Origin of the sequence: Pseudomonas sp. 2725 (assembly GCF_050434585.1) — a bacterium.
Lineage (GTDB): Bacteria > Pseudomonadota > Gammaproteobacteria > Pseudomonadales > Pseudomonadaceae > Aquipseudomonas > Aquipseudomonas jessenii.
The window spans coordinates 343,380-574,065 of the sequence record NZ_JBNDIV010000001.1 but is presented as its reverse complement, the minus strand read 5'-3'; the positions used below and the strand labels follow the sequence as shown (position 1 = coordinate 574,065).

The window sequence follows — 230,686 nt, the reverse complement described above, 5'->3', positions numbered from 1 at the left end:
ATAACTTCAATGAAAAAATGACCTACTTAAAACATCCACACCACTTGCAACGAGCCAAGATAGTTAGCCACCGCAAAAACCAAATATAGAAAAAACTCATGACAAATAAAATACAGCAGTGCAGACACTTCACATCTTATCTAGACGCTTAAATCTCGAAAAAGAGATAAAGCGTATGACAACTGAATTGGCTGCATCATAACAAGATTGTGTCTACATTTTAAGTGTAGCCTGACCAACGATCGCCTTCTGCTCCACTAGGGCGCCTCAGTGATTGCCGACACCACGGAGTACTGCGGTGACCAGGGTTGATTGGCCTCACAGACACTCATGGCGATAGATAATCATCTACCTTTTGGGACGGCTGCAGCCGGGATCATCAAGCAATGGGATGGACTCCTCCTCACCTCGGCATCTTGAGTGCCAGACTGACGGTGCGAACCACAGTCAACCGTGAGAAGGAGTCCACACATGAAGCTTATGCGCATTGGGGTCGACCTGGCCAAGAACGTGTTTCAGATTCACGGCGTGGATCATCATGAGCAGCCAGTCTGGCGGCAGCGTTTACCTCGCGATCGCTGGCTGCAAACGGTGCAGGAGAAGATCGAGCCCGGCTGTGAGATCGGCATGAAAAGTTGTGGCGGTGCGCACCATTGGGCGCGGCAGCTACAGGCACGCGGTTTTCAGGTGAGGCTGATCGCGCCGCAGTTCGTCAAACCGTACGTCAAGCGCAACAAGAACGACGCCAACGATGCCGAAGCAATCTGTGAGGCGATGAGCCGCCCCAGCATGCGCTTCGTCGCCGTCAAGACCATCGAGCAACAGGATATCCAGGCGACGCATTGCATCCGGGCCGGCTTAGTCGAACAGCGGACGGCCAACGCCAATCAGATTCGTGGGCTGATCGCCGAGTACGGCCTCGTTGCGCCGAAGGAATTACTGATACTGTGTCGTGCAATACCGTGCTGGCTAGAAGATGCCGATAACGGATTGACGGCACACTTTCGTCATCTGCTGAATGGCTTGTGGGATGACCTGCGCGCACTTGATGAGCGCGTGAGCAAACTCGATGGTGAGATATCTGCGATCGCGGCAAGTGAGCCAGCGGCCGTCCGCTTGCAACAGCTGCGTGGCGTCGGCCCGATGATTGCCACTGCGCTTGTTGCTGCCATCGGTGATGCCAGTCAGTTTGCTAACGGCCGACAACTGGCCGCCTCGCTAGGGCTGACGCCAAAGCAACACAGCTCTGGCGGCAAGGATCGACTGCTTGGCATCAGCAAACGTGGCGATGCTTATCTACGAACGCTGATGATCCACGGTGCGCGGTCGGCACTGCACACGGCCAAGTCCAAAGACGATCGACTCAGTCAGTGGGTTGTCCGTTTAGCCGAGCGCTCACATCCCAACGTGGCCGCTATCGCACTGGCCAACCAAACTGCACGCATGGCTTGGGCGATGCTGCGCAACGGCACTGATTACCAACCGGATCGGGCAGCGGCCTGACCCATTCATCCCGGGAGAAGCCCCACACACCACGATTGCGAAGCAACCCGAGCAATGGCAAACCGGTCGAACCGGTGCCGGCAAAACCCTTTAACGTCCAGGTGCGTAAAGTACGTATAGCGATTGGGAGCCGACGCGCGAATAGCCCATCATGGCCCTGCATCAAAACGATGCCGCAGTAAGAGGCCGAATATACGTGTGCAGTCGGCACGGGCGCCAAAGCGAAGGAGGCTTGCAACGAGGAGGAGTCCATATACGGTCATATGGAGGCTTCTAGGAAACTAGAGACGATTCAATGGGCAGTTTCAATAAGACTGAACTAGCCTTACCTAAAAACTTCGAATGCTTGGAGCTCTTCCTCCTATCGCATCGCAGTGAACGGCACCGTAAGCCAATTCACACGTGGCACTTTTGGGGAAGAGGCAGTGCTCAGCATGAGTTTCCTGGCTTTATTCCTGATAGCGATCCACTACCGCCGGCAAGGAGATGTGATGCGCGCCACAGCGTTTTCAGTCGGTGAACCTGCCCCTTGGTTCTATTGCCGAACTCAACAAAGAGAGCGCTTTTGTTTCGACACTATTGCCGGTCGGTATGTAGTGCTTTCTTTTTTTGGTTCTGCAGCTGATCCTGCATCAATTAAAGTTCTGGAAGGTGTTCGGGCCCATCGCCAGCGGTTCAATGGCGATCACGTCTGCTTCTTAGGTGTTTCCGTAGATCCAGAGGATGAAAAGCTGAAGCGGGTAGAAAGCTCGATGCCTGGCGTGCACTTCATCTGGGACTTCGATCGGTCAGTTAGTAAGCTCTACGGTACGTTGCAGCTAGACGGCAGCATCAGGCAAATGACCTATGTGCTGGATCCAGCGCTACGTGTCTTGGCCATCGTCCCGATAGAGACACCGGTCGATAACCATATACCCTCGTTAATGCGCTATCTGGATAGATTGCCCGCACTGGCTCCGCAACATATCGCCACTCCACACGCACCAGTCTTGGTGATTCCCCGTATATTTGAGCCCTCGCTGTGTAAAACACTGATAAGTTATTACGACGAACGTGGCGGAGAGGAGTCTGGATTTATGGTGGAGCAGTCGGGTAAAACTGTCCAAATCACCGACCATAGCCACAAAAGACGTCGTGACTGTTTTATTGAAGACAAGGCGCTATCCAAAGCATGTTCGTTGCGTATAGCTAACCGCCTGATTCCAGAGCTACACAAAGCGTTCCAGTTCTACGCCACTCGAATGGAACGATATCTGGTGGCCTGCTATAACAGCGAGGAAGGTGGGCATTTCCGGCCCCATAGGGATAACACCACAAAGGGCACAGCGCATCGCCGTTTCGCCGTTTCCTTGTTTCTTAATTCGGGAGAGTACGAAGGCGGTTTTCTACATTTTCCAGAGTTTGGAAAAGTGCTTTACAGCGCGCCAACAGGAGGGGCTGTGGTGTTTTCGTGTTCACTTTTACACGAAGCCACTCCTGTAACCCAAGGTCGTCGATATATGTTTCTCCCGTTTCTATACGATGATGCTGCTCGCGCCATTCGAGAAGAAAATCGCCCATTTCTTGACAGCTGACTCGTGCTTAACACAATTCAGCTGTCATTACGGACGGTCTTGAATACCAGTTCGTTGTCAGCGCAGTACTGCAACCCTATGATTGGTCAGGTCGAATGCAAATGGGTGGGCAAGTCTGTGCAATTACCCAACCCAGACGCGCATCCAGTTAAATTATGAATTCTCTCATAATTGCGCATAAAGCTAGAAATTTAGAATTTTTTTGCTGATTACGACACGTGAATGGTAAAAAAACCAAAATATCTTATTTATACACCATCCTGGCATCCGTCCTCCGAATGCATTGGGTTTGGTCCTCAAGCTCCGCAACCATGATCGGTAGAGAACTGCCCACAGTCAAAAGCAGACAGTTATTATATGAAACCAACCAGTGGTGAGGCTTCAAGTGTTCCAGTTTCTGCTAGCTACTAGCGGCGCGCTCGCGCTGCTTATGTACCTGGTGATCGCCGTTTCTTCTGCTGTTCATGCGCCGTAAGCCTGTGGCCATTGGGAAAGCGTCTTGAGGTGCGCATGTGGCTATTCCCTTGGCTGACGCTGCTGATCATCGTGTTCATCATCGGCATATTCGCAGTGATGGCGATCTTTCCGATCCAAGGGGTCGAGCTCCTTAGCATGTTTGACCTGACGGCCTTTCTGGTAACCGTCGGGGCTTTTCTGCAAAAGAGCGAAGGGGGCCAGTCCGCACTCTCGGCCCGACGCAGCGCCATGCAAGTGGGGCACACGCTCTACGGGCCAGAAAACGTGGAAGAAATGATTACCTAGTTCCACGTTCAGGGCGGCTGTACCTACGTTGCCCCACAGAACATGGGCGTCCTGCGATTCGCAGGGTGACATAGGAGATGGAGTAGCTTAGCTGCTGACGACTCACCTAGGCATTAGCGCAAACAATTTGCGCCGAGGCCCATACATTCATACCATCACATAGGGTGCCCTGCTGTATATAGCGCAGGGCAGGTTAATCTTACGCGTTGGTCGGGCCGCCATCGGAGAACTTCAGTGCCCGAAAATAATCCCTCTTCTCCGTCTATCCCCCGCCCTCAAGTGCTCACCGAAAAAGCACTTGCTGCTCTTGAACGTTTTTCGCACATTGAAGCCGTCAGCGGGATTGCTCTTCTAATAGCAGCTATTGCGGCCTTAGCTTGGGCAAACAGTTCTTTTACTGGGAGCTACGAACACCTTTGGCATACCAAAATCATCATTAGTTTTGGTGATGCCACCGTATCCCAGTCCCTTCATTTTTTTGTGAATGATGGGTTGATGACGATATTTTTTTTAGTCGTCGGTGCGGAGATACGTCATGAAATCCATGATGGGGCCTTGGCGAGCCTTAAAATGGCTTTGCTCCCAATGGGGGCAGCACTGGGCGGAGTGTTGGTTCCGGCGTTGATGTACATCGCGATCAACCATGGTACAGAAGCCAGTGACGGCTGGGCTGTGCCAACTGCAACAGATATCGCATTTGCTGTAGGTGTACTTGCATTGCTAGGTAAGTCAATACCCGGAGGCGTAAGGGTATTACTGCTAGCATTAGCGATCATTGATGACATCGTGGCTATTCTGATAATTGCGGTATTCTATACTTCTAACTTGGACTACATGGGGATAGCAATCGCCTCGGGCGGTATGCTGATGATTCTGATGTTCCAGCGGATGGGGGTTGGCAAGATGGCTCCCTATGTATTACCTGGCGCGATCATCTGGTACGGATTGCTTAAAACGGGTGTGCATCCGACATTGGCTGGCGTGCTGCTCGGGCTATTAAGTCCAGTGCGCTCAATGCCAATGACGGAACGACCGTTAGATATTATTCAGAGAAATTTTCATGAATTATTAGACAGATTTTCCTCAAATGGCACTCCAGATCAGTCAGTTACTAAGCCTTTGAAGGAAATACTTCAAGCTCAGAGGGAGATGCTTTCCCCGGTGCAGCGTATTCAAGCGACACTTCACCCATGGGTCGCATTCGGCATTATGCCGCTTTTCGCCTTAGCTAACGCTGGTGTGAGCTTCACAGGCGCCGACCTCGCAAACGCACTATCCCAGCAGGTATTTATAGCGGTGATGTTGGCGTTGGTTGTAGGCAAGCCATTAGGCGTGATTTTTGCCTCCTATCTACTCGTCAAATTCAAATGGTGCGAACTCCCTACCGGAGTAAGCTGGTTTGGGATAGTCCTCGTTGGCCTACTCGCGGGAATTGGCTTTACCATGTCAATCTTCATTGCGTCGCTTGCATTTGACGATGCGGCCCTGCTAGCCGCCTCAAAATTGAGCGTGTTATGCGCTTCCAGTGTTGCTGCAGTATTAGGCCTGAGTTGGGTTTGGATACGGCGATTACCCAAGCGCGAGCAGCCAGAGGAAAACAGCGAATGAACTCAGGTACAGAAAGCATTATAGGTGTAACTCTATTGATTCCTTGTTATACCCTTTGCCTTAGCCTTTTATTTTGCTGACAGCAGAGTAAAGGGCGAGGCATTGTTACACCTGCCACTCCCCTACAAACTCTATAATCGGCATTACAACATACCGTCTCTGACGCCGTCGCTTGAGGCGATGGTGTCCACCTCAAATTACGTGGACACCATTTTTTACAACTTTAAATCGGACGCCCATGCCACCAGAACGCCGTTCCTATCCGAGTCGTTCAAGACCCAGGTCATTGCCGAGTGCGCCCAGCCTGACACTGCCACCCCAAGGTCGCCATAACCTACAACCTCACGCTGATCTCGTTCATAAGTGACTCTGGGTACATGCGCAGAAAACTCTGACATTCAAACGCTTTCATCCAAGCAAGGGCAGCACCGACGACGACGGTGCAGCAAGCTCCACCTACCCCGAATTGAACCAAAGTACCGCATTCAAAAGGTGAAGTTGTTGTGAGTTGGTCGGCAGACAATGCAGCGGCGTAAGCTGCTTTCCTGAGAGACTTGCTGCAATGATTCACATCGACTTCATCTGGCTCGCCACCGAGCCTTGGACATGATTCTCGTTTTGCAAACCGCCGCGCCTCCGTATGGAGACATGGGCGCATGACGGCGTGGGAATCTGGCTTGTCGCCAGGCGCCTGCAGCAAAGGCTGGCCCGGTGTGGAGCATGACTCCGAAGTCGAGTTGGATGTCGAGCAACTTCCATTAAAAATCGGTCAACAAGAAACTGGTCTATGTATTCGCGTAACGGAGATAAAAAGCCCAGTTTTTTATCTCTTTGGGTTAACTCTTACCAATCCCAAAAAAGACACCCTGCCAATCAGGGCGTGATATTTTTTGAATCAAATTCGCTGTCGACAGAACGGTAATACGGGCTAATCTGAAACCGTTACTCAGGAGGCTCCTGAGTGAGTTATATTTGGGTCTATACGACCATGCAATCCTCGGTTCATACGTTATGGGCGGGGTCGCGTCGGGCACCCGTAAGGGTGGCTGGACTAGTGCTAGCACTCCAACCTTCGCGGCTTTGCCTACCCTCCATTCGTATACAAGCAATGGTGGCTCTCCAGTTATCCTTGGTTCTACGACTTCGCTGGATTCCGATTTTTTGTAGACCTGACCTCGAGAGGCTTGCGCGATCCCGATTTCGACTGGACTGCCGGCGCGACGGCCGGTGTACGGGTCAAGCGGGCCGATCAACTTTTAAGACTTCAGCCATACCTCGGTAGTAAAACGCGGGCCTAATTTCAAATTCAGTTTTAGTCGCATCACTTTTCAGCGCTTTGACGGCTTGAAGCTGTTTGGATAGGTGCGTTTCGAGTTGGTAGAATTCGGAGAGTTCGGACATGAGAAACCTCGGATAACCCTTCCCGGGGCCGTAACATGTGCGCGACCGGCTGGGTGAAGTCGGCATAGATCGGGTCCAGCTGCGGAATGGCAGAATGGCAGAATGGCAGAATGGCAGAATGGCAGAATGTAAGTTTGGGGTCGCACGCGGCCCTTCGCGACAGGCACTGATCGGCCAAAAGCTACCCGTGGTAAGTGGCTGGTGACCGGCCAAGTAAACAAACATTCCGTTAGCACCGCTATCGGTCATTTAGTAGGTATGCGTCCGGGCATCACGTCTTGCGTGATTAAACCAGCTGCCACTTATGTGGAAGCAACTGCTCGATTTCACTCGCCCGCTCCATCGCCGGCGAGTTACGCATAGTTGGACCTACGATCAGAAAGAGTCGTTGATACATGCCTCATGTGGCACCACCAAACGTTCTGGGTTATCCGCTAGCGCCCCCAGAACTCTCGCTTGTCCCACCATTGATGATCTCTTATCGCCTCAACTACCTTGATTGACACTATCAATATACGCCAGCATTACCGGCTTATCAGTTTCCAGACCTTTCGAAGGGTGTAGCAGACCTTTTCATCACGATCGAGTAGGAGGCGGGATTGTTGGCGCTGATGCGGTTTTGACCCAGGCTGCCGGAAATCGTTGAACTACCTGAATACTCGGTAATCGATGGTCTTATGCGTGTCTTCACAGACCGCCTTAGGGCGGCTAAAGTCGGCAGTTTGAGTCAAAACCGCATCAGCACCGACAGGTCTGCGGCGTAAGGTACGACTGTTCGGCGGCGCGTGCCATGCCCCCACCTTGGCCACGGAGCAGAACTAATGCCATTACCGGTAGTTGAGCATCTGAATCAATACTTCGTAAAAAACGAACAATTCGCAACGTATAAACGATCTTTATTGATGCAACATGCCCGTTAGCATGACCTCTTCCAGCCCATTGCTGCGCCATGCGGAGACAGTCATGCAGATGGCCATCCAATGCCGCGGTTTCGAGCTAACCGAGGGTTTGCACGATTACTTCAGCAAGCGCCTGGCCTACAGCTTAAGTCACGGCGCCGCCCGCATTGGGGCGGGTGATCGTGCGGCGCTACATGAGTATCGGCCAACCTTGGATAGTTAAATGACCGCCATTAGCGTCGGCCAATCTTGGATGTGGGCCGCCTTTATCGGGTTCGTCCTCGCCATGCTGGCGCTGGATCTTTTCGTCTTCGGCGGGCGCAAGGCGCATCGTGTTTCAGTACTCGAAGCGCTGGCCTGGGTCATCGCCTGGGCCAGTTTGGCGTTGGTCTTCTCCGTCCTGCTCTGGTGGTATCTGCGCAGCATGTTCGGCGCCGAAGTGGCCCAGCGTACAACGCTCGAATTCCTGACGGGCTACCTGATCGAGCAGTCGCTGTCGATCGACAACATGTTCGTTTTCGTGATGATCTTCGGCTATTTCGCCGTGCCGCCAGAGTTGCAGCGCCGCGTCCTGCTCTATGGCGTGCTCGGCGCCATCATCATCATCATCATCATCATCATCATCATCATCATGCGCGCCGGTATGATTTTCGCCGGTGTCTGGCTGGTGCAGGAGTTTGCCTGGCTGCTCTACGTCTTTGGCGCTTTCCTCGTCATCACCGGCTTCAAGATGCTGATCTTCGCCAACCAGCAGCCAGAGCTCGAAAAGAACCCTTTGCTGCGCTGGCTGCGTAGCCATCTTCGCATCACCGACGGTTTTCACGGCGAGCGCTTCTTCGTGCGCCAGAACGGCCTGCGCTGGGCGACACCGATGTCCCGGTGCTGGTACTGGTCGAGGCCAGCGACCTGGTGTTCGCGGTCGACAGCATCCCGGCTATCTTCGCCGTCACCACCGACCCCTTCATCGTGTTCACCTCCAACATCTTCGCCATCATGGGCATGCGCGCACTGTATTTTCTGCTTGCCGACATGGCCTACCGTTTCCACTTGCTCAAATATGGTCTGGCCATCGTACTGGTGTTCATCGGCGGCAAGATGCTGGTCGCGCCGTGGTGGCACATGCCGATCCAATGGTCGCTGACCACGGTCGGCGGCATCATCTTGATTTCGGTACTGTTGAGCCTGACTTTGACGAAGAGCAAAACACGGGTTACGGGAGAACAAGGATGAATTTGAGACAAGAACGGACAATGCCGGCACCGACGCTATTCTGACCCAACCCAGCAGTCTGAAGGCGAAACTCAACAACGAGTTCGGAGCTCGAAACTAGGTCAATGAAATTCCGGAATGTGGGTGAAAAATTCGTCGGTGGCAACAATCTGACCATCTCCCAGCAAGACTATTCATCTTCTTGGTTATTACCCTCCAAACGACAATTTACTGCCTAGACTTGCTCCTGTCCCGACTTAAAAATGTGCTCAATGCATCGAGCCATATGAATAACAAAAACAAGAGGCCCCACCAATGTTCAAGTCAATATGCAAAACACTCGCCTTTACCCTTGTCCTCGGATCCCTGAGCACCGCGATGGCCGCCGACCCAATAATTATCAAGTTCTCGCACGTGGTCGCTGAACAGACACCCAAAGGCCAAGGCGCCTTGCTGTTCAAGAAACTGGCAGAGGAACGCTTGCCTGGCAAGGTCAAGGTCGAGGTCTATCCCAACTCCTCACTATTTGGTGATGGCAAGGAAATGGAAGCGCTGTTGCTGGGAGATGTGCAGTTGATCGCGCCCTCGCTCGCTAAGTTTGAGCAGTACACGAAGACCGTCCAACTGTTCGACCTGCCGTTCCTGTTTGACGACATCGCCGCTGTCAACCGCTTCCAGTTGAGCCCGCAGGGTCAGGGACTGCTCAAGTCCATGGAAAGTAAAAACATCACCGGCCTGGCCTACTGGCACAACGGGATGAAGCAACTGTCGGCCAACAAGCCGCTGCGTGTCCCCGCCGATGCCCGTGGCCTGAAGTTCCGGGTGCAGGCGTCTGCCGTGCTTGAAGAACAGTTCAAGGCGGTGCGCGCCAATCCGCGCAAGATGAGTTTTGCCGAGGTTTATCAGGGGCTGCAGACTGGTGTGGTCAACGGTGCGGAGAACCCTTACTCGAATATCTACAGCCAGAAAATGCATGAAGTGCAGAAGTACATCACTGAATCCAACCACGGTGTACTGGATTACATGCTGATCACCAACACCAAGTTCTGGAACGGCTTGCCACCAGACGTTCGCAGCGAACTGGACAAGATTGTCGTGGAAGTCACCGCTCAGGTGAACAAGGAGGCGGAGCAACTCAATGAGAGTGACAAGCAACGCATAATCGCAGCCAAAACGACTGAAATCATCATCCTGACACCGCAAGAACGCGAGCAATGGCGAGAAGCGATGAAGCCGGTATGGAAGAAATTCGAAGGCGATATCGGCCCTGAACTGATCTCCGCCGCCGAAGCCGCCAACAAGGCTCAATGATCGCAAGGCAGGTGCTGCCGGCGCGGCGCCTGCCAGTCGTCACTCGACGTGAGATGCCATCCATGAACGCGCTTCGGCGAATCTGGGAACACTTCGAGGAGGGCTTTATCGTCTTCCTACTGACCGCCATGACCCTGATCACATTCGTTTACGTGATCCTCAACAATTTCTACAGCCTTTTCTACTGGCTTGCCGATCGCTGGCCAGGTGCAAGCGCCCCGCTGTTCACCATTGGCGATAAAATCATGGGGATGGCTCAAGCGATGACCTGGAGCACTGCCCTGACCAAGGCCCTGTTTGGCTGGCTGATCTTTTTCGGACTGGCCTATGGCGTGCGCACGGCCGGGCATATAGGTGTTGACGCACTCGTCAGGCTGACCAGCCGATCGGTGCAAAAGTACATTGGTATTGTGGCCTGCCTGTGCTGCCTGGCCTATGCAGGACTGCTCAGCGTCGCCAGCTTCGAATGGATTCGGACGTTGATGATTGCAGGCATCGGTGCCGAGGATCTAGGCCACTTTGGCATCATGCAATGGCATATCGGGATGATCGTTCCTTTGGGGTTTGCCCTGATTTTCATCCGCTTCGCTGAAATTTTCCTGCGCATCCTGCAGAACCGCCAGACCGGCCTGGGCCTGGCCGACGAAGCCGCTGACGCGTTGAAACTCGCCGAACACGAGGATGACAAGTCATGACCATTGCTTTCTTGTTCGTGGCCTTGTTCGTCCTGATGTTCATCGGCGTTCCCATCGCCATTTCCCTCGGTCTGGCCGGTTCCTTGACCATCATTTTCTTCAGTCCCGATTCGGTGCGCTCGCTGGCGATCAAGCTGTTCGAGACCTCGGAGCATTACACGCTGCTGGCAATTCCGTTTTTCCTGCTCGCCGGCGCGTTCATGACCACCGGGGGCGTTGCCCGCCGGTTGATCGACTTCGCCAATGCCTGTGTCGGGCATATTCGCGGCGGCCTGGCCATCGCTGCGGTGCTGGCCTGCATGCTGTTCGCCGCCCTCTCCGGTTCCAGTCCGGCGACGGTGGCTGCCGTGGGTTCAATCGCCATTGCCGGCATGGTCCGCTCCGGTTATCCGCAAGCCTTTGGCGCGGGGATCATCTGCAATGCGGGGACGCTGGGTATCCTGATCCCGCCTTCGATCGTGATGGTGGTCTATGCCGCCGCCACCGAAACCTCCGTCGGCAAGCTATTCATGGCCGGTGTGGTGCCAGGTCTGTTGTTGGGAACAGCGCTGATGGTGGCGATCTATATTGTCGCTGTTAAGAAAAACCTACCTGCCTTGCCACGCGCATCACTCCGGGAGTTGCTGGGTACGGCGCGCCAGGCGATATGGGGCCTGTTGCTGATGATCATCATTCTGGGTGGCATCTATTCCGGGATGTTCACCCCGACCGAGGCGGCGGCGGTGGCGGCCGCTTACTCGGCGTTCATCGCCTTGTTTGTCTACAAGGACCTGACGTTTCGTGAAACACCAAAAGTCCTGCTGGAATCCGCCAAGCTGAGCATCATGCTGATGTTCATCATCGCCAACGCCATGCTTTTTGCCCATGTGTTGACCACCGAACAGCTCCCGCAGCAGATTACCGCCTGGGTGATTGACGCGGGCCTGACACCCGTCAGCTTCCTGCTGGTGGTCAACATTGTGCTGCTGATTGCCGGCGCGTTCATGGAGCCGTCGGCCATCATCCTGATCCTGGCGCCGATCCTCTTCCCCATCGCCATGGAACTGGGTATCGACCCGATTCACCTCGGCATCATCATGGTAGTCAACCTCGAAATCGGTCTGATTACCCCTCCGGTGGGCCTGAACCTGTTCGTCACCTCGGCGGTGACCGGTATGACATTGCCCGCCACCATAAGGGCCGCCATGCCTTGGCTGATGATCCTGCTGCTGTTCCTAGTGCTGATTACCTATGTGCCCTGGATTTCGCTGGTGCTGCCTGAGTGGCTGGGCATGAGTTGACTTTCTGCCTCAGCCTCACATTTCACGAACGCATTTTTTGCCATGAACTGAACAATTTTCCAGAAAACAAAAAGCCCACACTTGGCGGGCTTTTTGTCGAAGGGGAACCAAATCCTTTGGTCTTTGTCCAGTTTGCCTAGCAATAACCACGGTATCAAGGCAAACCATCCGGACGACTGCAGAACCCGACAATCTGGACAAAACAATATCTTTGGTTAAGGCAAACGGTACATCGACACAGATGCTTTGCGAAGCCTGGTTGCTTCGGTCTAGTAGACGCCCTGCTAGCGACTGAAAAAAGTAGATCAATACCTCCAAAAGACTGGCGTTACGATCACCAGTACCGTCAGTATTTCTAGCCTGCCAAGGAGCATGCCAACCGTCAGCAACCACTTTGCAGCATCTGGTAACGAAGCAAAATTGCCTGCCGGTCCAATGATCGTTCCTAGTCCAGGGCCAACATTGCACACCGCTGTAGCTGCCCCACTCAGTGCAGTCGTCCAATCAAGGCCGATCAAAGCCAACCCCAAGGCTAGAACTGCGATAGTGATCGTGAAGAAAAATGAGAAGGTCAAAAGCGAGCGCAAAATCTCCTCATCAATGGGATGCCCGTTGTACTTTTTTTGAATCACTGCTCGGGGGTGGATCAGTTGCTTCAAGCTACTCACGAGCAAGGCGGCGGCCACCTGAAAGCGGAAAATTTTAAGACCACCCGCCGTTGAGCCAGAGCACCCTCCGACGAAGGTCAGGTAGAAAAAGAGCAAAACGGCAAAGCTGCCCCACAGAGTGTAATCACCAACCGCAACTCCCGTGGTCGTGACGACCGAGGTCACATTGACCGCCACGATACGAAACGCATCCCACCATCCGTAATCGCTGTGAAAACACAACCACGTACCCACTGCGAACCAAGTAAGAATCAAGAAGCCAACAAATCCTCGTACTTGGTGATCCTTGAGTAGCGCCCGGCGGTGGCCGCGTAATGTCGCGACATACAACGTAAAAGGTAGGCTACCCAGAATCATGATAATCACCGCCACCCAGTGAATCGTGGGTTGCGTCCAATGCCCAAGTGAGGCGTCCGAAGTCGAGAATCCCCCAGTAGAGATCAAGGACATTGCATGATTGACTGCTTCAAATGGTGTCATGCCGGCGATCCAGAGCGCCAGAGCTCCGGCTCCAGTAAGTCCCAGATAAAGCAAAAGGATGTACTTGGCTGCAATATGGGAGCGCGGTGTCACTTTCTCCGACCAGTCTGAGGACTCTGTTTGGAAAAGGCGCATACCACCTACTCGCAGCAATGGAAGGATCGCTACAGCCATACCGATGAAGCCGATACCACCTAGCCAGTGAAGCATTGATCGCCACATCAACAATCCTGGTGAAGCAGTATCCAAACCACTCAGGACAGTTGAGCCAGTGGTTGTTATACCGGACATTGTTTCAAAGAAGGCGTCGGTGTAACTGATGTGGCTGATAAGCACCATTGGTAACGCTGCGAAGGTGCACACAACGACCCAACTGCCAGTAGTCAGCAGGTACATATCCCTTGGGCGAAGCTGGCCAGTATCCGGGCGCCCCCGCACGACCAACAGGAGGCCGCAGATGAAGGTAATCAAACTCGACCAGAGAAAGGCCGACAGATCGTCGCTACGCTCATAGGCCACCAGTGTGATCATGGGAATAGCCATGCTGAAGGCCAGCGTGATCAGAAAAATGCCCAAGACGAAGCCGATAAGCCGAATTGCTGCGAGGGACATAACTGTAGCGTTCCAAATTTTCATCGCGCAGTATCGGATGCCCAACCTCAACAACCCGTAAACTTTGCGTAAAATTTCTATGGGCAGCTAGTCGGATTGAATTTGGCCTGTCATTTCGAAATTGATACCCATCGGCGCAGCTTGAGTCACGACTTTGAATCATCAAGTCGGAGCAAGCCTGTACAAGTGGCACTGGGCACTGTCTTGTTATAAGTGCGGATTCAATCGGTCGATGCAACAGATCGGCTAAATCTCGCGGCTAGCGTTCGCAAATGGTTCTTTGGGGTCCAGTACCACTACTGACTTCATCACGTGTTGACCCAACTATCAGGTCGGCGTGGCGAAGGCGATGGCCGCCACCAAAGAATCCGTTAGTCGCCAGTTGCTTTAAGATTTGCCAGTTGTCCTCCTAACGCACAAAGTCTATGACTTGGTGCCACACTGACCCATAGGGATAGCGGCTCCTAGTGCCGAGCCAGTCCTATCTTGGAGCTATCACTTCATGATCAATATCGATGATTTCCGCTTCAAGTCTCACCATCTTTTGCTGGAGCTGGACGCGGCTACAAATCACATGATGATGCTGGTATCAGCACGGAAAATCACTGGCGATCCGTGGAGCGAAGCTGCCGAACGACAGAAACAGGCATACGAGGCATGGGCTGCCTTTCTTTCTGAATCAGAAACGAACCCTATGCCTTGTCTGGATGGTCGAGCCGCAGATAGCTATGGGCCATTGGAGGACTGAAAATTTCAGCTAGTGTTGAACGTAGTGAATTATCCCCTGATCGTAAGGAGACCCTATGAATCGGCAAGAAGAGTTTTTAGCTAAAGCTTTGGAAATACATCATGAGTATGAACGGGCGACAGCGGTCATCAATGACTTGATGAAAAAAAATATGGCTGTAGGCCCTGATTGGGATGCCGCTGTTGCGAGACAGCTTTCAGCTCTGGATGAGTGGATGGAGCTGCCCGGTGGATACGGCGACCTTAAGGGTGATGACTAACCTCAATTAGGTTTTCGCGTATCCTGTTAACGATCGAGTTCTCTACAGCGCAATCGAGAAGCAACTGAGCGGCAACCAAGGCGCGTCCCTTACCAACGCCCTCTGCCAGCCGCTATTTTGAGTGACCCAAAGCAGGTCGCTTACAAAGCAGTAGGCATGAATCATGATTGTTCAGCGAGCTCATCTGCTTGATCCCAATATGCGTCCGGTATCACGCATCGCCTGAAGTGATGGTGTCGGTAGATATTGCTGACCGCCAGCGCGGGTGATGCCCACGATCTGCTACCAGCGCAGCCAGCGTCGACCGAGTAATGCGCCTAGTACCGTCGGCACCAGCATGCCCAACAAGTACCACACTCCCCAAAATGGTATCTGCATTTCGGGGCAGCCAAGGGAATAAGCAATCGTTGCCATTGAGCCTGCCAGCAGTCCGCCACAGGCTCCTGAGAGCGTCAGGTTGGTTGGCGCGAGACCGCGTAGCGCCCAAAACATAGCGATAAACCCCGGAATCGACAGCAAGGTTATGTTGAGTGCGCATACCTGCCAGGTTTCGCCGAAAATGATCGCAATGCGGTCGTCAGGTGGGGCTACCAAGAGCACATAGATAGATCCGCCCCAAACCGAAGCGACTGCGGCAAAAATCAGAATTTTGCCGGGGCCTGAGGCGATTCCAGGTCTTGCTAGCCTCATTACCATGCTCAGCGTACCGATCATCAGACAGAGCGGAAAGGCGATCTTAGCCCAAAAAATTGGTGTAGCAATGACCTGGCCCAGGTCTGGCCGAACACCCATTATTGCTATTACCAGCAAAGTGGCGCCTAGGAGGCCGGCCAGCACCGCGCTGCTGAATCGCTTAGCGAGCGTCCTGCGGTCAACCGGGGCCACACCCGATGCGAGCAGGGAAATAAAGTCATCAGTATTCATCGTGCACCTCTAACTCTTAACGCCAGAGCTTTAAGCCCTCGGTGTATCCCAATCTTCACCGCAGACTCAGATAACCCCGTCATTTGAGCGGTTTCAGTAACAGACAGCCCTTCTATTTTCACGTGCACGATAGGTAGACGCTGACGTTCAGGTAGCTGCTCAAGCAACCTGCCTAGGTCGCGACTGGCTTGGGCAGGTTCAAGATGTGGCTCGGCAAATAGCTTTGCTGCATCATCGAGGGCATCGTTGAACACGTCATGACGTGACCGCCCTCGGAAAAAATCGGTGAGTTTGTAACGCGCAATGGCAAAAACCCAAGCCGTCAGCGGTTGGTCTATCCGATAGGTCTGGCGCGCATTATGAACGGCCAGCAAAACCTCTTGCAGCAAATCCTCGACTTCACCAGGTCGCTGCTGAAGTCTCGAGCGTAAAAAACCGCGAAGATGACCACTTAACTCCGATAAAAACATTCGATAAGACCGCTCATCTCCGTCCAGACCTGAGATAAACAGAGCCTGAAGGTGGAGCTCTCGACTGTGCAACACGTCGTTATGTGTAGTTCGTTCCATCGTTCGCTCTGGTTACACGAAAAGTAAAAATATCTCGCTCCTGCATGATGTCGGCGCTAGTGACGGGCGGCGGATCTAACATGCGTTAATCGGCATAAGGTAACAAGCGAATCAATTTTGCAGGTTTGAGAAATATTTTGCGGTCACTGTAACCGGAAGTGAAAAACCATCGAACTACCTTTTGGATCGCAAGCACGGTACTCAAGCGCTGATGCGACGACCAGCCCCCATCATCTGGAGACACAACCATGAACAATCTCAAGCTTGCCGCCCTCGCTGTTGCCTTCTCTACATTCGCTGCAGGTGCTATGGCCGCAGAGACTCCTGCTGCCGCAGGCGCCATGGAGAAATGTTACGGCGTCGCCCTGGCGGGCAAGAACGATTGCAAGGCGGGTGCAGGTACCACCTGCGCAGGCACCGCCAAAGTGGACTACCAGCCTAATGCCTGGAAAAACGTCCCTGCGGGTACTTGTACCTCCATCAAGACTCCAAAAGGCATGGGCACTCTCGAACCCAAGTAATCGTAATGCCACGGGGGCACACCAACCATGAAAACAGAACGCCAGATGGGGGCCGGGCTCGGCCTGAAACCGAATCATTACTCAGATGCGCTTGACTGCACGACTGAGGGGCTCTGGTTCGAAGTTCATCCGGAAAACTACATGGTAGGTGGTGGCCCCCGTCTCGCATGGCTGGAGGCAATTGGGAATCAACACCCGCTGTCGCTGCACGGCGTTTCACTTTCACTGGCTGCCGATTGTCCGCCAGACGAAAACCATTTGAAGCGCCTGAAAGCGCTGGCAGATCACGTTCAGCCTGCGTTGATTTCCGAGCACCTGGCTTGGTCAGCATGGCGTGGTCAGTATCACCCTGACCTACTGCCATTCCCTCGCACGGTCGAGACATTACAGCGCATCGTAAGCAATATCCAACGGACACAAGACGCCCTGGGACGTCCTATTGCCATTGAAAACCCTACCCATTATCTACGCCTGGATGGTCATGAATTCAGCGAAATCGACTTCTTGATCGAACTTAGCGCGAGAACTGGCTGCGGGTTACTGCTGGATGTCAATAACGTCCACATCAGCGCGCATAACTTGGGTTTTGATGCAGGAACGTATCTGGATGCCTTCCCGGCCAAGGCAATCGTGGAGATCCATTTGGCAGGCCACGCAGTGGATCCGGGAGATACGCGGTTGCTAATAGATACTCACGATGCCCCCATCGCTGACGACGTCTGGTTGCTGTATCAACGCGTTATCGAACGGATCGGCATGCGCCCGACCTTGATCGAGCGCGACGACAATATCCCAGGGTTCGACGTCTTGCTGGCTGAACGAGACAGAGCACAGACACTTTTGAACATCGGTAAGAGGCGACCATCGGAAGTGACGATATGAACACCTCACTTGCAAGATTTCAGGATGCATTCGTCGATGCATTATATGAGCGAAATTCGACTGAAATGACTGCACTAATCGAACAGCCCGGTTTTTTGGTGTACCGCAATACCGTATTGAAAGGTTCCACGGATGCATTACTCGCGAACTTTCCCACCATCGAGCGTTTGGTCGGGACAGAGTGGCTTAAGGCCGCTGCAGCGATCTATGCCCGGCAGTCGCCACCGACGGATTCCCGACTGCTGCGCTACGGCGCTGATTTCCCGGATTTTCTCGACGCGTTTGAGCATGCGCGAGAAATGCCTTATCTGGGCGACGTTGGCCGCCTGGATCTGCTTTGGACACAAGTCCATTGCGCTAAAGATGAACCCGACATTAACCCGAACGCGTTAGCGAGCCTGTCCCAAAAAGAGTTGGCCCGTAGCCGGCTCATACTGAGAGCAGCTTCCCGTTGGGCCTGGTTCCCAGACCACCCGGTCTACACCATCTGGCGCTTCAATCGCGAACAGCGGGACATGCCTGACGAACTCGACTGGCGCGGCGAAGGAGCGCTTCTGACGCGCAAGCAAGGCCGGGTTTGTTGGGAGGCCACCAGTGCTGCGGATTGCACTTTTCTAGACGCCTGCGCGGCATACCTGCCTATTGAATTGGCCGCAGAAAAAGCCCTTGAAGTTCAGTCTGATTGGGATCTGGTAGACCTCATTGCCCGCTTGCTCAGTGCCGACGCGTTCGTCGCTGTAAACACACACAGCTCTCTCTGAAGATTAACCAACGGAGACATCATGGACGTGACACGAAATACGTCGCCCACCGCCGATAAGTCCGTGCGCGGCATGTGGAACCGCATTGCAGACCGACTTGGCTTGATGATCGGTGACTCGCTATTGGTGCTGGTTGCTCGCCTATCCATCGCGGCCATTTTCTTGATTTCAGGACGCACCAAAGTCAGTGGTTTTTTGACGATCACGCCCAGTACCTATGAGCTGTTTCGCACAGAATACTCACTGCCATTTATCTCTGCGGAACTGGCCGCGCATCTTGCTACCTACAGTGAACATTTGTTTTCACTGCTTCTTGTACTGGGCCTGTTCTCACGACTATCAGCATTCGCGTTGCTGGGCATGACGTTTGTGATCCAAGTGTTTGTCTACCCTGACGCCTGGCCAACACACCTTTCCTGGGCAGGCCTGCTATTGCTTATCGTCGCACGGGGTGGTGGGGCAATGTCGCTGGATCGCCCGTTCGGCATCAAATGATGCTTTGACGCGTGCCCTCGCACTGTCTGATGGGAGGTTTACGTGCTCAGGCCCAATCAGGTATTTCGGACAGATAACCGGCTACGAGAGCAGCCCGAATCGTCCTTCGATGGAGTGTTTTAGTCGTCAGAGGGCTCATTGCTGGGGAGAATTGCATCCCGCTCGTAAGCTACCTCCCATCGGGTTGGGAGCGTTGCTGCATACGGCACATCGCAGGTTAATGCTCAAACGTTGGTCGGACCGCCAACGGAGAGTCAATGTGCCTGATAAAAGCTCAGTGTCCCTCTCGATCCCACGTCCCCAGATGTTAACCGCACGCGCCCTCACCGCGATTGAGCGGTTTTCACATATCGAAGCCGTCAGCGGTGTCGTTCTATTACTTGCTGCAATGGTTGCGCTGATTTGGGCGAACAGCCCATTTCCCGGCTCCTACGAGCATTTCTGGAACACCCAACTCACCTTGGGTTTAGGCAACTTTACGATCTCGTGTTCGCTGCACTTTTTGGTCAATAATGGGCTGATGGCTGTTTTTTTTTCTTGTGGTTGGCGCGGAGATACGCCAGGAAATTCATAACGGAGCGCTTGCAAACCTCAAGTTGGCGACGTTGCCTCTTGGAGCGGCATTGGGCGGCGTGTTGGTACCGGCGATCATCTATATGCTTTTCAATCACGGAACGGAGGGTAGTGCAGGATGGGCTGTGCCGACCGCCACCGATATTGCGTTCGCAGTGGGTGTTCTTGCGCTCTTAGGAAAGTCGATTCCGGGCAGTATGCGTGTTCTGTTGTTGGCACTGGCCATTATCGACGACATTGTCGCCATCCTGATCATCGCGATGTTCTATACCTCGACCCTTGACTATCTCGGGTTGGTGGTGGCCGTGAGTGGACTGGTACTGGGGCTGGCCTTTCAGCGAATGGGTATCAGCAAGGTCTATGCGTACGTATTGCCTGGCGCCGTTGTTCGGCTTGGTCTCCTGAAAACCGGTGTGCACCCAACGCTCGCGGGCGTCATTCTCGGACTGACGACCCCCTACCAACTCCAAGCCCACAACTGAGCGCCCGCTAGACACCATCGGACGTACGTTACATGAACTGGTGGAACGACTTTCCCATTCAGGGAGCAACCCGCAAGCAGTGGTTAAACCGCTGAAGCAACTCCGGCACGCCGAGCAGGAAATACTGGCTCCCGTGCAACGAGTCCAAGCAGGATTGCACTCATGGGTAGCGTTTGGCGTTATGCCCCTTTTTGCACAGACAAACGCAGGGGTGAGTCTGGTGGGTAACCGACTTGACGATGCCGTTTCGCTGAGTGTGTTCATGGGGGTGATACTGGCACTGGTTCTGGGCAAGCCCCTTGGAATCATTCTGGCCAGCATAGCGCTCGTCAAACTCAAATCTGTGAGCTGCCCGAAGGCGTGACGTGGACAGGGGTCGGACTGGTGGGGCTGCTGGCCGGTATCGGATTCACCATGTCCATTTTCATTGCGTCGTTGGCATTTCCTGATCCGACGCTACTGTCTGCGGCAAAACTCAGTGTGCTCGCCGCGTCGGCTATAGCGGCAATCATCGGACTGATCTGGGGGAAGACGAAGTTCTAAGGGTCGTGCCTTATATCAATATCCAACTGTGAAAACCCATCGACGCAATGACTAGTTAGCCATTGCGTCCTGGTGATTTACAACGTGCTTATTTTCCCACGCACAACGCCCGCCCACTTCAACGACGGGTAATTGGCACCGTCACAGTCTTGCCGAAGGCTGATTTGATGGTCGCCGTCGGGCTAGACGACGGGCCACTGCCGACGGTCGTCACCGCTATTCGCCAACGAGCGCCTGTAGGCGTACGTGTCAGGGTGGCGGTGCCAAGGTTCACTGTACCAGTTGTGGTCGTGGCAGTCGCCGTGATGGTATTGCCCGTGCCACGGGAGGTGGTGCCGGACAGAACCCAGTAGTAGCGGCTGTTGCTGCGGGCGGTAACGGTAGCGCTGGTGACGATCAGGTTCTCGTTGACCGCTGCCGAGACCGCCACGGACACCGTCGCCGGTGCCGACTCCGCGCCCTTGGCATCGCTGGCCTGATAGGTAAAGGTCGCGGTGAACGGCGTGGGGATCGTGGCCGGTGGTGTGTAGATCACGCGCAGACCATCGGTGCTGACCGCGCCCTTGCCGGAGTCCGGTTGCTCCAGACCCACCACTTTAAGTGGCACGTTACCGTCAGGGTCGGTGTCGTTGGCCAGCACGTTGATGGTCACCGGTTGGCCGGTGTTACTGATGGCGCTGTCGGGGTTGGCGATCGGTTTTTGGTTATCGACGTCCTCGACACGTTTATCTCCAGTGCGGAAGGTCGGCAGCGCGGCGGAGTTGACGTAGTTGACGCCGTCCCAGCCGGGCAGGGGCGTTGGCATCAACTGGAACTGGCCGGGGTGCTCGACATCCCAGCGCAGCAGCATGGCCGTGTCCTCATGCTGGGTGTTGTGGCAGTGCTCCATGTAGGTCCCGGCGAATTCGCGGAAGCGGATCGCAATGTCCACGTCCTGCGAGCTGTCGATTCCTACGCCGATGTTATAGACGTCCTTGCGTGCCCATTTTTCCCATTCCGGCGGCGCTTTGCCGTCACGGTTGAGGATGATGCCTTCTTCGAAATGCACGTGCACCGGGTGACTCCAGCCGTCGCCGCCGTTCCTGATTTTCCACACTTCCAGGGTGCCGTCGCCGGAGAACCCGGCCGGGGTCGGACCGTTGGCCAGTTGCGGGGCGGCGCTGATCCGGCGTGGGTCCATGGGGAAGCCTGGACCGCCGTCGGTCTTGATGGTCCAGGGTTGTTCGTCGGTGCCATCGGAGCGGCCAAAGATGAACTCGCGATGCCGCGCCAGTTTCAATTTGGCCTGCACCGTCAGGTCGTCGCGGTTGAGGGTCAGCGGGATCATGCTCTTGCCGGCCGGTTTGCCCGGTTTGGCGGGTTCGTAGTCAGCGGGGTTCATGCTCACGTCCTGGCCAGAATAAGGCTGGACCACCATCTGCAAGAACTTGCCCACCGCCGGATCGCCGGCGTCCCATTCCAACCCTTTGCTGCCCAGCTTGAGCACTGCCTTGTACTTGCCAGACAAGACATCGGCCAGGCTCAGCGGTACAGCCTCTGGACCCTTGCCGTCGTGGTGCTCCATCAGGTTGACGAAATACAACTTGTCGCCGGTCTTGATCCCGTTTTTCGCGAAGTTGACGATGATGTCGTAACGCTCGGCGATGCTCTGGGTGGGCAGGATAGCGTTGTGGTCCTGCACATCGCCGTCAGCGTCCAGGTCCATGCTGCCGTCGAACGGCACGGCGTGTTCCATAAGGTTGCCGTCGTTGGCGATCATGTGGAACGGCACGCGGGTGTAAGACAGGCCGGAACCGGTCGGGCCGGGGAATTCACCGCCGGAGCCGGCGATTTCACGCACCAGCGCGATCCTGAAATCGCGCGACACCGAAGCATTGAGGATGCGGAAGCGATAGCTGCGTGCCCGCACGTTCAGGCGCGGCTGGTACAGCCAGTTGACCAGAATCTGATCGCCGAGAAATCCATCGGTGTTGAACGGGTTGAACCACAGCTGGCCATTGGTGTCCCAAGCCTTGTCGGCCACTATCAGGTTGACGTCATAGTCGCGGTTGCCCCAGGGCAATGCCGAACCGCTGGGCAGACGCAGGTTGACGCCGTCTTCGAAGGCTTCGTTACCGCGATCCAGAGCGCTGTAGTAATTCATCATCACCGCGTTGCCCTTGTAGACGTTCTGCGCGGTGAAATCGAGCATGTGGTCATGGAACCAGTGGGTACTCATGGTTTCACGCCAGTCGCCACGGATCTTGATGCTGCCGTTGTTGCAGGTCTTGAGGCCCGGCGTGGCATCGTTGACATACAGGGTTTCGCCGGGGGCGCAGGGGAACGCCGCGCGCGGATCCTGAGCGCTGGTGTTGATGGTGTCGTAACCGGCCAGTTGCAGCGGCCAGCGATAGTCGTAGTACTGTCCCGGAAAGAAAAACGCATTGGCAAAACCGTCGCTTTCGCCTGGAGTGTGGCCGTTGTGTTCGTGGGTGGTGAGGGTGTGCAGGCCAAACCCCATGTTGGCCGACGGATCAATCGGCAGGGCGTTGTAGTGGCGCAACAGCACGGTTTGGCCGTACCGCACCATCAACAGTTTTGGCGGAAAGGTGCCGTCGAAGGTCCAGAGCGCCTTGTGGTTCTGAATCGGCATGTTGGGGTGAAAACGGACATTTATGCCTTTGGTGGTGCCCGTAATGACCGGGGTGGCCGAGGTCTGGTTGTAGAGCCCACCGGGTCCGAACTCACCGACGGCGTAGTTGTGCAATTGTCGTCGGTCGCGCATGCCGCCGTTGAGCTTGGCGCCGGCTTGAGCGGTCTTGAAGGCGACCTGTGGGTAGAACTCGTTCCAGCGCTGGTGCGACCAGCCTTTTCCTGGCGGACGACCTTCGGCCGGCGAGCCCACCGGATGGCGGTTGAGGAAAGCTTCGATCTGCGCTTTCCACGGATTGCGATCGAGCACGTTGGAATACTGCGCCGGAAACGGGTACAGCCCCGGCTGGCGCAAGAAGGCTTCCAGCGCCGCGGCCGAAGGGCCGCTGCGGGCGATGTTGTTCGGGTCCTGGGTGGGCGCCGGGCCGACGATTGGAACCGGGAAGGTCAGGGGCGGTGCAGGCAGTGTCGGGTCGAGTTTTTCCGTGCCGAATTCTTCGAGCAGCAGCAGTTGCTGAGTGTACGGCTGGGCCCCGAACAACGGGCTGGGCTTGCCGTTGGTGGGAATTTTGAAGGATGTCTGCAGGGCTGGAGGCAGCACGTTGTCGGCCGTTGGCGTGGTGCGGTCGCCAAACACGCCATTGGGCAGGGCGATGGCGCCCTGGTTGGCGGGCGGCAAGGTCAGCAAGGCATCCAGCGCGGCCTTGGGGTCGGCCGGGGGATTGGTAAACGCCGAGGGATCCGTCGGCGGCGGCGGGCCGAAATCATCTAGCGGAGCCGCACTGACCGAGACAAGGCTGGTAGAGAGCAACATCACAGAGATCGCCCCCGGCCTCCGTAACAAGCTGAGTGAACTGAACCCTAGTGTAGCAAGTTTCATTTTTGTCCCCTTTCGTCATGCCCAAAAGGCGAACCCACCCGGCCTCAGTCGGGACGACAACTGCGGCGGTATAGGGGGGCGCTGCAACCGCTGGGCCAAGTGTAAAGGGATGGAAAAAGTTTAGATTTATCAATAAGTTACTTTTGATATATCAGCGACATGAATTACGCAGAGGGAGATATTTGGGGGGGATCGTTTAAGTGGGTGAAATGCCCCTTATTTGGGGGGCAGTGGTGGCCATCTGTATGACATCCGGCGGTCTACACACCTTCATAGCGTTCAAACGCATCTCTTCAGTGGTGGTTTTTTGAAACCTCACTGCTGGGGATCTACGCTGAGCTTTGCATAACCTTGTAGCGGCGCTACGCCCGGCGAAAAATTGTTCAAAGTGAACAAAATATTTGTCGAGCGAATAAAAAACCCGGCACTTAGCCGGGTTGATCTGCGCTTCTCAACTACGCAGTTCCCAGCTGAGAGGGATGGAGAACTGACAAAGGAGCGCAGGTGATCGATATTGCCAAAAGTCATTTTTTTAAGCAATCAGGCAGACAGGAATCGATCTGGTCGCAATCAACGAGTGGCTATGGCACCAACGTAGCTTTGAAGGAGCTTTTAACAAACTAGACGCCTGGCCCACGGGTGACATCTGCCGCACCGCTCGCCAACACTCAGCTCAATTTTCGCCTTTGGATGTTGACCCTCAAGCTGATGTTCTCCAGAAACAATTCAATTTTGTGCTGCTCGCACCACCAATACACAAGCTATCCAGTTACCGTATGGGGCTTTGCGCTAGGCTTCCCTAGCATATCCATGCTGAGTCCAGGCCGAATGCCAACAAAAAGAAAGCCAGATAAGGGGGGCACATATTCATCCTTTCAGTGCGTTTGAGCATCTGCTATTGGGAATATGTCCATCCGATACCAGGCGGCCACGTTAAGGTAGGTTAAGAAAAATTTAATTTTCCTCCATTGCGTTGGTCACTAGGGTACGGCTGCATCGGCTTTTGGCATTGAGCCGGAAGAAATGCAAACAGATTAAACGGAGGAAGTTATGAGCCGTGCGTTGGTTATAGAGGATGACAAAGTAACCGCGGAAATCATCATCACTGCACTCCAATGTCACGGTTTCAGTCCTGAATGGGCCGCCACCGGACGGGACGGACTGGCCTCAGCAATCGCAGGAGGATACGACGCCATTACTCTGGATCGGATGCTTCCCGATTTTGATGGGCTAACAATTGTCAGTACGTTGCGGGGCCTTGGTATCCAGACACCGGTCCTGATGATCAGTGCGCTTTCAGATGTAGATGAGCGCGTTAAGGGGCTTCGTGCGGGCGGCGACGACTATTTGACCAAACCATTTTCTCCTATCGAGATGGTTGCGCGTCTAGACGCACTGCTTCGGCGCAGCAGTGCCGACTCCAGCCACCCGCATCTCAGTTGTGGAAACCTGCGATTGGATCTGGTTGAGCACACATTGACTCGAAACGACGAACATATCCAGCTGCTTCCGACTGAGTTCAAACTGCTCAATTACCTGATGCGCAGTGCCGGCCAACTGGTCACCCGCACTATGCTATTCGAAGAAGTCTGGGGCTATCACTTTGATCCGGGTACGAACATCATAGATGTTCACATTGGCCGACTGCGCAAAAAACTTGAAGGCGATGAAGGCTCTCCCGTCATCCATACAATACGTGGAGCCGGCTATGTCCTTGCTACCAAAGACTGAGGAATGGCGCTCATCCGGTAGTCGATTGATCGGATTCTACGCCATATTTTTTGTCGCTTGGGGGGCACTTTTTACTGGTGTGTTGTACTGGGAAATCTCCAACTACCTGGGAACCGTTGCAGAGCGGACATTACTGCAGCGTGCGCACTACTATGAAAAAATTAATGATAAAAAACTGGTGAAGGAGCTGGCTGCCAGTGAAGCCTACTCGACGCCCGGAATCGATGCTTACGGATTGTTCACATCCGATGGACAACACGTCGCAGGAGACCTGCTCAAACTACGTTCCAGTCTGCCTGACGATGGCAAGGTCCACTACCTTGAGCGCGGATTGAGTATTGCGTTGCCCAATGAAGAAACAAGAAGTAGTTATGCCCTTTTAACACGGCGCCGCGACGGACATATTCTTATTTTGGCACGCGACGGTGGCTCGATTTCAGCCGTTGGTGGGATTATTGAGCAGGCATTGATGTGGGGATTTTCGTTAACGCTCATCCCCGGATTGATTGGCTGGCATTTATTGCGGCGCCTGCCATTGCGCCGTGTCAAACGCTTGCAGCTTTGTACGGAGAGAATCGTTTCAGGCAACTTGTCGGAGCGTTTACCCCTGTCCGCCCGCCGCGATGAATTGGATATGCTGGCAAGCGCTGTGAATACGATGCTCGATCATATCGAGCAACTGATGCATGAGGTCAAAAGCGTCTGCGATGGTGTCGCCCATGATTTGCGTACGCCACTGACACGGCTGCGAGCAAGGCTTTATCAGCTCCAGCAACTGCCTTTGGACAGTGATCATGAGCAAACATTAAATCAGGCCCTTGAGGAAAGTGAATCGATCATGGTGCGCTTTCAAGGATTGCTTCGGGTTGCCGAACTCGACGACATGCGCCGCCGCTCGGCATTTGCACCGTTCCAAATCATGGCGCTGTTACAACAAGCACATGAATTTTATGAGCCTCTGGCACTAGATCGCTCTCAGACGCTCTCCCTGGAAATTACCAATGAGCTACCCCAACTGTATGGCGACTCTTCGTTGCTGTTTGAAGCCCTGGTCAATTTGCTCGATAACGCCATCAAATTTACGCCAGAGGGGGGGCATATCAAACTGCAGGGAAGTATCAAGGGTTCAACGGTCATCATTGAAGTCGCTGACGATGGGGCCGGCATACCCGAGACGGACCGCACACACGTCATCCGCAGGCTCTATCGAGGAGATTCAAGCAGAATGCAACCCGGGTATGGCCTCGGATTATCGTTGGTCGCTGCCATCGTCAAATTGCACGGCTACACGCTAGATATTCAGCCTGCCGCTATGCACAGCGGTACCCGTGTCTTGATTCACTGCCCAATGATCTCCGACTGACCTTCGGATTCAACAGAGGCTGAACATTAAATTTAATTTAATTAGCTTAATGTGAGTGCCCCAGCGCTGTGCACTAGCCTTGCAGTACTTTCTGTTTAAGTTAAACAAAGGCTTCTGCTTGTGAAATGCCTATTGTTCTGGCTTGTGTTAGTCGTGCTCTGTGTAACAACGCATCTTGTTTGGGTTAACCAGCTCTGGCTGACACTAATACTCCAGGGTGATGATTCCTGCGGCGCCAAATTTCGGGGCCAAAGCTTGAATACTGATCGACGCGACAACGGGAAGCGTTATCAGCAGTCACAGCAGCGATATGCGTCTACTTACATAGTCTGTGCTCTGGAAAGATAAACAGCGATTGATTGCGCTGGGGTTGCTGGACGATCTGACTCTCACCAAAACACGAATCGAAAAGTAGAGACGCACCCTGAGATTGATGGACCGCTGGAGGCCCCCCATTGCCGCTGGCACCATCGTCGGAAGACTGGATCTGTACGATGACGGCCAGAAGCTGGGAGCCGGGTGGGTGGTGGCATCATTGGTGGGATGCGATGCATCTGTTTTTACCAAAATGGTCCGAGTCTGGTTCGATGACACTGAGATTGCCTAACCATCGGCATCCATGTCACGCTGAGGCAAAAATACCCAGACGGATCATAGTGTTGGAGAAGCTGATGAACTCGGATGATTTACGGAGAGAATTAGCACTCTCAAAATTTTTCAACGGTAATTCATCACTCAATGACGCTGTCGAAGGGCTGAGTCAAGTCGAAAGAAAACTTTGCATTGAGTCAGCCTTTGAGCAAGAGGCTATGCGTCTGGGAATCGAGGTGTGGGAGCTAACGCTCACAATGATTTCAGAGTCTCCAGAAGAACTGAAATACCTGACCCTAGAGTTCCATCGAGAAGTGGCAGAAATGGTAGAAATGGACTGGGAGGAATACTGCCAACTAAATGGGATTAGCGGGTAGTCTTCTAAATTGTTGAGGTGCGAACATGAATTATAAGGACATTACAGCAGGCAACGAAAACCCCGATGATTTTTTTACAGTTATCGAGATCCCTGCAAACCATTCTCCAGTTATTTACGCGATGGACAAAATAAGTGGCCAGGTTTTCGTTGACCGTTTTTTCAGCGCAACGATGCTCTATCCGGCTTACTACGGATTTATTCCAAATACACAGTGTGATGATGGTGATCCTCTGGACGTACTGATCATTTGCCCTTACCCAGTATCGCCTGGCGTTGTAGTTCGCAGTCGTCCAATTGGTGTGATGTACACAACAGACGAAACTGGCCCGGGAGCCAGAGTAATCGCGGTACCTCACGAGAGCCTTAGCGCTATGTACAGCAACGTGAAAGAGTGGGAAGACCTTCCTGTAATGTTGCTCGCCCAGATCCAGGAGTATTTTGAAAACCACAAGGCGTTGGAGCCGGGGAAGTGGGTGAAGATGGGCCGTTGGGGGAGCGCAGATGAGGCGAGGGAGGAAATTCGCAAGTCGGTCGCCACTTATATCAAAAGATAGTAGATTGACTCACGCTTGAGCCACAGTTGTGAAGCGCCCCCTATCTCCATAGACAATGGACTAACCGCCGCGCCTGTATCGTCCATGGCTGACTCAACTACGCTTTAAGTGAAGGTTGAAGACTGCCGAACCCGCAACTGGGAGGGTCCCGTGAACAGTCACTGGTGGCGCCGCCTGCTCTTGGTGATGATACTGGTCTGGCTACCGACGGTTTCGGCAACGGCTGCGGGCAGTGTCGTGGTCCTGACCGTCAACGATGCTATTGGTCCGGCCAGTGCCGACTACGTGGAACGCGGCTTGATGCGTGCGGTGACCGAGGGCGCGCAGTTGGTGGTCATCAACCTTGACACCCCCGGCGGGCTGGACACTTCGATGCGCTTGATCATTAAGGCGATTCTGGCCAGCCCTCTGCCAGTGGCCAGTTTCGTCGCCCCCAGTGGCGCACGTGCGGCCAGCGCCGGCACCTATATCCTATATGCCAGCCACATTGCCGCCATGACCCCGGGTACTAACCTGGGCGCCGCTACGCCGGTGCAGATCGGCAGCCTGCCCGGGACCGCGCCCGATCCACCGCGCCCACCAACGGCACCTGCCACCGACAAAAACTCACCGCCCGAGCCGCTGGATACCCTGACTCGCAAACAGATCAACGATGCAGCGGCTTACATCCGTGGTCTTGCGCAATTGCGCGGCCGCAATGCCGACTGGGCCGAACAAGCGGTACGTGAATCGCTGAGCCTGTCGGCCGACGAAGCGCACAAACTCAAGGTGGTCGATTATGTGGCCAATGACGTGGCAGACCTGCTCAAGCAACTGGACGGTAAGAGCCTGAATGTCGCCGGTCAAACGTTGAGGCTAAGCACCGCCGGGGCTGCGCTCATCGACCATGCGCCTGATTGGCGCACACAACTGCTGGTGGTGATCACCAACCCCAGCGTGGCATTGCTGCTGATCATGTTCGGGGTCTATGGCCTGATATTCGAATTCATGAACCCGGGATCGGGCGTCGGAGGGGTACTCGGTGGCATCTGCCTGTTGCTGGGGCTGTATGCCCTGCAACTGTTACCCGTGAATTACGCCGGGGTCGGACTGATTCTGCTAGGACTTGCCTTCATGATCGCCGAGGCATTTCTACCGAGTTTTGGTGTAATCGGCTTGGGTGGAGTAGTTGCCTTTGTAGTCGGTGCAGTGATTTTAATGGACACCGACGTACCAGGCTTCGGCATCCCGTTGATGCTGATCATCGGCATGGCACTGATCAGCGCCCTGTTGTTGATGACTCTGGTCGGCATGGCGCTCAAGGCCCGACGCCGTGCCCTGGTCAGCGGCGATGCAGGCTTGGTCGGCAGCCTGGTCACGGTGACGGGGCTGCTGCCGGGCCTGCCTATGAGCGGCTGGGTGCAACTGCAGGGCGAAAAATGGCAAGTGCAGAGCCGCTCGCCCCTGCATCTGGGCCAACAGGTCCGGGTGGTGGCGCGCACGGGCGTACTGCTGGACGTCACTGCGCTGGATGAAACGCCACCGCGAGGAGGTTGATCCATGTTCGTCGAATTGGGTTTTGGCGCGCTGCTAGCCCTGCTCCTTGTGTTGGTATTCTCGGCCGTCCGGATTCTGCGCGAATACGAGCGCGGAGTGGTGTTCCAACTCGGGCGCTTCTGGCGGGTCAAGGGGCCGGGATTGATTCTGTTGATTCCGATGGTGCAACAGATGGTTCGCGTGGATTTGCGCACCGTGGTGCTCGATGTGCCAACACAGGATGTAATCACCCGCGACAACGTCTCGGTCAAGGTTAATGCAGTGCTCTACTTCCGAGTCCTCGACCCGCAGAAGGCGATCATTCAGATCGAAGACTTCTTTATGGGCACCAGCCAGTTGGCGCAGACCACCCTGCGGGCCGTGCTCGGTAAACACGAACTTGACGAGCTACTCTCCGGACGAGAACGGCTGAATACTGATATCCAGCAAGTACTTGACGCCCAAACCGATGCGTGGGGGATCAAAGTAGCGAACGTCGAGATAAAGCACGTTGACCTCAATGAGTCGATGATCCGCGCCATCGCCAAACAAGCCGAGGCTGAGCGTGAGCGGCGGGCCAAGGTAATACACGCCGAAGGTGAATTGCAGGCTTCGGAGAAGCTCATGCAGGCCGCCGAGATGCTTGGGCGCCAACCTGGTGCCATGCAGCTGCGCTATATGCAGACACTGGGGACAATCGCTGGGGACAAAAGCTCGACCATTATATTTCCATTGCCGATTGAGTTCTTGAAAGGAATGGCTGTTGGCGCCGCTGCCGAATTGACTCAGTTGCCGAGATGTCATTGACACCGTCTGATCCCTTGCCAAGCATTGCCTGTGCTGGCCTTGTTCCGGTTAGAGGTGAGTCAGCTTTCCATTTGTATGTGGGTCAATTCGGCGGCGACGCCAACATCCAGACATCATGTCGTCGCTTTTAGACGAATCAGCTTTGGATGTACTGCAACCAATCTTGAACGGGGCATTTGGCTGGCCATTTTAAGGGGCCGTTTTTGGCTGTAGATTCAACCGGTCGCCGCAGCCAGCTTTGGATTGGCCTTACGTGGCCGTGTCGGTACACGGAGAACCTAATCCTTCAGCCGTGGTGGCCATCAACGCCAACGCCATTCGCAAGTGGCTGCCGCTGTATCGGGATCAGTCAGCAGTGGCGTTGCCGGCGTTTGTTCCTTTGAGGGCTTCGCCTAAACGACCGACTGAGGCGTTAGCGATTATTGAGCTGTCCGTTGGTGAGCAAACGATCACGGTGAAATGGCCAACCTCCTATCCTGAAGACTGCGCACGCTTTGTCCGTGGGCTTGCCCAGTGATCCGCATCGACGCTATCTGGCTCGCCACTGAACCGATGGAGATGCGCGCCGGTACCGAGACAGCGTTGGGCCGAACAGTCCATACAGCTGCTGTCCCAGGTCGACTCGATGGGCCAGAAAATCCACCGCCTCGAAACGGTCAACGAACAACTTTCACACGAAATCGCGCTGCTCAAACGGCACAACTTCGCCAAGCGCAGCGAACAATTGAGTCCTGGTCGAACAGGCACTGCATTCGATTGGCGGCTTGTACGAAGTTGAACGCCAAGCGCGGGAGATGAGCGTTGAGGATCGCTGGCGAATACGGCAGGAAAAGGCAGTACCGATCATTGAAACTCTGCATGACTGGATGCAGGCCCAGCGCGACCTTGTGCCCAACGGATCAGCAACAGCCAGAGCCCTGGATTACAGCCTTAAACGCTGGGTAGTGCTGATGTGCTACCTGGAAGATTGGGCGGTGCCCATCGATAACAACCAGATCGAGGTGCGACACGAGGTCGCTTAATGAAGTTGTTCCCCCCCAGCGGGAACCACCCGTGTCACCGGGTGAATCTAGAAGGCTGAATCAAGAGCGCCTTCGACAATGGAACGAGGCACCGCAAGGTGCGGGGTACCAATCGTGAGAGGCGTACCCTTCTGGCAGCCATAGCCGGACAAGGGCTAGATAGTCGGTATTGTGAACGCATGTGAATCTGCGCAACGATCGTTAAGTTGAGCGAGCGGAAATGGCTTACACGCTCGAACAAAAATGGTAATGGAGGTGGGAATTGCGTCTTTCGACTATCTGAAGGATGTGCTGACGCGGCTGCCGACGCAGCGAGCAAGTGAGATCGGGCAACTGCTGCCGCATCAGTGGATTCCGGTCTAGCGTACCTCCCTGGCTTACGAAAGGAGCCCCCGGCAGACGCTTATTGTCCACGGGCATTCGCACGAGTAATACCCTGAAAACAAACAAGGCCGCAAATGCGGCCTTGTTTTCTATTCTCACTCTTTACGCAACAGCACCTTCGTCACTCGCCGCTCTTCGACCTCGACAACGGTCATGCTCCACTCCTGCCAATTGAGCTTGTCTCCAATGATCGGCAAGCGATCCAACAGGCTCATAACCAACCCCGCGAGCGTCTGATAGTCATCGGTCGCTTTCGCTTGGAAACCGATGTGTTCGCGAATCTGGCTGAGATTCAGCGCGCCGCTGACGAGGAAACCGCCATCCTCAGCAACGATGTTCGGGCCTTCAATTTCACTGGCATCCGGCAACTCACCTGCGATGGATTCAAGAATGTCGGTCATGGTAAGAATACCGATGAAGTCACCGAACTCGTTCACCACGAAAGCGATGTGAGTCGACTCTTTACGCATCTGTTCCAGCGAGTTGAGAATCGTGAAGTTGTCCAGCAAGTTGATAGCCTTGCGCGCCATGGCTTCCAGATTCGGCTCATTACCTGCCAACAGCTCCTTGAGCAGCTCCTTCTTGTGTATGAACCCCAACGGCTCATCAACGCGCCCCTCCCGGATCAACGGCAACCTGGAGTACGCCGAGTGCATCAGCGTTGTGCGGATTTCTTCTGGAGAGTCGGCCAAGTCAATGTGGTCGATTTCAGCACGAGGGGTCATGACACCGCGTATCGGGCGTTCTGCCAACTGAAGTACACCACTGATCATGACGCGTTCCCGTCGGTGGAAAACCTGTTCGGCTTCATCACCTGACAGCATGTCAGCGATTTCTTCACCGACTTCATCGGCCCCCAACTTGTGACCACCCAGCAAACGCATCACTGCATGCGCGGTACGCTCACGCATCGGACGGAGACCATGCAGGCTCTTCTTGCGACGTGAGCGAGCCAACTGGTTGAACAGTTCGATCAGGATCGAGAAACCAATCGCCGCGTACAGATAGCCTTTCGGTATGTGGAAGCCCAAGCCCTCAGCGGTGAGGCTGAAGCCGATCATCATCAAGAAGCCCAGGCAGAGCATGATGACGGTTGGGTGCCCGTTGACAAAGTTAGTCAGCGGCTTACTTGCGATGATCATCAGGCCAATGGAAAAAATCACAGCGATCATCATGACCGACAGGTGTTCCACCATGCCCACAGCAGTGATCACAGCGTCCAGCGAGAAGACCGCATCCAACACCACAATCTGCGCAACGATAGGCCAGAACATCGCATACGCCGCATTACCTGAACGTTCTGTCACATGTCCTTCGAGTCGCTCATGCAACTCCATGGTTGCCTTGAACAACAGGAACACACCACCGAACAGCATGATTAAGTCTCGGCCCGAGAACATCTTATCGAAGATCTCGAACAACGGCTCGGTCAGGGTGACCATCCAGGAGATGCTGGCCAGCAAGCCAAGACGCATCAACAACGCAAGGGATAGGCCGATGACACGCGCACGATCTCGCTGCTCCGGCGGTAGCTTGTCAGCCAAGATGGCAATGAACACAAGGTTATCGATGCCGAGCACCAGCTCCAGCACGATCAGGGTCAGCAGGCCAAGCCATGCAGTGGGATCAGCAATCCATTCCATAGGGATTATTCAATCTCTCGTAGAGTTAGGGCTAATGAGTGAACTGCACGAAAACACGAACTCCTGCTCGACGGAGCGGATTTGATGTTCAGTGCGAAAGGCGCCAGAGAGAAAGACTTCCCCAAGCGTAAGCAAGGAGGTAAAGCTTTGGAGATGACACAGTTCGACTTGGGGAAAGTAATCGCTGAGAAACCTACAGACGAGATTTCGAGGTTAAGCGATCTTAAAAAACGAGATCTACGCCTAACAGCGGAGAGCGAACTGATACAAGGTGTGGATTGAAAAAAGCTACTGGGAGGCTCCAGGAGGGTGCTCATAAAGACCTGAAAAAAATTGGGGATGAAATCCTACAATGTTTCGGAGCACCTCATACGAGACTAATTATTACAGAATCTGACAAAGCGGCAGTAGATATTGGGAATGGCTGTGCACCGAATTTTGCCCCTAGTGACTCGTAACATCATCCGGCCAACACATCTTTCTGACCCCATCGCTTCAATAATCGACGTCAGGAAGATGTGTTGGCCGGACGGTTACGTTTGTGTCGTGAGCAAGCTCCGTTAAGAAATCATGCGCTTGGGCGACAGCCCTAGTCCGTTCAAACGGCATCGTCATTCAGTCTCCACACGCTGAGATTGTCGGTTCAATTAAGGAGACCAAATCCGGTCACCTATTTTCGAAAGCCAAGTTCAGCTAATGAAATTTCTATAGCTTTCGCTTTATTCAATAGGCCCTAGTGAGCCTTCGTTGCATCGTCGTGATTAACGCATTTATTTTCCCTGTGTCTCGCAGCCATCGGACTCTGAGTTATTTCCGACGATCGATATCCCATCCAGAAATCGACTCGCGCGAGCTGAACGCCTTTCAAGCAATTGACGTGCTTCTCGAGTAATTTTGATGGCCATCAACGCCTTGATGCACCGCGCCTTCTTACGTCTGTTTTTCTGTTTTCGCACAAGAGATTTCTCGCATTGGCACCAACGCAGTGCTGCCACTACCAAAATTAACTTTAGGGTACCGGCATTTTGTGTCCGCTGGGTCGGTGAACTGTGAAGCCGAAGCTGAGCCTTTCCAACCACAGCCACGCTAATGAGCTCATGCTCTCAATACACGCTCAGAAGCTGAGTTCGGTAGTGCTGAGAAAAATTGAGCTCATACAATGCGGGCTCAGATGAGCCGAGAATCGAAATTGAGTGATCGTTACCCATTCGGGAAAAGGCTCCGCCCATTGAGCCTCCCAAGATGGCGATCTCGATGCCGCTAGGATCTTCTGGATGGTCGTCAGTCTGATCGTCGCTTTCAAACTCTGAAGCTCGCACGACACTCAATACGGCATGATCATCGGGCAGATCATCGGCCAAACGCTCCGAGTACTGCTGGAGCGCTGGTTCCGCGAGAACATATAGCCAAGCTTTTTCATCCGCATCACTTGAGCGCCTAAGGATTCTGCCCAACACCTGGCGATAGTGCAGCTCGGTACGAATACGACTTAGATGACAACAAACCTGCAGCCTGGGTATGTCCGTCCCCTCGCTGATCATGCCAACCGCAATAATCCAGGTGCAGCCACCATGTCGAAAATCATTGATGACCTGCTGCGCGTTTGGCGTTTTGTTGGTCACGACCTGACAAATCTCCCCCTGAGCACGCATAAGATCAGCTATGCGGTGAGCGTGCTCAATGTTTGTCGCTACCACCAAGCCCCCGGCTTGCGGATGTCGCTCACGAATTTCGCGAAGCTTTGTACACCCTAACAACAGAATCTGCCGCAGGATATCGTCATGAAACAGCAGATCTTCATAAGACACGGGTGACTCAGAAAGCAGCCTGGCAATACTCGGATACGTCGTGACTGTGCCTTCTGTGGATAGAGTTTCAGTTAACCTCACCATGTTGTTATCCAATACGACGATGCGCGGCGACCGACATACGCCGTCAGCGATTGCCTCCTGCAAGCCATATCGGTAATCACAGATCAACACCCCATCTGGCTGAGAATATCGAGCAAGCGCGATGGCTTTCTGGTCAGACCTCCAGGGTGTCCCCGAGAGGGCAAGAGTGAAGGTGGCGCGATCTTGAATCCTTTGAACAATCTGCTGACCCCATGCATTGCTCAACAGCAAGTCATGACCAGCGCAGTGATGGATTTCATCGAAAACTGCGAACACCCTATAGTCGTCGAAAAGCTTCCAGAACGCTGCGTCTCGATATTCCATTCCTTGATATGTGCAAGCAGCACCGACGGCACCTATCAATCCATCCAGGCGCTTACCAATAACAGCGGTGAAGGTTTTCTGAAATCCATCCATTGTCTGCCGTGACGGAGCAAAACAGAGGATCAGGTCTATCTTGTCATGCTGCAGCAATTGCCTGGCCAACTCCGCTGCCATTTTTGTCTTGCCGGCACCGGGAGTTGCTTGGCAAAAAAAATGAGGTTGCTGGGTGTAGTGCTGCATAGCCAACGTAATGCAGTCGTGTTGCCATACCCTGAGAGTGGAGTTCATGCGGCAGAAATCGCCTTAAGCGTATTCTCGATTGCACGAACGTGACCAAGAAGCTTTGAGCTCCTGTCACGCACTTCCAGATATACCCCTTCAAAACGCCCTTTCAGATGAGGAATTTCCTCAAACAACTGCTTGTATCGCTCGGTCTCGCCCAAGGATGAAAGCAGATCGAGCCGGGTCTCCTTAAGCATCGCTTGAAGGCGGGCCTGGTCGTCTTGCCCTTCCTTTGAGCTAGGCACAGGGCATGGTGTTTCTCTTCCCTCATCTGCTGGAGCTTCCAGAGGATCGACGGCCAGGGAGAAGCTCCCATCTACCAGTACGAGCTGCAGCCGTTGGGGCATCTCCAGCATACGAAACACCTGTCCGCGCTTCTGCCGCTGCACTGCCATCTCCGCCCAGCCAACGCGAATTAACCTTCGGATCTGTTCATAAACATAAACGCGCACATCCGCGAGCCGAAAGCTTGAGGGGGGAAGGAGTGCCGCGTACGCGTCTCTCAACTGACGGGTCGTGAACTCCCTAGAAAAATGCTCGCAAAGCAGAGAATGGAGCTGCCTGTCGAATTCGAATAAATCTTGTTTCATGCAGGCGCCTCAACGATCTTTAAACAAAAATACGGATTATAGTCCGTGGCCGATTCGTCCGCAAACGCTCGATAGTCCTTCCTCATGTGTGTCGAGGCGGCTATGGGGAATCTGGCGAAAGAATTGGGGAAAAAGATCAGGCAAGCGAGAAAAGCAAAAGGTCTATCGCAGGACGTCTTCGCTCTGATTTGCCAAGTTGACCGAAGCTACATGGGCCGAATTGAGCGGGGCGAAGTCAATATTACGGTCGAAAAACTATATCAAATTGCCGAAAGCCTGGAATGTGGCCCGGCAGACCTGTTACCGTAGAAAACATTTAAAATATAATACGCTAGACAACACAAAACTTAACTGCCGCGTAAAACTTAATCATCACGCTCAATTTAGGACTTCTTAGAAACTTGTATTTCCTCAGACCTCCTCTTAACTAAAGCATAGAGATCTAAATTGGGAATATCATTAGCATTCAAAAGCATTCTTTCAATCATTCGCAATTGCTCAGCATTATTTTTTTTCAGTACCTCAACCTCAGCCTTTAAGTGCCCTATCTGCTCATTCAACTTCACATCAGAAGCCGTAATTTTTGTATAGAGCGAAGGTGATACACCTCTAAGTTGCGCTTTTTTGTTTTTGTACGATGTACTTATACCCACATAAGTGCATAGAGTTTGTCTAGTAGTTTTTATTGCGAGTTCAAGCTCCACCTTTGTAACTAGCGCTTCCCAAGTAAGCTTCCCTGTCCATTTGGTCAGCATAATCTCTATCTTACGTTGCGCTTGGGCAGATATTTTTGGTTCCACCACTTCATACCTCCTTATCGGACAGTCCGAAAGACGACAAAAGAGAGCGTAGCTGAGGATTGGTATCTGCCGTGGCATTCATACCTTCACCTACAAATAAATTTTTCAGGTGCGCCTCAAAATTTGGGAGGGCACACGCAACCCTTTTTATGACCATCGTATCTAAATCGATCAAATTGAATTCAGAGTCTTTGTTTGAATAACGAATTGTCGTACCTGCGGAACAACTTTTCATCAGATCAATCAACATTGAAAGAACATGCACATTTCGAGAATGAATAATATACCATTTTTTCATTGCCTGGGATGATGGTAGACGAAGATCCCCTGCTACGGACTCCAATCGCACGACCTGAAAAGATAAATCTTTCTCAAACATCCCTATAGCATTTATATCGCCGGCAATGTGACAAGTCTCTGGACATAGAAAGCACTGGGAGACGAAATCATTCAAATAATTACATGGAGTTACATTTAGATTTTGAGTACAAAGTCCCGTTGAAGCGAGCGACGCCGGCAGGTTTGTCGCTTTAGTAAGTTGCTCTTGAGAGACAACCCTAATATAACGCTTGTCGATATCTGGCGGATTAATTATTGCACTAACTCGACCTGCCTTCTCGTCGTCACCTGTATGGATATAAGTATGAGTTTGCTCAGAATTTTTTCTGCCCGACCAAGCAGTTATTATTTCTACTGGGATATGACTTAGATCCGCGAGGGTATTGGATAAGTGTCGCAAACTATGCGGCGACAGCGTTAGACCTGAGGAAAATCCGTAACTTTGAAAAATTGACTTTATGTTTCGATTAACGCCAATTCGAGTTAACACCGAGCTGCCTAGAGATGCGAGAGGCACTACTGAATACTTCGACTTTTGAAATTTTTTTCCACCGGTGCCTCCTTTCGATGTTTTCCCATAAAGCCAGCTTCCCAAGTAGCAAAACATCGCATTTTTTATACTGATACTTGATTCGCCGCTAGAAAACGAAAGTGGAAACTCTGGAAGAATATTTTCCTTGTAGAAGGCAATCCACCAAGCTTGAACCTCTCCGACCGTGACAGTAATTTTATCGGTAAATACCCTAGGCATATTAGAGTATCCGAATAATAGTGGCAGCGCTGATAAGGAGGCAGAATTAGTATGTGACACAGACAACCGGTCTTCAGGTTGCAAAGACCAAATTGGTTTCATCTCAAAGCATTGACTTCTTTTAGTCCGGGCAATGGAAGAAAGATCAACATTTTCCTTTAGTACCGGAACGCATTGATTAACTCCATAAAACCCTAGCGCATAACCCAAGGTAAAAAGATTGGGTCGCTGGGTTAAAGATAAATTGTGCTTTAGGTCCGGCGTAATTTCGAACTCTCCAAGCAGTCGGCTTAAGCTTTGGTTAGGCTTTTCGTAAAACCTACATAACACTCTTGCCGGTTCACATGCCTTAAAAAAGAAATTCGTAGCTTTCGTGATTGGTTCTGCTAGCGCCGAAAGCACATGATTTTTATTGTTCCTATATCCTTTGCTTCCAATCCAATCGAGATAGTAAACTGGCACCCCATCTCCCTCAGAGTGAGTGTTAAGCTTTTGTTTAGGAAGGAGCGGTATTTCCGCCGAAGTACGATTAGGTGACGCCAGAGACAATGTGGTAAACGTAACAACTAAGGCATCATGCATTATAATGCTCTCACCTGGGAGAATCGATCCACACTCATCCACATATTCAAACACACATGAGAATATATTGCCTAGAGCGAGAACTGTCGTGATATCCGGTAATTTCTCCAGCGCGTGATCTAAGGAAGCATGCCCAGTCCTGTCTCTATTATCATTTCCTTTTAAGTCAATCTTTCGCATCACTCCTTTCTTATTGCAAAAATCGAAAAACGGGCGTAGACGGTCGACAGATCTTGCTCCTAAATTAAGTCCTCGAATTGTAGATTCTGATTGGGTATAAAGATCCCCCTCCATAAATGACAATAGCTTTCTAGCTGCGGACATTTGAGCTTTTTTTCGCTGGCAGATAAATGCGTATTTACCACTTCAATTAACCACACTTTTATCAGATGACCATAGGGGTAAGGAAGTGCATCTGTGGGTAGGTTCCCGGCGTTACCCTTTCCCTTCCGCCCATGCACTCCACAAAGATACCTAGTTCGGCGTCCGGTATTAGGGTCAATGTGGTACCAAATCAGATCATCAAATTTCGCATTACCACCAGGCCCTTCAAATTGTTTTAATTCGGCGTCGCGATATGAGTCGATTAACGAATCTAGCCGATCAAAGTATTTATTAATCTTCAATTGCGCTCTGCCTTGGAAGGTTTTCATCGCAAACGGATATCGTCAGTTTTACCCAAGCAATCTGTCTCTCCAATTTTTCAATGCTTCGAGTGTGAAGAGGATTGATTAAGGAACTACGATTCACCGCAAGCTTATTCTCCGCGAGCTCCAACACCGACCTGTGATCAGCCTCAAGTATTGGGCGAAAATTTGGGCACCCATAGCACCCCAATGGCCTCCCCATTATTGTTGAACAACTGGTACATGAACGCTTGTTTTTAGGGCTGCCAACAGGATTAAATTTATTATCAAATATAGTTTCGTCGTCTGCCGAACCTACAGTTAAATCACCGTTAAATGCCTTCTTCAGAATTTCATTGCCGATATATTTTGAATCTATCTGCCGCCTGGATTTGTAGTCCAAATCTATATAGTGCCTTGCAGCTGGCACCGTCACACCGGTTATTTTTGCCAACTGAGCAGCGGACAAACCATCTTGAGCACCGCGAGTTAATACTGTATGACGAATTCTATTGGAAGTAACTATGCAGTCTGCAGTTCGATCAGAGGTTACCGAAACCCATCTGATTGCGTTTGTCACAGCTCCCTCAGAGATGTGGTAGGCCGTAGAACGTGATGTGAAAAGGCTTTTAAAAAAATCGATAGAGTTAAAACGGGTTTCAAAAAGACTAGCATGAGGAAACATAGGCATATCAGTCATCAAACTCAACAGTTCAGACTTCTCCACCTTGACTTCCAATGACTGCATTAACATCGCGACCCCTTCCCACATTACTCTCTTATATTCTATAAGCATTGTTGAAAGATCATCGGAAACATAGATAGGATAGCGCTCGGGGCACTCCCTCGAGAAGCTCATTCCTGTAGACTTTGCGATGAATACTCTTAACTGCAGTGCTTGTCCGCCCATAGCACCAATTTCATCCGCAGCACGGATTCCTGCATCATTAAAACTTGCACCTACGGGAATCAAGTCGGACCATTTCATAAGAGAAATTTGAATCGGCCGGCGGACAATTGAAAGCAACAACTTGTTCGTAACTAAATTTCTAAGTCGACCATAAAAACCTGATGACTGATAAAAGGAAAGCTCTCGACCCTCGACCCACTTAAACTCTTGAAGGCAAATATTGATTTGCTTCGCCAACGAATCAAACTCACTATCACTTAACGCACCACTGGAAGAATCAAGTACATTTACACGCACTTTATCTAAGTGCGTGGAAGTAAACGCATGAAACTCCTTAAACCTCTTATAGCCTTGTTTGGAGAGCGTTCCAAAAAACTGATTAAGCCCTTTCTTATGATTTGTTTTAAGCCCACTCCAAATTGCCCTTATTCTGTCTAACGAAGGAATTCCACCTGACATAAACGGCTTCACATTAGTATTTATGCCGGACGCTGTGCTAGCAGCTTTGGTTCGGATGTAGTATACAAAAACATCCAATATCAATTTTTTTTCATCATCTGGCATACCTGATGAGTGTACCCACCCTACGTTAAGGCTATGCCCTTTTCCATTATTTGGGAGTAGGACCCATACGTCATCTGCAGTATTTACCACTAGGCCAGATTTAGCCGTAACCAAAGAAGCTTTTTGTTTGCTAGTTTTTGCTCCCTCCTGTTTTTTGTATCTAGTCATTTTTTTGATCTACTTTATGCTGGTATACTAGTGACAACTCCCTCGCCTTCATTGCAAGTCGCTTGTCATTATAAACATCATTCATAGTTGTATTTTGCGACCAACCCATCGCATACTTTCTAATATCCTCAAGAAGAGTAGTATCGACACCACACCTCTCACCCTTTTCATCGAACATCTCATTCCATTTGTGACGCAACATATGAGGATGCACATGAACCCCCAGTGCTGTAGAAATTTTCTGGAAGATTGAATTGATTGATTTCAAGGACAGCGGTAGACCCGCTGTACCTTTTGAATCATTTTCGCTAACAAACAAGAAATCATGATATTGGGCACGAGTAAATTCTGTACGAATGTGATCAATATAGAACTTAACTTGATGCATTATATTTTTATCAATCGTAGCCAAGTGCGCCTTTGTTTTTTGATTGGGTTTTTCAGCGCGTGGATCTGTTGAATCGTTCCCTGACCTATAGATAGATATCTGATCGAAAGTACCATAAAAATTGAAATCTGAAATTTTCAACTTCCCCAAAGCGCCTCTTCTGATACCGCTTTCTATTAGTAAATTGACGATGAGATAATTTCTGACCCTTGATGCTTTGAATGGATTATTGGGAGAAGAAGGCATTATTAATTCGAGCAATTTCAGGAAAACTTCATCTGGCAGGACCGACTCCTCAGCGCCACTGACTTGTTGACTTCCATTTTTTCGAAGCCCATCTTCATCTAGTTTAATTTTAGCAATCAGCGTAGCAAATTTCGTGCTGATCACCTCGTCAACATCATACGCTTCGTGAAACTGTTCAAATAGCCAGACAAGAAAACTCCTAAGACGCCTGACGCGCCCCTGCAAAGTCTCGCTAGATACCTTTGCCATACCTTTCTGATTGGCGACTATGATATTTCTCAGGTGCTTATCATTTATTCTAAAGCGCTTCACATTTGAAGCTGCATCAAATGCGCCTTTGTGCAAACAACAACTATCATAAAACTGCATGTACTCTTTCAACGAAATAAACTTTCCCGATGCAACCCGAGCAGGCAAGTCAATGTTTTTTTCTGAAAAGTACTGCAGCACGAACAACAGTTCATTTGCGTATCTAAATCTCGTATTAGCCGACTTTGAAGACAACGGACCATTGAGATAGCACGAAACATAAGGATCGATAGGACAATCCGCGTCATCCACCAGGGTCACGAATGGCAACGAGTTGAACTGGTAACGCCTGAGCTTCATTTTTGACAAAATAGTTAGTCCAATAACTAGCTAAGAAGAGACTAGTATTGAAACGAGCTTTGTCAAATGTAAGGGGTATTGGAGTGTTATACGGCGGGGCTTGAAGAGAGATTTTACAGCTTTCTCTGCTTTACAAAATATTTGTTGCTTATAACTTGCCACCGGACAGGCAGACCATGACCTTGTCGCCGTCTTCAATCATGTTGAAATCGGCAACTGCCTCACCGGCCAGTCGGCGAAGGCGCTTTTGCAGTTTGTTCTGGTTGACCGTGAGAGTGCCCATGACGCGAAATCCGTGAGGTGTGACGAAAGGCCGGCATTTTACGCAAAAACGCCTCAGGGGCGAAGTGCCTCGCCAAAAGGGCTGTTCGCCACAGACCCTGCGGCGATTAACAACTGCGTTTACAGCGCGATTTGCTCTAAAGCCCTTACTCCCTCTGGGGAAACTCCTCCCTATACTGCGACATAAGGTCACATACAAATTCAGACCTATGACTTGCTTGGCCGCATTGGCCCGTAGGCGCTCCACTGGGGGGCGACGGTAAAAACAAGAGGAGTGACTGGCATGATCCATCACGTAGTGGGGCTCTTCACCCACCCTGACCAAGAATGGAAAGAAATCCGTGGCGACCAGGAGGAAAGCATCAGCCACATGTACCTGACCCATACGCTGATCCTGGCGGCGATCCCCGCCGTGTCTGCCTTTATTGGCACCACACAGGTCGGCTGGGTCATCGGCAATCGACCTCCCGTAATGCTGACCGTAGAAAGCGCAATATGGATGACGGTCATGTCGTATCTGGCGATGCTCGGTGGTGTGGCCGTAATGGGCGCCTTCATCCACTGGATGGCCCGCACCTATGACGCCAACCCAAGCCTGGCCCGTTGCATTGCGTTTGCCACCTACACCGCTACACCGCTGTTCATCGGCGGTCTCGCCGCCTTGTACCCGCACCTGTGGCTGGGGATGATCGTCGGTACCGCAGCGATCTGCTACACGGTGTACTTGCTGTATGTGGGCTTGCCGACATTCATGAACATTCCATCTGACGAGGGCTTCCTGTTTTCAAGTTCGGTGCTCGCCGTAGGCCTGGTGGTGCTGGTCGCCATCATGGCGTTCACAGTAATTGTCTGGGGACTCGGCGTGGGCCCGGTCTACACCAGTTAGCCGCTCATCACTGAAAATCAGAACTGCCGACAAAGGCCGCCGCAAGGCGGTCTTTTCATTCTTCAGCAACGAGAACGCACACGACCATTCGGCAACCTGGTGATTCGCAAGGTCCGAGGGTTGCGGCATACTCGACCGCTCTGGAGATCCATCAAGCATGCCCGAGCAACTCAATACCCGCGTCGAAGACTGTTTCCAACTAGCCGAATCCTTTTTCAAACGACCTTTCAAGCGCCCCGTGGTGAGCCTCAAGCTGCGCGGGCAAAAAGCCGGTGTCGCGCATTTGCACGAGAACCTGCTGCGCTTCAACCCGCAGCTGTACCGGGAAAACACCGAAGATTTCCTCAAGCAGACCGTGGCCCATGAAGTCGCGCACCTGATCGCCCACCAACTGTTCGGCGACCGCATCCAGCCCCATGGTGAAGAGTGGCAACTGATCATGCGCGGCGTGTACGAACTGCCGCCCAACCGCTGCCACACCTATGACGTCAAACGCCGCAGCGTGACCCGCTACATCTACAAGTGCCCGTGCGTCGACAGCGACTTCCCGTTTTCGGCACAGCGCCACAGCCTGGTTCGGCAGGGACGGCGGTATTTGTGTCGGCGGTGCCGCAATACGTTGGTGTTCAGTGGCGAGATGCGGGTCGAGTAGTTGGATTTTCGGTGTTTGTGCTCGCGATGGCGGCCTGACAGGCACTAAAGAATCACCTTGGCCCGCCGCAACTGCTCGATCCGCTCAGCACTGAACCCCAACTCTCCCAACACCTGATCCGTATGCTGCCCCAGCGCCGCGCCAATATGCCGGGGCTCCGGCATACCTTGCGAAAACTTCAGCGGACAAGCCATCTGCGCCTGGGTCGAGCCATCGCCACGAGGTACGTCGGCCACCAACTCCCGCGCCTGCAACTGCGGATGACCGAGCGCTTCTCCCAGGCTCAGCACTGGCTCGACACACGCATCCAGCTCTGCGAACAGCGCGCGCAACTCGGCAAAGTCATGCTTTTCGAATTCGAGCTTCAGCGCGTCTTTAAGCTGTTTCTGATGCGCCGGTTGCGGTGACAGGCCGAGGCCGGCCAATTCCTCCAGACCCAATGCCGTGCACAACTGTTTCATGAAGACCGGCTCCAGGCTGCCCACCGACAGCCAGCGCCCATCCCGGGAGCGGTAGTAATCGTAGAAACTGCCGCCATTGAGCACCTGGTTTTCCGGTCCCGGCTCGACGCCGCAGGCCAGATACCCGGCACCGGCCATCGCATTGAGGCTGAACGCGCAGTCGGTCATGCTGACATCCAGGTGCTGGCCCTGCCCGGTTTGCTGTCGGGCGATGACTGCCGCCAGCAAGCCAATCACCCCGTGCAGCGAACCACCGGCGACATCCGCCACCTGCATGCCCAACGGCAACGGCCCAGTGTCGGCACGGCCGGTGTAACTCGCCAGCCCGGACAGGGCCAGGTAGTTGATGTCATGACCGGCGCGGTCCTTGTAGGGGCCCGTCTGGCCATAGCCGGTGATCGACACATAAATCAGTCTCGGATTGATCGCCTTCAGGGCTTCGTAACCCAGGCCCAGACGCTCCATGACACCCGGACGGAACTGCTCGAGCACAATGTCGTAGTCCTGCAGCAACGACCTGATCACCTCCAGCGCCTCAGGCTGCTTGAGATCCAGGGCCAGGCTGCGCTTGTTGCGATTGAGATAGGCATGACTGGCTGACACACCTTGATCGTGGGGCGGCAACACCCGCAGCAGATCCATGCGGGTCGGCGATTCGATGCGCAGCACTTCGGCGCCCATGTCCGCCAGCAGCAACGAGGCGAACGGCCCCGGTAGCAGTGTCGAGAAATCCAGAACCTTGAGTGATGCCAGTGGACCGAGCATAAGTGTTCTCCAGTGCGATCCTCCAAGCCTAGGCAGCCGAGAACATCGCAGCAATCACCTGATGCGTCACTGGCGGTGACCGTTGCGCTCAAATCGCAGGCATGAAAAACCCGCCGAAGCGGGTTTTTCATTGCAGGCCGAGTTTCTGTTGAGCGTTTACTTGACGCTGGCCGGGGCTGGGCCTTCGGCCACGCCCAGGTCGTCTACTTCACGCTCGTCGGAGATACCGCGACCGCCGGAAGCCAGTTCGACTTGCAGCGTGTCTTCGTCCAGCTCTTTCACCCACTTGGCCACGACCAGGGTCGCAACAGCGTTACCCACCAGGTTGGTCAGGGCACGGGCTTCGGACATGAAGCGGTCGATACCGAGGATCAGCGCCAGGCCGGCAACCGGCAGATGGCCCACGGCGGACAGGGTGGCAGCCAACACGATGAAGCCACTACCGGTCACACCGGCGGCGCCCTTGGAGGACAACAGCAGCACCAGCAGCAAGGTGATCTGGGCAGTGAGGTCCATTGGGGTGTCAGTCGCCTGAGCGATGAACACAGCGGCCATGGTCAGGTAGATCGACGTACCGTCGAGGTTGAACGAGTAACCAGTCGGGATCACCAGACCCACAACGGATTTCTGTGCACCCAGGCGTTCCAATTTGATCAGCATGCGTGGCAGAGCGGATTCCGAAGAGGAAGTGCCCAGCACGATCAGCAGTTCTTCACGGATGTAGCGAATCAATTTGATGACGCTGAAACCGTGCGCGCGGCAGATGGCACCCAGTACCAGGAGCACGAACAGGATGCAGGTGATGTAGAAGCAGATCATCAACTGGCCCAGTTGCACCAGCGAACCGACGCCGTAGGCACCGATGGTGAAAGCCATCGCACCGAACGCACCGACTGGAGCGAGCTTCATGATCATGTTGATGATGTTGAACATCACGTGAGCAAAGCGATCGATGAAGTCCAGCACCGGCTTGCCGTAGGCACCCAGGCGATGCAGGGCGAAACCGAAGATCACCGAGAACATCAGCACTTGCAGGATGTCGCCGTTGGCGAACGCGCCGACGATGGTGTTCGGGATCACGTTGAGGACAAAGGCAATGATGCTTTGGTCTTTACCAGCCGAGATGAAGCCAGCGATTTTGCTGGTATCCAGGGTCGATACGTCGATGTGCATGCCGACACCCGGTTGCACGACGTTGACCACGACCAGGCCGATCAACAAGGCAAGGGTGGACACGATTTCGAAGTACAGCAGCGCATAGCCGCCGGTCTTGCCGACCGATTTCATGTTCTGCATGCCGGCGATACCACTGACGACGGTACAGAAGATGATCGGCGCGATGACCATTTTGATCAGTTTGATGAACCCGTCACCCAGCGGTTTGAGGGCTACACCGGTCTGCGGGTAGAAGTGACCGAGCAAAATGCCGATAGCGATGGCAACGATCACCTGGAAGTACAGGGATTTATACAGTGGCTGACGAGTCGTCATTGCAAAGTTCCTCAAAGGTGCCCGGTGACAACATCCAGCTGTTGCCCGCAACACCGCGATTGCGAACCCTCCTGCACTGGAGGGATTTGTTTTTTCGAGCTGCGCAACGGCAGGCATCTGCTCGTTGTATCGCAAGGCCCGTGCCACCTTCCGTAAAACCCCCTGCAAGCCTTTTTATATCTGGGGTTGCAGCGAATTCCCTGCCAGCAAACGGCTACAAGCATGTGGCGGATTTCCGCCCCTGCACTGAAAGTCGTCCTGCAATTTGGCGGATATCCGCCCTGTTCACGCCCGCGGCGCGCAGCTAACATCCGTCGATCAACGGTCAGATCTGCTGCCATGCGCGAACGTACCATTGCCAGTCACTTCGCCCGCGCCGCCCTGTGTGGTGCGCGTCGGCACGGCTACGACTATTCGGGCTTGCTACAGCAACTGGGAATCAGCCCCGAGTTGCTGGACGAACCCCGGGCACGCATCGCTCCGGAGCAATTCACCCAACTGATCCAGGCGTTATGGCTGGCACTGGACGACGAGTACCTCGGGTTCGGGCAAGCCCCAAGCAGGCCGGGTAGCTTCGCAATGATGTGCCATGCCGTGATTCACTGCCGCAGCCTGGATAAGGCACTCCATCGCGGCTTGTTGTTTTACAGCCTGTTCCCCGGGGCGCCCCGTTTGACCCTGAGCCGCGAAGATGAATGGGTGCGCCTGAGCCTGGACGACTCGCAGCTCTGGGACCCGGATCATTTCCTCAGTGAAAGCCTGCTGGTGATCTGGCACCGTTTCGGCAGCTGGCTGATCGGCCAGCGCATTCGCCTGGAACAGGCCACGTTCAGCTACCCCCGGCCGGAACACGGCGCCGAGTACGACCTGCTGTTTTCCTGTCCGCTTGAGTTTTCCAGGCCCCAGAGCAGCCTGTTGTTTCACAGCCGCTACCTGGCCATGCCGTTGTTGCAGGATGAACGCACCCTCAAGCATTTCCTCGAACGCTCCCCCGCCGACCTGCTCTCGCGCCCGGACGATGGCGACAGCTTGAGCAGCCGCCTGCGGCGCTTGCTCAGTCGCGACAGTTCACACTGGCCCGACCTGGAAGCCGTGGCCGCCCACCTGCACATCAGCCCGCAGACCTTGCGCCGGCATTTGCGGGAAGAGGGTTCCAGCTTTCAGGAATTGAAGGACCAGTTGCGCCGGGACATCGCGATTTATCACCTGAGCCGCGCCGACCTGTCGTTGCAACAGATCGCCGAGCAGTTGGGGTTTTCCGAGCCGTCGGCGTTTCACCGGGCGTTCAAGAAGTGGACGGGGCTGACGCCGGGGGCTTATCGGGCGCAGGAGAGCTGAATTTTCAGCACCCGCGTTACGCAGTGATCACTGGTGTCCTCCCGAACGTACCAGGGGAATACCCCGTCCAGATTTGGCGAACGTTTACCCTGGAGGTGGGATGATCAGTGACAGGCCAGGGTAAATTTTGTCTGGATGATCCAGCACCGACCTGTTCGCATTAAAGATCAGTAGGTATTTGGCAGCATCGCCATAAAACTCTCTGGCAATTGTGGACAATGTATCGCCCCTTACCACCACATACATATTCAACTGACTGACCGGCGCAATCGCCAGTGTGGCCGGTGACTCGAAGTCCACATCGCCCAGCAGGTTCACTTGTCCGATGAACCGGCCAAGATTATTGGCCGTGGTCGCATGTATGTCATGCATCAGCACAATGGAATTCTTTCTTTTCCTTACTTGCTCAACACCATGGGATACCCAGCCCCCCGGTTGGTAGTTGCTGTTCCAGTCCAGGGTATCCACGTTCCAGAGAACCTGCCGGTACCCCAACTCGGCGACAGTGCGATCGACCATCGCGTCGTGAGCGCCATAAGGCGGCCTCATGATCAGGTCCGGCTGCTGGTAGGGAGTCAGCGCCTGCTCCGTCATTTTGACTTGATCGATGATGGTGTCTTTGTCCTGGCCGACCAGTCTTAGATGATCGTAAGTGTGATTGCCGATCCGGTGCCCTTCGCCCAGGATGCGCTTGATACGCTCGCCATGCCTGGCAACCAGATTGCCAACAATAAAAAACGTTGCCTTGATATCAAACAGCTCCAGTGTTTCCAGCACGGTTTCGGTCTGGGCTTGCCGAGGACCGTCGTCAAACGTCAGCCAAACTTTCTTCCTTTCCATCCTTATCTCCTTTGGTGGCTTGTAACGCTTCAGCCCCTATCCACTCATGCAAGCAACACAGACTCTGCGTGTGCATGTCGTCAATAAGGCGAGGCTTATTACTTGCCACCAAACGGCTGAACGCCAACAAAACATTGTTGCCGGTCGTTTAACGCTTGATGCCTGTAGCCCGAAAAGACTGCTATCAAATACCCGTTCACACCGCCGGAAAATAAATCCGGAACGCCGCTCCGCCCATCGGTGAATCCCCCAGGGTCAGCTGGGCGTGGTAGCTCTCGATGATGTCCTTGACCACCGCCAGGCCGATACCCTGCCCCGGGTGCTGGCGGTCCAGGCGTTCTCCGCGCTCGAGAATCCGTGCGCGCTGATCATGTGGTACGCCAGGGCCGTCGTCCTCGACACACAACTGCGTGCCGCTGAGGGTTTCACGCACACTGATGCGTATTTCGCCCAGGCACAGGCGATAGGCGTTTTCCAGCAGATTGCCCATCATTTCCAGCAGAGCACCCTGCTCGATCGGTACGTAACATGGGTCGGGCAAATCGAACGCGACGTGTACGCGCTTGTCGCGGTAAACCTTGTCCAGCGTGTCGCACAAGCTTTTCAGTACCGGCCGCAAATGCACCTGATGACGTACCAGGCCGCTTTTGCGCAGGCTGGCGCGCTGCAACTGGTAGCTGATCTGCTGGCTCATGCGTTCGATCTGGGTTTGCAGCACCCAGGCCTGATCGCGATCCTCGGGACGCTGGGCCATGTCTTCACTGACGCCTTGCAGCACCGCCAAGGGCGTTTTCAGGCTATGAGCCAGGTCGTCGAGGGAATCACGATAGCGACTGCGCTGCTCACGCTCACTATGCAGCAAACGGTTGAGGGAACCGGTCAGGCGCAGCAACTCCCGGGGATGTTCCTCACTGAGGCTTTCGCGGGTGCCACCTTCGATTTGGTCCAGTTCCTGGCTCAAGCGCCGCAATGCCTGCAAGCCCCAGGTCAGGCCGATCCACAGCAACGCCAGCAGCACCAGCAGTGCCGCGCCAAAACCCAGATAGAGATTTTCCCGCAGGCCTTCGAGGGTCAGTTCGTACTCGCGAACCGGCTGCAACGCCACGATGCTGAAGGCTGCACTTTTGCCGCCGAGCAACTTGACCTCGACGTCGTAGACGAAGAACTCCTGGCCATTGGCTTCGCGGATCCGCGCAAACTCGCTGCCACGTCCGTCGTAGCGCGGTTTGTAGTTGATGCGTTCTTCCTGGGTCGCCTTCGAACGCCAGACCAGTTGCCCTTCACGGTCATAGATATAGCCGAGCAATCGGCTGTCGGTGAGGTTGAAGCGCTCGTCGGGCAATTGCGCTGGCATCTGCAGGCTGTTGTTCTCCACTCGGGCAGCCGAGATCAGCGTGGTCACGTCGGATGCCAGACGCTGCTCGATGGAGTCCTGCAGCGCCAGGCTGAAGGCACCCTGCATCGCAGGCAGCAACGCCAGCATGAACAACACCGCCAACAGCGTGGCGGCGAGCATCAAGCGTATGCGCAGCGAACGGATCAAGTGCAACGCTCGTTGAACAGGTAGCCCAGGCCGCGCACGGTGTCGATCGGTTTGAACCCGCCCGGCCCCTCCAGTTTGCGGCGCAGACGGCCGACCAGCACCTCGATCACATTCGGATCACGCTCGTCGTCATCCGGGTAGAGCTGTTCCATCAAGCGATCCTTGGGCACCACTTGCTGATGGTGACGCATCAGGTATTCGAGAATGCGGTACTCATACGCAGTCAGTGCCAACGGCTGATCGTCGAGGGACGCCTGCTTGCGGTTCAGATCCAGCAGTAACGGGCCAGCGACGATGGTCGACTGGGTGAAACCGCTGGAGCGTCGCAGCAAGGCATTCAGGCGGGCCTCCAGTTCTTCGAACTGAAACGGCTTGACCAGATAATCATCGGCGCCGGCGGCCAGGCCTTCGACCTTGTCCTGCCAGTTACCGCGCGCGGTGAGGATCAGGATCGGGAAGGTTTTGCCACTTGAGCGCAACTGCCGGATCAGGTCGAGCCCGCTAATGCCCGGCAGACCGAGGTCGATCACCGCCAGGTCAAAGTTGAACTGGGCTGTCTGGTACAGCGCCTCCTCGGCGTTGGCCACGGACTCGACCACGTGGCCGCTCTCCGTCAGGCGGGTTTGCAGGTGATGACGCAGCAGCGCTTCATCTTCGACGACCAGCAATTTCATATTGCTCTCCCGGGCAAATCAACATCTCCATAGGCGCAACGTCGTACCTCAAGAGCTAACATGGCAACGCCGGATCAGTCACTCGGGCTGATCCGGCGCAGGCCGTTCACGAAACGCTTGTCAGAAAGCGTAGTTGGCGGACAGGTAAGTCTGGGCGCTGCTGGTCAGGTCCAGCGAACCCTGCTTGCTGCCGCCGCGCTCACTCATCTCGGTGCTGGCGTTGCTGCGCAGGTAACGGTAACCCAGTTCAACCGAGGTGTTTTGCGAAACCTGTTGCAGCACACCCACTTGGCCACCGATGGCGTAGCCGATATCACTGTCGCGGCTGAAGCCTGGCGACTCCTGAGTCATTTTGGTCAGGCCGGCCGTGGCGCCACCGAACAGCCTGGTGCTAGCGCCCACCGGGTAGAACAGATCGTAGCTGCCCAGGAGATTTTCCTGACGCAGTTTAATGCCGTTGTGCGAGCCCGACACATTGTCGTAAGTGGCGTAGTAGCGGCCCTTGGTGTTTTGCTGGCCCAGACGAACACCCCAGGTGGTGTCCTTGCCGATTACGCCATCGGCGTTCGGGTGATTGAGGTTGTCGTTCAGGGCGTGGGATTTTTTAACCTTGTCGCTGGTCTGTCCAAGAGTAAGGCTGGCGAAGTTGTCGTCGGACGCGAAAGCTGCGGTGCTTGCGCTCAGAACCGTGAATGCCAGAAGCAGTTTTTTGAATCCAGTCATTGGGGAGTTTCCTCATGTGCCGATTGTTTTTTGGGTACGAGGCAAGGTTACGCACCGCGCCCTGAACTCCCCCTGAACGCACCCTGAACCTGGGCTGAACCGACCCGCCCCGAATATTTCGACACGTTTCAGCAGCAGATCCGACCATGCAATGGAAAAGGCGGGCACCGACTACCAACTCGTCAGAAGCTTTGCACTACCCAGCCTCAGGCCAACCCGGCAAAATGCCAGATATGAACTCAACCCCCGCCCTGCCCGTCTGCTGCACGCCCCTCGATGACCATTGGCCGCTGCCGTTTGCGCTGCCCGATACGGTCCTGCTGAGTACTCATTTCGATAGCGCCCGACTGGACAGCGATGACTTCCAGCGCAGCGCTGTCGAAGCGCCGGCGAGCATCCAGCGCTCGGTGGCCAAACGGCAGGCGGAATTTCTCGCCGGGCGAGTGTGTGCCCGGGCCGCGTTACAGCGACTGGAAGGCTTGAGTTTCATTCCGGCCATCGGTGAAGACCGGGCACCGGTCTGGCCTGCTCATATCACTGGCTCGATCACCCACAGCACTGGCCGGGCCGCAGCGATCGTGGCGAACAAAAGCCATTGGCGCGGCTTGGGCATGGACCTGGAAAACCTGCTCAATGCCGAACGGGCCGAACGCCTGGCCGGGGAAATCCTCAATCCGCCGGAGCTACAGCGCATGGCGGCCGGTGATCACGATCAACGGGCGCTGCTGGTCACCCTGACATTCTCGGTCAAGGAAAGCCTGTTCAAGGCGCTCTATCCGATCGTTCAGCAACGCTTTTATTTCGAACACGCCGAAGTGCTGGAGTGGCGTGAGTCGGGTGAGGTGCGGTTGCGACTGCTCACTGATCTGTCCAGCGAATGGCGCAATGGCACCGAGCTGGATGCGCAGTTCGGGGTCAAGGACGGGCAGTTGCTGAGTCTGGTCAGCATCAAGGCCTGAAGTCTTTGGTGCCTGTCAGGCCGCCATCGCGAGCAAGCTCGCTCCCACAGGGGATCCAGTGTGGGAGCGAGCTTGCTCGCGATGGGGCCGCAACAGACAACACAAGGCTCAACGCTTTTCCTGATTGCGCGGCCAGCTCAGACTGAAGCACGCCCCGCCCAGGCTCTTGCTCTTGCCGATCAACGCGCGCCCGCCATGCCAATGGATGATGCGTCGCACAATGGACAGGCCTAACCCATGGCCTCCAGACGCGCGGGTACGGCTGTCGTCGAGACGCAGGAACGGCGTAAAGATCTTTTCCCACGCCGACTCCGGCACACCCGGCCCGTCATCCTCGATATCCACTCGGCATCGCTGCTGCCCCACTTGATAGCTGATGGTTACCCGTGATTGCGCGTGGCGCATGGCATTAGTCACCAGGTTCTGGATCGCCCGATGCAGATAGCGCGGTTCAGCCTCGACCCAGGCGTCGTCGTTATCGGCAGCCGATAGACACAAGCCCCGTTGCACCGTGACGTCGGCGCGCAACGGCGCCAGTTCTTCGATCACCTGATCGACCAAGGCATCCAGATCGATCCGCTGAAAGTTCAGTGCCGGCGAGCCCTGCTCCAACCGCGCGTAAGTCAGCATCTCGTCCACCAGCCGGTCGAGGTCCTCGATGTCGTGGTCCATGCCCTGGCAGTATTTTTCCAGGGCTTGCGGTGTGGTGGCCGAGCCGATCATCTCCAGGCCAAAGCGCAGGCGTGCCACCGGCGTGCGCAATTCGTGGGACACCGCACGCACCAGTTCGCGCTGGATCGCCAGCAACTGCTGCAAGTGTTCGGCCATGCCGTTGAACGCCGAGGCCAGCCGTCCCACCGAGTCCGCGCCGCGCGCCGGCACACGGGTTTCCAGGCTGCCTTTGGCAATGCGCGTGGCGGCGGCTTCCAGGCCACGCAAGCGTCGCTCCAGCTGACGCACCAACAGATAGACGATCAAACCGATCAGCGTCAGGCCCAGCGCGGCGATCAACACCAACCACTCCGGCGGATAAGGATTCATCTGATACAAAGGGCCGATTTCCAGGACCCACGGTGTGCCCACCATGCCGGCAAATACCCGGATCGAATCCCCCCCCTTGCCCAGCGCCATCACCGTGTCGCCCTCGGATACCCGACGGCTCTGGTCTTCGTCCATGTCCGCCTCGTCAACCGTGACCAGGCGCAGATCGAAGCCGAAACCCTTGCTTTCCTTCAATTGCGCCAGGCGCAAGGGTTGGTCGGCGACCGGGGTGCGCACCAGTTCATCGGTCAACAGGTAGATGGTCGCCCGGGCCAGTTGCTCGCTGATCTGCTGCACTTCCCCGGTGAGCATCAACTGTTCCTTGTCGCTGACCAGCTTGTAGACCTTCGCTGCGTGCGGCCCGGTCTGTTCCACCAGTGCCTGACCGCGCAACACACGGGTGCGCTGGGTCAGGTCGAGGTCGGTCTCGGCAAAAGTTTTCAGCGCCAGTGGAATCCCCAGCAGCCGCTCCCACACCAACAAGGCCCGATGTCGTTCGGTCTGGTTCATCGGTTGCAGGTTGTCGGCCATCAGCGAGAACGTGCCGTGGGCCAGGCGCTCGCGGTATTGCTCGCTGCGCACCTCATTCAGCAGGTGCAACGCCAGCACACCGAGCACCGCCACCAGAATCAGCGCGGCGCACATGCCGCCATAGATACGCAGGAAGATCGAGTTCACAGGGACGGATCTACGCAAGCCTCGGGAACGAACAGATAGCCTTTGCTGCGCACGGTCTTGATCAGCCGTGGATGCTCCGGGTCATCGCCGATCTTCGGGCGGATGCGCGAGATGCGCACATCGATGGAGCGGTCCTGACCGTCATAGCCAATGCCCCGCAGCGCGGTGAAGATCTCTTCCCGGGAGAGGATACGCCCGGCATTGGCCACCAGTAGCCAGAGCAGGTCGAATTCGGCGCTGGTCAGCTCGATGCCGTTGCCCTGCAGCCAGGCTTCGCGCAAGGCGTTATCGACGATCAGCGGGCCGAACTGTAGACGCCGCTGTTTTTCCGGGGCGACTTCGGGCGTTTCGCTACGGCGCAGCAGTGCCTGGATGCGCGCCAGCAGCAGGCGCGGGCGTACCGGTTTGCAGACGTAGTCGTCAGCCCCCAGGTCCAGGCCGAGAATCTGGTCAGTGTCATCGGTGCGGGCAGTGAGCATCAGGATCGGGCCGTCATATCGGGCGCGGACCTTGCGGCAAATGCTCAGGCCATCTTCACCGGGGAGCATCAGGTCGAGGATCACCAGGTCCGGTTGTTCCTTGATGATGCGATTCGCAGCGAGCGCACCATTGCCTTCGATCGATACACGCAGGCCATTGGCTTCCAGGTAATCGCGGGTCAGTTCGGCCAGTCGCTGGTCGTCCTCCACAATCAATACCTGCCAGGCTTCTTGCTCCACGGGTGACCTCTGCTTGCCAAAAACACTAATAAGGAAGGATCCGCCCCTCTTTTTGTAATGATTCGGGGGGATAAATATGTATACACACTGGGCCGATTGTATAAACGCCGCCCGTCGAGAACACAAGCGGGTAAATGCGTTCGGACAACAGGGTTTTTTGTGATAGGGTTCGCGCCCTTAAAAATCCGCCCGAGCGTTTTCGATGGTTGAAAATCGCTGAAAAAAGGTCCGGTCCAGCAGCGTCGCGGCCTACACGCCGGTTACCTCTTTCACACACAATTTACGCACAGGTTTATCCACAGGCATTACGTTGCAATCGCCCCCCAAAACGCATTATCTTGTACCCCGGCGCTAAAAAACCCCTAGATGTAGGGTTTTGCGCGAAAAACCAAACACAAACCAGACACCAATTTCAAGCGCTTTTATTGCCTCTGTCCGGTTGAACCATACGTATTTTTGAAAGACCAAACCGCGCGTGCGGATGGCTACTGTATTTCGGCCCCGAGTGGTCAAAACGGTACGGGTGTTGCAGTCCCAACTGTCACCCTCAAAGGACTCCGGTCTCAGGCCCAAGGCGTGAGACCAAAGACTTCGGCATGGAAGCGGCGCCCTATAGCCCCCTTCCTACTGTCCCGAAGTTGTTATGCCCGGCGCTCGCCGGTTGTAGTGCTTCAGGACGGAACGGTGGGCACCGTGATGGTGCCCAAACAAACATAGAGAATGTGGAGACACCCCCCCATGCAAACCGACACAACTCGCGAGAACCCGCAGGGCACCTTGCCGCAGGCCGCTGATTCGAATTCGGATCTGTCCGCCACCGCGCCAGGCCAACTGCGTGTGATCAAGCGTAACGGCACTGTCGTTCCCTACACCGATGACAAAATCACCGTCGCCATCACCAAAGCGTTTCTCGCAGTTGAAGGCGGCACCGCCGCTGCCTCGTCGCGAATCCACGACACCGTTGCCCGCCTGACCGAACAGGTCACCGCGACCTTCAAGCGTCGCATGCCATCGGGCGGCACCATCCACATCGAAGAAATCCAGGACCAGGTCGAACTGGCCCTGATGCGTGCCGGCGAGCAGAAAGTCGCCCGCGACTACGTAATCTACCGTGACGGTCGTTCGAAAGAACGCGCTGCCCACGCCCCGGCCGAGGAAGCGGTCAACGCTCACCCGTCGATCCGCATCACCCGCGCCGACGGCAGCCTGGCGCCACTGGACATGGGTCGCCTGAACACCATCGTCACCGAAGCGTGCGAAGGCCTGGAAGAAGTCGACGGCGACCTGATCCAGCGCGAAACCCTGAAGAACCTGTACGACGGCGTGGCCCTGACCGACGTCAACACCGCCCTGGTAATGACTGCCCGCACCCTGGTTGAACGCGAGCCGAACTACTCGTTCGTGACCGCGCGCCTGCTGATGGACACCCTGCGTGCCGAAGGCCTGGGCTTCCTCGGTGTAGCCGAGAGCGCCACTCACCACGAGATGGTCGACCTGTACGCCAAGGCGCTGCCGGCCTACATCGCCAAAGGTATCGAATACGAGCTGCTGAACCCTGAGCTGGCCAATTTCGACCTGGAAAAACTCGGCAAGGCGATCAACCACGAGCGCGACCAGCAGTTCACCTACCTGGGCCTGCAAACCCTGTACGACCGTTACTTCATCCACAAGGACGGTATCCGTTTCGAACTGCCGCAGGTGTTCTTCATGCGCGTGGCCATGGGCCTGGCGATCGAAGAGAAAGACCGCGAAGCCCGTGCCATCGAGTTCTACAACCTGTTGTCGTCCTTCGACTACATGTCGTCGACCCCGACCCTGTTCAACGCCGGCACCCTGCGTCCACAGCTGTCGAGCTGCTACCTGACCACCGTACCGGATGACCTGTCGGGCATCTACCACGCGATCCACGACAACGCCATGCTGTCCAAATTCGCCGGCGGCCTGGGCAACGACTGGACGCCAGTCCGTGCACTGGGTTCGTACATCAAGGGCACCAACGGCAAGTCCCAGGGCGTTGTACCGTTCCTCAAAGTAGTGAACGACACCGCCGTCGCCGTTAACCAGGGTGGCAAGCGCAAAGGCGCTGTATGTGCCTACCTGGAAACCTGGCACATGGACATCGAAGAGTTCATCGAACTGCGCAAGAACACCGGTGATGATCGCCGTCGTACCCACGACATGAACACCGCCAACTGGATCCCTGACCTGTTCATGAAGCGTGTCTTCGATGACGGCAAGTGGACCCTGTTCTCGCCATCCGAAGTGCCGGATCTGCACGACCTGACCGGCAAGGCCTTCGAAGAGCGTTACGAGTACTACGAAGCCCTGACCGAGTACCCAGGCAAGGTCAAGCTGTTCAAGACCATCCAGGCCAAAGACCTGTGGCGCAAGATGCTGTCCATGCTGTTCGAAACCGGCCACCCATGGCTGACTTTCAAAGACCCGTGCAACCTGCGCAGCCCGCAGCAGCACGTGGGCGTGGTCCACAGCTCGAACCTGTGCACCGAGATCACCTTGAACACCAACAAGGACGAGATCGCCGTTTGCAACCTGGGCTCGATCAACCTGCCGAACCACATCGTCGACGGCAAGCTGGACACCGCCAAGCTGGAACGCACCGTGAACACTGCCGTGCGCATGCTCGATAACGTTATCGACATCAACTACTACTCGGTGCCGCAAGCGAAGAACTCCAACTTCAAGCACCGTCCGGTCGGCCTGGGCATCATGGGCTTCCAGGATGCGCTGTACCTGCAGCACATTCCTTACGGTTCCGACGCTGCCGTCGAGTTCGCCGACAAGTCGATGGAAGCGGTCAGCTACTACGCGATCCAGGCTTCCTGCGACCTGGCTGATGAGCGTGGCGCGTACGAGACCTTCAACGGTTCGCTGTGGTCCAAAGGCATCCTGCCGCTGGATTCGCAACAGATCCTGATCGAGGCTCGTGGCCAGAAGTACATCGATGTCGACCTGAACGAAACCCTGGACTGGGCACCGGTTCGCGCCCGTGTACAGAAAGGCATTCGTAACTCGAACATCATGGCCATCGCACCGACCGCGACCATCGCCAACATCACCGGCGTCTCGCAGTCGATCGAACCGACCTACCAGAACCTGTATGTGAAATCGAACCTGTCGGGCGAATTCACCGTGATCAACCCGTACCTGGTTCGCGACCTGAAGGCTCGCGATCTGTGGGACTCGGTCATGATCAACGACCTGAAGTACTACGACGGTTCGGTACAGCAGATCGAGCGCATCCCGCAAGAACTCAAAGAGCTCTACGCGACTGCCTTCGAAGTGGACACCAAGTGGATCGTTGACGCCGCCAGCCGTCGTCAGAAGTGGATCGACCAGGCTCAGTCGCTGAACCTGTACATCGCGGGCGCTTCGGGCAAGAAACTGGACGTGACCTACCGCATGGCCTGGTACCGTGGCCTGAAAACCACTTACTACCTCCGTGCCCTGGCTGCGACCAGCACCGAGAAGTCGACCATCAACACCGGCAAGCTGAACGCGGTTTCCAGCGGCGGCAACCATGGTGACGATTCGGTCCTGGCGGCGCCTGCAGGTCCCGCTCCAGTGCCAAAGGCTTGCGCCATCGACGAGCCGGATTGCGAAGCTTGCCAATAAGCTGAGCCAGCAAGCACCCAAAGGTGCTTGCTCGAAACCCCCGATCAGCCTCTGGCGGGTCGGGGGTTTTCTTTTGCCTGCCTGTAGGAGCCTCGACCGGCTGCTCCAACAGGCTTTCGGCGAGCACAAAAAAGCCCTTCTTGCGAAGGGCTCCTTGTGCAGCATGTTCAGCCAACCGGCATCAAGTCATCTGAATGATGGTCTGCATGATGGTGCTCTGGGTGGAGATGGTCTTGGCGTTCGCCTGGTAGTTGCTCTGCGCCTTGATCAGGTCGACCAGTTCATTGGTCAGATTGACGTTGGACTCTTCCAGAGAGTTGGAAACGATCGAACCCAGGGTGCCGGTCTCCGGCGCATCGTAGCCCGGGATACCCGACGCGTAGGTTTCTTTCCAGCTGGTGCCGCCTACCGGCTGCAGGCCTTGCTCGTTGGTGAAGCTGGCCAGGGAAATCTGGCCGATCGGCTTGGTCTGGTTGTTGCTGAAGTTGGCCAGCAGCACACCGCTGCCGTCGATGGTCAGGTTGGTGATCTGGCCGGTGGCGTAACCGTTCTGCGCCGGAATCGAACGCGCGGTGTCGGCATTGAACTGGGTAGTGTTGGCCATGGCGATGGTCAACCCTGCTGGATCGGCTGCGGCACCGTTGGCTGTCCAGACGCCATTGGTGACACTGCCCGGGGTCCAGTTGGTGATTTTCAGGTCACTGCTGATCACCGAAGTCGGTGGCGTGGTTGGTGGCGTCACTGGCGTGCTGACCGAAGTCAGTTTGCCGGTGGAATCGAACGACATGGTCGAAGCAACCGGCGCGGTAACAGTAGGATCACTGCCATCCGGATTGCGGCCATCGATCAGTGTGTAGGTGTCCCACGTGTTCGCTCCAGTCTTGACCATGTATTGATCCATGGTGTGCTGGTTACCCTGCGTATCGTAGATCGGGGTACTGAACGATTTGGTAAAAGTCTCGGTTTTGGACGGGTTGAACTTGTTCGCCGCAACCGTCTGGTCGATCACTGCCGACGTCGAGTTCAGGTTGATCGTCGACGACACGGTGCTGGTGGACTTCGGTGCCAGGTTTGACGTGTCGATCCGCAGGTCCGTCAGCACGCCATTGACGATCTTGCCGTTGGAGTCCACACCGTAACCTTGCAGGCGGGCAGTACCGTCGCTGTTGGTGACGTAGCCTTCCTTGTCGGTCTTGAACGTACCGGCACGGGTATAGGTCAGCGAGCCGTTGTTGCTCAGGACAAAGAAACCGTTGCCCTGGATACCCATATCGAGCACGTTGCCGGTGTTGCTTACGTCACCCTGGCCGAACTGCTGGGAAACGTTGGCCAGGCGCACGCCGTTGCCGACGGTCTTGCTGCCGGTACCCAGGCGGGTCGCCGAGTACACGTCTTCGAATTCTGCACGGGACGATTTGAAACCGGTGGTCGCGACGTTGGCGATGTTGTTGCCGGTCACGTCCAGTTGTTTGTTGGCTGCATAGAGACCGCTAAGGCCGATATTAAAAGACATCATCCACTCCTTTATGCCGTGTTAGTCGGCTCTACATACCAATGGTTTGTACTTTGGACAGAGCAACGCTGCCCAGCCCGGCCAGATTGAGCATCAACTCACCGCCGGTCTGGCTGATGGTCACGCTGTTGACGGTCGCGGGCAGGTTGGTGATCAACGCAACGGACTGACCATCGATCGTGGTCGTGGCGCCGAAGGTATAGGTGCCTGCAGGTACGGTCTCACCCGCATCGTTCTTGCCGTCCCAGATGAAGCTGGCGTTGCCGGCCTTCTGTGAACCGAGATCGATGGTGCGCACTGTCTTGCCGGCTGCGTCGGTGATCTTCAGGGTGGCAGACGCCACCGAAGACGGAACGACCACCGTGCCGCTGAGGCTCTTGGTGGTATCGACCACGGCCTTGTCGCCTGGAGCGATGACCGAACGCCCCACCAGCGACGACGCCTGCAAGGCCTGGGACGAGTTGTAGTTGCTGGCCAGGCCGGTCACCGTATCGTTGAGCGTGGTGATGCCTTCCAGGCTGCTGAATTGCGCCAGCTGGGCCACGAATTCGCCGTTGTCCTGGGGTTCCAGCGGGTTCTGGTTTTTCAACTGAGTAACCAGCAATTTCAGGAATGCATCCTTGCCCAGGGCCTTGTTGCCCGTGGCGCTGCCGGTTGCCGACGCGAGGCCGTCAGTCGTGGTGCTGGTCTTGATCGAGGAGTTGGCCAGGATATCGTTGAGGCTCAAACCACTGGTGGAATCGGTAACACTCATCTGAGTCGCCCCTTATCACTGACCGAGGGTCAGGACCTTCTGCATCATGGTTTTGGCGGTGTTCATCATTTCGGCGTTGGTCTGGAACGAACGACTCGCGGAAATCATGTCGGCCATTTCCTCCACCACGTTGACGTTCGGGTAGTAGACGTAACCCTTGGCATCGGCCGCCGGATGGTTCGGCTCGTAGCGCGCGTCAAGATTGCTCTGGTCTTCGACTACACCCAGCACCTGAACACCCTGACCGGCGGCGTCCTGGCTCTGGAACAGCGAATCGCTGCCGCCGCTCTGCCCGCCCTGGAACATGGTGGCGAATACCGGGTGACGCGCACGGTAGGTCTGGTCGATGCTCGACGAGACCGTTTCGGCGTTGGCGATGTTCGAAGCGACGGTGTTCAAACGCGTGGTCTGCGCACTCATGCCGCTACCGGCAATGTTGAAAACACTGGATAGAGACATGGCTTACTCTCCGCGCAGGGCTGATACCAGCCCTTTGAATTTGCTGTTGAGCAGGGTGAAGCTGGCCTGGAAGCCGATCGCGTTTTCCGCGTAGTTCGACTGCTCCAGCTGGGCGTCCACGGTGTTCTGGTCAATCGACGGTTGCATCGGCGTGCGATACAGCAACGACTCGTCGCCATTGCCCAGGCCTTCAGCCTCGATATGACGGCTGTTGGTCATGTTCAAGGCGAAAGTGCCGCTTTTGGTTTTCTCGTTCTGCTCGGCGAGCACTTTCGAGAAATCCAGGTCCCGAGCCTTGTAGTTCGGGGTATCGGCGTTGGCGATGTTGTTGGCCAGGACTTCGGCACGCTGGGCTCGGAAGCCCAGGGCTTGTTCGTGGATACCGAGCGCTTTATCGAAGCTGATGCTCATGTCGGGAAACCTTCGGGTGACCTGATTTTTCGTAGAATCAACTTAGCAAGCCCCATGCCAATTCAAAAACCCCCGGAAACCGGGGCCTTGCAGGCCATGGCAACATGGCAATGCCAGAAAAGCGGCAACGGTTTTCCGCCGGATGCCGCTTTTCTGCCGCCTCCTCACCCTTTTCAGAACACCGCCGCCCCTGTGGGAGCGAGCTTGCTCGCGATTGCGGTGTGTCAGGGAAAGTTGAACTCGACTGTCAGGACGCATCGCGAGCAAGCTCGCTCCCACAGGGGTCAGCAGCGTTTGCAAGAAATCAGCACACAAAAAACGGGAGCCTATAAGGACTCCCGTTTTCGATGACGCCGGCAAATTCACTTCGCCTGGTAAATGATCCCCGGGCTGCACTGGACCATCTGGTAATGATCCGGCAAACCGTTCAACGCTTCGGAAGCACCGAGAAACAGGTAACCGCCTGGCTTCAATGTGCTGTGGATGCGCAGCAGGATGTCCTTCTTCACCTCGGCGGAGAAGTAGATCAACACATTGCGGCAAAACACGATGTCGAACTTGCCGAGGCTCGCGTAGCTGTCCAGCAGGTTGAAGGAACGGAATTCCACCCGGCTCTTGATCGGCGCCTTGATCGCCCAGCGCCCCGGCCCTTTCGGGTCGAAATAACGCTGCAGGCGCTCAGGCGACAGGCCGCGCCCGATGGCCAGGCTGTCGTACTCGCCGGTCTTGCAGTTGTTCAGCATGGTACCGGACAGGTCGGTGGCAACAATCTGTACGCCCATCCTCAACTGGCCCATGTTGACCCGCTCGAACTCGTCGATGGACATCGACAGCGAATACGGTTCCTGGCCCGACGAGCATGCAGCCGACCAGATGCGCAGGCGCTGACCGGGGCTGGCCTTGATCGCTTCGGGCAGTACCTTGTTCTTCAAGACTTCAAACGGGTAGGTGTCACGAAACCACAGGGTTTCGTTAGTGGTCATGGCATCCACAACCTGCTCGCGCAAACCGCTGCGCGGCTGGGTCTGCATGCGCTGAACCAGTTCCCCCAAAGACTTGATGCCTTGCTGTTCCATCAGTTTGTTGAGACGGCTGGAGACCAGGTACTGCTTGTTTTCACCGAGCAAAATGCCACAGGCTTTTTCCAGAAATACCCGGAACTGTTCGAAATCCAAATTACCCGTAGACAATGATGCCGCCTCTTAAATCGTGTTGACTGCCAGGGGTGCGACCCCCTAGCTGATATCTGCTGCTTTGATCCGGTCGACTACCCGGGATGCCAGGTCATCAGGACGGAACTTGGCCAGGAAGTCATCGGCACCGACCTTCTTGACCATCGCCTGATTGAAAACCCCCGACAACGAAGTATGCAGGATGATATGAAGCTTTTGCATGCGCGGGTCGTTGCGGATCTCCGCCGTCAGGGTGTACCCGTCCATCTCCGGCATCTCGATGTCGGAGATCATCATCAGGAACTCTTCTTCCGGCTTCTTGCCCTCGTCGACCAGTTTGCGCAGGTAGTCCAGCGCTTGCCGACCGTCGTTCAACGCCACCACTTCCACGCCGACCGTTTGCAGGCAGCGCGTGACCTGCTTGCGCGCCACCGACGAGTCGTCGACCGTCAGCACGCGCAACGAAAGCGCCTTGTGCTGGGTTTCGACATCCACCACACCCACGGAAATCGCTTCCGGCGTCGGCGCCACTTCCGCCAGCACCTTCTCGACGTCGATGATTTCGACCAACTGATTGTCGACCCGCGTCACCGCCGTCAGGTAGTGATCGCGCCCGGTGCCCTTGGGCGGCGGATGGATCTCCTCCCAGTTCATGTTGACGATGCGCTCCACCGAGCGGACCAGGAAACCCTGGGTTTTGGTGTTGTACTCCGTGATGATCACGAAGGGGCTGTTCTTGTCTTTCAACGCGCCGGAACCAGTTGCCATCGCCAGATCAAGGATCGGAATGGTCGCCCCCCGGATGTTCGCCACGCCGCACACGACAGGACTGGATTTGGGCATCAGCGTCAGTTTGGGGCATTGCAGCACCTCCCGAACCTTGAACACGTTGATCCCGTACAGTTGCTGGCCGTCGAGACGGAACAACAACAACTCAAGGCGATTCTGCCCCACCAGTTGCGTGCGCTGGTTTACCGAATCCATTACACCAGCCATGCCAGACTCCTACGCCAACGCCAAGTGTTGTTGCGACGCGCCTTCATCACTAAACGGCACGGCGCTTGCTTTTTTAATCGTTATGAACACAAAACCGACATTTTTTCGACGCCTGACCACACCGTACCGCAAATTGCTCGGCGTGCTGGCGGCTGTTTGCCTGTTCAACGCTGGCAGCCCTGCCCTTGCTGACGCGGTTACCTTGCCTGACATGCTTATCGGCGTCACTCAGGGCTTTCTTGAATTCACCGTAGAAGACTATCTGGCGACCAGTCAAACGGAGGGTCGCTACGAGATCCAGGTCAACCAGCTCGATCCGCGCATGCACATGCCCATGTGTGACAGGGAATTGACAGCAACACTCGAGAGTCCCAAGCCGCTGGGACGGGTTACGGTCAAGGTTCGCTGCGAGGGCGCTTCCCCCTGGACGGTGTTCGTACCCGCTCAAGTCCGCCTGTTTCGCGATGTCGTGACCAGCGCCCGGCCACTGCGCCGTGCCGCCATTGTCGAGCCTGGGGATGTGGTCCTGCGCGAGCGCGATATCAGCCTCATCAGCCAGGGCTACCTGACCGCCCTCGATCAGGCGATCGGGCAGCGACTGACCCGACCAATGGTCGCCGACCAGGTGATTACCCTGGTGCATATCGAACAGGCCGAAGTCATCCGCAAGGGTGATCAGGTGGTGATAACCGCCCGCAGCGGTACCCTCAGCGTGCGCATGCCGGGCGAAGCCCTGTCAAACGGCAGCCTGAGCGAGCAGATCCGGGTGAAAAACCTCAATTCCCAACGAGTCATCAAGGCGCAGGTCATGGCGCCGGGGCAGGTGGAAGTGTCCATGTAATTCGCTCTGTTCATCAGAATGTGGCGCTTGCCGCGGCTGTTCCCTAGACTGTGCTCCATGCAGGGCATGCGCTGACGCGCGCAAGGTTCATTGATAAATGAGCCTAAAGTTTTCCAGGGAATGGCCGAAACCATGGCAAGCGTCCAAATTCCCAGAGGTTTTTTATCATGGTCATCGATTTCAGCCGTTTGAACAGCTCCTCGTCCCTGACGGGCAGTACACGTACCAGCGCCAGCAAGGAAAGTGCCGAGGCCGGCAAATCCGCGCCGCTGGAGTCCGCGGCCGAACAGGCCGGTACCGTCAAAAGCGGGGAATCGGTACATCTCAGCGATGAGGCTCAACAGTTGCAGAAGGTCACTGAACAGCTGCGCGATCAGCCTGCCGTCGACAAAGCCCGCGTGGCCGAATTGAAAGCAGCGATTGCCGATGGCAGCTATAAAGTCGACAGCAACCGTGTAGCCAGCAAACTGCTCAACTTCGAAGCCCAGCGCTAGGCCACCGCCGGCGCCAGGCTTTTGGACGCTTAAAACCCAAGGCCAGCCATGCACGACACTCATTTACTGCAACTGATCACCGACGACTTTGCCCCAGCGCAACACCTGCTGGAGTTACTGCAGACCGAATCCCTCGCATTGCATGGCCGCGACATGCCATTGCTCGAGAACATCCTGGCGCAGAAACAGGCATTGGTCGTTTTGCTCGAACAGCATGGCCGCAAGCGCAGTGAAATCCTTGCCAATCTCAACCTGCCGACCAACCGTGGCGGTCTGGAGCAATTGGCCAGCCAGTCGAGCATTGGCGAGCAGTTGCTGGCGCAAAGTGACGTGCTGACCGATCTCCTGGCCCAGTGCCAGGCCATCAACGCCAACAACGGCCAGTCGATCCTCACTCAACAGGCCGCTACAGCCACCCAGCTGAAAATCCTCAACGGCGGTGAAACCCCGGCGCTTTACGATGCCAGCGGAACATTCTCCAAGCTTGCCAAGCCGCGCCCGCTCAGTCAGGCATGAGCCGGTCAATGCCCCCGCTCTATCAAGACGCGCAACATACTGGCAAACTGCTAGCCAGTCGTAGTCAAATTTTGTCTGGAGATTGATTAAACGTGTCCAATGCCTTATCCGTGGATGATGCTCCGCAGCCACCCAAGGTGCTCTCCACGCCCTTGGAAATCTCCAGCAACCTGCGCCAGTTGCTCGAAAGCCATGACCCGCTGATCATCACGTTCCACGAGCGCAGCCAGCGCTTCCAGAGCTATCTGGTGGATCTGGACCGTGACAGCAACATGATTGCCCTGGACGAAATGATTCCCCGTGACGGCGAGCGTTACCTGCTGGCGGGCGAGTCGTTCAGGGTCGAAGGCTTCCACGAAGGCGTACGCATTGCCTGGGAAAGCAACGGCCAGTTGAACATCGACGAATCCGGTGGCAGCCGCTGCTATCGCGGCCCCCTGCCTGATGAAGTGGTGTACCACCAGCGCCGCAATGCCTTCCGCGCCGCGCTGAAGCTGGCACAATTGGTCAACGTCAACCTCGACGGCGAAAAACTCAAGGCGCCCATCAGCGGCAAGCTGCTGGATATTTCCGCCACCGGGTGCAAACTGCGCTTCGACGGCGACATCACCGGCAGCCTGCAACTGGGTCAGGTTTACGACCGTTTCAACGCCGACCTGCCCTTCGGCAAGATGACCGCGCCGGTCGAGTTGCGTTATCTGCACTTCGAAGAAAGGATTTCCACCACCTTCGCCGGCGTTCGCTTCCACAACATGAGCGGGCTGGTGCAACGTCAGGTCGAACGCTTCGTCTACCAGTTGCAACGCGAAGCGCGTCGCTTCGACAAAGACGACATCTGATAGCGCATCAACAAAAAACGGGCACTCCCTTGCGGTGACTGCCCGTTTTTTTGTGCCCCGGTTTTAAGGCCTGGCCTCGCTGAAGTTAGGATCCCGCCCTGTATCAGGGTCTTGCGGCGGCTGATCGGTTTCAGTTTCGGTGACAGCTTCAGGTTCTGATTCAGGCTCTGGCGCTGTACTCACCGGACTGTGCATCTGGTCCTGCACCACCTGCTCGTCAACACGCGGGTCGAGGCAGGCCACCAGTGGCGAACTCGTCATATTGTCCGGCATGGCCACGTGATGCAGCGGTGCGTCGTCGACCTGATGCAGGTTGGTCACTGCTTTCGGGCGAATCCGCCATACCAGCACCAACGCAAAGAAACTGAAGAACGCATAGAGCATCTGGCTGCCGAACAGTTTCATCAGCACACCTGCCACCAGCGGCCCGATACTCGCACCCACGCCATAGGTAACCAGCAACATCGCCGTCAGGGACACCCGGCGATCACCTTCGACGTGGTCATTGGAGAACGCCACCGCCAACGGATACAGGCAGAACTGCACCAGCGAACAGAGGAACCCGGCGATGAACAATACCTCCAGCGGCACCTGCGGCATGATCGCCAGCGGCAGTGCAGCCAGTGCCAGGCTGAACGCGAAACTGCGGATCAGCACGGCCCGATCGTAGCGGTCGGACAACCAGCCCAACGGCCACTGCACCAGCAGCCCGGCAAAAATGCAGCTACCCATGAACAGACCGACCTGCTCGGTGGACAACCCTTGCTGCGAGGCATACAGCGGCGCCAGACCGTAGAACGAACCGACGATCAGGCCCGCTCCGAGCACCGTGCTCAGTGACTGAGGCACGCGCTTGATAAAGAACCGTGGCTCCATCGGTGCCGGGTGCAAGGGTGCCGGGTGAATGCGCCGGGTCAGGGCCACCGGTACCAGGCATAGCGCGAAGCACAGAGCGACCAACATCAGCAATTCAAGCCCCAGCCCTGGGTGCATGACCAGAATCAACTGCCCCAGCACCAACCCCAGGTACGAAGCGATCATGTAGCCGCTGAAGACCATGCCACGCTGATTGGCATCGGCCTGTTCATTGAGCCAGCTCTCGATCACCATGTACTGGCACATCATGCCGAGGCCGACGATCACCCGCAAAAACAGCCAAGCCGGCAACCAGTCCACCAGGCCATGGCCGAGCACCGCCGCGCCAACGATCCCGGCACACGCCGAATAGGCCCGGATATGCCCGACCCGGGCAATCAACCGGTGGCCGATCTTGCCCCCCAGCACCAGGCCGAAATAGTTGGCAGCCATCAGCGCACCGACCCACAGACTGTCGACATGGTCGGCAGCCAGGCGCAACGCCAGGTAAGTACTCAACAGACCCGAGCCGATCAACATCATCAGCGAGGCGAAATACAATGCTCGAAAGGATTTCCAGATTTGGCGCATCGGCGTTCCGAGCGGCTCCTTGCAGTGAGAATCGGCTATCGCTAAACGATAGCCGGATGTCGACGGAACGTCAGGCCTGGGCTGCTAAAACACGCCTTTCCCAGGGAGTAATTTCATCATGGAAACTGGTCAGTTCCAGGGTCTTCGAAGCGATGTAGCCTTCGATGAATTCCGCGCCGAACAGTTCCTTGGCCAACTGGCTACGTTTCAGACGCTCGAGTGCCGCATGCAAGGTACACGGCAACGAAAGATTGTCCGGCACCTCGAACTCACCCTGGATCGGCGCGCTCGGCTCCAATGTCTTCTCGATGCCATGCAACCCCGCCGCCAGGCTTGCGGCAATCGCCAGATACGGGTTGGCATCGGCCCCCGGCAAGCGGTTCTCAACCCGACGGGCCACCGGCAAACTGGCCGGAATGCGCAGGCCGGCCGCCCGGTTGTCGTAGGACCAACAGGCATTATTCGGTGAGGCGTAAGGGTGGCACAAGCGCTGATAGGAGTTCACGTTCGGCGCAAACAACGCAGTGAAATCGGCCATGCACGTTTGCTGACCGGCAATGAAGTGGCGGAAGGTGGCCGTCTCCTGCCCCGCCTCGTCGCTGAACACGTTACGCCCGGAATCGATCTCGACCACGCTCTGATGGATATGCATCGAACTGCCCGGCGTATGCGCCAACGGCTTGGCCATGCACACCACGCTCAGGCCGTGCTTGAGGGCCACTTCCTTGAGCAGGTGCTTGAACAGGAATGTCTGGTCGGCCAGCAGCAGCGGATCACCGTGCAGCAGATTGATCTCGAACTGGCTGACGCCCATTTCGTGCATGAAGGTATCGCGAGGCAACCCCAACGCAGCCATGCACTCGTAGACTTCATTGAAGAACGGCCGCAAGCCGTTGTTGGAACTGACGCTGAACGCCGACTGACCATCTTCGCGGCGACCGTCCAGCCCCAGTGGCGGTTGAAAAGCCAGGGTCGGATCGGTGTTGGGGGCGAAGACAAAAAACTCGAGCTCGGTCGCCACCACAGGCGCCAGGCCGCGGGCCGCGTAACGGGCAATCACCGCCTTGAGCTGGCCACGGGTCGACAGGTTGGAGCTGGTGGTGGTGCCCAGTTCATCCGCATCGCAAATGGCCAAGGCCCGCGGTGGATGGCTCCAGGGCAAGCGATGGATTTGTGCAGGGTCCGGGATCAGCGCCAGGTCGCCATCATCGCTGCCGTAAAACCGTGCCGGCGGATATCCACCCATGATGCATTGCAGCAGCACGCCCCGCGCCATCTGCAAACGTCGACCGTCGAGAAACCCCTCGGAGGTCATCACTTTGCCCCGTGGTACGCCATTCAAATCCGGCGTGACACATTCAACTTGATCAATGCCCGTCAATCGCTGCGCGAGTGAACTCAGGCCAACGGTCGTCATGACGCTATCCTTGTTATTGTGCGGGCCGCGAACGGCGACCGTACAAAATAGGCTCCACGTGTTCGGAATTTCAAGCAGCGTCGAAAAAAATGCTGTCTGTCAGGGCAGGTAAAGGCGGAACACCCCTCCGCCCAACGGCCCGCCATTGCTGATTTCGGTACGTCCACCCACGCCGTTGCGCTGATGCAGCGCGGCAATTCGCCCGGCAAAGTACAGGCCCAGCCCGGTGCTACCGGTGCTTTGATTGATACCCTGCACGTAATCTACCTGACGTTCGATCATCTGCGCCGGATACCCCTCGCCATCGTCATTGATGGTCAACACCAGTTGCCCGGCTTCGTCGCTGACGCTGATCAAAACGGCATGCCGTGCAAAGCGAATGGCGTTGTTGATGCAGTTGGCCAATACCGACGCGATCAACTCACGGTCGAAGAAACCCAGCGGGCTCAGCGGGTCCACTTCATAGGTGGCCATGATCCCGCGGCTGGCGAACACCTCCTGATGACAGGCCAGCTGCGCTTCGATGAAGTCGTCCAGTTCATGGTAGGCCGGTTGCAGTGGCATCTGGTTGACGCCGAGCTTGTACAGCCCCAGCAACTGCACCAGCATGCCGTTGAGGTGGGCGAATTCGAAGTCGATCACGCCCTGCTCCGGCGCCTGCCGCGCCGACTCCGGCAATCGCCCCAGCCACTGGCTGTGGGCCTGCATCAGCATGGCCAGCGAGTTCTTCATGTCGTGCACGGTCGAGGCGATCACCGTGGAGAAATCCAGTGCCGGTTCGTTGTCGTTCATTGGCCAAACGCCTTGCTTTTCAGCTTCTGGTAACGCGGATAGCGCGCGTCGGTGTCGGGCATCAGGCCGACCATTTTCAGGCAAACCTGGCACTCCTCCAGCTCTGCCGAGGGAACGCTGGTATCGGTGCCATGCAACAACGACTGCGCCATGTTCAGGGCGATACTGATGTTCTTCGGTTGCAACGCCAGGGCCCTGCGGAATACCTGCCGGGCCTCCACCAGGTTGCCGGTCTTGTACACGCGCACGCCCTGACGGTTGAGTTCCGCGGCGGCGTTGCCGGAATTGAGGATGCTCGGGTCGTCGGTCTGCTTGGCGATGTCCTTCATGACCACCGGATCGTCGCCGTAGATTTCCACACAGTTTTTCAGCATCGCGGTACCGGCCTCTGTCTGCCCGAGCAGTTTCAGTTGCTTGGCCACCAGCAACGCCGCTTCGGCGCTCATGAATTGCTCCATGCCGTCCAGACGCAGCAAGGCTTGCTCGGTAAGCTTGTCGGCCGTCTCGGCGTCGTTGAGCAACAGGCTGGTGGCCTTCATCAGGCGCGCGCGGATTTGCAGGCCCGGATCGGAAGGGTTTTCCTTGGCCACGGCACTCAATGTGGTGTTGATTTCCAGACGGGTCCGCGTGTCCAGGCCCCGTTCGCTGCCCTTGCTGATCAATGCATGGGCCAGGCCGAGGTTGCTCTCGGCATCCTTGAACCGAGACTGGGCGCCCTGGCTCACGGCCTGGCGATAGGCCTTGGCCGCCGTGTCGAAGTCCTCGTTGGTCATCGCCAGCTTACCGAGCAACGCCTGGCGACGCACCGCCAGCGGCGACAGGCGAATCGCCTCTTCCAGGACGCGCTGCGCCCCCTTGGTGTCCCCTTCGGCGACCAATACATCCGCCATGCCGTCATACAGCGACGGCATCATCGGGAAGACTTTCAGGGCTCTCTCATAAATGCCCTTGGCCTGCCCGACCTGACCGCGCTTGAACAGCAACTTGCCCAACCCGGCAAACGCCCATGGCAACGGACGGTCGGCGATGATGCCGTCATAGAGGCGCTCCAGCGCTTCGTTCTGATTCAGGTCGCGCAGGGCATCGGCGCGATAGCGAAGACACAACGGCGAGTAACGAATATCTTGTTTGCACAGGGCGATACAGGCGTTGAGCACCTCCATCGGCTTGCCCCGGTCGAGGGCCTGCAGGATCGGCTTGAGCAGAGTCTTGCGCTGCTCCAGGCGCTCCAGGCGCTGAGCCAGGCTGGAACGGTTGAACGGCTTGGTCAGGTAGGCATCGGGCTCATGCTCCAACGCACTGAGCACCATGGCCTGGCTGGTTTCGGCGGTGACCATGACGAACACCGCCTCATGGCTGATCAGCTTTTCTTCCATCAGGTCTTCGAGCACCTGCTGGCCGTTCTTCTTGCCGTCACCCAGGTGAAAGTCCTGCAGGATGAAGTCGTAGGCCTTCTGCGAGCACATTTTCAGCGCCTGCTCACCGGTATCGGCAGTGTCCACTTCCTTGACGCCCAATTCGCGCAACATCGACCTGACCGAACTGCGGAAGTCCGAGAAATCATCGACGATCAGAAAACGCTTTTGGTGATACGACAGCATCGAAGATTTCCAGGCAATTTAAGAAGAAGAACCCAAAGGCAAATACACGGACGGACTCAGCTTCGCAGCCCCTGTTTTGGCGCGCAGATGATAACGGGTGGCACTAGGCTATCAAACACCTTCTCATAGACAGTGCGCCCCATGCCGACCGGAAGAGACGAACAAGTCCCTGACTGCCCGTGTTATCGGCCAGCCATGGCATTCCCTTGAGAACCTTCCCCCAACGCCCGTTCTGAATAGGTGTAGGCCTTACTGAAAACGAGACCTCGCGCACAAAAAAGTGCTGATACATGAACACCAGCGATACATGAACACCCGCAAATGCCGGTGGCTGACCAGCAGGCATCGCCGATAAATTGACTAAGCTGACATTAGCACTCCTAAGTGAACACCACTCGTCGATTAATTGACGAAGGCAATCAGGATCAGACCTTGGCAATTGGCCACCCATGGCGAGCCTAATACCTTGATTTTCGAGGCTTACTCCCTTCCTTGAGTACATCGCTCAGGCCTGTGCGCACCGGGCTTGTATCGAGGACTGACGGATGGACAGGTTGGCAGCGCTCCGGGCTGACCTAGAATCAGTTGAGAGGCGGGAGGGAGCACATCATCATGCGTAAACCACTGATAATTATTTGTATTGAACTTCTCTCCCGGGCTTTGCCTGCCTTCTGGAAAAGTTCGCCCCACGTGCCAGTGCTGTTGATGGAAACGGCCCCGGGGTCGGTGGTTGCCAATGCCTGGGCGGGCATCATCACGGCCTCCCTGCGTTCGAATCCATCCTTCAATCGCTGCGCCCCGGTGAGCAAGTTGCTGACCCGGGAAGGCCAGCGGGTGGAGGCCATCATTGGTTTTTCAAGGAGGTCAGGAAGATCATGACTGACCAAAAAGAGCCAATTGGCGTGATGTTGATCGATTGTCGCCCCCTCGTACTCAAGGGCCTTCACGACTTGATCAATGCCAGAATGCCCTGCATGGAAGTGACAGGACAGGCCACCACCTATACCCAGGCGCTGGATCTTGCCGATCAGCTGCGGCCCGATGTCATTTTTTTCAGTTTCTTTCCGGATGCGCTGAACCCTCTGGATGTCGTCGCGGGACTCACCCGTAGCGCCGAAATGAAAGTGCTGCTGCTCAAGGGCCTGTACGAAGTTGTCCCCGCTGCCCAGGCGATAGAGGCTGGCGCTCGCGGCATCGTGCTGGCGGAAGACCCGACGGAATCGATCATCCAGGCCATCCTCAAGGTCCACCATAGCGACATCGCAATGGATAGAGCCTGGGCTGGCGGCCTTTCCGGCTATGCCGCGTCCAGACATACACCCATGAAATGCAATCTGGAGCGGGCGAAACAGGCGCGGTTGACGCTGCGCGAGAGAGAACTGATTCGCGCCATCGTGGGCGAACCGTCCGCCAAATATGTGAGCATCGCCGGGCGCCTGGGGATCAGCGAGCACACCGTGCACAACCACCTCAGCAACATCTATCAAAAGCTGGATCTCATCAACCGCATCGACTTGTTGATGTATGCGCTCAAACACGGGCTCACCAACGAAGCACCAACCGAGTCCGCCTGGGTAGAACTGGATTGAATTTCAAGTCGATGCAAGACGGCCTCCCCCCACTTTTTTAAGGGTTAGGCCGTCACCGTTTCGCCGTCCTTTTCGGTGTCCAGGGACAGGGCTCTCGCAATACTGATGTCGTTTCCGGTAAATCCTGCCGCACTAACCTGTACCTACTCCCCCGCGCACTCCCAGACGGGATGGGAGATTCAGACTACGTGGGAGAGGAGACGGAAAGGCGCGAAGGTAGAGTTGAAGTCTTCGATGAATCCAAGGCGCCTGAACTTGCAGAACTTTATCTACAAGTCGTGAAAAGGAAGCGTTGAAACAGGCGGGGGGAGCTGAAAAATATGGTGTCCCAGGGCAGGTTCGAACTGCCAACCTTCCCCTTAGGAGGGGGATGCTCTATCCAATTGAGCTACTGAGACACAGGTTGACCGCGACGATACGCGGTGCGATGGACGGCGTGCATGTTAACGGCCGGGCTGGCTTTTGTCATGTCGTCCGTAGGCTTTTTAAGTGTAGGCAGACGCCTCGGCCGGGCGCGGACTTGTTTACCATGCAAATTGCATCACTGCAAAAAGCCATCATTGCAAATGCAATATGGCGCTTTACCAAAAATAACTTAATTCATTGTTTTTAAAGAATTTAATTGTCGATAGACTCTGGCATGCGAGCTGCTTCTGCTGTTCTCACAGAACAACCGAGGTACGCCCCATGAAGAGCGCCCTTTCACTCTTGTCTGCAATCGCACTGGTGGTTTTAGCAGGCGTTCATTTTGTTCCCCAGAGCAGCGCTACGCAGGTTGCCCAACGTATGCCGCATTACCTTCAGTTGCAGAAGGCACCGCAGCTGGCAGTGACGAGCGACCGGCACAGCCTTGTCAGTCAGGAGATCGACCAGGAAAACATCCTGATGCCGGCTCCGTCTGCCGAACGTTTGGTATTTTGAATGACCTTTACCAGGAGCACAGCATGTCCAGATCAGCCGCGAGTTTCTTCACCCTCGCCTTGTTGAGCGGCATTTTCCATCTGTCATTGACCCAGGACATGGTCGTCACTCTCCCCCTGATCGCCTGTGGCGTATTCAGCACGCTGTTCGTGCTCGCATTGATCGCCGGGCGCAAGATCAAGTTCGATCCGGTACTGCGTTGATCCTGACATGGCAGACCCGCTGCAAGGGCCTGCCACCCATCTTGAATTCACTCCCCCTATACGACTTCCCCTAGTAAATCGGCAATTTGCCACTATCCTATAAAAGACAAGGAACAGGGTCCGAGTTCACTTTTTCCTGCCCACCGGCAACCTTTCGTCGGGTGGAGAAAGCGATAAGCGATGCGGCCTGGTCGAACTTTTCAAACCAGTCCGCGTTTCTGATAATTGGTGCTGGCAGAACGCCTTTATTCGGTTCAATATTTGTCACATAATTGGCGCCAAGGATCTGGCTGCTTTGAGGCATGATGCGCGCCTCTATCAATTCAGGTTGAACATTTGGTCAGAGCACTTGTCCTACCAGACATCCTGCGGCCAATCCCGAAAACCGCTCCCCTGAACTAACCGGTTAAATATATGCGCCCATTGAAACAGGCAATTTATTCCAGCCGTACGGCTGACAAGTTCGTCGTACGTCTGCCAGACGGAATGCGTGAACGCATTGCCGAGGTGGCTCGCAATCATCATCGCAGCATGAACTCCGAAATCATTGCGCGCCTTGAGCAGAGTCTTATTCAGGAAGGCGCACTGGGAGAAGAGTTGAGCATGCGCCTGGACAGCCCGGAGCTTTCCTTGCACGAACGGGAGTTGCTGCAGCGCTTCCGCCAGCTCTCCCATCGACAGCAGAACGCCCTTGTTTCGCTGATCGCCCATGACGCTGAAATGACCGCCGACGCTTCCTGATTCTGCCAGTAAGCCCAAGCCAGCCTGATCGCTGGCTTTTTTTTGCCTGAAATCCGGGCACAAAAAAACCCGCCAAAGACGGGTTTTCGATGAACAAGGCTTCAGAGCAGGAAGATTGTCGCCAGCCCCAGGAAGATGAAGAAGCCGCCGCTGTCGGTCATGGCCGTGATCATCACGCTGGCCCCCATCGCCGGGTCGCGCCCCATCTTCGCCAGGGTCATCGGGATCAAAACCCCCATCAACGCCGCCAGTAGCAAGTTAAGCGTCATCGCGGCGGTCATCACCACGCCCAAAGACCAACTGCCATAGAGCAGGTAGGCAACCACACCGATCACCCCGCCCCAGATCACGCCGTTGATCAGCGCTACCGCCAATTCCTTGCGCATCAGGCGCGAGGTATTGCCGGTGCTCACCTGGTCCAGCGCCATGGCCCGAACAATCATGGTGATGGTCTGGTTACCCGAGTTACCACCGATCCCCGCCACGATCGGCATCAACGCCGCAAGCGCCACGAGCTTCTCGATCGAACCCTCAAACAAACCGATGACCCGAGAAGCCACGAACGCGGTAATCAGGTTGATCGCCAGCCAGGCCCAACGGTTACGCAGGGATTTCCAGACCGATGCAAAAATGTCTTCTTCTTCACGCAGACCCGCCATGTTGAGAACTTCGCTTTCGCTCTCTTCACGGATCAGGTCGACCATTTCATCGATGGTCAGACGGCCGATCAGCTTGCCGTTCTTGTCGACCACGGGTGCGGAGATCAAGTCATAACGCTCGAATGCCTGGGCGGCATCGTAGGCGTCTTCGTCCGGGTGGAAACTCACCGGATCGCTGGCCATCACCTCGGAAACCTGTTTGTCCGGATCGTTGACCAGCAAACGCTTGATCGGCAACACGCCCTTGAGCACGCCGTCGTAATCGACCACGAACAGCTTGTCGGTGTGGCCCGGCAACTCCTTGAGACGGCGCAGGTAACGCAAGACCACTTCAAGGCTGACATCCTCGCGGATGGTCACCATCTCGAAGTCCATCAACGCACCGACCTGCTCCTCGTCATAGGACAAAGCCGAACGCACGCGCTCGCGTTGTTGCTGGTCGAGGGTCTCCATGAGCTCATGGACGACGTCTCGCGGCAGCTCGGAGGCCAGGTCAGCGAGTTCGTCGGCATCCATGTCCTTGGCGGCTGCCAGGAGCTCGTGATCGTCCATGTCGGCGATCAGTGATTCACGGACCGAATCGGATACTTCAAGAAGGATGTCGCCGTCGCGATCGGCCTTGACCAGTTGCCAGAGCGTCAGACGATCGTCCAGCGGCAAGGCTTCAAGGATGTAGGCGACGTCGGCGGAGTGCAGGTCATCGAGCTTGCGTTGCAACTCGACGAGGTTCTGCCGGTGGACCAGGTTCTCGACCCGGTCATGATGCGGGCCTTCCTGGCGGTGAGTCAGGTCTTCTACAACTCGCTGGCGCTGCAGCAACTCAACCACCTGAGCCAGGCGATCCTGCAAGCTTTCCTGCGTTTTCTTTACTTCAACTTCGGACATAGGCGAACTCCACTCCCAGCAGCGGGGCACGCCGGAAGGATCAATCAGTCAATTCATGATTGGTGAAACGGGGTACTGAGTAACTACTGGGTAAGTCCATGGAGGTATTCCACAAGCCCCGGCGGGGCTGACGGGCGCAATGATACACCGCCTGACGGTTTTAAACGTTAAAAAATCTCGGCTGAAACAAGCGCTTGCACAACAAACCTGAGCATCGGCCTGATCCATGAAAATGCGACGACGTATTCCGAAAAGAAAACACACACACCTTCGAAAATTGTAGCCGCTACCCTTGAAAAGGAACGTCACGGAGGACGCCTGATGCCATCAGTTGCTCAATTCTTTTTGGTTTTCACCCTGCTCAGCCCCCTGCCCTTGGCGGTCGCCACCACCGTTCAGCGCTGTGAGGCTGCCAATGGGCGCATTACCTTCACCACACTGGGTTGTGCCGCGGGAGAGAATGTTTCACTTCAGGACGCCCGTGCCTTTACACCTGGCAGCACGATGGCGCTAATGCCGCCAGCCGAGCCCCGCGAAACATCAGGTATGAAAATTCCAAGCAGAGAGCCGACCGTGGTCGGTCAGGCGCAGGACAAGTGTGGAAACCTGATCAATGCCAGGGAGCGCCGGGAGGCGATCATCAATCAGCGAGTGATCGCCGGCATGAGCCAGCAAGACGTCGAAAGCGCCCTCGGCAAGCCAGACAGGATCAGTATTCGAAATTCAGCCACGAGCTACCGCTACGACACCCTGCGAGGTCGTAGTGCACAGGTGGAGTTCGACGAGAGGGGATGCACGAAAGGAAAAGCCAAATCCCGGACGGCAAAAAGCCCGCATTAAATGCGGGCTTTCTGTTGTATGGTGCACTCGACAGGATTCGAACCTGTGACCGCTCGGTTCGTAGCCGAGTACTCTATCCAGCTGAGCTACGAGTGCAATTTGTGTTTTTATACCAGATCACAACTGGTTGAAACCAAGTTACTTACATTGCTGTAACTAACTCTTAAATGGTGCACTCGACAGGATTCGAACCTGTGACCGCTCGGTTCGTAGCCGAGTACTCTATCCAGCTGAGCTACGAGTGCATTTGTTGCCGCGCATTATAGGCCGTCTAATCTCTATGTCAAGCACTTTTTCTAGTAATTTCAACAACTTACCGAAAAAGCCAGATTACAACGTACTACGCAAATAATGGCGGAGAACGGGGGATTCGAACCCCCGACACCCTTTTGAGGTGTACTCCCTTAGCAGGGGAGCGCCTTCGGCCACTCGGCCAGCTCTCCGCAACACGGGGCGTATATTAACCAGCTTCTTCCCCGTTTGCAAACATAAAAAACGATAAAAATTAATGGCTTGGTTCTTCGTCCTTCTCTTTCTTGATACGCAGGTAAATTTCTTCCCGGTGAACAGCTACCTCTTTGGGGGCATTAACACCGATGCGCACTTGATTTCCTTTGACGCCGAGCACGGTCACGGTGATTTCGCCATCACCGATAATCAGGCTTTCTGCACACCGACGAGTCAGAATCAGCATACCTTTCTCCTCACGCATTACATTTCAGGGACAACAGTCTGCAAAAAAAAGGCACTCGACCCACAACCGGAGCGGTCGCAGCCCTACATGCCTGAGTATTGACTAGCGCGAGCAAAAGAACAGTCTCGGGGGTCACGCCATTCAAAAAAACAAAAGGCGCGGTCAGACCGCGCCTTTTGGCAAACGCATCACTCGCCCTGGCGGGCCGGTGCGTCCAGTTCGAAAGCCGTGTGCAGAGCGCGCACAGCCAGTTCCAGATACTTCTCTTCGATCACTACGGAGACTTTGATTTCCGAAGTCGAGATCATCTGGATGTTGATGCTTTCCTTGGCCAGGGATTCGAACATGCGGCTGGCCACGCCTGCGTGAGAGCGCATGCCAACGCCGACGATCGACACCTTGGCGATCTTGGTGTCGCCCACGACTTCACGGGCACCCAGCTCGCCAGCGGTTTTTTCCAGCACGGCTTGCGCCGCCTGGTAGTCGTTGCGGTGCACGGTGAAGGTGAAGTCGGTGGTGTTATCGTGCGCGACGTTCTGCACGATCATGTCGACTTCGATGTTCGCGGCACTGATCGGGCCGAGAATCTTGAAGGCAACGCCCGGGATGTCTGGCACGCCACGGATGGTCAGCTTGGCTTCATCGCGGTTGAAAGCGATACCGGAAATGATCGGCTGTTCCATGGTTTCCTCTTCATCAATAGTAATGAGGGTGCCCGGACCCTCCTTGAAGCTGTGCAGTACGCGCAGCGGAACGTTGTACTTGCCGGCGAACTCGACCGCGCGGATCTGCAACACCTTGGAACCGAGGCTGGCCATTTCCAGCATCTCTTCGAAGGTGATCTTGTCCAGGCGCTGAGCCACGGACACCACACGCGGGTCGGTGGTGTAGACGCCGTCGACGTCGGTGTAGATCTGGCATTCGTCAGCCTTCAGGGCTGCCGCCAGCGCCACGCCGGTGGTGTCGGAACCGCCACGACCGAGGGTGGTGATGTTGCCGTGCTCGTCGACGCCCTGGAAACCGGCGACAACCACCACACGACCTGCCTTCAGGTCACCGCGAATCTTCTGGTCATCAATCTGCAAGATACGCGCTTTATTGTGCGCGCTATCCGTCAGAATCCGCACCTGATTGCCGGTGTACGACACCGCCGGCACGCCGCGCTTGATCAGCGCCATGGCCAACAGGGCAATCGTCACCTGCTCACCGGTGGAAACGATCACGTCCAGCTCGCGCGGAACCGGTTGGCCGTCGCCACTGATTTGCTTGGCCAGATCGATCAGACGGTTGGTTTCGCCGCTCATTGCAGACAGCACAACCACCAGGTCATCGCCGGCATCGCGGAATTTCTTAACCTTGTCGGCGACCTGCTCGATTCTCTCGACGGTGCCGACCGAGGTGCCTCCAAATTTCTGTACGATCAAAGCCATTTCAAAGCCGCCTCTGCCCATGAAGGGCGCCCAAATAATCACTCAAACAGCGTTGCGGCCCACCACTAGACTGCGGGCCGCAAGTACTGCCTTATAGACCCTGCTCTACAAACGGAACGGTCAGGGCCAGTGCCGCATCCAGTGCGCCAGCGTCGGTACCGCCGCCTTGCGCCATGTCTGGACGACCACCACCCTTCCCGCCCACTGCCGCAGCGGCTTGCTTCATCAAATCACCGGCTTTGAGTTGGCCAGTCAGGTCTTTGGTTACGCCTGCAACCAGAACGACCTTTTCCTCATGGACACTGCCGAGCAGGATCACTGCGCGGCCGAGTTTGTTTTTCAGTTGATCGACCAGCGCCAGCAGCGCCTTGCCATCCTGACCGTCCAGACGCACGGCCAGCACTTTCACATCCTTGACGTCCAGCGCCTGGGCCGACAGATCGTCGCCCGCGGCACTGGCAGCCTTGGCTTGCAACTGCTCGAGTTGCTTCTCCAGCAGACGGTTGCGCTCCAGCACAGCCGACAGCTTGTCGATCAGGTTATCGCGGCTGCCCTTGACCAGGCTGGCCGCTTCCTTGAGTTGTTCTTCCGCCGCGTTCAAGTAAGCCAGCGCTTGCGCACCGGTGACTGCCTCGATACGACGCACGCCCGATGCCACACCGCCTTCGCTGATGATTTTCAGCAGGCCGATGTCGCCGGTACGGTTCGCGTGGATACCGCCGCACAGTTCGACGGAGAAATCGCCCATGCTCAGTACGCGTACGTTGTCGCCGTATTTTTCGCCGAACAGCGCCATGGCGCCTTTCTGCTTGGCGGTTTCGATATCGGTTTCTTCGGTTTCAACTTCGGAGTTCTTGCGAATCTCGGCGTTGACGATGTCTTCCAGCGCTTTCAGTTGTTCAGGCTTGATGGCTTCGAAGTGGCTGAAGTCGAAGCGCAGGCGCTGACTGTCGACCAGCGAGCCTTTCTGCTGAACGTGATCGCCCAGCACCTGACGCAATGCTGCGTGCAGCAAGTGAGTCGCGGAATGGTTCAGCGAAGTGGCGTGACGCACGTCGGCATCCACCTGCGCCTGAACTGGCGAGCCAACAATCAGGCTGCCCGAATCCAGCACACCGTGGTGCAGGAACGCACCGCCGGTCTTGGTGGTGTCGCGCACGTCGAAACGCGCAGCGCCAGCCTGGAGGAAGCCGCAATCACCAATCTGACCACCGGATTCGGCATAGAACGGCGTCTGATCGAGAACGACCACGCCCTCTTCGCCTTCGCTCAACACGTCGACCGATTGCCCGTCCTTATAGAGAGCAACGATCTTGGCGGAACCGCTGTGAGCGGTGTAACCGGTGAATTCGGTGTCCACATCAACCTTGACCAGGCTGTTGTAGTCCATGCCGAAGGAACTGGCGGAACGGGCACGAACGCGCTGGGCTTCCATCTCACGCTCGAAACCTTCTTCGTCGATGGTCAGGCTGCGCTCGCGAGCGATGTCGCCGGTCAGGTCCATCGGGAAACCGTAGGTATCGTAGAGTTTGAACACCACGTCGCCCGGCACCACGTCGCCCTTGAGCTCGGCCAGATCCTGCTCGAGGATCTTCAGGCCCTGTTCCAGGGTCTTGGCGAATTGCTCTTCTTCGGCCTTCAACACGCGCTCGATGTGCGCCTGCTGGGATTTCAGTTCCGGGAAGGCTTCGCCCATCTCGGCGACCAAGGCCGCGACGATCTGATAGAAGAAGCTGCCCTTGGCGCCCAGCTTGTTACCGTGACGGCAGGCGCGACGGATGATCCGGCGCAGCACGTAGCCACGACCTTCGTTGGACGGCAGCACGCCGTCGGCGATCAGGAAGCCGCAGGAACGGATGTGGTCAGCCACGACTTTCAGGGAAGCCTGGGCGTCGTTGGTGCAGCCGATGGCCTTGGCCGAAGCGCTCAGCAGGCTCTGGAACAAGTCGATTTCATAGTTCGAGTGAACGTGCTGCAGCACGGCACTGATCCGCTCCAGGCCCATGCCGGTGTCGACCGACGGCGCTGGCAGCGGGTGCAACACGCCATCGGCGGTGCGGTTGAACTGCATGAACACGTTGTTCCAGATTTCGATGTAACGGTCGCCGTCTTCTTCCGGCGAGCCCGGTGGGCCACCCCAGATGTCGGCGCCGTGATCGTAGAAAATCTCGGTGCAAGGACCGCACGGGCCGGTATCGCCCATGGTCCAGAAGTTGTCGGAGGCGTACGGCGCGCCCTTGTTGTCGCCGATGCGCACCATGCGCTCGGCCGGAACCCCGATTTCCTTGGTCCAGATGTCGTACGCCTCGTCATCGCTGGCGTAGACGGTGACCCAGAGCTTTTCCTTCGGCAGGTTCAACCACTTGTCGGAAGTCAGGAAGTTCCAGGCGTAGCTGATGGCATCACGCTTGAAATAATCACCGAAGCTGAAGTTACCCAGCATTTCGAAGAAGGTGTGGTGACGAGCGGTATAACCGACGTTTTCCAGGTCGTTGTGCTTGCCGCCGGCGCGCACGCATTTCTGGCTGCTGACAGCGCGGGTGTACGCGCGCTTTTCCTGGCCCAGGAAGCAGTCCTTGAACTGGTTCATCCCCGCGTTGGTGAACAGCAGGGTTGGGTCGTTGCCCGGAATCAAAGAGCTGGAGGCTACACGGGTGTGGCCTTGCTCTTCGAAGAAGCGAAGGAAGGCTTCACGGATTTCTGCGCTTTTCATTAGGTTCTTCCACGGAGGCTGCGGCCAAAGGCCTGTTCGAAACGTCAACAGACGAAGCGACGGCAAAGGGCCGCATTATATCGGCCCTGCGCGCGGGGTACAGCGTGTTTATACGATAGAAACGGTCAATTGGAGTGCTAACGCTATCACTTGCGCGAAAAGTCGACGAATGTCGCGACGACCTGCTCGATTTGCGCACGGCTGACGTCCATGTGCGTAACCATGCGCAGACGCGCGGCGGCACTGAGTTTGATCCCGCGGTTGGCGGCAAAGGCCTTGATGGCCTCGGCCTGGTCGCCCATCTGCACGTAAACCATGTTGGTCTGCACCGGTTCGACCTCGAACCCCGCCCCGCGCAGGCCTTCGGCGAGTAACTGCGCGTTGGCATGGTCATCGGCCAGGCGCTCTACGTTGTTATCCAGCGCATACAGGCCTGCCGCCGCGAGAACCCCGGCCTGACGCATGCCGCCACCGACCATCTTGCGCAGGCGCCGGGCCTTGCCGATCAGCTCGGCCGAACCGCACAGCACCGAACCGACCGGTGCGCCCAGGCCTTTGGACAGGCACACCGAGACGGAATCGAAATACTGGGTGATTTCCCGGGCATCCACACCCAGTTTCACTGCTGCGTTGTACAAACGTGCGCCGTCCAGGTGCAACTGCAAGCCATGCTCGCGGGTAAAACTGCGCGCCCGTGCCAGGTATTCCAGTGGCAGGACCTTGCCTTGCATGGTGTTTTCCAGCGCCAGCAAACGGGTGCGGGCAAAATGGAAGTCGTCCGGCTTGATCGCAGCAGCGACCTGCGCCAGGTCCAGCGAACCATCGGCCTGCACTTCCAGCGGTTGCGGCTGGATCGAGCCAAGCACCGCCGCGCCACCCCCTTCGTACTTATAAGTGTGGGCCTGCTGGCCGACGATGTACTCGTCACCGCGCTCGCAATGGGCCATCAACCCCAGCAGGTTGCTCATGGTGCCGGTCGGCACGAACAGTGCTGCGGCGAAACCCAGGCGCCTGGCCAATTCGGCTTCCAGGTGATTGACCGTCGGATCTTCGCCATATACGTCATCGCCGGTGGCGGCCTTGGTCATTGCCTCAAGCATGCCGGCGCAAGGTTGGGTGACGGTGTCGCTGCGAAGATCGATAACACTCATGAATCTGGCCTCGGTAAGCAGGGGAAATCCCTTTCAGGAAAGAATTACTGCGGGCATGGCGACGATTAATCAACCCTTGCGTAGGAAAAGGCCGATTAAACCAACGGAAAAGTCGATGACAATCATCCAAAAGGGGTCATGCGCATACCGCAAATATGTGATAAAAACGCTGCGCCGCCAAACATTTGGGCGGCAAAAACGTTCTCAGGGCGGGGTGCAACTCCCCACCGGCGGTAATTGCGCGCAATGCGCATAGCCCGCGAGCGCTTGGTGACAGCACGGCTTCGGCGGTGCCTGACAGCAAGGTCAGCAGACCCGGTGTGATCCCGGGGCCGACGGTCATAGTCCGGATGAAGAGAGAACGGGATTGACAACAAAGGGCCGTCCGCCGGCATTCGTGCGAGCGTGCGTACCCTCAAATCCCCTTCGATTCATAACGCCCTGTTTTTCACACAAACAGGAGTCAGAACATGCAACCCACCGCAATCGACAGCAAAAGCAAACACCATCAGGGCGAGCGCGTAGCGTTCATCCAGGCCTGCTGGCACAAGGACATTGTCGATCAGAGCCGTAAAGGCTTCGTCGCCGAAATGATTACCCAGGGTTATCAGGAATCCGACATCGATTTCTTCGAAGTCGGCGGCGCCTTTGAAATGCCCCTGCACGCCAAGTTGCTGGCCAAGACGGGGCGTTATGCCGGCATCGTCGCCGCAGCCCTGGTGGTGGACGGCGGGATCTACCGTCACGAGTTCGTCGCCCAGTCGGTGGTCAGCGGCCTGATGCAGGTTCAACTGGAAACCGAAGTGCCAGTGTTCTCGGTGTCCCTGACCCCGCACCACTTCCATGCCGGCGAAGAACACCAGAAGTTCTTCTTCGAGCATTTCCTGCATAAAGGCCAGGAAGCGGCGAAGACGTGTGCGGATACGCTGTTGAAAATCCGTTCGCTGCGCCGCACTGAACCGCGCGCGGTAGCTGTCTAAAAGCCGAAAACCTTGTAGGAGCGAGCTTGCTCGCGATAGTCGTCAACGATAACGCGGGAAGCCTGGCACCCCGCGGCGTTTTCAGATTCATCGCGAGCAAGCTCGCTCCTACAGAGGTTAAATGCCGTAATCAGGCGAGGTTTTCGTCGGTGGTCGGCACGACCAGGATGCCGGCACGCAATCCATTCTTCACCCTGGGGTTCGGGAAGATGATCCGGGCGCCCTCTTCCTCGATGATCCAGCGGGTGTTGGCGATATCTTCCGCCAGCAGGTAACCCACTTCCAGCTCCGAAAAGTTCTCGATGTCCGCCGGCAGGTTCAGGCGGAAGCTGTCGCTGTGCTTGATGATTTCTCGCGCCACGCTGTACAGCTGCAAACCGTCCAGCGCGTCCTCAGTCAGTTCTGGTTCGGTGCCCTCGATGATCTGCTTGAGACGCCTCTCCAGCAGCGAGACATTGACACCGTCGTTCTGACCGAACGGCCGCGCCTTGCCCAACTCCAGGGTAAAGGCCTCGGCACCCAGCTTGTCGTAGGTATAGGAGCTGAACACGATGGACGGCTTGTTCTGCAGCAACACCGCTTCCATGCCGGCAGCACGCAGGCGCGCCAGTTCCTGACGCGAATGCTGGCGGTCTTCCTTCCACGGGTACAAGGCGAACCGCTCGATTTTCGAGCCACGAATCGCCGTGTGCAGGTCGTAGTGCAGGCGCTGGCGATCCGGCAGGCTGAAGAAGCTGGCAGCCAAACGCTCCAGCTCACAGGCGCGCAGGGCTTCGCAACCGCTGCTTTGTTCGTGACGGCCATTGAACAGCCGATTGACGTCCTGCTCGACGAAACGCTCGCCCTTGCGAATCGCTTCCGGGTTGCCGAACAGGAACAGAATACGTGCACGCGGCTTCAAGTCGCCACGGGCAATGTCGTGCAACAGGCGATCGAGCAATTCGATCGGCGCTGTTTCGTTGCCATGAATCCCCGCCGACAGCAGCAGGTCCAGGCCGTTGTCACGGGCTTCAGGTGGCCGGACTTCCAGCGCACCTTCGCTCAACCAGCGCATGCGCACGCCTTCGACAGTCAGTTGAGTCTTCTCCGCCGGTTCGCGGCCGGCGAGGGTCAGTTCAAGCAGTTTGCCGAGGGCGAGCATAGAGCGGTTTCCTTAGTGATCGTGGTTGCAGTCCGGGCCGTGGACGTGTTCCTCGTCGTCACCGAGGTCAGCCGGTTCCATTTCCAGTTGCAGACTTACCAGATTAGTCGCCAATGGGCGCAACAGCAGGTTGGCGTACTCGGCGTCGCCTTCTTCGACGTCCACGCCGATCAGCAACTGGCCACGGCCGTCCTGCTGGATCCACAGCTCTTTACCTTGCCACAGGACCGCGACGCGGGTGCAGGACGTTTCCAGTTGCGTGCCGTCGGTGTCTTCAAGGATCAGCTGCAGGGTATCGCTCATGTCTTTACGCTCTCGTTTGAGATGAATCAGCGCGCTGCCGTAGAAAGCGGCGCGCCGTCGATCAATTGATCTGGAATGGATAAACCGCGCCCAGTTTAAGGATTTGCGTCAGTTCATCCAGTGCCGTCCGGCACTCAAGCAGCAATTGCGGGTCCGCCAGATCGTTTTCGGTCATGCGGTCGCGGTAGTGCTTCTCGACCCATTCGGTCAGTGTGCCGTACAACGGTGCCGTCATGATAACCCCTGGGTTGACGGCCGCCAGTTCGGTTTCGTTGAGCGCGACACGCAGTCGAAGGCAAGCAGGGCCACCGCCGTTCTGCATGCTCTGCTTGAGATCGAAGACTTTCACTTCGCGGATCAGGCCGCCGGAGCTGGTCAAACCCTGCAAGTACTGCCAGACACGCTCGTTGCCACGGCATTCTTCCGGCACGATCAACAGCATGGAGCCGTCAGGACGCGACAGCAGTTGGCTGTTGAACAGGTAGGAACGAACCGCGTCTTCCACGCTGACGGCGGAACGTGGCACACACACAGACTGAAATTTCCCACCGACTTTGGCGAGTTTGCTCTGCAATTCAGCGAGCATCTTCTCGGTCTCGAGGAACGCGTCCTCGTGATAGAACAGCACTTCACCATTACCCACGGCGATCACGTCGTTGTGGAACACGCCCTGATCGATCACCGACGGGTTCTGCTGGGCGTAGACCACGCCGTCATCGCTCAAGCCGTGCAAACGGGCAACGGCCTGGGACGCTTCGAGGGTCTGGCGCGCCGGGTATTTCTGCGGTGCCGGGTAGCGGGTGTCGAACGCACTGCGGCCGAACACGAAGAACTCGACACCGGCCTCGCCGTATTCACGGCAGAAACGCGTGTGGTTGGCCGCGCCTTCGTCACCGAATTGCGCCACGGCTGGCAAGGCGGCGTGGTGGGCGAAGTGTTTCTGGTCAGCGAACATCGCTCCCAGCACGCGGCTGGTGGTCGGGTGTTCGATGCTGCGGTGGTATTTGCAGTTGAGGTTGGCGGCGGTGAAATGCACGCGGCCATCAGCGGTGTCGGCGCTCGGGCTGACGGTCGCCGCGTTGGCCACCCACATGCTCGACGCCGAGCAACTGGCCACCAGCAGCGGCATCGCCTCTTTGGCAGCGCGCTCGATCACTTGAGCGTCGGTGCCGCCAAAGCCCAGGCGACGCAGTGCAGCCACATCCGGGCGCTCTTGCGGTGCCAGTACGCCTTGCTGGAAACCCATTTCCATCAGCGCTTTCATCTTTGCCAGGCCTTGCAGCGCCGCTTCCTTGGGGTTGGAAGACTGCTGGCTGTTGCTCTGGGACGCGACGTTGCCGTAAGACAGGCCGCCGTAGTTATGGGTCGGCCCCACTAGACCGTCAAAATTGACTTCATAGGATTTCATCAGCGAGGCTCCACGAGAATCTGTTGTTATAGGCTTCAGTAACTGTTCTTTTAGACCGCGTCGCGGCCATCGCGAGCAAGCTCGCTCCCACAGTGATTGCGTCGTACACAAGATATGTGAACGCCACCGAACCTGTGGGAGCGGGCTTGCCCGCGATGGGCATCACGCCATCTTCACGCCAGGTGTCAGGGCAGCAGGCATGGTCAGGCTCGGCGTTTCCAGCGAGGCCACCGGGTACGCGCAGTAATCCGCCGCGTAGTAAGCGCTGGCGCGGTGGTTGCCCGAGGCCCCTACGCCGCCGAATGGCGCGCTGCTCGCGGCACCGGTCAGTTGCTTGTTCCAGTTGACGATACCGGCGCGGCTTTCCAGCCAGAACTGCTGGTAGCGTGCTTCGGAGTCCGACAGCAGGCCGGCGGCCAGACCGTAGGCGGTGTCGTTGGCTTCAGCGATCGCCGCTTCAAAATCAGCGTAGCGGATCACCTGCAGCAACGGGCCGAACAGCTCTTCGTCAGGACGATCGGCAACGGCGCTCACGTCCAGGATGCCCGGGGTCAGCAAGGCCGATTGAGCCTGAGGCTGAGTCATTTCCAGCAGCGCCACGGCGCCGTTGGCCAGCAGATGCTCTTGCGCATCCATCAACGCTTTCGCAGCGCCAAGGGAAACCACCGAGCCCATGAACGGCGCCGGTTGCTGATCGAAGGCTCCGACTGAGAGGGTCGAGCTGACCGCCACCAGGCGCGCCAGCAACGAGTCGCCCCAGGCACCTTGCGGCACCAGCAAGCGACGGGCACAGGTGCAACGCTGGCCGGCGGAAATGAACGCCGACTGAATGATGGTGTACACCGCGGCATCGAGGTCGGCGACCTGATCGACCACCAGCGGGTTGTTACCGCCCATTTCCAGCGCCAGGATCTTGTCCGGACGACCGGCGAATTGCTGGTGCAGGTGATTGCCGGTGCGGCTGGAACCGGTGAAGAACAGCCCGTCGATGCCCGGGTTCGCCGCCAGGGCGATGCCGGTTTCGCGAGCGCCTTGCAGCAGGTTCAATACGCCGGCCGGCAGGCCAGCCTCGATCCAGCACTTGACCGTCAGTTCAGCGACTTTCGGTGTCAGTTCGCTTGGCTTGAACAGCACGCTGTTACCGGCCAACAGTGCCGGCACGATATGGCCGTTCGGCAGGTGACCCGGGAAGTTGTACGGGCCAAATACCGCCACCACACCGTGGGGTTTGTGGCGCAGCACAGCGGTGGCATCGCCCAGCGGCCCGCTCTTCTCGCCGGTACGTTCGCGGTAGCTCTGCACCGAGATGGCAATCTTGTTGACCATGCTGGTGACTTCGGTCGCCGCTTCCCACAGGGGTTTGCCGGTTTCTTCGCCGATGGTATGAGCCAATTCGTCAGCGTGATTCTTCAGCGCGGCGGCAAAGGCCTCCAGCACCGAGATACGCTCTTCCAGGGTGCGCCGCGCCCAGTCCGGGAACGCCTGACGCGCCGCTTGCACAGCCGACTCGACCTGACCGGCGGTGGCTCCGACGCCGGACCACAGCACCTGCTGGGTCACCGGGTTCAGCGACTCGAAGGCTTCGCCCCCACCTGCCAGCCATTCACCTGCGATGTAAAGCGACTTCATTATTTCGACTCCCGAGCTGCGGACAACGCCACGGCGCGCACTTGATCGCCCGCGTTGAGTTGAAGACGTTTGGCGGTCAGCGGGTCGACCACCAGGGTGCCGGCGGCCAGACGTGCAGGCGCAGCAGTGATCCGGCAGTCCTCGCGCTTGCGGTTGTGAATGATGAATGGCGTGGCATCGTCACCCGGTGTGCCGACGGCCAGCACCAGCGCCTGGCTGTCGCGCACGGCGCGGATCTTGCCGGTTTCGCACTCGATTGCCGGGCCTGCGTCGAAGATATCGACGTAGCCCTGGTAGCTGAAACCTTCGCTCTTGAGCATGGCCAGCGCCGGCTCGGTGTCCGGATGAACCTGACCGATCACGTTGCGCGCATCCGGCGACAGGAAGCAGGTGTACAGCGGGAACTTCGGCATCAGCTCGGCGATGAACGCCTTGTTGCCCACGCCGGTCAGGTAGTCAGCCTGACTGAATTCCATCTTGAAGAAGTGCCGGCCCAGGCTTTCCCAGAACGGCGAACGCCCGGCCTCGTCGGAAACACCGCGCATTTCGGCAATGATCTTGTTGCCGAACAATTGCGGGAATTCGGCGATGAACAGCATCCGCGCCTTGGACAGCATGCGACCGTTGAGGCCACTGCGGAAATCGGCGTGCAGGAACAGCGAGCACAGCTCGGAGTTGCCGGTCAGGTCGTTGGCCAGGAACAGCGTCGGGATTTCACGATAGATATTCAGCTCTTGCGAGGCGCTGACCGTCAGACCGACCCGGAAGTTGTACCAGGGCTCACGCAGGCCAACGGCGCCGGCAATGGCGGAAATACCCACCACGCGCCCGTCGTCATCTTCGAGCACGAACAGGTAGTCCGCGTCGCCCCGCCCGGCGTCGCCGCGAAAGGTCTTCTCGGCCCAGCCGACCCGATGGGCCAGCCGCTCTTCGTTGGCCGGCAAGGTGGTCAGGCCGGTGCCGGTGCTGCGGGCCAGGTCGATCAGAGCGGGTAAATCGCTGCTGCGTACGGGACGAACGATCATGCTATCTCCTCAAACGGGCCGCTTGCGCCACCCGTGAAACTTCGCTGCTTTCTAAACGAGCAATCAGGCCAGGTCGCTGTTAAACCGCGACCAGGCGCACGCTGGCACCCTCGCCGACACCCAGGGCTTCGGCCGCCTCCAGGTCCAGGGTCACCGGTTTGCCCGGCGCGTAATCAAGCTCGAGCATGACCGCGCGGTAATCCTGCAACTGGGCATTGGCAACCAGGTACTGGCGACCGACGCCTTTGACCGGCTCACCGATCTTCACCGGCACCACACGGCTCTGGGCGATCGAACGGATCCCCGAGACACGGGCATGCAGGGTCGGGCCACCGTCGAAGATGTCGATGTAGTGATCGGTCTCGAAACCTTCGCGCATCAGAATGTCGAAGGTGATCTGCGCGCGCGGGTGCACCTGGCCCATGGCTTCTTGAGCGGAGTCCGGCAGCAGTGGCACGTAGATCGGGTAATGCGGCATCAGTTCGGCAAGGAACGTACGGCTTTTCAGCCCGCACAGACGCTCGGCTTCGGCGTAGTTGAGGTCGAAGAAGTTGCGGCCGATGGCATCCCAGAACGGCGAGTCGCCGTTTTCATCGCTGTAACCGACGATTTCGGTCACCACGGAATCGGCAAAACGCTCCGGATGGCTGGCCACGAACAGCAAACGGCCACGGGAGTTGAGCTCCGACCAAGGCGACCCCACCAACTCGCGCTGCACATAGAAGCTGGTCAGCAAGCTGTTGCCGGTCAGGTCGTGGCACTGGGAGAGCACGTGGATCTTGTTGTGAATCTTCAGCTCGCGGGAAGCGTGCACGAAGGTTTCGTTGCGAAAGCTGTAGAACGGCTCGGAGTAACCGGCCGACGCCACGATGGCCGAGCAACCGACCAGCTTGCCGGTAGCGGAGTCTTCGAGGACGAAGAAATAGCTTTCCTCACCGTTGAAACTCACTTCGGCGGCGAACGAGGCTTCGCTTGCCGCGATCTTGTCGCTCAGGCGCTCAACGTCATCCGGCAAGGAAGTGACACCAATCGGACTGTCCGCAGCCAGACGCTGTACCTCGCCCAGATCAGCCATTTGCGCGGGGCGCATCACCAGCATGGTGTCACTCCTTTCTAAAACTCTTTTGAGGGAAATAAGCCGGGGCCGCCTTGGAACTCCTGTGGGAGCGAGCTTGCTCGCGATGGAGTGTCAGTCGACACCAATGTGGCTGATCCACCATCGCGAGCAAGCTCGCTCCTACAGTAAAGCGGGCCCGGCATAAAAATTGGGTTCGACGCCTGAAAGATCAGGCGTCGAAGGGTCTATCAGGCTTGCGTCAGTTTTGCCGCGGCACGTTCGAAGCGGTCCAGACCGGCATCGATATCGGCGTCTTCCACCACCAGGCTCGGGGCGAAACGCACCACGTCCGGGCCGGCTTGCAGAATCATCAGGCCTTCTTGTTCAGCGGCGTTGAAGATGTCCTTGGCCTTGCCTTTCCAGGCATCGCTCAGCACACAGCCGATCAACAGACCCAAGCCACGGACCTGGGTGAACAGGCCGTATTTCTCGCCGATCTGCTCAAGGCGTGCCTTGAACTTGTCGTGCTTGGCATTGACGCCAGCCAGCACCTCTGGGGTGTTGATCACGTCGATCACCGCACCTGCGACAGCGCACGCCAGCGGGTTGCCGCCGTAAGTGGTGCCGTGGGTGCCGACGACCAGGTGCTTGGCCAGGTCTTCGGTGGTCAGCATGGCGGCGATCGGGAAACCACCGCCCAGGCTCTTGGCGCTGGTCAGGATGTCCGGGATCACGCCGTAATGCTGGTAGGCGAACAGGTGGCCGGTACGGCCCATGCCGGTTTGCACTTCGTCGAACACCAGCAGCGCGTTGTGCTCGTTGCACAGTTCGCGGGCGCCTTGCAGGTAGGCCAGTTCGGCCGGCAGTACGCCGCCCTCACCTTGAATAGGCTCCAGGACCACGGCGCAGGTCTTGTCGGAAACGGCAGCTTTCAACGCAGCCAGATCGTTGTACGGCACGTGGGTGATGCCGGTGATCTTCGGACCGAAGCCATCGGAATACTTCGACTGGCCACCGACGTTCACGGTGAACAGGGTACGGCCGTGGAAGCTGTTGAGCGCGGCGATGATCTCGTACTTCTCGCTGCCATAACGGTCGAACGCGACACGACGGGCCAGCTTGAAGGCGGCCTCGTTGGCTTCGGCGCCGGAGTTGCAGAAGAAGGCGCGCTCGGCAAAGGTGGCGTCGACCAGCTTGTGCGCCAGGCGCAGGGCCGGCTCATTGGTGAACACGTTGGACACGTGCCACAGCTTGTTCGCCTGCTCGGTCAAGGCACCGACCAGCGCCGGATGCGCGTGACCCAATACGTTGACGGCGATCCCGCCGGCGAAGTCGATCAGCTCGCGACCGGACTGGTCCCAAACGCGGGAACCGGCGCCACGCACAGGAATGAATGCGGCAGGCGCATAGTTGGGAACCATTACCTGATCGAAATCGGCGCGTTGTACCGCAGCGTGCTCAACGGACATCGGAGTCTCCTGAAGAGAAAACACTCGCCTGAAACTGGCGAGCTTGGTGAGGATTGTAAGGACAGTTTTCAGCCCGGCCTTGCCGCCAAGCGACAACTTCTTATAGCGCAAACCCCGGATTTTCCCGGGTTTACGGCAATGCGACATATAGGGTCGCAAAGGCGCAGTTTAACTGGCGGCGGACGTTTGCGGCAGGCTTGCTGCGTTGTAACTCATGGCAATGACCCGAGTGCGGTAAATATGTACCGCACAGCGTCCGGGTTCGCGCGGTTTCCTAAGGGCCTCATCCAACTTCGATGGTCACCTTAACCGCATGAATACCCAACATACCGACATTGCTAGCGACGCCTTCAGGCCAGACGCTCACTATCAGCACTTGAGCAACGTGATCCCCTCCTGGCTCCGCCAAGCAACGCCTCAACGGCGTGAGGCGTTGCGCAACAGCGTGCCAGGCATTCCGGCCGGGCTCAAGGACGCTCCACCCCATCAGCATGCAGAACTGGGCAAACTCATTGCCCGTCATGTGACCAGCCAGAACCAGGTTGATCAAATGATGGCAAAGCTGCAGAGCCCCGCCGACTTCGCCGAACCACTTCTCGAAACGGCGCTCAAGACCCGATTCGGCCTGGAACTGAACGCTCGTAAAACGTTCCTTCGCCTTTACATCCCGGCTCACATCCCATGGCTTCGGCTGAAATCCGGCGCTGCGCGCACCTGGACGGTGTCCCTGCTGGATGCCGCACTGCACAATTTTGAAAGCACCGAAACCAAAGCAGACGCCTTCGAGCCCGCCTCGACTTACATCACGCCCCCCTCTGCTACCGGGCAATTCAATACATTGCCGCAGATACTGGAAAAGATGCCCATCACGGCTTTTACCAGCCTCTGCCGGGAACTGGACATTGGCCAGCGCTATAAAGAGTATCTGGACGACAACCTTGGCATCAGCAATCCCGTGGCCGCGGCAATACTGAAATCGAAAATTCACGACAGCCAGAAAACCGCACTCACCGCTGCCCTGCACATCGCGCAGATGCAAAAATTGCTGGGCAGTGACGTCCACCGACTGACTCTTGGCTTGCTCGACAACCTGCCTTCTTTACGTTTGCATGGTCTGCCCTGGGGCTACCATGAACTGACAATCATGAACGCTCGCCTGACCGGCATCGTTTTGTTTGCACCGGATCTGGAGCGCGCAACAGAAGTGGTCAGAGTGGTGGCCTACATTCCTGACGACCCCGAACACCCGATCAAGGAATACAGTTCAACCGCCGCATTCGCCGAGGAACTTGGTCAGCGCTTGCGTGCCCCCGAATACCAACAGTTTTTCAGTCGATTCATCAATCATGAGGATCGTGGGCACTTTTTCGCGCAGTTGAACAACGAGCTATCACCTTTAACCTGGCAGCCTGTTCCACCGGGCGATCCGCACCCGACCTGGCGAGAGCGCCCTAACCAACGTCCCGACTTGCACATTGCGGCCACACCGGTGAAAGACGATCTCTTGACCCACCTCTATCAGAGCAAGCTCAACAAGATCCTCAACGATGCGCGAGTGATCGCCGTGTCCACCGCAACAGTCGACCAGAGAGCCCGCTGGGCGTTATGGGACTCCTTTACGGAAATAGCTTCGACCCTGCTGAACATCGCGGCCTTTATTGCCCTGCCGTTCGTACCCTTCCTTGGCGAGTTGATGCTGGCCTACATGGCCTACCAGTTGCTCGACGAAACCTTCGAAAGCATTGTTGACTGGGCCGAGGGCCACACCACCGAGGCCTTCGAGCATTTCATGGGCGTTGTTGAATCCGCCGTACAACTGGGCACCTTTGCGGTGGGTGGCGTGATCGCGGCGGGAGAATTTCGCGCGATCCTGCCCAAGGAAATTGTGCAGTTCATCGACCGTTTCAATTCGGTGAAGCGGCCCAATGGCGAAACCCGCTATTGGAAACCCGACCTGACCGCCTACGAACATCCCACCACACTCCCGGCAGACTCAAAACCGGATTCACTCGGACTACACAGGCATCAAGGTAAAACCCTGTTACCCCTGGAAGGCAAAAACTACGCCGTCAGCGAGGACTCCGTCATCGGCGAGTACCGCATCGACCACCCCTCCCGCCCTGACGCCTACAAACCACAACTGCGGCACAACGGCACCGGCGCCTGGCAAACCGAACTCGACCAGCCGTTGAGCTGGGACCAGGCCACCGTGCTGCACCGTATCGGCCCGGACATGCAGCGATTTTCGGCCAGCACCCGCGAGCGCATCCTCAGCATCAGCGGCAGCCACGAAGATACCCTGCGCAAGATACACGTGCATGCCGGGCAGGTGCCGCCGTTACTGGCCGACACACTCAAACGCTTCAGGATCGATCAGGACATACAAACCTTTATTGATCAGATCGGCAGCGACCAGCCGGAGCACTTCCTCAAGGCGGATCCCGTGACGCAGCTGGAACTGCTCAATGAAAACGGTTACTGGCCGGCAAACAAAGGCCTGCGACTGATCGACGAAAATGCGCAAACCCTTTGGCAAAGCCCGGCGCCCGATGTACCCGTGGTGGAAATCGACGCCACCCGCCTCACCGACGGCGACCTGCTGAAAACCTTTCTCCTGACCCTGTCGGACAGCGAAGCCAGAACGCTGATGGGCGAAGAATTCGGTCACCCCTCCCCAGGCCTGGAAAACCGGGCGCAGCGGTTGCGCAAGATACTCGCGCGGCTTGCCGAACAGAAACGGCAAGGCCTGTTCGATCAGCGTTATCGCAGACTCGAACGTGGCGCTCAAGGCCCCATACAAGCAGTCATGGATGCTGAGCCCGGACTACCAAGCAGCGTTGCAGAAGCGATTGTGAACACAGCAAACGAACAGGAACTGCAACAGCTGACAAAACCAACCATTTCCCCTCGCCTGGTCGAGCTGAGCCAGGAGGCCAGATTACAAGTACGGGTGACACGCGCCTACGAGGGGCTTGATTTGCCATCGACCGAGAACAACCTCGACACCGACCGGCTGGCCTTGCACACCCTGGAAAAACTGCCGGGCTGGACGGGACAGCTACGACTGGAAGTCCGCCAGTACGTCCATGAAGGCCTCCTGATCGACAGCGTTGGCAGTGCCGACGCGCCCCTGCGTAAAGTGCTGGTGCTCAGAGTAGAAGGCGAGTATCAGGCGTTCGATCAAGACGGCGAAGAACTCAGCGGCATGGACTCGCTTTACGCATGCCTATTACAGGCCATGCCGGACAGTGAACGCACCGCCCTGAACCTTCATATCGGTGAAGGTGAACGACTCAAACAGTTAATTCGCAATCACGCCTTGAGCCGTGACGCATTAAGCTCGCTGCTGGCTCGACACCCCAACCTCAAACCCACCTACGACCCAAAGGTAATGCGCTTGCTCGGTGGCGGTGACGGGTATCGTCAAATGCCACGCAACACACCTACCTTGCAAGCTCGGGCTCAGACACTGTTCCCCCATCTATCCGCCGAAGAGCTCGACGCCTTCGTCGAACGCCTGCAACAGCACCCAAACGGACCGCGGGCAGAACTGAATCGGCTTATGGTTCAACACACGCAGCTCCAGGAAACGCTTTCTTCCTGGCGCGACGAAATTCCGCTGTTTATTCCAGACACACAACTCAGGGTCACTCCCGAGCAATTCGCCGCACAAAAGCAGGTCCGTCGACAGTTCACCATCGACCTGATGGACTGCTGGCGACAGCAATGGACCCTTCCCGAGACCGCGCTTGAAAGAGTCGACTTCAACTTCTTCCAACCGATCATCGGCGAATTGCCAGCCCTGAGCACCGACTTCAGCGGCGTCACAATGCTTACACTGGAAGGCAGCAGCGCCACGCGGGGCATGCATGAGTTTCTGCGCAGCTTTACCGGTTTACGCATCCTGAAACTGCGCGATTTCAACCTTGGCCACTTACCGGACACCCTTCCATCGTTGCAACTCGAAGAACTCATTCTGAGCAATTGCGCGATCACCCTCAGCCCCGAAAGCCAGGTCGGGCTCGCGGGCCTGCATCGGTTGACCACAATGGACCTGTACAAGAACCCCTTGGGCATGACACCCGATGTCGGCAGCATGCCCGATTTGAATTACATCGACTTATCGCAGACGGGCATTACTGAACTCCCGCGCGAATTATTGACTCGCCCACGCCTGCGCACCGCCCTGCTCAATAACAACCAGATCAAAGAGTTGCCCAGCGCATTGTTCACACTGCAACAACGCACCCAGGAGGGTTTCGACCTGGGCAACAATCCGCTTTCAAACGCAGCCCGCGAACGCCTCAAACAGCACTTCCAGCAGACCCGTCAGGACTTCGGTATCTTTGCCGAAGAAACAGATATCCACCGCGCGCAGGCACTGTACCCCTGGATGGACCAGGAAGATGCCAGCAAATTCGTCTACAAACTGCCCGGGACCCTGGATGAGGGGCGAGTCGAACTGACCCGCCTGGAAGTCGAACTCACCACCCTGGAGAACGACCTGTCCGCCTGGACCGGCAATATTCCCGCCGTCCACCCCCACAGCAATCAACCGTTCACTGCCCAGCAACTGCTGATCGAACATTCGACGCGGGACGCATTCAGAGAGTCCGTACTGCGCTGCTGGCGCCGGGAAAGCGACCCGGAGGACTTCGACGTTTCACTGCAAGCAACTACTTATGACCTGAGTCTGGAGACACGGATTACCGGTAACTTGCCGACACTGAGCGCAGATTTCAGCCATGTTTCTCTGGTTTACCTGAGTAGCGAAAGTGGCCTGACCACAGGCGTCACCGGATTCCTGGAGTGCTTCCCCAAACTCAAGACCCTCGTTATCAACGACTTCAGGCTAGGCGATATCCCGGAGGCGATCTTCCGGATGAGCGATTTGAGATCGCTCAATCTCCCCGACTGCAACATCACCCTGATTCCGCAGTCTGCCCTGAACCTGGCCGAGATGGCCCGCCTGGAATTCATCGACTTGAGAAACAATCCGCTGGGGCTGGCTCCGGATATCAGCCAGATGGCGGACCTGGCGACCCTGCAACTGGACAACTGCGGGCTCACCGAATTACCCGCTGGACTGTTGCAGCTCAAGAGCCTGGAAACCGTAGACCTGAGCGACAACGCAATCAGCCGGATACCCGCCGACGTCCTCGAACTGCCGCTGGAAGTCGCCGAAAGCATCAACTTGCGGGGCAATCCGTTCTCCGAAGACAGCCTGCAGATCCTGATCGAGTATTTCAGGCTGACCAGTGTCGACTTCGGCATTCAGGAAGTGATCGATCGGGCAGAATTGGAGGTGTCGACGTCCGAGGCGTCCGAACCGGAAGACTGATCGGGATCAGGTACTGATCAGCCGCGTTCCGGCGGCACCGATGACAATTCGAACGGGCTGCTGCTGCGCCGCTGGTTGCGATCTTCCCGCGGCGTGGCACCGAAGAAATTGCGGTAGGCGCTGGAGAAATGCGGCCCCGAGGAGAAGCCACAGGACAGGCCGATCTGGATGATCGACTTGCTGGTTTGCATCAACATCTGCCGGGCCTTGTTCAGGCGCAGTTCCAGGTAATACTGGCTCGGCACGCGGTTGAGGTATTGCTTGAAGATCCGCTCCAGCTGCCGACGGGATACGCACACGTGCTGGGCGATTTCGTCGGTGGTCAGCGGTTCTTCGATGTTGGCTTCCATGAGCAACACTGCTTGTGTGAGCTTCGGATGGCTGGAACCCAGGCGGTTCTGTAACGGAATGCGCTGGCGCTCGCCGCCCTCACGGATGCGTTCGACCACCAGTTCTTCGGACACCGCACCGGCCAGTTCCGCACCGTGATCGCGGGCCAGCACGGCCAGCAACAAGTCGAGCACCGACATCCCGCCGCACGCGGTCAGGCGATCGCGATCCCAGTCGAACAAGTGACTGGTGGCGATGACCTTCGGAAAGCGCTCGGCGAAATCGTCCTGCCAGCGCCAATGCACAGCCGCGCGATAACCGTCGAGCAAACCCAACTGCGCCAGCGGGTAAACACCGGCCGACAGACCGCCGATCACGCAACCGGAACGCACCAGTTGCTTGAGCGCACTGCTGAGCGCCGGCGCCAGTGCGGTCGGTGGCTCGTCAGCGAGCAGGAACAGTTTCTGGAAGTTTTCGAGCTTGCCGGTCCACGCCTCACCCGGCAATTGCCAGGCGCTTTCGCTCGGCGCTTCGGCCTGCAGGAACGACAGCTCGTAAACCACGTCCGGATGCACACGCTGGGCAACACGCAAGGCCTCCTCAGCCAGCGCAAGCGTCAGTGCTTTAGTGCTGGGCCAAATCAGGAAACCAATTCGATGGGCAGTCATGGGCGAGCGATCCGAAGCGAAGAACAGTGATGAAGGCATGGGCCAATGCTAGCCCGTAAATGAACACAAATCGCAAAACCGGCAAAGATCAAATGTGGGAGCGGGCTTGCTCGCGAAAGCGGTGGCTCAGACAGCAATGATGTTGACTGACACACCGCCTTCGCGAGCAAGCCCGCTCCCACAGGGGATCCGGGCCAGCCTTTAGACTGCGAAGCATGCACTATCGCAGTGCACAACGTCAGTTCTGATTACTTCAGGCTACCCGACAGGAATTGCTGCAGACGCTCGGATTGCGGGTTCACCAGCACTTCGCGCGGGTTACCGCTTTCTTCAACCACACCTTTGTGCAGGAACACCAACTGGTTCGACACTTCACGGGCGAAGCCCATTTCGTGGGTCACCACCACCATGGTCCGGCCTTCCTGGGCCAGAGCCTGCATGACTTTCAACACGTCGCCAACCAGCTCCGGGTCGAGGGCCGAGGTCGGTTCGTCGAACAGCATCACCTCAGGTTCCATCGCCAGCGCACGGGCAATCGCCACGCGCTGCTGCTCGCCGCCGGACATGTGCCCAGGGTAAGCATCCTTGCGATGGGCCACGCCTACCTTGTTCAGGTAGTGTTCGGCCTTCTCGCGCGCTTCAGCCTTGGACACGCCAAGCACATGCACCGGCGCTTCCATGATGTTTTCCAGCGCGGTCATGTGCGACCACAGGTTGAAATGCTGGAACACCATCGACAGGCGCGAACGCATGCGTTGCAGCTGTTTCGGGTCGGCGGCCTTCAGCGCGCCGTCCTTGTTCGCCACCAGCTTCAGCTCTTCGTTGTTGAGCAGAATCCTGCCCGCGTGCGGCTGCTCCAGCAGGTTGATGCAGCGCAGGAAAGTACTTTTGCCGGAGCCACTGGAACCGATGATGCTGATCACATCGCCGGCTGCCGCTTTCAGGGACACGCCCTTGAGCACTTCGTGACTGCCATAGCGTTTATGCAGGTCTTGGACTTCAAGTTTGTACATGCTGTCGGTTCTCACAAAAACAGTCAGTCAGTGGTATCAGTGCTTGCGCGGGGCCAGGTAGCCCAGCCAGCGGCGCTCGGCCATCTTGAACAGCTTCACCAGGATGAAGGTCAGGCACAGGTAGAACACGCCAGCGGTGATGTACGCCTCGAACGGCAGGTAGAACTGGGCGTTGACCGTGCGCGCGGCACCGGTGATGTCGATCAGGGTCACGATGGACGCCAGACTGGTGGTCTGCAGCATCATGATCACTTCGTTGCTGTACTGCGGCAGCGCGCGACGCAAGGCCGACGGCAGCAGGATGCGCTTGTACATCTTGACCCGCGACATGCCCATGGCCTTGGCCGCTTCGATCTCGCCGTTCGGCGTGGCGCGCAGGCTGCCGGCGATGATTTCGGCGGTGTAGGCGCTGGTGTTGATCGCGAAGGCCAGGCACGCACAGAACGTTGCGCTGGACAGCCAGGGCCAGAGGAAACTTTCCCGCACGGCTTCGAACTGCGCCAGACCGTAGTAGATCAAGAACAGCTGCACCAGCATCGGCGTGCCGCGGATCACGTAGGTGTAGAGCCAGGCCGACATGTTGACGACCGAGTTCTTCGAGACGCGCATCAGGCCCAGCGGCAAGGCGCACAGCAAGCCGAAGAACAACGACAGCGCGAGCAGTTTGAGGGTGGTCACCAGGCCGCCAAGGTACAGCGGCATGGCCTCCCAAATGACGTTGTAGTCGAAGATCATAGATCAGCCGCCCTTACGCCTACCGAGTAGCGCTTCTCAAGGTGACGCAATGCCAGCAACGACACACTGGTGATCACCAGGTACATCGCGGCTACTGCGAGGAAGAAGGTGAAAGGCTCGCGGGTGGCATCGGCCGCCTGCTTGGCCTTGAACATCATGTCTTGCAGACCCACCACCGAAATCAGCGCGGTAGCCTTGGTCAATACCAGCCAGTTGTTGGTGAAACCCGGAATCGCCAGGCGAATCATCTGTGGTACCAACACCCGGAAGAACACCTGAAAACTGCTCATGCCGTAGGCCATGCCGGCTTCGGCCTGACCCTTGGGGATCGCCATGAAGGCGCCACGGAAGGTTTCCGACAGGTACGCGCCGAAGATGAAGCCCAGGGTGCCGATACCGGCCGCCAACGGGTTCAGGTCGATGTACTCGTCAAAGCCGAGCAGCGGTGCGACGCGGTTGAGCAGGTCCTGGCCGCCGTAGAAAATCAGCAGGATCAGCACCAGGTCGGGAATACCGCGGATCACCGTGGAATACAGGTCGCCCAGCCAGGCCAGCCAGCGCACCGGCGACAGACGCAGTGCCACGCCGATCAGGCCCAGAACGATGGCCATGGCCATGGACGACAAGGCGAGCTGAAGCGTCAGCCAAGCGCCATCGAGGATGACAGCCCCGTAGCCTTTCAACATGATTCAGGTCCTCGAAAGTTGGGATGAAAAAATGGCGCAAACCTCAGAGATCCTGTTGCTTGCGCCATTTCGGACTTGTCGCTGGGACGTATTACTTGCCGTAGATATCGAAGGCGAAGTACTTGTCCTGGATTTGCTTGTACTTGCCGTTCGCACGAATGGCTGCGATGGCGTTGTTGAGCTTGTCCAGATCTTCCTTGTCGCCTTTGCGCACCGCGATACCTACGCCGTCGCCGAAGTATTTGACGTCGGTGAACGCAGGGCCGACGAAGGCGAAGCCTTTACCGGCATCGGTTTTCAGGAAGCCGTCATCCAAAAGCGTAGCGTCTGCCACGGTGCCGTCGAGGCGGCCGGCGGCCACGTCGAGGTAAATTTCGTTCTGCGAACCGTAAGGCTTGATCTCGGCACCCAGCGGGGCCAGGACTTCGCGGGCGAAACGCTCGTGGATCGAACCACGCTGCACGCCGATGTTCTTGCCCTTGAGCTCGGTCAGGCCTTCGCTGACCTGAGTGCCAGCCTTCATGACCAGGCGAGCCGGGGTGTTGTAGTACTTGTTGGTGAAGTCCACGGACTTCTTGCGATCTTCAGTGATCGACATGGACGACAGGATCGCGTCGATCTTGCGCACTTTAAGCGCTGGGATCAGGCCGTCGAACTCTTGCTCGACCCACACGCACTTGATCTTCATTTCTTCGCACAGCGCGTTGCCGATGTCGTAGTCGAAACCAACGATGCTGCCATCCGGCGCCTTGGACGCGAACGGAGGGTAAGCCGCCTCGATACCGATTTTCAGAGGTTTTTCATCGGCGAAGGTTGGCAAGGACAGCACGGACAGTGCCAGGGCGCCAAGCAGCACGAGTTTCTTCATCTTGGGACTCCATCGGTAAAGGGCAAAAACGGCAGAGTGAGCGACAGCCCAATATGCGAATGAGTGGAACCAGAAAGCAGTGCTGCGTCCTGGGAAGCGGGTGTTGAAATTCAACACGAGCAACGACGAGCGAGTGATCGGCATTCTAACGACAGGCCCGAGGCCGATATTTCTTCAATGCGACAACTAATTACAGAAGCACCGAGAAAGCCGTTTTAGCACGTTGACAGCCCTGCAAAATCATGCAAGAGCAAAAGATAGTGAACCGATCTACGTTGCAAATTGCGGGCCTATTATTGGCAAACCCTTCTAATCCGGCAAGCGCAGTGTAGCGGCTTATTTTTTTGAGGCGCATTTCAGGCCCGAATTTAAGCACCGGCGTTTCCCAATGCCCCGTATTGGCGCGATGCGGTTACACATTCAGTAACCTGAAAGAACGCAGGTAACAGTAGGAAAATGCCGACAGATTATCCCGATAATTATTGGTAGATGTTGCTGTAGCGCCTGCTAAACCGCTATCGCGAGCAAGCCCGCTCCCACAATGGTTTTGTGTCGAACGCAAATATCGCATTCACCACAGATCCCCTGTGGGAGCGAGCTTGCTCGCGATGAGGCCAGCCCAACCAACACAAAAACCCAGGCACAAAAAAGCCCCGCCAGGCTCAACACCTGACAGGGCGTTTAAGTGACTCAGAACCGCCGCTTACGCGACATTCATGGTCTTGTGGGTATCAATCAAATGCTGCACCACACTCGGATCAGCCAGGGTGGAAATATCACCCAACCCATCATATTCAGCCGTGGCAATCTTGCGCAGAATCCGGCGCATGATCTTGCCCGAACGGGTCTTCGGCAGCCCCGGCGCCCACTGGATCACATCCGGTGAAGCAATCGGGCCGATCTCCTTGCGCACCCAGTTTTTCAGTTCCAGGCGCAACTGCTCGTTCGGCTCTTCACCGTTCTTAAGGGTGACGTAGACATAAATGCCCTGCCCCTTGATGTCATGCGGCACACCGACCACCGCCGCTTCGGCGACTTTCGGGTGCGCAACCATCGCGCTTTCGATCTCGGCGGTGCCCATGCGGTGGCCGGACACGTTGAGCACGTCGTCCACCCGACCGGTGATCCAGTAGTAACCATCGGCATCGCGACGGGCGCCGTCACCGGTGAAGTACATGCCACGGAAGGTCTTGAAGTAAGTGTCGACGAAGCGGTCATGGTCGCCAAACAGCGTACGCGCCTGGCCTGGCCACGAATCGAGAATCACCAGGTTGCCCTCGGCCTCGCCTTCGACGATGTTGCCCAGGTTGTCCACCAGGGCCGGCACCACGCCGAAGAACGGACGCGCCGCAGAGCCTGGCTTGAGCGCATGAGCGCCCGGCAGGGGGCTCATCATGTTGCCGCCGGTTTCGGTCTGCCACCAGGTGTCGACGATCGGGCAACGGGACTTGCCGACGTTCTTGTAGTACCAATCCCAGGCTTCCGGGTTGATCGGCTCGCCCACCGAACCCAACAGGCGCAGGCTGCTGCCATCGGCGCCTTCAACGGCGGCGGTGCCGGAGGCCATCATGGCGCGGATCGCGGTCGGTGCGGTGTAGAGGATATTGACCTTGTGCTTGTCGACGATCTTCGCCACCCGGGTGATGTCCGGGTAGTTCGGCACGCCTTCGAACAGCAGCGTGGTCGCGCCATTGGCCAGCGGGCCGTAGACGATGTAACTGTGGCCGGTGACCCAGCCGACGTCGGCGGTGCACCAGTAGATTTCACCCGGGCGGTAGTCGAACACGCGCTCGTGGGTCATGGCTGCGTACAACAGGTAGCCGCCGGTGGTGTGCTGCACGCCCTTCGGCTTGCCAGTGGAGCCGGAGGTGTAAAGGATGAACAGCGCTTCTTCGGCGCCCATTTCTTTCGGCGCACACACGGTGCCGGCCACTTTCATCAGGTCCTCGAACCAGATGTCGCGATGCTGGTTCCACTTGATGTCGCCACCGGTGCGCTTGCACACGATGACTTTCTGGATGCTGCTGGTTTCCGGGTTGGTCAGCGCGTCGTCGACGTTAGCCTTGAGCGGGATCTTCTTGCCGGCACGAATGCCTTCGTCGGCGGTGATCACCACTTTGGATTTGCAGTCGATGATGCGACCGGCCAGGGCCTCCGGGGAGAAGCCGCCGAACACCACCGAGTGAATCGCGCCGATCCGGGTACAAGCCAGCATGGCGACCACGGCTTCGGGGATCATCGGCATATAGATAGTCACCACGTCGCCGCGGTGCACGTCCTGACCACGCAGGGCGTTGGCGAACTTGCACACTTGCTCGTGCAGTTCGCGATAAGTGATGTTGCGGCTTTCGGCAGGGTCATCGCCCTCCCAGATGATCGCGACCTGATCGCCGCGCTCGGCCAGATGACGGTCCAGGCAGTTGTAGGAAACGTTCAGGGTGCCGTCGGCGAACCATTTGATGTCGACATGGTGATCGTCGAAGGAAGTCTGCTTCACCGTGGTGAAAGGCTTGATCCAGTCGAGGCGCTTGGCTTGCTCGCGCCAGAAGCCGTCCGGATTGACGACCGACTGCTGGTACATGGCCTTGTAGGTCGCCTCGTCGGTCAGCGTGTTAGCCAGAACCTCGGGACGAACGGGATACAGGGAAGCCGCACTCATCTTTCTTACCTCGGTGGAATAGTTGTTTTTGTATGACCCTGTTTTAGCCGGGCCGGGGCTATAGAACCATTCGACGATGGTAGTAACAAGTCCCTACAAAATGTCGTGAAAAACCGTCAACCCCACTACCACCGCGGTACCTGTGGGAGCGAGCTTGCTCGCGATGGTCGTCAACGATAACGCACCCAATCTGACACCCCGCAGTGCAAGTTCACACCTGCAAAAGAAGAGGTTATTCAGGGATTGTTACAGGATCTGTCAAAAGTGTTTATCAAAACCACGCCTATATGGACGAAGCGTCGACGCCTAAAATCAGCCACGCCAACAAGGCAACCTGATTAACCAAGTTGCAGCCCCCACGAAGGCAGTTAATCAAACCCCTGATACCGAAGCTCCACACGCAATCCCAAAAAGATTGCGTGCCCCCTTTCGACCTCTAAAAGGTAAATTTCAAATGAAAGCTTTATTGGTTCTGGCCCTCAGCAGTCTGTGCGCAACCGCCATGGCAAACGAGGTCCCGACTGATGTCGCACAGCAACAACCAGCAATAGAGGAATACACCTACTCCACCCACCTGGACATCGCCAAAGTGATCTCCATGAGCGAAGCCCCGAACGTGTGTGAAGTTGTGCCGATGAAAATGGAATACGAAGACTCCCACGGCCAACGACATATCCTGCGCTACAGCATGATGGGCAATGGCTGCTCCAACGGCTGATCCCCTGCTTCACCCCTCCCCCAAAAGGTTCGACCCACCCGCCGCGATCAGGCAGATGAAGCGCCGAACCTTAATGATCGATTAAATCGATTGTTATAAGCATTTATTTGCGCTTTTTAATCGAAATAGCAGGCGTAGAATCAACTGCAACCCAAGACAAACAACACCCACGAATCTGGAGCAACAACCATGAAAACCCAACTGATCCTCGCCCTGACCCTCTCCGTCCTGGCAGCCAACACCTTCGCCGCCGATGGTTACGACCGCACCGGCTCGGCTGCTTACACCACTGAAGCCGCTGTCGCTTCCGACGGTTCTGACCACACTGGCGCCGCCCGTCTCGCCGCCGATGGTGCCGATCACGTTGGTGCAGGCAAATTGGCTTCCGACGGCTCTGACCACACCGGCGCCGCCCGCCTCGCCGCCGATGGCGCCGATCACGTCGGTGCAGGCAAACTGGCTTCCGATGGCTCCGACCACACCGGCGCCGCCCGTCTAGCCGCCGATGGTGCCGATCACGTCGGTGCCGCTCGCCTGAGCTGATCCGCCAGCGAGACTTCACAGCCCGACTTCGGTCGGGCTTAGTTGTGTCTGGAGCCTGAGAAAACCCCACCGAAACACAAGATGTAGTGAAAAAAGCCTTTTTTGGTCATTTCTTGAACAAAAATAATCCGAGGCAAAAAATTAAGAAAAAAAATCTTCCCCCGCCAACATCGTTCAAAGCCCTGTAAACCCTCACTCCGACCGAAAAACGGCCCCCGTCGACCGTTCCGTGAGCCATTTCGCTGCACCACAGCACGCAAAACTTCCCTATAATGCGGCCTTAAACGGGCCTGCAATATTCCCTTACAGGGACGAAAAGCCAGTCTGAAGCCCCGCACAAGCGATCAACGCTTGCTGCGCCCATCAGTGGCTCTCGGAACCCCGTACAAAATTCTGTTTGATGCCTGCGTATAGCTGCCGCAAAAAACGATTCCTTTAGATCCAACGCGGCCAGTAAGGCCGTGTGAAAAACCGACCTATCCAATTTCACACGGGCACACTGGCCCTCACGCAGGAGACGACACGTCATGCTGAGCTGGGACGAATTCGACAAAGAAGACACGGAAGTAGCAGTCAAGAGCGCCAACGCTGGTCACGCCACCGAAGCCAACATGGACCGTCTCGACAGCGCCGGCGGTGCCGCCGCCCTGGAAGCCCGTGCCGTGACCGCCGCTGACTCCGCCGCCGTTGCCCGCGCCAAAGCTGCCCTGGATTCCCTCGACGTCGCCGAAGGCCTCGCCGAACTCGAAGGCGCCTCCGCCCGTGTCGCCGTTGACGAAAAGCGCATGATCAACTGCCGCGCCGACCTCAACCAACTCGTACCCTTCAAGTACGACTGGGCCTGGCAGAAATACCTGGACGGCTGCGCAAACCACTGGATGCCGCAAGAAGTCAACATGACCGCCGACATCGCCCTCTGGAAAAACCCGGAAGGCCTGACCGACGACGAGCGCCGCATCGTAATGCGCAACCTCGGCTTCTTCTCCACCGCCGACTCCCTGGTTGCCAACAACCTGGTCCTGGCCGTGTACCGCCTGATCACCAACCCGGAATGCCGCCAGTACATCCTGCGCCAGGCCTTCGAAGAGGCGATCCACACCCACGCCTACCAGTACTGCATCGAATCGCTGGCCATGGATGAAGGCGAAATCTTCAACATGTACCACGAGATCCCATCGGTCGCGAAAAAAGCCACCTGGGGCCTGAAATACACCCGCTCGATCTCCGATCCGAAGTTCGAAACCGGCACCGTCGAAACCGACAAAGAACTGCTGCGCAACCTGATCGCCTACTACTGCGTCCTGGAAGGCATCTTCTTCTACTGCGGCTTCACCCAGATCCTCTCCATGGGCCGCCGCAACAAAATGACCGGCGTCGCCGAGCAGTTCCAGTACATCCTGCGCGACGAATCCATGCACCTGAACTTCGGCATCGACGTGATCAACCAGATCAAAATCGAAAACCCACATTTGTGGGATGCTGAAATGAAGGAAGAAGCTTCGCAGATGATTCTGCAAGGTACTCAGCTGGAGATCGAATACGCTCGTGACACCATGCCTCGTGGGGTGTTGGGCATGAATGCGGCGATGATGGAGGACTACCTCAAGTTCATCGCTAACCGTCGTCTGTCGCAGATCGGTTTGAAGGAAGAGTATCCAGGGACCACTAACCCGTTCCCTTGGATGAGCGAGATCATGGACTTGAAGAAGGAGAAGAACTTCTTTGAGACTCGGGTTATCGAGTATCAGACTGGTGGGGCTTTGAGCTGGGATTGATACGAGTTAGATTTTTCGTCATGAGGCTGCCTTTAGGCAGCCTTTTTTTATCTGAAGCAATATCTTTAGTAGCCCCGAATCTAATCTCAGATGATATAAAAAGCTGGAATTTTGTGTAAAACCTGGTAAAACAGCATAGTGTAATTAGACTAAGTCATCGGTGATGGGGTAAGGCGCAATATTTTCAGGAAACCAAGCATCTGAAAACATCACAAAAAAACAGAATGCGCCGGCCTCATTGAGCAATCATTTTTAAGCACACAACGGTGCCATTCATGAGTCCTCAAGATTAATGAACTCTTCCTCCCCAATTCAAATTGTTGATCTTTTTGCTGGCCCAGGCGGACTTGGCGAAGGATTTGCGTCCTTCGAACGCGGAACTCGTTTTAATATAATCGTGTCAGCTGAAATGGATCCGGTAGCGAGAAAAACCCTACGCCTAAGAGCTTATTATCGGTTAGTAAAAAAAGAAAAACCCGAATTTCTAGAAGATTACTACAACTATTGCAATGGGATTTCGGCCGAGCCTTATAGCAATAGGACAAAATCATATTGGGAAAAATCAGGGAATGAAGCTCGTCGAATCACACTTGGCGACCCTGAAGACAATAAAATATTAGACGCTATAATCAACGAAAAACTGGATAGAAGTAAACCTTGGATTCTTATTGGTGGACCTCCCTGCCAAGCGTACTCCCTAGTAGGCAGATCTCGCAATATGGGGAAAGTTGATTATCGGGCGGAAGATGATCATAGGCATTTCCTATACCTCGAATACCTAAGAATTATACAAAAAAACAAACCTGCCGTTTTTCTTATGGAGAATGTTAAAGGAATTCTTTCATCAAAAGTAAATGGTGAAAGTATGTTCCCGAAAATATTGAAAGACTTGGCTGCTCCAGATACTGCACTAAATAAAAGCGATACAGGCCTGCGATACAAAATTTGCTCTTTGGTGGAACACGAAGATGGTACTCATGATCTAATCCCCAACGAAATAGACCCTCGAAATTACATAATTCGCTCAGAGCATTATGGCATCCCCCAAGCTCGTCATCGCGTAATTCTGCTGGGAATTTTAGTTCAGGATAACAACGAACCCTTTACCTTTGAAAAACTCAAGCTTGAGGAACAAGTAACTCTTGATGACATACTAAAAAACCTTCCTCCACTGAGAAGCAAATTAACAAAAGATACTGATACGTCGGATAAATGGTGCTTGGAGATACTGAACCAAATCGACGCCATTGAGGCTCCATCAGTCGCAAGAGGCCGCTCTGATTTTGTTGCTGAACTTCGTAACACGCGGAATGCAGTAGGGAAATACTTGTCGACTGGGTCGCTAAGATATGAAAAGGGAATTTACCAAGGAATCACCTCCAAGCCGGCACTCGATGACTGGTATATAGATAAAAATTTGGGTGTCTGGTTGAATCACGAAGCTCGCGGCCATATGGCATCGGATCTAAGAAGATATATCTACGCAAGTGTTTATGCAGTAGTCAACGGCCGAGCTCCAAAAGGTCATTTGGAATTTGACTTGCCCGGCCTAGCTCCGGATCATAAAAACTGGGAAAGTGGTAAATTTTGTGACCGATTCAAGGTCCAAGTTAAGAATTCACCATCAACAACTATAACAAGCCATATATCAAAAGATGGCCACTATTTCATCCATCCCGATCCAACGCAATGTAGAAGTCTCACCGTTAGAGAGGCAGCTAGGTTACAAACTTTCCCTGACAATTATTTTTTTGAGGGAAATAGAACACAGCAATTTCATCAAGTAGGAAATGCGGTGCCTCCAATGCTCGCCGCTAAAATGGCAAAAATCGTTTCAGAGATCATAGGATAATTTTATAAGCGAAATGGTCGACCGACCGCAGAATGCATGCCATCATTGAGCCACCAACTGTACAGAAAAGGAAACTCGCAGTGATGTCACCTCAATTAGCCGGCTGGGTCGATCAAATTCGAAGAGCTCTCCCAGAGGCTGAAAGCATAGATGGCGCAATAGCTATAGTTAAGCGCTCAGTGGAAAATATGTTTGGCGAGCTCACGAGCTTTCATGAAGAGCTACTGAAAGAAGCAGAAAAAATCATAAGAAAAGATTATGAGCAAGTAGAAATCCTGCGAAACATCTCAATCTTTAGTAAAAGACCAGATTGGTACTTTGGACCAAAACCTAAGGATAGCCATTGGCCCGCATTAGAAGGCTATGTAAAACAAGAAAAAGGCTGGAGCATCGAGACTGTAAACAGTATGAATACCTCGTCTACCGAGGTAATTTCACTCATAGAGAACCCACATAAAGAAAAATTTTCTTGTCGAGGCCTAGTTCTAGGTTATGTTCAATCCGGAAAAACGGCAAACATGACTGCTGTAATTGCTAAAGCTATTGATGCGGGGTACAACACCGTAATTGTTTTGGCAGGATTGACTGACAAACTTCGTCAGCAAACGCAGCGCAGATTAGAATCGGACGTCGTAAAACGCTTACCAGAACGGTGGAATTTACTTACTTCTGACCAAGGAGACTTTAGAGGCCTTACTAATGGAGGCTTTCCAAGATTAGCTCAAGACAATTCCCAAATTGCAGTTGTGAAAAAGAACGTTGCTCCCTTAAATCGACTTTTGGAAACCATAAGCTCGACTCATATATTAAATTTGCAACGACTAAAGGTATTATTAATTGACGACGAATGCGATCAAGCGTCCGTAAACTCGGCTTCGAAAGAGCTAGATATCACGTCGATTAATATGCTAATACGAAAAATATTAACGTTCATACCTTGTATTTCTTACATTGGTTACACTGCGACACCATTCGCGAATGTACTGATCAATCCCTACCCCGTGGATGGATCTGGGTTAGATGACTTGTACCCAAAGGACTTTATAACAAGCCTACCGTTACCGCTGGATTACTTTGGTGCTGAGCGCCTTTTCGGACGCGCTTCTGCAAACTCGGACGCGGACTCTCCTGATGAACAACCACTAAAAATGATACGTGAGGTAAGCGCACAAGATTCTGCGTTATTACAACCAGCCTCTATAAAAATAAAAGATTCCTTCTTTCCAAAGATCCCAGCTAGCTTGGAAGACGCGCTTCTATACTTCCTTATGTGTTGCTCTGCTCGCTGTACTAGGGGTCATGACCATCAGCATATGACGATGCTCGTCCATACTTCACCATTTGTAATCATGCATGAGAGGGTAGCGTCTCTTCTGGAAGCATGGTTACAGAAAAACCGCGAACTCATTTTATTGCCTAGTTCGCCTATCAGATTGCGGATGAAGAAACTCTGGGACTCCGAAAGCAAGCTGGTTCCAAGTAAGTTACTGACAACACTTGACCCTGTTGACTTTAACGACCTCGAAAATCATCTACCGCATATTATTAATGAATTAAGTTTCGTCATAGAAAACGGGTCTAGCTCTGACAGAATTGATTATAGGAAACCGGCAAGAAAATACGTAGTAGTTGGTGGATCAATTCTCGCCAGGGGCTTAACTCTAGAAGGATTGATGGTCAGTTACTTCCTCAGGAGCTCTACTCGACAGTATGACACCTTACTGCAAATGGGTAGATGGTTTGGCTATCGCCATAATTACGAAGACCTCCCGCGCCTTTGGATGCCGAAAGACTTATCCAAATCATTTAGAGATTTAGCGGCAATTGAAGCTGAAATTCGAGATGATATTTCTCAATATAAAAACCGCATGACACCTACTGACTTCGCAGTACGGATTAGAACCTTGCCAGGAATGACTATTACGGCAGCAACTAAAATGCGCGCGGCCAAATCTTGTGATTTGAGTTATTCAGGCAAACATGTCCAATCTATCCGTTTAAATTATTCAAACCCGAAAGAAATCCATGCAAACTGGCAAGCTGCCTCTGAATTACTAACACAAGCATCTCAGCTCGGAGAGCGGGCCGATATAGATCAACGAAAACTATACCTAGAAGTTCCGCAAGCCTTAGTAGTCAAGTTTCTAAGAAACTACACATTACATGATTCAAGACATGACTTAGGAACGAGGGCTTTACTCGCATACATAGAGAACTCTGTGCCTGCACTTTTGAAATGGAACGTAGGAGTTTTCGAAACAGCAAATGGAGAATCCTCGAAACTTCCTCTTGGAACACTTGGCCATATAAAAATGGCAAATAGATCTGTGCTAGATACCTCTGGCGAGATAGCAAATATCAAAGCCTTAATGTCCCGCAGGGATGTAATTTTTGACTGTTCTACCGATAAAAAACCGAGCGCTGATGACTGGTCGACCTTAAAGGCATTCAGGGAAACTATCGTAGGTGAGATTCCATTAATTATTATATATCCGATAAATCGAAACTCTAAGCCAACCACCCCAAACACCGATCGATCCGCGCTTAATGCAAAGGGCGACTTGATAGGTATAGGTATCGTTTTCCCCGGTGATGAACAGGCAGGTGGCGGATATGTTTCTGTTAGCTTAGATTCTATATCAGCGGATGAACTAGAAGCTATCGAACAGGAAGAGTTAGCACAATCAGAGGCTGCAGGTGTCTGATAAATTAGAAAACCCATTAGCCCAATGGCGAACTTTACGCTTGGGAAAAAAGGAGTCTTCAAACTTGGAGATTCCAACCTTGCCGAGCGAAATTAACACTAGTTTCGGCAGAGTGAGATATGCTCTCAGTGCGGCTAAAGAAGCAAGAGTTCTAATTCCAATAAGCGGCCGAAGTCACTCCTTGAATGACCTATCTTCCGAATCTTTGGTAGTGAAGTTATCGAAACTTTCTTTGAACGGTGCATTTGAATACTATGCAGACATAACATGCACATCTCAAAAACTTGAAGGAGTCTTCTCGGACGTTATTATCGAGCTTCTCAATAGAATAAATTTTGGTGAAGGTTCTATTGAAGCGCTGAAAGGCACACTTAATGACTTCCGCATGTTATTTGCGGAATCATCAAGCGAACGTCCATCTAGAGAAATAGTATGCGGACTTATCGGAGAGTTGATTCTCCTGGATAAGCTTTTATCAATCAATTCGGATGCGTGGCAAACTTGGCGAGGCCCACTTTCCGAACGTCATGATTTTCGCGCGGGCACTATAGCAATAGAGGTAAAATCTACACAGCGCAAAGGAAATAAAAGCATATCTATTTCATCAATAGAGCAGCTTCAGCCGCCAATCAATGGAAAGCTCTACATATGCCACATAACATTAGAAGAGGTTAACGGGGGAAGCTTATCCGTTTCTTATCTCACACAAAAGATATTAAACAAAGCATCCGACAGATTGGAGGTACTTCGAAGATTAAGCATAATCGGTTGTTCAAACACTGAAAGTTCTCTCTGGAACCACTTCAAATTTCAATTAGAAGAAAACAACTACTACATCGTTAACGAAACATTTCCAAAAATCTTAGAGAGCAGTTTTAAAGAGAATGCAATTCCAGCAGGCATATCAAAAATCAAATACGATATTGACTTAACCATGTCTGACGCATCAAAGCTTGACAAAAATATGGAATCGTTTCTTTTGAAGGAATTAATTCAATGCCTACAAAACGAGTAAGTATCTATCCTGAACCCTATGCTGCATCGGGAAATATTGGTGACGGAGGCTTGAGAAAACTCTTGGGTGCACCGAGCCTCAACATGTTGCAAATGGTAATCCGCGAGGCCGTACAAAATAGCTGCGATGCAGCAAAGTTAGGAACGGGTCCAGAAATACTTATTCGAGTTAGGACTTTAACCAAGGATCAAATAAAAACCCTTAAAGAAACTATATTTTGTGAGCTCCCTATAAATCGCGACTCAAGAGCAGGAATATTAAACTTTTTAAATTCTGCAGCGCCAAATGTTTTAGAAATATGTGACTTTCAAACAGTAGGCTTAGGTGGACCAACGAGAGCAGATTGGGTACCCCAAGGTACGAAAGTTACTGACTTTATAGACTTTATGCGAAACTTTGGCTCCAATCATGATACTCACAATAGAGGGGGTACATATGGATTCGGAAAAGTATCTCTTTATCAAGCAAGCAAATGCCAGACAGTACTAGTAGACACATGCACAACAAATCAAACAGAACATGTCCGAAGACTTATGGGCTGTCATCTTGGCCTTCAATATGAAGTAGCTAACAAACTTGGCCAAGTACAACGCTTTACGGGTCGACACTGGTGGGGCAACAAAAACACAGACGCATTTGTAGACCCCGTTGAAGGAACGCCCGCAACTGAACTTTCACTAGAAATCGGATTCCCAAAAAGAGATAAGCTGCAGACCGGCACATCTATAATGATACTTGATCCATTCATAGAAAGCTCCAATGAGATAATGGCAGGAGTAATTCAGGAAAGCTTACTGTGGAATTTTTGGCCAAGGTTAACTAGTGACACTCCAAAATCAAAAAAAATCAATTTTCAAATTGAAGTTGATGGCTGCCGATTTGAACTCCCTTCCCCTGAAGACTTCCCCCCATTAGACTTATTTTCCATCGCTATTAAAAATATAAGAAACAATAGCAAAGAACTAATCCCAATTAATGCCCAGAAGGCTTCTAAAAAGCTTGGTACTTTGTCACTTATCAAAGGCATGAAGGGTGCAAGAACATCAATGCGCTTAGGAGAAAACTCAATAATACCTTTTGCATCAGCACATATCGCGGTTATGCGACCAGTGGAATTAGTTGTTAAGTATATAGAAGGTGCTTTCTTACCTGATGAACGACTTGAATGGGCCGGCGTTTTCATTGCAGATGAACAAGTTGAATCTGCATTTGCCAAAGCTGAGCCACCTGCTCATGATGACTGGCAACCTAAAATTATAGACGATGCTACACAAAAAAGTTACGTCACTATAGCGCTAAGAAGAATTAAAGAAGAAGCGATGCAATTTTCCTCCCCCTTATCGAATATTGATAAGGCAGGAACTAACGGGAAGTCACTGGCAGCCGCGGCCGGCGCCATTGGCAACATTCTTTCTAAAATTGACGGTCAAGGGGGAGGCTCTCGACACACTGGGAGCACCGGTGGTAAAAAAAACTACGGAAATAGCGCGACCAACCCTGTATTCATAAAATTAGAATCAAGCAACTCAAAAATTTTCGCGATATTCGAAACTCAAGTTAAGCTCATTGACAACGCAAAACCAATGAAGTTACACGCCTTCGCTCATTTAGCTGCGGATGGATCGGCTTTTACTGAAGACTCCTTGATCACTACTAAGCCAAAAATATCAACTATTAAGCATAAGGAGTTTGTTTCGATCATATCTAAAGCAGATGAATTAGAAATAGGGACTATTGAAGGAACCTATGAGATCCGAGTTCAATTACCTAGAGGCTATGCGACTACACTTAAGGTAGAGCTCTCAGAGGTGACGTCATGAATAAGCGGTTAGCCTTTCCTTTTCTTACAATTACTGAGGGCAGTATTACCACATCACCTTGGTTATTATCTCTTAACAATGCTCCTTTTTTACCTGCATCTGACCATCTTGCGAACTGGGATTACTCCTCACAACTCACGCTAAACCGAACGTTATCTATAGACTGGGATTTAGTTTCACTGGATCTTTCACACCCCAAGAGCAAGCTACCACTAGAAATTTTAGTCCAAATAGGCACCGGCTCGGGAAATTTACCAAGAAAACTATGGAGCGAGTATCAAAAAGCAATAAGCTATAGGGCCGACGAAATAGAAATTACTATTCCGATAATAAGTGAAAACCTCTCTCAACGGCTATTCATCAAGACCCAAATAGTATTAAGAGATCAAATAATATCTACTAATATATTAACCCCTTCCGAAGTCGGAGCGAGGCTATGGCTGGATACATCTGATATCAGGCTTGAGGGCGGTGAGCCAAGATTTCCTGTTGAAGAGATCAGCTTAGGACAAGTTTTTAAGAACAAGGCTGAAGCTAACGCATTGTGGTATTTACACTGGCAAACAGATACGTTGGATCATTCTTTTTCAGGTGCCGTACGATTGTATCTAAATTCTGACTACCCTGACTTTGTTAGCCGTTTCCAACAAAAGGATAAATTTACTCTTCAAACTGTTCTTAATGATGTTATCAGTCAATTAATAGAGAAAGCTCTTCCGAACCCTGACTTCCAAGAGCGCGCCGATTTTTTTGAGGAGGGATCTATCGGAGCTAACATTAATAACTGGCTACGAACCGCATTTGGCAATCTTACAATAAAACAACTCTACGACTTTTCCAACCAGAAGCCAGGGGAATTTAGAGCAGCTCTTCTTTCCCTTGCTGATGTTTCGGAGTAATACAATGACTGTTTATCTATTTCCTAGACTGAACAATTTTGCGGTACAACGAACTCTACAAGAACTTCAGAGTGAAATCACTGCTACTGCGGCTCAGAGTTTCATTAATAGCTATCCAGGAAAAAGCTATGGTGCTAGCGGAGGGAGCCGAATAAGTAAGCAAATAATGGACGATATGTGTGCAAAAATTATAAAAATTGCGGAGCAAAACGGTTTTCCAGATAAAGGTACAAAAAAAACCAGAGCTCAATTTGACGCCGATGTGAGTATTGCACTTTCCGAATATAGAGCTCTTAGCTCCGGAGAGCTGCAACGAGATGATATTTGGTCATATATTTCCACCGCAATGCTTCCTACAGTAGTTATTTGGCGCTTCAGATTGACTTTAAATGCAGAACTTACCCCAGCTATTTTAGCTAGATTCCGCGGAGGAGTACGCAATACATTTCAGCGACTATGGGTTCGTAGCGATATATTTGATAGGGGGTATGGGCATGCGGCTCGCTGGGAGCTTCTGACAACGCTACCTGAAGACGCAATGGTGCAAATTACAGAGAGGGCGTCACTAGTAGCAGTTAAAAATGTTGCCTTAGCTATTGCAGAAGGGTGGCTTAATGCATCAAATAGCAAAAAAAATGCCACGATAGACACAGAAAAATTAATGCGTGAAGCTATAATATTAATAAGGCTACACGGCGAAATAATAGACCTTTCCATGAAGAATGATGCTGATTTGAAAAAGTTCATATCAAAAAAATTCACATTAGCCGCCTCAATGATAACATCTAACGAACATTAATATCTTACCTCATCTAATTTGAGGATCATCAAATGGATATTGTAGACACAACAACGCGCTCCAGAATGATGTCCTCAATACGCGGTAAAAACACTAAGCCTGAAATTTTTATTAGAAAGCTTTTGCATTCACACGGCTTCCGTTTCCGCATCCATCAAAAAACTCTCCCAGGACAACCTGATATAGTTTTAAAAAAATACAACACTTGCATCTTCATAAATGGCTGTTTTTGGCACCGACATCCAGGGTGCTCACTTGCTACATATCCAAAAACCCATACCGATTTTTGGAGTGAGAAATTTAGACGAACCATTGAGAGGGATATTCTCAATATCAGCAATCTAGAAACACTAGGTTGGCAGGTTATTATCATTTGGGAATGCGAGATAAATCGTTACCACTCGAACTTTGATGAACTCGCCAAACAGATACAATCGCGCACTCTGTCAACACGCACTCAATCTTAAAGTTAAATAGACTTAGCTATTACTTGCCGCTATTAATTTATTACCCTTTTCTCATATATTTGTCTTACTCACTTGACCAATTACGAACACCTGATAGGCTGTTCGCCGAGCCTAAGAAACTCTGAAAACCAGAGCGGTCCTCCGCACCCGACAGTCATGCGGCTTTTTTTCGTCTGCGGTTTCTCTACGCCTGCGAGAAAATCCCCGTTATGTCGGGAGTGGGCGAATACAAGACCCGAAAGGGGAATATGTCCGGCCCGTCTCTGGTGGGTTTCTTAGCTCCCGACACCCTTAACGAATGCCCTAAGAAAGCAGCCAGAGGTAAAGGAAATGCCTGACCATCCGACCTTCACGATGAAGGTGAATCGCCGTACCCACAGATCCAACCACGTGCTTCCGCTCCAGGAGGCTCGCCATGCCTGAATCACTCAAACCCACCCAGTTCACTCGTCACAACGTCCACCTGCATGCCCTTCTGTTGGAGAACCAGGCGTGGTTCTGCGCGCATGATCTCGGGCGACTGATGGGCAAACACCTTGATGAGCGCGTGACGCGCAAGCTCGATGCGGACCAGAGGCAAATGATGCTCGTTGACCTCTATGGCGCAGCTAAAGAGCGTTTGATGGTGAGCGAGTCAGGTGTGTATGCGTTGTTGATTTATCACTACTGCCCTGAGAATCGATTGCTGCGAGAGTGGCTGACTCATCAGGTGGTGCCTGCGCTACGTGATGCACGGCCGTCGTGTATGGTGGAGCGTCCGACGTTGAGTGTGCTTGATTGGCCGAAGATGTCGCTCTGTATGTTGCAATGGCAGGATGAGCCGTGGATTCGATTGCGGGATATGCCGTGTGTGTTGGCGGATGATCCTTTCAATCGACGTGAGTCCTGGTGGCAGAAGGCATCACGGGTTATGCGCGGATTCTGATCTCTTGGCTGTATCAAACAAACCGCTGCTTGAGTTTCAAGCAGCTGATTTTGTTTTAGTGGCGTATACACCGGTGCCATCGCGAGCAAGCTCGCTCCCACAGGGGTTCAGCGGCTGGCTTGGAAACGTCTGTGTATCAGGGCCGCAGGATTATCCTGCGGCCCTTTTCTTTGGCTGTGACCGCGGTTACGAGATCACCTCCCCAACCCACTAATCCGCCAAGGACACACCGCCGCCCTAACCCCACTCGGCCCAACAATCTCCGGCGTCTGTCCCAACGACCTCGCGCTCAACACACTCCCCACCCGCTCAATCAATTGATCAAACCCCAACGTCGCATCCTCCTGCTGCGACTTGCGCAGTTGTTCGACCATGGCGTAGGTGAAGGCGCCGTAGTGGTTGGAGCCCACCACATATTCGCTGGCCTTTTCGTTCTCCCGCGCTGCGTAGAGCATCAGCGGCATGTAGGGACCGTGGTGGCCGTAGAGTTTGGTTTGGCGCAGCAGTTGGGCTTTTTTCTCGGGGCGCAGGCCGGTGGCGGCGCCTTGGGTGGTGCGGGTGCGAGTGAGGCCGCGGGTTTTGTTGTCTTGTTCGCTGAAGTCGCGGCGGTCGGCGTCGGTGGCGTAGACGCGGCGGTCCCAGTCGCCGGCGTAGGGGTCCCAGCGCAGCATGCGGTGGCGGATGTCGCTGGGTGGGGTGATGCCGCGCACGCGGCCGTTACCGCGGGTCATGCCGCCGGCGTAGCAGCAGTCGAACAGGACGGTGAGTTTGGCGCCGTGGCCGTCCGGGTCGAATGGCAGGTGGCTGTAGAACTGGCGAAACAGTTTGTCGGTGAAGTGGGTGTTTTCGTCGTCCCAGTCGAAGTCGTGGAGCACCAGGGTTTCGTCCATGCAGTCGGCTTCGCCGCTGCTGCTGTAGACCGGCAGTTGGGTGCCGTGGCCGGAGTAGAACAATACGCGCTCGTCGCCAGCGCGGGCGCCTTCCACCAGCCATTCGAGGCGTTCGACGAAGTTGGCCCGGGTCGCTCGGGCGTCGTGCAGCAAGCGGATGTCGCCGGCGTCGTAGCCGCTTTCCTGAAGCATGCGGCTGATCAGGTAGGTGTCGTTGATGCAGCCCTCGAGGCGTGCGCTTGGGTCGAGGTAGTCGTTGATGCCGACCACCAGCGCGCGACGTTTACGTTGGCCACTGCGGGACAGGAACGCCGGCACTTCCAGCACTCGCGCCGCCACCACATCGCGGGCCAGTTGCGGCCACAGGCCGGTCTGGCTGGAGGGTGAGGACAAGTAGGCCTGGACGGCGTGATTGAGGTCGAGCAGGTCATCACGCAGCTGCACGCTGAATTCGGTTTGCAGGTCGACTCGCGCTGAATCCGGCGAGGTGATCGGTCGGGCCAGCAAGCCGTCGTTGGGGTTGTGGAGGTGGAACCAGCGGCGGATGCCTCGGCCGTTTTCGCTCAGGCGCAGCACCCGCCCGCCCCACACTTCGCGCATCACCAGCGGCAGTGCAATCGGTGAGCCGAAGCTGACGAACACTCGGCCATCGATGCGCTTGAGTGCCAGACCTTTTTTTGCCACCGAGCGGCGCAGGGCGTCATAGCCAATCAGGCTGCCCAGGCCTTGGGCGAAGATGATCTGCGGATTAAATGCCTCGACCTTCGCCAACAGATGTTGGGTCAACGCCGTGCGCAACTCGGCGTCTTCGATCCATTGCACGATGGCGCCAACGGTGGTGCGCAACATCTGATTGACCGGCAGGCCCCAGCTGCCGAAGTTCTCGTCGGCCTTGCCCCTGGCGTCGGCGCTCAGCATCGCCAGGCCTCGGGTGATCTGGGCGAAGTCCGGCCCCTCCTTGAGTTGCTCGTCGAAGGACAGGAAGTCGATGTCCTGGTCATCGATGAGGCGACCGTTCTGTGCCAGTTGAGTACGGATCAATGTGCGCCATTGGTCCTGCCAGTTCGCATCGATGCCGCCCTGCCCCTGGCCGGCTGGCATGAACCCGACACCCGGCAGGCACAGGACGCGCAGCCGTGTTGGTGCAACTTCCGCTCCCGGTTCGACCAAGGCTTTGCTGGCAGGCACTGCAACGGGGCGAACGGCTTGCCCTTGGGCGGTGACCATCAAATCCTGCAGGCGCCGCAGTTTCGCCTCCAGGCTGTCGGCACTGGGCGCGGCAGGCGTGAGCGCGGCCTGAGCCGGATCAGCCAGGGCTCGGCTGCGGTTGCCGAGAAAACCGCTGACCCATTGGGCGCTGCTCTTCCAGATCTGCTCTGGATCGAGGCCGTCGAGGTAACCGGTGGCGCTGTCCACCACTTGCCGACTCTGGGTCGCCAGTTCCGACTCGATCAATGGCAACCCGACGCGACTGGGCACCACGGTGGCCGCCAGTTTTGGCGCAGCCGTTACGCCCAGTGCAGCGCGCCAGATGGCTGCATTGCCGAAGTGCTGCGCGGCGACCACCCGTGGGCCGAGGGCACTGCGCGGCAATTTGAAGTGATCGCAAAGAAATGCCAGCAGGCTGGTGTGATCGTAATGCTGGGCCTGGACGCTACCCGTCCAGGGAATCAAGCCTGGCTTGAGCCACGGCGAAGCCAGAATCGCCGGCACCCGAACGCCGAGGCGGGTGAATGGATTTTTCCACGGGACATCGACCGTTGAACCGGTCGCCACGCAAGTCGGCGGCACCACGTGGTCATGGAAGCCGCCATGTTCGTCGTACAGCAGCACGAACAGGGTTTTGTTCCAGATAGCGGTGTTGGCCGACAAGGCGTTGAACACTTCACCGACAAACTGATCGCCGAAGCGCAAATCTTCGGGCGGATGATGCGACACATTGGGCCCGAGTTTGCCGTTGAGCAGGCCATAGCTCGGCTCGATCCAGGACAGTTCGGGGAGCCTGTTACCGGCGACGTCCGACTTGAAGTCGTCGATGCTCAGGTGCTGCAAACCACCCTTGACCAACGCCGCCAGCGGGATCGCGCCATCGGAATAAATCCGCGCGTCGTGGCCGTTGTTGCGCAGCAGCGAAAAAATACTCTCGCCGCCGAACTGTGCGATCAGGCTTTTGATGCCGGCCAGCACCGTGCCCGTGGAGGGCATCAGCAAGTGACCATTGCAACTGCCGAGCATGGCAAAAAAACGGTTCGGCCAGGTGGGGCCTGGCACCGAGGAAAACCAGCGGTCGCATACGGTGAAGTTACGCGCCAATCCGTGGATGGCCGGCAGCGTATCCTTCGCTGGCGTGGCGCCGAACGGGATGTAGTTCATCGCCCGCTGGGCCATGGACTGCGACCAGGTCTTGTACACCTTCAGGTCGCTGCGGGCCTTGTCGTAGGCGTCCTGGGCAAAGCCGGCGAGCGTAGGGTTGGCCGGGCTGGTCTTGAAGGAGACGCCCAGTTGTTTTTCTACGTTAACGAATTCGTGGCCAAGGTCGAAACCCTCGCTGTTGCCCGGAGGCAGAGGGGGCGGCGGTGCCCACAGGCTGTAGTTTTCCGGGAACTCCGACGCTTGAGTGATCACCGTCGAATTACCGTTGGCCAGCTTCAACGGGTTGGTGCTGGGCGCCTTGCGGTTGATACCGTCACACGCGGCATTGATGCTTGTGTAATCCCCCAGCAAATGGTCGAACGAACGGTTTTCCATCATCAGCACGACGACGTGCTCAATCCCTGCGGGCCAGTTGTTCGGCATGGTTCGCTCCTTGATGTGAAGTCTCTATTTCAATCTCGCGGGTTTCACGGCAATCCGTTCCCTTCATCTTCCCGCTCCCTGTAATCCACCCGATAATTCGCCACATAACTATCCACAGCCGTCCCAATCGTAGGAAAAAACGCCGTCTCCCCCAGCCGCGCAAACAACCCGAACCGCTTCAGCTTGTCCTTCACCGGATCCTTCATCTCGGCAATGCACAACTCAATACCGGCCGCATGCAAGGTGTCGTCCAGGTCAGCCAGCATGTCGGCAGACGTCACATCGACACTGGTGACCGGCTCTGCGGCGACCACCAGCCAGCGCACGGGCGTGGGCGATGCCGCTACGGCGTCCAGCACGCGGTCGCTGAACAGTTCGGCGTTGGCGAAAAACAAGGGGGCATCCCAGCGAAACAGGACCAGGCCGGGGATCAGGCGTGCGTCGGGGTAGCGTTTGATGTCGTGGTAGCCCTTGACCCCATCGGCGCGCCCCAATACCGCGGAGTACGGGCGCCAGCCGTCCCAGAGGAATTCAATGACGGCAATCACGATGGCCAGGCCTATGCCCTCGATCGCCCCGAACACGGCCACGCCGACGGTGCAGACGATCGATAGCCAGCACTCCCAGCGCTGGATGCGATAGATCCGTCGCAGGTCGGTGATCTCGATCAGGCCAATGGCCGAGGCGATCACAACTGCCGCCAGGGCGCTGGACGGTAAATGTTGCAGCAGGTCCGGTGCCACCACCAGCAGCAAGGCAACCGCCAGTGCGCCGACGACGCCGGTCAATTGGGTTTTGGCTCCGGCGGCTTCGGCCACGGGCGTGCGTGACGAGCTGCTGCTGATCGGGAAGCCCTGGAAAAAACCGGCCGCCAGGTTGGCGATGCCGAGGCCCACCATTTCCTGGTTCGGGTTGACGTAGGTTCGGGTCCGCGCCGCATAGACGCGGGAGAGCACGCTGGTGTCGGCGAACGAGACGAGTGCGACGGCGCAACCGCCGATCAACACCGGGACGATGTCGGCGCTGGTGATCCAGGGGATGGCGAAACCCGGCAAGCCTTGGGGGAGCGAACCGAGGACCGACACTCCGGCGCGTGTCGCAAGGTCGAGTACTCCCACGGCGACTGTCGCGCCAACCACGGCGATCAAGATACCCGGCAGTCGCGGCCATCGTTTGAGCAGCAGGATCACCGCCAGGGTGAGCCCGCCCACCATGAAGGTGGTCCAGTTGACCTTTCCCTCCATCACCGCGGAGGCGATGGCCCCTATGTTGCTCAATGGGCCGTCGGATTCAATCGAAAAACCGAACAGCTTGGGCAACTGGCTGATCAATACGGTCAGTGCGATGCCGTTCATGTAGCCGTAGCGGATCGGTTTGGACAGCAGTTCGGTGATGAAACCCAGGCGCGCGATACCGGCCAGGATACACACCGCTCCCGAGACGATCGCCATCATCCCCGCCAGGGCGATGGCACGCTGCGGGTCGCCGCCGGAGAGTGGAATGATGACGGCAAGGATGACGGCCACCAGGGAGGAATCCGGCCCCATCACCAGAATTCGGCTAGGGCCGAACAAGGCATAGAACAGCAGCGGAACGATGGTCGCGTAGAGGCCATATATGCCGGGCACGCCCGAAGCCACCGCATAGGCGATTCCGACGGGCACCAGCATCGTAGTCAGCACCAGGCCAGCCACGATGTCGTAACGCAACCATGCCGGTTGGTATTCGCGCAGCATGCTCAGCCCCGGTACCCAACGGCGCCAGCCGGTCTGTTCATCCCGGCGGGCTATCCGGCCCGGCTCCGGGAGAGGGGGCGAAGCATCTGAATGGCTCATGAACCGCCCTCGTGGATGGACTGTGCAGGCTCGGCGATATCGAAGTGATCTGAGTGTAGCTATTGCTTCGAATGCGCCATCACTGGAAGCTGTTCACCTAAAGGATTTGGAACCCGACATGAAATTCGACCTCGCCTATTGCCTCGGCCTCAACGACAAGTTGTCGATCTACGACGTTCGGGATCTGAATTTCGACGAGACGATGGATTTCGACTCCGCCAAGGAACACTTCCAGTGCCCCAACGATGCCTGTCGTTTGGCGTTCGATGCGACCAATGAGCTGGGCACGTTCAACGCCAAGAATGTGAATTACGTGCGCACGCCGCACTTCAAGAACCTGCCGAGTACGCGGCATGTCGAGGGCTGCCCTTATGTCAGCTTGAAGACGCCTGCGTCGGGTGGGGATGAGACGGAAACGGATGACAGCCGAGAGGAAAATTTCCCGTCGGAATTGTTACTGACTCGGCGTGAATATGTGCGTAAGCCGTCCAGCCCGAAGGTCACGGCGGACGGGGTGCGGGATGAGTCGCTGACGCCTTCGGTGGCAAACAATGTCGAGCAACCGGGCAGGGAGTCGGCCCCGGACAAGACCAGCGTCTTCGCCCATCCGGTGGAGTGTTTCGTGTCGAACTTCGACGACAAGGATTTGCTCAAGCGCGTGCCGCTGAAGATTGGCGAGCACACCGCGCCCTACGGGTCGTTTTTCAAGAAAATCGAATACCTGCAGGACAACAAGGGGCTGATTTACTGGGGCAAGGTCAAGGAGATCAAGGACTACACCCAGAGCTTTCGCATCGATTTCGAGAAGAAGGTCTGGTTCGAGAAAAAGCCTTACTCGGTCAATGTCTACCTGAGCAAGAAGCTGATCGACAGCTACCGCAAGCGCAAGGCATTCCTGGAGGAGATCAAGCACGCCATCGAGAGCGGGCGGGAGTTGTATTGCTTCTTTTATGGGGTGACGCCCGAGCTGAAGCAGGTGCCGAGCAAGAAAAACCCCGAGCAGACGTTCGGGGTGTTCAGCGCCAACATCGAGAATCTGGATCACTTTATCGTGCGGGAAGCGCCGGGGTTGGCGGGCAAGTAATACGAAAGGCCGCGTTGGTTCATTGCGAATTGAGCTCCCTTTGCAGCGCCCATATCTCCCGCTTCACTTCCATACGTCGATCCAGTGCAGTCTGGATGCCTGATTCGTCGAGGCCGCAGTATCGACGTAACCAGTGGGCCATCATTTCCGAGTCCGGGAAGTAATAGTCTTTATGGCCTTTGCTGTTTCTTGGGCAATCATTCATATCGCCATCAAAGCGGCATGCCGAGAACTCGTCCGGTGGTAAAGAGCCCCGTTCAGCGGCGACATCCTGAAAAATCCAGGCGACTTCATCGATGTGTTTTTGCGCGCTGCGATGGCTACGCCGGTACAGGATGAACTGGCCGCAGCTTTCTTGAAAGCGCTCCATCATCGGCTCGTCATCGACCCACTGAAGGATGTCGAACTGCCCTGCATGACGTATCAGGCCGTTAATCCAGCGATCTGCGAAACGTTGAACAAACCCCTCAGCGTCGGCCTTTTTGGCATCGGCGAAGATCATGCAGTAACGAGTCGGGATGTGAATGGCGAACAGCACATGTTTGCGTTGAACAGTGACGGCGTGGACCAGCCACTGTTCGGCGGACTCATCAGGCTCATCGTCCTCAATGACGGGCGATGGTGGACTTTCCACCCTGGTGATTTTTTTGCCCTTGTGCACACGACTGAAGAATTTGCTGGCCGCTTCGGTGCAGTTGAAAATCAGCATTCCAGGCTCTCTGGTTAAGGTTGGTCAGTCCTGCGGGACGACTCCCTATTCTTGCGAAAAAAAACCGCCGTTACCAACCCTCAAATCGAGTTGTGATTCCCTGGCGACTTCGACAGTGTTTCCCCTCGCACCAAGACAGCCACCGTTCGTCCGGCCAAAAAGACACATCAAAAATTGCATTTGATCTCGGCTCAAAACAACTGTACAAAAACACAGTATATTTTGACCAACACTCTCGAGCCCGGAGAACACCATGGCCTCTCAAGCGATGAAAATCACCCTGGAACGTATCGCCCTCTTCCAATTCACCCCGGCCCACTGCGCCCAGGCCCGAGCGATGCTGGGCTGGAGTGTGGAAGAGTTGTCGCGGGAGTCCCGAGTCTCGGTGGATGCCATTCAACGCTTCGAGGCACGCCAGGAGGTGCTGGATGTCACGCGCCTGGCGCTGGCCTATCGGTTCGAATCGGAGGGGTTGGTGTTCTTCCCGGGGTTTGCGCCGGGTCGAGGGATGAATGTGAAGGGGTCGACGCCGAATCCGGTTGGGCGGGCGGACTTTGCGATGGTGGAGTGAGCCAACTTATCGATTGACGATTATTCCCATTTAGGTATATTTTCACATGAGTACAAGGAAGCCACTCCTGTGGGTTAGCAGCAGTAAAAAAGACCTCAAGCAGATGCCTGCAGATGTACAGGACGTTTTTGGCCACGCTCTTGATCTGGCCCAAAGCAACAAGAAGCACCCAGATGCAAAACCACTGAAAGGCTTTGGTGGTGCCGGAGTCCTTGAGTTGATTGAGGACTTCGATACGAACACCTATCGCGCCGTTTATACCGTTCGTTTTAGTAATGCTGTTTATGTTCTGCACTGTTTTCAGAAAAAGTCGACCACGGGAATCAAAACCGCGCAGCACGACATCGATTTGATCAGGAAGAGACTTCAAGCGGCGCAGGAACACGCAAAAGGATCAGAACATGATTGAAATCGAAGAAGGCAGTGGCAACGTCTACGAAGACCTCGGGACACCGAACGCCAATGAAATGCGAGTCAAATCCCAATTGGCTGCAAAAATTGGCGAAATCATCAAGGCTCGTCATTTGACCCAGGTTCAGGCGTCTGAAATTTTAGGTCTGTCACAGCCCAAGCTATCTGAAATGTTGCGCGGTAAATTTCGTGGGATCAGTGAGGCCAAGATGATGGAGTGCTTGTTACTTCTCGGGCGTGATGTGCAAATCGTGGTCAAGTCGGCCCCGCGCTCACGCAAAGAGGGCCGAATTGAAGTGGTTTTTAGCTGAGGTCTACAACTCAACCAATCACTCTACGCGTTATGAGCCACCACCCGATCACTCTCCCCTTCCACCGCCAACCACCACGCCCTACCACGCTGCGGATGCATCAGGTTGAACGCCTCGCCCATCTGCGGCGTGGTGATCGATACGTTGCGTTCCCAGGCCAGGGCCAGGATACGGTCGAAGGGTTCGTACCAGGCGTGCATCGACAGGTCGAACGTACCGTTGTGGATTGGCAATAGCCAGCGGCCCTTGAGGTCGAGGTGGGCTTGCAGGGTTTGTTCGGGTTGCATGTGCACGTGTGGCCAGTCGACGTTGTAGGCACCGGTTTCCATCAGGGTCAGGTCGAATGGGCCGTACTGTTCGCCGATGCGTTTGAAGCCGTCGAAGTAGCCGCTGTCGCCGCTGAAGAAGAGGCGTGTGTCGCCGTCGATCATCACCCACGAGGCCCAGAGGGTGCTGTTGCTGTCGAACAGGCCACGGCCGGAAAAGTGCTGCGACGGGGTAGCGATGAACTGGATGCCATCGACTTCCGTGCCTTGCCACCAATCCAGCTGGCGGACTTTGCTCGCGTCGATGCCCCACTTGATCAGGGTGTCACCTACGCCCAGCGGGGTAAGGAAGTGTTTGGTCTTGTCCGCGAGCTTGAGCACGGCCTGATGATCCAGGTGATCGTAATGGTCGTGGGACAGGATCACCGCTTCGATCGGTGGCAATTCTTCCAGGCTGATCGGTGGCTGGTGGAAACGCTTGGGGCCGGCCCATTGCACCGGAGAGGCACGCTCGGCGAAGACCGGGTCGGTGATCCAGAATTTGTCGCGCAGCTTGAGCAACACCGTGGAGTGGCCCAGTCGATAGACGCTGTGGTTGGGCGCTGCGATCAGCGCGGCTTGAGTCAGGGCTTGCACCGGGACGGGCGTGCTCGGGCGGGTGTTTTGCGGTTTGTGGAACAGCACGTTCCAAAGGACGCCCAGGGTTTTGCCAAAGCTTAAACGTTGAACCGGCGTGAAGTTTTGGTACTGCCCTTGAGCCTGTCGGGACGCTTCAGGTGTGGAGGCGTTGTCCGCCGGGGAGTTTGAATTGGCCATGACTGAATGACTCCAGAAAAACCGCGCATCACGCGACTTTCCGTTTTGGGACGATAAATGGCCAAAGCACGCACGCATCAGCCGGACTTTCTATTTTTGCTGGGCAGGGTTAACAAAACATTACACTGCACAGTGTAGTTTCTAGGTTGCATCAAAGTCGATGACAAGTAAACTACCGAGTGTAATTCTCCCCTTTTTCCTGCCGAAGCGTACTTATGACAGCTCCACAGCGCCTGACCGACCGAAAACGCCAAGCGATCATTCATGCCGCGATCAATGAATTCCGTGACAACGGTTTCGAGATCACCAGCATGGACAAGATTGCTGCCACTGCCGGTGTGTCGAAGCGCACGGTGTACAACCACTTCCCCAGCAAGGAAGAGTTGTTCGCCGAGATCCTCAATCAATTATGGACCCGGGTGACGGCCGAGCAGGAAACGGCCTACCGTCCCGACCTGCCGTTGCGTGAGCAATTGCGCGGATTGCTGATGGCCAAGCTGCAAATGTTGGGCGATGACAATTTTCTCGACCTGGCGCGGGTGGCGATAGCGGCGACGATTCATTCCCCGGAGCGGGCGCAGGATATGGTGGCGCGAATGGGCGAACGCGAAGAAGGGCTGACGGTCTGGATTCGTGCCGCTCAGGCCGATGGTCGGTTGAAAGTTATTGCCCCTGATTTTGCCGCACAACAGGTGCAGGGGCTGCTCAAGTCGTTTGCCTTCTGGCCGCAGATTTCCATGGGCAAACCAGGCTTGTCACCCGAAGAACAACACCAGGTGGCAGACTCCGCGCTGGACATGTTTCTGGCCTGCTATCAGTTGCAATAAATGACAAGTTTGACGGCGGTGTCGAAGGATCGATGGCTCTGATTTGAACGGCACGATGTGTTTCAGAATGAAACTGGCGCTGAGGCTTTAGTGAGCCTCAGCCAGGAACCTGAACGGTTTCACGGCAGTTTCAGCGCCCGCCCCAACTCATCGAACAAGGTGACCACTGAGCGCAAGGCGCGGCAGTCGGGACGGGTCAGCAGCCACAGCGCGGTGTCGTATCCGTGCAGGGGTTCGCTCAGCGGCTGTAATCCGTCGCCGATCAAAAAGTCCGGCAACGCCGCTACACCCAGGCCGGCCCTGACCAGTTCGGTCACCGACAGCATGCTGTTGCAGCGATAGCCCGGCGTTACCCCCGGCAAGGCCTGGCGACGCCAGGTAACGGTCGGGTGATCAGGCAGGAAGTCATCCGGGGCTATCCAGGTCAATGAGGCCAGGTCAGGGGTATTGACCGATTGCAGGTATCGCTCGCTGGCACACACGCGATAGGAAATGTCCGCCAGCCGCCGTCCCACCAGATGCTCCGGTGGCGTGCGGGTCAGGCGCAGGGCGATATCGGCATCCCGACGGCTGAGGTTGGCAAAATCATTGGATGTGCTGAGCTCGAGCGTCAGCGCCGGATAGTTCGGCATGAACTGCGCCAGCGCCGGCAACAGCAAACCTTGCAGGACCGAATCGGTACAGGTCAGGCGCACGATGCCGCTGATCACTTCTCCGCCCTGCTCCACACCAATGCGCGCCGCCTCCAGAGCCTGTTCAGCGCGCTCGGCCTGTTCAGCCAGGGACTGCGCCAAGGTGGTGGGCAGGTAACCGGCGCGGCTTTTTTCGAACAGTTGCTGACCCAGTGCACCCTCCAGCCGGCGCACCGCTCGAAACACCGTCGAAACATCCACCTTCAACAGTTGCGCTGCCCGGGCCAGAGAGCCGCCGCGTACCAGCGCGAGGATCAGAGCCAGGTCCGGGTAGTCCAATCGATAGTGCGTCGCTGCATTGATCACTTGGGAAAACGCCAATATTGAGTGCGTGAGCGCCAATCTATAGTGGGCACCAGCAATCAACAAGTGCAGAGGCCCCACATGGAAACCCGCCCGATTCGCATCGCCCTGATCGGCGACTACGACCCGCAAGTCACCGCCCACCAGGCCATTCCCGTCGCCCTCGAAATGGCCGCTGAACACAGTGGCCCGAACGTGCAATGGCAATGGCTGGCCACCGATGAAATCCACGTCGAGACACCGCTGCACAGATTCGACGGGTTCTGGTGTGTGCCGGCCAGCCCTTACCGGAGCATGGACGGTGCATTGCTGGCGATTCGCTTTGCCCGCGAACAACGGCGACCTTTCCTCGGCACCTGCGGTGGTTTTCAACACGCGGTGCTGGAATATGCGCGCAACGTGCTGGGCTGGTCAGATGCCGAACACGGCGAGACAAATCCCGATGCTGCGCGGGCGCTGCTGACGCCACTGTCGTGTGCGCTGGTGGAAGCGGTCGATACGATTGATTTGCTTGAGGGTTCGTTGCTCGCCAAGGCGTACGAAAACACCGAGATTCGTGAAGGCTATCGCTGTCGTTTTGGTGTGAATCCGCAGTTCGAAGGGGAGTTGCTCAAGCGCGAACTACATGCCGTCGGCCACGATTCGGAACACGGACTGCGGGCGGTCGAACTCAGCGGTCATCCGTTCTTTGTCGCGACCTTGTTCCAACCCGAGCGGGCGGCGCTCAAGGGCGTATTGCCGCCGTTGGTTGGCGCCTTTGTCGAAGCCTGTGCGGGGCGCTCGTCATGATCGCCGATACACCAGCTGCGCCTTATTACGCGGTGATCTTCACTTCACTGCGCACCGAGGGTGACCAGGGTTACGCCGAAGCGGCCGCACGGATGCTGGAACTGGCCCGCGAACAGCCGGGGTTTCTTGGTGTGGAGTCGGCACGGGGCGAGGATGGGCTTGGGATTACGGTGTCGTACTGGGCCAGTGAGGCGGCGATTCTGGCGTGGAAGCATCATCCCGAGCACAGTGCGATTCGCGAGCGTGGGCGCTCGACCTGGTATGCGCGGTGCAATACGCGGGTGTGCCGGGTTGAGCGGGCTTATGGGTTTAACCAGTGAGTGATGTAGTGTTTTTCAGGTCGCCATCGCGAGCAAGCTCGCTCCCACAGTAGATCTTTGTCGCGCACAAATGTTGTGACCGACCGGGATCAAAATGTGGGAGCGAGCTTGCTCGCGATGGGGCCCGTCAATTCACCGCAAAAACTCACCCCTGAACCAGACTGCGAACCGCCGAAATCTCCGGCACTTCCCGCCGGTTCATGTACACCCGCAACGGCTCGGTGATGTTGATCCGGTCATCGATGTTCCGGTCCAGCAGCAACTGGATCAATTCACGCTTGAGCGTCATGACCTGCCCGGGCCCCGCGACCCAGACGAATTCGCTGACAGGGATGATGCCGTCGTCCGCCACGTCCATGCCGAACGAGTCTTCGCTGAAGCGCACGATGTAGTGCCCCGTCTTGCGGTTGAGGCCGACGAAGCCTTTGAGTTGGTCGGCAGCCTGGCAGATGAGCTGGGAAGTGATGCGCATGGTAAACCCCGCAATGGTGATCGTTGGTTTGCACGCAGGGCCTGCGTTTCCCTCTGCCGGGGAAATTGCAGGGCCCCAGCGTACTGCAAGCGGGCGCACAAAAGCGCTGACGAAAATCAGCTTTCGACAGGTTTGTGTCGGTCTGGTGATAGCGCCTGCAACGATGAGTTGTTAAAAGGGACCGCTCACTTATTGCGAAAGGATCTCGACCATGCCCGCAACCTTTACTAAAAGCGCCCTGTTACTGAGCCTGTTGCTCGCCCTCGGCCACGCACAGGCCGCCAGCGAACCCGGTCCCGCGGCACTGGCGACCCGCTTGGACATTCCGCGTCCAGCGGTGATCGCCCACCGTGGCGCATCGTTCGATGCCCCGGAATCCACCGCCGCCGCCTACAAGACTGCCCGCGACCTGGGCGCCGACTACCTGGAACTGGATCTGCAGCGCAGCAAGGATGGCGTGCTGTTTGCCCTGCACGACAACAATCTGCAACGCACCACCGACGTCGCCAGCAAATTCCCCGAGCGCAAGGACAGCCCCGCCAATGCGTTCACCATGGCCGAACTGAAAACCCTGGACGCGGGCAGCTGGTTCAATGCCGCGTACCCGGATCGGGCACGTCCCGCCTTCGCGGGCCTGAAGATTCTGACCCTTGATGAAATCATCGACATCGCCGAGGGCAACAGCCTGCACAAGCCCGGCCTGTACATCGAGACCAAGGAGCCCAAGCAGTTCCCCGGCATCGAACGCGACCTCAAGGAAAAACTTCAGGACCGGGGCTGGCTGAGCCCGACCGCTTCGAAACTGGCAAAAAACGAGCTGGCGGTCGGCCAAGGCAAAGGCAAGGTGGTCCTGCAGACTTTCGAGAAGAGCAGCCTCGAACTGCTGCAAAAAGAGATGCCGAAGGTGCCGAAGATCCTGCTGTTGTGGGTCGGTGAAGGCAGTATCGAGCCAAAGTCCAAGGTGACATTTGCCGAGTCCGGCGAAAAGGACAAAGCCGCTTACTACGCCAAACAGCAACCGAAGGACAAAGCCGAATTCCAGCAATGGGTCGACTACGCCAAGACCCAGGGCGCCATCGGCACCGGCCCGTCCGCTGCACTGACCCAGGGTGGCGACCAGAGCTACTCGGATCTGGTGCAACCCTGGATGAACCAGTACACCCACGACCAGGGCCTGCTGGTGCACGTCTACACCATCGACGATGCGGTGGACTACCAGAAAGTCATGGACGCCGGAGTCGACGGCATTTTCACCAATCGCGCCAGTGAGTTGTTGAAGTTCTATAAACGCCCGCCAGCGAGTGTGGCGCAGGTGCTACAGAACAACGGGTATTGATGCGCTATTGCACAAAAACTTGTGGGAGCGAGCTTGCTCGCGATAGGGCCATCAGCTTCAACATCAACGTTGACTGACACTCCACCTTCGCGGGCAAGCCACGCTCCCACTGGGATTGATGCAGGACATGTAGAGGGATTTAAGGGTGGATTAAGTTACACAGGCTAACCTGATCTCACTTAAACGGATCACCCAAGGAAAGAAGCCCATGAAGACCCTGACTGCTTTGTTTACCGCTGCAGCCCTGACCCTCACCGCCGGCCTGGCCCAGGCCGATGTGCGAGTCGATCAGATCCCGCAACTGGTCAAGGACGGCAAGATCAAGCCACTGGAAGACTTGAACAAGATCGCGCTGGATCTGCATCCGGGTGCAACGATTACCAAGACCGAGCTGGACAACCACTTCAACGGTTACGAGTACGAAGTTGAACTGCGTGACGCCAAGAACGTCGAGTGGGATGTGGACATCGATGCCTCCAACGGCAAGGTCCTGGAAAACAAACAGGACACGTAATCCCCAAACAAACAAAAGCCGCACGATGGGAACATCGTGCGGCTTTTGCGTTTTCGGGATTCAAGCGCTCAGGCGCGCCGTTACCTCGTTCAACTGTCCCGACAAGCCGTGCAGGTTGGTGCTGGCCGCTTCAGTGCGCTGCACGTTGTCCAGGTTGGTGCTCGCGATGCTGGTGATCTCGGTGAGGTTGCGCGAGATGTCTTCGGCCACCGAGGTCTGCTCTTCGGCGGCAGTGGCGATCTGGCGGTTCATGTCGCGGATGGCTTCCACGGCCAGGGTAATGCGTTCGAGCATGGCGCCGGCCTCGGTCACTTGCTGCACGCTCTGTTCGCTGCGCGACTGACCGCTTTCAATCGCCTGGGCCGCTTCGATTGCACCGGTCTGCACGGTCTGGATGATCTGGTTGATCTCGATGATCGACGCCGCCGTGCGCTGGGCCAGGCTTCGCACTTCGTCGGCCACCACAGCGAATCCGCGTCCGGCCTCACCGGCGCGGGCCGCTTCGATGGCCGCGTTGAGTGCCAGCAGGTTGGTCTGTTCGGCGATCCCGCGAATCACCTCCAGAACCTTGCCGATGCGTCCGCTGTCGGTTTCCAGTTGGCGGATGACCGTGGCGGTGTTGGCGATTTCGCCGCGCATCTGGGTGATCGTGTGGATGGTGCCCTGCATGACTTTTTCGCCCTGTTGGGCGGACTGGTCGGCATCGTCGGCGGCCCGCGCCGCTTCGGCGGCATGGCGGGCCACTTCTTGTGCGGTGGCGGACATTTCGTTCATCGCCGTGGCCACCTGATCGGTGCGGTTGAACTGCTCGTTGGTGCCGCCGGCCATCACGGTGGCGATCGAGTTCAACTCACCGCTGGCGCTGTCCAGGTCCGACGCGCTGCGCTGCAAACGGCTGAAGGTTTCGGCGAGGAAATCGCGCAGGGTGTTGGCGGCCATCGCCAGTTTGCCCAACTCGTCCTGACGGGTGCTGGCCACGCGCTCGGCAATACGCCCCTGGCTGAGTTGCGCCACGTATTCGATCAGTTTGCGGATCGGCTCGACCAGGTTGCGGTTGACCAGCCACAGGCTCAGCAGGCCGATCAGTACCCCCGAAACCAGCATCACGACCAGCCCCAGCAACACCGTGCGCTCGGCACTGGCGCTGATCAGTGTCGACTGCTCGGCGCCCTGCTTGCGCAACTCGCTGACCAGTTCACTCATCTGATCGCTGGTTGCGCGGTCCACACCCTTGACCGCCGCGTCGCCCGCCGCAGGGTCACCACCGGCGGCCACGAACGCGTCCCGGCCCTTCTGATAGGCCGCGCCCAACTGGCGATGTTCGTCACGCAAGCGCTCGATGCGGCTCTTGAGTTGCGGCTCTATGCCCTTCTGCGCGGCCAGTTCGCCAAGGATGTTTTGCACATCGCGCTGACGCCCCTCGAATTGCCCCCAGTACTTGCTCAGGTCCGCCGGTTGCTTGCCGCGCAGCAGGACGTTTTTCCACTCCTGCACCTGCACCTTGAATTGCAGGTTGGCTTCATCGATCAATTGCGAGGTGTGCAGCGGGCCTTCGATCAGATTGGCGTAGTTCTGCACGCCACTGGACAGGAAGTGAAAGCACGCCAGGGCGATCAACAGCATCGCCAGCAGGCTGCCGCTCAGCAGGGCGAGAATTTGTGCTCTCAGGGACTTTTGCAAAAGCATCGCAGGGTACTCATGACAGGAATGTGGCACGCCCGTTAAGGCGTGAAAAGTGTCCGGACATCCCTGTCTGCGGTCCCGGCCGAGGCCTGCGGCGCGCAACTTAACCCAAGCGTGATCGGCTAGCCAGAGCGGTTCTTGAGAAAATCCCGACCACCGGCAGAACAATTTTTTGCGTTGTTTTTCTGTCACAAAAACGTCATTCCCGTTTGCGATGATGCCGCTCAAGTGAACCTGTAAAACACGTGACAGGCGCCTCCCCTTGCGAGTCCTCATGAACCACAGCATCGATCAAAGCCATCGCGACACGGATCTGTTCGGTCTGCTTTACGGTTTCAGTTTTCGCCCCGGTGAGGCCGGTCGGGAAATCAATTCCGCCGAGGCCTTGCAGTACCTGCAACAGCCGCAAAGCGATGAGCAATTTCTCTGGCTGCACCTGAACCTGGCCCATGCCGCGTGCGAGCGCTGGATGAAAAGCCATCTGGAATTGCCCGAGGAATTTTTCGAAGCGCTGCACGAAGGCTCGCGTTCGACGCGCATCGAGCATGTCGACTCCGCACTGCTGGCAGTGGTCAACGATGTGGTGTTCAACCTCAGCAACATGGTCTCGTCCGATGTCTCGACCCTGTGGGTATGCGCCCGCAGTCAATTGATCATCAGCGCCCGCCTGCAACCGCTGCACTCGGTGGACAAATTGCGCTCGTCGGTGAAGGCCCGGGAGTGCTTTCGCTCCCCGCTGGAGTTGCTGGTGCATCTGCTGCGCGACCAGGGTGAGGTGCTGACCCAGATCGTGCGCAAGACCAGTCAGAGCGTGGATCAGATCGAAGACCAATTGCTGTCCTCGCGGCTGTCGACCAACCGCGCTGAACTGGGCGCCAATCGCCGAGTGCTGGTGCGATTGCAACGGCTGCTGGCGCTGGAGCCAGGCTCATTGCTGCGCCTGCTCAACCGGCCGCCGCAATGGCTGCAAAAGGAAGACGTGAAGGAGCTGCGCAAATCCACCGAGGAGTTCGCGCTGATCATCAACGACCTCACGGCGCTGGGTGAGCGGATCAAGCTGTTGCAGGAAGAGATCGCCGCCAACATCAACGAACAGACAAACCGCACGCTGTTCACCCTGACGGTAGTGACGGTGCTGGCGCTGCCGATCAACATCATCGCCGGTTTCTTCGGCATGAACGTCGGCGGCATTCCGCTCGCGGATGACCCGGAGGGTTTCTGGATCCTGGTGGCGCTGGTCGCGACCTTTACCGTGATCGCCGGGCGCTGGGCGTTTCGCAAGCAGCGGGATTATTGAGTCCCCGTCATCACCTGACACACTGATCAACTGTGGCGAGGGGGCTTGCCCCCGCTGGGTGGCGCAGCCGCCCCAGCACTCGGTCATTCAAACCGGACTAGCAGGATTGACGACTGCTCTGCAGCCGAACGGGGCGGTGCGGCGTTCCGACAAGCCCGCTCCCACAGGGTACAAGTTCGAAGCACATCATCCCGGCGGGTTTTCCCGTCGGGATTTTTTCGTCCAGCGGCACGGCATTTGCTCGCGAACTCAAGGGCTGCGCTTTATTGACGCACAACTCGTCCGGCAGCCCTTCAGTTTGCCAGCGTGGTGCCGACTCATAAGACACTCGATGTATTCAGGAGAGGAACCGTGAATCTGTACATCAATCAGCTGCAACAGAAAGCTGACTTTAAAGAAGCCATTTACGCGGGCGATATTTTCCTGAACACGCAGTTACGCGCCGCCAAAGAACTCTGTGCCTTTGCCCAGGAAAGCATCACGGCGGCCTTCGATGGCGAGACCAACCACCAGGCGCTGCACACACTGATGCCGGTGGAAGAGTTCGTGGTGCTGGTGACTCGGCTCAAGGGCCAGTTCACCAACAGCCTGCGTGCCAAGGAGCTGATCCGCAGCTTCACCGACGAAATCGGTGCCGCTCCCGAGGAGTTCATTTTCGACGTCCCGCGCATCCGTGTCGTACCCAACTACGACTACCTGCACGCTGGCGTCAGCTACGCCTACAAACCCCATCGCGATACCTGGTACGGCGGTGTCGACTGCCAGATCAATACCTGGATGCCGGTCTACACGATCCAGCCTGACCAGACCATGATGATCAACCCGGCCTACTTCGACGCCCCGGTGAAAAACACCTCGGCGCAGTGGAGCCTGTCCGACTGGATCGGCGTGCAACGCCAGCGCGCCAAGGACAACGTCAAGGAAGAGGCGCGCCAGCACCCGGTGCCCACCGAAGCGATCAACAGCGCCTCTGAGCTGCGCATCGCCGGCAACACCGCCGAGATGCTGGTGTTCTCGGGTTCGCACCTGCACGGCACCGTTCCCAATTACACACAACAAACCCGCTTCAGCGTGGACTTTCGCCTGATGCACCTCGACGACCTCAAGCACCAGCGCGGCGCGATTAACGTCGACAGCGCCTGCCCGGATGTCGGCGCCGGCTTCAAAGACTACTTCCACGTCCACGACTTTTCGAATTTCCGAGGAATCCCGCAATGACCAAGCGTCGCATCACGCCCGCCGAGGCCCAGTACAACGAAACCCGTACCAACGTCCTGAAACGGGTCGATGCCGAATACGTGGCCGACGCTCCGTTCGTCTTCGCCAACCGCATTGGCGTGACCGCCGCGTTGTCGCGCATGGAGCTGTTCAAGAAGGTCGCGGAAGTGCCGGGCGCCATCATTGAGTGCGGCGTGTACAAGGGCAACTCGTTGATGCTCTACATGCACTTGTCGATGATTCTCGAACCGTATGCGATCAACCGCTCGATCGTGGGTTTCGACACCTTCGAAGGCTTCCAGAGCATCGACAAGAAAGAAGACCCGGCCGACGTCAACGAAACCATGTTCGCCGACACCGACCAGTCGCTGATCCAGGACATGATCGACGCCAACGACCTGTTGCGCCCGGTCAACCGCATTCCGCGCTGCGAACTGGTCAAGGGCGACATCGTCAAGACCGTACCGGAGTGGGTCAAGACCCGTCCGGACCTGGTCGTGGCCATGCTGATCCTCGACACCGACCTGTACGAGTCGACCAAAGTCGCGCTGGAAACCTTCCTGCCGTACATGCCCAAAGGCGCGATCGTGGTGCTCGACGAAGTCGCCTACCGCAACTTCCCGGGCGAAACCAAAGCCCTGCGTGAAGTGCTCGACCTGAACAAGATCGAACTCAAGCGCCTGCCGTTCGATTCGTGCGTGGGTTACTTCCACGTCTGATCTGGTGCAAAACCTGTGGGAGCGAGCCTGCTCGCGAAAGCGGTCTGACATTCAGCAATGTTGTTGACTGACACGCCGCCATCGCGAGCAAGCTCGCTCCCACAAAAACCGGTTCAAACACGACTCAGCAAACCTCACGAGTCACCAGCATCCGCTCCCGAACCACGTCATACACCCAGTGGTAGACGTAGGTGTACGGCAGGAAGAACAGCAACACACCGATATCCAGCAAGAACGCCTGCCACAGGCTGACGTTCAGCCACCAGGCGATCAGCGGCACGCCGAGGGCGACCAGTCCGCCTTCGAACAACAGCGCATGCACCACGCGGACCCAGGCGTTGTGTGCGATGGCGAGGCGCTTGAGCAGCCGATCGAACATACCGTTGAAGACCACGTTCCAGGCCAGGGCCAGGCCGGCGATGAGGATGGTGACCATGCCCATTTCCAGCATCGGTTTCTTCATGATCCAGGCCAGCAATGGGGTACAGATCAGGATGGCCAGCAGTTCGAAGCCGATGGCTTGAAAAATACGTTCAGTAATGGATTTGTTGGCGCTCATGGCCGAACTCCCTTGGGTGACTGTGGTTGCCATGATCCATCAGCACACCGATACTTCATAACCAATAACCATCGATCAAGGCGATAGTTAATGCCCTCTCACGAAGTGTTGCTGGCGTTTGTCGAAGCCGCGACCCAAGGCTCGTTTTCCGCCGCGGCGCGCAAATTGGGCCGCAGTCAGTCGACCATCAGTGCGGCGGTGGCCAGCCTGGAAATCGACCTGAACCTGACGCTGTTCGACCGCAGCAGCCGCAAGCCCGGCCTGACCCCGGCCGGACACGTCATGCTGCAACGGGCCGAAGACATCCTGGCCGCCACCAGTCGCCTGGAAATAGCCGCCAGCCAACTGTCCCAAGGGGTGGAAGCGAAGCTGACGGTGGCGCTGTCCGATACCTATCAGTCGGACCGCTTCGAAGCCGCCCTCAGTGCCTTCGAGCAGCGTTACCCGGACCTGGAGCTCGAGTGTCTGATCGCCGAATGCGATGACCTGATGTCCCTGGTGCAAAGCGGCCGGGCGCAGATTGCCTTCGCCGAAATGCAGGACAGCTACCCGCCGGACCTGGTCAGTTCGACGGTGGACGAGCGCACGGAAATCGCCTTGTTCGTGTCCCCGACACATCCTTTGGCGACGTTGGACCACATCGACCGGGACGTACTGCAGCAACACCGCGAACTGCGTCTGGCCACCATCATCAATCCCTATGAAAGCCGGGCGAAGGGCCGCGTCTGGTCGGCGCCAAGTTACCTGATGCTGCTGGAAATGGCCCAGGGCGGATTCGGCTGGGCGCCGTTGCCCCGCTGGCTGGTCGAGCGATTCGGGCCTGGTACGTTGCAGGAACTGGTGGTGCGCGGCTGGCCGAAAACGGTGTCGGTGGATGCGTTGTGGTCGCGGCTGAATCCGCCGGGGCCGGCGGGGAGCTGGTTGCTGGGCAAGATGCTGGAGTGAAGGTCCTTCGGCCCTTATCGCGAGCAAGCTCGCTCCCACAGTATCGAGTACACCATCAATCCCTGTGGGAGCGAGCTTGCTCGCGATGAGGCCAGAACGGCCACATCAATCCAACGCCTTGAGCCGCCCTTCGATAAACCGCCGCTCCGGCTCTTGCCGGGTCAACGCCAGCGCCCGTTCCCACGCTGCCCGTGCCTCCTGCTTGCGACCCAGTTGCCAACAGAATTGCGCCCGCGCCGAATACGCGAGGTGGTAGTCGAGCAGTTCTCCCCGCTCCAGAATGGCGTCGACCAACGTCAGTCCCGCCAGCGGACCATCGCGTTGCGAAATCGCCGCCGCGCGATTCAACTCGATCACCGGCGACGGCACCGCCCGCAGCAGGACGTCATACAGACCGACAATCTGCGGCCAATCGGTTTCCCCCGCCGTCGGGGCTTCGGCGTGCACCGCTGCGATCGCCGCTTGCAGGCAATAAGGTCCGAAGCGTCCCATGGTCAGCGCCCGCTCGACCAGCGTGCAGCCTTCGCGGATCAACCCGGCGTCCCACAGCGAACGGTCCTGTTCGTCCAGCACAATCAGCTCGCCACTCACCGAGGTCCTGGCCCGGCGGCGCGACTCGTGCAGCAGCATCAACGCCAGCAAGCCCATCACCTCCGGCTCCGGCAACAACTCCACCAGCAACCGGCCGAGGCGGATCGCTTCGCGGGTCAAATCCTCGCGGATCAGTTCTGCCCCGATGGACGCCGAGTACCCCTCGTTGAACACCAGGTAAATCACCCGCAATACACTGTCCAGGCGCTCGGGTAGCTCAGCGAGTGTCGGCACTTGATAAGGGATTTTCGCATCGCGGATCTTCGCCTTGGCGCGCACGATGCGCTGGGCGATGGTGGCCGGGGCCGAGAGAAAGGCCCGGGCGATTTCTTCCGTGGTCAGGTCGCAGACTTCCCGCAGCGTCAGCGGCACTTGTGCGTCGGCCGCCAGGGCCGGGTGGCAGCAAGTGAAGATCAGCCGCAGGCGATCGTCTTCCACGTCTTCATCACTCCAGTCGGCCTGCTCCAGCTCCTCCAGTTGCGCGATCAGCAAGGGCTGCGACGCGGCAAAGCGTGCGCGCCGGCGCAGGGCATCGATGGCCTTGAAGCGCCCGGTGGACACCAGCCAGGCCCGCGGATTGTCCGGCACGCCGTCACGCTGCCAGCGTTCGACCGCGATGAAAAACGCCTCGTGCAAGGCCTCTTCGGCGAGGTCGAAATCCCCCAGCAAGCGAATCAGGGTCGCAAGAATCCGCCGCGACTCTTCGCGATAAACCCGCCCGACCTGCGCCTGAACCGGCAGCCCCGGCATCTTAAGGATTCAACTGCCGAACGGGGCGCACTTCGACACTGCCGACCCGGGCCGCCGGAATGTTCCCGGCGACCTGGATGGCTTCGTTGAGGTCCTTGGCATCAATCAGATAAAACCCGGCCAGTTGCTCCTTGGTTTCAGCGAATGGCCCGTCGGTGATCGACATCTTGCCGTTGCGCATGCGCACCGTGGTGGCGGTCTGCACCGACTCCAGCGCCTCGGCGGCGACCATCCGGCCACTGCCCTGGATCGACTCGGCATAGGCCATGCACTCTTCGTCCTTCGGGCTTTCCGGCAGCGAATGCAGCAACCGCTCATCGCTGTAGACCAGGCATAAATACTTCATCACGCTCTCCTTATCGAACGATCAACTATGGCCGCTGATTGGCATTCTGGCTCGGCTTCCCGACGATCAGGGCTTGAGGTCGAACAGCGTCGCGCCGCTGGTCATGTCGAATGGCGCCGACCAATGTTCGTGGACGATCTGCCACAGCCCGGCTTCTTGCCGATAGCAGGCGGTGACGCGCATCCAGCAGGACTGGGTTTCGCCCTTGTCGTTGGTGCCACCGCAATGTGCCAGCCAGTGAGCGAACGCAATTTCCTGGGACGGCTCGATGGTGATTTCGTGGAATTCGAAGATGTGCGGGCCGGGGCACATTTCCATGCAGGCCTGCCAATGCGCGCGATACGCCGGCTTGCCTTTGAATTGCAGGGCCTTGACCGCGTCGAAGGAGACGATGTCATCGGCATACAGAGCCATGACTTTTTCAATGTCCTTGGTCATGACCGCCTGACGATAGTTCTCGATGAGGTTCTGGATCTGGGTTTGCGAGTTCATGGTGGTTCTCCGTGGTTTTTATAGTGAAGACACCCTTAGTCGTCTGGCGATCCGGTGAATCGACAGGTGAAATAAAAATAATCCGGGAAAGCAAACTCGCTAGAATCCGAGGCTCATTTGTGATGGAAAAAGGACACTCCCGTGACAGCCCGACTTGTGCCTTATGAAAGCCTGAATGCGCTGCAGCGCCAGCAGGTCGAGGCCATTGAAGTGCATTCGGAACAGATCAGATTCTCGGGTGACATCCACGGCGCCTTGCACACGCTGTTGTCCAAGCCCGGCCCCGGCGTCAAGGGCTTCGCCCTGCTGGCCGAGGATGTGCCCGTCGCGTTCCTGCTGCTCAAGCGCCCGCCGGTGTTGCCGGCCTGGGCCGATGAGCACAGCGCCACGCTGCATGCGTTGCAAGTCGATCAACGCGCTCAAGGCAAAGGCTACGGCAAGGCCTGCCTGCAGGCGCTACCCGAGGCCGCACGCCGGGCCTGGCCGGAAATCAAGGGGCTGGAACTGTCGGTGGATGCCGACAACGAGGCGGCCATCGCCCTGTACGCCAGGTATGGCTTTGTCGACAGCGGCGAGGCATACAAGGGCCGGATCGGGTATGAGCGGCGGATGGGGTTGGTGTTTTGAACACAGCCCCCACCAACACCACAAAACTACTGTGGGAGCGAGCTTGCTCGCGATGGCGGCGTAACATTCAACATCGATGTCGACTGATAGTCCGCTATCGCGAGCAAGCTCGCTCCCACAGGGGATCTATGTCGGATCAGAGTTCGAGCACCATCTCATGCCACGCCATGCCGCCATGGTCCGAGGCCGAGGGTTTAACGTAGGCAAAGCCGAACCCGGCATACAACGGAATATGCCGTTCCTTGCACATCAGGTTGATGGTGACCTTGCCCATCGCACGCATGCGCTCGATGAACTCGCCCATCAGGCGCTTGGCCAGGCCTTGGCCCTGATAATCCGGGTGCACCACCACCGACATGATCACCACATGCGGCCCGGCCGGGTCGTGGCCGATCAGTTCCTTGAACGCCTCGTCCGACATTTCCACCTGGAACGCCGCACCGGAGTTGATGAATCCGGCGACAACCCCGTCCACTTCAGCGACGATAAAACCCTCGGGCCAGGTGGCGATGCGGGTGGCGATCTTCTCGCGGGTCGCGGCTTCGTCACCTTCGTAGGCAAGGGTTTCGATGGCAAAGCAGCGGTCCAGATCGGCGGGGGTGACGTTGCGGATGACGGTGTTCATGGCAGCTCGGGATCAGCGTGGGAAAGGCTGGGGATGATAAATCAGCTGCCGTGGGACATCGAGAGACGAATCGGCTGATCCGCCTCTCGCGCAGGTGTCATGCCTTGATCGGCAGCCAGATTTCCAGCTTGCCGGTGTTGAGTTTGGGGTTGAAGTCTTCGCTGTAGCGCTCGAACTCCGGAGCCGCCAATAGCTCGTGGCCGGACTGCGGCAGCCACGTGCCATGGATGTACTGAAAGGTTTGCGGCAGGGTGTCCAGCGGTCCTTTGTGTTCGAACACCACGTACTGCTGCGGCTGAACTTCTACCCAGCGGTAGGTTTCGGGCAAGTCGTCGAGCTTGCTGATCTCGACCCCGGCGATGTAATCGAAGCCGCCCTTGCCGTCGAAATTGCAGCAGACGCCGTAGGTGACTTCGCCTTTTTGGCCCGGAATATGGCCCAGATGCGGGATGAGTTTCTCCCAGAGTTCGGGAATGCCTTGAACGGATTGTTGGGTAAATGTTCCGCCAAGCCCTGCAATCAGCAGGAAGTGTCCGTGTTCGAAGCGTGGCTCCGCCAGTTCGACGCGTGTTTGCTCATCCATGGCTCAACTCCTGGAGCAAAAAGTGGGTTCGGCTGGGAGTATAGAAGCCAAACCCGATTCGCCCAATTACAGGGCGTGCAATTGCTCGACGGCGCCTGAACCGACAAACTCGTTATAGCCAGATAGGATCACGTAGACCGCGAAATAGCAGAAGATCGCTGCCGATGCCATGTAGGAATACCGCAGTAGCTTGTCGCCCAGCAACTTGCCGCCGTGGCTCGCAGCAAAGCACAGCCCGACACACCAGAGAATCCCTGCGCAGAGAAAACCGCCGAGAAACAACGCCGAACTGAGGGCGCCACCGCCGCCGGAACGGGCGATCAGCGTGCCACCCACCGCAGCGAACCAGAGAATCGCGCTGGGCGACGACATGGCCAGAAAGATCCCGCGAAAGAACTCCTTGCGATGGGAGTTGTGCCCCACCTCGGCCGATTGCGCCAGCACCGCTTCGTGGTGAATCGCCGAATAGATCATCTTCGCCGCGAAGTACACCAGCAGCGCCGAGCCTCCGATCCACAACACCCAGCGCACGGTTTCGTATTGCAGCAACACGGTCATGCCGGCCAGTGCCAGTACCGCGTAGATCAGATCGCCGACACAGGTCCCCAGCCCCAGCGCAAACCCCTGGAAATAGCCGCGCTGCATGGCCAGGGTGATCATCGCGATGTTGGCCACGCCGATATCCAGGCACAGCGAGAGGCTCAGCAAGAAGCCGCTGGTAAATTCCATCGAACCCTATCCTTCGGAAAATTTGTTTACATTGAGGCTGGACAGTCTGCCACAGCTGCCCTTACATTCCGCCACAGGTCACCGCAGTGACCAGCGTCGCTCGGACGGTTCCGGGCGCTTACGTTATCCGAGGCAACAATGGCCGAACAAGGTTCGCCGCGCCGCTTTGCGCGCATAGATCGACTCCCCCCTTACGTTTTCAACATCACTGCCGAGCTGAAGATGGCCGCCCGTCGTCGTGGCGAAGACATCATCGACTTGAGCATGGGCAACCCCGACGGCGCCACGCCGCCGCATATCGTCGAAAAACTCGTCACGGTGGCCCAGCGCGAAGACACCCACGGCTACTCGACGTCCAAGGGCATTCCGCGCCTGCGCCGGGCGATTTCCAACTGGTACAAGGACCGCTACGAGGTCGACATCGACCCGGAAAGCGAGGCCATTGTCACCATCGGTTCCAAGGAAGGCCTGGCGCATCTGATGCTGGCCACCCTGGATCAGGGCGACACCGTGCTCGTGCCCAACCCGAGCTACCCGATTCACATCTACGGTGCCGTGATTGCCGGCGCCCAGGTGCGGTCGGTGCCGCTGGTGCCGGGCGTGGATTTCTTCGCTGAACTGGAGCGGGCCATTCGCGGTTCGATCCCGAAGCCGAAGATGATGATCCTCGGTTTCCCGTCCAACCCGACCGCCCAGTGCGTGGAGCTGGATTTCTTCGAACGAGTGATCGCCCTCGCCAAGCAGTACGACGTGCTTGTGGTACACGACCTGGCCTACGCCGACATCGTCTACGACGGCTGGAAAGCCCCGTCGATCATGCAAGTGCCCGGGGCCAAGGACATTGCGGTGGAGTTTTTCACCCTGTCCAAGAGCTACAACATGGCCGGCTGGCGCATCGGTTTCATGGTCGGCAACCCGGAACTGGTCAACGCCCTGGCGCGGATCAAGAGTTACCACGACTACGGCACCTTCACTCCGCTGCAAGTGGCGGCCATCGCTGCGCTTGAAGGCGATCAGCAATGCGTGCGCGACATCGCCGAGCAGTATCGGCAGCGGCGCAATGTGCTGGTCAAGGGTCTGCATGAACTGGGCTGGATGGTGGAAAACCCGAAAGCGTCGATGTACGTCTGGGCGAAGATTCCCGAGGCTTATGCGCACCTGGGCTCGCTGGAGTTCGCCAAGAAACTGCTGGCCGAGGCCAAGGTATGCGTCTCGCCGGGCGTCGGGTTTGGTGAGTACGGTGATGATCACGTGCGCTTCGCCCTGATCGAAAACCAGGACCGGATTCGTCAGGCCGTACGCGGGATTCGCGGGATGTTCCGGGCGGATGGGTTGGCACCGAAAACCAACGCCTGACACATATCCCTGTGGGAGCGAGCTTGCTCGCGATAGCGGTGTTTCAGTCGCCATTAAAGTTGACTGATACGACGCCATCGCGAGCAAGCTCGCTCCCACAGTGGATTTATGTGCAACCTGTAAATCGATCACCCACAAAAAAACCGCATCGCTGCGGTTTTTTTGTGCCTGTCGAATCGCTTAAACGAACAGCGACAACAACAGGATAAAGCCCAGGCCAACCACGGAGAGGATGGTTTCCATCGCGGTCCAGGTCTTGAAGGTTTCGGCCACGGTCATGTTGAAGTACTGCTTCACCAACCAGAAACCGGCGTCGTTGACGTGGGACAGGATCAGGGAGCCTGCACCGGTGGCCAGCACCAGCAGCTCACGGTTCACACCCGGAATCATCCCCACCACCGGCACCACGATGCCGGCGCCAGTGATGGTCGCCACGGTCGCTGAACCGGTCGCGATACGAATCACCGCCGCCACCAGCCAGGCCAGCAGGATCGGCGAGATCTGTGCGTTCACCGCCATGTGGCCGATCACGTCACCCACACCGCTGGTCACCAGCATCTGCTTGAAGCCACCACCGGCACCGATGATCAGGATGATCGCGGCGGTCGGCGCGAGGCTGGCATCCAGCCATTTCATCATTTGGCTGGAACCGATGCCCTGCTTGTAGCCGAAGGTATACAGCGACAGCAGCAATGCCAGCAGCAACGCCGAAATCGGGTGACCGATCAGGTCCATGAAGGCGCGGAAGATGTTGCCATCGGGCAGTACCACGTCGGCAAACGTCTTGAGCAGCATCAGGAACACCGGCAGCAGCACGGTCACCAGCGTGATGCCGAAGCTCGGCAGTTCAGCCGAATCCGTTTCGCGCGACAGTTGATCCACCAGCTCCTGGTTCGGATGACCGGGAATGTGCTTGGCAATGAACGTACCGAAGATCGGGCCAGCGATGATGGCGGTTGGCAACGCAACGATCAGGCCGTACAGAATGGTTTTACCGATGTCGGCACCGAACACGCCGATGGCCAGCAGCGGACCCGGGTGCGGCGGCACCAGGCCGTGTACCGCGGACAGACCGGCCAGCAGCGGGATACCGATCTTGATGATCGACACGCCAGTGCGACGGGCCACGATGAACACCAGCGGAATCAGCAGCACGAAGCCGATTTCGAAGAACAGCGGAATGCCGACCAGGAACGCGGCGAACATCATCGCCCACTGCACCTTGTCCTTGCCGAAGGCGCGGATCAACGTCTGCGCAATCTGATCCGCACCGCCTGATTCGGCCATCATTTTGCCGAGCATGGTGCCCAGCGCCAGGATGATGCCGACGAAACCAAGCACGCCACCGAAGCCGTCCTGGAACGCCTTGATGATGGTGCCGATCGGCATGCCGGAGGTCAGCCCGAGGAAGGCTGCGGCGATGATCAGTGCGAGGAATGGGTGCAACTTGAACTTGGTGATCAGGACGATAAGCCCGATCACCGTGACCACTGCATCGAGCAGCAGGAACGTCTCGTGGGACATGCCAAACATTAGGGGTGTCTCCTGGTTGTTGTTATTAAAGCGGGTTGATCAGAAGTCGTGAGGACAGCGCTGTCTTTGCGAGCACAGTCATACCGCCTGTTTCAGGCCGTTCGCCTGCCACCAGGCATGAGCCTGCGCCGCCAGTTGCTCGACGCTATAGGTCGAAGCATCCAGCGCCAGGGTCAACGGCTCGCCGACGGGCGATTCGAGGGTGGCGAACTGGCTGTCGATCAGGGTCGACGGCATGAAGTGGCCTGGCCGATGGGAGACACGGTCGGCGGCGACTTCGGGGGTCAACTCAAGGAACACAAAGCCCAGGCCCGGCAAGGCACTGCGCAGACGTTCGCGATAGACGTGCTTGAGAGCCGAACAGGTCAGCACCGGGCGCTGGCCCTTGGCGTCGACACGGCGCAGTTCATCGCACAGGCTGTCGAGCCAGCCGGCACGGTCTTCATCGTTCAGGGGAATCCCCGCGCTCATCTTTTCGATATTGGCGGCAGGGTGAAAAGAGTCGCCTTCAATGGCAGTGGCGCCGCTCAAATGGCACAGGGCCTCGCTAACGCACGTCTTGCCGCAACCGGCAACGCCCATGATGACCAGGGCGGTGATGGGATGATTCATGTAACACCTCAGCGCGCAGACAGCGCTACCTTTGCCAGTTATGACACCAGATCAAAAGCAGAAGTTGCCGACGCCTTTCTTGTCATTTTATGGGTTGCAGCAGGTTAGGTCCCAACACCAAAAAGCAAGGATCAGGCGAACCCTCGCTCACGCATTTGCAGCTGCATCGAGACAGCGCTACCTTAGTGCCTTGAATTTTGTTTGGCAAGCCGTCGATGAACACAACCAAGAACGATAAAAATACTCGCACCACTGGCCGCCCTACCCTGAACGAAGTTGCCCAACTGGCCGGCGTCAGCCCGATCACCGCCTCCCGCGCCTTGCGTGGCGTCAGCACCGTGGCCACTGAACTTGTGGAAAAGGTGCAAAAAGCGGCGCTTGAGCTCAACTATGTGGTCAACCCTGCCGCCCGCGCCTTGGCCTCGGCCCAGAGCCAGTCAGTCGTGGTTTTGGTGCCGTCGCTGTCCAACCTGCTGTTCATTGACACCCTGGAAGCCATTCATCGGGTTTTGCGTCCCAAGGGCTTCGAAGTGCTGATCGGCAACTTCCATTATTCGCGCGATGAAGAAGAAAACCTGCTGCGAAACTACATGGCCTATCAACCGCGCGGCTTATTGCTGACGGGTTTCGACCGCACCGAAAGTTCGCGGCGGATGATCGAAGCCAGCAATATTCCTTGCGTGTACATGATGGAACTGGACAGCGCCGCCGGGCTCAATTGCGTTGGCTTTTCGCAACTGGCGGCCGGCGAAACGGCTGCCGAACACTTGCTGTCCCGCGGCCGCAAGCGCCTGGCCTACATCGGCGCGCAGCTGGACCAGCGCACTTTGTTGCGCGGCGAAGGCTTCCGCAAAGCCCTGCAAAAGGCCGGTCGGTATGACCCGGACCTGGAAGTGCTGACGCCCCGCTCCTCCTCCGTCGGCCTCGGCGGCGAGTTGTTCCTGCAACTGCTGGCCAGTCATCCGGATGTCGATGCGATCTTCTTCGGCAACGACGACCTGGCCCAGGGCGCCCTGCTCGAAGCCATGCGCAACGGGATCAAGATCCCCGAACAGGTGGCGATCCTCGGCTTCAACGACTTGCCCATGTCCGAACACATGGTCCCGCGCCTGAGCAGCATCAATACCCCCCGCGAAGCCATCGGCCGTCGCGCGGCGGAGCAGATGCTGACGCTGATGGCCGGCAACACCGTGGCCAGACCGGTGCAGGACATGGGGTTTGAGTTGAAGGTGCGCGAAAGCACGTAAGCACGACACACCCGCAGTGAAGTGAGATTTTGTGGCGAGGGGGCTTGCCCCCGTTGGGTTGCGAAGCAGCCCCAAAAACAGCGCCGCAGTCATACAGGTAAAACCCGTGAACTGGGTTACGACTGCTCCGCAGCCGAACGGGGGCAAGCCCCCTCGCCACAGGGAAAGCCTCTCGCCCCCGCTCAGTGTTCAATCCTGCGGATCGAGGTTATCCAGCACCCGGTTCACCGCCAGCTCGGCCAGCATGATGATCTGTGCGATCGCCAGCGCCGTGTTGCGATGGCTGCCTTCCAGAAAAGCAGCGAAGTCATTGGTCATGACACTCGCCGAGGCCAGTGATTCGCAGGCGTGCGCCAACAGCGTTTCGTTGTTGATGCCAGGCGAGATGGAGAACATGGGGCTGGGATTGCGTGGGGGGTTTGGCGTGGGTTTGAACATGGCAATGCTCCTAGAGTGATGGAGCTGTCACGATTCGCTGCTAGACGAATTAAGGTGGCAGCCGTGCGCGGGCTAGCAGACCAGGACTCTAGAACCCGGTAGACCCGAAGGTCTTCCCACACACAGCCGCCATAACGTGAATCGATCACGAACGGTGGACGCCATGCGTCTAAAGTATCCAGGCTGCTAGACCCGGTCGCTGAATTTGCAGCGACACGGAACAATACGAGTCTGGATACCAGGCGCACAAGTCGGCGGATTCTGGCGTAGTCGTAGGTAATTCCGCAAGAAATCACTGACTGCGGAAATCCTCTGATACCCCTTGCCTACGGACCATTCCTACAGGTTTACGTCTGGTCCTGCGGATCCTGCAGACTTGATGTCAGCCGTCGGCAGGCACACTATGAATTCCCGACGCCATGATTCGCTGACGGAGTAGCAAAATGGAACATGCACTGAAGATTCTCGGCAAAGCCTCGTCCATCAACGTCCGAAAAGTCCTGTGGACTTGCGAGGAGCTGGGTATTGCCTACGAACGCGAGGACTGGGGCAGTGGTTTCGCGTCCACCCACAGCCCCGAGTTCCTGCGCTTCAATCCCAACGCACAGGTTCCGGTGATCATCGATGAAGCCGGCGTGTTGTGGGAATCCAATACCATCTGCCGCTATCTGGCTGGCAAACACCACCACCATCACAGCGAGTTGCTGCCCACCGAACCGGCCGCCCGCGCTCGGGTGGAGCAGTGGATGGACTGGCAAGCCACCGAGCTCAATCCGTCCTGGAGATACCCGTTCATGGCACTGGTGCGCAAGGACCCTGAATTCCAGGACCCGCATAGCCTTGAAGTCGGCATCCGTAGCTGGAACCAGAAAATGGGCATCCTCGAACATCAACTCGCGACCACCAAGGCGTATGTCGCCGGACCACACTTTACCTTGGCCGACGTTGTCATCGGTTTGTCGGTCAATCGCTGGCTGATGACGCCGATCGAGCGTGCGGACTACCCTGCCGTCGACGAGTACTTCAAACGCCTGGCGCAACACCAGGGTTTCCTGAAGCACTGCTGCAACGGTTTGCCTTGAATGGCCGCAGGTTGCCGCCCGGCGGCAACCGCTGACCGAAACCGCATCAGCGATATAACTCTAACTATTTGATTTTACTTACATTAATCAACGAGACACACTATTTGCTGAGGCCACGCACCGCCATTACCACAAGGTCTCTTCATCATGTTGGTCAGTGCAAAACAATCGTTGGTGACCCTACTCCCCAAGCGTCCCGGTGACGAGCCGTCCGCCGATGCCGCCGCCGGTCTACAGGGCGGCATGCAGGCGGTAATCGCCCAGGCCCTGCAAAACAATGTGCAGGCGCAAACCACGCAAGCCACTACGCAGGTCCAGGAATCGGCAACCCAATCGGCCACGCAACAGGTCAGCGAGGCCGCCAAGGCCAGCGACAATGTCGAAGAGGCGTTCGCCAAAACCCGCGTGAACCTGCAAGCGGTCTATGCGCCGCTACCTGAAGGCGTCAAGGAATCGATCGGGACCAAAGGCTCGGCCACGGACCAGTTCAAGGACTACATGAGCAAAACCCCGGAAGAGCGCCTGCGCGATGCAATCCTGGATGAAATGGGGCTGACACAGGAAGAGATCGACCAAATGCCGCCAGAGAAGCAAATGGCGATCGGCGAAGAAATTGCCCAGCGTATACAGGACAAGGCAGAAATCGCCAAGGCTGAAAAAGAGCACGAAAATGGCGACCAGAACAAACTACAGGTGGTCGACAAGTTCCTCGCTGCGCTTTAACAGGCAGCTCCTGCAATTGGTGCTCACTTAGTATCCCCGCCAAATAATGTAGAGATCTTAATACTCACTATCTTGTCGCCCGAGGACTGAAGGTGATCGATGGCATATATTTCTGTCCACGCTCCGGAAGGGTCTGATTTTTCGGGAACACTGAATGGGCAACACTCATCACCAATACCAACTTCCTTTAGAGTGCTAGTTTCTATTACTCCCACCCCATCTCTCCTGTCCAACCCGTATACGATCGAGGCGTAGGCTTTATTGTTATATTTCCACGACGATACCTGTAGGCTCATATCGTAGTCTGCGAGATTGAATGGACTGAATTCTTGCTTACTGCGCAATGACACTTTCCTGCCGGTGTAATATGGGTGCTCCCAGACGCAAAAATAACCATAGTCGCAGGTACTGTCCGGTTGAGCGGAGTCCTTGGGAGGAAAAGTCATAACGACTGCTCCATCTCCATAAACCACTTGGGTAGTACTGACCTGCCGTGCTCCCGCTTTTCTAGCGAGCTGTTGATCAATCTGCTGTTGTACCTCGTCCTTCTGTAATTCAGTCATTGAGGGATTGAGCAATGTGTATTCGCTTTGCCCTACCGACTCTTGCTCAGCATTTGCACCGAGGTAGACAACTAGTGAAAAAACAGTAACAACCCATTTGATTTTCATATTAGATCTCGTCCATGCGAGTTATGAGCACCCCGGTTTTTATCCGACGTTCTATCGGTAAACCAGCGCCACGTATTCGAGAACACATAGTCCAACCAATTCGATAGTGAGTCTACTGTCAGAACTGACAGGCATCGGGCTCCGAGCTCCGAGCTCCGAGCTCGGAACAAGGGCAAGCCAACAAACAAAATTGGTCCTGTCTCCTTCCGGGCAACGGCGCAGGGAAATCTTGCAGATCGAATGCTTATTGGCTTGGATGTGATAACGGAGCCCGATTGCCGGGCTCCGTAAAAGCAGGCTCAATGACCGAACGCCCCAACCCTCTTGGCCCTCTTGTCAGCGCGCTTTTTGCCGATCTTTTTGGGTCGCTCTACCGGGACCCTTTTTCATTTGCTCCTACAGTTGCCCTGCTTAGTTCAATTGCAATGTCGAGTTGAACTGACTGATCGCATCCACCACATGCCGCGAACCCTGCTGGATTTCCAGAATCACCTCCCCTGCCTCGTTCGCCAGTTCCACGCCGAGGCCGGTTCGACTCAGGCTCGATTGCATGCTCGACACCGCGCTGAGCGACAAATCGTGGTTCTTGCGCACCACCTCGACAATCTCCAGCGTCGCCTGACTGGTGCGCGCCGCGAGGCTGCGCACTTCATCGGCTACCACCGCAAACCCGCGCCCGTGCTCTCCGGCACGGGCCGCTTCGATCGCCGCGTTGAGCGCCAGCAGGTTGGTCTGATCGGCAATGCCGCGAATGGTCTGCACGATGGTGCCGATGATGTCGGACTGTTTGCTCACGGCGTCGATGCTCAGTGCCGCCTCGTTCAAGTCCCGGGAAATGTCCTGGATGATCTGCACCGTCTGCTGCACCACCTCGGACCCCTTGCGCGCACAGACGTCGTTTTGTACCGAAGTGCTGTGGGCCGATTCTGCGGCGGTTTGCAGGGTGGTCATCTGGTGGGTGATATCGCTGGCGAACTTGACCACCTTGTACAACCGCCCCTTGGCGTCGAACAACGGGTTGTAGGAGGCTTCCAGGAATACCGTCTGACCTTGCTTGTTCCTGCGCTCGAAACGATGGGAGTGATATTCGCCGCGGTTGAGCGAAGCCCAGAAATTCCGGTAGCCCTGGGACTCGGCTTCGGCACGGTGGCAGAACAGGCTGTGATGCTGCCCCACCACTTCGTTGAGCGAGTACTGCATGGTTTTCAGGAAGTTCTCGTTGGCGCTGATGACCTTGCCTTCGGGCGTGAATTCGATCACGGCCATCGAGCGGCCGATCGCGGAGAGCCTGCTTTCGTTTTCGTGTTCCTTGTTGATCCGTGCGGTGATGTCGGTGGCCACCTTGATCACACTTTTCACCAGCCGGTCGGGGCCCAGCACCGGCATGTAACTGGCTTCGAGCCAGATCTCCCGGCCACTCTTGTGCAAGCGCAAAAAGGTCCCGCTCAGCGGCTCGCCCCGCGCCAGGTCACGCCATAACTTGGTGTACTCATCGCTGCGGTAATACTGCTCTTCACAAAAGACCCGGTGATGTTTGCCGCGCACTTCGTCAGCGCTGTAGCCCATGGCATTGCAAAAGTTTTCGTTGGCATCGATGACGATGCCGTCCGGAGTGAATTCAATCATCGCCATCGAATGACTGATCGCCGCCAACTTGGCATTAACCTCAGTCAGCGCGCAACTGAACCGTTCAATTTCCAGCAGGTCGGCCTTGTGATGTAGGTTGAACATTGTCGTATCACCTTCCGCGCGGTTTTTTGATTGATGAACGTTGCAGGTCTTTCAAATCCACCACTACGCTCCGTGGAACAGGCACACGCACCCCTCCAAAAAGAAGGACTAGTCAGGTGATAAATGATGTTCAATCGGAGGGTCCTTACAGCGACACGCTCATCAAGACATCCTTCTCTTGATAGCCCGCATTCGGGCCAGCCCTAACAGATTCACAACAAATTCCATTTAGCGGACAGCTCCTTGCCATCAAGTGTTGGTGCCTTCGATTGCGCACTCTGCGACCAGAGATCGACCACCTCATGAGGGTCGATACAGTTAGTTACACCTGATCATAGACAGCAACCTCGGGCTTGCAAGGCCACTAGTCTGCCACTACTGAGGACAAAATCGGTTCAGCAGCTTGTCGAGGGGGGAAATACTCGGAGAACTAGACAGATCAGCGGTCGGTAGTGAGAGCGGCGCTGGCTGCCGAACTGGCTTAAGGCTGTAGACCATTCGCGAGCAAGCCCGCTCCCACAGGGGATCGGCGGTGACCACAGGTTTTGTGGAAATCACAGATTCAATGTGGGAGCGGGCTTGCTCGCGAATGGTTGCAGCTCAAACACTGCAGAACTTTCAGAACAAACTACAAGCTGGCACTTACCTTGGTGGCCACCTCTCCCGGCACCCACCCCTTCCATACCTGCGGCTGCTCACGCAAAAACGCTTCGGCGACTTCCCGGGGTTTCTGCCGTTTTTCACTCATCTGACCCAAGGTCTGGTTCAACAGATCAATCGGCAAATCGACCTTTTCAAAGAACGTCACCAGGTCCGGGTATTGCGCCTTGAACGGTGCCGATACGCCGATGGCCAGGCTGGCCGGCATCGAGCGCGTGCCTTTGGGGTTCGGGTTGTTGGCATCGGCCAGGGTTTTCCAGGCTTCGGCATCGAACGGCGGCTCGTCGAGTTTCACCAGTTTGAACCGCCCCAACAGTGGTGTCGGCGACCAGTAGTAGAACAGCACCGGTTTGCCACGGCGAATCGACGAGGCCACCTCGGCATCCAGCGCGGCACCGGACCCCGTGCGGAAGTTGACGTAGCTGGCGGTCAGATCATAGGCCTTGAGTTTCTGGCTGTTGACGATTTCCGAGGTCCAGCCGGTCGGGCTGTTGAGGAAGCGTCCGCAGCTCGGGTCTTCGGGGTCACGGAACACGTCCTTGTACTTCGCCAGGTCGGCAACGGATTTCAACTCCGGGGCCAAGGGCTTGATGCCGCGCTCCGGATCGCCCTTGATCACGTACTCCGGCACCCACCAGCCTTCGGTGGCGCCTTTGACCGTATCGCCAAGGCCGAATACCTTGCCCTCCGCCGCCGCCTTGACCCAGGCGGGGCTGCGTCCGGCCCACTCTTCACCGATGACCTGGATGTCGTTTTTGGCCAGCGCCGCTTCAAGGCTGACGGTGCTGCCCGGCAGCGTGTCGGTCGGGTAGCCGTAACCTTTTTCAACGATCAGGCGCAGGATTTCGGTGATGAGGCTGCCGCTTTCCCAAGTGATGTCACCAAAGTGAATAGGTGCCGCTTTTTCCGTGGCCGATGCCGGGTGGGACAACAGGCTCAGGGCCAGCAACGAACTGCCGAGCAGGGTTTTGATCGATCTCATGCGGACCTCTTGTTCTGGAGGGGACGGTTCAGGGATTGGTTGGCGCTGTGCCGGTCGCACAGGGCCTGGGAACGGGTCATGTAATCGCTTACTGAACGCAGGGAGATGCCCAGCGCAGCGGCAATTTGCGGATAGGTCAGGCCGTCGATCCGTGACAGCAGGAAAGTCGAGCGGACTTTGCCTGGCAGCCGCTGAAGACTGCGACCCACACGGGTCAGGGTCTGGGACACCTGGGCCAGTTCTTCCGGCGATTGGGCGTGGATCGACTCGGTCTGTTGCAGTTGTTGAAGGTACTGGCGCTCCAGGTCACCTCGACGCCAACGCTGATAGAGCAGGCGCTGGGCGATGGTGGTGAGCAACGCACGGGGTTCACGGATTGCCGTCAGGCCAGGGGCCTGCAGCAGTTGCACGAAGGTTTCGCAGGCAATGTCTTCGACAGCAGCGGCATCGTTCAGGGACTGACGCAGGCGCGTGCAGAGCCAGAGGTAGTGGGCGCGGAACAATCCGTCCACCTGTTTGCGATGAAGAATATCGGCGCCGGACATAGGGGCTCCTGGGTTAGGGGTCGCTGAATGTCCGGTGGTCCGGTGAGGCGAATCCTAGCAAGGAGCCTTATTCATTAATAATACTTAAAACTTATTTTTATATTCGATAATGGAATTAAAAAGAACACCTGACAGGCCGCTATCGCAAATCCCCATACCCCAGCACCTCGGCCTCACGCTGGTAGTCGAGCACAATCTGATAGTCGCTTTCGTTGGTGGGCAGTACCTCTGGCAAACCGAGGGTTTCGGCAACCTCCGGCAGCTCGCGCAACGCCAGGTTCATCACCCGCAGGAGCTCTTCAGCCTGCTCATCCCGGAACGTCGCGGCAGTTATGAACGGTAAGGCAGGACTGAGCGCGCTGCGGGCAATAACGCGCAAACCGACCACTTCCTCTGCGGCGTGGCGTGCCAGATAGGCAAAGGTCACGCTGTCGATGGCCGCCAGATCGGCAAGGTTTTCGCGTAACCAGCGCAGGCTTTCACGATGGCTGCCGCTGATTCCGACCTGGGCAAAAAACCGCCCGTCACGTTGCAAGGATGCCAAACGGTGGCGCAGCAAATTCATGCCGCTGTTGGAGTCCTGGCTATTGATCACCCCTCGGCTGTGGCGAAAATCCGCCAAGGTCTGTCGCCGGTCATCGACGCGGCACAACAGCAGGCTGCAATGATTGCCGCCACTGCTGTCCGGCAGTTCATAACGAGGCCGCCCCAGCACCCGGACCTTGCCGCGCAATGCCGTCATCAATGGATAGCCGCAGGTTTGGGTGAGCAACAAGTGCGGCGACAACCACAAGTCCAGCAGTGACAGGCCTTCGGCATCCCGGCGGGTGTCGCCCAGGTGCTCGAGGATTCGCGCCAGCCAGCGTTCGTTGGCCTGATGGATGGGTTCGGGGGCGGTGTACATCAGCAGTTCGGCGAAGTGTTGGGTCATCGAAGTTTTCCATGTAACAAAGCCCTCCCTGTGGGAGCGAGCTTGCTCGCGATAGCGGTGTGACATATTGCCTGGATGTTGACTGACACGACGCCATCGCGAGCAAGCTCGCTCCCACAAGGGAACTCAGTTGGTAGCAACAAATCAGTAAAACGGATGCCTCGGGCTGTCGATGGCTTTGACTCCATGTTCACGCCACAACTGCCCATAACCCAGCACCAGAAACCCGCCGCTACGCGCCAGCCATTGCTCGCGGCGGGCCCTGTAGGCGCGGGGCAAGTCGTACCAGGGCAACCCCGGCAACTCGTGGTGCACCAGATGAAAATTGAGGTTCAGGAACAGCCAGCGCCACGGCCACGCCGCTTCATTGAGCACCGTGCGTTGCTCCGGAGCGGCATGAGGTCGATGTTCATAGTAGGAGCGAAACATGGCGATCGACAGCGCCGGCACACTGATCAAAAACAGGTAATGCCAAACCGGCAACAGGCTGAAGTTCGCGATGAACAGCAGCATCAACCCGGTCATCAAGCCGTGACTCAACCACATCAGCCAAGCCTGGCGCTCGCCTGTTCTGAGGCGTTGCAGCTCTTCACGGGCCAATGCCAGCAAGGCCAGCGGTGCCCCCAGGGAAAAACGACCGAGCACGGTTTTGTTCAGCCAATGCAGGCTGCGCACCAGCGGTGAACTGCCCTGCCACTGCCCGGCGCTCAAGTAACGGCTTTCCGGATCGCGACCGGGGATCGTCAGGTCCTCGTCGCGGTGATGCTGCAAATGGCTGTCGCGATACAGGGTGTACGGATACCAGACGGCAAACGGCGCGTAGCCAAGGATTTTGTTCAGGGTTGACCAGCGCGTGGGATGACCGTGCAGCAGTTCGTGTTGCACGGATAACCACAGCACCAGCAATGGAGTCAGCAACAGCGTGCTCCACCATAAACCCAATCGATGGCTGCTCAACACGATGCCAAACCAGCCGCCATACACACCGATCAACAGCAACCAGGTCGGCCATTCGGTGCGCGCGGTGAAGCGTCGGCGCAGTGTTTCGATTTCTTCTTGGTGGGCGCTATCAAAGTAATGGGGCATGGCGTTGCTCAGATCGGGGACCAGTCCCCTTCTGTGCAATGGCCTTGGGAAATCTTGCAGATTATTTTCAGGAGGATCGCTCCCATGTTGCATGGGAGCGATCAATCAACGCGGATCAGTGACCGAATACGCCAACTTTTTTGGCCTTCTTGTCCGCGCGCTTTTCAATGGCGGTTTTCACCGGTTTCTTTTTCGTCGATTTCTTTGAATCCATACCTTTGGACATGATGCGTACTCCACTCATGGGGATGTGAGATCAGGTATACACCTATCCCGGCGCGCGCGTTCTTTTATAATCGCCCGCTTTGCATACCGACAGTCCAAAACCATGCCCCAGACCCGATACACCCTGCTCGACGAGCCTTTATGGCCATTGATGAACAAGTTCTACCGCGCTCACCAATCGTCGATGAAAGCCGTGCGCGACGCGCAGTTGTGGGTGGCCCGACGTGACCAGATAGTTGCCGCGCTGTGTTTGCGTCCGGTGTCCGGCGGGCATTGGCTGACCGGGTTGTTTGTCGATCCGGCCTGTCGCGAACAAGGGCTTGCCGCCGGGTTGATTGCGGCAGCGGTGAAGGATTGCGAACAGCCGGTGTGGTTGTTCTGTCATCCGGATTTGCGGGGGTTTTATGAGCGGCGCGGGTTTACTTTCGATCCGCCGATGCCTTACGCGATGGTTGAACGGTTGAGCCGATACGCGCGCAGCAAGCCGATGATTGCGATGGGGTTGGCGCCAGGCGTTTAACTGACTCAAGACAGTTGGAGATCCAATGTGGGAGCGAGCTTGCTCGCGATGAGGTCCGGTCAGTCAACATTGTTGGCGACTGATACACCGCCATCGCGAGCAAGCTCGCTCCCACAGGGTTTTTCAGTGAGTCTATTCGTCCGCGTTGGGATCCAGGTCCGGGAACATCACCTCGGTGAAGCCAAACTTGCTGAAGTCGGTAATGCGCGACGGGTACAGGCGGCCGATCAGGTGGTCACACTCATGTTGCACCACCCGCGCATGAAACCCCGAGGCAAAACGCACGATGGGCTCACCCTTTGGGTCTACGCCTTCGTAGCGAATCTGTTGATAACGCTGCACCGCGCCACGCAGGCCAGGCACGGACAAACAGCCTTCAAAGCCCTCTTCCAGGATCGGGCTCAGCGGTGTGATCAACGGGTTGATCAGGATCGTCTGCGGCACGGCTTCGGCATCCGGATAACGCTCGCTGTGCTCGAAACCGAAGATCACCAGTTGCAGGTCGACGCCGATCTGCGGAGCGGCCAAGCCAACGCCCCCCACGCTTTCCATGGTCTGGAACATGTCATCGATCAACTGCCACAGCTCGGGGCTGTCGAACATTTCGACCGGCACTGGTGGGGCAATGCGCAGCAGGCGCTCATCGCCCATTTTCAGAATTTCACGAATCATGATCAGGTTTCGTCAATGGTCGGTTTCGGTTGTGAATGATCGCGGCCAAGCCCAGACACGTGGTGCTTTTCCTCATGGACGGGACCATGCTCGCCAGCCACTTTTTCGCCAGGGTCCTTGCCCTCTCGTGACATGTGCTCGATCACGGCGTTCATCTCCGCGCCCAGCAGCAGCACCGCGGCGGAAATGTAGAAGTACAGCAACAGCACGATAATCGCACCGATACTGCCATACATGGCGTTGTAGTTGGCGAACTCCTTGACGTACAAACCGAAGCCCAGGGACGCGATGATCCATACCACTACCGCCAGCACCGAGCCTGGGGTGATGAAGCGGAATTCCTGTTTGACGTCGGGCATGACGTAGTAGATCAACGCCACCGCGACCATCAGCAGAATCACGATCACCGGCCAGCGCGCGATGGTCCAGAGGGTGACGATGAAGTACTCAAGGCCGACTTGCGCAGCGATCCAGCCCATCACCTGCGGCCCGAGCACCATCAGCGCTGCGGCGATCAGCAGCATGCCGGCAATGCCGACGGTGTAGATGATCGACAACGGAAAGCGTTTCCACAGCGGGCGCCCTTCAACCACGTCGTAGGCTGCGTTCATCGCGCTCATCATCAGCCGCACACCGGCGGAGGCGGTATACAGCGCAATCACGATACCCACTGACAGCAGCCCCCCCTTGGACTGCTGAAGCTGGTCTATCACCGGGTTGACCTGCTCCAGCGCCTGGGGCGGCAATACAAGTTCCGATTGCAGGCGCAGCCAGGAGAAGAAGTCGGGCAGATGCAGGAAGCCGATCAGGGCGATCAGAAACAGAATGAACGGAAACAGCGAAAAGAGCATTTGATAGGCCAGCGCCGAGGCATAGGTCGACATCTCGTCGGCGACGAACTCGGTGACCGTGCGCATCATCACACGGTGCAGGGGCAAGCCTCTCATGTCCGGAAAAATCATTAGCGTCTCCATTCGCCGCATACGGATTTGGGGTGAAGTCGTGGCGACTCAGGGGCTGTTTTCTTTCATCAAGGTAGCCCAGTTGGCGACTTTGAAACAAATTCAGCGTGCAAGTTCAGGCTGACACAAAAACGGCCATCTGAAGATGGCCGCGTCTTCTTTTCATTAAAGACATTTCAATGCAGGAAAGTCGTTACACAAGGTTGACCGGGGGCTTTTGCAGGGAGTTTCATTTATTTCACCACGACATTTCATCGTTCAGTGCAGGTTGCGCTTTATGTTTGCGGGCCAACCCTTGAGAATGCGCAACACATTCAGGCCTTGGCGCTGAAGATCCAATCCCGTAGGAACGTTATGAAACTCGATAAAAAGCAGGCCATTGCCCGCAGAAACCAGGAACTCGGCGGTGCTGTGCTTGGCGTCAACAACTGCCACTTCACCGAATTGAACCGCAACCGCAATATCTGGTGGTTCGACATCCCGGTATCGCGCCTGGCCGTGGGTCAGTACGAGTGGATTCACCTGCTGATGCACACGCCGGACACCGACGAACTGCTGCACCTGAAAGTGCCGACCGTGTTCCTGCGTGAGAAGCTCGAAGGCCTGGTGGTGCGCAATGAAGGCAAGCGCAAGGCGGCATTGAGCCTGGAACTGAGCGCCGACAAGGACTCCTTCCTGCAGGACATGCGCCCGGCAGGCACCAACGTCAACTTCTCACCGTTTCGCTTGTAACATCGATCCCTGTGGCGAGGGGGCTTGCCCCCGTTGGGCTGCGAAGCGGCCCTGAAATCTGCAACTGCAGTCCATCAGACTCACCGAGCCCACAGGATCTGCGACTGCTGCGCAGTCGAACGGGGGCAAGCCCCCTCGCCACAAAGGCACTTCTGATTTCGCTAAAAACAAAAAGCCCCGCATTTGCGGGGCTTTTTGTTGATTACGCGGTGGCTTTCTTCGCGTTGATCTTCTTCAGCTCTTCATCGCGCAATTCACGACGCAGGATCTTGCCAACGTTGGTGGTCGGCAGTGCATCGCGAAACTCCACGGAGCGCGGGACCTTGTAGCCGGTGACGTTGGCGCGCATGTGCTCCATCACCTGTTCCTTGGTCAGGGTCACGCCCGGCTTGGCAACGATGAAAATCTTGATCGCCTCGCCCGACTTTTCGTCCGGCACACCGATGGCCGCGCATTGCAGCACGCCCGGCAGAGTGGCCAGCACGTCTTCGAGCTCGTTCGGGTACACGTTGAAACCGGACACCAGGATCATGTCTTTCTTGCGATCGACAATGCGCATGAAGCCATCGGGCTGGATCAGTGCGATGTCACCGGTCTTCAACCAGCCTTCGCTGTCGAGGATTTCATCCGTGGCTTCCTGGCGCTGCCAGTAGCCCTTCATGACCTGCGGCCCCTTCACGCACAGCTCGCCGATTTCGCCCAGCGGCTGCTCGACACCGGCATCATTGATGATTTTGCACAGGGTCGACGGTACCGGAATGCCAATGGTGCCGACCTGGATGTGCTGGATCGGGTTCACCGTCGCCACCGGACTGGTTTCGGTCATGCCGTAGCCTTCGCAGATGGCGCAACCGGTCACTGCTTTCCAGCGTTCGGCCGCGGCCAGTTGCAGGGCCATGCCCCCCGACAAGGTGACTTTCAGCGCGGAGAAATCCAGCTTGCGGAAGCCTTCGTTGTTGCACAGGGCCACGAACAACGTGTTCAGGCCAACGAAGCCGCTGAACTTCCACTTCGACAGTTCCTTGACCATCGCCGGCAGATCGCGCGGGTTGCTGATCAGGATGTTGTGGTTGCCCGCCAACATCATCGCCATGCAGTGAAAGGTGAACGCATAGATGTGGTACAGCGGCAGCGGCGTGATCAGGATCTCGCAACCTTCATTGAGGTTGGAGCCCATCAGCGCCTTGCACTGCAGCATGTTCGCCACCAGGTTGCGGTGGGTCAGCATCGCGCCCTTGGCCACGCCAGTGGTGCCACCGGTGTATTGCAGTACCGCGACGTCACCACTGGCCGGGTTGGCTTCCGCCACTGGCTGGCCCAGGCCTTTGCTCAGCACGTCGTTGAACTTGACGGCCTTGGGCAAGTGATAGGCCGGCACCATCTTCTTCACGTACTTGATGACGCTGTTGATCAGCAGACGCTTGAGTGGCGGCAGCAGGTCGGCGACTTCGGTGACGATCACGTGCTTGACGCCGGTTTTCGGCACCACGGTTTCCGCCAGGTGCGCCATGTTGGCCAGGCAGACCAGGGCCTTGGCACCGGAGTCGTTGAATTGGTGTTCCATTTCCCGCGCAGTGTAGAGCGGGTTGGTGTTGACCACGATCAGCCCGGCGCGGATTGCACCGAAGACGGCTACCGGGTACTGCAACACGTTGGGCAGTTGCACGGCGATTCGATCGCCGGGTTGCAAATCGGTATGCTGTTGCAGGTAAGCGGCAAACGCACCGGACAATTCGTACAGTTCACCGTAGGTGAGTGTCTTGCCCAGGTTGCTGAATGCCGGCTTGTTGGCGAAGCGTTGGCAGGATTGCTTCAACACTGCCTGAATATTCGGATACTCGTCGGGATTGATGTCGGCAGCAATCCCAGCTGGGTACTTATCCTTCCAAAAGTCTTCGATCATGGAAGCCCACTCCTCAGCAACGCGAATTCAGCACCGCATTTGATGCGATTATTATTGGTGTTTGGTCATTGGTGAATCTGGCTGATAGAAGGCCGAGAAGTCACAAAGCGCGCCGAGAGTAGCAGCTTTGCCAAGGGTCGACTAGAGCCAAAAGCGGCCTCTACGGTCACATTTGTGACTCAAGACTAGCGATTGGTCATTTTAGAGCAAAAATTCTATACACCTCTGAAAGCCCCGAAATCCGGGGCTTTCGCTTAAACCTGCAGGAGCGAGCTTGCTCGCGAAAAACGTCCGGGCAACGCGATCATTCAGACAGGGCGCGTTATCTTGACGTCCATCGCGAGCTCGCTCCTACAGGGATCGGCCATTCACCGATCAGGCGATATCACGCAACTCCCGCCGCAGGATCTTGCCCACCGGCGTCATCGGCAGGGACTCCCGCAGCACGATGTGCTTGGGTACCTTGTACGCCGTGAAGTTCTCCTTGCAGTAAGCCTTCAGCTCTTCAAGGCTGACCCCTGCTTCACGGGCCACCACGAACAGCTTCACCGCCTCCCCCGACCGCTCGTCGGGCACACCGATGACCGCACAGTTGGCGACGTTAGGGTGAGCCATCACGACGTCTTCGATTTCGTTCGGGTACACGTTGAAGCCCGAGACAATGATCATGTCCTTCTTGCGGTCAACGATACGCACGAAACCATCCGGGTCGATCACCGCAATGTCACCGGACTTGAACCAGCCCTCGGCATCCAGCACCTCGGCCGTGGCATCAGGTTTCTGCCAGTAGCCCTTCATGATCTGCGGGCCCTTGATGCACAGCTCGCCGCGTTCGCCCAAAGGTTGTTCGACACCGTCATCATTGATGACTTTCAGCGTGGTGCCTGGCACCGGCAGGCCGACCGTGCCGATCCGCGACTGGTCGCCATAGGGGTTGGTGCAGGCCACCGGCGAAGTTTCGGTCAGGCCGTAACCTTCGGTGATGCGGCAACCGGTCAGTTGTTCCCAACGCTCGGCGGTGGCCTTGACCAGCGCAGTGCCGCCGGAGTTGGTGAGCTTGAGGCTGGAAAAGTCCAGGGTCTTGAAGTCCGGATGATCCATCAGCGCAACGAACAATGTGTTCAGCCCCAGCAACGCCGAGAACCGCCAGTTCTTCAGTTCCTTGATGAAGCCGGCGATGTCCCGCGGATTGGTGATCAGCACGTTGTGGTTGCCCGTCACCATCATGCACATGCAGTTCGCTGTGAAGGCATAGATGTGGTACAGCGGCAGCGGCGCGATCATCACCTCCTGCCCTTCGCGCAACAACGGTTGCCCGTCGCTACCGAACTGTCCCAGGCAGGCCCGTGCCTGTTGCATGTTCGCCACCAGGTTGCCATGGGTCAGCATCGCGCCCTTGGCCAGGCCCGTGGTACCGCCGGTGTATTGCAGCACGGCGATGTCGTCGAGGCCGACCTTCAGTGGCTTGATACCCAGGCCACGGCCCATGCGCAATGCGCTCTTGAAAGAAACGGCCTGGGGCAAGGAATAGTCCGGGACCATCTTCTTGACCTTGCTCACCACCGTGTTGACCAGCCACCCCTTGGCGGCGGGCATCAGGTCGCCCATCTTCGCTTCGATCAGGTACTGGATATCGGTGTCGGGGAGTACTTCCTGGACTTTCTGGCCGAACATGTTCAGGTACACCAGCGCCCGGGCACCGGAGTCCTTGAACTGATGACGCATTTCCCGCGCGGTATACAGCGGATTGGTGTTGACCACGATCAACCCGGCGCGCAAGGCCCCGAACACGGCAATCGGGTAATGCAGGACGTTGGGCATCTGCACCGCGATGCGGTCCCCCGCCACTAGGTCGGTGTGGGCTTGCAGATAACCGGCGAAGGCCGCGCTTTGGCGCTCCAGTTCGGCGTAGGTCAGGGTCACGCCCATGTTGCTGAACGCCGGGCGGTCAGCAAACTTCTTGCAGGAACGCTCGAACACCTCGATCACTGACTTGTAGGCTCCCAGATCAATATGCAGGGGGACACCGGCCGGGCGTTTGTCATTCCAGAAATCAGGTTGCATTGTTCTTGTCCTCTTTGACCTGAATCTATCCGGGGCCACTTTTCTGTCATTTTTCAAAAAAATGCAAAAAGCGGAGCTTCACGGACACTAGCAGTTATGACGTAGCAGGCAAATATGCCCACGGCCGTCATTGACCGTATGAATCTTCTTGCCGTGGCGTAGGCTGATCAGACGCCCGGCCAAGGATGCGCTATAAACTGCAACGAGCTGTTTGCGACCAGGCAGCCTCATGCAAAGGAACCGCCATGATCCATGACACTTTCTGGCTGACCACGAGCGACCACAGCCGCCTCTTCGTCAACCAGTGGCTTCCCGACGGCAGCCTCAAGGCAATGATTCTGCTGGCCCACGGCATGGCCGAACACAGCGGTCGTTACGGCCCCCTTGCGCAAAAGCTCTGTGACCAGGGCTATGGCGTGTGCGCGCCGGACCTGCGTGGACATGGCAAAACTGCCGAAAACGGGACACTCGGGCATTTCGCCGATGACGATGGCTGGTGCAAGGTCGTGAGCGACCTGGCCAGCCTCAACCAGCACATCGGCCAGCAGCACCCTGGCGTCCCGATCGTGCTGCTCGGTCACAGCATGGGCAGTTACATCGCCCAGGCCTATCTGCTGCACCACAGTGCCAGCCTGCACGGGGCAATCCTCAGCGGCTCGAACTTCCAGCCTGTGGCGCTTTATCGCGCGGCACGGCAAATCGCCCGTCTCGAACGCCTGCGCCAGGGCCGCACAGGACGCAGCGCATTGATCGAATGGCTGTCGTTCGGCTCGTTCAACAACAAATTCAAACCGGCACGCACACCGTTCGACTGGCTCAGCCGCGATCCGGCGCAAGTCGATCTGTACGTCAACGACCCGCTCTGCGGTTTCCGTTGCACCAATCAACTGTGGATCGACTTGCTCGGCGGCTTGCAGCAAATCAGCAAAGCGTCCAATCTCGCGCAGATCGACCCGGGCCTGCCGCTGCTGGTGATTGGCGGCGAATGTGATCCGGTGAGCGAAGGCAAACGTCTCAAGGATCTGGCCGACGCGCTGCGGGCGGCCGGCAGCCAGCACCTGCAACTGACCGTTTACCCACAGGCGCGGCACGAACTGTTCAACGAGAGCAACCGCGATGAAATCATCGCCGATGTGCTGAACTGGATCGCACAGGCCTTGAGCGCTCCTCGGCCGCACCGGTCCGAATAGATTTTTTTTGTGAATTTTTTAATTCGTCACAGGAATTGAGACAGATGACCCAGGTTACCAACACCCCTTACGAAGCCCTCGAAGTCGGCCAGACCGCCAGTTTCAGCAAGACGGTCGAAGAGCGCGACATCCAGCTGTTCGCTGCGATGTCCGGCGACCACAACCCGGTACACCTGGATGCCGAATACGCCGCCAGCACCATGTTCAAGGAGCGCATCGCCCACGGCATGTTCAGCGGCGCGTTGATCAGCGCGGCGGTCGCCTGCGAGTTGCCTGGCCCGGGAACCATCTACATCGGCCAGCAAATGAGCTTTCAGAAGCCGGTGAAGATCGGCGACACCCTGACCGTGCGCCTGGAAATCCTGGAAAAACTGCCGAAGTTTCGCGTGCGCATCGCCACTCGCGTGTTCAACCAGCGCGATGAACTGGTGGTGGATGGCGAGGCGGAAATCCTCGCGCCACGCAAGCAACAGAGTGTGACGTTGACCACACTGCCGGCAATCAGCATCGGCTAATTGACGGGGCAAAAACTGTGGGAGCGAGCTTGCTCGCGATGAGGGCCTGACATTCAACATTGATGTTGACTGATCTGGCGCTATCGCGAGCAAGCTCGCTCCCACAGTTGTTTCAACCAGTCGTTACGAACGTGCACGCGCCTGGTTACGCAGGGCCTTGACCTGATCGTGGTTACGCTGCACGCCGTGGTACTGACGCTCAACCAGGTCGCGAATGCCCACCAGGTTGTGCTTGTTGATTTTCTCCATGGCGTCGCGGTAAGCCTTCAACGCATGGTCTTCTCCGCGCTCGGCTTCATTGAGCACGGCCTCCTCGCCCTTGCCGGTGAACATCGACTTCACGTCGACCCAGCGACGGTGCAAGTCGCCGCTGACACTGGTGGAAGTTTCCGGATCGCCACCCAGTGAACGCACGGCAGACTGCAACTCCGCAGCGGCCGTACCACATTCGGTCGAACAATTGATGAACAGGGTTTTGAGTTCAGGGTGCTTGATGTCTTCAGCGCATGTCTTGAACCCGGCCTGACCGTCCTTGCTGGTTTCAATCAGGTCGTTGAGTACAGAAATCGCTTCTTTATTGATGTCGGTCATTTTTCAATTCCTTGCGGCGGATGAAAGGTGTAATGACCGCTGCACTCTGCATGCCAGTTCGGAATCGTTCAGCTATTCTTTATTTTTCAAATAGTTATCCATTATCAATAAATCTGTGTCCGTTTTATTTGCATGATCTGTCATTTGGCCTGCATGCAGAATGCCTGTATTTTCCAGACTGACTGAATCAAGACGACTGATCGATGAACCCTGAAAAGCTCGAACTGCTGATCACCCGTGAAATGCCCTTCGGCAAATACAAGGGTCGAATCATTGCCGACCTGCCCGGCCCTTACCTGAACTGGTTCGCCCGGGAGGGTTTCCCCCATGGCGAGTTGGGCGGCCTGCTGGCCCTGATGCAGGAGATCGATCACAACGGTTTGTCGGACTTGCTCGAACCGCTGCGCGCCAAACACGGCAAGCCGGCCCCGCGCCACTGAATCACCTACCGAGTACCCCATGCCCGACAACACCCGCCGCGCCCGTGATGAAGCTTTCTGGCGAACCTTTGCCGACCGCTACGATGTCGAACCCGGCCCGCTCAACCTGGAGAACGGTTACTTCGCACGCATGTCGCGCACGGTGGTCGAGGAATATCAGCGCAACATCGAACTGATCAACCGCAGCAATTCGGTGTACGTGCGCCAGCGTTTCGAACAGGGCGACAGCCTGAAGATCCGCGCGCAACTGGCCAGGTTGATTGGCGTACCCGCCGACAGCATCGCCTTGACCCGTAACGCCTCGGAAGGTTTGCAGTCGCTGATCCGCAACTACAACCGGCTGCAGCCCGGCGACCAGGTACTGGTTTGCGATCTGGAATACGACACGGTCAAAGGCGCCATGCGTTGGCTGGCGCGTAATCGCGGTGTCGAAGTGATCGAGATCGAACACGCACACCCGGCAACCTTCGACAGCTTGCTCAATACCTATCGGGAAGCCTTCGCGCGCTATCCGCGGCTGAAGCTGATGGCCCTGACCCACGTCACCCATCGCACGGGCCTGGTGATGCCGGTGCAGGCGATTGCAGCCGCTGCAAAGGAACAGGGCATCGACGTCATCCTCGACGGCGCCCATGCCCTCGGCCAGTTTGAATTCGACCTGACCGAGCTCGGTATCGCCTTCGCCGGCTTCAATCTGCACAAGTGGATCGGCGCACCGCTGACGCTCGGCTTTATCTACATCGCACCCGAACGCCTGGCCGACATCGACCCGGACATGGGCGAGATGCATTTTCCGCCCACTGACATTCGCGCCCGTACCTCGTACAGCACCCCCAACATCCCGGCGCTGATGACCCTGCCGCTGGTGCTCGAAGAACATTGGGCGATGGGCGGTGCCGCGGCCAAGGGCGCGCGGCTCAATTATCTGCGCAACCGCTGGGTCGCTGCGGCGCGGCAGTTGCCGGGCGTCGAAGTCCTGACCCCGGATGACCCACGCCTGTATTGCGGCATCACCTCGATGCGCTTTACCCGGCATGCCGACCAGCAAACCATGGTCGAGCGCCTGCTCAATGAATTCAACCTGTTCACCGTGACCCGCAGTGGCGCGGCATGCGGTCCGTGCATCCGCATTACACCGGGGCTTACCACTACCGCGGCCGACATGGATGTGCTGGTCAGGGCGCTGACCGAGCTGGGCTGACCTCAGACGGTGTACTTGTCAAAGTCCTCGGGCTTGATCTGTGTCGACACGGCGAACGTGTCGATGCCGATGGTCATCTGCCCGAAGTAGCCGTCTTCAGCCGAATCCCGCCCCAGGGTGTGCACACTCAAGGTCGATTTTTCACCGCCCATGGTTGAATAAAAATAGTCCTGAGCGTTGGTCAGTGCCGGCACGGTTCGGCCGCTGTACGGCCGGCTACCGAGCACCGAACGAGAGGCCACCTCAGGCAGATAAAGCTGCCCGACCCAGGCGACATGCCGTTCTTGCAGATAGTTGTTGCCGGCCGTGATGCGCACGGCGACGTGAATGTGCAATGCGCGACCGGCGTAAAAACCGGGATAGATCGTGGTGAAGCGCACGATGCCCGACTTGTCGGTGAACTGCCCGCCGCGCAGATAGGTATCGTCATCGGTGCGCGGGACGGCGCCGATATCACCGGTATCGACCTCGACGTCCGGGTTGATCTTGCTCCAGCCCGAATAGGCACCGCGGGCATTGCAGTGCCAGATATCCACCAGCGCATCGGGGACCGGCTCGCCGGTCATGGCATCGACAATGGTCAGCCGCAGCACCAACGGAACGCCTTCGGCGCCTTCGCTGATGTTTCTGCGGATCAGTTTGGGGTTGCGGAAATACGGGCCGGCAATCTGTTCGGGAGACAGCAGGTAGACCGGTGCCGGGGGTGCAGCTGAGGTGGTAGCGTCCATGACGTTCTCTCTTCCATAAGATGAACGCAGGCTAGCACCGGTCGATTTTCGTTATGCGGTAACTATGTATCGCATGATGTCCTTGTCCCAGTGGGAGTGAGCTTGCTCGAGCTGGCGTCGTGTCAGTCAACATCCATACAATCTGTCACACCGCTATCGCGAGCAAGCTCGCTCCCACAGGGGTACGACAACTTTTTTCAGGCAAAAAAAAACGGTGCACCGACCAAGCGCACCGTAAAGCCGTAGAACACACAACGAGGTGTAGGGTGAAGCGATCAGTCCAGCAGCGCCAAAGCCTCGGCGGTGCATTCCTGAATGCGGGCCCAGTCGCCGTTCTTGATCCACTCCGGATCAAGCATCCAGCTACCGCCCACGCACATGACGTTTTTCAATGCCATGTAGCTCTTGATATTGGCAGGTCCCACGCCGCCGGTCGGGCAGAATTTCACTTCGCCGAACGGGCCGCCCAGAGCCTTGATGGCCGCGACGCCGCCGCTGACTTCGGCCGGGAATAGCTTGAAGCGGCGATAACCCAAGCCGTAGCCTTCCATGATGCCCGAGGCATTGCTGATGCCTGGCAACAGTGGAATCGGGCTGGCGACGCTGGCTTCCAGCAGGTCGCGGGTGATACCCGGCGTGACGATGAATTGCGAGCCGGCCGCTTCCGCCGCCGCCAGCATGTGGCGATCCAGCACGGTGCCGGCACCGGTCACCAGCTCCGGACGCTGCTCACGCAGAATCTGGATGGCCTTGAGGCCGAATTGCGAACGCAGGGTGACTTCCAGGGCCGTCAGGCCACCGGCCGCGAGGGCGTCGGCCAACGGCAGAACGTCCTGCTCGCGGGCAATGGTGATCACCGGCAAAATCCGCGCTTTCGCGCAAATACTGTCGATCAGGGCAACTTTGTCCGCCATGGAAACGGTCGGGGATGGGTTTGTCATAGCGGCTGTTCCTTGGCTCATGGGCACCAGTAAATCTCTAACGTGGGTTGCAGAAACGCGCGCACCGGCATTTCGGCGACATCGTCACCGGCCAGCGCGAAACTCAGGGTGGTCAGCTTGGACTGACCGGAGATCGACAGAATTTTATGTTTGGCCGAAGCCAGCAGCGCGCGGCTCATGGTCAGGCGCTGATGCGGCACGGTCGGCGCCAGCATCGGCCAGCAGCGACGAACGCCATCGACCTGTAATGCCTCGGCAAGGTTCGGGCTGTTGGGAAACAGCGATGCGGTGTGGCCGTCATCGCCCATGCCGAGGATCAGCACGTCGATCACCGGCAACTCCGACAGCAAGCGGTCGGCCTGCTCGGCCGCCTGTTCCAGGTTGGCACTGGCGCTGTACAGGCTCAGGAACTGCGCCTTGGCCGCCTGGCCTTGCAGCAGGTAACGCTTGATCAGGCCGGCGTTGCTGTCGGCGTGTTCGACCGGCACCCAGCGCTCGTCGGCCAGGCTGATCACCACGTTCGACCAGTCCAGCGTCTGCTTGGCCAGGTGCTGGAAAAACGCCACCGGGCTGCGGCCACCGGAAACCACCAGGGTCGCAGTGCCCTGGGCGTCGATCGCGTCGCTCAGTTGTTTCGCCACGTTCAGTGCCAGGCTTTCAGCCAACAGCACCGGGCTCTTGTATGCATGGGCGCTGACGCCCTGCGGCAGTTTCAAATCAGATATCGCCATACCACGACCTCCCGTCCCGCGTGATCAGAGCAATGGAGCTCATCGGCCCCCAGGACCCGGCCGCGTACGGCTTGGGCGCATCACCGGATTTTTTCCACCCGGCGATCAACTGGTCACACCACTTCCACGCGGCTTCGATTTCATCTTTACGGACAAACAGGTTCTGATTGCCGCGCATCACTTCCAGCAACAACCGCTCGTAGGCATCGGGAATCCGTGCGCTGCTCCAGGTGTCGGAAAAATTCAGCTGCAACGGACCGCTGCGCAGCTGCATGCCCTTGTCCAGGCCTTGATCTTTGGTCATGACACGCAAGGAAATGCCTTCGTCCGGTTGCAGGCGGATAATCAGCTTGTTGCTGATTTGCAGGCGCTGCTCGGGAGCGAAGATGTAGTGCGACGGTTCCTTGAAGTGGATGACGATCTGCGACAGCTTCTGCGGCATGCGCTTGCCGGTACGCAGGTAGAACGGCACGCCGGCCCAGCGCCAGTTGCGGATGTCGGCACGCAGGGCGACAAAGGTTTCGGTGTCGCTCTGGGTGTTGGAATTGGGTTCTTCCAGGTACCCCGGTACTGCCTTGCCTTCGCTGTAGCCGGCGATGTACTGGCCGCGCACCACTTGAGTGGTCAGGCCTTCCGGGCTGATCGGCGCCAGGGCCTTGAGCACTTTGACCTTCTCGTCGCGGATGCTGTCGGCGGACAGGTCGGCCGGCGGGTCCATGGCGATCAGGCAGAGCAGTTGCAGCAGGTGGTTCTGGATCATGTCCCGCAGCTGGCCGGCCTTGTCGAAGTAACCCCAGCGGCCTTCGATACCGACCTTCTCGGCCACGGTGATTTCCACGTGGGAAATGTAATTCTGGTTCCACTGGGTTTCGAACAGGCTGTTGGCGAAACGCAGGGCGATCAGGTTCTGGACGGTCTCTTTACCCAGATAGTGGTCGATGCGGTAGGTGCGGTTCTCCGGGAAGAACTGCGCCACGGCGTCGTTGACCTTGCGCGAGGACTCCAGATCCGAACCGATGGGTTTTTCCAGCACCACACGGGTGTTTTGCGCCAGGCCGACCTTGGCCAGGTTCTCGCAAATCGCGCCATACACGGCGGCAGGAGTCGCAAAATAGGCGATGACCCGCTGCGAACTGCCGGCGGATTCGGCCAGGGCCACATAATCATCAGGGTTGAGGAAGTCAACGTGCAGGTAGTTCAGGCGCGCCAGAAAACGCTCGACCACGGCTTCGTCCAGCTCTTTGGCACCGACATAGCGGCGCAGCTCGGAGGTGATGAACGCCAGGTGCTCCTGCTCGCTGCCCGGCTCACGGGCCAGCGCGATAATACGCGTGTCCTCGTGCAGCAGGCCGGCGCCGTCGAGTTGATAGAGGGCAGGAAACAGCTTGCGCAAGGCCAGGTCGCCAAGGGCGCCGAACAAGGCAAAGGTGCACGGTTCAACCGTAATCGAGAGCATGATGTTTGTTCTTTTATCAAGTTAAGCTACAAATACCTTTTTTCAAGGCATCACTCAAGGGAAAATGTAGTAATAACCACAACATTTTCGCAAAATACAGATTCCGAGTGGTGGTCGGTCGGAGCCATCAGTAGGATAGGCCACCGTTACGGGCCTCACCAAAGGCCCTTTTTGCATTAGCCGCGCGCTTGTTGGCGCAGGTGTAAAGGATACTTATATGGACCGCGTGCGAAATTTACTGGAGCAAATCCAGAATCGCCTTGAAGAGCTGAACAAGGCCGAACGCAAAGTCGCCGAGGTGATCCTGCTCAACCCGCAGCAGGCCACCCGCTTCAGCATCGCCGCCCTCGCCCAGGCCGCCTCGGTCAGCGAGCCGACGGTCAACCGTTTCTGCCGTTCGTTCGGCGTCAGCGGCTACCCCGAGCTCAAACTGCAACTGGCCCAGAGCCTGGCCAGTGGTGCCGCCTATGTCAGCCGTGCGGTGGAGGCCGATGACAATCCGGAGGCCTACACCCAGAAGATCTTCGGCAGCGCCATCGCCTCGCTGGACAGCGCCTGCCAGGCACTGGACCCGAACCTGATCAGCCGCGCCGTCGACCTGCTGATCCAGGCCCGGCAGATCCACTTCTTCGGCCTCGGCGCCTCGGCCCCGGTGGCACTGGATGCGCAACACAAGTTCTTCCGCTTCAACCTCGCCGTCACGGCCCATGCGGATGTGCTGATGCAGCGCATGATTGCCTCGGTGGCCCATACCGGCGAGCTGTTCGTGATCATTTCCTACACCGGTCGCACCCGCGAACTGGTGGAAGTGGCGCGCATCGCCCGGGAAAACGGCGCCTCGGTGCTTGGCCTGACCGCCGAGAACTCGCCACTGGCCAAGGCCAGCACCCTGAGCCTGAACATCCCGCTGCCGGAAGACACCGACATCTACATGCCGATGACGTCGCGGATCATCCAGCTGACCGTGCTGGACGTACTCGCCACCGGCATGACCTTGCGCCGTGGCGTGGACTTCCAGCCGCATTTGCGCAAGATCAAGGAAAGCTTGAATGCCAGCCGGTATCCGGTTGGAGATGAGTTCAACTGATCCAACATTTGCGCTGATCGTCCTGACCTCATCGCGAGCAAGCTCGCTCCCACAGGGGATTGGTGTTGAACACAAAAACTGTGTTCACCGAAGATCCAGTGTGGGAGCGAGCTTGCTCGCGATGGCGGCAGACGCAGCACCGCAAATCCAGAGCTAAGCCCCCACCCGCGCCTGCAAACTCAAATGCGCCCGCTCCCCAGGTTTCAGGCACAGGCTGTCGGTGCCGCCGCTTGCTGCCTCTACACAAACGAATTCGGATATCTCGTTCCAGGTCACGCCGAGCAACGGGCGTGAACCGGGATGCCACACCACTGTGTCTGCCGTATCCCCGGTATCAATGCACAACGCCCGCTGCCAGGCATGGTCGTTCAACTGCAATTCGCCGTCGTGCTGGAACACCCGCTGACACCCGCCATCAACGCGTAACTCGCCTTCCTGCTGACAAACCTGTCGGCTCAACTGATCGTAACCCTGCGCGCCTTCGAGCCCAGACAGCGCTATCTCACTTACATCGCCAATACGCCAGTAAGCGTGCAAAGCCTGGCTCAACTGGCACGGCATGTCGTCCTGATGCTCGGTGCTCAGACGCAGTTCCATGCGCTCACCCAGGTGCGCGTGCAGGTCCACCTGCCAGTCGCACAACTTCAGTTGCCAGTGCAATCGCACGCCATCGTCGTCACTGTTGCTGTCGAGCAGCTTCCAGTCGAGCAACCGCGCCCAGCCATGGGACGGCCAGGCGTTTTCGCTCGGATGCCGGCCATACCACGGCCAACACACCGGCACGCCGCCGCGAATGGCGCCGACCTGCGGCCACTTTGCCGCACACCACAGCCAGGGTTTCTGGCCCTTGGGCTGGAAGTGCAACAACTGCGCGCCCTGACGACTGAACACCGCCTGACACAGCGGATGATCGATCACCAGCACATCGCGCGTCTGATAGCGCTCCCACGCGAACACCGGACGTTCGCGCAAGGATTTGAAGAAGCGTTGTAGCGGATGCTCAAGCATGTGCCACGGTCCTGAAAAACATGGGTGTACTCAACATTCTCACAATCCTGTAGAGCGCTTTTTGTGGCGAGGGGGCTTGCCCCCGTTGGGTCGCGAAGCGGCCCCAAAAAGGGACTGCTGCGCAGTCCAACGGGGGCGAGCCCCCTCGCCACACAAAAAAAAGCGGACAGCCATGGCTGTCCGCAAATATGCGCACATGGAGAGAAGCTTATCGCAGACGCGTTAGAACACCGACTGAATTTTCAGGCCGGCCACCAGCGCGTTGTCGACTTCATCCACACCACCCGGGTGAGTGACGTATTGCAGGTTGGGACGCACGGTCAGCCAGTTGGTCACGTGGAAGCCGTAGTTGATCTCGTAGTTGTATTCGGTTTCACGAATGGGCGAGAACAGCGGATTGTCGTATTCCGAAACACCGTTGGCCGCGTTGGTCAGCTCAGCGTTTTTCTTCACGTCATCGTTGACATGGATACGGGCGAAACCGATGCCCACGTCATCCTTCGGACGCGCGTCGAACGGGCCCTTGTACACGAACATCAGCGACTGGTAGTTGTCGATGAAGTTGGTGTCTTTGTCGTGGAACGTTGCGTTGGCCGCGATGTTCAGACCACGGGAAGCATCGCCATTGTGGCTGGTCAGTTGCTGCTGCGCGACGAACCAGTAGCCATGCTTGCTATCGTGGACGCGATAAGAGTTGCCGGTGGTCGCTGCGTTCTGGCCGTTGTCGTCCTTGAGAACGTCGTCGGCATCAGAAGTACTTTTGTAGTAACCGACACGGTATTCACCCGGCAGGTTGTTGACCTTCGGCGACCAGACCAGCTCGACCGGCAGGACGGTGCCATTGGTGCCACTGCCGCTGAGCTTGAAGCCGTTACCGTGCTCCAGTTGCGACGTGTTCTGGTTGTACGCGCCAATCTGGGCGTAGAGCTCGTCATTGATGTTGTACTTCACACGGATCGCCGCCTGGCTGACCGGCCAGTTGTACCAGATGTTGGTGGCCCAGTTACCCACCTGGGATCCGCAGAACGCCAGGTTCTGGAACTCACACGGGAAGGTGTTGAAGTCTTCACCTTCACCGAAGTAACCGGCCTTGACGTCCAGCTTGTTGTCGAAGAACTGGTGCTGAATCCACAACTGGGTCAGACGGACCATGTGGCCGCGACCATAGACTTCCTGGGAGGAACTCAAGGTGCCGGCACGCGGATCGCCGATACGGTCGTTGGAGATGTTCTCACCGTTACGGTTGGTGAGCTGGATCTTGGCCTGGGTGTTATCCCAGCCGAACAGCTTCTCCAGGTCCAGCGCCGCGCCCAGGCCAAACTGGTCGGCGTAGCGCGCGGTCTTGTCATCGTTGAAGCCGCCATGGAGGTTAGCGCCGACTTCACCGACGTAGTCCATCTTGATGTCGATGCCTTGCTCGATCAGCTTGGTACGCTCGCCACCCCAATCGCCCGTCATCCACCTGGAGTCGGAGCTGAACGCTTCATCGGCCATCGCATTGCCGGCCAGAACCAGTGCTGCCGCTGCTGAAACCTGGCAGATCAACCGGGCCTTGTTCTTCATCTTCATCCCTACTTCCTCGTTTTATTGTTATTAACTTTTCTTTTTTTAACGCGGTTACATCCGGTGCAACGCGCGACAGGCCGCGCATTGCCAATCCCCCTCTGTAGGAGCGAGCTTGCTCGCGAGAAACTTGAGAACACCGCGGGGTGTCAGGTTTCCAGTGTCATCGTTGACGTCCATCGCGAGCAGGCTCGCTCCTACAGTCTTGTTCTTCAGCGACCTTTGAATTGCGCCACGTTGTCAGCATGCGCCTCGGCTTTCGGCACGCCGGCAACCCCCAAACGCTCCCCGGTCTTGGCATCGAACAACAGCACTTTCGCCGGATCGAATTGCAGGGTCAGGGTCTCGCCCACCGCCGGCGCCACGTCCGGCGCCAGGCGGCAGCAGACCTTGGTGTCGTTGAGATTGACGAAGACCAGGGTGTCGGGCCCGGTCGGTTCGGTGACCTGGACTTCGGCACGAATGGTCGGCAACCCGTTTGCTTCGCCGTTGGCCAGGATGATCTGCTCAGGGCGGATGCCGAGGATCACTTCGCGGTCTTCAAGACCGGCGTCCTGCATGCCCAGCGGCAATTCGCAACGGGCCTGACCGCTGTCGAGCAGCGCCAGCAGACGACCGTCCTTGCGTTGCAAGCGCAGCGGGATGAAGTTCATCGGCGGCGAACCGATGAAGCTCGCCACGAACAGGTTGGCCGGGTTGTTGTAGATGTCCTTCGGCGTACCGAACTGCTGGATGATCCCGTCCTTCATCACCGCCACTTTGTCGCCCAGGGTCATGGCTTCGATCTGGTCGTGGGTCACGTAGACCGTGGTGGTTTTCAGGCGCTGGTGCATCAGTTTCATTTCGGTGCGCATCTCGACCCGCAGCTTGGCGTCGAGGTTGGACAGCGGTTCGTCGAACAGATAAATCTTCGGCCGCCGCGCCAGGGCACGGCCCATCGCCACGCGCTGTTGCTGGCCGCCGGAGAGCTGGCCGGGCTTGCGGCTGAGCAGGTGTTCGATCTGCAACAGCTTGGAAACCCGAGCGACCTCTTCGTCGATTTCGGCGGTCGGCATTTTGCGGATCTTCAGGCCGAAGGCGATGTTGTCGCGCACGCTCATGGTCGGGTACAGCGCGTAGGACTGGAACACCATGGCGATGTCGCGATCCTTGGGGCTCATGCCGCTGATGTCGGCGTCGTCCACCAGGATCGCGCCACCGCTGATGGTTTCAAGGCCCGCGATGCAGTTCATCAAGGTCGACTTGCCGCAGCCCGACGGGCCGACCAGGATCAGGAACTCACCGTCATCGATCTTCAGTTCGATGTTCTTCAGGGTGTCCGGCAAACCGGGGCCGTAGGTCTTGTTGACGTTGCGTAATTCGAGAGTTGCCATGTTCTACCCCTTGACCGCGCCGGACGTCAGCCCGCGCAGGAAATACTTGCCAGCGAATATGTAGACCAGCAGTGTCGGCAGCCCGGCGATCATCGCGGCGGCCATATCAACGTTGTATTCCTTGGCCCCGGTGCTGGTGTTGACCAGGTTGTTCAGGGCCACGGTAATTGGCTGGGCGTCGCCACTGGCGAACACCACGCCGAACAGGAAGTCATTCCAGATCTGGGTGAACTGCCAGATCAGGCAGACCATCACGATCGGGATCGACATCGGCAGCAGGATCTTCAGGAAGATCGTGAAGAAGCCCGCGCCATCGAGCCGTGCGGCCTTGACCAGCGCATCCGGAATGCTCACGTAGTAGTTGCGGAAGAACAGCGTGGTGAACGCCAGGCCGTAGACCACGTGCACCAGCACCAGGCCGGTGGTGGTGTTGGCCAGGCCGAACTTGCCGAGGGTGAACGAGGCTGGCAGCAGCACGGTCTGGAACGGCAGGAAGCAGCCGAACAGCAACAGGCCGAAGAACAGTTGCGAACCACGGAAGCGCCACATCGACAGCACGTAGCCGTTCATGGCCCCGATGAACGTGGAGATCAGCACCGCCGGCACGGTGATCTTCACCGAGTTCCAGAAGTAGCCGCCGACCACGTCCCAGGCCTTGATCCAGCCAATGCCGTCGATCACGGTCGGCCAACTCAGCAGGTTGCCGGTACGGATGTCTTCCGGGGATTTGAAGCTGGTCAGCAGCATTACCACCAACGGGATCAAGTACACCGCTGCCGCCAGCAACAGAGTTGCGTAGATCGCGATGCGGCTGAAACTGATACCCGATTTTCCGAGTTGATTAGTCATGGCGTTTGCCTCGCAGCTCGGAGTACAGGTACGGCACGAGGATGGTCAGCACGGCGCCGAGCATCAGCATGGCGCTGGCCGAACCGATGCCCATCTGGCCACGGCTGAAGGTGAAGGAATACATGAACATCGCCGGCAGGTCGGAGGAGTAGCCCGGACCGCCCGCGGTCATCGCCGCGACCAGGTCGAAGCTCTTGATCGCGATGTGCGCCAGGATCATGAAGGCACTGAAGAACACCGGGCGCAGGCTCGGCAGGACGATCTTCAGGTAGATGGTCGGCAAGCTCGCGCCATCGACTTGCGCAGCACGGATGATCGATTGATCGACACCGCGCAGGCCGGCGAGGAACATCGCCATGACAAACCCGGAGGCTTGCCACACGGCGGCGATCACCAGGCAGTACACCACGCGATCCTGATCCACCAGCCAGTCGAGACGGAAGCCTTCCCAGCCCCAGTCGCGCAGCATCTTGTCCAGGCCCAGGCCTGGGTTGAGCAGCCATTTCCACGCGGTACCGGTGACGATCATCGACAGCGCCATCGGGTACAGGTAGACGGTGCGGATGAAGCCTTCCTTGCGAATGCGCTGGTCCAGCAGCACTGCGAGGAACACGCCCAGCACCAGGCTGATGCCGATGAACATGCCGCCGAACACCGCGAGGTTCTTGCTCGCGACCCACCAGCGGTCGTTGTCCATCAGACGCATGTATTGCTGCAGGCCGACCCACTTGTAGCTCGGCATGAAGCTGGAGTTGGTGAAGGACAGTATGAATGTCCAGATGATGTAACCGTAGAAGCCAACCAACACGATCAGCATGCTCGGCGCGAGTACCAACTTGGGTAACCAGCGTTGCAGCGCATCGAACGGTGAGGCTTTGCTGAAAACCGCCACAGAGCTCATCGGGATAATCCAGGTGGAGAAGTGAAATCCGGACAGAGTTCCCCCCTGTAGGAGCGAGCCTGCTCGCGATGGAATCAAGAACACCGGGGCCTGTCTGGATTGGCGCAGTGCCTGGTAGTCCATCGCGAGCAAGCTCGCTCCCACAATGGGATGGAGCTCTCTCTGGGGTTTGCCGCAGGATCACCTGCGGCGATTACGAGTTACTGGGCAGCTTTGACAGCAGAAGCCAGTTGGGCGCTGGCCTTGGCCGGGTCAGCGTCCTTGTCGTTCATGAAGTTGGTGACCACGTCGAAGATCGCGCCCTGCACGGCCAGGGAGGTGGCCATGTTGTGCGCCATGCTCGGTTGCAGGCCGCCGGTCTTGTCGTCCGCGATGAAGTCCTTCGCCGACTTCTGGGCACACTCGTCGAAGCCGAGCTTGTCCATTTCGTTCAGCATGTCGTTACGCACCGGGATCGAACCCTTGTTCATGCTGAAGACTTTCTGGAAGTCGGTACCCAACGCGACCTTGGCCAGGTCTTGCTGGGCAGCGATGTCGCCCTTGCGATCGGCCTTGAGCTTGAACACCGCCATCGAATCGATGTTGTAGGTGAAGGCTTTTTCGGTGCCCGGGAACGCTACGCACTGGTAGTCCTTGCCGGCGATTTTCTTCGCGGCGGTCCACTCGCTTTTCGCCCAGTCGCCCATCATCTGCATGCCGGCCTTGCCATTGATGACGTCGGCGGCGGCGATGTTCCAGTCACGACCGGCGCGGTTTGGGTCCATGTAGCCGGTGATTTTTTTCAGCTCGGCGAACGACTTGGTCATCTCCGGGCCGGACAGGGTTTTCTGGTCCAGGTCGACCAGGGCTTTCTTGTAACCGTCAGCGCCCATGACCGAGAGCACCACGTCTTCGAACACGGTGCTGTCCTGCCAAGGCTGACCGCCGTGGGCGAGCGCGATGAAGCCGGCGGCCTTGAGCTTGTCGCCGGCGGCATAGAATTCTTCGAGGGTCGTCGGGGCTTTTTCGATCCCGGCTTTCTTGAACACTTCAGGGTTGATCCACAGCCAGTTGACGCGGTGGATGTTCACCGGCACGGCGACGTAGTCACCTTCGTACTTCACGGTGTCGGAGACTTTCTTCGACAGCAGGCCATCCCAGTTTTCCGCCTTGGAAACGTCTTTCAACGCGTCGGTGCTGAGCAGGCCAGTGCTGCCCCACTCCTGGATGTCCGGGCCTTTGATCTGGGCAACGCCCGGCGGGTTGCCGGCTACGGCGCGACTCTTGAGTACGGTCATGGCCGTGGAACCGCCACCACCGGCGACTGCGCCGTCCTTCCAGGTGAAGCCGTCTTTTTCGACTTGAGCCTTCAGGACATCGACCGCTGCTTTTTCACCACCGGAAGTCCACCAGTGAACGACTTCAACGGAACCTTTGGATTCGGCGGCCAGGACACTGAGGGGGAGCGCAGACAGGGAAGCGAGAGAAATGACAGTAGCGAGGCGAGAAATCGCATTCATCTAGGAGCACCTTTCTTGTTGTTATGCATGCAAGTCTGTTGCTTGCGCTGCATAAGATTCTAAACAGGAGATATCCCCTCGCAGGTAACGAAGGGATGCGCGAATGTCACCGCATGGTTACATAGAACCGCTCTGGGACGGCTGCGCCAGCGCCGTGGCCATGCTCGGCGCCAGCGCCAGGCGCGGAATCAGCACGGCTTGCCAGGCGTGGTAAAGATCAGGCTTGCCGGGCCAGATATCGGCACTCGGGCGGTTTTGCGGGTCGAGTTCGTGATGCCAGCTGCCGTCTTCGCGGTCGATGAAATGACTGTCACAGAACTCCCAGAAAAGTCGGTACCAGTGTTCGTATTGCTCTTCACCGGTGCGTTTGAGCAGCGCACTGGCGGCTGCACTGGCTTCACAATGGGTCCAGTGCAGGCGATGGCGGACCACCGCTTTGTTGTCCCAGTCCAGGGTGTAGACAATGCCCGGCGCGCCATCGACATCCCAGCCATGGAGGCAATTGTGCTCGAACAGTTTTTGCGCGTCGGTGACCAGCCAGCCCGGCGTGAGCATCCCGGCCTTCACCCGCGAAGCTTCGAGATGCAGCAACAGCCGCGCCCACTCGAAACCATGGCCCGGGGTGGTGCCGTAGGGGCGGAAGCCGTCGGCCGGATTGTCGCGGTTGTAGTCCCGCAGTGGTTGCCAGGCGCGGTCGAAATGCTCGATCACCAGGTAATCGTTGGCGGCGGCGTGGCCATGAATTACGCGCTCGACAATCCGATGGGCACGGCTGAGCCAACGGTTGTCATCGGTGACATCGGCCAGGGCGAGGAAGGCTTCGGTGGCGTGCATGTTGCTGTTGGCGCCTCGGTACGCCTCCTCTTCGCTCCAGTCGCGATTGAAAGACTCGCGCATCGCGCCTTCTTCTTCGCTCCAGAAATAAGTGTCGATGATATCGATGGCATCATCGAGCAACGCTTGCGCACCGGGGCGCTGCGCGACTACCGCTGAACTGGCGGCCAGCGCGACGAAGGCATGCAGATAGGCGTTCTTGCCGGTATTGCCGTCGCGATGTTCGGCAGTCGCGAACCAGCCGCCGTGCAGCGCGTCGCGCAACGGCCCGCGCAGGGCGCCAATCCCGTGATCCACCAGTTCGGCAAAGCCCGGTAAACCCTGAATGTGGGCCATGGCGAAGCTGTGGGTCATGCGCGCGGTGTTCATGGTCTGGGCTTGCGCATCAGGCGGGAGGCGGCCTTTTTCATCGAGGTTGCCGAAGCCTTCAGGCAGTTTCGAAGCCTTGGCGAAGGTCAGCAGGCGCAAGCCTTCGGTGGCGAGCCATTGCTGATGGGCAGGTGCGTTCAGCCAACTGCTGAAGACCGGTTGGAAGGTGTCCATGGCGTACCTTTTTTGTTGTTATGACTGTGGGGCAGCATAAACAACGGACGAAGGTCGGCTTGTAACGAAGGGGGTGGGTTATGTCACCAGCCTGTGACAATGGACACAGACATTGAGTGAAATACTTGTGGCGAGGGGGCTTGCCCCCGTCCGGCTGCGCAGCAGTCGTAAAATCAGCGACCTGATTTTTACAGGCAGTCTGTGGGTGATGGTTTTGGGACCGCTTCGCGGTCCAACGGGGGCAAGCCCCCTCGCCACAGGGTGGTGTCAATCCACTGAGCGGGGCAACTGCAACGTTACCCGCAACCCGCCTTCACGCAAATTCTGCAAGCTGACCTCACCACCATGGCTATGGGCAATGTTGCGGGCAATCCCCAGCCCCAAGCCGTAACCCTGCTGCTGCCCGGCCAGGCGGAAGTGCGGTTCGAACACCTGCTCCAGGCGCTGCTCCGGCACGCCCGGCCCCTCGTCATCGACATGCAGGATGAACGCGCTTTCGTCGTCATCGATGTGCAGGTGCGCGTTCTGCCCGTACTTCAGCGCATTGTCGATCAGGTTGCCGATGCAGCGCTTGAGCGCCAGCGGTTTGCCCGGGTACGCCGCCAGCGCCCGCCCCTGCTGGGTCACGCGGCCGTTGCCGTTCGGCGCGAGATAAGGCTCCACCAGACAATCGAGCACATGGTTGAGATCCACCGGCTCGATGTTCTCGTGGATGTCAGTGTCTTTCACGCATTGCAACGCGCCCTTGACCAGCAACTCCAGCTCGTCCAGATCGCGCCCGAACTTGGCTTGCAGTGTTTCGTCTTCGAGCAATTCAACCCGCAGGCGCAAGCGGGTGATCGGCGTGCGCAGGTCGTGGGAAATGGCGCTGAACAACTGGCTGCGTTCGGTCAGGTAACGGCTGATGCGCTCGCGCATGGTGTTGAAGGCGCGCCCGACCTCGACCACTTCGCTGCCACCGCCCTCGGCCACCGGTTCCACGTCGGCCCCCAACGACAGGTCCCGCGCCGCCCGCGCCAGGCGCTTGAGCGGACGACTCTGCCAGTGCACCAGCAGGCCGATGAACAACAGCAAAAAGCTACTGGTCAGGACGATGAACCACACCTGCTGCGCCGGCAGGCCCTGCTCTTCAAGACTGGTGTAGGGCTCGGGCAACAGCGAAGCGATGTACAGCCATTCCCCCGGTGCCATCTGGATCTGCGTGACCAGCACTGGCGGGTTCACCGGTTCCAGGGTCAGCGCGTAATGCGCCCAGGAACGTGGCAATTCATCGAGCTTCAGGCCGCCATTGAAGATGCGCAGGTCTTCCGGGCTGACGAAAGTCACCGAGATGTCCGTGTCCTGGCCGAGGGACTGGCGCAGCACTTCGTCAACCGCCTTGAGCACCGCCTCTTTACGCGGGGTGATGGGCAGCACTTCCATGCCCAGGGGTTTGTCGTTGAGCGTCACCACGAACCGGGTGCCGCCCATGCTGCGCAATTGATCGAGCACCAGGGGCCGAAACGCCACCGGCAACGAACGGAAATAACTGACGCTGGCGGTCATTGAATGGGCCAGGCTGCGGGCACTGGTGACCAGGCCCTCGAGCTGCGTGGCGCGCAGTTGCGACACCCAGATCACACTCGACAATGCCTGGGCGAACAACACCGCCAGCAGGGTCAGCAGCAACATCCGCCCGAGCAGCGAACGCGGCATCGGCACCTTGGCGGCGAGCTTGCGCAAAGCCTCAGTGACCATTGCTGGCAACCACGTTGGCCGCCAGTTGGTAGCCGCTGCCACGCACGGTGCGGATCAGCCGTGGCGGTTTTTCCGTGTCGCGCAGGCGCTGGCGCAAACGGCTGACCGCCATGTCGACGATGCGATCCAGGGGCATCAGTTCGCGGCCGCGGGTGGCGTTGCCGATGGTGTCGCGGTCAAGGATTTCCTGTGGATGATCGAGGAACAGTTTCAGCAGCGCGAAATCGGCGCCCGAAAGAATCACCTCTTCGCCGTCGATGTGAAACAGCCGATGGCTGACCATGTCCAGCCGCCAGTCATCGAAGGCCAGCACCTCGCCGCCACTGCGCTCCTGACCGAACTGCGCGCGGCGCAGCAACGCCTTGATCCGTGCCTGCAACTCCCGTGGGCTGAAGGGCTTGCCCAGGTAATCGTCGGCGCCCAGTTCCAGGCCGATGACGCGATCGGCTTCGTCGGAACTGGCGGTGAGCATGATGATCGGCACCTGCGCCTGGCGCGGATGCTGGCGAATCCAGCGGCACAGGCTGAAGCCGTCTTCGTCGGGCAACATCACATCAAGGATCACCAGATCACTCGGCGCCTCGTTCAGCGCCTGGCGAAAGCCGGCACCGTCGGGCGTGGTACGTACCTGGAAACCGGCGCGGGTCAGGTAGGTATCCAGCAACTCGCGTATCTCTTGATCGTCATCGACCAACAAAATCGACTTGTTGACTGAGCTCACGGGCGGCGTCCTTGTTGTTTGAATTGGGCGGATTATGCCTTAAGCACCGAAACTGCAAACACCACAGAAACAACTGTGGGAGCGGGCTTGCTCGCGAAAGCGGTGTGTCAGTCAACGAATGTGTTGAATATAAAACCGCATTCACGAGCAAGCCCGCTCCCACATTTTGATCGTATTTCAAGCTGGGAGAGATTGCTCCAAGGCTACTCCGGCGCCAACCAACCCGGAATACGGCGCTGTCACCAGCCACACCGGAATCCCCTTGAAGTAGTCGCTCATGCAACCCTTGTCGGCGAAGCAGCGGGCGAAACCGCTTTCGAGGAAGAAATCGGCAAAGCGCGGAATCACCCCGCCCACGATGTACACGCCACCGCGTCCACCGGTGGTCAGTACGTTATTGCCGGCCACGCGACCGAGCCAGCAGCAGAACTGCTCAAGCACTTCCACGGCAATCGGGTCGCCCGCCAGCCCGGCAGCGGTGATGGCTTCCGGTGTGTCGAGCACAGGCGTGTGCCCATCCACCGCACAGATCGCCCGATAGACACGGGGCAAGCCGCCACCGCTCAAGGCTGTTTCCGCACTGACATGGCCAATTTCGTTGAAGATGTGCTGCCAGAGTTGGGTTTCACGCGGGCTGCTCAATGGCAGATCGACGTGACCGCCCTCCCCCGGCAACGCGGCAAAACGGCCCGCGCCCAGATCGAGCAAGGTGCCGACGCCCAGGCCTGTGCCCGGGCCAATCACCACCGCCGGGCGCAACGGCTCCGGCGTGCCTTCGCAGACCACGCGGAATTCGCCGGGCTGCAGACGGGTCATGCCCAGGGCCATGGCCGAGAAGTCGTTGACCAACAACAGCTGATCCACCTGCAAGGTCTGGCAAAAGCCCTTGCGGCTCAGGCGCCAGTGATTATTGGTGAACTTGAATTCGTCGCCACTCACCGGGCCCGCCACCGACAGGCACACCGAACCGATCGAACCCGGCGCCAGCCCCAGACCATTAAGGTACAGGCTGATCGCATCGATAGGGCTGGGGAAATCTGCCGTTGCCAGCACCTGGACCGATTCCAGCTGCTGGTTTTTCCACAACGCGAAACGTGCGTTGGTCCCACCGATGTCACCGACCAAAGCCAGTTTCAATTAAGCGTCTCCAGGGCAGAAGTAAAGGCGCTGGCGCCCTGCTCCGCCGAGCTGAAGGCCATGCGCATGAAACCGAACAGCTCGCGACCGGTGCCGATGTTGTTGCCCAACAGGCCCTTGGCCGGCGTGCGCGCTGCGAATTCTTCGGCGTCCACCTTAAGCTCCAGGGTGCCTTTGACGCCATCGACGCGGATGATATCGCCCTCTTGTACCCGCGCCAAAGCGCCGCCGACATAAGCTTCGGGGCTGACATGAATGGCCGCCGGGATTTTCCCCGACGCGCCGGACATGCGCCCGTCGGTCACCAGCGCGACTTTGAAGCCGCGATCCTGCAACACACCGAGGAACGGCGTCATCTTGTGCAGCTCTGGCATGCCGTTGGAGCGCGGGCCCTGGAAGCGCATCACCGCGACAAAATCCTTCTCCAGCAAACCGGCCTTGAACGCATCGGCCAGGTCCTGTTGATCCTGGAACACCATGGCCGGCGCTTCGACGATCTGGTTTTCCACGGCCACGGCGGAGACTTTCATCACACCGCGACCCAGGTTGCCTTCCATCACCCGCAGGCCACCTTCGGCCGAGAATGCACGGGCGACCGGACGCAGGATGCTTTCGTCGAGGCTGTCGGTCACGCCTTCACGCCAGACCAGTTGGCCATTGTCGAGGAACGGCTCCTGGGTGTAGCGGCTCAGGCCGTGGCCCATCACGGTGTTGACGTTTTCGTGGAGCAGCCCGGCTTCCAGCAGTTCACGGATCAGGAACGACATGCCGCCCGCAGCCTGGAAGTGGTTGATGTCGGCTTTGCCGTTCGGGTAGACGTGGCTCAGGGTCGGCACGACTTCGGAGAGGTCGGCCATGTCCTGCCAGGTCAATTGAATGCCCGCCGCCATGGCGATGGCCGGCATGTGCAGGGTGTGGTTGGTCGAACCGCCCGTGGCATGCAACGCGACAATCGAGTTGACCAGCGAACGCTCGTCGACGATTTCGCCGATCGGCATGAAGTCGCCGTTCTGCTTGGTCAGGCGCGTGACCTGGTGCGCGGCTTCGCGGGTCAAGGCATCGCGCAACGGCGTGTTCGGGTTGACGAAGGACGCGCCCGGCAGATGCAGGCCCATGACTTCCATCAGCAACTGGTTGGTGTTGGCGGTGCCGTAGAAGGTGCAGGTGCCAGGGCTGTGGTAGGACTTCATTTCCGATTCCAGCAGCTCTTCGCGAGTCGCCTTGCCTTCGGCGTACTTCTGGCGCACATCGGCTTTCTGCTTGTTGGAAATGCCCGACACCATCGGCCCGCCCGGCACGAAGATCATCGGCAGATGGCCGAAGCGCAGCGCACCCATCATCAGGCCCGGCACGATCTTGTCGCAGATGCCGAGCAGCAGCGCGCCGTCGAACATGTTGTGGGACAGCGCCACGGCAGTGGACAACGCGATCACTTCGCGGCTCGGCAGGCTCAGCTCCATGCCCGGCTCGCCCTGGGTCACGCCATCGCACATGGCCGGCGTGCCACCGGCGAACTGACCGACGGAGCCGATTTCGCGCAGGGCTTTCTTGATCAGTTCGGGGAAGACTTCGTACGGCTGGTGTGCCGAGAGCATGTCGTTATATGACGAAACTATCGCGATGTTCGCGGAGTTCATCATCCGCAGGCTGTGCTTGTCGTCGCTGCCGCAACCGGCCACGCCATGGGCGAAGTTGGCGCACTGCAGCTTGCCGCGCATCGGACCGTCGCTGGCCGCACCGCGGATCAATGCAAGGTAGGCCTCACGCGTGGCGCGGCTGCGGGCGATAAGCCGTTCAGTGACCTCAAGGACGCGGGGATGCATGTGTAGAACTCCAGGCTAACGGATGTGGCGACCTGATTGTCTATGCTGATCAAAGGCCGGTGTCGATGGGATGACAGACGGTTTATTTGACCATTCGGACCAGTTGATTCAGGTCACTCGTTGTAGATCGAACAAAATATTGCCATCAAAAAGGCTTGTTTTCTATTTTTTTACGAATAATCTTGTAATTCCAACAACAAAACGACGGTAGCGCCGCACTATGACTCTTCGAATCGCAATCAATGGTTTTGGCCGCATCGGCCGTAATGTCCTGCGCGCACTCTATACCCAGGGCTACCGTCAGGATCTGCAGATCGTCGCCATCAACGACCTGGGCGACAGCGCGATCAACGCTCATCTGCTCAAGTACGACACCGTTCACGGCACATTCGATGCCGATGTCCAGCACGATCAGGAGAGCCTGACGGTCAACGGCGACCGCATTTCGGTCAGCGCCATCCGCAACCCGGCCGACCTACCCTGGGCCGCGGAAAAGATTGATGTGGTGTTCGAATGCACCGGTCTGTTCACCGACCGGGCCAAGGCCGCTGCGCATATTACGGCGGGCGCGCGCAAAGTGATTATCTCTGCCCCGGCCAAAGGCGCCGACGCCACCGTCGTTTACGGGGTGAACCACGACATTCTGCGCCAATCGCACCAGATCATTTCCAACGCGTCGTGCACTACCAACTGCCTGGCCCCGGTGGCCCAGGTGCTGCACCGCGAGCTGGGCATCGAAAGCGGTCTGATGACCACCATTCACGCCTATACCAACGACCAGCACCTGACCGACGTCTATCACGTCGATCCGTACCGCGCCCGTTCGGCCACCCAGAACATGATCCCGAGCAAGACCGGTGCTGCTGAAGCGGTGGGCCTGGTGCTGCCGGAACTGGCGGGCAAATTGACCGGCATGTCGGTGCGCGTACCGGTCATCAATGTATCGCTGGTGGACCTGACGGTGCAGCTCAAGCGCGAAGCGTCGGCCGATGAGGTCAATGCACTGATGAAAGAAGCCAGCCAGCACTCGAAGATCCTTGGCTACAACACCCTGCCGCTGGTCTCCAGCGACTTCAACCACAACCCGCTGTCGTCGATCTTCGACGCCAACCACACCAAATCCAGCGGCAAATTGCTCAAGGTACTGGCGTGGTATGACAACGAATGGGGTTTCTCCAACCGCATGCTCGATAACTGCCTGGCGCTGTGCAACGCAGAATAAGCAGCACGTCCCTTCCTTCTTGTAGGAGCGAGCCTGCTCGCGATGGTCGTTAACGATGAAAAGGTAGCCTGAATGAACGCGGGGCCCTTGCATCCATCGCGAGCAAGCTCGCTCCTACAGGGTGCGTGTCATTTCTGGAGCCAGCATCGATGATCGGCATCAGCTTTACGCAAAAGACCATGGCGGCGCGCAAGCGTATCGCCCTGGTTGCCCATGACCACTGCAAGGTGTTCTTGCTGGACTGGGCCGAACGGCAAAAAGACAGGCTGGCCCAGCATGATCTGGTCGCCACCGGCACCACGGGGTTGTTGTTGCAACAACGCCTCGATCTGCCGGTGCAAAGCATGATCAGCGGGCCACTGGGCGGCGACCAGCAGCTCGGTGCGCAAATCGCCGAGCAGCGCGTCGACATGCTGGTGTTCTTCTGGGACCCGTTCGAGCCACAGCCCCACGACCCGGATATCAAGGCGTTGCTGCGGGTCGCGGCAGTGTGGAACATCCCGGTGGCGTGTAACGAATGCAGCGCCGACTACCTGCTCAGCAGCCCGCTGATGGATCAGGCGCACCTCCATCGGATTCCCGATTACGCCACCTATTTGCAAGGTCGCACGTAAAGCGTCACAAATCAGTGCTTGACCACCCGAGTAGATGATAAGCATTATCATCTACTCGAAATGGATCAGGTTCTCCCGTGAGTCAGTCGCGCTTCAACCACGTTTTCCTCACCCAGCGCACCTCCCTGCTGCGCACGCTGGAGCGGATGGTCAACAATCACAGCACCGCTGAAGACCTTTTGCAGGAAACTTACCTGCGGGTGACCCGGGCATTGAGCGAACGGGCCATCGATCATCTTGAGCCCTTTGTCTTCCAGACGGCGCGCAACCTGGCGCTGGACCATTTGCGCGCACGGCGCATCCATTCGCGCACGATGGTCGATGACGTGCCGCAGGAGGTGATGCACAGCATCGCCGCCGCCACCAGCAGCGCCGAAGACGCCGCCCACGCCGAACAATTGCTGGAGCGCCTCAACGTGAGCCTCAGTGAACTCAGCGCCCGCCAACAGCGGATTTTCATCCTCAGCCGCCTGCACGGTCACAGTTACCAGGAAATCGCCGAGGAGTTGAACGTGTCCCTCAGCACCGTGCAGAAAGAACTCAAACTGATCATGTCGATCTGCATCGGGGTTGCCGATCGCTTGAACGCCAACTGAGCGCCAAGGCCCTGCGCTTACCTGGACCGACTGCGCTGATCATCGGGCTTTGCTACCCTTGGCCCACTTTTACGCTTCACTAAAAAAACAGCCGTGCACAGACACTGCCGAGGAAACACCGTGACGGACAACCACCGCTCCCCCGAGCCTTCATCGGCGCAGGACCCCGCAAGCGCGATGGACCAGGCCCTGGACTGGCTGATCGTGCTCGGCAGTCCCGACGAGGAGCAGAGCCGCCAATTCCAGGCATGGCTCGACGCCGATCCGTTGAATGCCCAGGCGTTCGCCAAGGCCCAGGCGATCTGGGACGGCCCGCAAGTGGCGCAATGCGCGCAAAGCCTGGCCGCCCGTCCGGCGAAAGTCACTGTCCTCGCCCGTCTGCGTCCGCACTGGAAACCACTGGCCACCGCCGCCGTGCTGCTGCTCGGGCTGTTCAGTTTCAGCAGTTTGCCGATGCGCCTGCAGGCCGATCACCTGACTGTGGTCGGCGAGCGCCAGCGCTTGCAACTGGAGGACGGTTCCAGGGTTCTGCTCAATACCAATTCGGCGTTCTCAAGCACCATCAACGACCAGCAACGTGTTGCCCGCCTGTATCAGGGCGAAGCGTTTTTCGAAGTGCAGGCCAATCGCGGCCAACCACTGGAAATCGACGCCGGCCCGGTCACGGCCAGCGTTCGCGATACCGCATTTGCCGTGCGTTACCTCGACGGCGTGGCGCAGGTACGGGTACAGCGCGGCGACGTCGACTTGCGCGCCACTCGGGATGACGCGCGGGTACGCTTGTCCGCCGGGGAAAGCATTCGCATCGGTCCCAACGGCTTCGACCGCCCGGCCAAGCTGGATGCCGCCACCGACCTGGCGTGGGTCCAGGGACGGCTGGTGTTCGAAAACTGCCCGCTGAACCAGGTGCTGGCAGAACTTCGCCGCTATTACCCGGGCTGGATCATCAACAACAACGAACAGTTGGCCGATGTCACCGTGACCGGCAACTACCGTCTCGATCAGCCGCTGGACGTGGTTCGCTCCCTGGCCCACATCACCTCGGCCCGGCTCCAGGAATTCCCGGCGCTGGTCATCCTGAACTGAATGAGAATTATTTTTACTCGATAGCCAAACCCCGTACGTCTCGTTATAGCCAATGCAATTGATTCGCATCTCACCATGCCAATCAGCACCTATAAAGATTCGTGCGACACGGAGCGCTATCGATGTCCCCTCGCCTTACCCGCCAAGCCCCTACACCTTCCCGCGTGCTGTCGCTGCTGACCGCCGCCATCCTGATGGCCGGTACCGCACCGCTCATGGCCGCCACCGCCACCGAGCAGTCGACCCGCAAAATGGGCGACTACTCGTTCGCCATTCCCCAGCAATCACTGGTGTCGGCACTCAATGCCTTTACCACCGTAACGGGCTGGCAGATCGGTGTGTCGTCGGAGCTGGCACAAGGTGTGGCCTCGCCGGGAGTGCGCGGTTCCCTGTCGCCGGAGAAAGCCCTGGATCGCCTGTTGGTGGGGACCAACCTGGGCTATCGCAAACTGGGCAACAACAGCATCGTTCTGGAAAAGCGCAGTGGTAGCAGCGCCCTCAATCTCGATCAGGTGACCATCAGCGCCACCCGTAACGAACAGTCTGTGAATAGCGTGCCGAGCACGGTCTCTGTCTACACTCGCGAAGATCTGGACCGCAACAACGTCAATACCATCAAGGAGCTGGTGCGCTACGAACCCGGTGTTTCGGTAGGCGGCGCAGGCCAGCGGGCCGGTATCACCGGCTACAACATTCGCGGCATCGATGGCGACCGCGTGCTGACCCAGGTCGATGGCGTGCAGGTACCCGACGGCTTCTTCAACGGCCCCTATGCCCAGACCAACCGCAACTATGTCGACCCGGAAATCGTCAAGCGTGTGGAAATCCTCCGTGGCCCGGCCTCTGTTTTGTACGGCAGCAATGCCATTGGCGGCGCCGTCAGCTACTACACGCTGGACCCGGACGACATCATCAAACCGGGCAAGGATGTCGGTGCGCGCCTGAAAACCGGTTACAGCTCCGCCGACGACAGCTGGCTGACGTCCGGCACCGTCGCCGGCCGTACCGGCGAGCTCGATGGCCTGTTACATCTCAGTCAACGCAACGGTCATGAAACAGAGTCCTATGGCGAAACCGGCGGCACTGGCCTGAACCGCACTGAAGCCAACCCCCAGGACGCTCGCACCACCAGCGTGCTGGCAAAACTGGGCTGGAATTACGCCGACGACGCGCGCCTGGGCCTGACCTATGAGCATTACAAGGACGACCGCGACACCAATCAATTGAGCGCAGTGGGCGGCCCGTTCAATGCCGGACGCGGTTTCGGCTACTACAAGTCCCGTACCGGTAACGACACGATCACCCGCGAACGCTTTGGTCTGGAACACAGCTTCGGTCTGGACAGCGCCCTGGCCGACAACATCAAGTGGACGCTGAACTACCAGATCGCCAAGACCGACCAGAGCACCGAGGAAATCTACGCGCCGCCGTCACGAACCGTGCTGCGTAACCGCGATACAACCTACAAGGACCGCCAATGGGTATTCGATGCCCAGGCTGACAAGTCGTTTGCCATCGCCGACACCGACCACCTCGTCACCTATGGCACCACCATCAAGCAGGACAAAATCACCGGCCTGCGTACCGGCACCGGCACCTGCCTGACCGTGGCCGGATCCTGCCGGGTCATTGGCGCCCCTAGTGCCACCGACACGCTGACACCCGCCAGTGACTTCCCGGACCCGACCGTCAACAGCTACAGCCTGTTCGCCCAGGATCTGATCAGCTGGGGCGACTGGACCTTTGCGCCAGGTGCCCGCTACGACTACACCGAGCTCAAGCCGCACATCACCGAAGAGTTCCTGGCCACCGCCGACCAGAGCGGCAACGGTACAGTGAGCGACGAGACCAAAACCTGGCATCGCCTGTCGCCGAATTTTGGCACCACCTACAGCTTCAACGACCATTACACCTGGTACGGCAAATACGCTGAAGGCTTCCGCACCCCGACCGCCAAGGCGTTGTACGGTCGTTTCGAAAACATCGCCGGCGGCTATCGGGTAGCGCCTAATCCTGACCTCGAACCGGAAAAGAGCAAAAGCTACGAGACGGGTTTGCGCGGCAACTTCGAGCAGGGCTCGTTTGACGTGGCGGTGTTCTACAACAAATACCGCGACTTCATCAACGAGAACGCCATCACTCCGGGCTACACCGAGACCACGTTCCAGAGCAACAACATCAAGCACGCCACCATCAAGGGCGCGGAGGTCAAGGGACGCCTGAACCTCGACGCCTTCGGCGCGCCGCAAGGCCTCTACACCCAGGGCTCGGTGGCCTATGCCTACGGTCGCAACGACGACAACGGCGAGCCGCTCAACAGCGTCAACCCGCTGACCGGCGTATTCGGCCTCGGCTACGACCAGGACACCTACGGCGGCTTGCTCAGTTGGACGCTGGTGAAAAAGAAAGACCGCGTCGACAGCACCAGTTTCAAGACCCCGGACGGCACCAGCACCCAGTTCAAGACGCCCGGTTTCGGCATTCTGGACCTGAGCGCGTTCTACAAGGTGACCGACGACGTGACCGTCAGCGGCGGCGTCTACAACCTCACCGACAAGAAGTACTGGCTGTGGGATGACGTGCGCGGCTACGACAGCGTCGGCGAAGCCTCGGTGACCCAACCGGCCAACCTCGACCGCCTGACTCAGCCGGGTCGCAACTTTGCGGTCAACCTGATCTGGGATATCTGATCCGCTCATCTCGCCTGGCGGTTTCATCAAGCCGCCCGGTGAGGATTTTTTACTGTCAGGCGCCTTCCTGTTCGTCTCGTTACCAAGCGCCTCTCTTTCTCCAAGGAATTGCCATGACTACCCAGGCCACCGAACAACGCCCCAACCTGCGTTCGCAACGTTTGAACCAGATCACCCACGAGCCGCACAGCAAGCTCGATGCCCTGGTCAAGGCTCATGCCCCGTTTGAAACCCCGGCCAATTTCGCTCGTTTCGTGGTGGCGCAGTACCTGTTCCAGTCGGAACTGGTGTCGCTGTACAACGATGCCGAACTGACCGCCATCGTCCCGGACCTGCCGGCCCGCTGTCGTGCCGAAGCAGCCAGGGCCGACCTCGCGGACCTGGACACCGACGTGCCGGCACCTGTCGCCGGTGCACTGAAGAACCCGACCAAGGCCGAGGCCCTGGGCTGGATCTTCGTCTCCGAAGGCTCGAAGCTCGGCGCGGCGTTCCTCATCAAGCGTGCCGTGGGCCTTGGCCTGAGCGAAACCTTCGGCGCCCGCCACCTCGGCGAACCGGCCGGCGGCCGCGCTGAAGGCTGGAAGAGCTTCGTCAAAACCCTGGACGGCCTGGCATTCAGCGCCCAGGAAGAAGCCGAAGTGGAAAAAGGCGCAATCGACGCGTTCAACCGTTTTACCGTGTTGCTGGAGCGGGCTTACGCCAGCGCTCCGGAAGTCGCCTGACATACCACATTCCCCTGTGGGAGCGAGCTTGCTCGCGATGACGGTATTCCAGACAGCATTACTGTCGACTGATACCCCCCTATCGCGAGCAAGCTCGCTCCCACAAGGAGCGAAGCAAATCCGTAAGATTTCGATCAGCCTCACATGTTGCCTTGAGCCCATGCCAGCCTCCTCCAGACTCTCCCGCCTCCTCTTCGGCCTGCTGGCCTATGTCAGCCTGGGCATCGGCCTGATCGCCATCGTCATACCCGGCCTGCCAACCACCGAGTTCATCCTGCTGGCCGCCTGGGCTGCGACCCGCAGTTCGCCGCGCCTGAGTGCCTGGCTGGAAAACCACCGGCTGTTCGGCCCCATCCTCCATAACTGGCGCAACGGCAAGATCATCGCGCGTAGGGCAAAAATCAGCGCCACGGTCAGCATGCTGTTGTGTGCCGGTCTGATGCTGGTAATGCTCGATCATGGCTGGCCGATTTACCTGGCGATTGCCGGCATGGGGCTGGGCAATCTGTGGATCTGGTCACGGCCGGAATCACTGCCGCAAGTCACCTGAAACCTCTTCAAACCGCCCTGTGACAGCCGACAACGGCATACTTGAAAGTACCTACTTCCTGTTCGGACTTCTCCTACGTGTTTATCAGGTCATCCATGACCGGGTTTGGCCGTTAAGCACGATGAACCCACACAATGAGAAGCTGACATGAATGTAAGTGACGCTGCATATTTTCGATTTTCGTACCCGCAAGCAATGAGGGTGAACACGGAAAACGCCCCCGAGAAACAAGTCGATGGCTCGGTAATAAATGAGCAAAGGGTATGGTCGACCATCGAGAAACTCCGGTCCCCTAGTCAGAGAGGTATCACCAGCGAAAATCTGGATGAGCTGGAGGAATTTTTAAGTGTGACCGATCCAGATAAAAAGCTTGGTGAGCTACGTCATGAGATAAAGGGTTTTAGAGGTGTAATCCTTTGGGGTAACGAATGCCGCGCAGGACTTATGCTCCGTGAAATGGAAGGGATTTACTCCGATTTCAAAAAAGATCTGCAGAGCAAATGGTCTGGCCTGGCCAATAAGCCAATGGGCTTCACCGTTACCGAAGACGGTCAACTGAAAGTCACTTCACCGCCCAACACACTGACTGCCAGGGATGAGGAAATACTGAATGCCCTGTTGAACGAGGCAAAAGGCTTGCAATCCCTGACCCTCAAGCACGCCAAGACCGTGATCGAACTGGTCAAGCGGGATAAGCCACAGTTCGAGGGCAAGGTGAAACTGGACCTGAGCAACTTCCACAAGATGGTTGACTATGGATTATTGCTGAACAAAGGCGCACTGGATCTCAGAAATTCCGACTCCTGGCTGGATCAATTGCATAAAAAAGCCGAAAAGGATCCGATCGAGAAAAAAACGGGATTGCACATCGAAGCCTGATCGACTGATAAAGCCCGGCAAAGCGGGTGTGTAGACCGCTTGCCGGGAGCATGGCTGATCTAGTTGCGCAACATGTTTTGATAGCAGATTTGAGCAAATGAAACATTCGGCACGTTGTAACCTCCCACACCCGAATTCTCTTTGTCTTGAACCTGAATAGACCAATGCCCCAGGTTGTATTCAACTTCCCACTTATAGCGATACTTGCCACTGCTGGTCCAGAAAGGATCAGACTTCAACTGGCCATAGCACCTGCCCAACTCAAGGGCTTGCGCGGCGCTACCAGTGCTGTCCGTTATAAGGTCGAACCTTTCGTCATCCCCCCCCTTGTTCAATATCAAGGTAGCTTTAGCGCCTTCGAGCGGCTGCCCTGTCGAATCCCTCAACCGGACCGACCAGTTCAAGATTCTGTGGGCCTGCGTGGTCGCCCAGTACAGCGGCAACTCACCGGCATCGCCCCGGACACGACTGTCGGCGTAGTAAGGCGCTGAGCCAAACTCGAGCGTGTAGATATCACCCGCCACGAACGGGGCGGACGGCTTCTTCGAAATGCGAACCTGAACTTCCTGATTCGGCTGCAAACCAGAAACCGTTAAGGGTGTACCCCAAGGGATTACGGCCCAGTTTCCATCGCGATTGTATTCCAGCGTCAATGCCCCGCCATTCGTCCCGCGCGAATGGATCCACACATCCTGCCCCCGTACCGCCATGAAGCGGTAATGCTTCACCTCCGTTTCGGAGGCCAGACTTTCCTTGAGGGTGTTCAGTTTGTCCGGCAGTACCGTAGCCGCCGAGGGTATTTGAGAGGCGATACCAGAAATAGCTGACGAGTTCAGAAACGACATGGCAGGAGCCGCGCCTGCCGCCAACAACATCCCCCAAAACAACAACACCGAGCGCAACCCGGTCCTTTTAAAGCAAGTAATCCACATAGAGTCTTCTCATTATTTTCTGTCAGATGCCGAAAGCCAAAGCTTCCGGAAGTGTTCCACCGAGGTGGCATCTGCATTGAAACGTCCTGCCGTTTATGAGAAGCGGTACATATGTATTTTGTGAATTTCATTCAGGCGCTTCGAGACCGGCGTCCCTGATGCCCCCTGAATTCACCCCGCGCTTTTTCCTCTTTTTATCCCCATTTTCGGCACATTTTTCTGCGCAAACGTTCAACAACTACCGCTCGTCGGGTTGCCCCTCATGTAACCTCTTCGCCACGCCGATGTGCATTGATCGGCGCTAAATGGATTTAGCGAGTGAGCCACAACGGCCCACAGCCAACACTTCATCCATTCGCGAGCTCGCCCTATGTTCGACTCACTGTCCATTCGCCTGAAAATCGTCCTGCTGTCCGGTCTGTGCCTGCTGGGCGTAGTCGCCTTGATAGTGGGTATGAACATCTACCAGACCAATCAGAACGATGATCTGGTCAGCGATTCCAGCAGCAGAATGCTCACTGCCAGTGTGCAGGACCTGCTCCAGGCCAAGGCCGCCGAGCAGGCGGTGCGGGTGCAGAAGACGTTCGGTGAAACCCTGACGGTGGTGACCGCCCTCGCGGACCAGATCCAGGACATGCGCAACCTGGCCGCCAAACGCTCCCTCGAGCCCGGCGTCTTGCGAGAAGAGTTGAACCAGAGTCTGAAAACCGCCTTCGAGCGCAACAGCAAAGTGCTGGGCATTTGGCTGGCGTTCGAACCCAATGGGCTGGACGGCAAGGACAGCGAATTCGTCAATGACGCCGCCCGCCAGTCCAACGAGATCGGCCGTTTCGCCACGTACTGGAGCCGCGCCGGGGGTGAGTCGCTGAACACGATCATGGTCGAAGAAGACATGACCAAAACCACCCTGAACCTCAGCGGCACGCCGTACAACGTCTGGTACACCTGCCCGCGGGACAGCAAGCGCATCTGCCTGCTCGACCCGTATGCCGATACGGTCGGCAACAAGGAAATGTTGATGACCACCATTTCCGTACCGCTGCTGGTAGATGGCAAGTCCATCGGCGTGGTCGGCATCGACATCGCCCTCGACGCCCTGCAAGCGGCGGCGGTCGACTCCCAGCGCGACCTGTTCAACAGTGCCGGGCACATGCTCATCGTTTCCGGCACTGGCGTGCTGGCCGCCTACAGTGTCGACGCCGGCAAAGTCGGCAAGAACATCGGCGACACCCTGGGGGGCGATGGCAAGGACATCCTGCAGTTGCTCGCTAGTGGCGCGCCGAAGATTCTCCAGCAAGGCGACCTGATCCGCGCGGTGTACCCGGTCAGCCCGATTGCCGATGCCAAGGCCTGGGCCGTGGTGATCGACCTGCCCAAACAAGTGCTGCTGGCCGACTCAGTGAAACTGCAAGCGGTACTCGACGATGCCCAACACGGCGGCACGATCAAGGCACTGTCGGTGGCAGTGATTGCCGGTGTGATCGGTCTGCTGCTGATGTGGCTTACCGCATCCGGCGTGACCCGCCCGATCAACAGCGTGGCCGACATGCTCAAGGCGATTGCCAGTGGCGACGGCGACCTGACCCAGCGCCTGCACTACAGCAAGAAGGACGAGTTGGGCGAACTGGTGAGCTGGTTCAACCGCTTCCTCGACAAGCTGCAACCGACCATCGCGCAGATCAAGCAAAGCATCACCGATGCCCGTGGCACGGCCGACCAGTCTTCGGAAATCGCCCGCCAGACCAGTGAAGGCATGCAGGTGCAGTTCCGCGAAATCGACCAGGTCGCCACCGCGTCCAACGAAATGAGCGCCACCGCCCACGATGTCGCCAACAGCGCCTCGAACGCGGCCAACGCGGCGAAAGGCGCCGACCAGTCGGCCCGCGACGGCATGCAAATCATCGAGCGCAGCACCCGCGACATCAATCAACTGGCCGAAGAAGTCAGCAAGGCTGTGACCGAAGTCGAAGCCCTCGCGGTCAACAGCGAGCAGATCGGTTCGGTGCTGGAGGTGATTCGCAGCATCGCCGAACAAACCAACCTGCTGGCGCTCAACGCCGCCATCGAAGCCGCCCGTGCCGGTGAAAGCGGTCGTGGTTTTGCGGTGGTCGCCGATGAAGTGCGCAACCTGGCCAAACGCACCCAGGACTCGGTGGAAGAAATTCGCCTGGTGATCGAGCGCATCCAGAGCGGCACCCGCGGCGTGGTCGCCACCATGCACTCAAGCCAGACCCAGGCCCACAGCAACGCCGGGCAGATCCAGCAGGCCGTCCAGGCCTTGGGCAAGATCAGCGATGCAGTCACCGTGATCAGCGATATGAACCTGCAAATCGCCAGCGCCGCCGAACAGCAAAGCGCCGTCGCCGAAGAGGTCAACCGCAACGTCTCGGCGATCCGCACCGTCACCGAAACCCTGACCGGCCAGGCCACCGAATCGGCGCAGATCAGCAGCCAGCTCAACTCCCTGACCACCCATCAGATGAAGTTGATGGATCAGTTCCGCGTTTAAAGAACCTACCGAAGATCCCCTGTGGGAGCGAGCTTGCTCGCGATAGCGGACTGACATTCAACATTGATGTCGACTGACAGTCTGCTATCGCGAGCAAGCTCGCTCCCACAGATGGATTTCATCTGACCTCAGGTTTTTTGATCTAAGATCGGGCTCTCGCTCCGGAGGGCTCTTCAATGACTGATCTGCTCACGTCCATTCAAGCCGTACTCGGTTTGCCTCACACCCCGATTCCATTCACGTCCAGTGGCGCCCTGCCCTCGGCGTTTGCCGTCACTGATCTGGCCTGCGTCAGCATGGCCGTCGCCGGCCAGGCTGCCAGCGAACTGCTGCACCAACAAACCGGGCGCCTGCCCGACCTTGAAGTTGACCGACGCTTGGCGTCATTCTGGTTCGCAACCTCGATTCGCCCGCTTGGCTGGAGCGTTCCGCCGTTGTGGGACCCGATCGCGGGTGACTACGCCACCCGCGATGGCTGGATTCGCCTGCACACCAACGCGCCCCATCACCGCGCCGCTGCCGAAAGCGTGCTCGGTGCCTGTACCGACCGCGCAGCGATGGCCGACAAAGTGGCTCGGTGGGCGAAAAGCGATCTGGAACAGGCTGTGGTCGATGCCGGTGGCTGTGCCGCCGAAATGCGCACCTGGGAACAATGGCAGGTCCATCCTCAAGGCCAGGCGGTAAACGTCGAACCCTTGATTCAATTCGCCAACAACCCAAGCCAGAGCCGCCAACCGTGGTCAGGTTCAGTGGCTCGACCACTGGCTGGCATCAAGGTGCTGGACTTGACCCGGGTACTGGCCGGCCCCATCGCCAGTCGCTTTCTGGCAGGCCTGGGCGCCGATGTCCTGCGCATCGACCCGCCGACCTGGAACGAACCTGGAGTGGTGCCGGAAGTCACCTTGGGAAAACGCTGTGCGCGTCTTGATCTGAACGACAAGTCCGACCGCGCCGTATTCGAATGCCTGCTCAAGGACGCCGACATTCTGCTTCATGGTTATCGTGCTGATGCACTGGAACGACTTGGACTGGGCATGAATGAGCGCCGGCAACTGAACCCGGGCCTGATCGATGTTTGTCTAAACGCCTATGGCTGGAGCGGCCCCTGGCAAAATCGGCGGGGCTTCGACAGCCTGGTGCAGATGAGCAGTGGCATTGCCGAAGCGGGCATGCGCTGGAAGCAGTCGGACAAACCGACGCCATTGCCGGTGCAGGCCCTCGATCACGCCACCGGGTATCTGATGGCGGCCAGTGCGATCCGGTTGTTGGCGCAGCGGTTGAGCGACGGTATCGGGGGTTCGGCGCGATTGTCGTTGGCGCGTACGGCGAGGTTGTTGATCGAGCATGGGGCGGGGACGAGTGAAGCGTTACGTGCGGAAGATGAGCAGGATCAGGGGTTGATGGTGGAGCAGACACCCTGGGGACCGGCGCATCGGTTGCAGGTGCCTCTGAAGATCACAGGAACGCCTCTGCAATGGACCTTGTCCGCGACTGAACTGGGTTCACATCCCGCACAGTGGTGGTGACAGTCATATCGCCATCGCGAGCAAGCTCGCTCCCACAGGTGACCGAGACCTTCCGAGAGACCGCGATCAACTGTGGGAGCGAGCTTGCTCGCGATAGCGCCAGAAACAGCAGCACAAATCCCGGATCAGCTCAGTCCGCCCGACTCAAGGAAGTCCACAGCACCTGCGCCGCATACCCTCGATACGGCCGCCACCCTTCAGCCCGCTGCAACAGTTGCCTGGCTGTCACCGGCCCCCCCTCCAGCGCCGCCAACGCATTGATCAGCCCGACATCACCATTGGGAAACCCATCCATCTCCCGCAACTGTCGCAAGGCAATGTATTGCGCCGTCCAGTCACCAATCCCGTACAACGCCAGCAACCGCGCTACGCCCCCCTCCCGGCCGGGCTCAAACAATCGCGGATCATCGAGCAGTGCCTGAGCCACATCCGACAAAGTCCGGCCTCGGCTTTTCGGCATGCCCAGCGCCGCCAGATCTGCGCCTGCCAAAACGCTGGCCCGGGGAAAAACATGGGTCAATCCCGGTAGCGCTGAACTCAATGGCGTGCCGTACTGCTCTACCAGTTTCCCCGCCAGGCGGATCGCCGCCGCCACCGTAATCTGCTGCCCCAGTACCGCGCGGATCGCCAGCTCCAGCCCGTCCCACGCACCGGGTACGCGCAGGCCCGGGCGTTCGGCAATCAACCGCGCCATCAGCGGATCAACCGCAAGGTGCCGGTGAATCGTGGACAGGTCGGCATCCAGGTCGAACATTCGCCGCACTCGCGCAACGATCTCAGGCACGGCAGCAGCCTCCGGAAAGTCCAGGGTCAGCTCAAGTGCATCGGATGTAGCAGGCTGGATCGAAAACGTACCGTGAACGCCATCCAGGTCGATGCTGCGCGAGTACACACCCTCGACCACCCTTTCCAGGCCCACGATCGCCCGCGCCGACAAGAACCCCAGGAGCGCCGGCCAGTCATAGGGCGGCTGGTACGCCAGCAACAACCTCACAGACTGAGCAACCCGCTGTACAACCCGTAAGCCGCCAGCCCCGCACCACCGATGACACAGGTGAAAATACCTTTCTCGACAACCGTGAACAGTGGCTTGCCCTGCTCATTACGAGCCTTGGCGAACAGGATCACACCCGGCGCATACAGCAGCGCCGACAGCAGCAAATACTTCAGGCCGCCGGCATACAGCAACCACACCGCGTAGCCCAGAGCGATGCCACCAATGAGCAGGTCCTTGACCCGCTCGGCGGGTGCCTGTTGATAGGTTTCACCCCGTGCGCACAACAACACCGCATAGGCCGCCGACCACAGGTACGGCACCAGAATCATCGAGGACGCCAGGTAAATCAGGCTGGTGTAGGTGCCGGCGGAAAACAGGGTGATCAGCAGGAACAACTGGATCATCGAGTTGGTCAGCCACATCGCATTGACCGGCACATGGTTGGCGTTTTCCTTGGTCAGGAATGCCGGCATGGTCTTGTCTTTCGCCGTGGCGAACAGGATTTCGGCGCACAGCAACGCCCAGGACAACAAGGCCCCCAACAGCGATATCGCCAGGCCGACGCTGATCAGCAACGCGCCCCAGGGGCCGACGATATGTTCAAGCACTGCCGCCAGCGAGGGGTTCTGCAGTTTCGCCAGTTGCGGCTGGGTCATGATGCCCAGCGACAGCACGTTCACCAGCACCAGCAGTGCCAATACTCCAATGAACCCGATCACCGTCGCCCGGCCCACGTCGGAACGTTTCTCCGCCCGGGCCGAATAGACACTGGCCCCCTCGATACCGATGAACACGAACACGGTGACCAGCATCATGTGCCGAACCTGATCCATCACGCTGCCGAATTCCGGGTTGTTGCGCCCCCAGATGTCGGCGGTGAAGATATCCGCCTTGAACGCCACGGCGGCGATCACGATGAACATGATCAGCGGCACGATCTTGGCCACGGTGGTCACTTGATTGATGAACGCCGCCTCCTTGATCCCGCGCATCACCACAAAATGCACGGTCCAGAGCAGCACCGAAGCGCAGACGATGGCAATCGGCGTGTTGCCTTCGCCAAACACCGGAACGAAATAACCGAGGGTGCTGAACAGCAGCACGAAGTAGCCGACGTTGCCCAGCCAGGCGCTGATCCAGTAGCCCCAGGCCGAAGAAAAACCCATGTAATCGCCGAACCCGGCCTTGGCATAGGCGTACACCCCGGAGTCCAGCTCCGGCTTGCGATTGGCCAGGGTCTGGAACACGAACGCCAGGGTCAACATGCCGACGGCGGTGATTGCCCAACCGATCAGGATCGCCCCGGCATCGGCCCTGGCCGCCATGTTCTGCGGCAGGGAAAAAATCCCGCCGCCGATCATCGACCCCACCACCAGCGCGATCAGCGCACTCAGGCGAAGCTTGTTCGGTGATTGCGACATCGTTGCATCTCCATTTTTCGTTGGTGGGCGGCAACGGCCACGAGATCGTCAGATAACGGGCGCTAACTAAACTGATGAAGAGTAATAACGTTTATTGGATAACGCCAACCAGCCTCTTTTTTACTTGCACAAAATGGCTATTTTGGCACCGATATATTCATTTGTTTTATACGCACTTTTAATACATCGACCCTGTACAAAAAACCCATGAACAAAACTTGCAAATTCGGAAACCCCAACTAGCGTCATAATTCGAAACAAATACAAAAAGTGCTAAAACAAACTGCAAAAGGCTCTAGAACAGGCATTACAGACAGAAACACCGTAAATGATGGCACTCCGCCAACAAACTGGGAACGCTCTCATTTAGTGATCTAAGTCAGCTGATTGAGTAGTCAACGGAATTAGTCTGTTGCCTCTCTTCTCCTGCATTGGAGTCATGCAATGTCTGAAGCTCCCGGAAAACTGAAACTCGGCGCGCTGGTTGCGTTAGTCGTGGGTTCGATGATTGGTGGCGGGATATTTTCCTTGCCACAAAACATGGCGGCCAGCGCGGATGTCGGCGCCATTCTGATCGGTTGGGCGATCACCGCCGTCGGCATGTTGACCCTGGCGTTCGTGTTCCAGACCCTGGCCAACCGCAAACCCGATCTTGATGGCGGGGTTTACGCCTACGCCAAGGCCGGGTTCGGCGACTACATGGGCTTCTCGTCCGCCTGGGGGTACTGGATCAGTGCCTGGCTGGGCAACGTGGGGTACTTCGTACTTTTGTTCAGCACCCTCGGCTACTTCTTTCCGATATTTGGGGAGGGGAATACCCCCGCTGCCGTGATCGGCGCCTCGGTGCTGCTGTGGGGCGTACATTTCCTCGTACTGCGAGGAATAAAGGAAGCAGCGTTCATCAACCTGGTGACCACTGTCGCCAAGATCGTGCCGCTGCTGCTGTTCATGTTGATTGCGTTGTTCGCCTTCAAACTGGACATCTTCACCGCCGACATCTGGGGCCTGAAGAACCCGGACCTGGGCAGCGTGATGGACCAGGTGCGCAAGATGATGCTGGTCACCGTGTGGGTGTTCATCGGCATCGAAGGCGCGAGCATCTTTTCGGCCCGGGCGGAAAAACGCAGCGATGTGGGTAAGGCCACCGTGATCGGCTTCGTCACCGTGCTGCTGTTTTTGGTCCTGGTCAACGTACTGTCGCTGGGGATCATGACCCAGCCGGAACTGGCCAAACTGCAGAATCCGTCGATGGCCGCCGTGCTGGAGCACGTGGTCGGTCACTGGGGTGCGGTGCTGATCAGCGTCGGTTTGATCATCTCGTTGCTGGGGGCGCTGCTGTCGTGGGTGCTGCTGTGCGCGGAGATCATGTTCGCCGCCGCCAAGGACCACACCATGCCGGAGTTTCTGCGCAAGGAAAACGCCAACCATGTACCGTTCAACGCCCTGTGGCTGACCAACACCATGGTCCAGGTTTTCCTGATCATCACGTTGTTCTCGGCCAGCACTTACCTGTCGCTGATCTACCTCGCCACCTCGATGATTCTGGTGCCTTACCTGTGGTCGGCAGCCTACGCCTTGCTGCTGGCGGTGCGCGGCGAAAGCTACGAAGGCGCCCCGGGCGAGCGGCAGAAGGATCTCATCATCGGCGCCGTGGCCCTGATCTACGCGGTCTGGCTGTTGTACGCCGGCGGCATCAAGTACCTGCTGCTGTCCGCCCTGCTCTACGCCCCCGGTGTGATCTTGTTCGCCAAGGCCAAGCTGGAAATCAACAAACCGGTTTTCACCAACGTCGAGAAGCTGATTTTCGCTACGGTGGTCGTCGGCGCCATGGTGGCGGCCTACGGTCTCTATGACGGCTTCCTGACTCTGTAACCCCCCTGTTTTTGTCATCTGGAGGATCACTGTAATGACCACGGAAAAAGTTAAGTACGGCGTCCATTCCGAGGCCGGCAAACTGCGCAAAGTCATGGTTTGCTCCCCAGGCCTGGCCCATCAGCGGCTGACCCCGAACAACTGCGATGAACTGCTGTTCGATGATGTGCTGTGGGTGGCCCAGGCCAAGCGCGACCACTTCGACTTCGTTACCAAGATGCGCGAACGCAACATCGATGTGCTGGAAATGCACAACCTGCTGACCGACATCGTCGCCATCCCCGAAGCCCTGGACTGGATTCTGGAGCGCAAGGTCACCGCCAACTCGGTGGGCCTTGGCCTGATCAATGAAACCTCTTCGTGGCTGCGCAGCCTGGAACCGCGTCACATCGCCGAGTTCCTGATCGGCGGCGTCTCGGGCGACGATTTGCCCACCAGTTTCGGTGGCAAGGCCATCGAGATGTTCCGCGACTTCCTCGGCAACTCCAGCTTCATCCTGCCACCGCTGCCCAACACCCAGTTCACCCGCGACACCACCTGCTGGATTTACGGTGGCGTCACCCTCAACCCGATGTACTGGCCGGCACGTCGTCAGGAAACCCTGCTGACCACCGCCATCTACAAATTCCACCCCGAGTTCACCAAAGCAGATTTCGAGATCTGGTACGGCGACCCGGACCTGGACCACGGTAACTCCACCCTTGAGGGTGGTGATGTGATGCCGATCGGCAACGGCGTGGTCTTGATCGGCATGGGCGAACGCTCGTCGCGCCAGGCCATTGCCCAACTGGCGGTGAACCTGTTCAAAAACAAAGCCGTGGAGAAAGTGATCGTCGCCGGCCTGCCGAAATCCCGCGCGGCGATGCACCTGGACACCGTTTTCAGCTTCTGCGATCGCGACCTCGTCACGATCTTCCCGGAAGTGGTGAACCAGATTGTCGCCTTCACCCTGCGTCCCGATGAAAGCAAGGCTGGCGGCATCGATATCCGCCGCGAAGAAACCAGCTTCCTCGACACCGTGGCCCAGGCCCTGAACCTCAAAGCGTTGCGCGTGGTGGAAACCGGCGGCAACAGCTTCGCCGCCGAACGCGAGCAATGGGACGACGGCAACAACGTAGTGGCCGTGGAGCCAGGCGTGGTCATCGGCTACGACCGCAATACCTACACCAACACCCTGCTGCGCAAGGCCGGTGTGGAAGTGATCACCATCAGCGCCGGCGAACTCGGCCGGGGACGGGGCGGCGGCCATTGCATGACCTGCCCGATCATCCGCGACCCGATTGACTACTAACCTATTGCCTTGGACCGCGCTGCCCTCTACCCAAGGGCATGCGCAGGTCAAGGGGATTACCGACACCTTAGGAGATCCAAAATGGCGTTCAATATCCATAACCGCAATCTGCTGAGCCTGGAACACCACACCCCTCGCGAATTGCGCTACCTGCTCGACCTGTCCCGCGACCTCAAGCGTGCCAAGTACACCGGCACCGAACAGCAGCATCTCAAGGGCAACAACATCGCGCTGATCTTCGAAAAAACCTCGACCCGCACCCGCTGCGCGTTTGAAGTAGCAGCCTATGACCAGGGCGCCAACGTCACCTACATCGACCCGAACTCCTCGCAGATCGGCCACAAGGAAAGCATGAAGGACACCGCCCGCGTGCTCGGGCGCATGTATGACGCCATCGAGTACCGTGGCTTCAAGCAGGAAATCGTCGAGGAACTGGCCAAGTTCGCCGGGGTACCGGTGTTCAACGGCTTGACCGACGAATATCACCCGACGCAAATGATCGCCGACGTGCTGACCATGCGTGAGCACGCCGACAAGCCGATCCACGAGATCAGCTACGCCTACCTGGGCGATGCACGCAACAACATGGGCAACTCGCTGCTGCTGATCGGCGCCAAGCTCGGCATGGACGTGCGCATCTGTGCGCCAAAAGCCCTGTGGCCGGCGGACGACCTGGTGGCGCGCTGCAAACAGTACGGCGAAGAAAGCGGTGCGCGCATTACTCTCACCGAAGACCCGAAAGCGGCGGTCAAGGGCGTGGACTTCATCCATACCGATGTGTGGGTGTCGATGGGCGAGCCGGTCGAAGCCTGGGCCGAACGCATCCAGCAACTGCTGCCGTACCAGGTCAACGCCGAACTGATGAAAGCCACCGGCAACCCGCGCACCAAGTTCATGCACTGCCTGCCGGCGTTCCACAACTGTGATACCAAAGTCGGCAAGCAGATTGCCGAGCAGTACCCGTACCTGAGCAACGGCATCGAAGTGACCGATGACGTGTTCGAGTCGCCGGCCTGCATCGCCTTCGAGCAAGCGGAAAACCGCATGCACACCATCAAGGCGATTCTGGTGTCGACGCTGGCTGATCTATAACGGCTGACTGACTCCCACTGACGGAACACGATCAATGTGGGAGCTGGCTTGCCTGCGATGGCAGCGCCGCGGTGCATCTGACAGACCGAGGCGATCCCATCGCGAGCAAGCTCGCTCCCACAGGATCGGGTTCCATCGACAGACCGAGTCGCCCGCTTACTTCTCTTTTAGAAGGACTAGCACCATGCGTATCGTCGTAGCTCTTGGCGGTAATGCCCTGCTCCGCCGGGGCGAACCCATGACCGCTGACAACCAGCGCGCCAACATCCGGATCGCCACCGAACAGATCGCCAAGATCCATCCCGGCAACCAACTGGTCATTGCCCACGGCAATGGCCCTCAAGTCGGCCTGCTGTCATTGCAGGCGGCGGCCTACACCTCGGTTTCGCCTTATCCGCTGGACGTGCTCGGTGCCGAAACCGAAGGCATGATCGGCTACATCATCGAACAGGAACTGGGCAATCTGCTGGACTTCGAAGTGCCCTTCGCGACCTTGCTGACCCAGGTCGAAGTCGATGCCAATGACCCGGCCTTCAAGAACCCGACCAAACCCATCGGCCCTGTCTATACCAAGGAAGAGGCCGAAGCACTCGCCGCCGAGAAAGGCTGGGCCATTGCCCCGGACGGCGACAAATACCGTCGCGTGGTCGCCAGCCCGAAACCGAAACGCATCTTCGAAATCCGTCCGATCAAATGGCTGCTGGAAAAAAGCAGCATCGTGATCTGCGCCGGCGGTGGCGGCATTCCGACCATGTATACCTCGCCCGGCAAACTCGAGGGCGTCGAAGCGGTCATCGACAAGGACCTGTGCTCGGCGCTGCTGGCCGAACAGCTTGAAGCCGATCTGCTGGTGATCGCTACCGACGTCAACGCCGCCTTCATCGACTTTGGCAAACCCACGCAGAAAGCCATCGCCCAGGCCCACCCCGACGAAATGGAAAAACTCGGCTTCGCCGCCGGCTCCATGGGACCGAAGGTGCAGGCAGCCTGCGAATTCGCGCGCCATACTGGGAAAGTCGCAGTGATCGGCTCGCTCTCGGACATCGAAGCGATCGTCCAGGGCAAGGCCGGTACGCGCATCAGTACGGCGACACCGGGCATCAGCTATCAGTAAACGAAACGGCGGGGCAGGCCTGGGGCCGGCCCTGATTCAAGATCTTTTGAAGGAGAGTCAACAATGGCAAAGTTCGAGCCGGGTCACCTGCACATCGAGCGACACGCGCTGAACAAGGATGACGTCAGCTACAACATCTGCATCGACTATGAAATCGCCCAGGATCCCAAGGAAGGCAAAGGGATGCAGTTCAAGATGCACGGCAGCATCCAGGGCAAGGACATGAGCGAGACGTTCTTCCTGCCCAAGGACATGGCCTACAACTTCGCCAGCAACGTCACCAAGATTGCCGAGAAGCACGGCATCCCGAAAACCCATAGCAACATCGGTTCGATCCACAAGCATTACGACGCCATGTTCGAGGACGTGCGGGTACAACTGAACATGAAATCGGGCGACCCGGTCAAACCCGAGCACCTGGAATAACCCCGGACTCTGTGAACACCACCGATCCCTGTGGGAGCGAGCTTGCTCGCGATAGCGGCCTGTCATCCACCATTGATGTTGACTGACACACTGCCATCGCGGGCAAGCTCGCTCCCACAGGGGACGTTCGCCCAATCGAAGTCCGCGCAGGATTTCACCATTAGCCCGCCCCAAGGCATACTTGCCACCCTTCGCACTGCAGAACCCAAGACCGCCCCATGCGTATCCACGTCAGCTTCATCGACCGCGTCGGTATCACCCAGGAAGTCCTGGCCCTGCTCGGCGGGCGCAATCTGAACCTGGATGCGGTGGAAATGGTCCCGCCCAATGTTTATATCGACGCCCCGACGCTGAGCCCGCAAGTCCTCGAGGAACTGCGCGATGCCCTGTTCAGCGTGCGTGGCGTGCAAGCGGTGACGGTGGTCGACATCCTGCCCGGCCAGCGCCGGCACCTGCAGCTCGACGCCTTGCTCGCAGCCATGACCGACCCGGTACTGGCACTGGACAGTGACGGTAAGGTGCTGCTGGCCAACCCGGCCCTGATCGCCCTGTACGGCCGCGAACCGGACGGTGAAAGCGTGGCCGACCTGTTTGCCGACCCGGCCTTGCTCGACGCCCTGCTCGAACACGGCTTTCGCCTGCCGCTGCGGGAAATCACCGTCAACGGCCAGACCCTGTTGCTCGACGCCACACCGATTACCGACGCCGGCGCCCTGCTGACCCTGTACCAACCGAACCGCATCGGCGAACGCCTTTCCGCACTGCACCATGACCACGCCGAAGGTTTCGATGCCCTGCTCGGCGAGTCCCCGGTGATCCGCACCCTCAAGGCGCGTGCCCAGCGGGTGGCGGCCCTCGATGCACCGTTGCTGATTCAGGGCGAAACCGGCACCGGCAAGGAACTGGTGGCCCGCGCCTGCCACGCCATCAGCGCCCGGCACAGCTCACCCTTTCTGGCGTTGAACTGCGCGGCATTGCCGGAGAACCTCGCCGAAAGTGAACTGTTCGGCTACGCCCCCGGCGCCTTCACCGGCGCACAACGGGGCGGCAAACCCGGTTTAATGGAACTGGCCAACCAGGGCACGGTGTTTCTCGATGAAATCGGCGAGATGTCGCCGTACTTGCAAGCCAAATTGCTGCGTTTCCTCAACGACGGCAGTTTTCGCCGGGTCGGCGGTGACAGAGAGGTCAAGGTCAACGTACGGATCCTCAGCGCCACCCACCGCGACCTGGAAAAAATGGTCAGCGAAGGCCTGTTCCGCGAGGACCTGTTCTATCGCCTCAACGTCCTCAACGTCGAAGTGCCGCCCCTGCGCGAGCGCGGCCAGGACATCCTGCTGCTGGCCCGCTACTTCATGCAGCAGGCCTGTGCGCAGATCCAGCGGCCGATCTGTCGCCTGGCGCCGGGCACTTATCCGGCGCTGCTGGGCAACCGCTGGCCAGGCAACGTGCGGCAATTGCAGAACGTGATCTTCCGCGCCGCGGCGATCTGCGAAAGCAGCCTGGTGGACATCGGCGACCTCGACATCGCCGGCACCTCGGTAGCCCGCCAGGGCGATCATGACGTCGACAGCCTGGAACAGGCCATGGACGAGTTCGAGAAAACCCTGCTGGAAAAACTCTACGCCAGCTACCCCTCGACCCGGCAACTAGCGACCCGTCTGCAAACCTCCCACACGGCGATTGCCCATCGGTTGCGCAAGTACGGGATTCCGAGCAAGGCCTGAGGCCTGACACCGAACAAACCTGTGGGAGCGAGCTTGCTCGCGATGGCGGTATTACATTCAACGTTTGTGTAGGCTGATACTCCCTCATCGCGAGCAAGCTCGCTCCCACAGGTTTTGTGTCCGGTGCGAAACCGCGCCAAAAACGACCTCCACCTGTACTGAAAGCGCTACAGCGGAACGATATCGCTACACCCCTCTCCGATCACGGCTGTGCAAGGCTTTGATCCACCTCGGCTTTTATCCTTGACATATACCGTATCGATTTCGCTACAACGAGTGAATTTCAGCGTTTGTCGAAACCACCTAAATCATTGATCAATAACAATAAAAACAACGTTGGCCGCGTTCTTGCTATGTAGTCCTCCATAACCTGGGCAATGCCCAAGCCTTCAATCGCGTCCACCAGACGAGTCTGGCCCCTTAGGAGTTTCCATGAGCGAGTTGCGTTTTACTGAAGATCACGAATGGCTGCGCACCGAAGCTGACGGCAGCGTCACGGTCGGCATCACCGCTTTCGCACAGAACGCCCTGGGCGACGTGGTTTTCGTTCAACTGCCTGAGCTGCAGTCCTACGACAAAGGCGCCGAAGCCGCCACCGTGGAATCGGTAAAGGCTGCAAGCGGCGTGTACATGCCGCTGGACGGCGAAGTGCTGGAAGTGAACCCGGCGCTCGACAGCAGCCCTGAACTGGTCAACGAAGATCCGCTGGGCGAAGGCTGGTTCTTCCGTTTCAAACCAAGCGACGCCACCGCTGTCGGCCAACTGCTGGATCAGGACGCCTACGACCGCCTGATCAAAGCCCAAGCCGAAGCCTGAGGAGCACTGACATGACCCAGATCAATTTGACTACCGCCAACGAATTCATCGCCCGTCACATCGGCCCGCGCGCCGGTGACGAGCAAGCCATGCTCAACAGCCTCGGTTTCGACTCCCTGGAAGCCCTGAGCGCCAGCGTGATTCCCGACAGCATCAAGGGCACCAGTGTCCTCGGCCTGGAAGACGGCTTGAGCGAAGCCGATGCCCTGGCCTTGATCAAGTCCATCGCGACTAAAAACCAGCTGTTCAAGACCTTCATCGGCCAAGGTTACTACGGTACCCACACGCCGTCGCCGATCCTGCGCAACCTGCTGGAAAACCCGGCCTGGTACACCGCCTACACCCCGTACCAGCCAGAAATTTCCCAGGGTCGTCTCGAAGCGCTGCTGAACTTCCAGACCCTGATCAGCGACCTCACCGGCCTGCCGATCGCCAACGCCTCGCTGCTCGACGAAGCCACCGCCGCTGCCGAAGCCATGACCTTCTGCAAACGCCTGAGCAAGAACAAAGGCAGCCACGCCTTCTTCGCTTCCGTGCATTGCCACCCGCAAACCCTCGACGTACTGCGCACCCGTGCCGAGCCTTTGGGCATCGACGTGGTAGTTGGCGACGAGCGCGAATTGACTGACGTGACGCCGTTCTTCGGCGCGCTGCTGCAATACCCGGCGAGCAACGGTGATGTGTTCGATTACCGCGAGCTGACCGAGCGCTTCCATACCGCCAATGCCCTCGTTGCCGTGGCCGCCGACCTGCTGGCCCTGACCGTGTTGACCGCACCGGGCGAATTCGGCGCCGATGTGGCCATAGGCAGTGCACAGCGCTTCGGCGTGCCGCTGGGCTTCGGTGGCCCACACGCGGCGTACTTCTCCACCAAGGACGCGTTCAAGCGTGACATGCCGGGCCGCCTGGTCGGTGTTTCGGTAGACCGTTTCGGCAACCCGGCCCTGCGCCTGGCCATGCAGACCCGCGAGCAACACATCCGTCGCGAGAAAGCCACCAGCAACATCTGCACCGCGCAAGTACTGCTGGCCAACATCGCCAGCATGTACGCCGTGTACCACGGTCCAAAAGGCCTGACGCAAATCGCCAATCGCGTGCATCACCTGACCGCGATCCTGGCCAAAGGCTTGAGCGCACTGGGCCTGAGCGTCGAGCAGGCGAGCTTCTTCGACACCCTGACGGTGAAGGCCGGCGCGCAAACCGCCGCCCTGCACGACAAGGCACACGCCCAGCGCATCAATCTGCGCGTGGTCGATGGTGAGCGCCTGGGCCTGTCCCTGGACGAAACCACCACTCAGGCCGACGTTGAAACCCTGTGGAGCCTGCTGTCCGACGGCAAGGCCCTGCCGGACTTCGCCGCCCTCGCCGCCTCGGTGCAGAGCGCCATCCCGGCCACGCTGGTGCGTCAGTCGCCGATCCTCAGCCACCCGGTGTTCAACCGCTATCACTCGGAAACCGAGCTGATGCGCTACCTGCGCAAACTGGCGGACAAGGACCTGGCGCTGGACCGCACCATGATCCCGCTGGGTTCGTGCACCATGAAACTCAACGCCGCCAGCGAAATGATCCCGGTGACCTGGGCCGAGTTCGGTGCCCTGCACCCATTCGCCCCGGCCGAGCAAAGCGCTGGCTACCAGCAATTGACCGACGAGCTGGAAGCGATGCTTTGCGCCGCCACCGGTTATGACTCGGTGTCCCTGCAACCGAACGCCGGCTCCCAGGGTGAATACGCAGGTCTGCTGGCGATCCGTGCCTACCACCAGAGCCGTGGCGAAGACCGTCGCGACATCTGCCTGATCCCGTCGTCGGCCCACGGCACCAACCCGGCCACCGCACAAATGGCCGGCATGCGCGTGGTCGTCACCGCGTGCGATGCCCGTGGCAACGTCGACATCGAAGACCTGCGCGCCAAGGCCATCGAGCACCGCGAACACCTCGCCGCGCTGATGATCACCTACCCGTCGACCCACGGCGTGTTCGAAGAAGGCATCCGCGAAATCTGCGGCATCATTCATGACAACGGCGGCCAGGTGTACATCGACGGCGCCAACATGAACGCCATGGTCGGCCTCTGTGCCCCGGGCAAGTTCGGCGGCGACGTTTCGCACCTGAACCTGCACAAGACCTTCTGCATCCCCCACGGTGGTGGCGGCCCGGGCGTCGGCCCGATCGGCGTGAAGTCGCACCTGGCGCCATTCCTGCCGGGCCACGCACAGATGGAGCGCAAGGAAGGCGCCGTTTGCGCGGCACCGTTCGGCAGCGCGAGCATCCTGCCGATCACCTGGATGTACATTCGTATGATGGGTGGCGCGGGCCTCAAGCGTGCTTCGCAGCTGGCGATCCTCAATGCCAACTACATCTCCCGTCGCCTGGAAGAGCACTATCCAGTGCTGTACACCGGCAGCAACGGCCTGGTGGCGCACGAGTGCATCCTCGACCTGCGTCCACTGAAAGACAGCAGCGGCATCAGTGTCGATGACGTCGCCAAGCGCCTGATCGACTTCGGCTTCCACGCCCCGACCATGTCGTTCCCGGTGGCCGGCACGCTGATGATCGAGCCGACCGAAAGCGAATCCAAGGAAGAACTGGACCGCTTCTGCGACGCCATGATCCGCATCCGCGAAGAAATCCGCGCAGTGGAAAATGGCACGCTGGACAAGGACGACAACCCGCTGAAAAACGCGCCGCACACCGCCAAGGAACTGGTGGGCGAATGGTCGCACCCGTACAGCCGTGAGCAGGCGGTTTACCCGGTTGCGTCGCTGATCGAAGGCAAGTACTGGCCACCGGTCGGTCGCGTCGACAACGTGTTCGGCGACCGCAACCTGGTCTGCGCCTGCCCGTCGATCGAAAGCTACGCTTAAACGAATGAGGGGGCGGATTGATCCGCCCCCAATTTCCAGAACACCCCACAACCCTGTGGGAGCGAGCTTGCTCGCGATGACGGACTGACAGCCACCATCGATGTCGACTGAACGACCGCTATCGCGAGCAAGCTCGCTCCCACAGGGATCTGTGCCAAGTCTTATGTTCCGTGAATTCCTATAACAAGAAACCGGAGAACCACCATGTCGTTAAGCGTGTTCGACCTGTTCAAGATTGGCATCGGCCCCTCCAGTTCCCACACCGTCGGCCCGATGCGTGCCGCTGCGCGCTTCGCCGAAGGTTTGCGCCGCGAAAACCTAATTAAAGCCACCACCTGCGTCAAAGTCGAGCTGTATGGTTCGCTTGGTGCCACCGGCAAAGGCCACGGCAGTGACAAGGCTGTGCTGCTCGGCCTGGAAGGCGAACACCCGGACACCGTGGATACAGAGACCGTCGCCGCGCGCCTGCAAGAGATTCGCGGCAACGGCCGCTTGAACCTGCTCGGCGAACACAGCATTGCGTTCAACGAGAAAGAACACCTGGCGATGATTCGCAAACCGTTGGCCTATCACCCCAACGGCATGATTTTCCGCGCCTTCGACGCCGCGGGCCTGCAGATCCGCAGCCGCGAGTACTACTCGGTCGGGGGCGGTTTTGTGGTCGATGAAGACGCCGCCGGCGCCGACCGCATCGTCGAAGACGCCACACCCCTGACCTTTCCGTTCAAAAGCGCCAAGGATCTTCTCGGTCATTGCGTCAAATACGGGCTGTCCATCAGCCAAGTGATGTTGACCAACGAAAGCGCCTGGCGTCCGGAAGCGGAAACCCGCGCCGGCCTGCTGAAAATCTGGCAAGTGATGCAGGACTGCGTCGCCGCCGGATGCCGCAATGAAGGCATCCTGCCCGGTGGGCTGAAGGTCAAGCGCCGGGCCGCCGCACTGCATCGGCAATTGTGCAAGAACCCGGAATCATCTTTGCGCGACCCGCTGTCGGTGCTGGACTGGGTCAACCTCTACGCGCTGGCGGTCAACGAAGAAAACGCCAATGGCGGGCGCGTGGTCACGGCACCGACCAACGGCGCGGCCGGGATCATTCCGGCGGTGCTGCATTACTACATGCGCTTCATCCCCGGCGCGAATGACGACGGCGTGGTGCGCTTTCTGCTCACTGCCGCGGCCATCGGCATTCTGTACAAGGAAAACGCCTCGATTTCCGGCGCCGAGGTCGGCTGTCAGGGTGAAGTCGGCGTCGCCTGCTCGATGGCCGCCGGTGCCTTGTGCGAAGTACTCGGCGGCAGCGTGCAGCAAGTGGAAAACGCCGCGGAAATCGGCATGGAACACAACCTCGGACTGACCTGCGACCCGATTGGCGGGCTGGTGCAAGTGCCTTGCATCGAGCGCAACGCCATGGGCTCGGTCAAGGCCATCAATGCGGTGCGCATGGCGCTGCGCGGCGATGGACAACACTTCGTCTCCCTCGACAAGGTCATCCGCACCATGCGCCAGACCGGCGCCGACATGAAAAGCAAATACAAGGAAACCGCCCGTGGCGGTTTGGCGGTCAACATTATCGAGTGCTGATGCGCGCTCATCTGCACCCTTTTTCAGGAGCTGAATATGTCCACCGAACAACTGTTGAAAACTCCGTTGCACGCACTGCACATCCAACTCGGCGCCCGCATGGTGCCCTTCGCCGGCTACGACATGCCCGTGCAGTACCCGCTGGGCGTGATGAAAGAACACCAGCACACCCGCGACCAGGCGGGGTTGTTCGATGTCTCGCACATGGGCCAGATTCGCCTGACCGGCGCCAATGCCGCCAAGGCCCTGGAAACCCTGGTGCCTGTGGACATCATCGACCTGCCAGTGGGCATGCAACGCTACGCGATGTTCACCAATGCGACGGGCGGCATCCTCGATGACCTGATGGTCGCCAACCTGGGTAATGACGAACTGTTCCTGGTGGTCAACGCCGCCTGCAAGGACCAGGACCTGGCACATCTGCGCAAGCACATTGGCGACCAGTGCACGATCGAACCGCTGTTCGAAGAGCGCGCCCTGCTCGCCCTGCAAGGCCCGGCTGCAGTGACCGTGCTTGCACGTCTGGCCCCTGAAGTGGCGAAGATGACTTTCATGCAGTTCGCCCGCGTGAAGCTGCTGGGCGTGGACTGCTTTGTCAGCCGTTCGGGTTACACCGGTGAAGACGGTTTCGAAATTTCCGTACCCGCCACCAACGCCGAAGCCCTGGCTCGAGCCCTGCTCGCTGAAGCCGAAGTGGCCGCCATCGGCCTGGGCGCCCGCGACTCCCTGCGCCTGGAAGCGGGTTTGTGCCTGTACGGCCACGACATGAACACCGACACCACCCCGATCGAAGCGAGCCTGCTGTGGGCGATCTCCAAGCCACGTCGCGCTGATGGCGCACGGGCCGGCGGCTTCCCAGGCGCCGAAAGCGTATTCGCCCAGCAACAGGCAGGCGTGAGCCGCAAACGTGTAGGTCTGCTACCACAGGAACGTACACCCGTGCGCGAAGGCGCCGAGATCGTCAACGAAGCCGGCGACATCATCGGCAGCGTCTGCAGCGGCGGTTTCGGGCCAACCCTGGGCGGCCCGCTAGCCATGGGTTACGTCGACAGCGCTTACATCGCACTGGACACACCGGTCTGGGCGATCGTTCGTGGGAAAAAGGTGCCTTTGCTTGTAAGCAAAATGCCATTTGTTCCACAACGCTACTATCGCGGCTGATTGAATGTTCCTATAAGTAACGCGGTTGCGTTAACGGTGCACTAATGTGTAACGCAACCGCCATAAAATAGTGCATTGTTTGGCTATAAGCTTCGATTATGAACTTTGCTTATAACGATCGAAAACAATTGAACAAGGTTAGTGAATAAGGCCTCACTAGTGGACTTACTTTGCCATCAACCTGAGAAAATACGGGGCCTACACGGGGCTTGTTTTTTCTCCCGTAGTTGGCGTAGAGTTTGTTCACTGTGTTTGCATGGGTCGCTTGGAATCGTGACCTGGGCAGTAGCCTACAAGTTAGCTACATCCCGTTCGACGTCTTCTTACTCTCCTGCAACCAGCCCCAGTACTCTTTCATGAGAAGGAGACTGTCATTAATTTTTGCGTCAAAGGAAATAAGAAATGTCCCAACGTCAGAGCGGTACCGTCAAGTGGTTTAACGACGAGAAAGGTTTTGGTTTTATCACTCCTGAAAGCGGTCCGGATCTGTTCGTGCATTTCCGCGCCATCCAGGGCAACGGCTTCAAGAGCCTGAAAGAAGGCCAGAAAGTGACTTTCATCGCCGTGCAGGGCCAGAAAGGCATGCAGGCTGACGAAGTACAAGCAGAAGCCTAATCTTCTGTAACGAAAAAGCCCCTGATGCTGACATCAGGGGCTTTTTTGTGCGCGTAAATCCGTAAAATGGCTTCTTTTTCGCCGAGAGCCTGCCATGTCGAAACACCTGCTTACCCCCCAGGGCGACTTTCCTGCCGCTGGCCTGGGTCGTCGCCTGGCAGCCATGTTCTATGATTTCCTGCTGTGCACCGCCCTGCTGATCGTCACCAGCGGCATCTACAAGATGATCCAGATGGCGATCATCGGCGAAGAAAGGATGCGCACCCTTACCGAAGCCGGGGCGCTGGACGGCGATCCCCTGCTCTCCACGGTCCTGCTGTTCGTACTGTTCGGCTTCTTCGCCAAATTCTGGACCTGGTCCGGTCAGACCCTGGGCATGCAGGTCTGGTGCATCCGCGTACAGAATGCCGATGGCTCGTCCATCAGCCTGTGGCAGGCGCTGCTGCGCTTTGTGGTGTCGATTGCTTCGTTGCTGTGTGTTGGCCTGGGATTCTTCTGGTCGCTGTTCGACAAACAGAAACGCAGCTGGCATGACATCTACTCCAATACCGAACTGGTGCGGATTCCGAAGAAGACCAAATAATTTCCCGACGCAGAAACCACTGTGGGAGCGAGCTTGCTCGCGATGGCGTGGTGTCAGTCAACTTCAATGGTGACTGATACACCGCTATCGCGAGCAAGCTCGCTCCCACAGTTTTTTTGGGCCTGGTTGAAAGATCTCAGGCGTTACCGGCCAGCTTCATCCGCGCCGCCTGGGTGAAATCGAGCATGCGCTTGAGCGGCCGGATCGCCTGCGGGATCAGTGCCGGATCGACAAAGATCTCGTTTGCCCCTTCCTTCAACGCCTTGAGCGTGCGCTCAAGGGTGTTCATGGCCATCCACGGGCAATGTGCACAACTGCGGCACGCCGCGCCGTTACCCGCCGTTGGGGCTTCGATAAAGACCTTGTCCGGGCACAACTGCTGCATCTTGTAGAAAATGCCGCGGTCGGTCGCAACGATCAGCGTCTTGTTCGGCAGGCTCTGTGCCGCCGCGATCAACTGACTGGTGGAGCCCACGGCGTCCGCCAGTTCGATCACCGAGGTCGGCGACTCCGGGTGCACCAGAATCGCCGCATCCGGGTACAGCGCCTTCATGTCTTCAAGCTGCTTGGACTTGAACTCTTCGTGAACGATGCAGGCACCGTCCCACAGCAGCATGTCGGCACCGGTCTGGCGCTGGATGTAGGTCCCCAGGTGCTTGTCCGGGCCCCAGATGATGGTCTCGCCGTTGTCCATCAGGCTTTCGACGATCTCCAGCGCACAGCTTGAAGTCACCACCCAATCCGCTCGGGCTTTTACCGCAGCCGAAGTGTTGGCGTACACCACCACCGTGCGCTCCGGGTGCTGATCGCAGAACGCGGAAAACTCGTCCACAGGGCAACCCAGGTCGAGCGAACAGGTCGCTTCGAGCGTCGGCATCAGCACGCGTTTTTCCGGGTTGAGGATCTTGGCAGTCTCACCCATGAACTTCACGCCGGCGACGACCACGGTCTTGGCCGGATGGGCGTTGCCGAAACGGGCCATTTCCAGCGAGTCGGAAACACAACCGCCCGTCTCTTCGGCCAGCGCCTGAATGACAGGGTCACAATAGAAGTGGGCCACCAGCACCGCGTCCTGAGCCTTGAGCTCGGCAGCGATGGCAGCACGGTAATAAGCCTCTTCATCGGCAGTCAGCGGCTTGGGCTGTTTGGCGTCGAGGTGGGCTTGAACCAGAAGGCGTTCGGAAATTTGCGTCATGTTCGCAAGACCTGCAGGCGCATTCGCGCGAAAGTCGAGTATACACCCGGCTCCGGACCCTACGGGGTACCGCCGGGAAAGTGAGTATTCATCAGGCACGGACAGCGTTGAAGCTGCGCAAGGCTACAGAATATCCGATGGATGCAAAAGGTGATTCTGATCTGCGTCATGGGCAGCAGCCCGCAACGAGGCGGACCTGAATCGCGGGCAAAAAAAAACCCGGAAATCCTCACTTGCGTGGGCCTTCCGGATTTTCTAAACCGCCAAAAATGGTGGGTCGTGTGGGATTCGAACCTACGACCAATTGGTTAAAAGCCAACTGCTCTACCAACTGAGCTAACGACCCGCTGTGTGGTGGCGCGTATAATACTGATTTTTAAGGACTATTCAACACCTATTTTGAAATAAATCAAAAATAAGGGGTTGGATCGCTGATTCCGGCCGCTGCAAAGCCTTCCGCACGCAGTCGGCAGCTGTCGCACTTGCCGCACGCACGGCCTTCATCGTCGGCCTGATAGCAGGAAACGGTCAGCCCGTAGTTCACGCCAAGCTTCACGCCCGCCTGGACGATCTGCGCCTTGCTGAGGTTTTGCAGCGGTGCCTGAATACGGAAGCCATTGCCTTCAACACCGGCTTTGGTTGCCAGGTTGGCCATGCGCTCGAACGACTCGATGAACTCGGGACGGCAGTCCGGGTAACCGGAGTAATCCACGGCGTTGACACCGATGAAGATGTCCCGTGCGCCGAGTACTTCTGCCCAGCCCAGGGCCAGGGACAGGAACACCGTGTTACGCGCAGGCACGTAAGTCACGGGAATGCCTTCACCGAGCTCCTCTGGAATATCGATGCTGCTGTCGGTCAGGGCCGAGCCGCCCATGCCGTTCAGGTTCAGGCCGATCACCTTGTGCTCGACCACACCCAGGTCCCGCGCCACACGCTCGGCGGCGTACAGTTCAGCGTGAGAGCGCTGACCATAGTCGAAGCTCATGGTGTAGCAGCTGTAGCCTTCGGCGCGCGCCATGGCCACGACGGTCGCCGAGTCCAGGCCACCGGACAGCAGGATGACCGCACGTTTTTTAGCAGTATTGAGTTGTTCAGTCATTTCAGCGCCCCGGCTCGTCATTCCATAGATATTTATGCAGCTGCAATTGCAAACGCACTGGCAGGTTGTCTGCCACCACCCAGTCCGCCAGATCCCGGGCATTGAGATCATGGTGACTTGGCGAGAACAGAACCTCACCGGCACGCTGGTCCAGACCGTATTGGATCAGCTTGGAAACGGACCAGTCATAGTCCTCTCGCGAGCAGATGACAAACTTCACCTGATCATTGGGCGTGAGCAGCTCGATGTTTTCGTAGCGGTTGCGGTGTGCTTCCTTCGAACCCGGGGTTTTCAGGTCGACAACGCGACTGACCCGGGAATCTACTGCCGAGATATCGATGGAGCCACTGGTTTCCAGTGACACTTCGTAACCGGCGTCACACAAGCGCTTGAGCAAGGGAATGGCGTTGGGCTGTGCCAGGGGCTCGCCGCCCGTGACGCAGACGTAACGCGGGCGAAATCCTGCGACCTGCTCGAGGATGTCGTCGAGCGTGCGAATGGTCCCGCCGGTGAACGCGTAGGCGCTGTCGCAGTATTGGCAACGCAGAGGGCAACCGGTCAGGCGCACAAAAACAGTGGGCAGGCCGGCAGTCCGCGTTTCACCCTGCAACGAGTAGAAAACTTCGGTGATTCTCAATGTGTCTTGCATAGTCGCCACGGGCGTAACAGCTAAACAGGCTGTCCGCCTCCGTCAGGCACTTGAAGGAACCCCGGCAAAGCGCAGGCCCCCAAAAGCGTGTTTCATAAAAAGGGCGTGAATTCTAACGAAAAAACCCGCGACAAGCGCGGGTTTCTTTGAAACGGGTCAAGCAGGCTTACATTTTTTGCAGATCGCGCTGGGCCAACTGAGCGGCGGAAGTGCCCGGATATTGGGAAACCACCTGCTGCAGAATGCCTTTGACTCGGTCGGTATGCCCCAAGCGGCGCTCTACATCAGCGAGCTTGTACAGCGAGTCCGGCACTTTGGCGTGCTTGGGATACAACTGCGAAACCTTGGCAAATGCCTGACCTGCGCCTTGCAGATCGCCTTTGGCCAGGTTCACTTCGCCCAACCAGTATTGGGCGTTGCCCGCGTACTGGCTGTTCGGGTATTTGCGCAGGAATGCGGCAAAAGCCTGACTGGCCTTGTCGAAATCCTTGGCTTTGATCAGGTCGAAGGCAGCATCGTAGTAGAGCTTTTCCTTCGCCGGATCCGCCGGTTCGCTACCTGCGGCCGGTGCCTGGGCGGCAGCTGCCCCTGCACCAGCTGCTGCACCGGGGGCGTTCAAATCGCCACCGGTGGAAGAATTTTCAGGAGTCGCGGCTGGTGCAACGCCGGTTCCTATGCGCCGATCAAGATCCTGATATCGCTCCAGGTTTTCCTGCTTCATGCGCGCTACATCATTTTGCAGAACTTCAATCGCACCTTGCTGGCGCTCGATCTGTTGCTGCATTGATTGCAGTTGGTTGAACAGCTCGCCCTGTGCCGAGACAGGGGCCGAAACCCCTCCCCCGGCATAGGCGCCGTTCGTACCGTAACCTGCAGGCGGATAACTGCTCCCGCTATTGTTATAGCCGGAGTCGTTATCGACCACAGGAACCGCAGCCCACACCGCAAGCGGCGCGAGGCTGAGAGCCAGAACAGTTACAGCACGACGGCACGTTCGCATGACGAATTACTTACGCAGTTCGACGCGACGGTTTTGAGCCCAGGACTGCTCGTCGTTGCCGGTAGCAACTGGACGCTCTTCGCCGTAGGAAACCAGTTCCAGCTGAGCTGGGGAAACACCTTGCAGTACCAGGTAGCGCTGAACGGCTTTCGCACGACGCTCGCCCAGTGCCATGTTGTACTCACGAGTACCACGTTCGTCGGTGTTGCCTTCCAGAACAACGCGAGCGCCGTTTGCTTTCAGGTCTTTGGCGTGAACGTCCAGAGCGCGCATGGCTTCTGGCTTCAGGTCCGAGCTGTCGTATTCGAAGTAGAAAGTGGTGATAGCGCGCAGAGCAGCTTCTTCGCTCAGGGAGCCGTCAACTGCACCAGTGTTTGCGCCGTAACCAGCGTTTGGATCTACCGCGCCTTCACCGGCATTGTCGCCGCCTTTGGACGAGCAACCTACAGCTACAGCCATGGCCAGTGCCAGCGCAGCAAATTTACCAAACTTCAGCATTTCCATCGTGAAACTCCTAATGAACCCCAGTGTGTTAAGTACAACGTATAGCGCCGCGTCAGTTCAGGTAAGGGGACCAGGAAGGTTCTCTGACTTCGCCTTGTGCGGTAGGAAGCGGGAGCCTTACGCGTCCATTGATGGACACGAGCATCAAGACTCCCCGGCCCTGCTGGCGGGTGGCGTAGATTACCATGGTGCCGTTGGGCGCGACAGTAGGCGACTCGTCCAGAGTGCTATCAGTGAGGATTTTTACACTACCGCGCTGCAAATCCTGGGCCGCCACCTTGAAATTGGTGAAGCCATCCTGACGGTGAATCATGACAAGCGTCTTTTCATCAGCCGACAGTTTAGGGTTGGCGTTGTAGTTACCGACGAAAGTCACGCGTTCGGCACCGCCACCACCGGCACTGGTCTTGTAGATCTGCGGTTTGCCGCCACGGTCGGAAGTGAAGTAGATGGTCGAGCCATCCTTGCCCCAGAACGGTTCGGTGTTGATGCCAGGACCGTTGGTGACGCGGCTGATCTGACGCGAACCCAGGTTCATCACATAGATGTCCGGGTTGCCGTCTTTCGACAGTACGAACGCCAGGCGATTGCCATCCGGCGACCAGGCTGGCGCACCGTTCAGGCCTTCGAAGTTGGTGATCTGCTCACGGCGACCGGTGTCGATGTTCTGCATGAAGATGCGTGGACGCTTCTGCTCGAAGGAGACATAAGCGATGCGCTTGCCATCCGGTGCGAAACGCGGCGACAGGATCGGCTCGCGCGACTGCAGCAGGGTCACGGCGCGAGCACCGTCGTAGTCCGAACGTTGCAGGGTGTAGCGAGTGTTGTTCTCGGAGAAACGCTCGGCCGTTACGTACAGCAGGCGAGTCGAGAAGGCACCCTTGATACCCGTGAGTTTTTCGAACGACTGGTCGGAGATGTAGTGCGCCATGTCGCGCAACTGATCGACACCGCCGGACACGCTGCCGGTCAGCACTTGCTGCTCGGTGGCCACGTTGAACAGTGCGTATTGCACCTGCAGGCGACCGCCCGCCGGCACAATACTGCCGACCATGACGTACTGGGCGCCCAGTGCCTTGAAGTCACGGAAGATGATTTCGCTGGCCTGGCTCGGCTGGCTGATCATGTTCTGCTTTGGAAGCGGCGAGTAGTAACCCGAGTTGCGCAGGTCGTTACCGATGATTTCCGCCATGTCGTCCGGCAGCACGCTACCGCCCTGGAAGCCGAACGGCACGACGGCGATCGGGGTCGCCCGATCGCTGCCGCTGGTAACCAGAATGTTTTTCTCATCTGCCATCGCCATCCCTGCCATGCAGCAGATAACGACCAGCATTCCTCGAAGAAGGTTTCTCACAAGGCTAGATCCTCAGGTGTGAATGTCATCTTGAATGAACGATACGGAGCGAAATCACTCGGCTTCATTCCCTGCATTTCTGTCAAACGTCCAATATTCTTCACCGCTGCAACAGCCGATGCGTCAAACGGACCGTCGCCACTGGACTTGGACACGCTGACCGAAGTCACCGTACCGTCCGGCAACATGCCGATTTGCAACACGACCGTCATGCCTTTGCGTGCCGAAGGTGGACGAGCCCAGCCTTCCGCTGCACGCGCACGAATCAGGTCATCGAAACTGCCGGCGACTTCGTCGCCCTGCTCATCGGCCAAGGCCTGCTGACGCTGCGGCGTGTCTGAAAGCAAATCTGCCAGGGCCTGGGCCTTTTTGTCTTCGGCGGATTTACGTGCCGCATCCTGCGATTTCTTCTTCGCAGCATCGGCAGCAGCTTTCTTCTTCGCTTCCTCGGCGACTTTCTTCTTCGCCTCTTCAGCTTCAGCTTTCTTCTTGGCGTCTTCCGCGGCTTTCTTCTTCGCGTCTTCGACGATCTTTTTCTTGGCTTCTTCAGCGGCCGCTTTCTTGGCCTCTTCTTCCGCAGCTTTCTTGGCTTCTTCTTCAGCTTTCTTCTTGGCTATATCAGCCAATTGTTTCTCTTCTGCCTTCTTGGCTTCCGCGGTTTTCTTCGCATCGTCGGCTTTCTTGGCTTCATCAGCCTTTTTCGCCTCGTCCGCTTTCTTCGCCTCGTCGGCCTTCTTGGCTTCTTCGGCCTTTTGAGCAGCCTCTTCTTTCTTTTGTTCCGCAGCCTTCACCGCTTCCTGCTCGACCTTTTTCTGTTCCATCTGCTCGACTTCGGTCTGACGCGCAGCAGATTTCTGCGCCTCACCGGCAATCTTCTGATTGGTCTGGGTGGTGGCCCGACTTTTCGATTTCAGCTGGTACAAGGTCGCCTGGACAATCGGCTTGGCCGGCGGCAGTTCCGGGGTAAAGGCAAAGCTGACGAACAGCATGCCGAACACCAGCACGTGCAAGCCAATCGCCCAGACACTAGGCCAGAAGTAGCTTTCCGAGGCGGACGGCTCTCGCTGTTGCTGCATCAGGGCGCCTCGGTAATCAAGCCAACATTACCGACCCCGGCTTTCTGCAACCCGCCCATGGCGCCCATTACGGAGCCGTAATCGACACTCTTGTCGCCGCGAATGAAGACCTGGGTACGCTTGCCGCCTTCGTTACCGACGCGAATGATCTTGGTCACCGCGTCAGTCATCTGCGGCAGGGTCATGGCCCGATCCTGCTGCTTTTCGGTGTCGACTTCGCTACCAAGGTTCCAGTAGTAGGTCTTGTCGGATTTGATGGAAATGGTCAGGACCTGGGTGTTGTTGTCCTGCGGCAAGGCTTCGCTGGAAACCTTGGGCAGATCAACTTTCACGCCCTGATTGAGCATCGGCGCGGTCACCATGAAGATGACCAGCAGCACCAACATCACGTCGATGTAAGGCACCACGTTCATCTCGGCGACCGGCTTGCGCTTTTTGCGAGCTCGAGCGATTAAAGCCATTGGAAATTACCTGCTTATTCTTCGCTGGTGTGCACTTTGCGGTGCAGGATCGCCTGGAACTCGTCGGCGAAGGTGTAGTAGCGGCCCAGCAGGGTTTCACTGCGCGCAGCAAAACGGTTGTAAGCGATAACGGCTGGAATGGCAGCGAACAGACCGATCGCGGTGGCAATCAGTGCTTCGGCGATACCCGGGGCCACAGTGGCCAGGGTCGCTTGCTGGGCGGTCGCCAGACCGCGGAAGGAATTCATGATCCCCCAGACGGTACCGAACAGACCGATGTACGGGCTGACGGAACCAACGGTGGCCAGGAAGGGCAGGCTCTGCTCAAGCTTTTCTTCTTCGCGGGAAATGGCAACGCGCATGGCACGCGCCACACCTTCCATGACCGCTTCCGGGTCAACGCCTGACTGCTGGCGCAGACGGGAGAATTCCTTGAAACCGGCACGGAAGATTTGTTCGACACCCGAGTCAGGGTCCGGATTGCTGCCGGCCTGACGGTACAGCTTGGACAGGTCGATACCCGACCAGAAGCGCTCTTCAAAGCTCTCCAGGGCACGTCGACCGGCGCGCAGCAGGTTGCTGCGCTGAAAGATCATGATCCACGAGGTCACCGATGCGGCTACCAGGATCAGCATTACCAGTTGCACCACGATACTGGCATTGCTGACCAGGCTCCACATGGAGGAATGGTCGACGACGTTAGCTTCCACGCTTTATCTCCTGCTTTGAGTGTGTACCCGCGCCGCTCACGTCGGCAAAGGCCGCTCGTAGAGCTTCGGGAATGGCCCGGGGTTTTAAACTTTCAGTGCGCACACAGGCCACCAGAAACTGCCCTTCGCAGAGCAGTGCATTATCCGTTGCTCGCCTGACCTGCTGCTTGAAGCGCAGGCTGGCACGGTTCAATTCGATTACTTCAGCGCTTACCAGCAGCTCGTCGTCCAGTCGCGCCGGCGCGTGGTAGCGCGCTTCGCTGGAATGCACGACGAACAACAGGTCCTCCCCTGCCAGCTGCGATTGGGCAAAGCCCAGATCTCGTAGCCGCTCGGTTCGAGCCCGTTCCATAAACTTGAGGTAATTAACGTAATACACGATGCCGCCCGCATCGGTGTCCTCGTAATAAACGCGACAACGATGTGCGAAAGGCTCAAGCCCGTTTTGCGCGCGCATACTCTAGTGCTTACTCCTCAGGTTGCCAATCCGGCATGGCAACTGTTTTTCATTGTTCTGCGGCTTTCACGTGAAAGTACGGTCCTGGGACCCTACATTGCCCGAAAAAATCAGCACGCAATGTTAATTAATCGTCAGCGGCTTCAAGAAACTCGTCTACCACGGGCATTTCGCCCAATCGTGACGGAATGTTTAAGCCGAAATGCAGGTAGGCATGCCGCGTCACCACCCGCCCCCGTGGCGTGCGCATGATGTAACCCTGCTGGATCAGGTAAGGCTCCAGCACGTCTTCGATGGTGTGACGCTCTTCACTGATGGCGGCGGCCAGGCTGTCGACCCCGACTGGCCCGCCGTCGAACTTCTCGATCATGGTCAACAACAGACGTCGGTCCTGGTGATCGAAGCCACGTTCGTCGACGTCCAGCAGGTTCAGCGCCAGGTCGGCAATCGGCTTGGTGATATGCCCCTTGGCGCGAACTTCGGCGAAGTCGCGCACCCGGCGCAGCAAACGGTTGGCGATTCGTGGGGTGCCACGGGCACGGCGGGCGATTTCGAAGGCGCCTTCCGGGTCCAGCGGCAAACCGAGGATACTCGCCGAACGACTGACAATCGTCGACAAATCGGCGTTGTTGTAGAACTCAAGACGCTGAACGATGCCGAAACGGTCACGCAACGGGTTGGTGAGCATCCCCGCCCGGGTCGTTGCGCCGACCAGGGTGAACGGCGGCAGGTCCAGCTTGATCGAACGCGCGGCCGGACCTTCGCCGATCATGATATCGAGCTGGAAATCCTCCATGGCCGGGTACAGCACCTCTTCAACGATGGGCGACAGGCGATGGATCTCGTCGATAAACAGCACATCGTGGGGTTCAAGGTTGGTCAACAGCGCCGCCAGGTCACCGGGGCGCTCCAGCACCGGCCCCGAGGTGCTCTTGATCGATACGCCCATTTCTTGGGCGATGATGTTGGCGAGGGTGGTCTTGCCCAGGCCGGGCGGCCCGAAGATCAGCGTGTGATCCAGGGATTCATTACGACCGCGCGCAGCCTGAATGAACAACTCCATCTGCTCGCGAACGGTCGGTTGGCCAATATATTCGGCCAGGCTGACCGGGCGAATGGCTCGGTCCTGGACTTCTTCGCGCTCACGCGGACTGTGCGTGGCAGCGATCAGACGATCAGCTTCAATCACTTAGATCATTCCCTTCAAGGCGCGGCGGATCATGTCTTCACTGCTCAAATCTTTCTCCTTGATCGCAGACACTGCCTTGCTCGCTTCCTGGGGCTTGTAGCCCAGGGAAATCAAGGCGCTGACGGCGTCAGTCTCGGCAGTGTTCACCGGAGCCGGACCATCCGGCTGGTTCGGCACCAGGGCGAACATGGCCGGTACGGTTTCCCAGGCCTTGAAGCGATCCTTGAGTTCCACCAGCAAACGCTCGGCGGTTTTCTTGCCGACGCCCGGGACCTTGGTCAGCGCCGAAGTGTCCTGTGACTGTACACAACGAACCAGTTCGTCGACTTCCAGGCTCGACATCAAGGCCAGGGCCAGTTTCGGCCCGACGCCATTGAGACGGATCAATTCACGAAAAAAATCGCGCTCACGCTTGCCAACAAAACCATAGAGTAACTGTGCGTCTTCGCGCACGACCAAATGCGTGTGCAAGGTTAGCGGCTCACCGACCGACGGCAAGCGGTAAAGGGTCGTCATGGGCACTTCAAGTTCA

General features: G+C 57.4%; 206 protein-coding genes, 5 tRNA genes, 7 pseudogenes and 1 riboswitch (1 of these 219 running past the window's edge). Of the genes and pseudogenes, 104 read left to right on the top strand and 114 right to left on the bottom strand.

Annotated features, from left to right (window positions below; all coding sequences use genetic code 11):
* Positions 1-471 precede the first annotated feature (471 nt).
* The 9 genes and pseudogenes from ABIE16_RS02680 (at position 472) to dctM (ending at position 12,242) form a co-directional block, all read left to right on the top strand.
* A complete protein-coding gene (locus ABIE16_RS02680; protein WP_429520524.1) occupies positions 472-1,503 on the top strand; it encodes an IS110 family transposase in 1,032 nt (343 codons plus the stop codon).
* A 491-nt stretch (positions 1,504-1,994) separates the two neighbouring features.
* Positions 1,995-3,077 (top strand): 2OG-Fe(II) oxygenase, encoded by a 1,083-nt coding sequence (locus tag ABIE16_RS02675; protein ID WP_429520613.1) that lies wholly within the window; start codon positions 1,995-1,997, stop codon positions 3,075-3,077.
* A 510-nt stretch (positions 3,078-3,587) separates the two neighbouring features.
* Positions 3,588-3,839 (top strand): hypothetical protein, encoded by a 252-nt coding sequence (locus ABIE16_RS02670; RefSeq protein ID WP_429520523.1) that lies wholly within the window; start codon positions 3,588-3,590, stop codon positions 3,837-3,839.
* A gap of 234 nt (positions 3,840-4,073) precedes the next feature.
* On the top strand, positions 4,074-5,447 hold the full coding sequence (nhaA, locus tag ABIE16_RS02665) for a Na+/H+ antiporter NhaA (protein WP_429520522.1): 1,374 nt from the start codon (positions 4,074-4,076) through the stop codon (positions 5,445-5,447).
* A gap of 656 nt (positions 5,448-6,103) precedes the next feature.
* Positions 6,104-6,331, top strand: coding sequence for a hypothetical protein (locus tag ABIE16_RS02660; protein ID WP_429520521.1), 228 nt, complete (start codon positions 6,104-6,106; stop codon positions 6,329-6,331).
* Between the two features lie 1,639 nt (positions 6,332-7,970).
* Positions 7,971-8,977 (top strand): annotated as a pseudogene (locus tag ABIE16_RS02655) (TerC family protein).
* Between the two features lie 357 nt (positions 8,978-9,334).
* Positions 9,335-10,267 carry a C4-dicarboxylate TRAP substrate-binding protein DctP gene (dctP, locus tag ABIE16_RS02650; RefSeq protein ID WP_429520520.1) on the top strand — a complete coding sequence of 311 codons (933 nt, stop codon included), beginning with the start codon at positions 9,335-9,337 and terminating at the stop codon, positions 10,265-10,267.
* A 62-nt stretch (positions 10,268-10,329) separates the two neighbouring features.
* Complete coding sequence (locus ABIE16_RS02645) at positions 10,330-10,962, top strand: TRAP transporter small permease (RefSeq protein ID WP_429520612.1); 633 nt, start codon at positions 10,330-10,332, stop codon at positions 10,960-10,962.
* Positions 10,959-12,242, top strand: a complete 1,284-nt coding sequence (dctM, locus tag ABIE16_RS02640; RefSeq protein ID WP_429520519.1) for a C4-dicarboxylate TRAP transporter large permease protein DctM — start codon at positions 10,959-10,961, stop codon at positions 12,240-12,242. The genes ABIE16_RS02645 and dctM overlap by 4 nt, the downstream gene beginning before the upstream one ends.
* A 305-nt stretch (positions 12,243-12,547) precedes the next feature.
* On the opposite strand, the gene ABIE16_RS02635 is transcribed toward dctM, so the two are convergent.
* Entirely contained in the window at positions 12,548-14,002 is a 1,455-nt protein-coding gene (locus ABIE16_RS02635; protein WP_429520518.1) for a TrkH family potassium uptake protein, read from the bottom strand.
* 502 nt (positions 14,003-14,504) lie between these two features.
* Here ABIE16_RS02635 and ABIE16_RS02630 point away from each other — a divergent pair.
* Together ABIE16_RS02630 and ABIE16_RS02625 are read left to right on the top strand one after the other, a co-directional pair.
* On the top strand, positions 14,505-14,750 hold the full coding sequence (locus ABIE16_RS02630) for a hypothetical protein (RefSeq protein WP_429520517.1): 246 nt from the start codon (positions 14,505-14,507) through the stop codon (positions 14,748-14,750).
* 55 nt (positions 14,751-14,805) lie between these two features.
* Positions 14,806-15,009 carry a hypothetical protein gene (locus tag ABIE16_RS02625; RefSeq protein WP_429520516.1) on the top strand — a complete coding sequence of 68 codons (204 nt, stop codon included), beginning with the start codon at positions 14,806-14,808 and terminating at the stop codon, positions 15,007-15,009.
* A gap of 282 nt (positions 15,010-15,291) precedes the next feature.
* On the opposite strand, the gene ABIE16_RS02620 is transcribed toward ABIE16_RS02625, so the two are convergent.
* Both ABIE16_RS02620 and ABIE16_RS02615 read right to left on the bottom strand, forming a co-directional pair.
* A complete protein-coding gene (locus ABIE16_RS02620; protein WP_429520515.1) occupies positions 15,292-15,933 on the bottom strand; it encodes a DUF1109 domain-containing protein in 642 nt (213 codons plus the stop codon).
* The gene (locus tag ABIE16_RS02615; protein WP_429520514.1) at positions 15,930-16,502 is read right to left on the bottom strand and encodes a sigma-70 family RNA polymerase sigma factor; all 573 of its coding nucleotides are present in this window, start codon (positions 16,500-16,502) and stop codon (positions 15,930-15,932) included. Before ABIE16_RS02615 ends, ABIE16_RS02620 begins: the two co-directional genes overlap by 4 nt.
* 248 nt (positions 16,503-16,750) lie before the next feature.
* On the opposite strand from ABIE16_RS02615, the gene ABIE16_RS02610 reads away from it, so the two are divergent.
* From ABIE16_RS02610 to ABIE16_RS02580, 7 genes and pseudogenes are all read left to right on the top strand, one after another.
* Positions 16,751-17,023, top strand: coding sequence for a BufA1 family periplasmic bufferin-type metallophore (locus ABIE16_RS02610; protein ID WP_429520513.1), 273 nt, complete (start codon positions 16,751-16,753; stop codon positions 17,021-17,023).
* Between the two features lie 27 nt (positions 17,024-17,050).
* Positions 17,051-17,905 (top strand): MNIO family bufferin maturase, encoded by an 855-nt coding sequence (gene bufB, locus ABIE16_RS02605; protein ID WP_429520512.1) that lies wholly within the window; start codon positions 17,051-17,053, stop codon positions 17,903-17,905.
* Positions 17,902-18,666 (top strand): HvfC/BufC family peptide modification chaperone, encoded by a 765-nt coding sequence (locus ABIE16_RS02600; RefSeq protein ID WP_429520511.1) that lies wholly within the window; start codon positions 17,902-17,904, stop codon positions 18,664-18,666. Before bufB ends, ABIE16_RS02600 begins: the two co-directional genes overlap by 4 nt.
* A gap of 21 nt (positions 18,667-18,687) precedes the next feature.
* A complete protein-coding gene (locus tag ABIE16_RS02595; protein ID WP_429520510.1) occupies positions 18,688-19,161 on the top strand; it encodes a DoxX family protein in 474 nt (157 codons plus the stop codon).
* Between the two features lie 259 nt (positions 19,162-19,420).
* Positions 19,421-19,735 carry a Na+/H+ antiporter NhaA gene (locus ABIE16_RS02590; protein WP_429520509.1) on the top strand — a complete coding sequence of 105 codons (315 nt, stop codon included), beginning with the start codon at positions 19,421-19,423 and terminating at the stop codon, positions 19,733-19,735.
* The gene (locus tag ABIE16_RS02585) at positions 19,701-20,216 is read left to right on the top strand and encodes a Na+/H+ antiporter NhaA (protein WP_429520508.1); all 516 of its coding nucleotides are present in this window, start codon (positions 19,701-19,703) and stop codon (positions 20,214-20,216) included. Before ABIE16_RS02590 ends, ABIE16_RS02585 begins: the two co-directional genes overlap by 35 nt.
* A 40-nt stretch (positions 20,217-20,256) precedes the next feature.
* Positions 20,257-20,759, top strand: a pseudogene (locus ABIE16_RS02580) (Na+/H+ antiporter NhaA).
* 118 nt (positions 20,760-20,877) lie between these two features.
* Here the strand turns inward: ABIE16_RS02580 and ABIE16_RS02575 are convergent.
* Complete coding sequence (locus ABIE16_RS02575; RefSeq protein ID WP_429520507.1) at positions 20,878-24,270, bottom strand: Ig-like domain-containing protein; 3,393 nt, start codon at positions 24,268-24,270, stop codon at positions 20,878-20,880.
* A gap of 1,050 nt (positions 24,271-25,320) precedes the next feature.
* Here ABIE16_RS02575 and ABIE16_RS02570 point away from each other — a divergent pair.
* The 9 genes and pseudogenes from ABIE16_RS02570 to ABIE16_RS02530 all read left to right on the top strand — a co-directional run bounded on the left by ABIE16_RS02570 (position 25,321) and on the right by ABIE16_RS02530 (position 32,595).
* Positions 25,321-26,001: a response regulator transcription factor gene (locus tag ABIE16_RS02570; protein WP_095964895.1), complete on the top strand. Its 681-nt coding sequence runs from the start codon at positions 25,321-25,323 to the stop codon at positions 25,999-26,001.
* Positions 25,979-27,364, top strand: a complete 1,386-nt coding sequence (locus ABIE16_RS02565) for a sensor histidine kinase (RefSeq protein WP_429520506.1) — start codon at positions 25,979-25,981, stop codon at positions 27,362-27,364. Before ABIE16_RS02570 ends, ABIE16_RS02565 begins: the two co-directional genes overlap by 23 nt.
* Positions 27,365-28,035: 671 nt before the next feature.
* Positions 28,036-28,332, top strand: a complete 297-nt coding sequence (locus ABIE16_RS02560) for a DUF6388 family protein (protein WP_429520505.1) — start codon at positions 28,036-28,038, stop codon at positions 28,330-28,332.
* Positions 28,333-28,357: 25 nt separating this feature from the next.
* Complete coding sequence (ppa, locus tag ABIE16_RS02555; RefSeq protein ID WP_429520504.1) at positions 28,358-28,888, top strand: inorganic diphosphatase; 531 nt, start codon at positions 28,358-28,360, stop codon at positions 28,886-28,888.
* A gap of 150 nt (positions 28,889-29,038) precedes the next feature.
* Positions 29,039-30,424: an NfeD family protein gene (locus ABIE16_RS02550; protein WP_429520503.1), complete on the top strand. Its 1,386-nt coding sequence runs from the start codon at positions 29,039-29,041 to the stop codon at positions 30,422-30,424.
* Between the two features lie 3 nt (positions 30,425-30,427).
* Positions 30,428-31,210 (top strand): slipin family protein, encoded by a 783-nt coding sequence (locus tag ABIE16_RS02545; protein WP_429520502.1) that lies wholly within the window; start codon positions 30,428-30,430, stop codon positions 31,208-31,210.
* Positions 31,211-31,463: 253 nt separating this feature from the next.
* Positions 31,464-31,727, top strand: a complete 264-nt coding sequence (locus ABIE16_RS02540) for a hypothetical protein (protein WP_429520501.1) — start codon at positions 31,464-31,466, stop codon at positions 31,725-31,727.
* Positions 31,728-31,941: 214 nt separating this feature from the next.
* Positions 31,942-32,211: pseudogene (locus ABIE16_RS02535) on the top strand (IS66 family transposase); the annotation flags it as partial.
* Positions 32,212-32,487: 276 nt separating this feature from the next.
* Positions 32,488-32,595: a transposase domain-containing protein gene (locus tag ABIE16_RS02530; RefSeq protein WP_429520611.1), complete on the top strand. Its 108-nt coding sequence runs from the start codon at positions 32,488-32,490 to the stop codon at positions 32,593-32,595.
* 116 nt (positions 32,596-32,711) lie between these two features.
* On the opposite strand, the gene ABIE16_RS02525 is transcribed toward ABIE16_RS02530, so the two are convergent.
* The 4 genes from ABIE16_RS02525 to ABIE16_RS02510 all read right to left on the bottom strand — a co-directional run bounded on the left by ABIE16_RS02525 (position 32,712) and on the right by ABIE16_RS02510 (position 37,347).
* Complete coding sequence (locus ABIE16_RS02525; RefSeq protein ID WP_429520500.1) at positions 32,712-34,259, bottom strand: TerC family protein; 1,548 nt, start codon at positions 34,257-34,259, stop codon at positions 32,712-32,714.
* A gap of 495 nt (positions 34,260-34,754) precedes the next feature.
* Complete coding sequence (locus tag ABIE16_RS02520; RefSeq protein WP_429520610.1) at positions 34,755-34,868, bottom strand: hypothetical protein; 114 nt, start codon at positions 34,866-34,868, stop codon at positions 34,755-34,757.
* A gap of 494 nt (positions 34,869-35,362) precedes the next feature.
* Positions 35,363-36,763, bottom strand: coding sequence for a DEAD/DEAH box helicase (locus tag ABIE16_RS02515; protein WP_429520499.1), 1,401 nt, complete (start codon positions 36,761-36,763; stop codon positions 35,363-35,365).
* Positions 36,760-37,347 (bottom strand): hypothetical protein, encoded by a 588-nt coding sequence (locus tag ABIE16_RS02510; RefSeq protein ID WP_429520498.1) that lies wholly within the window; start codon positions 37,345-37,347, stop codon positions 36,760-36,762. Before ABIE16_RS02510 ends, ABIE16_RS02515 begins: the two co-directional genes overlap by 4 nt.
* A gap of 102 nt (positions 37,348-37,449) precedes the next feature.
* On the opposite strand from ABIE16_RS02510, the gene ABIE16_RS02505 reads away from it, so the two are divergent.
* Positions 37,450-37,656, top strand: coding sequence for a helix-turn-helix domain-containing protein (locus ABIE16_RS02505; RefSeq protein WP_127929401.1), 207 nt, complete (start codon positions 37,450-37,452; stop codon positions 37,654-37,656).
* Between the two features lie 74 nt (positions 37,657-37,730).
* Here ABIE16_RS02505 and ABIE16_RS02500 read toward each other — a convergent pair whose 3' ends face one another.
* From ABIE16_RS02500 to ABIE16_RS02480, 5 genes and pseudogenes are all read right to left on the bottom strand, one after another.
* Positions 37,731-38,150 carry a hypothetical protein gene (locus ABIE16_RS02500; protein WP_429520497.1) on the bottom strand — a complete coding sequence of 140 codons (420 nt, stop codon included), beginning with the start codon at positions 38,148-38,150 and terminating at the stop codon, positions 37,731-37,733.
* 1 nt (position 38,151) lies between these two features.
* Positions 38,152-39,999 carry a hypothetical protein gene (locus ABIE16_RS02495; RefSeq protein WP_429520496.1) on the bottom strand — a complete coding sequence of 616 codons (1,848 nt, stop codon included), beginning with the start codon at positions 39,997-39,999 and terminating at the stop codon, positions 38,152-38,154.
* 435 nt (positions 40,000-40,434) lie between these two features.
* Positions 40,435-42,087, bottom strand: a complete 1,653-nt coding sequence (locus ABIE16_RS02490; protein WP_429520495.1) for a hypothetical protein — start codon at positions 42,085-42,087, stop codon at positions 40,435-40,437.
* Positions 42,080-43,171 (bottom strand): site-specific integrase, encoded by a 1,092-nt coding sequence (locus ABIE16_RS02485; RefSeq protein ID WP_429520494.1) that lies wholly within the window; start codon positions 43,169-43,171, stop codon positions 42,080-42,082. The genes ABIE16_RS02490 and ABIE16_RS02485 overlap by 8 nt, the downstream gene beginning before the upstream one ends.
* A gap of 313 nt (positions 43,172-43,484) precedes the next feature.
* A pseudogene (locus ABIE16_RS02480) lies at positions 43,485-43,613 on the bottom strand (tRNA 2-thiocytidine(32) synthetase TtcA); the annotation flags it as partial.
* A gap of 282 nt (positions 43,614-43,895) precedes the next feature.
* Between ABIE16_RS02480 and ABIE16_RS02475 the strand changes: the two are divergent.
* Both ABIE16_RS02475 and ABIE16_RS02470 read left to right on the top strand, forming a co-directional pair.
* Entirely contained in the window at positions 43,896-44,498 is a 603-nt protein-coding gene (locus tag ABIE16_RS02475) for a Yip1 family protein (protein ID WP_007988750.1), read from the top strand.
* A gap of 157 nt (positions 44,499-44,655) precedes the next feature.
* A complete protein-coding gene (locus ABIE16_RS02470) occupies positions 44,656-45,150 on the top strand; it encodes a SprT family zinc-dependent metalloprotease (protein ID WP_057713644.1) in 495 nt (164 codons plus the stop codon).
* Positions 45,151-45,194: 44 nt separating this feature from the next.
* On the opposite strand, the gene ABIE16_RS02465 is transcribed toward ABIE16_RS02470, so the two are convergent.
* The gene (locus ABIE16_RS02465) at positions 45,195-46,376 is read right to left on the bottom strand and encodes a CaiB/BaiF CoA transferase family protein (RefSeq protein WP_429520493.1); all 1,182 of its coding nucleotides are present in this window, start codon (positions 46,374-46,376) and stop codon (positions 45,195-45,197) included.
* 156 nt (positions 46,377-46,532) lie between these two features.
* On the bottom strand, positions 46,533-47,867 hold the full coding sequence (locus ABIE16_RS02460) for a dicarboxylate/amino acid:cation symporter (RefSeq protein WP_349735107.1): 1,335 nt from the start codon (positions 47,865-47,867) through the stop codon (positions 46,533-46,535).
* A 339-nt stretch (positions 47,868-48,206) separates the two neighbouring features.
* Here ABIE16_RS02460 and ABIE16_RS02455 point away from each other — a divergent pair, with 339 nt between their 5' ends.
* Complete coding sequence (locus tag ABIE16_RS02455; protein WP_090457296.1) at positions 48,207-49,205, top strand: AraC family transcriptional regulator; 999 nt, start codon at positions 48,207-48,209, stop codon at positions 49,203-49,205.
* Positions 49,206-49,289: 84 nt separating this feature from the next.
* On the opposite strand, the gene ABIE16_RS02450 is transcribed toward ABIE16_RS02455, so the two are convergent.
* The 4 genes from ABIE16_RS02450 to ABIE16_RS02435 all read right to left on the bottom strand — a co-directional run bounded on the left by ABIE16_RS02450 (position 49,290) and on the right by ABIE16_RS02435 (position 52,985).
* A complete protein-coding gene (locus tag ABIE16_RS02450; protein ID WP_429520492.1) occupies positions 49,290-50,045 on the bottom strand; it encodes a polysaccharide deacetylase family protein in 756 nt (251 codons plus the stop codon).
* Between the two features lie 196 nt (positions 50,046-50,241).
* Positions 50,242-51,588 (bottom strand): ATP-binding protein, encoded by a 1,347-nt coding sequence (locus tag ABIE16_RS02445; protein WP_429520491.1) that lies wholly within the window; start codon positions 51,586-51,588, stop codon positions 50,242-50,244.
* Positions 51,585-52,262 (bottom strand): response regulator transcription factor, encoded by a 678-nt coding sequence (locus ABIE16_RS02440; RefSeq protein WP_057713638.1) that lies wholly within the window; start codon positions 52,260-52,262, stop codon positions 51,585-51,587. Before ABIE16_RS02440 ends, ABIE16_RS02445 begins: the two co-directional genes overlap by 4 nt.
* Before the next feature lie 120 nt (positions 52,263-52,382).
* Positions 52,383-52,985, bottom strand: a complete 603-nt coding sequence (locus ABIE16_RS02435; protein WP_057713637.1) for a hypothetical protein — start codon at positions 52,983-52,985, stop codon at positions 52,383-52,385.
* Between the two features lie 233 nt (positions 52,986-53,218).
* Here ABIE16_RS02435 and ABIE16_RS02430 point away from each other — a divergent pair, with 233 nt between their 5' ends.
* Positions 53,219-53,944 (top strand): 4'-phosphopantetheinyl transferase family protein, encoded by a 726-nt coding sequence (locus tag ABIE16_RS02430; RefSeq protein WP_198530231.1) that lies wholly within the window; start codon positions 53,219-53,221, stop codon positions 53,942-53,944.
* A gap of 108 nt (positions 53,945-54,052) precedes the next feature.
* On the opposite strand, the gene ABIE16_RS02425 is transcribed toward ABIE16_RS02430, so the two are convergent.
* A complete protein-coding gene (locus tag ABIE16_RS02425; protein ID WP_057713636.1) occupies positions 54,053-55,663 on the bottom strand; it encodes an ATP-binding protein in 1,611 nt (536 codons plus the stop codon).
* Complete coding sequence (locus tag ABIE16_RS02420; RefSeq protein WP_008051517.1) at positions 55,660-56,382, bottom strand: response regulator; 723 nt, start codon at positions 56,380-56,382, stop codon at positions 55,660-55,662. Before ABIE16_RS02420 ends, ABIE16_RS02425 begins: the two co-directional genes overlap by 4 nt.
* 738 nt (positions 56,383-57,120) lie before the next feature.
* Between ABIE16_RS02420 and ABIE16_RS02415 the strand changes: the two genes are divergently transcribed.
* On the top strand, positions 57,121-60,015 hold the full coding sequence (locus tag ABIE16_RS02415) for a ribonucleoside-diphosphate reductase subunit alpha (RefSeq protein ID WP_429520490.1): 2,895 nt from the start codon (positions 57,121-57,123) through the stop codon (positions 60,013-60,015).
* A 181-nt stretch (positions 60,016-60,196) separates the two neighbouring features.
* On the opposite strand, the gene flgE is transcribed toward ABIE16_RS02415, so the two are convergent.
* The 6 genes from flgE to ABIE16_RS02385 form a co-directional block, all read right to left on the bottom strand.
* Positions 60,197-61,528: a flagellar hook protein FlgE gene (gene flgE / locus ABIE16_RS02410; RefSeq protein WP_057713634.1), complete on the bottom strand. Its 1,332-nt coding sequence runs from the start codon at positions 61,526-61,528 to the stop codon at positions 60,197-60,199.
* A 31-nt stretch (positions 61,529-61,559) separates the two neighbouring features.
* Positions 61,560-62,282, bottom strand: coding sequence for a flagellar hook assembly protein FlgD (flgD, locus tag ABIE16_RS02405; RefSeq protein ID WP_057713633.1), 723 nt, complete (start codon positions 62,280-62,282; stop codon positions 61,560-61,562).
* 15 nt (positions 62,283-62,297) lie between these two features.
* The gene (flgC, locus tag ABIE16_RS02400; protein ID WP_057713632.1) at positions 62,298-62,741 is read right to left on the bottom strand and encodes a flagellar basal body rod protein FlgC; all 444 of its coding nucleotides are present in this window, start codon (positions 62,739-62,741) and stop codon (positions 62,298-62,300) included.
* A 3-nt stretch (positions 62,742-62,744) separates the two neighbouring features.
* A complete protein-coding gene (flgB, locus tag ABIE16_RS02395; RefSeq protein ID WP_008051530.1) occupies positions 62,745-63,152 on the bottom strand; it encodes a flagellar basal body rod protein FlgB in 408 nt (135 codons plus the stop codon).
* 362 nt (positions 63,153-63,514) lie between these two features.
* Positions 63,515-64,342, bottom strand: a complete 828-nt coding sequence (gene cheR, locus ABIE16_RS02390) for a protein-glutamate O-methyltransferase CheR (protein ID WP_007980127.1) — start codon at positions 64,340-64,342, stop codon at positions 63,515-63,517.
* Between the two features lie 45 nt (positions 64,343-64,387).
* Positions 64,388-65,320, bottom strand: coding sequence for a chemotaxis protein CheV (locus ABIE16_RS02385; RefSeq protein ID WP_090457304.1), 933 nt, complete (start codon positions 65,318-65,320; stop codon positions 64,388-64,390).
* 82 nt (positions 65,321-65,402) lie between these two features.
* Between ABIE16_RS02385 and flgA the strand changes: the two genes are divergently transcribed.
* From flgA to ABIE16_RS02365, 4 genes are all read left to right on the top strand, one after another.
* Positions 65,403-66,161, top strand: a complete 759-nt coding sequence (flgA, locus tag ABIE16_RS02380; RefSeq protein ID WP_057713630.1) for a flagellar basal body P-ring formation chaperone FlgA — start codon at positions 65,403-65,405, stop codon at positions 66,159-66,161.
* Positions 66,162-66,328: 167 nt separating this feature from the next.
* Entirely contained in the window at positions 66,329-66,655 is a 327-nt protein-coding gene (gene flgM / locus ABIE16_RS02375; RefSeq protein WP_057713629.1) for a flagellar biosynthesis anti-sigma factor FlgM, read from the top strand.
* Between the two features lie 48 nt (positions 66,656-66,703).
* On the top strand, positions 66,704-67,171 hold the full coding sequence (locus tag ABIE16_RS02370; RefSeq protein WP_057713628.1) for a flagella synthesis protein FlgN: 468 nt from the start codon (positions 66,704-66,706) through the stop codon (positions 67,169-67,171).
* A 92-nt stretch (positions 67,172-67,263) separates the two neighbouring features.
* Positions 67,264-68,010 carry a flagellar brake protein gene (locus tag ABIE16_RS02365; protein ID WP_057713627.1) on the top strand — a complete coding sequence of 249 codons (747 nt, stop codon included), beginning with the start codon at positions 67,264-67,266 and terminating at the stop codon, positions 68,008-68,010.
* Positions 68,011-68,073: 63 nt separating this feature from the next.
* Here ABIE16_RS02365 and ABIE16_RS02360 read toward each other — a convergent pair whose 3' ends face one another.
* The 4 genes from ABIE16_RS02360 to ABIE16_RS02345 all read right to left on the bottom strand — a co-directional run bounded on the left by ABIE16_RS02360 (position 68,074) and on the right by ABIE16_RS02345 (position 73,266).
* A complete protein-coding gene (locus tag ABIE16_RS02360; RefSeq protein WP_057713626.1) occupies positions 68,074-69,456 on the bottom strand; it encodes an MFS transporter in 1,383 nt (460 codons plus the stop codon).
* Between the two features lie 70 nt (positions 69,457-69,526).
* Complete coding sequence (locus tag ABIE16_RS02355; RefSeq protein WP_167362901.1) at positions 69,527-70,771, bottom strand: glutamine synthetase family protein; 1,245 nt, start codon at positions 70,769-70,771, stop codon at positions 69,527-69,529.
* A 201-nt stretch (positions 70,772-70,972) separates the two neighbouring features.
* Entirely contained in the window at positions 70,973-71,665 is a 693-nt protein-coding gene (locus ABIE16_RS02350; RefSeq protein WP_057713624.1) for a sensor histidine kinase, read from the bottom strand.
* A complete protein-coding gene (locus tag ABIE16_RS02345) occupies positions 71,662-73,266 on the bottom strand; it encodes a response regulator (RefSeq protein WP_429520489.1) in 1,605 nt (534 codons plus the stop codon). The genes ABIE16_RS02350 and ABIE16_RS02345 overlap by 4 nt, the downstream gene beginning before the upstream one ends.
* Positions 73,267-73,878: 612 nt before the next feature.
* On the opposite strand from ABIE16_RS02345, the gene ABIE16_RS02340 reads away from it, so the two are divergent.
* Positions 73,879-74,145, top strand: a complete 267-nt coding sequence (locus ABIE16_RS02340) for a hypothetical protein (protein WP_429520488.1) — start codon at positions 73,879-73,881, stop codon at positions 74,143-74,145.
* Positions 74,142-74,855, top strand: coding sequence for a response regulator transcription factor (locus ABIE16_RS02335; RefSeq protein WP_057713621.1), 714 nt, complete (start codon positions 74,142-74,144; stop codon positions 74,853-74,855). The genes ABIE16_RS02340 and ABIE16_RS02335 overlap by 4 nt, the downstream gene beginning before the upstream one ends.
* A gap of 321 nt (positions 74,856-75,176) precedes the next feature.
* Here ABIE16_RS02335 and ABIE16_RS02330 read toward each other — a convergent pair.
* Positions 75,177-75,253 (bottom strand) — tRNA-Arg (locus ABIE16_RS02330).
* Between the two features lie 289 nt (positions 75,254-75,542).
* On the opposite strand from ABIE16_RS02330, the gene ABIE16_RS02325 reads away from it, so the two are divergent.
* Both ABIE16_RS02325 and ABIE16_RS02320 read left to right on the top strand, forming a co-directional pair.
* On the top strand, positions 75,543-75,776 hold the full coding sequence (locus ABIE16_RS02325) for a hypothetical protein (protein ID WP_057713620.1): 234 nt from the start codon (positions 75,543-75,545) through the stop codon (positions 75,774-75,776).
* A gap of 23 nt (positions 75,777-75,799) precedes the next feature.
* Complete coding sequence (locus tag ABIE16_RS02320; protein ID WP_057713619.1) at positions 75,800-75,979, top strand: PA3371 family protein; 180 nt, start codon at positions 75,800-75,802, stop codon at positions 75,977-75,979.
* Positions 75,980-76,076: 97 nt separating this feature from the next.
* Here ABIE16_RS02320 and ABIE16_RS02315 read toward each other — a convergent pair whose 3' ends face one another.
* Positions 76,077-76,283 carry a hypothetical protein gene (locus tag ABIE16_RS02315; RefSeq protein ID WP_079246716.1) on the bottom strand — a complete coding sequence of 69 codons (207 nt, stop codon included), beginning with the start codon at positions 76,281-76,283 and terminating at the stop codon, positions 76,077-76,079.
* Between the two features lie 110 nt (positions 76,284-76,393).
* Between ABIE16_RS02315 and ABIE16_RS02310 the strand changes: the two genes are divergently transcribed.
* Positions 76,394-76,720, top strand: a complete 327-nt coding sequence (locus ABIE16_RS02310; RefSeq protein ID WP_008066583.1) for an Arc family DNA-binding protein — start codon at positions 76,394-76,396, stop codon at positions 76,718-76,720.
* A gap of 101 nt (positions 76,721-76,821) precedes the next feature.
* On the opposite strand, the gene mgtE is transcribed toward ABIE16_RS02310, so the two are convergent.
* Positions 76,822-78,264 (bottom strand): magnesium transporter, encoded by a 1,443-nt coding sequence (mgtE, locus tag ABIE16_RS02305; protein ID WP_007971042.1) that lies wholly within the window; start codon positions 78,262-78,264, stop codon positions 76,822-76,824.
* 321 nt (positions 78,265-78,585) lie between these two features.
* Between mgtE and ABIE16_RS02300 the strand changes: the two genes are divergently transcribed.
* The gene (locus ABIE16_RS02300; protein WP_090457327.1) at positions 78,586-79,104 is read left to right on the top strand and encodes a cell envelope protein SmpA; all 519 of its coding nucleotides are present in this window, start codon (positions 78,586-78,588) and stop codon (positions 79,102-79,104) included.
* Between the two features lie 19 nt (positions 79,105-79,123).
* Here ABIE16_RS02300 and ABIE16_RS02295 read toward each other — a convergent pair.
* The 7 genes from ABIE16_RS02295 to ltaE form a co-directional block, all read right to left on the bottom strand.
* Positions 79,124-79,200, bottom strand: a tRNA-Arg gene (locus tag ABIE16_RS02295).
* Between the two features lie 72 nt (positions 79,201-79,272).
* A tRNA-Arg gene (locus tag ABIE16_RS02290) sits at positions 79,273-79,349 on the bottom strand.
* Between the two features lie 107 nt (positions 79,350-79,456).
* Positions 79,457-79,547, bottom strand: a tRNA-Ser gene (locus ABIE16_RS02285).
* A 62-nt stretch (positions 79,548-79,609) separates the two neighbouring features.
* Entirely contained in the window at positions 79,610-79,798 is a 189-nt protein-coding gene (gene csrA / locus ABIE16_RS02280) for a carbon storage regulator CsrA (protein WP_002554426.1), read from the bottom strand.
* 188 nt (positions 79,799-79,986) lie between these two features.
* Positions 79,987-81,228 (bottom strand): aspartate kinase, encoded by a 1,242-nt coding sequence (locus ABIE16_RS02275; RefSeq protein ID WP_007971040.1) that lies wholly within the window; start codon positions 81,226-81,228, stop codon positions 79,987-79,989.
* Positions 81,229-81,319: 91 nt separating this feature from the next.
* Complete coding sequence (alaS, locus tag ABIE16_RS02270) at positions 81,320-83,941, bottom strand: alanine--tRNA ligase (RefSeq protein WP_349735133.1); 2,622 nt, start codon at positions 83,939-83,941, stop codon at positions 81,320-81,322.
* A gap of 146 nt (positions 83,942-84,087) precedes the next feature.
* Positions 84,088-85,092 carry a low-specificity L-threonine aldolase gene (gene ltaE / locus ABIE16_RS02265; RefSeq protein WP_429520487.1) on the bottom strand — a complete coding sequence of 335 codons (1,005 nt, stop codon included), beginning with the start codon at positions 85,090-85,092 and terminating at the stop codon, positions 84,088-84,090.
* 196 nt (positions 85,093-85,288) lie between these two features.
* Positions 85,289-85,459: riboswitch (FMN riboswitch) on the top strand.
* A gap of 103 nt (positions 85,460-85,562) precedes the next feature.
* Here ltaE and ABIE16_RS02260 point away from each other — a divergent pair.
* Positions 85,563-86,072: a 6,7-dimethyl-8-ribityllumazine synthase gene (locus tag ABIE16_RS02260; protein ID WP_057713615.1), complete on the top strand. Its 510-nt coding sequence runs from the start codon at positions 85,563-85,565 to the stop codon at positions 86,070-86,072.
* Positions 86,073-86,202: 130 nt separating this feature from the next.
* Here ABIE16_RS02260 and astE read toward each other — a convergent pair whose 3' ends face one another.
* The 7 genes from astE to ABIE16_RS02225 form a co-directional block, all read right to left on the bottom strand.
* The gene (gene astE, locus ABIE16_RS02255) at positions 86,203-87,213 is read right to left on the bottom strand and encodes a succinylglutamate desuccinylase (RefSeq protein ID WP_429520486.1); all 1,011 of its coding nucleotides are present in this window, start codon (positions 87,211-87,213) and stop codon (positions 86,203-86,205) included.
* 12 nt (positions 87,214-87,225) lie between these two features.
* On the bottom strand, positions 87,226-87,516 hold the full coding sequence (locus ABIE16_RS02250; RefSeq protein WP_090457332.1) for a topoisomerase II: 291 nt from the start codon (positions 87,514-87,516) through the stop codon (positions 87,226-87,228).
* Positions 87,517-87,577: 61 nt separating this feature from the next.
* Positions 87,578-88,924: an N-succinylarginine dihydrolase gene (astB, locus tag ABIE16_RS02245; RefSeq protein ID WP_057713613.1), complete on the bottom strand. Its 1,347-nt coding sequence runs from the start codon at positions 88,922-88,924 to the stop codon at positions 87,578-87,580.
* Between the two features lie 162 nt (positions 88,925-89,086).
* Positions 89,087-90,556 (bottom strand): succinylglutamate-semialdehyde dehydrogenase, encoded by a 1,470-nt coding sequence (gene astD, locus ABIE16_RS02240; RefSeq protein ID WP_167362902.1) that lies wholly within the window; start codon positions 90,554-90,556, stop codon positions 89,087-89,089.
* A complete protein-coding gene (astA, locus tag ABIE16_RS02235; protein WP_429520485.1) occupies positions 90,553-91,578 on the bottom strand; it encodes an arginine N-succinyltransferase in 1,026 nt (341 codons plus the stop codon). The genes astD and astA overlap by 4 nt, the downstream gene beginning before the upstream one ends.
* Positions 91,579-91,657: 79 nt before the next feature.
* Positions 91,658-92,677 carry an arginine/ornithine succinyltransferase subunit alpha gene (gene aruF, locus ABIE16_RS02230; protein WP_046042322.1) on the bottom strand — a complete coding sequence of 340 codons (1,020 nt, stop codon included), beginning with the start codon at positions 92,675-92,677 and terminating at the stop codon, positions 91,658-91,660.
* A gap of 206 nt (positions 92,678-92,883) precedes the next feature.
* Positions 92,884-94,104 carry an aspartate aminotransferase family protein gene (locus ABIE16_RS02225; protein ID WP_057713610.1) on the bottom strand — a complete coding sequence of 407 codons (1,221 nt, stop codon included), beginning with the start codon at positions 94,102-94,104 and terminating at the stop codon, positions 92,884-92,886.
* A gap of 313 nt (positions 94,105-94,417) precedes the next feature.
* Between ABIE16_RS02225 and ABIE16_RS02220 the strand changes: the two genes are divergently transcribed.
* Complete coding sequence (locus tag ABIE16_RS02220; protein ID WP_429520484.1) at positions 94,418-99,445, top strand: dermonecrotic toxin domain-containing protein; 5,028 nt, start codon at positions 94,418-94,420, stop codon at positions 99,443-99,445.
* 17 nt (positions 99,446-99,462) lie between these two features.
* On the opposite strand, the gene argR is transcribed toward ABIE16_RS02220, so the two are convergent.
* The 6 genes from argR to acs form a co-directional block, all read right to left on the bottom strand.
* Entirely contained in the window at positions 99,463-100,443 is a 981-nt protein-coding gene (gene argR, locus ABIE16_RS02215) for a transcriptional regulator ArgR (protein ID WP_150812124.1), read from the bottom strand.
* A gap of 248 nt (positions 100,444-100,691) precedes the next feature.
* A complete protein-coding gene (locus ABIE16_RS02210; RefSeq protein WP_057713607.1) occupies positions 100,692-101,456 on the bottom strand; it encodes an ABC transporter ATP-binding protein in 765 nt (254 codons plus the stop codon).
* Positions 101,457-101,492: 36 nt separating this feature from the next.
* Positions 101,493-102,191, bottom strand: a complete 699-nt coding sequence (locus ABIE16_RS02205) for an ABC transporter permease (protein WP_056724135.1) — start codon at positions 102,189-102,191, stop codon at positions 101,493-101,495.
* Positions 102,188-102,877 (bottom strand): ABC transporter permease, encoded by a 690-nt coding sequence (locus ABIE16_RS02200; RefSeq protein ID WP_015096506.1) that lies wholly within the window; start codon positions 102,875-102,877, stop codon positions 102,188-102,190. The genes ABIE16_RS02205 and ABIE16_RS02200 overlap by 4 nt, the downstream gene beginning before the upstream one ends.
* 91 nt (positions 102,878-102,968) lie before the next feature.
* Complete coding sequence (locus tag ABIE16_RS02195) at positions 102,969-103,745, bottom strand: ABC transporter substrate-binding protein (RefSeq protein ID WP_218494336.1); 777 nt, start codon at positions 103,743-103,745, stop codon at positions 102,969-102,971.
* A 703-nt stretch (positions 103,746-104,448) separates the two neighbouring features.
* Complete coding sequence (gene acs, locus ABIE16_RS02190) at positions 104,449-106,404, bottom strand: acetate--CoA ligase (protein WP_090457340.1); 1,956 nt, start codon at positions 106,402-106,404, stop codon at positions 104,449-104,451.
* Between the two features lie 454 nt (positions 106,405-106,858).
* Here acs and ABIE16_RS02185 point away from each other — a divergent pair, with 454 nt between their 5' ends.
* From ABIE16_RS02185 to ABIE16_RS02135, 11 genes are all read left to right on the top strand, one after another.
* Positions 106,859-107,122, top strand: a complete 264-nt coding sequence (locus tag ABIE16_RS02185; protein WP_057713604.1) for a DUF2790 domain-containing protein — start codon at positions 106,859-106,861, stop codon at positions 107,120-107,122.
* 189 nt (positions 107,123-107,311) lie between these two features.
* Positions 107,312-107,665: a hypothetical protein gene (locus ABIE16_RS02180; protein ID WP_154947570.1), complete on the top strand. Its 354-nt coding sequence runs from the start codon at positions 107,312-107,314 to the stop codon at positions 107,663-107,665.
* Between the two features lie 527 nt (positions 107,666-108,192).
* On the top strand, positions 108,193-109,440 hold the full coding sequence (locus tag ABIE16_RS02175) for a ribonucleotide-diphosphate reductase subunit beta (protein WP_007978181.1): 1,248 nt from the start codon (positions 108,193-108,195) through the stop codon (positions 109,438-109,440).
* A 292-nt stretch (positions 109,441-109,732) separates the two neighbouring features.
* Positions 109,733-111,292: a DNA cytosine methyltransferase gene (locus ABIE16_RS02170; RefSeq protein WP_057713601.1), complete on the top strand. Its 1,560-nt coding sequence runs from the start codon at positions 109,733-109,735 to the stop codon at positions 111,290-111,292.
* 32 nt (positions 111,293-111,324) lie between these two features.
* On the top strand, positions 111,325-113,997 hold the full coding sequence (locus ABIE16_RS02165) for a Z1 domain-containing protein (protein WP_219733190.1): 2,673 nt from the start codon (positions 111,325-111,327) through the stop codon (positions 113,995-113,997).
* Complete coding sequence (locus ABIE16_RS02160; protein WP_157858920.1) at positions 113,990-115,012, top strand: PD-(D/E)XK motif protein; 1,023 nt, start codon at positions 113,990-113,992, stop codon at positions 115,010-115,012. Before ABIE16_RS02165 ends, ABIE16_RS02160 begins: the two co-directional genes overlap by 8 nt.
* On the top strand, positions 114,994-116,832 hold the full coding sequence (locus ABIE16_RS02155) for a hypothetical protein (protein WP_131726851.1): 1,839 nt from the start codon (positions 114,994-114,996) through the stop codon (positions 116,830-116,832). Before ABIE16_RS02160 ends, ABIE16_RS02155 begins: the two co-directional genes overlap by 19 nt.
* The gene (locus ABIE16_RS02150; protein WP_131726850.1) at positions 116,829-117,731 is read left to right on the top strand and encodes a hypothetical protein; all 903 of its coding nucleotides are present in this window, start codon (positions 116,829-116,831) and stop codon (positions 117,729-117,731) included. The genes ABIE16_RS02155 and ABIE16_RS02150 overlap by 4 nt, the downstream gene beginning before the upstream one ends.
* Positions 117,732-117,735: 4 nt before the next feature.
* Positions 117,736-118,530 (top strand): DUF6339 family protein, encoded by a 795-nt coding sequence (locus ABIE16_RS02145; protein ID WP_131726849.1) that lies wholly within the window; start codon positions 117,736-117,738, stop codon positions 118,528-118,530.
* A 32-nt stretch (positions 118,531-118,562) separates the two neighbouring features.
* A complete protein-coding gene (locus tag ABIE16_RS02140) occupies positions 118,563-118,997 on the top strand; it encodes a very short patch repair endonuclease (RefSeq protein ID WP_079246714.1) in 435 nt (144 codons plus the stop codon).
* 415 nt (positions 118,998-119,412) lie between these two features.
* Positions 119,413-119,922 (top strand): BRO-N domain-containing protein, encoded by a 510-nt coding sequence (locus ABIE16_RS02135; RefSeq protein WP_429520483.1) that lies wholly within the window; start codon positions 119,413-119,415, stop codon positions 119,920-119,922.
* Positions 119,923-120,116: 194 nt separating this feature from the next.
* Here ABIE16_RS02135 and ABIE16_RS02130 read toward each other — a convergent pair whose 3' ends face one another.
* Both ABIE16_RS02130 and ABIE16_RS02125 read right to left on the bottom strand, forming a co-directional pair.
* Positions 120,117-123,608, bottom strand: coding sequence for an alkaline phosphatase family protein (locus ABIE16_RS02130; protein WP_429520482.1), 3,492 nt, complete (start codon positions 123,606-123,608; stop codon positions 120,117-120,119).
* Between the two features lie 44 nt (positions 123,609-123,652).
* A complete protein-coding gene (locus ABIE16_RS02125; RefSeq protein ID WP_429520481.1) occupies positions 123,653-125,443 on the bottom strand; it encodes a SulP family inorganic anion transporter in 1,791 nt (596 codons plus the stop codon).
* Positions 125,444-125,561: 118 nt separating this feature from the next.
* Between ABIE16_RS02125 and ABIE16_RS02120 the strand changes: the two genes are divergently transcribed.
* Positions 125,562-126,527, top strand: coding sequence for a hypothetical protein (locus tag ABIE16_RS02120; protein ID WP_429520480.1), 966 nt, complete (start codon positions 125,562-125,564; stop codon positions 126,525-126,527).
* A 19-nt stretch (positions 126,528-126,546) separates the two neighbouring features.
* On the opposite strand, the gene ABIE16_RS02115 is transcribed toward ABIE16_RS02120, so the two are convergent.
* A complete protein-coding gene (locus tag ABIE16_RS02115) occupies positions 126,547-127,236 on the bottom strand; it encodes a DUF6933 domain-containing protein (protein ID WP_349735146.1) in 690 nt (229 codons plus the stop codon).
* A gap of 253 nt (positions 127,237-127,489) precedes the next feature.
* Here ABIE16_RS02115 and ABIE16_RS02110 point away from each other — a divergent pair, with 253 nt between their 5' ends.
* From ABIE16_RS02110 to ABIE16_RS02100, 3 genes are read left to right on the top strand one after another with little or no spacing between them, the layout of a single operon-like run.
* Complete coding sequence (locus tag ABIE16_RS02110; protein ID WP_007998876.1) at positions 127,490-127,807, top strand: helix-turn-helix transcriptional regulator; 318 nt, start codon at positions 127,490-127,492, stop codon at positions 127,805-127,807.
* 46 nt (positions 127,808-127,853) lie between these two features.
* Positions 127,854-128,216 carry a type II toxin-antitoxin system RelE/ParE family toxin gene (locus tag ABIE16_RS02105; protein WP_429520479.1) on the top strand — a complete coding sequence of 121 codons (363 nt, stop codon included), beginning with the start codon at positions 127,854-127,856 and terminating at the stop codon, positions 128,214-128,216.
* On the top strand, positions 128,209-128,529 hold the full coding sequence (locus ABIE16_RS02100) for a helix-turn-helix domain-containing protein (RefSeq protein WP_102670296.1): 321 nt from the start codon (positions 128,209-128,211) through the stop codon (positions 128,527-128,529). Before ABIE16_RS02105 ends, ABIE16_RS02100 begins: the two co-directional genes overlap by 8 nt.
* Before the next feature lie 23 nt (positions 128,530-128,552).
* On the opposite strand, the gene ABIE16_RS02095 is transcribed toward ABIE16_RS02100, so the two are convergent.
* On the bottom strand, positions 128,553-129,611 hold the full coding sequence (locus tag ABIE16_RS02095) for an MBL fold metallo-hydrolase (protein WP_429520478.1): 1,059 nt from the start codon (positions 129,609-129,611) through the stop codon (positions 128,553-128,555).
* 215 nt (positions 129,612-129,826) lie between these two features.
* Between ABIE16_RS02095 and ABIE16_RS02090 the strand changes: the two genes are divergently transcribed.
* Positions 129,827-130,438, top strand: coding sequence for a TetR/AcrR family transcriptional regulator (locus tag ABIE16_RS02090; RefSeq protein ID WP_090457358.1), 612 nt, complete (start codon positions 129,827-129,829; stop codon positions 130,436-130,438).
* A 119-nt stretch (positions 130,439-130,557) separates the two neighbouring features.
* On the opposite strand, the gene ABIE16_RS02085 is transcribed toward ABIE16_RS02090, so the two are convergent.
* A complete protein-coding gene (locus tag ABIE16_RS02085; RefSeq protein WP_057716571.1) occupies positions 130,558-131,499 on the bottom strand; it encodes a LysR family transcriptional regulator in 942 nt (313 codons plus the stop codon).
* A 15-nt stretch (positions 131,500-131,514) separates the two neighbouring features.
* On the opposite strand from ABIE16_RS02085, the gene ABIE16_RS02080 reads away from it, so the two are divergent.
* Both ABIE16_RS02080 and ABIE16_RS02075 read left to right on the top strand, forming a co-directional pair.
* Positions 131,515-132,222: a CTP synthase C-terminal region-related (seleno)protein gene (locus ABIE16_RS02080; RefSeq protein WP_429520477.1), complete on the top strand. Its 708-nt coding sequence runs from the start codon at positions 131,515-131,517 to the stop codon at positions 132,220-132,222.
* On the top strand, positions 132,219-132,542 hold the full coding sequence (locus ABIE16_RS02075) for an antibiotic biosynthesis monooxygenase family protein (RefSeq protein ID WP_429520476.1): 324 nt from the start codon (positions 132,219-132,221) through the stop codon (positions 132,540-132,542). The genes ABIE16_RS02080 and ABIE16_RS02075 overlap by 4 nt, the downstream gene beginning before the upstream one ends.
* 145 nt (positions 132,543-132,687) lie before the next feature.
* Here the strand turns inward: ABIE16_RS02075 and ABIE16_RS02070 are convergent, their stop codons facing one another.
* Complete coding sequence (locus ABIE16_RS02070) at positions 132,688-133,014, bottom strand: DUF2025 family protein (RefSeq protein ID WP_429520475.1); 327 nt, start codon at positions 133,012-133,014, stop codon at positions 132,688-132,690.
* A 211-nt stretch (positions 133,015-133,225) separates the two neighbouring features.
* Here ABIE16_RS02070 and ABIE16_RS02065 point away from each other — a divergent pair, with 211 nt between their 5' ends.
* Both ABIE16_RS02065 and ABIE16_RS02060 read left to right on the top strand, forming a co-directional pair.
* A complete protein-coding gene (locus tag ABIE16_RS02065; RefSeq protein ID WP_429520474.1) occupies positions 133,226-134,350 on the top strand; it encodes a glycerophosphodiester phosphodiesterase in 1,125 nt (374 codons plus the stop codon).
* Between the two features lie 208 nt (positions 134,351-134,558).
* A complete protein-coding gene (locus ABIE16_RS02060) occupies positions 134,559-134,864 on the top strand; it encodes a PepSY domain-containing protein (RefSeq protein ID WP_057713587.1) in 306 nt (101 codons plus the stop codon).
* Positions 134,865-134,924: 60 nt separating this feature from the next.
* On the opposite strand, the gene ABIE16_RS02055 is transcribed toward ABIE16_RS02060, so the two are convergent.
* Positions 134,925-136,550, bottom strand: coding sequence for a methyl-accepting chemotaxis protein (locus ABIE16_RS02055; protein WP_429520473.1), 1,626 nt, complete (start codon positions 136,548-136,550; stop codon positions 134,925-134,927).
* Between the two features lie 271 nt (positions 136,551-136,821).
* On the opposite strand from ABIE16_RS02055, the gene ABIE16_RS02050 reads away from it, so the two are divergent.
* The 3 genes from ABIE16_RS02050 to ABIE16_RS02040 all read left to right on the top strand — a co-directional run bounded on the left by ABIE16_RS02050 (position 136,822) and on the right by ABIE16_RS02040 (position 139,781).
* On the top strand, positions 136,822-137,844 hold the full coding sequence (locus ABIE16_RS02050) for a transporter (RefSeq protein ID WP_429520472.1): 1,023 nt from the start codon (positions 136,822-136,824) through the stop codon (positions 137,842-137,844).
* Between the two features lie 351 nt (positions 137,845-138,195).
* Complete coding sequence (locus ABIE16_RS02045) at positions 138,196-139,062, top strand: hypothetical protein (protein ID WP_090457369.1); 867 nt, start codon at positions 138,196-138,198, stop codon at positions 139,060-139,062.
* Positions 139,059-139,781 carry a TylF/MycF/NovP-related O-methyltransferase gene (locus ABIE16_RS02040; protein ID WP_056725897.1) on the top strand — a complete coding sequence of 241 codons (723 nt, stop codon included), beginning with the start codon at positions 139,059-139,061 and terminating at the stop codon, positions 139,779-139,781. Before ABIE16_RS02045 ends, ABIE16_RS02040 begins: the two co-directional genes overlap by 4 nt.
* A 124-nt stretch (positions 139,782-139,905) precedes the next feature.
* Here the strand turns inward: ABIE16_RS02040 and ABIE16_RS02035 are convergent, their stop codons facing one another.
* Entirely contained in the window at positions 139,906-140,340 is a 435-nt protein-coding gene (locus tag ABIE16_RS02035; RefSeq protein ID WP_057713583.1) for a multidrug/biocide efflux PACE transporter, read from the bottom strand.
* A gap of 90 nt (positions 140,341-140,430) precedes the next feature.
* On the opposite strand from ABIE16_RS02035, the gene ABIE16_RS02030 reads away from it, so the two are divergent.
* Positions 140,431-141,285, top strand: a complete 855-nt coding sequence (locus ABIE16_RS02030) for a LysR family transcriptional regulator (protein ID WP_429520471.1) — start codon at positions 140,431-140,433, stop codon at positions 141,283-141,285.
* Between the two features lie 105 nt (positions 141,286-141,390).
* On the opposite strand, the gene ABIE16_RS02025 is transcribed toward ABIE16_RS02030, so the two are convergent.
* From ABIE16_RS02025 to ABIE16_RS02015, 3 genes are all read right to left on the bottom strand, one after another.
* Positions 141,391-142,626: an RNA polymerase sigma factor gene (locus ABIE16_RS02025; protein WP_429520470.1), complete on the bottom strand. Its 1,236-nt coding sequence runs from the start codon at positions 142,624-142,626 to the stop codon at positions 141,391-141,393.
* Between the two features lies 1 nt (position 142,627).
* Positions 142,628-142,972: a YciI family protein gene (locus tag ABIE16_RS02020; RefSeq protein WP_057713581.1), complete on the bottom strand. Its 345-nt coding sequence runs from the start codon at positions 142,970-142,972 to the stop codon at positions 142,628-142,630.
* 66 nt (positions 142,973-143,038) lie between these two features.
* Entirely contained in the window at positions 143,039-143,464 is a 426-nt protein-coding gene (locus tag ABIE16_RS02015; RefSeq protein WP_150726652.1) for a YybH family protein, read from the bottom strand.
* Between the two features lie 141 nt (positions 143,465-143,605).
* Between ABIE16_RS02015 and ABIE16_RS02010 the strand changes: the two genes are divergently transcribed.
* A complete protein-coding gene (locus ABIE16_RS02010) occupies positions 143,606-144,091 on the top strand; it encodes a GNAT family N-acetyltransferase (RefSeq protein WP_429520469.1) in 486 nt (161 codons plus the stop codon).
* 136 nt (positions 144,092-144,227) lie between these two features.
* Here ABIE16_RS02010 and ABIE16_RS02005 read toward each other — a convergent pair whose 3' ends face one another.
* From ABIE16_RS02005 to ABIE16_RS01995, 3 genes are all read right to left on the bottom strand, one after another.
* Complete coding sequence (locus tag ABIE16_RS02005) at positions 144,228-144,716, bottom strand: GNAT family N-acetyltransferase (RefSeq protein WP_090457377.1); 489 nt, start codon at positions 144,714-144,716, stop codon at positions 144,228-144,230.
* A 97-nt stretch (positions 144,717-144,813) separates the two neighbouring features.
* A complete protein-coding gene (locus ABIE16_RS02000; protein ID WP_090457378.1) occupies positions 144,814-145,299 on the bottom strand; it encodes a GyrI-like domain-containing protein in 486 nt (161 codons plus the stop codon).
* A gap of 66 nt (positions 145,300-145,365) precedes the next feature.
* Positions 145,366-146,028 carry a LysE family translocator gene (locus ABIE16_RS01995; protein ID WP_057713576.1) on the bottom strand — a complete coding sequence of 221 codons (663 nt, stop codon included), beginning with the start codon at positions 146,026-146,028 and terminating at the stop codon, positions 145,366-145,368.
* Between the two features lie 138 nt (positions 146,029-146,166).
* Here ABIE16_RS01995 and alaC point away from each other — a divergent pair, with 138 nt between their 5' ends.
* Positions 146,167-147,384: an alanine transaminase gene (gene alaC, locus ABIE16_RS01990; RefSeq protein ID WP_057713575.1), complete on the top strand. Its 1,218-nt coding sequence runs from the start codon at positions 146,167-146,169 to the stop codon at positions 147,382-147,384.
* 180 nt (positions 147,385-147,564) lie between these two features.
* Here the strand turns inward: alaC and ABIE16_RS01985 are convergent, their stop codons facing one another.
* Together ABIE16_RS01985 and ABIE16_RS01980 are read right to left on the bottom strand one after the other, a co-directional pair.
* Positions 147,565-148,917, bottom strand: a complete 1,353-nt coding sequence (locus ABIE16_RS01985) for a GntP family permease (RefSeq protein WP_057713574.1) — start codon at positions 148,915-148,917, stop codon at positions 147,565-147,567.
* A gap of 78 nt (positions 148,918-148,995) precedes the next feature.
* On the bottom strand, positions 148,996-149,529 hold the full coding sequence (locus ABIE16_RS01980; RefSeq protein WP_090457379.1) for a gluconokinase: 534 nt from the start codon (positions 149,527-149,529) through the stop codon (positions 148,996-148,998).
* A 215-nt stretch (positions 149,530-149,744) separates the two neighbouring features.
* Between ABIE16_RS01980 and ABIE16_RS01975 the strand changes: the two genes are divergently transcribed.
* On the top strand, positions 149,745-150,776 hold the full coding sequence (locus ABIE16_RS01975) for a LacI family DNA-binding transcriptional regulator (RefSeq protein ID WP_429520468.1): 1,032 nt from the start codon (positions 149,745-149,747) through the stop codon (positions 150,774-150,776).
* Positions 150,777-150,965: 189 nt separating this feature from the next.
* Here ABIE16_RS01975 and ABIE16_RS01970 read toward each other — a convergent pair whose 3' ends face one another.
* Positions 150,966-151,214 carry a DUF6124 family protein gene (locus tag ABIE16_RS01970; protein WP_057713571.1) on the bottom strand — a complete coding sequence of 83 codons (249 nt, stop codon included), beginning with the start codon at positions 151,212-151,214 and terminating at the stop codon, positions 150,966-150,968.
* Positions 151,215-151,657: 443 nt separating this feature from the next.
* Here ABIE16_RS01970 and ABIE16_RS01965 point away from each other — a divergent pair, with 443 nt between their 5' ends.
* Both ABIE16_RS01965 and ABIE16_RS01960 read left to right on the top strand, forming a co-directional pair.
* Positions 151,658-152,296, top strand: a complete 639-nt coding sequence (locus ABIE16_RS01965) for a glutathione S-transferase family protein (RefSeq protein WP_429520467.1) — start codon at positions 151,658-151,660, stop codon at positions 152,294-152,296.
* Positions 152,297-152,443: 147 nt separating this feature from the next.
* Entirely contained in the window at positions 152,444-153,019 is a 576-nt protein-coding gene (locus ABIE16_RS01960; protein ID WP_429520466.1) for a hypothetical protein, read from the top strand.
* 23 nt (positions 153,020-153,042) lie between these two features.
* Here ABIE16_RS01960 and ABIE16_RS01955 read toward each other — a convergent pair whose 3' ends face one another.
* The 7 genes and pseudogenes from ABIE16_RS01955 to ABIE16_RS01925 all read right to left on the bottom strand — a co-directional run bounded on the left by ABIE16_RS01955 (position 153,043) and on the right by ABIE16_RS01925 (position 159,625).
* The gene (locus tag ABIE16_RS01955; protein WP_429520465.1) at positions 153,043-153,690 is read right to left on the bottom strand and encodes a peptidase inhibitor family I36 protein; all 648 of its coding nucleotides are present in this window, start codon (positions 153,688-153,690) and stop codon (positions 153,043-153,045) included.
* Positions 153,691-154,101: 411 nt separating this feature from the next.
* Positions 154,102-154,509: pseudogene (locus tag ABIE16_RS01950) on the bottom strand (methyl-accepting chemotaxis protein); the annotation flags it as partial.
* Between the two features lie 138 nt (positions 154,510-154,647).
* Positions 154,648-155,421 (bottom strand): annotated as a pseudogene (locus ABIE16_RS01945) (PAS domain-containing protein); the annotation flags it as partial.
* Between the two features lie 628 nt (positions 155,422-156,049).
* Positions 156,050-157,063, bottom strand: coding sequence for an ABC transporter substrate-binding protein (locus ABIE16_RS01940; protein WP_429520464.1), 1,014 nt, complete (start codon positions 157,061-157,063; stop codon positions 156,050-156,052).
* The gene (locus ABIE16_RS01935; RefSeq protein WP_429520463.1) at positions 157,060-157,608 is read right to left on the bottom strand and encodes a sigma-70 family RNA polymerase sigma factor; all 549 of its coding nucleotides are present in this window, start codon (positions 157,606-157,608) and stop codon (positions 157,060-157,062) included. The genes ABIE16_RS01940 and ABIE16_RS01935 overlap by 4 nt, the downstream gene beginning before the upstream one ends.
* Positions 157,609-157,747: 139 nt before the next feature.
* A complete protein-coding gene (locus ABIE16_RS01930) occupies positions 157,748-158,539 on the bottom strand; it encodes a phosphate/phosphite/phosphonate ABC transporter substrate-binding protein (protein ID WP_429520462.1) in 792 nt (263 codons plus the stop codon).
* Between the two features lie 144 nt (positions 158,540-158,683).
* Positions 158,684-159,625: a fatty acid desaturase gene (locus ABIE16_RS01925; RefSeq protein WP_429520461.1), complete on the bottom strand. Its 942-nt coding sequence runs from the start codon at positions 159,623-159,625 to the stop codon at positions 158,684-158,686.
* 328 nt (positions 159,626-159,953) lie between these two features.
* On the opposite strand from ABIE16_RS01925, the gene ABIE16_RS01920 reads away from it, so the two are divergent.
* Positions 159,954-160,370: a GNAT family N-acetyltransferase gene (locus ABIE16_RS01920; RefSeq protein WP_429520460.1), complete on the top strand. Its 417-nt coding sequence runs from the start codon at positions 159,954-159,956 to the stop codon at positions 160,368-160,370.
* 132 nt (positions 160,371-160,502) lie between these two features.
* On the opposite strand, the gene def is transcribed toward ABIE16_RS01920, so the two are convergent.
* On the bottom strand, positions 160,503-161,042 hold the full coding sequence (def, locus tag ABIE16_RS01915; RefSeq protein WP_429520459.1) for a peptide deformylase: 540 nt from the start codon (positions 161,040-161,042) through the stop codon (positions 160,503-160,505).
* A 2-nt stretch (positions 161,043-161,044) separates the two neighbouring features.
* Positions 161,045-162,004: a YihY/virulence factor BrkB family protein gene (locus ABIE16_RS01910; RefSeq protein ID WP_090457393.1), complete on the bottom strand. Its 960-nt coding sequence runs from the start codon at positions 162,002-162,004 to the stop codon at positions 161,045-161,047.
* Positions 162,005-162,358: 354 nt separating this feature from the next.
* Here ABIE16_RS01910 and ABIE16_RS01905 point away from each other — a divergent pair, with 354 nt between their 5' ends.
* Positions 162,359-162,736, top strand: a complete 378-nt coding sequence (locus ABIE16_RS01905) for a hypothetical protein (RefSeq protein ID WP_429520458.1) — start codon at positions 162,359-162,361, stop codon at positions 162,734-162,736.
* 202 nt (positions 162,737-162,938) lie between these two features.
* Here ABIE16_RS01905 and fadD1 read toward each other — a convergent pair whose 3' ends face one another.
* Complete coding sequence (gene fadD1, locus ABIE16_RS01900; RefSeq protein ID WP_090457395.1) at positions 162,939-164,639, bottom strand: long-chain-fatty-acid--CoA ligase FadD1; 1,701 nt, start codon at positions 164,637-164,639, stop codon at positions 162,939-162,941.
* Between the two features lie 375 nt (positions 164,640-165,014).
* A complete protein-coding gene (fadD2, locus tag ABIE16_RS01895; protein ID WP_429520457.1) occupies positions 165,015-166,703 on the bottom strand; it encodes a long-chain-fatty-acid--CoA ligase FadD2 in 1,689 nt (562 codons plus the stop codon).
* Positions 166,704-166,948: 245 nt separating this feature from the next.
* Between fadD2 and ABIE16_RS01890 the strand changes: the two genes are divergently transcribed.
* Positions 166,949-167,893, top strand: coding sequence for an alpha/beta hydrolase (locus ABIE16_RS01890; RefSeq protein WP_090457399.1), 945 nt, complete (start codon positions 166,949-166,951; stop codon positions 167,891-167,893).
* 44 nt (positions 167,894-167,937) lie between these two features.
* Positions 167,938-168,408: a MaoC family dehydratase gene (locus ABIE16_RS01885; RefSeq protein ID WP_007995982.1), complete on the top strand. Its 471-nt coding sequence runs from the start codon at positions 167,938-167,940 to the stop codon at positions 168,406-168,408.
* Between the two features lie 123 nt (positions 168,409-168,531).
* On the opposite strand, the gene ABIE16_RS01880 is transcribed toward ABIE16_RS01885, so the two are convergent.
* Positions 168,532-168,999, bottom strand: coding sequence for a ferritin-like domain-containing protein (locus ABIE16_RS01880; RefSeq protein ID WP_429520456.1), 468 nt, complete (start codon positions 168,997-168,999; stop codon positions 168,532-168,534).
* A 203-nt stretch (positions 169,000-169,202) separates the two neighbouring features.
* Here ABIE16_RS01880 and ABIE16_RS01875 point away from each other — a divergent pair, with 203 nt between their 5' ends.
* Both ABIE16_RS01875 and ABIE16_RS01870 read left to right on the top strand, forming a co-directional pair.
* Entirely contained in the window at positions 169,203-169,439 is a 237-nt protein-coding gene (locus ABIE16_RS01875) for a DUF3820 family protein (RefSeq protein WP_003227425.1), read from the top strand.
* A 19-nt stretch (positions 169,440-169,458) separates the two neighbouring features.
* Entirely contained in the window at positions 169,459-170,640 is a 1,182-nt protein-coding gene (locus ABIE16_RS01870) for an aminotransferase class V-fold PLP-dependent enzyme (protein WP_429520455.1), read from the top strand.
* 2 nt (positions 170,641-170,642) lie between these two features.
* On the opposite strand, the gene ABIE16_RS01865 is transcribed toward ABIE16_RS01870, so the two are convergent.
* The 4 genes from ABIE16_RS01865 to zwf all read right to left on the bottom strand — a co-directional run bounded on the left by ABIE16_RS01865 (position 170,643) and on the right by zwf (position 174,496).
* Entirely contained in the window at positions 170,643-171,368 is a 726-nt protein-coding gene (locus ABIE16_RS01865; protein WP_057713556.1) for an intradiol ring-cleavage dioxygenase, read from the bottom strand.
* Positions 171,369-171,643: 275 nt separating this feature from the next.
* Positions 171,644-172,309, bottom strand: a complete 666-nt coding sequence (locus ABIE16_RS01860) for a bifunctional 4-hydroxy-2-oxoglutarate aldolase/2-dehydro-3-deoxy-phosphogluconate aldolase (RefSeq protein ID WP_008050561.1) — start codon at positions 172,307-172,309, stop codon at positions 171,644-171,646.
* 17 nt (positions 172,310-172,326) lie between these two features.
* Complete coding sequence (pgl, locus tag ABIE16_RS01855; protein ID WP_090457404.1) at positions 172,327-173,040, bottom strand: 6-phosphogluconolactonase; 714 nt, start codon at positions 173,038-173,040, stop codon at positions 172,327-172,329.
* The gene (gene zwf, locus ABIE16_RS01850) at positions 173,027-174,496 is read right to left on the bottom strand and encodes a glucose-6-phosphate dehydrogenase (protein WP_057713554.1); all 1,470 of its coding nucleotides are present in this window, start codon (positions 174,494-174,496) and stop codon (positions 173,027-173,029) included. The genes pgl and zwf overlap by 14 nt, the downstream gene beginning before the upstream one ends.
* 226 nt (positions 174,497-174,722) lie before the next feature.
* Here zwf and ABIE16_RS01845 point away from each other — a divergent pair, with 226 nt between their 5' ends.
* Complete coding sequence (locus ABIE16_RS01845; protein ID WP_170948639.1) at positions 174,723-175,583, top strand: MurR/RpiR family transcriptional regulator; 861 nt, start codon at positions 174,723-174,725, stop codon at positions 175,581-175,583.
* Positions 175,584-175,736: 153 nt separating this feature from the next.
* On the opposite strand, the gene ABIE16_RS01840 is transcribed toward ABIE16_RS01845, so the two are convergent.
* The 11 genes from ABIE16_RS01840 to edd all read right to left on the bottom strand — a co-directional run bounded on the left by ABIE16_RS01840 (position 175,737) and on the right by edd (position 189,571).
* Entirely contained in the window at positions 175,737-176,591 is an 855-nt protein-coding gene (locus ABIE16_RS01840) for a D-hexose-6-phosphate mutarotase (protein ID WP_090457406.1), read from the bottom strand.
* 222 nt (positions 176,592-176,813) lie between these two features.
* Positions 176,814-178,160, bottom strand: a complete 1,347-nt coding sequence (locus tag ABIE16_RS01835; RefSeq protein WP_429520454.1) for a carbohydrate porin — start codon at positions 178,158-178,160, stop codon at positions 176,814-176,816.
* Between the two features lie 206 nt (positions 178,161-178,366).
* The gene (locus tag ABIE16_RS01830) at positions 178,367-179,527 is read right to left on the bottom strand and encodes an ABC transporter ATP-binding protein (RefSeq protein ID WP_057713551.1); all 1,161 of its coding nucleotides are present in this window, start codon (positions 179,525-179,527) and stop codon (positions 178,367-178,369) included.
* A 3-nt stretch (positions 179,528-179,530) separates the two neighbouring features.
* On the bottom strand, positions 179,531-180,376 hold the full coding sequence (locus ABIE16_RS01825; RefSeq protein WP_007974434.1) for a carbohydrate ABC transporter permease: 846 nt from the start codon (positions 180,374-180,376) through the stop codon (positions 179,531-179,533).
* Positions 180,369-181,277 carry a carbohydrate ABC transporter permease gene (locus ABIE16_RS01820; RefSeq protein WP_007974433.1) on the bottom strand — a complete coding sequence of 303 codons (909 nt, stop codon included), beginning with the start codon at positions 181,275-181,277 and terminating at the stop codon, positions 180,369-180,371. The genes ABIE16_RS01825 and ABIE16_RS01820 overlap by 8 nt, the downstream gene beginning before the upstream one ends.
* A 200-nt stretch (positions 181,278-181,477) precedes the next feature.
* Positions 181,478-182,776, bottom strand: coding sequence for an ABC transporter substrate-binding protein (locus ABIE16_RS01815; protein ID WP_150813281.1), 1,299 nt, complete (start codon positions 182,774-182,776; stop codon positions 181,478-181,480).
* Positions 182,777-182,893: 117 nt separating this feature from the next.
* A complete protein-coding gene (locus ABIE16_RS01810) occupies positions 182,894-184,153 on the bottom strand; it encodes an AGE family epimerase/isomerase (RefSeq protein ID WP_429520453.1) in 1,260 nt (419 codons plus the stop codon).
* Positions 184,154-184,420: 267 nt separating this feature from the next.
* Positions 184,421-185,848 (bottom strand): ATP-binding protein, encoded by a 1,428-nt coding sequence (locus ABIE16_RS01805; protein WP_198530255.1) that lies wholly within the window; start codon positions 185,846-185,848, stop codon positions 184,421-184,423.
* Positions 185,849-185,879: 31 nt separating this feature from the next.
* Entirely contained in the window at positions 185,880-186,611 is a 732-nt protein-coding gene (locus ABIE16_RS01800; protein ID WP_008050538.1) for a response regulator, read from the bottom strand.
* Between the two features lie 177 nt (positions 186,612-186,788).
* Positions 186,789-187,748 (bottom strand): glucokinase, encoded by a 960-nt coding sequence (locus ABIE16_RS01795; protein ID WP_429520452.1) that lies wholly within the window; start codon positions 187,746-187,748, stop codon positions 186,789-186,791.
* Positions 187,745-189,571, bottom strand: a complete 1,827-nt coding sequence (gene edd, locus ABIE16_RS01790; protein ID WP_057713545.1) for a phosphogluconate dehydratase — start codon at positions 189,569-189,571, stop codon at positions 187,745-187,747. The genes ABIE16_RS01795 and edd overlap by 4 nt, the downstream gene beginning before the upstream one ends.
* 220 nt (positions 189,572-189,791) lie before the next feature.
* On the opposite strand from edd, the gene gap reads away from it, so the two are divergent.
* From gap to ABIE16_RS01750, 8 genes are all read left to right on the top strand, one after another.
* Positions 189,792-190,793 (top strand): type I glyceraldehyde-3-phosphate dehydrogenase, encoded by a 1,002-nt coding sequence (gene gap / locus ABIE16_RS01785; protein WP_007974423.1) that lies wholly within the window; start codon positions 189,792-189,794, stop codon positions 190,791-190,793.
* A 149-nt stretch (positions 190,794-190,942) separates the two neighbouring features.
* Positions 190,943-191,407 (top strand): methylglyoxal synthase, encoded by a 465-nt coding sequence (locus tag ABIE16_RS01780; protein ID WP_429520451.1) that lies wholly within the window; start codon positions 190,943-190,945, stop codon positions 191,405-191,407.
* A 77-nt stretch (positions 191,408-191,484) separates the two neighbouring features.
* The gene (locus ABIE16_RS01775; RefSeq protein ID WP_057713542.1) at positions 191,485-192,003 is read left to right on the top strand and encodes an RNA polymerase sigma factor; all 519 of its coding nucleotides are present in this window, start codon (positions 191,485-191,487) and stop codon (positions 192,001-192,003) included.
* Between the two features lie 120 nt (positions 192,004-192,123).
* Positions 192,124-193,089, top strand: a complete 966-nt coding sequence (locus ABIE16_RS01770; RefSeq protein WP_429520450.1) for a FecR family protein — start codon at positions 192,124-192,126, stop codon at positions 193,087-193,089.
* Positions 193,090-193,211: 122 nt separating this feature from the next.
* Positions 193,212-195,779: a TonB-dependent receptor gene (locus tag ABIE16_RS01765; protein WP_429520449.1), complete on the top strand. Its 2,568-nt coding sequence runs from the start codon at positions 193,212-193,214 to the stop codon at positions 195,777-195,779.
* A 113-nt stretch (positions 195,780-195,892) separates the two neighbouring features.
* The gene (locus tag ABIE16_RS01760; RefSeq protein WP_218494300.1) at positions 195,893-196,501 is read left to right on the top strand and encodes a biliverdin-producing heme oxygenase; all 609 of its coding nucleotides are present in this window, start codon (positions 195,893-195,895) and stop codon (positions 196,499-196,501) included.
* Positions 196,502-196,661: 160 nt separating this feature from the next.
* Complete coding sequence (locus tag ABIE16_RS01755) at positions 196,662-197,051, top strand: YbaN family protein (RefSeq protein ID WP_429520448.1); 390 nt, start codon at positions 196,662-196,664, stop codon at positions 197,049-197,051.
* A 147-nt stretch (positions 197,052-197,198) separates the two neighbouring features.
* On the top strand, positions 197,199-197,930 hold the full coding sequence (locus ABIE16_RS01750; RefSeq protein ID WP_429520447.1) for a hypothetical protein: 732 nt from the start codon (positions 197,199-197,201) through the stop codon (positions 197,928-197,930).
* Between the two features lie 59 nt (positions 197,931-197,989).
* Here the strand turns inward: ABIE16_RS01750 and ABIE16_RS01745 are convergent, their stop codons facing one another.
* The gene (locus ABIE16_RS01745; protein WP_429520446.1) at positions 197,990-198,775 is read right to left on the bottom strand and encodes a hypothetical protein; all 786 of its coding nucleotides are present in this window, start codon (positions 198,773-198,775) and stop codon (positions 197,990-197,992) included.
* A 457-nt stretch (positions 198,776-199,232) separates the two neighbouring features.
* Here ABIE16_RS01745 and ABIE16_RS01740 point away from each other — a divergent pair.
* The 3 genes and pseudogenes from ABIE16_RS01740 to ABIE16_RS01730 form a co-directional block, all read left to right on the top strand.
* Positions 199,233-200,465: pseudogene (locus ABIE16_RS01740) on the top strand (chemotaxis protein); the annotation flags it as partial.
* Between the two features lie 150 nt (positions 200,466-200,615).
* Complete coding sequence (locus ABIE16_RS01735) at positions 200,616-201,371, top strand: methyl-accepting chemotaxis protein (RefSeq protein ID WP_371319450.1); 756 nt, start codon at positions 200,616-200,618, stop codon at positions 201,369-201,371.
* Positions 201,372-201,547: 176 nt separating this feature from the next.
* Positions 201,548-202,897 (top strand): CoA transferase, encoded by a 1,350-nt coding sequence (locus ABIE16_RS01730; RefSeq protein ID WP_429520445.1) that lies wholly within the window; start codon positions 201,548-201,550, stop codon positions 202,895-202,897.
* A gap of 130 nt (positions 202,898-203,027) precedes the next feature.
* On the opposite strand, the gene ABIE16_RS01725 is transcribed toward ABIE16_RS01730, so the two are convergent.
* A complete protein-coding gene (locus ABIE16_RS01725; protein ID WP_429520444.1) occupies positions 203,028-203,891 on the bottom strand; it encodes a DNA-3-methyladenine glycosylase family protein in 864 nt (287 codons plus the stop codon).
* Complete coding sequence (arcD, locus tag ABIE16_RS01720; RefSeq protein WP_218494294.1) at positions 203,888-205,315, bottom strand: arginine-ornithine antiporter; 1,428 nt, start codon at positions 205,313-205,315, stop codon at positions 203,888-203,890. The genes ABIE16_RS01725 and arcD (ABIE16_RS01720) overlap by 4 nt, the downstream gene beginning before the upstream one ends.
* Positions 205,316-205,759: 444 nt before the next feature.
* On the opposite strand from arcD (ABIE16_RS01720), the gene arcD (ABIE16_RS01715) reads away from it, so the two are divergent.
* From arcD (ABIE16_RS01715) to ABIE16_RS01660, 12 genes are all read left to right on the top strand, one after another.
* Positions 205,760-207,187 (top strand): arginine-ornithine antiporter, encoded by a 1,428-nt coding sequence (gene arcD / locus ABIE16_RS01715; protein WP_429520443.1) that lies wholly within the window; start codon positions 205,760-205,762, stop codon positions 207,185-207,187.
* Between the two features lie 34 nt (positions 207,188-207,221).
* Positions 207,222-208,478: an arginine deiminase gene (arcA, locus tag ABIE16_RS01710; protein WP_154909411.1), complete on the top strand. Its 1,257-nt coding sequence runs from the start codon at positions 207,222-207,224 to the stop codon at positions 208,476-208,478.
* Between the two features lie 81 nt (positions 208,479-208,559).
* Complete coding sequence (locus tag ABIE16_RS01705) at positions 208,560-209,570, top strand: ornithine carbamoyltransferase (RefSeq protein WP_057713529.1); 1,011 nt, start codon at positions 208,560-208,562, stop codon at positions 209,568-209,570.
* A 184-nt stretch (positions 209,571-209,754) separates the two neighbouring features.
* The gene (arcC, locus tag ABIE16_RS01700; protein WP_057713528.1) at positions 209,755-210,684 is read left to right on the top strand and encodes a carbamate kinase; all 930 of its coding nucleotides are present in this window, start codon (positions 209,755-209,757) and stop codon (positions 210,682-210,684) included.
* A gap of 63 nt (positions 210,685-210,747) precedes the next feature.
* Positions 210,748-211,110, top strand: coding sequence for a DUF5064 family protein (locus ABIE16_RS01695; RefSeq protein ID WP_407514676.1), 363 nt, complete (start codon positions 210,748-210,750; stop codon positions 211,108-211,110).
* Between the two features lie 218 nt (positions 211,111-211,328).
* Entirely contained in the window at positions 211,329-212,837 is a 1,509-nt protein-coding gene (locus ABIE16_RS01690; RefSeq protein ID WP_102670347.1) for a sigma-54-dependent transcriptional regulator, read from the top strand.
* Between the two features lie 432 nt (positions 212,838-213,269).
* Positions 213,270-213,653 carry a glycine cleavage system protein GcvH gene (gene gcvH / locus ABIE16_RS01685; RefSeq protein ID WP_007982298.1) on the top strand — a complete coding sequence of 128 codons (384 nt, stop codon included), beginning with the start codon at positions 213,270-213,272 and terminating at the stop codon, positions 213,651-213,653.
* Positions 213,654-213,664: 11 nt separating this feature from the next.
* Positions 213,665-216,517 carry an aminomethyl-transferring glycine dehydrogenase gene (gene gcvP / locus ABIE16_RS01680; protein WP_340313159.1) on the top strand — a complete coding sequence of 951 codons (2,853 nt, stop codon included), beginning with the start codon at positions 213,665-213,667 and terminating at the stop codon, positions 216,515-216,517.
* A 204-nt stretch (positions 216,518-216,721) separates the two neighbouring features.
* Positions 216,722-218,098 carry an L-serine ammonia-lyase gene (locus tag ABIE16_RS01675; protein WP_429520442.1) on the top strand — a complete coding sequence of 459 codons (1,377 nt, stop codon included), beginning with the start codon at positions 216,722-216,724 and terminating at the stop codon, positions 218,096-218,098.
* 36 nt (positions 218,099-218,134) lie between these two features.
* The gene (gene gcvT, locus ABIE16_RS01670) at positions 218,135-219,259 is read left to right on the top strand and encodes a glycine cleavage system aminomethyltransferase GcvT (RefSeq protein ID WP_429520441.1); all 1,125 of its coding nucleotides are present in this window, start codon (positions 218,135-218,137) and stop codon (positions 219,257-219,259) included.
* Between the two features lie 402 nt (positions 219,260-219,661).
* Positions 219,662-219,874, top strand: a complete 213-nt coding sequence (locus ABIE16_RS01665) for a cold-shock protein (RefSeq protein ID WP_007977299.1) — start codon at positions 219,662-219,664, stop codon at positions 219,872-219,874.
* Between the two features lie 94 nt (positions 219,875-219,968).
* A complete protein-coding gene (locus ABIE16_RS01660; protein WP_057713522.1) occupies positions 219,969-220,457 on the top strand; it encodes an RDD family protein in 489 nt (162 codons plus the stop codon).
* Positions 220,458-220,593: 136 nt separating this feature from the next.
* On the opposite strand, the gene nadA is transcribed toward ABIE16_RS01660, so the two are convergent.
* From nadA to ruvA, 13 genes are all read right to left on the bottom strand, one after another.
* Positions 220,594-221,652, bottom strand: a complete 1,059-nt coding sequence (nadA, locus tag ABIE16_RS01655; protein WP_007995624.1) for a quinolinate synthase NadA — start codon at positions 221,650-221,652, stop codon at positions 220,594-220,596.
* 270 nt (positions 221,653-221,922) lie between these two features.
* Positions 221,923-221,998 (bottom strand) — tRNA-Lys (locus ABIE16_RS01650).
* A gap of 63 nt (positions 221,999-222,061) precedes the next feature.
* Positions 222,062-222,754, bottom strand: a complete 693-nt coding sequence (gene queC / locus ABIE16_RS01645; RefSeq protein WP_429520440.1) for a 7-cyano-7-deazaguanine synthase QueC — start codon at positions 222,752-222,754, stop codon at positions 222,062-222,064.
* Position 222,755: 1 nt separating this feature from the next.
* Positions 222,756-223,403: a 7-carboxy-7-deazaguanine synthase QueE gene (queE, locus tag ABIE16_RS01640; RefSeq protein WP_007995628.1), complete on the bottom strand. Its 648-nt coding sequence runs from the start codon at positions 223,401-223,403 to the stop codon at positions 222,756-222,758.
* 166 nt (positions 223,404-223,569) lie between these two features.
* Positions 223,570-224,403, bottom strand: a complete 834-nt coding sequence (ybgF, locus tag ABIE16_RS01635) for a tol-pal system protein YbgF (RefSeq protein ID WP_057713519.1) — start codon at positions 224,401-224,403, stop codon at positions 223,570-223,572.
* Positions 224,404-224,409: 6 nt separating this feature from the next.
* Positions 224,410-224,907: a peptidoglycan-associated lipoprotein Pal gene (pal, locus tag ABIE16_RS01630; protein ID WP_003178634.1), complete on the bottom strand. Its 498-nt coding sequence runs from the start codon at positions 224,905-224,907 to the stop codon at positions 224,410-224,412.
* Positions 224,908-224,959: 52 nt separating this feature from the next.
* Positions 224,960-226,240 carry a Tol-Pal system beta propeller repeat protein TolB gene (tolB, locus tag ABIE16_RS01625; RefSeq protein WP_167362903.1) on the bottom strand — a complete coding sequence of 427 codons (1,281 nt, stop codon included), beginning with the start codon at positions 226,238-226,240 and terminating at the stop codon, positions 224,960-224,962.
* A gap of 17 nt (positions 226,241-226,257) precedes the next feature.
* The gene (tolA, locus tag ABIE16_RS01620) at positions 226,258-227,337 is read right to left on the bottom strand and encodes a cell envelope integrity protein TolA (RefSeq protein WP_056726036.1); all 1,080 of its coding nucleotides are present in this window, start codon (positions 227,335-227,337) and stop codon (positions 226,258-226,260) included.
* Positions 227,337-227,789 (bottom strand): protein TolR, encoded by a 453-nt coding sequence (gene tolR, locus ABIE16_RS01615; RefSeq protein WP_162135951.1) that lies wholly within the window; start codon positions 227,787-227,789, stop codon positions 227,337-227,339. Before tolR ends, tolA begins: the two co-directional genes overlap by 1 nt.
* Positions 227,790-227,812: 23 nt before the next feature.
* Positions 227,813-228,508 (bottom strand): protein TolQ, encoded by a 696-nt coding sequence (gene tolQ, locus ABIE16_RS01610; RefSeq protein WP_007897030.1) that lies wholly within the window; start codon positions 228,506-228,508, stop codon positions 227,813-227,815.
* Positions 228,498-228,965, bottom strand: coding sequence for a tol-pal system-associated acyl-CoA thioesterase (gene ybgC, locus ABIE16_RS01605; protein WP_057713518.1), 468 nt, complete (start codon positions 228,963-228,965; stop codon positions 228,498-228,500). Before ybgC ends, tolQ begins: the two co-directional genes overlap by 11 nt.
* A 127-nt stretch (positions 228,966-229,092) precedes the next feature.
* Positions 229,093-230,154, bottom strand: coding sequence for a Holliday junction branch migration DNA helicase RuvB (gene ruvB / locus ABIE16_RS01600; RefSeq protein WP_057713517.1), 1,062 nt, complete (start codon positions 230,152-230,154; stop codon positions 229,093-229,095).
* Positions 230,155-230,686, bottom strand: the 3' portion of a protein-coding gene (gene ruvA / locus ABIE16_RS01595) for a Holliday junction branch migration protein RuvA (protein WP_008052450.1). 77 nt of this gene lie beyond the right edge of the window; 532 of the gene's 609 nt are visible here — the last part of the coding sequence; the start codon falls outside the window, past its right edge; its stop codon occupies positions 230,155-230,157.

Bases quoted from the DNA above. Each gene is read 5' to 3' on its own strand.
- ABIE16_RS02680 (WP_429520524.1), top strand. From the start codon at position 472: ATGAAGCTTATGCGCATTGGGGTCGACCTGGCCAAGAACGTGTTTCAG.
- ABIE16_RS02675 (WP_429520613.1), top strand. From the start codon at position 1,995: ATGCGCGCCACAGCGTTTTCAGTCGGTGAACCTGCCCCTTGGTTCTAT.
- ABIE16_RS02670 (WP_429520523.1), top strand. From the start codon at position 3,588: ATGTGGCTATTCCCTTGGCTGACGCTGCTGATCATCGTGTTCATCATC.
- ABIE16_RS02660 (WP_429520521.1), top strand. From the start codon at position 6,104: ATGACGGCGTGGGAATCTGGCTTGTCGCCAGGCGCCTGCAGCAAAGGC.
- dctP (WP_429520520.1), top strand. From the start codon at position 9,335: ATGGCCGCCGACCCAATAATTATCAAGTTCTCGCACGTGGTCGCTGAA.
- ABIE16_RS02645 (WP_429520612.1), top strand. From the start codon at position 10,330: ATGAACGCGCTTCGGCGAATCTGGGAACACTTCGAGGAGGGCTTTATC.
- dctM (WP_429520519.1), top strand. From the start codon at position 10,959: ATGACCATTGCTTTCTTGTTCGTGGCCTTGTTCGTCCTGATGTTCATC.
- ABIE16_RS02635 (WP_429520518.1), bottom strand. From the start codon at position 14,002: ATGTCCCTCGCAGCAATTCGGCTTATCGGCTTCGTCTTGGGCATTTTT.
- ABIE16_RS02630 (WP_429520517.1), top strand. From the start codon at position 14,505: ATGATCAATATCGATGATTTCCGCTTCAAGTCTCACCATCTTTTGCTG.
- ABIE16_RS02625 (WP_429520516.1), top strand. From the start codon at position 14,806: ATGAATCGGCAAGAAGAGTTTTTAGCTAAAGCTTTGGAAATACATCAT.
- ABIE16_RS02620 (WP_429520515.1), bottom strand. From the start codon at position 15,933: ATGAATACTGATGACTTTATTTCCCTGCTCGCATCGGGTGTGGCCCCG.
- ABIE16_RS02615 (WP_429520514.1), bottom strand. From the start codon at position 16,502: ATGGAACGAACTACACATAACGACGTGTTGCACAGTCGAGAGCTCCAC.
- ABIE16_RS02610 (WP_429520513.1), top strand. From the start codon at position 16,751: ATGAACAATCTCAAGCTTGCCGCCCTCGCTGTTGCCTTCTCTACATTC.
- bufB (WP_429520512.1), top strand. From the start codon at position 17,051: ATGAAAACAGAACGCCAGATGGGGGCCGGGCTCGGCCTGAAACCGAAT.
- ABIE16_RS02600 (WP_429520511.1), top strand. From the start codon at position 17,902: ATGAACACCTCACTTGCAAGATTTCAGGATGCATTCGTCGATGCATTA.
- ABIE16_RS02595 (WP_429520510.1), top strand. From the start codon at position 18,688: ATGGACGTGACACGAAATACGTCGCCCACCGCCGATAAGTCCGTGCGC.
- ABIE16_RS02575 (WP_429520507.1), bottom strand. From the start codon at position 24,270: ATGAAACTTGCTACACTAGGGTTCAGTTCACTCAGCTTGTTACGGAGG.
- ABIE16_RS02570 (WP_095964895.1), top strand. From the start codon at position 25,321: ATGAGCCGTGCGTTGGTTATAGAGGATGACAAAGTAACCGCGGAAATC.
- ABIE16_RS02565 (WP_429520506.1), top strand. From the start codon at position 25,979: ATGTCCTTGCTACCAAAGACTGAGGAATGGCGCTCATCCGGTAGTCGA.
- ABIE16_RS02560 (WP_429520505.1), top strand. From the start codon at position 28,036: ATGAACTCGGATGATTTACGGAGAGAATTAGCACTCTCAAAATTTTTC.
- ppa (WP_429520504.1), top strand. From the start codon at position 28,358: ATGAATTATAAGGACATTACAGCAGGCAACGAAAACCCCGATGATTTT.
- ABIE16_RS02545 (WP_429520502.1), top strand. From the start codon at position 30,428: ATGTTCGTCGAATTGGGTTTTGGCGCGCTGCTAGCCCTGCTCCTTGTG.
- ABIE16_RS02525 (WP_429520500.1), bottom strand. From the start codon at position 34,259: ATGGAATGGATTGCTGATCCCACTGCATGGCTTGGCCTGCTGACCCTG.
- ABIE16_RS02520 (WP_429520610.1), bottom strand. From the start codon at position 34,868: ATGCCGTTTGAACGGACTAGGGCTGTCGCCCAAGCGCATGATTTCTTA.
- ABIE16_RS02515 (WP_429520499.1), bottom strand. From the start codon at position 36,763: ATGAACTCCACTCTCAGGGTATGGCAACACGACTGCATTACGTTGGCT.
- ABIE16_RS02510 (WP_429520498.1), bottom strand. From the start codon at position 37,347: ATGAAACAAGATTTATTCGAATTCGACAGGCAGCTCCATTCTCTGCTT.
- ABIE16_RS02505 (WP_127929401.1), top strand. From the start codon at position 37,450: ATGGGGAATCTGGCGAAAGAATTGGGGAAAAAGATCAGGCAAGCGAGA.
- ABIE16_RS02495 (WP_429520496.1), bottom strand. From the start codon at position 39,999: ATGCGAAAGATTGACTTAAAAGGAAATGATAATAGAGACAGGACTGGG.
- ABIE16_RS02490 (WP_429520495.1), bottom strand. From the start codon at position 42,087: ATGACTAGATACAAAAAACAGGAGGGAGCAAAAACTAGCAAACAAAAA.
- ABIE16_RS02475 (WP_007988750.1), top strand. From the start codon at position 43,896: ATGATCCATCACGTAGTGGGGCTCTTCACCCACCCTGACCAAGAATGG.
- ABIE16_RS02470 (WP_057713644.1), top strand. From the start codon at position 44,656: ATGCCCGAGCAACTCAATACCCGCGTCGAAGACTGTTTCCAACTAGCC.
- ABIE16_RS02465 (WP_429520493.1), bottom strand. From the start codon at position 46,376: ATGCTCGGTCCACTGGCATCACTCAAGGTTCTGGATTTCTCGACACTG.
- ABIE16_RS02460 (WP_349735107.1), bottom strand. From the start codon at position 47,867: ATGACGACTCGTCAGCCACTGTATAAATCCCTGTACTTCCAGGTGATC.
- ABIE16_RS02455 (WP_090457296.1), top strand. From the start codon at position 48,207: ATGCGCGAACGTACCATTGCCAGTCACTTCGCCCGCGCCGCCCTGTGT.
- ABIE16_RS02450 (WP_429520492.1), bottom strand. From the start codon at position 50,045: ATGGAAAGGAAGAAAGTTTGGCTGACGTTTGACGACGGTCCTCGGCAA.
- ABIE16_RS02440 (WP_057713638.1), bottom strand. From the start codon at position 52,262: ATGAAATTGCTGGTCGTCGAAGATGAAGCGCTGCTGCGTCATCACCTG.
- ABIE16_RS02435 (WP_057713637.1), bottom strand. From the start codon at position 52,985: ATGACTGGATTCAAAAAACTGCTTCTGGCATTCACGGTTCTGAGCGCA.
- ABIE16_RS02430 (WP_198530231.1), top strand. From the start codon at position 53,219: ATGAACTCAACCCCCGCCCTGCCCGTCTGCTGCACGCCCCTCGATGAC.
- ABIE16_RS02415 (WP_429520490.1), top strand. From the start codon at position 57,121: ATGCAAACCGACACAACTCGCGAGAACCCGCAGGGCACCTTGCCGCAG.
- flgE (WP_057713634.1), bottom strand. From the start codon at position 61,528: ATGTCTTTTAATATCGGCCTTAGCGGTCTCTATGCAGCCAACAAACAA.
- flgD (WP_057713633.1), bottom strand. From the start codon at position 62,282: ATGAGTGTTACCGATTCCACCAGTGGTTTGAGCCTCAACGATATCCTG.
- flgC (WP_057713632.1), bottom strand. From the start codon at position 62,741: ATGTCTCTATCCAGTGTTTTCAACATTGCCGGTAGCGGCATGAGTGCG.
- flgB (WP_008051530.1), bottom strand. From the start codon at position 63,152: ATGAGCATCAGCTTCGATAAAGCGCTCGGTATCCACGAACAAGCCCTG.
- ABIE16_RS02385 (WP_090457304.1), bottom strand. From the start codon at position 65,320: ATGGCTGGTGTAATGGATTCGGTAAACCAGCGCACGCAACTGGTGGGG.
- flgA (WP_057713630.1), top strand. From the start codon at position 65,403: ATGAACACAAAACCGACATTTTTTCGACGCCTGACCACACCGTACCGC.
- flgM (WP_057713629.1), top strand. From the start codon at position 66,329: ATGGTCATCGATTTCAGCCGTTTGAACAGCTCCTCGTCCCTGACGGGC.
- ABIE16_RS02370 (WP_057713628.1), top strand. From the start codon at position 66,704: ATGCACGACACTCATTTACTGCAACTGATCACCGACGACTTTGCCCCA.
- ABIE16_RS02360 (WP_057713626.1), bottom strand. From the start codon at position 69,456: ATGCGCCAAATCTGGAAATCCTTTCGAGCATTGTATTTCGCCTCGCTG.
- ABIE16_RS02355 (WP_167362901.1), bottom strand. From the start codon at position 70,771: ATGACCTCCGAGGGGTTTCTCGACGGTCGACGTTTGCAGATGGCGCGG.
- ABIE16_RS02350 (WP_057713624.1), bottom strand. From the start codon at position 71,665: ATGAACGACAACGAACCGGCACTGGATTTCTCCACGGTGATCGCCTCG.
- ABIE16_RS02345 (WP_429520489.1), bottom strand. From the start codon at position 73,266: ATGCTGTCGTATCACCAAAAGCGTTTTCTGATCGTCGATGATTTCTCG.
- ABIE16_RS02340 (WP_429520488.1), top strand. From the start codon at position 73,879: ATGCGTAAACCACTGATAATTATTTGTATTGAACTTCTCTCCCGGGCT.
- ABIE16_RS02335 (WP_057713621.1), top strand. From the start codon at position 74,142: ATGACTGACCAAAAAGAGCCAATTGGCGTGATGTTGATCGATTGTCGC.
- ABIE16_RS02325 (WP_057713620.1), top strand. From the start codon at position 75,543: ATGAAGAGCGCCCTTTCACTCTTGTCTGCAATCGCACTGGTGGTTTTA.
- ABIE16_RS02320 (WP_057713619.1), top strand. From the start codon at position 75,800: ATGTCCAGATCAGCCGCGAGTTTCTTCACCCTCGCCTTGTTGAGCGGC.
- ABIE16_RS02315 (WP_079246716.1), bottom strand. From the start codon at position 76,283: ATGCCTCAAAGCAGCCAGATCCTTGGCGCCAATTATGTGACAAATATT.
- ABIE16_RS02310 (WP_008066583.1), top strand. From the start codon at position 76,394: ATGCGCCCATTGAAACAGGCAATTTATTCCAGCCGTACGGCTGACAAG.
- mgtE (WP_007971042.1), bottom strand. From the start codon at position 78,264: ATGTCCGAAGTTGAAGTAAAGAAAACGCAGGAAAGCTTGCAGGATCGC.
- ABIE16_RS02300 (WP_090457327.1), top strand. From the start codon at position 78,586: ATGCCATCAGTTGCTCAATTCTTTTTGGTTTTCACCCTGCTCAGCCCC.
- csrA (WP_002554426.1), bottom strand. From the start codon at position 79,798: ATGCTGATTCTGACTCGTCGGTGTGCAGAAAGCCTGATTATCGGTGAT.
- ABIE16_RS02275 (WP_007971040.1), bottom strand. From the start codon at position 81,228: ATGGCTTTGATCGTACAGAAATTTGGAGGCACCTCGGTCGGCACCGTC.
- alaS (WP_349735133.1), bottom strand. From the start codon at position 83,941: ATGAAAAGCGCAGAAATCCGTGAAGCCTTCCTTCGCTTCTTCGAAGAG.
- ltaE (WP_429520487.1), bottom strand. From the start codon at position 85,092: ATGAGTGTTATCGATCTTCGCAGCGACACCGTCACCCAACCTTGCGCC.
- ABIE16_RS02260 (WP_057713615.1), top strand. From the start codon at position 85,563: ATGCAACCCACCGCAATCGACAGCAAAAGCAAACACCATCAGGGCGAG.
- astE (WP_429520486.1), bottom strand. From the start codon at position 87,213: ATGCTCGCCCTCGGCAAACTGCTTGAACTGACCCTCGCCGGCCGCGAA.
- ABIE16_RS02250 (WP_090457332.1), bottom strand. From the start codon at position 87,516: ATGAGCGATACCCTGCAGCTGATCCTTGAAGACACCGACGGCACGCAA.
- astB (WP_057713613.1), bottom strand. From the start codon at position 88,924: ATGAAATCCTATGAAGTCAATTTTGACGGTCTAGTGGGGCCGACCCAT.
- astA (WP_429520485.1), bottom strand. From the start codon at position 91,578: ATGATCGTTCGTCCCGTACGCAGCAGCGATTTACCCGCTCTGATCGAC.
- aruF (WP_046042322.1), bottom strand. From the start codon at position 92,677: ATGCTGGTGATGCGCCCCGCGCAAATGGCTGATCTGGGCGAGGTACAG.
- ABIE16_RS02225 (WP_057713610.1), bottom strand. From the start codon at position 94,104: ATGTCCGTTGAGCACGCTGCGGTACAACGCGCCGATTTCGATCAGGTA.
- ABIE16_RS02220 (WP_429520484.1), top strand. From the start codon at position 94,418: ATGAATACCCAACATACCGACATTGCTAGCGACGCCTTCAGGCCAGAC.
- argR (WP_150812124.1), bottom strand. From the start codon at position 100,443: ATGACTGCCCATCGAATTGGTTTCCTGATTTGGCCCAGCACTAAAGCA.
- ABIE16_RS02210 (WP_057713607.1), bottom strand. From the start codon at position 101,456: ATGTACAAACTTGAAGTCCAAGACCTGCATAAACGCTATGGCAGTCAC.
- ABIE16_RS02205 (WP_056724135.1), bottom strand. From the start codon at position 102,191: ATGATCTTCGACTACAACGTCATTTGGGAGGCCATGCCGCTGTACCTT.
- ABIE16_RS02200 (WP_015096506.1), bottom strand. From the start codon at position 102,877: ATGTTGAAAGGCTACGGGGCTGTCATCCTCGATGGCGCTTGGCTGACG.
- ABIE16_RS02195 (WP_218494336.1), bottom strand. From the start codon at position 103,745: ATGAAGAAACTCGTGCTGCTTGGCGCCCTGGCACTGTCCGTGCTGTCC.
- acs (WP_090457340.1), bottom strand. From the start codon at position 106,404: ATGAGTGCGGCTTCCCTGTATCCCGTTCGTCCCGAGGTTCTGGCTAAC.
- ABIE16_RS02185 (WP_057713604.1), top strand. From the start codon at position 106,859: ATGAAAGCTTTATTGGTTCTGGCCCTCAGCAGTCTGTGCGCAACCGCC.
- ABIE16_RS02180 (WP_154947570.1), top strand. From the start codon at position 107,312: ATGAAAACCCAACTGATCCTCGCCCTGACCCTCTCCGTCCTGGCAGCC.
- ABIE16_RS02175 (WP_007978181.1), top strand. From the start codon at position 108,193: ATGCTGAGCTGGGACGAATTCGACAAAGAAGACACGGAAGTAGCAGTC.
- ABIE16_RS02170 (WP_057713601.1), top strand. From the start codon at position 109,733: ATGAACTCTTCCTCCCCAATTCAAATTGTTGATCTTTTTGCTGGCCCA.
- ABIE16_RS02165 (WP_219733190.1), top strand. From the start codon at position 111,325: ATGCATGCCATCATTGAGCCACCAACTGTACAGAAAAGGAAACTCGCA.
- ABIE16_RS02155 (WP_131726851.1), top strand. From the start codon at position 114,994: ATGCCTACAAAACGAGTAAGTATCTATCCTGAACCCTATGCTGCATCG.
- ABIE16_RS02150 (WP_131726850.1), top strand. From the start codon at position 116,829: ATGAATAAGCGGTTAGCCTTTCCTTTTCTTACAATTACTGAGGGCAGT.
- ABIE16_RS02145 (WP_131726849.1), top strand. From the start codon at position 117,736: ATGACTGTTTATCTATTTCCTAGACTGAACAATTTTGCGGTACAACGA.
- ABIE16_RS02140 (WP_079246714.1), top strand. From the start codon at position 118,563: ATGGATATTGTAGACACAACAACGCGCTCCAGAATGATGTCCTCAATA.
- ABIE16_RS02135 (WP_429520483.1), top strand. From the start codon at position 119,413: ATGCCTGAATCACTCAAACCCACCCAGTTCACTCGTCACAACGTCCAC.
- ABIE16_RS02130 (WP_429520482.1), bottom strand. From the start codon at position 123,608: ATGCCGAACAACTGGCCCGCAGGGATTGAGCACGTCGTCGTGCTGATG.
- ABIE16_RS02125 (WP_429520481.1), bottom strand. From the start codon at position 125,443: ATGAGCCATTCAGATGCTTCGCCCCCTCTCCCGGAGCCGGGCCGGATA.
- ABIE16_RS02120 (WP_429520480.1), top strand. From the start codon at position 125,562: ATGAAATTCGACCTCGCCTATTGCCTCGGCCTCAACGACAAGTTGTCG.
- ABIE16_RS02115 (WP_349735146.1), bottom strand. From the start codon at position 127,236: ATGCTGATTTTCAACTGCACCGAAGCGGCCAGCAAATTCTTCAGTCGT.
- ABIE16_RS02110 (WP_007998876.1), top strand. From the start codon at position 127,490: ATGGCCTCTCAAGCGATGAAAATCACCCTGGAACGTATCGCCCTCTTC.
- ABIE16_RS02105 (WP_429520479.1), top strand. From the start codon at position 127,854: ATGAGTACAAGGAAGCCACTCCTGTGGGTTAGCAGCAGTAAAAAAGAC.
- ABIE16_RS02100 (WP_102670296.1), top strand. From the start codon at position 128,209: ATGATTGAAATCGAAGAAGGCAGTGGCAACGTCTACGAAGACCTCGGG.
- ABIE16_RS02095 (WP_429520478.1), bottom strand. From the start codon at position 129,611: ATGGCCAATTCAAACTCCCCGGCGGACAACGCCTCCACACCTGAAGCG.
- ABIE16_RS02090 (WP_090457358.1), top strand. From the start codon at position 129,827: ATGACAGCTCCACAGCGCCTGACCGACCGAAAACGCCAAGCGATCATT.
- ABIE16_RS02080 (WP_429520477.1), top strand. From the start codon at position 131,515: ATGGAAACCCGCCCGATTCGCATCGCCCTGATCGGCGACTACGACCCG.
- ABIE16_RS02075 (WP_429520476.1), top strand. From the start codon at position 132,219: ATGATCGCCGATACACCAGCTGCGCCTTATTACGCGGTGATCTTCACT.
- ABIE16_RS02070 (WP_429520475.1), bottom strand. From the start codon at position 133,014: ATGCGCATCACTTCCCAGCTCATCTGCCAGGCTGCCGACCAACTCAAA.
- ABIE16_RS02065 (WP_429520474.1), top strand. From the start codon at position 133,226: ATGCCCGCAACCTTTACTAAAAGCGCCCTGTTACTGAGCCTGTTGCTC.
- ABIE16_RS02060 (WP_057713587.1), top strand. From the start codon at position 134,559: ATGAAGACCCTGACTGCTTTGTTTACCGCTGCAGCCCTGACCCTCACC.
- ABIE16_RS02055 (WP_429520473.1), bottom strand. From the start codon at position 136,550: ATGCTTTTGCAAAAGTCCCTGAGAGCACAAATTCTCGCCCTGCTGAGC.
- ABIE16_RS02050 (WP_429520472.1), top strand. From the start codon at position 136,822: ATGAACCACAGCATCGATCAAAGCCATCGCGACACGGATCTGTTCGGT.
- ABIE16_RS02040 (WP_056725897.1), top strand. From the start codon at position 139,059: ATGACCAAGCGTCGCATCACGCCCGCCGAGGCCCAGTACAACGAAACC.
- ABIE16_RS02035 (WP_057713583.1), bottom strand. From the start codon at position 140,340: ATGAGCGCCAACAAATCCATTACTGAACGTATTTTTCAAGCCATCGGC.
- ABIE16_RS02030 (WP_429520471.1), top strand. From the start codon at position 140,431: ATGCCCTCTCACGAAGTGTTGCTGGCGTTTGTCGAAGCCGCGACCCAA.
- ABIE16_RS02025 (WP_429520470.1), bottom strand. From the start codon at position 142,626: ATGCCGGGGCTGCCGGTTCAGGCGCAGGTCGGGCGGGTTTATCGCGAA.
- ABIE16_RS02020 (WP_057713581.1), bottom strand. From the start codon at position 142,972: ATGAAGTATTTATGCCTGGTCTACAGCGATGAGCGGTTGCTGCATTCG.
- ABIE16_RS02015 (WP_150726652.1), bottom strand. From the start codon at position 143,464: ATGAACTCGCAAACCCAGATCCAGAACCTCATCGAGAACTATCGTCAG.
- ABIE16_RS02005 (WP_090457377.1), bottom strand. From the start codon at position 144,716: ATGAACACCGTCATCCGCAACGTCACCCCCGCCGATCTGGACCGCTGC.
- ABIE16_RS02000 (WP_090457378.1), bottom strand. From the start codon at position 145,299: ATGGATGAGCAAACACGCGTCGAACTGGCGGAGCCACGCTTCGAACAC.
- ABIE16_RS01995 (WP_057713576.1), bottom strand. From the start codon at position 146,028: ATGGAATTTACCAGCGGCTTCTTGCTGAGCCTCTCGCTGTGCCTGGAT.
- alaC (WP_057713575.1), top strand. From the start codon at position 146,167: ATGGCCGAACAAGGTTCGCCGCGCCGCTTTGCGCGCATAGATCGACTC.
- ABIE16_RS01985 (WP_057713574.1), bottom strand. From the start codon at position 148,917: ATGTTTGGCATGTCCCACGAGACGTTCCTGCTGCTCGATGCAGTGGTC.
- ABIE16_RS01980 (WP_090457379.1), bottom strand. From the start codon at position 149,529: ATGAATCATCCCATCACCGCCCTGGTCATCATGGGCGTTGCCGGTTGC.
- ABIE16_RS01975 (WP_429520468.1), top strand. From the start codon at position 149,745: ATGAACACAACCAAGAACGATAAAAATACTCGCACCACTGGCCGCCCT.
- ABIE16_RS01970 (WP_057713571.1), bottom strand. From the start codon at position 151,214: ATGTTCAAACCCACGCCAAACCCCCCACGCAATCCCAGCCCCATGTTC.
- ABIE16_RS01965 (WP_429520467.1), top strand. From the start codon at position 151,658: ATGGAACATGCACTGAAGATTCTCGGCAAAGCCTCGTCCATCAACGTC.
- ABIE16_RS01960 (WP_429520466.1), top strand. From the start codon at position 152,444: ATGTTGGTCAGTGCAAAACAATCGTTGGTGACCCTACTCCCCAAGCGT.
- ABIE16_RS01955 (WP_429520465.1), bottom strand. From the start codon at position 153,690: ATGAAAATCAAATGGGTTGTTACTGTTTTTTCACTAGTTGTCTACCTC.
- ABIE16_RS01940 (WP_429520464.1), bottom strand. From the start codon at position 157,063: ATGAGATCGATCAAAACCCTGCTCGGCAGTTCGTTGCTGGCCCTGAGC.
- ABIE16_RS01935 (WP_429520463.1), bottom strand. From the start codon at position 157,608: ATGTCCGGCGCCGATATTCTTCATCGCAAACAGGTGGACGGATTGTTC.
- ABIE16_RS01930 (WP_429520462.1), bottom strand. From the start codon at position 158,539: ATGACCCAACACTTCGCCGAACTGCTGATGTACACCGCCCCCGAACCC.
- ABIE16_RS01925 (WP_429520461.1), bottom strand. From the start codon at position 159,625: ATGCCCCATTACTTTGATAGCGCCCACCAAGAAGAAATCGAAACACTG.
- ABIE16_RS01920 (WP_429520460.1), top strand. From the start codon at position 159,954: ATGCCCCAGACCCGATACACCCTGCTCGACGAGCCTTTATGGCCATTG.
- def (WP_429520459.1), bottom strand. From the start codon at position 161,042: ATGATTCGTGAAATTCTGAAAATGGGCGATGAGCGCCTGCTGCGCATT.
- ABIE16_RS01910 (WP_090457393.1), bottom strand. From the start codon at position 162,004: ATGATTTTTCCGGACATGAGAGGCTTGCCCCTGCACCGTGTGATGATG.
- ABIE16_RS01905 (WP_429520458.1), top strand. From the start codon at position 162,359: ATGAAACTCGATAAAAAGCAGGCCATTGCCCGCAGAAACCAGGAACTC.
- fadD1 (WP_090457395.1), bottom strand. From the start codon at position 164,639: ATGATCGAAGACTTTTGGAAGGATAAGTACCCAGCTGGGATTGCTGCC.
- fadD2 (WP_429520457.1), bottom strand. From the start codon at position 166,703: ATGCAACCTGATTTCTGGAATGACAAACGCCCGGCCGGTGTCCCCCTG.
- ABIE16_RS01890 (WP_090457399.1), top strand. From the start codon at position 166,949: ATGATCCATGACACTTTCTGGCTGACCACGAGCGACCACAGCCGCCTC.
- ABIE16_RS01885 (WP_007995982.1), top strand. From the start codon at position 167,938: ATGACCCAGGTTACCAACACCCCTTACGAAGCCCTCGAAGTCGGCCAG.
- ABIE16_RS01880 (WP_429520456.1), bottom strand. From the start codon at position 168,999: ATGACCGACATCAATAAAGAAGCGATTTCTGTACTCAACGACCTGATT.
- ABIE16_RS01875 (WP_003227425.1), top strand. From the start codon at position 169,203: ATGAACCCTGAAAAGCTCGAACTGCTGATCACCCGTGAAATGCCCTTC.
- ABIE16_RS01870 (WP_429520455.1), top strand. From the start codon at position 169,459: ATGCCCGACAACACCCGCCGCGCCCGTGATGAAGCTTTCTGGCGAACC.
- ABIE16_RS01865 (WP_057713556.1), bottom strand. From the start codon at position 171,368: ATGGACGCTACCACCTCAGCTGCACCCCCGGCACCGGTCTACCTGCTG.
- ABIE16_RS01860 (WP_008050561.1), bottom strand. From the start codon at position 172,309: ATGACAAACCCATCCCCGACCGTTTCCATGGCGGACAAAGTTGCCCTG.
- pgl (WP_090457404.1), bottom strand. From the start codon at position 173,040: ATGGCGATATCTGATTTGAAACTGCCGCAGGGCGTCAGCGCCCATGCA.
- zwf (WP_057713554.1), bottom strand. From the start codon at position 174,496: ATGCTCTCGATTACGGTTGAACCGTGCACCTTTGCCTTGTTCGGCGCC.
- ABIE16_RS01840 (WP_090457406.1), bottom strand. From the start codon at position 176,591: ATGCTTGAGCATCCGCTACAACGCTTCTTCAAATCCTTGCGCGAACGT.
- ABIE16_RS01835 (WP_429520454.1), bottom strand. From the start codon at position 178,160: ATGAAGATGAAGAACAAGGCCCGGTTGATCTGCCAGGTTTCAGCAGCG.
- ABIE16_RS01830 (WP_057713551.1), bottom strand. From the start codon at position 179,527: ATGGCAACTCTCGAATTACGCAACGTCAACAAGACCTACGGCCCCGGT.
- ABIE16_RS01825 (WP_007974434.1), bottom strand. From the start codon at position 180,376: ATGACTAATCAACTCGGAAAATCGGGTATCAGTTTCAGCCGCATCGCG.
- ABIE16_RS01820 (WP_007974433.1), bottom strand. From the start codon at position 181,277: ATGAGCTCTGTGGCGGTTTTCAGCAAAGCCTCACCGTTCGATGCGCTG.
- ABIE16_RS01815 (WP_150813281.1), bottom strand. From the start codon at position 182,776: ATGAATGCGATTTCTCGCCTCGCTACTGTCATTTCTCTCGCTTCCCTG.
- ABIE16_RS01810 (WP_429520453.1), bottom strand. From the start codon at position 184,153: ATGGACACCTTCCAACCGGTCTTCAGCAGTTGGCTGAACGCACCTGCC.
- ABIE16_RS01805 (WP_198530255.1), bottom strand. From the start codon at position 185,848: ATGCCGCGTTCGCTGCTCGGGCGGATGTTGCTGCTGACCCTGCTGGCG.
- edd (WP_057713545.1), bottom strand. From the start codon at position 189,571: ATGCATCCCCGCGTCCTTGAGGTCACTGAACGGCTTATCGCCCGCAGC.
- gap (WP_007974423.1), top strand. From the start codon at position 189,792: ATGACTCTTCGAATCGCAATCAATGGTTTTGGCCGCATCGGCCGTAAT.
- ABIE16_RS01780 (WP_429520451.1), top strand. From the start codon at position 190,943: ATGATCGGCATCAGCTTTACGCAAAAGACCATGGCGGCGCGCAAGCGT.
- ABIE16_RS01765 (WP_429520449.1), top strand. From the start codon at position 193,212: ATGTCCCCTCGCCTTACCCGCCAAGCCCCTACACCTTCCCGCGTGCTG.
- ABIE16_RS01760 (WP_218494300.1), top strand. From the start codon at position 195,893: ATGACTACCCAGGCCACCGAACAACGCCCCAACCTGCGTTCGCAACGT.
- ABIE16_RS01755 (WP_429520448.1), top strand. From the start codon at position 196,662: ATGCCAGCCTCCTCCAGACTCTCCCGCCTCCTCTTCGGCCTGCTGGCC.
- ABIE16_RS01750 (WP_429520447.1), top strand. From the start codon at position 197,199: ATGAATGTAAGTGACGCTGCATATTTTCGATTTTCGTACCCGCAAGCA.
- ABIE16_RS01745 (WP_429520446.1), bottom strand. From the start codon at position 198,775: ATGTCGTTTCTGAACTCGTCAGCTATTTCTGGTATCGCCTCTCAAATA.
- ABIE16_RS01735 (WP_371319450.1), top strand. From the start codon at position 200,616: ATGCAGGTGCAGTTCCGCGAAATCGACCAGGTCGCCACCGCGTCCAAC.
- ABIE16_RS01730 (WP_429520445.1), top strand. From the start codon at position 201,548: ATGACTGATCTGCTCACGTCCATTCAAGCCGTACTCGGTTTGCCTCAC.
- arcD (WP_218494294.1), bottom strand. From the start codon at position 205,315: ATGTCGCAATCACCGAACAAGCTTCGCCTGAGTGCGCTGATCGCGCTG.
- arcD (WP_429520443.1), top strand. From the start codon at position 205,760: ATGTCTGAAGCTCCCGGAAAACTGAAACTCGGCGCGCTGGTTGCGTTA.
- arcA (WP_154909411.1), top strand. From the start codon at position 207,222: ATGACCACGGAAAAAGTTAAGTACGGCGTCCATTCCGAGGCCGGCAAA.
- ABIE16_RS01705 (WP_057713529.1), top strand. From the start codon at position 208,560: ATGGCGTTCAATATCCATAACCGCAATCTGCTGAGCCTGGAACACCAC.
- arcC (WP_057713528.1), top strand. From the start codon at position 209,755: ATGCGTATCGTCGTAGCTCTTGGCGGTAATGCCCTGCTCCGCCGGGGC.
- ABIE16_RS01695 (WP_407514676.1), top strand. From the start codon at position 210,748: ATGGCAAAGTTCGAGCCGGGTCACCTGCACATCGAGCGACACGCGCTG.
- ABIE16_RS01690 (WP_102670347.1), top strand. From the start codon at position 211,329: ATGCGTATCCACGTCAGCTTCATCGACCGCGTCGGTATCACCCAGGAA.
- gcvH (WP_007982298.1), top strand. From the start codon at position 213,270: ATGAGCGAGTTGCGTTTTACTGAAGATCACGAATGGCTGCGCACCGAA.
- gcvP (WP_340313159.1), top strand. From the start codon at position 213,665: ATGACCCAGATCAATTTGACTACCGCCAACGAATTCATCGCCCGTCAC.
- ABIE16_RS01675 (WP_429520442.1), top strand. From the start codon at position 216,722: ATGTCGTTAAGCGTGTTCGACCTGTTCAAGATTGGCATCGGCCCCTCC.
- gcvT (WP_429520441.1), top strand. From the start codon at position 218,135: ATGTCCACCGAACAACTGTTGAAAACTCCGTTGCACGCACTGCACATC.
- ABIE16_RS01665 (WP_007977299.1), top strand. From the start codon at position 219,662: ATGTCCCAACGTCAGAGCGGTACCGTCAAGTGGTTTAACGACGAGAAA.
- ABIE16_RS01660 (WP_057713522.1), top strand. From the start codon at position 219,969: ATGTCGAAACACCTGCTTACCCCCCAGGGCGACTTTCCTGCCGCTGGC.
- nadA (WP_007995624.1), bottom strand. From the start codon at position 221,652: ATGACGCAAATTTCCGAACGCCTTCTGGTTCAAGCCCACCTCGACGCC.
- queC (WP_429520440.1), bottom strand. From the start codon at position 222,754: ATGACTGAACAACTCAATACTGCTAAAAAACGTGCGGTCATCCTGCTG.
- queE (WP_007995628.1), bottom strand. From the start codon at position 223,403: ATGCAAGACACATTGAGAATCACCGAAGTTTTCTACTCGTTGCAGGGT.
- ybgF (WP_057713519.1), bottom strand. From the start codon at position 224,403: ATGCGAACGTGCCGTCGTGCTGTAACTGTTCTGGCTCTCAGCCTCGCG.
- pal (WP_003178634.1), bottom strand. From the start codon at position 224,907: ATGGAAATGCTGAAGTTTGGTAAATTTGCTGCGCTGGCACTGGCCATG.
- tolB (WP_167362903.1), bottom strand. From the start codon at position 226,240: ATGCTGGTCGTTATCTGCTGCATGGCAGGGATGGCGATGGCAGATGAG.
- tolA (WP_056726036.1), bottom strand. From the start codon at position 227,337: ATGCAGCAACAGCGAGAGCCGTCCGCCTCGGAAAGCTACTTCTGGCCT.
- ybgC (WP_057713518.1), bottom strand. From the start codon at position 228,965: ATGCGCGCGCAAAACGGGCTTGAGCCTTTCGCACATCGTTGTCGCGTT.